The organism is Vreelandella sp. ssv, assembly GCF_059448525.1.
This window is the reverse complement of the sequence record NZ_CM182545.1, coordinates 1439225-1669910: the sequence shown is the minus strand read 5'-3', so window position 1 is coordinate 1669910 and position 230686 is coordinate 1439225. Positions and strand designations below refer to the sequence as shown.

Annotated in this window: 211 protein-coding genes, 1 other RNA gene and 1 riboswitch (2 of these 213 cut by a window edge); of the genes, 69 read left to right on the top strand and 143 right to left on the bottom strand. The window is 54.5% G+C overall.

The annotated features are described in order from the left end of the window. The 3 genes from AC5TBW_RS07635 to AC5TBW_RS07625 all read right to left on the bottom strand — a co-directional run. Nucleotides 1-448, bottom strand: partial view of an ABC transporter substrate-binding protein gene (locus AC5TBW_RS07635; RefSeq protein WP_495511480.1) — the start only. 776 nt of this gene lie to the left of the window's left edge; only the first 448 of its 1224 coding nucleotides appear in the window; the start codon lies at nucleotides 446-448; its stop codon lies off the left edge, out of view. A 146-nt stretch (nucleotides 449-594) separates the two neighbouring features. Beyond that, the gene (locus tag AC5TBW_RS07630) at nucleotides 595-1338 is read right to left on the bottom strand and encodes an ABC transporter ATP-binding protein (protein ID WP_495511479.1); all 744 of its coding nucleotides are present in this window, start codon (nucleotides 1336-1338) and stop codon (nucleotides 595-597) included. Next, nucleotides 1335-2141 (bottom strand): ABC transporter ATP-binding protein, encoded by an 807-nt coding sequence (locus AC5TBW_RS07625; protein WP_495511478.1) that lies wholly within the window; start codon nucleotides 2139-2141, stop codon nucleotides 1335-1337. Before AC5TBW_RS07625 ends, AC5TBW_RS07630 begins: the two co-directional genes overlap by 4 nt. A 326-nt stretch (nucleotides 2142-2467) precedes the next feature. Between AC5TBW_RS07625 and AC5TBW_RS07620 the strand changes: the two genes are divergently transcribed. From AC5TBW_RS07620 to AC5TBW_RS07580, 9 genes are all read left to right on the top strand, one after another. Then, complete coding sequence (locus tag AC5TBW_RS07620; RefSeq protein WP_495511477.1) at nucleotides 2468-2935, top strand: MerR family transcriptional regulator; 468 nt, start codon at nucleotides 2468-2470, stop codon at nucleotides 2933-2935. An 88-nt stretch (nucleotides 2936-3023) separates the two neighbouring features. Then, a complete protein-coding gene (locus AC5TBW_RS07615) occupies nucleotides 3024-4193 on the top strand; it encodes an isovaleryl-CoA dehydrogenase (protein WP_495511476.1) in 1170 nt (389 codons plus the stop codon). A gap of 10 nt (nucleotides 4194-4203) precedes the next feature. Continuing rightward, nucleotides 4204-5811 (top strand): carboxyl transferase domain-containing protein, encoded by a 1608-nt coding sequence (locus AC5TBW_RS07610; RefSeq protein ID WP_495511475.1) that lies wholly within the window; start codon nucleotides 4204-4206, stop codon nucleotides 5809-5811. Nucleotides 5812-5823: 12 nt separating this feature from the next. Continuing rightward, the gene (locus AC5TBW_RS07605) at nucleotides 5824-6648 is read left to right on the top strand and encodes an enoyl-CoA hydratase/isomerase family protein (protein ID WP_495511474.1); all 825 of its coding nucleotides are present in this window, start codon (nucleotides 5824-5826) and stop codon (nucleotides 6646-6648) included. Next, complete coding sequence (locus AC5TBW_RS07600) at nucleotides 6645-8699, top strand: acetyl/propionyl/methylcrotonyl-CoA carboxylase subunit alpha (RefSeq protein WP_495511473.1); 2055 nt, start codon at nucleotides 6645-6647, stop codon at nucleotides 8697-8699. The genes AC5TBW_RS07605 and AC5TBW_RS07600 overlap by 4 nt, the downstream gene beginning before the upstream one ends. Before the next feature lie 9 nt (nucleotides 8700-8708). Continuing rightward, complete coding sequence (locus AC5TBW_RS07595; protein WP_495511472.1) at nucleotides 8709-9614, top strand: hydroxymethylglutaryl-CoA lyase; 906 nt, start codon at nucleotides 8709-8711, stop codon at nucleotides 9612-9614. An 85-nt stretch (nucleotides 9615-9699) separates the two neighbouring features. Then, nucleotides 9700-11403 carry an AMP-binding protein gene (locus tag AC5TBW_RS07590; protein WP_495511471.1) on the top strand — a complete coding sequence of 568 codons (1704 nt, stop codon included), beginning with the start codon at nucleotides 9700-9702 and terminating at the stop codon, nucleotides 11401-11403. Between the two features lie 6 nt (nucleotides 11404-11409). Further along, the gene (locus AC5TBW_RS07585) at nucleotides 11410-12234 is read left to right on the top strand and encodes a class I SAM-dependent methyltransferase (protein ID WP_495511470.1); all 825 of its coding nucleotides are present in this window, start codon (nucleotides 11410-11412) and stop codon (nucleotides 12232-12234) included. Nucleotides 12235-12311: 77 nt separating this feature from the next. Then, nucleotides 12312-12875, top strand: a complete 564-nt coding sequence (locus tag AC5TBW_RS07580) for a putative outer membrane beta-barrel protein (protein ID WP_495511469.1) — start codon at nucleotides 12312-12314, stop codon at nucleotides 12873-12875. Here the strand turns inward: AC5TBW_RS07580 and AC5TBW_RS07575 are convergent. From AC5TBW_RS07575 to cysM, 9 genes are all read right to left on the bottom strand, one after another. Then, nucleotides 12872-14764, bottom strand: a complete 1893-nt coding sequence (locus AC5TBW_RS07575; RefSeq protein ID WP_495511468.1) for a monovalent cation:proton antiporter-2 (CPA2) family protein — start codon at nucleotides 14762-14764, stop codon at nucleotides 12872-12874. The two genes, AC5TBW_RS07580 and AC5TBW_RS07575, sit on opposite strands and share 4 nt — an antisense overlap. A gap of 4 nt (nucleotides 14765-14768) precedes the next feature. Then, on the bottom strand, nucleotides 14769-15044 hold the full coding sequence (locus AC5TBW_RS07570) for a DUF1294 domain-containing protein (protein WP_495511467.1): 276 nt from the start codon (nucleotides 15042-15044) through the stop codon (nucleotides 14769-14771). A 61-nt stretch (nucleotides 15045-15105) separates the two neighbouring features. Beyond that, on the bottom strand, nucleotides 15106-16170 hold the full coding sequence (rluF, locus tag AC5TBW_RS07565; RefSeq protein ID WP_495511466.1) for a 23S rRNA pseudouridine(2604) synthase RluF: 1065 nt from the start codon (nucleotides 16168-16170) through the stop codon (nucleotides 15106-15108). Between the two features lie 35 nt (nucleotides 16171-16205). Then, complete coding sequence (locus tag AC5TBW_RS07560) at nucleotides 16206-16751, bottom strand: DUF924 family protein (protein ID WP_495511465.1); 546 nt, start codon at nucleotides 16749-16751, stop codon at nucleotides 16206-16208. A 54-nt stretch (nucleotides 16752-16805) separates the two neighbouring features. Continuing rightward, nucleotides 16806-19454: a phosphoenolpyruvate carboxylase gene (ppc, locus tag AC5TBW_RS07555; RefSeq protein ID WP_495511464.1), complete on the bottom strand. Its 2649-nt coding sequence runs from the start codon at nucleotides 19452-19454 to the stop codon at nucleotides 16806-16808. Between the two features lie 37 nt (nucleotides 19455-19491). Next, a complete protein-coding gene (gene mazG / locus AC5TBW_RS07550; protein WP_495511463.1) occupies nucleotides 19492-20331 on the bottom strand; it encodes a nucleoside triphosphate pyrophosphohydrolase in 840 nt (279 codons plus the stop codon). After that, nucleotides 20331-22607, bottom strand: coding sequence for a GTP diphosphokinase (gene relA / locus AC5TBW_RS07545; protein WP_495511462.1), 2277 nt, complete (start codon nucleotides 22605-22607; stop codon nucleotides 20331-20333). The genes mazG and relA overlap by 1 nt, the downstream gene beginning before the upstream one ends. Nucleotides 22608-22670: 63 nt before the next feature. Next, on the bottom strand, nucleotides 22671-24071 hold the full coding sequence (locus tag AC5TBW_RS07540; RefSeq protein ID WP_495511461.1) for a TRAM domain-containing protein: 1401 nt from the start codon (nucleotides 24069-24071) through the stop codon (nucleotides 22671-22673). Nucleotides 24072-24073: 2 nt separating this feature from the next. Beyond that, a complete protein-coding gene (gene cysM, locus AC5TBW_RS07535; RefSeq protein ID WP_495511460.1) occupies nucleotides 24074-24982 on the bottom strand; it encodes a cysteine synthase CysM in 909 nt (302 codons plus the stop codon). Between the two features lie 90 nt (nucleotides 24983-25072). Here cysM and AC5TBW_RS07530 point away from each other — a divergent pair, with 90 nt between their 5' ends. Then, nucleotides 25073-27829: an ATP-binding protein gene (locus tag AC5TBW_RS07530; RefSeq protein ID WP_495511459.1), complete on the top strand. Its 2757-nt coding sequence runs from the start codon at nucleotides 25073-25075 to the stop codon at nucleotides 27827-27829. 64 nt (nucleotides 27830-27893) lie between these two features. On the opposite strand, the gene acpS is transcribed toward AC5TBW_RS07530, so the two are convergent. The 12 genes from acpS to rpoE form a co-directional block, all read right to left on the bottom strand. Then, nucleotides 27894-28271: a holo-ACP synthase gene (gene acpS, locus AC5TBW_RS07525; RefSeq protein WP_495511458.1), complete on the bottom strand. Its 378-nt coding sequence runs from the start codon at nucleotides 28269-28271 to the stop codon at nucleotides 27894-27896. Nucleotides 28272-28304: 33 nt separating this feature from the next. After that, complete coding sequence (pdxJ, locus tag AC5TBW_RS07520; protein WP_495511457.1) at nucleotides 28305-29123, bottom strand: pyridoxine 5'-phosphate synthase; 819 nt, start codon at nucleotides 29121-29123, stop codon at nucleotides 28305-28307. Nucleotides 29124-29178: 55 nt separating this feature from the next. Next, entirely contained in the window at nucleotides 29179-29874 is a 696-nt protein-coding gene (gene recO, locus AC5TBW_RS07515; protein ID WP_495511456.1) for a DNA repair protein RecO, read from the bottom strand. An 8-nt stretch (nucleotides 29875-29882) separates the two neighbouring features. Further along, complete coding sequence (gene era / locus AC5TBW_RS07510; RefSeq protein ID WP_240716589.1) at nucleotides 29883-30782, bottom strand: GTPase Era; 900 nt, start codon at nucleotides 30780-30782, stop codon at nucleotides 29883-29885. Then, nucleotides 30779-31471 carry a ribonuclease III gene (gene rnc / locus AC5TBW_RS07505; protein WP_495511455.1) on the bottom strand — a complete coding sequence of 231 codons (693 nt, stop codon included), beginning with the start codon at nucleotides 31469-31471 and terminating at the stop codon, nucleotides 30779-30781. The genes era and rnc overlap by 4 nt, the downstream gene beginning before the upstream one ends. A 67-nt stretch (nucleotides 31472-31538) precedes the next feature. Next, entirely contained in the window at nucleotides 31539-32342 is an 804-nt protein-coding gene (gene lepB, locus AC5TBW_RS07500) for a signal peptidase I (RefSeq protein ID WP_495511454.1), read from the bottom strand. A 15-nt stretch (nucleotides 32343-32357) separates the two neighbouring features. After that, the gene (gene lepA, locus AC5TBW_RS07495) at nucleotides 32358-34175 is read right to left on the bottom strand and encodes a translation elongation factor 4 (RefSeq protein ID WP_495511453.1); all 1818 of its coding nucleotides are present in this window, start codon (nucleotides 34173-34175) and stop codon (nucleotides 32358-32360) included. Between the two features lie 195 nt (nucleotides 34176-34370). Then, nucleotides 34371-35783: a DegQ family serine endoprotease gene (locus AC5TBW_RS07490; RefSeq protein WP_495511452.1), complete on the bottom strand. Its 1413-nt coding sequence runs from the start codon at nucleotides 35781-35783 to the stop codon at nucleotides 34371-34373. Between the two features lie 68 nt (nucleotides 35784-35851). Further along, nucleotides 35852-36304 (bottom strand): SoxR reducing system RseC family protein, encoded by a 453-nt coding sequence (locus AC5TBW_RS07485; RefSeq protein WP_495511451.1) that lies wholly within the window; start codon nucleotides 36302-36304, stop codon nucleotides 35852-35854. Between the two features lie 31 nt (nucleotides 36305-36335). After that, entirely contained in the window at nucleotides 36336-37352 is a 1017-nt protein-coding gene (locus AC5TBW_RS07480) for a MucB/RseB C-terminal domain-containing protein (protein ID WP_495511450.1), read from the bottom strand. A gap of 54 nt (nucleotides 37353-37406) precedes the next feature. Beyond that, nucleotides 37407-38132, bottom strand: a complete 726-nt coding sequence (locus tag AC5TBW_RS07475) for a sigma-E factor negative regulatory protein (protein WP_495511449.1) — start codon at nucleotides 38130-38132, stop codon at nucleotides 37407-37409. Nucleotides 38133-38425: 293 nt separating this feature from the next. Then, nucleotides 38426-39025: an RNA polymerase sigma factor RpoE gene (gene rpoE, locus AC5TBW_RS07470; RefSeq protein WP_495511448.1), complete on the bottom strand. Its 600-nt coding sequence runs from the start codon at nucleotides 39023-39025 to the stop codon at nucleotides 38426-38428. A 505-nt stretch (nucleotides 39026-39530) separates the two neighbouring features. Between rpoE and AC5TBW_RS07465 the strand changes: the two genes are divergently transcribed. Beyond that, entirely contained in the window at nucleotides 39531-40607 is a 1077-nt protein-coding gene (locus AC5TBW_RS07465) for a 3-deoxy-7-phosphoheptulonate synthase (RefSeq protein WP_495511447.1), read from the top strand. Nucleotides 40608-40646: 39 nt separating this feature from the next. Here the strand turns inward: AC5TBW_RS07465 and dinG are convergent, their stop codons facing one another. Continuing rightward, nucleotides 40647-42776 (bottom strand): ATP-dependent DNA helicase DinG, encoded by a 2130-nt coding sequence (dinG, locus tag AC5TBW_RS07460; protein ID WP_495511446.1) that lies wholly within the window; start codon nucleotides 42774-42776, stop codon nucleotides 40647-40649. 5 nt (nucleotides 42777-42781) lie between these two features. Beyond that, on the bottom strand, nucleotides 42782-44056 hold the full coding sequence (gene rhlB / locus AC5TBW_RS07455) for an ATP-dependent RNA helicase RhlB (RefSeq protein WP_495511445.1): 1275 nt from the start codon (nucleotides 44054-44056) through the stop codon (nucleotides 42782-42784). 144 nt (nucleotides 44057-44200) lie between these two features. Here rhlB and AC5TBW_RS07450 point away from each other — a divergent pair, with 144 nt between their 5' ends. Next, nucleotides 44201-44455 (top strand): hypothetical protein, encoded by a 255-nt coding sequence (locus AC5TBW_RS07450; protein WP_008956775.1) that lies wholly within the window; start codon nucleotides 44201-44203, stop codon nucleotides 44453-44455. After that, nucleotides 44455-45282, top strand: a complete 828-nt coding sequence (xthA, locus tag AC5TBW_RS07445; RefSeq protein ID WP_495511444.1) for an exodeoxyribonuclease III — start codon at nucleotides 44455-44457, stop codon at nucleotides 45280-45282. Before AC5TBW_RS07450 ends, xthA begins: the two co-directional genes overlap by 1 nt. 19 nt (nucleotides 45283-45301) lie before the next feature. On the opposite strand, the gene AC5TBW_RS07440 is transcribed toward xthA, so the two are convergent. From AC5TBW_RS07440 to AC5TBW_RS07380, 13 genes are all read right to left on the bottom strand, one after another. Beyond that, nucleotides 45302-46381, bottom strand: a complete 1080-nt coding sequence (locus AC5TBW_RS07440) for a hypothetical protein (protein ID WP_495511443.1) — start codon at nucleotides 46379-46381, stop codon at nucleotides 45302-45304. Nucleotides 46382-46385: 4 nt separating this feature from the next. Next, nucleotides 46386-47159: an energy transducer TonB gene (locus tag AC5TBW_RS07435; protein ID WP_495511442.1), complete on the bottom strand. Its 774-nt coding sequence runs from the start codon at nucleotides 47157-47159 to the stop codon at nucleotides 46386-46388. After that, nucleotides 47156-47563: an ExbD/TolR family protein gene (locus AC5TBW_RS07430; protein WP_495511930.1), complete on the bottom strand. Its 408-nt coding sequence runs from the start codon at nucleotides 47561-47563 to the stop codon at nucleotides 47156-47158. The genes AC5TBW_RS07435 and AC5TBW_RS07430 overlap by 4 nt, the downstream gene beginning before the upstream one ends. Then, nucleotides 47556-48098 (bottom strand): MotA/TolQ/ExbB proton channel family protein, encoded by a 543-nt coding sequence (locus tag AC5TBW_RS07425; protein ID WP_495511441.1) that lies wholly within the window; start codon nucleotides 48096-48098, stop codon nucleotides 47556-47558. Before AC5TBW_RS07425 ends, AC5TBW_RS07430 begins: the two co-directional genes overlap by 8 nt. A 1-nt stretch (nucleotide 48099) precedes the next feature. After that, nucleotides 48100-49467 (bottom strand): MotA/TolQ/ExbB proton channel family protein, encoded by a 1368-nt coding sequence (locus AC5TBW_RS07420; RefSeq protein ID WP_495511440.1) that lies wholly within the window; start codon nucleotides 49465-49467, stop codon nucleotides 48100-48102. Then, nucleotides 49464-50246 (bottom strand): DUF3450 domain-containing protein, encoded by a 783-nt coding sequence (locus tag AC5TBW_RS07415; RefSeq protein ID WP_495511439.1) that lies wholly within the window; start codon nucleotides 50244-50246, stop codon nucleotides 49464-49466. Before AC5TBW_RS07415 ends, AC5TBW_RS07420 begins: the two co-directional genes overlap by 4 nt. A 269-nt stretch (nucleotides 50247-50515) precedes the next feature. After that, a complete protein-coding gene (gene nrdF / locus AC5TBW_RS07410) occupies nucleotides 50516-51487 on the bottom strand; it encodes a class 1b ribonucleoside-diphosphate reductase subunit beta (protein WP_009286429.1) in 972 nt (323 codons plus the stop codon). Between the two features lie 103 nt (nucleotides 51488-51590). Continuing rightward, nucleotides 51591-53798 carry a class 1b ribonucleoside-diphosphate reductase subunit alpha gene (gene nrdE / locus AC5TBW_RS07405; RefSeq protein WP_495511438.1) on the bottom strand — a complete coding sequence of 736 codons (2208 nt, stop codon included), beginning with the start codon at nucleotides 53796-53798 and terminating at the stop codon, nucleotides 51591-51593. Continuing rightward, complete coding sequence (gene nrdI / locus AC5TBW_RS07400; protein ID WP_495511437.1) at nucleotides 53780-54211, bottom strand: class Ib ribonucleoside-diphosphate reductase assembly flavoprotein NrdI; 432 nt, start codon at nucleotides 54209-54211, stop codon at nucleotides 53780-53782. Before nrdI ends, nrdE begins: the two co-directional genes overlap by 19 nt. A gap of 9 nt (nucleotides 54212-54220) precedes the next feature. Continuing rightward, entirely contained in the window at nucleotides 54221-54442 is a 222-nt protein-coding gene (gene nrdH, locus AC5TBW_RS07395) for a glutaredoxin-like protein NrdH (RefSeq protein WP_008956787.1), read from the bottom strand. A gap of 264 nt (nucleotides 54443-54706) precedes the next feature. Beyond that, complete coding sequence (locus AC5TBW_RS07390) at nucleotides 54707-55318, bottom strand: superoxide dismutase (RefSeq protein WP_495511436.1); 612 nt, start codon at nucleotides 55316-55318, stop codon at nucleotides 54707-54709. Between the two features lie 200 nt (nucleotides 55319-55518). Further along, a complete protein-coding gene (locus AC5TBW_RS07385) occupies nucleotides 55519-56445 on the bottom strand; it encodes an electron transfer flavoprotein subunit alpha/FixB family protein (protein WP_495511435.1) in 927 nt (308 codons plus the stop codon). Nucleotides 56446-56487: 42 nt separating this feature from the next. After that, nucleotides 56488-57237 carry an electron transfer flavoprotein subunit beta/FixA family protein gene (locus AC5TBW_RS07380; protein WP_495511434.1) on the bottom strand — a complete coding sequence of 250 codons (750 nt, stop codon included), beginning with the start codon at nucleotides 57235-57237 and terminating at the stop codon, nucleotides 56488-56490. A 473-nt stretch (nucleotides 57238-57710) separates the two neighbouring features. Between AC5TBW_RS07380 and AC5TBW_RS07375 the strand changes: the two genes are divergently transcribed. After that, a complete protein-coding gene (locus tag AC5TBW_RS07375) occupies nucleotides 57711-59375 on the top strand; it encodes an electron transfer flavoprotein-ubiquinone oxidoreductase (RefSeq protein ID WP_495511433.1) in 1665 nt (554 codons plus the stop codon). 67 nt (nucleotides 59376-59442) lie between these two features. Here AC5TBW_RS07375 and AC5TBW_RS07370 read toward each other — a convergent pair whose 3' ends face one another. The 18 genes from AC5TBW_RS07370 to AC5TBW_RS07285 all read right to left on the bottom strand — a co-directional run bounded on the left by AC5TBW_RS07370 (nucleotide 59443) and on the right by AC5TBW_RS07285 (nucleotide 76725). Then, nucleotides 59443-61623, bottom strand: a complete 2181-nt coding sequence (locus AC5TBW_RS07370; RefSeq protein ID WP_495511432.1) for a putative bifunctional diguanylate cyclase/phosphodiesterase — start codon at nucleotides 61621-61623, stop codon at nucleotides 59443-59445. Between the two features lie 109 nt (nucleotides 61624-61732). After that, a complete protein-coding gene (locus AC5TBW_RS07365; protein ID WP_495511431.1) occupies nucleotides 61733-62170 on the bottom strand; it encodes a phosphate ABC transporter substrate-binding protein in 438 nt (145 codons plus the stop codon). 11 nt (nucleotides 62171-62181) lie between these two features. After that, nucleotides 62182-63411, bottom strand: coding sequence for a porin (locus tag AC5TBW_RS07360; RefSeq protein ID WP_495511430.1), 1230 nt, complete (start codon nucleotides 63409-63411; stop codon nucleotides 62182-62184). Between the two features lie 160 nt (nucleotides 63412-63571). Further along, complete coding sequence (locus tag AC5TBW_RS07355; protein WP_495511429.1) at nucleotides 63572-65782, bottom strand: ATP-dependent helicase; 2211 nt, start codon at nucleotides 65780-65782, stop codon at nucleotides 63572-63574. Beyond that, nucleotides 65779-66351: a DUF1285 domain-containing protein gene (locus AC5TBW_RS07350; RefSeq protein ID WP_495511428.1), complete on the bottom strand. Its 573-nt coding sequence runs from the start codon at nucleotides 66349-66351 to the stop codon at nucleotides 65779-65781. The genes AC5TBW_RS07355 and AC5TBW_RS07350 overlap by 4 nt, the downstream gene beginning before the upstream one ends. Nucleotides 66352-66389: 38 nt before the next feature. After that, nucleotides 66390-67220 carry a TatD family hydrolase gene (locus AC5TBW_RS07345; RefSeq protein WP_495511427.1) on the bottom strand — a complete coding sequence of 277 codons (831 nt, stop codon included), beginning with the start codon at nucleotides 67218-67220 and terminating at the stop codon, nucleotides 66390-66392. Nucleotides 67221-67290: 70 nt separating this feature from the next. Beyond that, entirely contained in the window at nucleotides 67291-67626 is a 336-nt protein-coding gene (locus AC5TBW_RS07340; RefSeq protein ID WP_495511426.1) for a PilZ domain-containing protein, read from the bottom strand. A gap of 52 nt (nucleotides 67627-67678) precedes the next feature. Further along, nucleotides 67679-68665 (bottom strand): DNA polymerase III subunit delta', encoded by a 987-nt coding sequence (locus AC5TBW_RS07335; RefSeq protein WP_495511425.1) that lies wholly within the window; start codon nucleotides 68663-68665, stop codon nucleotides 67679-67681. Next, on the bottom strand, nucleotides 68656-69309 hold the full coding sequence (tmk, locus tag AC5TBW_RS07330; RefSeq protein ID WP_495511424.1) for a dTMP kinase: 654 nt from the start codon (nucleotides 69307-69309) through the stop codon (nucleotides 68656-68658). Before tmk ends, AC5TBW_RS07335 begins: the two co-directional genes overlap by 10 nt. 48 nt (nucleotides 69310-69357) lie before the next feature. Further along, on the bottom strand, nucleotides 69358-70365 hold the full coding sequence (gene mltG / locus AC5TBW_RS07325) for an endolytic transglycosylase MltG (RefSeq protein ID WP_495511423.1): 1008 nt from the start codon (nucleotides 70363-70365) through the stop codon (nucleotides 69358-69360). 43 nt (nucleotides 70366-70408) lie between these two features. Continuing rightward, complete coding sequence (gene pabC, locus AC5TBW_RS07320) at nucleotides 70409-71221, bottom strand: aminodeoxychorismate lyase (protein ID WP_495511422.1); 813 nt, start codon at nucleotides 71219-71221, stop codon at nucleotides 70409-70411. A 6-nt stretch (nucleotides 71222-71227) separates the two neighbouring features. After that, complete coding sequence (fabF, locus tag AC5TBW_RS07315; protein WP_495511421.1) at nucleotides 71228-72466, bottom strand: beta-ketoacyl-ACP synthase II; 1239 nt, start codon at nucleotides 72464-72466, stop codon at nucleotides 71228-71230. 192 nt (nucleotides 72467-72658) lie between these two features. Next, a complete protein-coding gene (acpP, locus tag AC5TBW_RS07310) occupies nucleotides 72659-72892 on the bottom strand; it encodes an acyl carrier protein (protein ID WP_008956801.1) in 234 nt (77 codons plus the stop codon). Between the two features lie 124 nt (nucleotides 72893-73016). After that, nucleotides 73017-73760 (bottom strand): 3-oxoacyl-ACP reductase FabG, encoded by a 744-nt coding sequence (fabG, locus tag AC5TBW_RS07305; RefSeq protein ID WP_495511420.1) that lies wholly within the window; start codon nucleotides 73758-73760, stop codon nucleotides 73017-73019. Nucleotides 73761-73817: 57 nt separating this feature from the next. Next, nucleotides 73818-74777 carry an ACP S-malonyltransferase gene (gene fabD, locus AC5TBW_RS07300; protein WP_495511419.1) on the bottom strand — a complete coding sequence of 320 codons (960 nt, stop codon included), beginning with the start codon at nucleotides 74775-74777 and terminating at the stop codon, nucleotides 73818-73820. Nucleotides 74778-74894: 117 nt separating this feature from the next. Beyond that, nucleotides 74895-75944 (bottom strand): phosphate acyltransferase PlsX, encoded by a 1050-nt coding sequence (plsX, locus tag AC5TBW_RS07295; protein WP_495511418.1) that lies wholly within the window; start codon nucleotides 75942-75944, stop codon nucleotides 74895-74897. Nucleotides 75945-75987: 43 nt separating this feature from the next. Then, nucleotides 75988-76158, bottom strand: coding sequence for a 50S ribosomal protein L32 (rpmF, locus tag AC5TBW_RS07290; protein ID WP_008956805.1), 171 nt, complete (start codon nucleotides 76156-76158; stop codon nucleotides 75988-75990). A gap of 36 nt (nucleotides 76159-76194) precedes the next feature. Then, entirely contained in the window at nucleotides 76195-76725 is a 531-nt protein-coding gene (locus AC5TBW_RS07285) for a YceD family protein (protein ID WP_495511929.1), read from the bottom strand. 224 nt (nucleotides 76726-76949) lie between these two features. On the opposite strand from AC5TBW_RS07285, the gene AC5TBW_RS07280 reads away from it, so the two are divergent. Further along, complete coding sequence (locus AC5TBW_RS07280) at nucleotides 76950-77573, top strand: Maf family protein (protein WP_495511928.1); 624 nt, start codon at nucleotides 76950-76952, stop codon at nucleotides 77571-77573. A 29-nt stretch (nucleotides 77574-77602) separates the two neighbouring features. Here AC5TBW_RS07280 and sppA read toward each other — a convergent pair whose 3' ends face one another. Genes sppA through AC5TBW_RS07265 form a run of 3 tightly spaced genes read right to left on the bottom strand, consistent with a single transcriptional unit; the run spans nucleotide 77603 to nucleotide 80272 of the window. Next, nucleotides 77603-78643 carry a signal peptide peptidase SppA gene (gene sppA, locus AC5TBW_RS07275; RefSeq protein WP_495511417.1) on the bottom strand — a complete coding sequence of 347 codons (1041 nt, stop codon included), beginning with the start codon at nucleotides 78641-78643 and terminating at the stop codon, nucleotides 77603-77605. A 26-nt stretch (nucleotides 78644-78669) separates the two neighbouring features. After that, complete coding sequence (locus tag AC5TBW_RS07270) at nucleotides 78670-79320, bottom strand: HAD family hydrolase (RefSeq protein ID WP_495511416.1); 651 nt, start codon at nucleotides 79318-79320, stop codon at nucleotides 78670-78672. A gap of 10 nt (nucleotides 79321-79330) precedes the next feature. Next, nucleotides 79331-80272, bottom strand: coding sequence for an RluA family pseudouridine synthase (locus AC5TBW_RS07265; protein WP_495511415.1), 942 nt, complete (start codon nucleotides 80270-80272; stop codon nucleotides 79331-79333). A gap of 726 nt (nucleotides 80273-80998) precedes the next feature. Here AC5TBW_RS07265 and rne point away from each other — a divergent pair. Beyond that, entirely contained in the window at nucleotides 80999-84334 is a 3336-nt protein-coding gene (gene rne / locus AC5TBW_RS07260) for a ribonuclease E (protein ID WP_495511414.1), read from the top strand. 81 nt (nucleotides 84335-84415) lie between these two features. Here the strand turns inward: rne and murB are convergent, their stop codons facing one another. The 7 genes from murB to AC5TBW_RS07225 all read right to left on the bottom strand — a co-directional run bounded on the left by murB (nucleotide 84416) and on the right by AC5TBW_RS07225 (nucleotide 92104). Further along, nucleotides 84416-85429 (bottom strand): UDP-N-acetylmuramate dehydrogenase, encoded by a 1014-nt coding sequence (murB, locus tag AC5TBW_RS07255; protein ID WP_495511413.1) that lies wholly within the window; start codon nucleotides 85427-85429, stop codon nucleotides 84416-84418. A 4-nt stretch (nucleotides 85430-85433) separates the two neighbouring features. Beyond that, nucleotides 85434-85898: a low molecular weight protein-tyrosine-phosphatase gene (locus AC5TBW_RS07250; protein WP_495511412.1), complete on the bottom strand. Its 465-nt coding sequence runs from the start codon at nucleotides 85896-85898 to the stop codon at nucleotides 85434-85436. 49 nt (nucleotides 85899-85947) lie between these two features. Continuing rightward, the gene (kdsB, locus tag AC5TBW_RS07245) at nucleotides 85948-86724 is read right to left on the bottom strand and encodes a 3-deoxy-manno-octulosonate cytidylyltransferase (RefSeq protein ID WP_495511411.1); all 777 of its coding nucleotides are present in this window, start codon (nucleotides 86722-86724) and stop codon (nucleotides 85948-85950) included. Further along, nucleotides 86724-86945 carry a Trm112 family protein gene (locus AC5TBW_RS07240; protein ID WP_495511410.1) on the bottom strand — a complete coding sequence of 74 codons (222 nt, stop codon included), beginning with the start codon at nucleotides 86943-86945 and terminating at the stop codon, nucleotides 86724-86726. The genes kdsB and AC5TBW_RS07240 overlap by 1 nt, the downstream gene beginning before the upstream one ends. Beyond that, nucleotides 86938-87981: a tetraacyldisaccharide 4'-kinase gene (gene lpxK, locus AC5TBW_RS07235; protein WP_495511409.1), complete on the bottom strand. Its 1044-nt coding sequence runs from the start codon at nucleotides 87979-87981 to the stop codon at nucleotides 86938-86940. The genes AC5TBW_RS07240 and lpxK overlap by 8 nt, the downstream gene beginning before the upstream one ends. 62 nt (nucleotides 87982-88043) lie before the next feature. Then, nucleotides 88044-89780 (bottom strand): lipid A export permease/ATP-binding protein MsbA, encoded by a 1737-nt coding sequence (gene msbA, locus AC5TBW_RS07230; RefSeq protein WP_495511408.1) that lies wholly within the window; start codon nucleotides 89778-89780, stop codon nucleotides 88044-88046. 56 nt (nucleotides 89781-89836) lie between these two features. Further along, entirely contained in the window at nucleotides 89837-92104 is a 2268-nt protein-coding gene (locus tag AC5TBW_RS07225) for a DNA internalization-related competence protein ComEC/Rec2 (protein WP_495511407.1), read from the bottom strand. Between the two features lie 96 nt (nucleotides 92105-92200). Between AC5TBW_RS07225 and AC5TBW_RS07220 the strand changes: the two genes are divergently transcribed. Then, nucleotides 92201-92758, top strand: a complete 558-nt coding sequence (locus AC5TBW_RS07220) for a DUF2062 domain-containing protein (RefSeq protein WP_495511406.1) — start codon at nucleotides 92201-92203, stop codon at nucleotides 92756-92758. A gap of 67 nt (nucleotides 92759-92825) precedes the next feature. On the opposite strand, the gene AC5TBW_RS07215 is transcribed toward AC5TBW_RS07220, so the two are convergent. Together AC5TBW_RS07215 and AC5TBW_RS07210 are read right to left on the bottom strand one after the other, a co-directional pair. Next, nucleotides 92826-93548, bottom strand: coding sequence for an ABC transporter ATP-binding protein (locus AC5TBW_RS07215; RefSeq protein WP_495511927.1), 723 nt, complete (start codon nucleotides 93546-93548; stop codon nucleotides 92826-92828). A 31-nt stretch (nucleotides 93549-93579) separates the two neighbouring features. Beyond that, nucleotides 93580-94821: a lipoprotein-releasing ABC transporter permease subunit gene (locus tag AC5TBW_RS07210; protein ID WP_495511405.1), complete on the bottom strand. Its 1242-nt coding sequence runs from the start codon at nucleotides 94819-94821 to the stop codon at nucleotides 93580-93582. A 180-nt stretch (nucleotides 94822-95001) separates the two neighbouring features. Here AC5TBW_RS07210 and AC5TBW_RS07205 point away from each other — a divergent pair, with 180 nt between their 5' ends. Together AC5TBW_RS07205 and AC5TBW_RS07200 are read left to right on the top strand one after the other, a co-directional pair. Continuing rightward, a complete protein-coding gene (locus AC5TBW_RS07205) occupies nucleotides 95002-96069 on the top strand; it encodes an agmatine deiminase family protein (protein WP_495511404.1) in 1068 nt (355 codons plus the stop codon). A gap of 10 nt (nucleotides 96070-96079) precedes the next feature. Continuing rightward, a complete protein-coding gene (locus AC5TBW_RS07200; RefSeq protein WP_495511403.1) occupies nucleotides 96080-96982 on the top strand; it encodes a carbon-nitrogen hydrolase in 903 nt (300 codons plus the stop codon). Nucleotides 96983-97076: 94 nt separating this feature from the next. Here AC5TBW_RS07200 and AC5TBW_RS07195 read toward each other — a convergent pair whose 3' ends face one another. The 4 genes from AC5TBW_RS07195 to AC5TBW_RS07180 all read right to left on the bottom strand — a co-directional run bounded on the left by AC5TBW_RS07195 (nucleotide 97077) and on the right by AC5TBW_RS07180 (nucleotide 102626). Continuing rightward, nucleotides 97077-98033 carry a Nudix family hydrolase gene (locus tag AC5TBW_RS07195; RefSeq protein ID WP_495511402.1) on the bottom strand — a complete coding sequence of 319 codons (957 nt, stop codon included), beginning with the start codon at nucleotides 98031-98033 and terminating at the stop codon, nucleotides 97077-97079. Nucleotides 98034-98154: 121 nt separating this feature from the next. Then, nucleotides 98155-99384, bottom strand: coding sequence for a bifunctional glutamate N-acetyltransferase/amino-acid acetyltransferase ArgJ (gene argJ / locus AC5TBW_RS07190; protein ID WP_495511401.1), 1230 nt, complete (start codon nucleotides 99382-99384; stop codon nucleotides 98155-98157). Between the two features lie 42 nt (nucleotides 99385-99426). Then, complete coding sequence (gene secA / locus AC5TBW_RS07185; protein WP_495511400.1) at nucleotides 99427-102159, bottom strand: preprotein translocase subunit SecA; 2733 nt, start codon at nucleotides 102157-102159, stop codon at nucleotides 99427-99429. 104 nt (nucleotides 102160-102263) lie between these two features. Continuing rightward, complete coding sequence (locus tag AC5TBW_RS07180) at nucleotides 102264-102626, bottom strand: hypothetical protein (RefSeq protein WP_495511399.1); 363 nt, start codon at nucleotides 102624-102626, stop codon at nucleotides 102264-102266. A 90-nt stretch (nucleotides 102627-102716) separates the two neighbouring features. Here AC5TBW_RS07180 and AC5TBW_RS07175 point away from each other — a divergent pair, with 90 nt between their 5' ends. Beyond that, nucleotides 102717-103181, top strand: coding sequence for a DUF721 domain-containing protein (locus AC5TBW_RS07175; protein ID WP_495511398.1), 465 nt, complete (start codon nucleotides 102717-102719; stop codon nucleotides 103179-103181). 177 nt (nucleotides 103182-103358) lie between these two features. On the opposite strand, the gene lpxC is transcribed toward AC5TBW_RS07175, so the two are convergent. The 17 genes from lpxC to rsmI form a co-directional block, all read right to left on the bottom strand. Beyond that, nucleotides 103359-104270: a UDP-3-O-acyl-N-acetylglucosamine deacetylase gene (lpxC, locus tag AC5TBW_RS07170; protein WP_495511397.1), complete on the bottom strand. Its 912-nt coding sequence runs from the start codon at nucleotides 104268-104270 to the stop codon at nucleotides 103359-103361. Between the two features lie 134 nt (nucleotides 104271-104404). Further along, entirely contained in the window at nucleotides 104405-105580 is a 1176-nt protein-coding gene (gene ftsZ, locus AC5TBW_RS07165; protein WP_495511396.1) for a cell division protein FtsZ, read from the bottom strand. Between the two features lie 34 nt (nucleotides 105581-105614). Then, nucleotides 105615-106904: a cell division protein FtsA gene (gene ftsA, locus AC5TBW_RS07160; RefSeq protein WP_495511395.1), complete on the bottom strand. Its 1290-nt coding sequence runs from the start codon at nucleotides 106902-106904 to the stop codon at nucleotides 105615-105617. A 312-nt stretch (nucleotides 106905-107216) separates the two neighbouring features. Then, nucleotides 107217-107930, bottom strand: coding sequence for a cell division protein FtsQ/DivIB (locus AC5TBW_RS07155; RefSeq protein ID WP_495511394.1), 714 nt, complete (start codon nucleotides 107928-107930; stop codon nucleotides 107217-107219). Between the two features lie 33 nt (nucleotides 107931-107963). Beyond that, nucleotides 107964-108896, bottom strand: a complete 933-nt coding sequence (locus AC5TBW_RS07150; protein WP_495511393.1) for a D-alanine--D-alanine ligase — start codon at nucleotides 108894-108896, stop codon at nucleotides 107964-107966. Further along, nucleotides 108893-110341 carry a UDP-N-acetylmuramate--L-alanine ligase gene (gene murC, locus AC5TBW_RS07145; protein WP_495511926.1) on the bottom strand — a complete coding sequence of 483 codons (1449 nt, stop codon included), beginning with the start codon at nucleotides 110339-110341 and terminating at the stop codon, nucleotides 108893-108895. The genes AC5TBW_RS07150 and murC overlap by 4 nt, the downstream gene beginning before the upstream one ends. Nucleotides 110342-110358: 17 nt before the next feature. After that, on the bottom strand, nucleotides 110359-111456 hold the full coding sequence (murG, locus tag AC5TBW_RS07140) for an undecaprenyldiphospho-muramoylpentapeptide beta-N-acetylglucosaminyltransferase (protein ID WP_495511392.1): 1098 nt from the start codon (nucleotides 111454-111456) through the stop codon (nucleotides 110359-110361). Nucleotides 111457-111489: 33 nt separating this feature from the next. Beyond that, a complete protein-coding gene (gene ftsW / locus AC5TBW_RS07135; protein ID WP_495511391.1) occupies nucleotides 111490-112671 on the bottom strand; it encodes a putative lipid II flippase FtsW in 1182 nt (393 codons plus the stop codon). After that, nucleotides 112668-114056: a UDP-N-acetylmuramoyl-L-alanine--D-glutamate ligase gene (murD, locus tag AC5TBW_RS07130; RefSeq protein WP_495511390.1), complete on the bottom strand. Its 1389-nt coding sequence runs from the start codon at nucleotides 114054-114056 to the stop codon at nucleotides 112668-112670. Before murD ends, ftsW begins: the two co-directional genes overlap by 4 nt. A 72-nt stretch (nucleotides 114057-114128) precedes the next feature. Further along, the gene (mraY, locus tag AC5TBW_RS07125; protein ID WP_495511389.1) at nucleotides 114129-115211 is read right to left on the bottom strand and encodes a phospho-N-acetylmuramoyl-pentapeptide-transferase; all 1083 of its coding nucleotides are present in this window, start codon (nucleotides 115209-115211) and stop codon (nucleotides 114129-114131) included. 9 nt (nucleotides 115212-115220) lie between these two features. After that, nucleotides 115221-116579 (bottom strand): UDP-N-acetylmuramoyl-tripeptide--D-alanyl-D-alanine ligase, encoded by a 1359-nt coding sequence (locus AC5TBW_RS07120; protein ID WP_495511388.1) that lies wholly within the window; start codon nucleotides 116577-116579, stop codon nucleotides 115221-115223. Further along, nucleotides 116579-118072 (bottom strand): UDP-N-acetylmuramoyl-L-alanyl-D-glutamate--2,6-diaminopimelate ligase, encoded by a 1494-nt coding sequence (locus tag AC5TBW_RS07115; RefSeq protein WP_495511387.1) that lies wholly within the window; start codon nucleotides 118070-118072, stop codon nucleotides 116579-116581. Before AC5TBW_RS07115 ends, AC5TBW_RS07120 begins: the two co-directional genes overlap by 1 nt. A gap of 18 nt (nucleotides 118073-118090) precedes the next feature. Further along, complete coding sequence (locus AC5TBW_RS07110; RefSeq protein ID WP_495511386.1) at nucleotides 118091-119797, bottom strand: peptidoglycan D,D-transpeptidase FtsI family protein; 1707 nt, start codon at nucleotides 119795-119797, stop codon at nucleotides 118091-118093. Continuing rightward, nucleotides 119794-120129, bottom strand: coding sequence for a cell division protein FtsL (ftsL, locus tag AC5TBW_RS07105; protein ID WP_495511385.1), 336 nt, complete (start codon nucleotides 120127-120129; stop codon nucleotides 119794-119796). The genes AC5TBW_RS07110 and ftsL overlap by 4 nt, the downstream gene beginning before the upstream one ends. 38 nt (nucleotides 120130-120167) lie before the next feature. Then, on the bottom strand, nucleotides 120168-121124 hold the full coding sequence (gene rsmH, locus AC5TBW_RS07100) for a 16S rRNA (cytosine(1402)-N(4))-methyltransferase RsmH (protein WP_495511384.1): 957 nt from the start codon (nucleotides 121122-121124) through the stop codon (nucleotides 120168-120170). A 67-nt stretch (nucleotides 121125-121191) separates the two neighbouring features. Next, nucleotides 121192-121562, bottom strand: an RNA gene (rnpB, locus tag AC5TBW_RS07095) — RNase P RNA component class A. Between the two features lie 32 nt (nucleotides 121563-121594). Then, nucleotides 121595-122452 (bottom strand): 16S rRNA (cytidine(1402)-2'-O)-methyltransferase, encoded by an 858-nt coding sequence (gene rsmI / locus AC5TBW_RS07090; RefSeq protein WP_495511383.1) that lies wholly within the window; start codon nucleotides 122450-122452, stop codon nucleotides 121595-121597. A gap of 114 nt (nucleotides 122453-122566) precedes the next feature. Here rsmI and AC5TBW_RS07085 point away from each other — a divergent pair, with 114 nt between their 5' ends. The 4 genes from AC5TBW_RS07085 (at nucleotide 122567) to AC5TBW_RS07070 (ending at nucleotide 125704) form a co-directional block, all read left to right on the top strand. Further along, the gene (locus tag AC5TBW_RS07085) at nucleotides 122567-124072 is read left to right on the top strand and encodes a penicillin-binding protein activator (RefSeq protein ID WP_495511382.1); all 1506 of its coding nucleotides are present in this window, start codon (nucleotides 122567-122569) and stop codon (nucleotides 124070-124072) included. Next, entirely contained in the window at nucleotides 124062-124433 is a 372-nt protein-coding gene (locus AC5TBW_RS07080) for a YraN family protein (protein WP_495511381.1), read from the top strand. Before AC5TBW_RS07085 ends, AC5TBW_RS07080 begins: the two co-directional genes overlap by 11 nt. 21 nt (nucleotides 124434-124454) lie before the next feature. After that, entirely contained in the window at nucleotides 124455-125045 is a 591-nt protein-coding gene (locus AC5TBW_RS07075) for a phosphoheptose isomerase (RefSeq protein WP_071692837.1), read from the top strand. A gap of 86 nt (nucleotides 125046-125131) precedes the next feature. Then, complete coding sequence (locus AC5TBW_RS07070) at nucleotides 125132-125704, top strand: BON domain-containing protein (RefSeq protein WP_495511380.1); 573 nt, start codon at nucleotides 125132-125134, stop codon at nucleotides 125702-125704. A 78-nt stretch (nucleotides 125705-125782) separates the two neighbouring features. On the opposite strand, the gene AC5TBW_RS07065 is transcribed toward AC5TBW_RS07070, so the two are convergent. The 8 genes from AC5TBW_RS07065 to zapE all read right to left on the bottom strand — a co-directional run bounded on the left by AC5TBW_RS07065 (nucleotide 125783) and on the right by zapE (nucleotide 132168). Next, the gene (locus AC5TBW_RS07065; protein WP_495511379.1) at nucleotides 125783-126289 is read right to left on the bottom strand and encodes a ClpXP protease specificity-enhancing factor; all 507 of its coding nucleotides are present in this window, start codon (nucleotides 126287-126289) and stop codon (nucleotides 125783-125785) included. 66 nt (nucleotides 126290-126355) lie between these two features. After that, the gene (gene sspA, locus AC5TBW_RS07060; RefSeq protein ID WP_240716517.1) at nucleotides 126356-126982 is read right to left on the bottom strand and encodes a stringent starvation protein SspA; all 627 of its coding nucleotides are present in this window, start codon (nucleotides 126980-126982) and stop codon (nucleotides 126356-126358) included. 149 nt (nucleotides 126983-127131) lie between these two features. After that, a complete protein-coding gene (locus AC5TBW_RS07055) occupies nucleotides 127132-127899 on the bottom strand; it encodes a cytochrome c1 (RefSeq protein WP_495511378.1) in 768 nt (255 codons plus the stop codon). Continuing rightward, a complete protein-coding gene (locus AC5TBW_RS07050; RefSeq protein ID WP_495511377.1) occupies nucleotides 127899-129158 on the bottom strand; it encodes a cytochrome b in 1260 nt (419 codons plus the stop codon). Before AC5TBW_RS07050 ends, AC5TBW_RS07055 begins: the two co-directional genes overlap by 1 nt. Next, the gene (petA, locus tag AC5TBW_RS07045; RefSeq protein ID WP_495511376.1) at nucleotides 129158-129757 is read right to left on the bottom strand and encodes a ubiquinol-cytochrome c reductase iron-sulfur subunit; all 600 of its coding nucleotides are present in this window, start codon (nucleotides 129755-129757) and stop codon (nucleotides 129158-129160) included. The genes AC5TBW_RS07050 and petA overlap by 1 nt, the downstream gene beginning before the upstream one ends. A 209-nt stretch (nucleotides 129758-129966) precedes the next feature. Beyond that, nucleotides 129967-130356, bottom strand: coding sequence for a 30S ribosomal protein S9 (gene rpsI, locus AC5TBW_RS07040; RefSeq protein WP_008958669.1), 390 nt, complete (start codon nucleotides 130354-130356; stop codon nucleotides 129967-129969). 13 nt (nucleotides 130357-130369) lie between these two features. Continuing rightward, complete coding sequence (gene rplM, locus AC5TBW_RS07035; RefSeq protein WP_008958668.1) at nucleotides 130370-130798, bottom strand: 50S ribosomal protein L13; 429 nt, start codon at nucleotides 130796-130798, stop codon at nucleotides 130370-130372. Nucleotides 130799-130983: 185 nt separating this feature from the next. Next, nucleotides 130984-132168 (bottom strand): cell division protein ZapE, encoded by a 1185-nt coding sequence (gene zapE / locus AC5TBW_RS07030; protein ID WP_495511925.1) that lies wholly within the window; start codon nucleotides 132166-132168, stop codon nucleotides 130984-130986. Nucleotides 132169-132376: 208 nt separating this feature from the next. Between zapE and AC5TBW_RS07025 the strand changes: the two genes are divergently transcribed. Next, the gene (locus tag AC5TBW_RS07025) at nucleotides 132377-132832 is read left to right on the top strand and encodes a ZapG family protein (RefSeq protein ID WP_495511375.1); all 456 of its coding nucleotides are present in this window, start codon (nucleotides 132377-132379) and stop codon (nucleotides 132830-132832) included. A gap of 175 nt (nucleotides 132833-133007) precedes the next feature. On the opposite strand, the gene AC5TBW_RS07020 is transcribed toward AC5TBW_RS07025, so the two are convergent. Then, entirely contained in the window at nucleotides 133008-133769 is a 762-nt protein-coding gene (locus AC5TBW_RS07020) for a Nif3-like dinuclear metal center hexameric protein (RefSeq protein WP_495511374.1), read from the bottom strand. A gap of 129 nt (nucleotides 133770-133898) precedes the next feature. Here AC5TBW_RS07020 and AC5TBW_RS07015 point away from each other — a divergent pair, with 129 nt between their 5' ends. After that, nucleotides 133899-135164 carry a Do family serine endopeptidase gene (locus AC5TBW_RS07015; RefSeq protein WP_495511373.1) on the top strand — a complete coding sequence of 422 codons (1266 nt, stop codon included), beginning with the start codon at nucleotides 133899-133901 and terminating at the stop codon, nucleotides 135162-135164. A gap of 40 nt (nucleotides 135165-135204) precedes the next feature. Here AC5TBW_RS07015 and hisD read toward each other — a convergent pair whose 3' ends face one another. The 9 genes from hisD to AC5TBW_RS06970 form a co-directional block, all read right to left on the bottom strand. After that, entirely contained in the window at nucleotides 135205-136521 is a 1317-nt protein-coding gene (gene hisD / locus AC5TBW_RS07010) for a histidinol dehydrogenase (RefSeq protein WP_495511372.1), read from the bottom strand. A gap of 25 nt (nucleotides 136522-136546) precedes the next feature. Beyond that, complete coding sequence (gene hisG, locus AC5TBW_RS07005) at nucleotides 136547-137200, bottom strand: ATP phosphoribosyltransferase (RefSeq protein WP_495511371.1); 654 nt, start codon at nucleotides 137198-137200, stop codon at nucleotides 136547-136549. 60 nt (nucleotides 137201-137260) lie between these two features. Beyond that, complete coding sequence (gene murA / locus AC5TBW_RS07000) at nucleotides 137261-138523, bottom strand: UDP-N-acetylglucosamine 1-carboxyvinyltransferase (protein ID WP_495511370.1); 1263 nt, start codon at nucleotides 138521-138523, stop codon at nucleotides 137261-137263. A 10-nt stretch (nucleotides 138524-138533) separates the two neighbouring features. Further along, complete coding sequence (locus tag AC5TBW_RS06995; RefSeq protein ID WP_495511369.1) at nucleotides 138534-138785, bottom strand: BolA family protein; 252 nt, start codon at nucleotides 138783-138785, stop codon at nucleotides 138534-138536. Nucleotides 138786-138880: 95 nt separating this feature from the next. After that, nucleotides 138881-139219 (bottom strand): STAS domain-containing protein, encoded by a 339-nt coding sequence (locus AC5TBW_RS06990; RefSeq protein ID WP_495511368.1) that lies wholly within the window; start codon nucleotides 139217-139219, stop codon nucleotides 138881-138883. Then, nucleotides 139216-139857, bottom strand: a complete 642-nt coding sequence (locus tag AC5TBW_RS06985; protein WP_495511924.1) for an MlaC/ttg2D family ABC transporter substrate-binding protein — start codon at nucleotides 139855-139857, stop codon at nucleotides 139216-139218. The genes AC5TBW_RS06990 and AC5TBW_RS06985 overlap by 4 nt, the downstream gene beginning before the upstream one ends. Before the next feature lie 103 nt (nucleotides 139858-139960). Then, on the bottom strand, nucleotides 139961-140425 hold the full coding sequence (mlaD, locus tag AC5TBW_RS06980) for an outer membrane lipid asymmetry maintenance protein MlaD (RefSeq protein WP_495511367.1): 465 nt from the start codon (nucleotides 140423-140425) through the stop codon (nucleotides 139961-139963). 16 nt (nucleotides 140426-140441) lie between these two features. After that, nucleotides 140442-141242: a lipid asymmetry maintenance ABC transporter permease subunit MlaE gene (mlaE, locus tag AC5TBW_RS06975; protein WP_495511366.1), complete on the bottom strand. Its 801-nt coding sequence runs from the start codon at nucleotides 141240-141242 to the stop codon at nucleotides 140442-140444. A gap of 50 nt (nucleotides 141243-141292) precedes the next feature. Next, the gene (locus AC5TBW_RS06970) at nucleotides 141293-142099 is read right to left on the bottom strand and encodes an ATP-binding cassette domain-containing protein (protein WP_495511365.1); all 807 of its coding nucleotides are present in this window, start codon (nucleotides 142097-142099) and stop codon (nucleotides 141293-141295) included. A gap of 306 nt (nucleotides 142100-142405) precedes the next feature. Here AC5TBW_RS06970 and AC5TBW_RS06965 point away from each other — a divergent pair, with 306 nt between their 5' ends. From AC5TBW_RS06965 to AC5TBW_RS06920, 10 genes are all read left to right on the top strand, one after another. Continuing rightward, the gene (locus AC5TBW_RS06965) at nucleotides 142406-143392 is read left to right on the top strand and encodes a KpsF/GutQ family sugar-phosphate isomerase (RefSeq protein WP_495511364.1); all 987 of its coding nucleotides are present in this window, start codon (nucleotides 142406-142408) and stop codon (nucleotides 143390-143392) included. A gap of 52 nt (nucleotides 143393-143444) precedes the next feature. Next, complete coding sequence (locus tag AC5TBW_RS06960) at nucleotides 143445-143993, top strand: KdsC family phosphatase (RefSeq protein WP_495511363.1); 549 nt, start codon at nucleotides 143445-143447, stop codon at nucleotides 143991-143993. After that, entirely contained in the window at nucleotides 143986-144555 is a 570-nt protein-coding gene (lptC, locus tag AC5TBW_RS06955; protein WP_495511362.1) for an LPS export ABC transporter periplasmic protein LptC, read from the top strand. The genes AC5TBW_RS06960 and lptC overlap by 8 nt, the downstream gene beginning before the upstream one ends. A gap of 11 nt (nucleotides 144556-144566) precedes the next feature. Further along, complete coding sequence (gene lptA, locus AC5TBW_RS06950; RefSeq protein WP_495511361.1) at nucleotides 144567-145058, top strand: lipopolysaccharide transport periplasmic protein LptA; 492 nt, start codon at nucleotides 144567-144569, stop codon at nucleotides 145056-145058. 11 nt (nucleotides 145059-145069) lie between these two features. Continuing rightward, the gene (lptB, locus tag AC5TBW_RS06945) at nucleotides 145070-145819 is read left to right on the top strand and encodes an LPS export ABC transporter ATP-binding protein (protein ID WP_495511360.1); all 750 of its coding nucleotides are present in this window, start codon (nucleotides 145070-145072) and stop codon (nucleotides 145817-145819) included. 124 nt (nucleotides 145820-145943) lie between these two features. Next, nucleotides 145944-147359, top strand: a complete 1416-nt coding sequence (locus AC5TBW_RS06940; RefSeq protein WP_495511359.1) for an RNA polymerase factor sigma-54 — start codon at nucleotides 145944-145946, stop codon at nucleotides 147357-147359. A gap of 98 nt (nucleotides 147360-147457) precedes the next feature. Beyond that, nucleotides 147458-147766 carry a ribosome hibernation-promoting factor, HPF/YfiA family gene (hpf, locus tag AC5TBW_RS06935; protein WP_071692811.1) on the top strand — a complete coding sequence of 103 codons (309 nt, stop codon included), beginning with the start codon at nucleotides 147458-147460 and terminating at the stop codon, nucleotides 147764-147766. Nucleotides 147767-147770: 4 nt separating this feature from the next. Then, a complete protein-coding gene (locus AC5TBW_RS06930) occupies nucleotides 147771-148241 on the top strand; it encodes a PTS sugar transporter subunit IIA (RefSeq protein ID WP_495511358.1) in 471 nt (156 codons plus the stop codon). An 89-nt stretch (nucleotides 148242-148330) separates the two neighbouring features. Next, nucleotides 148331-149266 carry an RNase adapter RapZ gene (rapZ, locus tag AC5TBW_RS06925; RefSeq protein ID WP_495511357.1) on the top strand — a complete coding sequence of 312 codons (936 nt, stop codon included), beginning with the start codon at nucleotides 148331-148333 and terminating at the stop codon, nucleotides 149264-149266. Nucleotides 149267-149311: 45 nt separating this feature from the next. Continuing rightward, the gene (locus AC5TBW_RS06920) at nucleotides 149312-149581 is read left to right on the top strand and encodes an HPr family phosphocarrier protein (protein WP_495511356.1); all 270 of its coding nucleotides are present in this window, start codon (nucleotides 149312-149314) and stop codon (nucleotides 149579-149581) included. Nucleotides 149582-149584: 3 nt separating this feature from the next. Here the strand turns inward: AC5TBW_RS06920 and pmbA are convergent, their stop codons facing one another. Further along, a complete protein-coding gene (gene pmbA / locus AC5TBW_RS06915) occupies nucleotides 149585-150925 on the bottom strand; it encodes a metalloprotease PmbA (protein WP_495511355.1) in 1341 nt (446 codons plus the stop codon). 124 nt (nucleotides 150926-151049) lie between these two features. Between pmbA and yjgA the strand changes: the two genes are divergently transcribed. After that, nucleotides 151050-151571 carry a ribosome biogenesis factor YjgA gene (gene yjgA, locus AC5TBW_RS06910; RefSeq protein ID WP_495511354.1) on the top strand — a complete coding sequence of 174 codons (522 nt, stop codon included), beginning with the start codon at nucleotides 151050-151052 and terminating at the stop codon, nucleotides 151569-151571. On the opposite strand, the gene tldD is transcribed toward yjgA, so the two are convergent. From tldD to AC5TBW_RS06875, 7 genes are all read right to left on the bottom strand, one after another. Further along, on the bottom strand, nucleotides 151572-153023 hold the full coding sequence (tldD, locus tag AC5TBW_RS06905; RefSeq protein WP_495511353.1) for a metalloprotease TldD: 1452 nt from the start codon (nucleotides 153021-153023) through the stop codon (nucleotides 151572-151574). After that, the gene (locus tag AC5TBW_RS06900; RefSeq protein ID WP_495511352.1) at nucleotides 153020-156874 is read right to left on the bottom strand and encodes a YhdP family phospholipid transporter; all 3855 of its coding nucleotides are present in this window, start codon (nucleotides 156872-156874) and stop codon (nucleotides 153020-153022) included. Before AC5TBW_RS06900 ends, tldD begins: the two co-directional genes overlap by 4 nt. Nucleotides 156875-156876: 2 nt before the next feature. After that, a complete protein-coding gene (gene rng / locus AC5TBW_RS06895; protein WP_495511351.1) occupies nucleotides 156877-158340 on the bottom strand; it encodes a ribonuclease G in 1464 nt (487 codons plus the stop codon). Between the two features lie 70 nt (nucleotides 158341-158410). Then, a complete protein-coding gene (locus AC5TBW_RS06890) occupies nucleotides 158411-158998 on the bottom strand; it encodes a Maf family protein (protein ID WP_495511350.1) in 588 nt (195 codons plus the stop codon). Beyond that, complete coding sequence (gene mreD, locus AC5TBW_RS06885; RefSeq protein WP_495511349.1) at nucleotides 158995-159483, bottom strand: rod shape-determining protein MreD; 489 nt, start codon at nucleotides 159481-159483, stop codon at nucleotides 158995-158997. The genes AC5TBW_RS06890 and mreD overlap by 4 nt, the downstream gene beginning before the upstream one ends. After that, entirely contained in the window at nucleotides 159483-160445 is a 963-nt protein-coding gene (gene mreC / locus AC5TBW_RS06880; protein ID WP_495511348.1) for a rod shape-determining protein MreC, read from the bottom strand. The genes mreD and mreC overlap by 1 nt, the downstream gene beginning before the upstream one ends. A 23-nt stretch (nucleotides 160446-160468) precedes the next feature. Further along, on the bottom strand, nucleotides 160469-161506 hold the full coding sequence (locus AC5TBW_RS06875) for a rod shape-determining protein (RefSeq protein WP_007114671.1): 1038 nt from the start codon (nucleotides 161504-161506) through the stop codon (nucleotides 160469-160471). Nucleotides 161507-161734: 228 nt separating this feature from the next. Here AC5TBW_RS06875 and gatC point away from each other — a divergent pair, with 228 nt between their 5' ends. The 3 genes from gatC (at nucleotide 161735) to gatB (ending at nucleotide 165008) form a co-directional block, all read left to right on the top strand. After that, complete coding sequence (gene gatC / locus AC5TBW_RS06870) at nucleotides 161735-162022, top strand: Asp-tRNA(Asn)/Glu-tRNA(Gln) amidotransferase subunit GatC (RefSeq protein WP_495511347.1); 288 nt, start codon at nucleotides 161735-161737, stop codon at nucleotides 162020-162022. Between the two features lie 71 nt (nucleotides 162023-162093). Further along, nucleotides 162094-163554, top strand: a complete 1461-nt coding sequence (gene gatA / locus AC5TBW_RS06865) for an Asp-tRNA(Asn)/Glu-tRNA(Gln) amidotransferase subunit GatA (protein WP_495511346.1) — start codon at nucleotides 162094-162096, stop codon at nucleotides 163552-163554. After that, nucleotides 163554-165008: an Asp-tRNA(Asn)/Glu-tRNA(Gln) amidotransferase subunit GatB gene (gatB, locus tag AC5TBW_RS06860; RefSeq protein ID WP_495511345.1), complete on the top strand. Its 1455-nt coding sequence runs from the start codon at nucleotides 163554-163556 to the stop codon at nucleotides 165006-165008. Before gatA ends, gatB begins: the two co-directional genes overlap by 1 nt. Before the next feature lie 91 nt (nucleotides 165009-165099). Here gatB and sixA read toward each other — a convergent pair whose 3' ends face one another. The 4 genes from sixA to AC5TBW_RS06840 form a co-directional block, all read right to left on the bottom strand. Further along, entirely contained in the window at nucleotides 165100-165582 is a 483-nt protein-coding gene (gene sixA, locus AC5TBW_RS06855; RefSeq protein ID WP_495511344.1) for a phosphohistidine phosphatase SixA, read from the bottom strand. After that, the gene (locus AC5TBW_RS06850; protein WP_495511343.1) at nucleotides 165575-166672 is read right to left on the bottom strand and encodes an NAD(P)H-dependent glycerol-3-phosphate dehydrogenase; all 1098 of its coding nucleotides are present in this window, start codon (nucleotides 166670-166672) and stop codon (nucleotides 165575-165577) included. Before AC5TBW_RS06850 ends, sixA begins: the two co-directional genes overlap by 8 nt. Before the next feature lie 105 nt (nucleotides 166673-166777). Next, entirely contained in the window at nucleotides 166778-168682 is a 1905-nt protein-coding gene (gene htpG, locus AC5TBW_RS06845) for a molecular chaperone HtpG (protein ID WP_495511342.1), read from the bottom strand. 138 nt (nucleotides 168683-168820) lie between these two features. Further along, entirely contained in the window at nucleotides 168821-169153 is a 333-nt protein-coding gene (locus AC5TBW_RS06840) for a YkvA family protein (RefSeq protein WP_495511341.1), read from the bottom strand. Between the two features lie 135 nt (nucleotides 169154-169288). Between AC5TBW_RS06840 and AC5TBW_RS06835 the strand changes: the two genes are divergently transcribed. Beyond that, on the top strand, nucleotides 169289-171238 hold the full coding sequence (locus tag AC5TBW_RS06835; RefSeq protein ID WP_495511340.1) for a transglycosylase SLT domain-containing protein: 1950 nt from the start codon (nucleotides 169289-169291) through the stop codon (nucleotides 171236-171238). Nucleotides 171239-171276: 38 nt separating this feature from the next. Here AC5TBW_RS06835 and AC5TBW_RS06830 read toward each other — a convergent pair whose 3' ends face one another. After that, the gene (locus AC5TBW_RS06830; RefSeq protein ID WP_495511339.1) at nucleotides 171277-171933 is read right to left on the bottom strand and encodes a LysE family translocator; all 657 of its coding nucleotides are present in this window, start codon (nucleotides 171931-171933) and stop codon (nucleotides 171277-171279) included. A gap of 135 nt (nucleotides 171934-172068) precedes the next feature. Between AC5TBW_RS06830 and AC5TBW_RS06825 the strand changes: the two genes are divergently transcribed. Continuing rightward, nucleotides 172069-172272, top strand: coding sequence for a cold-shock protein (locus tag AC5TBW_RS06825; protein WP_007114660.1), 204 nt, complete (start codon nucleotides 172069-172071; stop codon nucleotides 172270-172272). A 64-nt stretch (nucleotides 172273-172336) separates the two neighbouring features. Here AC5TBW_RS06825 and AC5TBW_RS06820 read toward each other — a convergent pair whose 3' ends face one another. From AC5TBW_RS06820 to AC5TBW_RS06805, 4 genes are all read right to left on the bottom strand, one after another. Then, complete coding sequence (locus tag AC5TBW_RS06820) at nucleotides 172337-173101, bottom strand: hypothetical protein (protein ID WP_495511338.1); 765 nt, start codon at nucleotides 173099-173101, stop codon at nucleotides 172337-172339. A 44-nt stretch (nucleotides 173102-173145) separates the two neighbouring features. Beyond that, complete coding sequence (yegS, locus tag AC5TBW_RS06815) at nucleotides 173146-174105, bottom strand: lipid kinase YegS (RefSeq protein ID WP_495511337.1); 960 nt, start codon at nucleotides 174103-174105, stop codon at nucleotides 173146-173148. Nucleotides 174106-174143: 38 nt separating this feature from the next. Then, nucleotides 174144-176774, bottom strand: a complete 2631-nt coding sequence (gene pepN, locus AC5TBW_RS06810) for an aminopeptidase N (protein WP_495511336.1) — start codon at nucleotides 176772-176774, stop codon at nucleotides 174144-174146. 69 nt (nucleotides 176775-176843) lie between these two features. Next, a complete protein-coding gene (locus AC5TBW_RS06805) occupies nucleotides 176844-177329 on the bottom strand; it encodes a YajQ family cyclic di-GMP-binding protein (RefSeq protein ID WP_007114656.1) in 486 nt (161 codons plus the stop codon). A 253-nt stretch (nucleotides 177330-177582) separates the two neighbouring features. On the opposite strand from AC5TBW_RS06805, the gene cobO reads away from it, so the two are divergent. Continuing rightward, nucleotides 177583-178182, top strand: coding sequence for a cob(I)yrinic acid a,c-diamide adenosyltransferase (gene cobO, locus AC5TBW_RS06800; RefSeq protein ID WP_495511335.1), 600 nt, complete (start codon nucleotides 177583-177585; stop codon nucleotides 178180-178182). A 65-nt stretch (nucleotides 178183-178247) separates the two neighbouring features. Here cobO and AC5TBW_RS06795 read toward each other — a convergent pair whose 3' ends face one another. The 11 genes from AC5TBW_RS06795 to AC5TBW_RS06745 form a co-directional block, all read right to left on the bottom strand. Further along, nucleotides 178248-179543, bottom strand: a complete 1296-nt coding sequence (locus AC5TBW_RS06795) for an adenylosuccinate synthase (protein ID WP_495511334.1) — start codon at nucleotides 179541-179543, stop codon at nucleotides 178248-178250. Then, a complete protein-coding gene (locus AC5TBW_RS06790) occupies nucleotides 179543-180739 on the bottom strand; it encodes an ATP phosphoribosyltransferase regulatory subunit (RefSeq protein WP_495511333.1) in 1197 nt (398 codons plus the stop codon). Before AC5TBW_RS06790 ends, AC5TBW_RS06795 begins: the two co-directional genes overlap by 1 nt. A gap of 199 nt (nucleotides 180740-180938) precedes the next feature. Further along, nucleotides 180939-181835, bottom strand: coding sequence for a protease modulator HflC (gene hflC / locus AC5TBW_RS06785; RefSeq protein WP_495511332.1), 897 nt, complete (start codon nucleotides 181833-181835; stop codon nucleotides 180939-180941). After that, the gene (gene hflK, locus AC5TBW_RS06780) at nucleotides 181836-183104 is read right to left on the bottom strand and encodes an FtsH protease activity modulator HflK (protein WP_495511331.1); all 1269 of its coding nucleotides are present in this window, start codon (nucleotides 183102-183104) and stop codon (nucleotides 181836-181838) included. It lies immediately after the preceding gene. A gap of 147 nt (nucleotides 183105-183251) precedes the next feature. Continuing rightward, nucleotides 183252-184562: a ribosome rescue GTPase HflX gene (hflX, locus tag AC5TBW_RS06775; RefSeq protein ID WP_495511330.1), complete on the bottom strand. Its 1311-nt coding sequence runs from the start codon at nucleotides 184560-184562 to the stop codon at nucleotides 183252-183254. Nucleotides 184563-184599: 37 nt separating this feature from the next. Further along, complete coding sequence (hfq, locus tag AC5TBW_RS06770; protein ID WP_007114649.1) at nucleotides 184600-184848, bottom strand: RNA chaperone Hfq; 249 nt, start codon at nucleotides 184846-184848, stop codon at nucleotides 184600-184602. 166 nt (nucleotides 184849-185014) lie between these two features. Next, a complete protein-coding gene (gene miaA, locus AC5TBW_RS06765) occupies nucleotides 185015-185953 on the bottom strand; it encodes a tRNA (adenosine(37)-N6)-dimethylallyltransferase MiaA (protein ID WP_495511329.1) in 939 nt (312 codons plus the stop codon). 45 nt (nucleotides 185954-185998) lie between these two features. Next, on the bottom strand, nucleotides 185999-187906 hold the full coding sequence (mutL, locus tag AC5TBW_RS06760; protein ID WP_495511923.1) for a DNA mismatch repair endonuclease MutL: 1908 nt from the start codon (nucleotides 187904-187906) through the stop codon (nucleotides 185999-186001). Nucleotides 187907-187924: 18 nt separating this feature from the next. Further along, nucleotides 187925-189388 carry an N-acetylmuramoyl-L-alanine amidase gene (locus AC5TBW_RS06755; RefSeq protein ID WP_495511328.1) on the bottom strand — a complete coding sequence of 488 codons (1464 nt, stop codon included), beginning with the start codon at nucleotides 189386-189388 and terminating at the stop codon, nucleotides 187925-187927. Next, nucleotides 189379-189894, bottom strand: a complete 516-nt coding sequence (gene tsaE, locus AC5TBW_RS06750; protein WP_495511327.1) for a tRNA (adenosine(37)-N6)-threonylcarbamoyltransferase complex ATPase subunit type 1 TsaE — start codon at nucleotides 189892-189894, stop codon at nucleotides 189379-189381. The genes AC5TBW_RS06755 and tsaE overlap by 10 nt, the downstream gene beginning before the upstream one ends. A gap of 11 nt (nucleotides 189895-189905) precedes the next feature. Beyond that, nucleotides 189906-191378 (bottom strand): NAD(P)H-hydrate dehydratase, encoded by a 1473-nt coding sequence (locus AC5TBW_RS06745; protein WP_495511922.1) that lies wholly within the window; start codon nucleotides 191376-191378, stop codon nucleotides 189906-189908. A gap of 163 nt (nucleotides 191379-191541) precedes the next feature. Between AC5TBW_RS06745 and queG the strand changes: the two genes are divergently transcribed. Continuing rightward, nucleotides 191542-192675, top strand: coding sequence for a tRNA epoxyqueuosine(34) reductase QueG (queG, locus tag AC5TBW_RS06740; protein ID WP_495511326.1), 1134 nt, complete (start codon nucleotides 191542-191544; stop codon nucleotides 192673-192675). A 13-nt stretch (nucleotides 192676-192688) separates the two neighbouring features. Here queG and orn read toward each other — a convergent pair whose 3' ends face one another. Continuing rightward, nucleotides 192689-193294: an oligoribonuclease gene (gene orn / locus AC5TBW_RS06735; protein ID WP_495511325.1), complete on the bottom strand. Its 606-nt coding sequence runs from the start codon at nucleotides 193292-193294 to the stop codon at nucleotides 192689-192691. Between the two features lie 156 nt (nucleotides 193295-193450). On the opposite strand from orn, the gene rsgA reads away from it, so the two are divergent. The 3 genes from rsgA to asd are packed head-to-tail and all read left to right on the top strand — an operon-like array spanning nucleotide 193451 to nucleotide 196172. After that, on the top strand, nucleotides 193451-194470 hold the full coding sequence (gene rsgA / locus AC5TBW_RS06730) for a small ribosomal subunit biogenesis GTPase RsgA (protein WP_495511324.1): 1020 nt from the start codon (nucleotides 193451-193453) through the stop codon (nucleotides 194468-194470). An 18-nt stretch (nucleotides 194471-194488) separates the two neighbouring features. Next, the gene (locus AC5TBW_RS06725; protein WP_495511323.1) at nucleotides 194489-195331 is read left to right on the top strand and encodes a sulfurtransferase; all 843 of its coding nucleotides are present in this window, start codon (nucleotides 194489-194491) and stop codon (nucleotides 195329-195331) included. 10 nt (nucleotides 195332-195341) lie between these two features. Beyond that, nucleotides 195342-196172 (top strand): archaetidylserine decarboxylase, encoded by an 831-nt coding sequence (asd, locus tag AC5TBW_RS06720; protein ID WP_495511322.1) that lies wholly within the window; start codon nucleotides 195342-195344, stop codon nucleotides 196170-196172. Between the two features lie 40 nt (nucleotides 196173-196212). Here asd and AC5TBW_RS06715 read toward each other — a convergent pair whose 3' ends face one another. Next, nucleotides 196213-196884 carry a TetR/AcrR family transcriptional regulator gene (locus AC5TBW_RS06715; protein ID WP_495511321.1) on the bottom strand — a complete coding sequence of 224 codons (672 nt, stop codon included), beginning with the start codon at nucleotides 196882-196884 and terminating at the stop codon, nucleotides 196213-196215. 175 nt (nucleotides 196885-197059) lie between these two features. Here AC5TBW_RS06715 and AC5TBW_RS06710 point away from each other — a divergent pair, with 175 nt between their 5' ends. Together AC5TBW_RS06710 and AC5TBW_RS06705 are read left to right on the top strand one after the other, a co-directional pair. Then, complete coding sequence (locus tag AC5TBW_RS06710) at nucleotides 197060-198238, top strand: HlyD family secretion protein (protein ID WP_495511320.1); 1179 nt, start codon at nucleotides 197060-197062, stop codon at nucleotides 198236-198238. After that, a complete protein-coding gene (locus tag AC5TBW_RS06705) occupies nucleotides 198235-199785 on the top strand; it encodes a DHA2 family efflux MFS transporter permease subunit (protein ID WP_495511319.1) in 1551 nt (516 codons plus the stop codon). Before AC5TBW_RS06710 ends, AC5TBW_RS06705 begins: the two co-directional genes overlap by 4 nt. 14 nt (nucleotides 199786-199799) lie before the next feature. Here AC5TBW_RS06705 and epmA read toward each other — a convergent pair whose 3' ends face one another. Continuing rightward, the gene (gene epmA, locus AC5TBW_RS06700; RefSeq protein ID WP_495511318.1) at nucleotides 199800-200780 is read right to left on the bottom strand and encodes an EF-P lysine aminoacylase EpmA; all 981 of its coding nucleotides are present in this window, start codon (nucleotides 200778-200780) and stop codon (nucleotides 199800-199802) included. A gap of 99 nt (nucleotides 200781-200879) precedes the next feature. Then, nucleotides 200880-201446 carry an elongation factor P gene (gene efp, locus AC5TBW_RS06695; RefSeq protein WP_495511317.1) on the bottom strand — a complete coding sequence of 189 codons (567 nt, stop codon included), beginning with the start codon at nucleotides 201444-201446 and terminating at the stop codon, nucleotides 200880-200882. Nucleotides 201447-201554: 108 nt separating this feature from the next. Between efp and epmB the strand changes: the two genes are divergently transcribed. The 17 genes from epmB to AC5TBW_RS06610 all read left to right on the top strand — a co-directional run bounded on the left by epmB (nucleotide 201555) and on the right by AC5TBW_RS06610 (nucleotide 223336). Next, on the top strand, nucleotides 201555-202565 hold the full coding sequence (gene epmB, locus AC5TBW_RS06690) for an EF-P beta-lysylation protein EpmB (protein ID WP_495511316.1): 1011 nt from the start codon (nucleotides 201555-201557) through the stop codon (nucleotides 202563-202565). A 261-nt stretch (nucleotides 202566-202826) separates the two neighbouring features. Further along, nucleotides 202827-202948: riboswitch (guanidine-I (ykkC/yxkD leader) on the top strand. 57 nt (nucleotides 202949-203005) lie between these two features. Continuing rightward, nucleotides 203006-204082, top strand: coding sequence for a putative urea ABC transporter substrate-binding protein (locus AC5TBW_RS06685; RefSeq protein ID WP_495511315.1), 1077 nt, complete (start codon nucleotides 203006-203008; stop codon nucleotides 204080-204082). A gap of 76 nt (nucleotides 204083-204158) precedes the next feature. Then, entirely contained in the window at nucleotides 204159-204986 is an 828-nt protein-coding gene (locus AC5TBW_RS06680; protein WP_495511314.1) for an ABC transporter permease, read from the top strand. Next, nucleotides 204983-205777, top strand: a complete 795-nt coding sequence (locus AC5TBW_RS06675) for an ABC transporter ATP-binding protein (RefSeq protein ID WP_495511313.1) — start codon at nucleotides 204983-204985, stop codon at nucleotides 205775-205777. The genes AC5TBW_RS06680 and AC5TBW_RS06675 overlap by 4 nt, the downstream gene beginning before the upstream one ends. After that, entirely contained in the window at nucleotides 205774-206496 is a 723-nt protein-coding gene (locus AC5TBW_RS06670; RefSeq protein WP_495511312.1) for an urea amidolyase associated protein UAAP1, read from the top strand. Before AC5TBW_RS06675 ends, AC5TBW_RS06670 begins: the two co-directional genes overlap by 4 nt. A gap of 15 nt (nucleotides 206497-206511) precedes the next feature. Next, a complete protein-coding gene (locus tag AC5TBW_RS06665; RefSeq protein WP_495511311.1) occupies nucleotides 206512-207150 on the top strand; it encodes an urea amidolyase associated protein UAAP2 in 639 nt (212 codons plus the stop codon). A gap of 196 nt (nucleotides 207151-207346) precedes the next feature. Then, the gene (gene uca, locus AC5TBW_RS06660; protein WP_495511310.1) at nucleotides 207347-210976 is read left to right on the top strand and encodes an urea carboxylase; all 3630 of its coding nucleotides are present in this window, start codon (nucleotides 207347-207349) and stop codon (nucleotides 210974-210976) included. Continuing rightward, a complete protein-coding gene (locus AC5TBW_RS06655; RefSeq protein ID WP_495511309.1) occupies nucleotides 210973-212034 on the top strand; it encodes an isopenicillin N synthase family dioxygenase in 1062 nt (353 codons plus the stop codon). The genes uca and AC5TBW_RS06655 overlap by 4 nt, the downstream gene beginning before the upstream one ends. Further along, nucleotides 212034-212729 (top strand): hypothetical protein, encoded by a 696-nt coding sequence (locus AC5TBW_RS06650; protein ID WP_495511308.1) that lies wholly within the window; start codon nucleotides 212034-212036, stop codon nucleotides 212727-212729. The genes AC5TBW_RS06655 and AC5TBW_RS06650 overlap by 1 nt, the downstream gene beginning before the upstream one ends. A 195-nt stretch (nucleotides 212730-212924) precedes the next feature. Beyond that, on the top strand, nucleotides 212925-214538 hold the full coding sequence (locus AC5TBW_RS06645; protein ID WP_495511307.1) for an ABC transporter substrate-binding protein: 1614 nt from the start codon (nucleotides 212925-212927) through the stop codon (nucleotides 214536-214538). A 9-nt stretch (nucleotides 214539-214547) separates the two neighbouring features. Continuing rightward, entirely contained in the window at nucleotides 214548-215576 is a 1029-nt protein-coding gene (locus AC5TBW_RS06640) for an ABC transporter permease (protein ID WP_495511306.1), read from the top strand. 4 nt (nucleotides 215577-215580) lie between these two features. After that, nucleotides 215581-216468 carry an ABC transporter permease gene (locus AC5TBW_RS06635; protein ID WP_495511305.1) on the top strand — a complete coding sequence of 296 codons (888 nt, stop codon included), beginning with the start codon at nucleotides 215581-215583 and terminating at the stop codon, nucleotides 216466-216468. 10 nt (nucleotides 216469-216478) lie between these two features. Then, nucleotides 216479-218146, top strand: a complete 1668-nt coding sequence (locus AC5TBW_RS06630; protein ID WP_495511304.1) for a dipeptide ABC transporter ATP-binding protein — start codon at nucleotides 216479-216481, stop codon at nucleotides 218144-218146. Continuing rightward, nucleotides 218143-218826 (top strand): GntR family transcriptional regulator, encoded by a 684-nt coding sequence (locus AC5TBW_RS06625; RefSeq protein WP_495511303.1) that lies wholly within the window; start codon nucleotides 218143-218145, stop codon nucleotides 218824-218826. Before AC5TBW_RS06630 ends, AC5TBW_RS06625 begins: the two co-directional genes overlap by 4 nt. A gap of 43 nt (nucleotides 218827-218869) precedes the next feature. Next, nucleotides 218870-220687 carry an allophanate hydrolase gene (gene atzF / locus AC5TBW_RS06620; RefSeq protein WP_495511302.1) on the top strand — a complete coding sequence of 606 codons (1818 nt, stop codon included), beginning with the start codon at nucleotides 218870-218872 and terminating at the stop codon, nucleotides 220685-220687. A 248-nt stretch (nucleotides 220688-220935) separates the two neighbouring features. After that, nucleotides 220936-221301 carry a hypothetical protein gene (locus AC5TBW_RS06615; protein WP_495511301.1) on the top strand — a complete coding sequence of 122 codons (366 nt, stop codon included), beginning with the start codon at nucleotides 220936-220938 and terminating at the stop codon, nucleotides 221299-221301. A 10-nt stretch (nucleotides 221302-221311) separates the two neighbouring features. Further along, complete coding sequence (locus AC5TBW_RS06610; RefSeq protein WP_495511300.1) at nucleotides 221312-223336, top strand: pyrroloquinoline quinone-dependent dehydrogenase; 2025 nt, start codon at nucleotides 221312-221314, stop codon at nucleotides 223334-223336. A gap of 82 nt (nucleotides 223337-223418) precedes the next feature. On the opposite strand, the gene AC5TBW_RS06605 is transcribed toward AC5TBW_RS06610, so the two are convergent. From AC5TBW_RS06605 to AC5TBW_RS06595, 3 genes are read right to left on the bottom strand one after another with little or no spacing between them, the layout of a single operon-like run. Beyond that, a complete protein-coding gene (locus tag AC5TBW_RS06605) occupies nucleotides 223419-224537 on the bottom strand; it encodes a hypothetical protein (protein ID WP_495511299.1) in 1119 nt (372 codons plus the stop codon). A gap of 34 nt (nucleotides 224538-224571) precedes the next feature. Continuing rightward, nucleotides 224572-226278 (bottom strand): 2-isopropylmalate synthase, encoded by a 1707-nt coding sequence (leuA, locus tag AC5TBW_RS06600; protein ID WP_495511298.1) that lies wholly within the window; start codon nucleotides 226276-226278, stop codon nucleotides 224572-224574. Between the two features lie 15 nt (nucleotides 226279-226293). Next, the gene (locus AC5TBW_RS06595) at nucleotides 226294-227181 is read right to left on the bottom strand and encodes an ion transporter (RefSeq protein WP_495511297.1); all 888 of its coding nucleotides are present in this window, start codon (nucleotides 227179-227181) and stop codon (nucleotides 226294-226296) included. A 172-nt stretch (nucleotides 227182-227353) separates the two neighbouring features. Between AC5TBW_RS06595 and AC5TBW_RS06590 the strand changes: the two genes are divergently transcribed. The 3 genes in view from AC5TBW_RS06590 to AC5TBW_RS06580 are tightly spaced (each overlapping or abutting the next) and all read left to right on the top strand, a layout consistent with a single transcriptional unit that may run on beyond the window. Next, the gene (locus tag AC5TBW_RS06590) at nucleotides 227354-230191 is read left to right on the top strand and encodes a monovalent cation/H+ antiporter subunit A (protein WP_495511296.1); all 2838 of its coding nucleotides are present in this window, start codon (nucleotides 227354-227356) and stop codon (nucleotides 230189-230191) included. Next, entirely contained in the window at nucleotides 230191-230523 is a 333-nt protein-coding gene (locus tag AC5TBW_RS06585; RefSeq protein ID WP_495511295.1) for a Na+/H+ antiporter subunit C, read from the top strand. Before AC5TBW_RS06590 ends, AC5TBW_RS06585 begins: the two co-directional genes overlap by 1 nt. Further along, a protein-coding gene (locus AC5TBW_RS06580) for a monovalent cation/H+ antiporter subunit D (RefSeq protein WP_495511294.1) crosses the window boundary here: on the top strand, nucleotides 230520-230686 show its beginning. Its footprint extends 1348 nt past the window's final position; 167 of the gene's 1515 nt are visible here — the first part of the coding sequence; the start codon lies at nucleotides 230520-230522; its stop codon lies off the right edge, out of view. The genes AC5TBW_RS06585 and AC5TBW_RS06580 overlap by 4 nt, the downstream gene beginning before the upstream one ends.

The following is a 230686-nucleotide window of genomic DNA, read 5'->3' as shown; positions in this document are numbered from 1 at the left end:
CCCAGTGAATATGGTTAGGAGTACAGTGTTCATTGGTAATGCTAGATGCCGCCGAGCCGGACACAATACCCAGGCCGTTGTTCTCTTCCAGCACTTTGGTTACCGCAATAGACACCGAAGACGCGACCAAGCCGCCCACCATATCGACGTTATCCTGATCGATCCAGCCACGCACGGTATTAGCCCCCACGTCAGCACTGTTCCGATCGTCTGCACTGGAAATAACGATGGGTGCGCCATTTACGCTGCCGCCAAAATCGGCGACTGCCATCTCCATGGCGGTCAAGCCGCCTGGGCCAGCGAGGTCGCGATAAGTACCGGACATATCGGCCAGATAACCAATGCGGACTTCACCATCGCTCATATCCGCCTGGGCGGTGGAAATAGCGAGGCTTGAAGCTGCCGCAACGGCGATACTGGCAGTCAGCGTTTTTTTCATAAAGGTCATGTTCGACTCCTGGCCCTGAGGCCCTTGTTGTTATGGTATAGCTGTTATGGTGTGCTTGAGCAGTTGTGAAACGATCTACTAAGTGAATGGTTCATTTATTGTTTTTGTGAGCAGCGAGCATGCCTTCAGGCGCGTCTGCTGGTGTCTTATACCCCTAGCATTGAGTTGAGGTGTTCCCGGCGCGATGGTAGCTGCGCGGCGCTGATTTCTTCGACTATCTGGCCGTGATCCATCACGAAGTGGCGATCCGCAAGCGGCGCCGCAAAGCGAAAGTTCTGCTCCACAAGCACAATGGTCATACCGCGCTCTTTTAGCTGAACCAACACTTCGGCAAGTTTCTGCACAATGACGGGCGCAAGCCCCTCGGTGATTTCATCGAGCAACAGCATTCGCGCTCCCGTGCGCAAGATACGCGCCATGGCTAGCATCTGCTGCTCCCCTCCGGAAAGCCGCGTCCCCTGGCTTCTACGCCGCTCATAAAGATTCGGAAACATGGCGTAGATTTCGTCCAGGCTCATACCGCCGGAACGCACAGTGGGCGGTAGTAATAGGTTTTCGTGCACATCCAAACTGGCAAAAATACCGCGCTCTTCCGGGCAGTAACCCACCCCTAGACGCGGAATATGGTGTGGCTTCATGCGCAGCGTTTCATTGCCGTTAATCACGATAGAGCCCGTGCGGCGCCCCACCATGTTCATGATCGATTTCAACGTGGTGCTTCGCCCAGCGCCATTGCGTCCCAGCAGCGTCACAAGCTCGCCACGCTTCACGTCGAAATTGACGCCATGCAGGATATGCGATTCACCATAAAAAGCGTGCAGATCCTGCACGCGTAACATTTCGAGGCTTTGCGTGTTTTCAATAGGCGCTTGGGCTTCAGCGGTATTCATACGGCAGCTCCCTCTTTTTCAGAACCATCCTCTTCCGCGGCGTCGCTACCCATGTAGGCTTCACGCACCTGTGGGTTACGAGAGACCGTATCGTAATCGCCCTCCGCTAAAACAGCGCCACGCGCCAGCACGGTGATGCGATCGCACAGGCGGCTCACAACGCTCAAGTTATGTTCGACCATCAAAACGGTGCGCCCTTGAGAAACGCGTTTGATCAGCGCCACGATGCGATCGACATCTTCCGCGCCCATGCCTTGGGTGGGTTCATCGAGCAGCATCATGGTCGGGTCCAGTGCCAGCGTGGTAGCAAGTTCAAGTGCCCGCTTGCGACCATAGGGCATCTCTACCGTTAGGGTATCGGCGTATTCCCGCAGCCCCACTTCTTCCAGCAGCTCAAGCGCTCGCTCATTAAGGTGATCGAGGGATTTTTCGGATTTCCAGAAATGGAACGAGGTGCCCAATTTTCGCTGCAGGGCCACTCGCACGTTTTCCAAGGCAGTCATGTGGGCGAACACTGCTGAAATCTGAAACGAGCGCACTAAGCCTAACTGGGCAATTTCATTGGATTTTTTACTAGTAATGGATTTACCGCGATACAAAATGTCGCCACGGGTAGGCGGTAGAAACTTGGTCAACAAATTAAATACAGTCGTTTTACCGGCACCATTGGGACCAATCAGTGCGTGTATATGTCCTTCCTGTACCTGAAGATTAACGTCGTCGACGGCGGTAAACCCACGGAACTCTTTGGTCAGTCCTCGGGTTTCGAGGACAGGTCCCTGAAGGACATCGTTTGCACTCATAGAGTGGCAAGCCTCTTATTGTTGTTGTGCTAAATCTTTACAGGCAAACCAAAAAGGGCTGCTTATGGCTTACCTGAACGTAAGGTGTATGTGCAAACTAGCAACTCTCACTATGGCAATACAATTACAACTTTGGTCTATCGACAAGATGATCCTGAATTCATAACTGCTTTCAAAACATAAATATCAGTGACTTACATCATTTCAACGCTTTTCAACTGCTCACAACAATAGCTTTACGTTAACGTAAACTTGTTTTAGCCTCAGTGGCAGTGTTCCATAGGCGTCATATATCGGGAACAACGACTTTGTGAGAGAACGTCACCATGAGCAAAACTTACTCGATCAGTGAACTGGCCAATGAGTTTGATTTAACCACTCGTAGCATTCGCTTCTATGAAGATCAGGAGCTGCTCCACCCTTCCCGGCGTGGGCAAACCAGGGTTTACAGCAGTAAAGACCGAGTGCGGCTGAAACTCACCATTCGTGGCAAGCGGCTGGGGTTTTCATTGGCAGAGATTCGCGAACTGTTCGAGCTTTGGGACGAAACCCGCAGCGGTAGCAAAAAACAGTTGCATCTAATGCTTAGCAAAATAGGCGAACGCCGTGCGGCGCTGGATCAACAAATGAAAGACATCACCATGGTGCAGCTAGAGCTTGAGAGCGCTGAAATACGCTGCCGCCAGGCGCTCGAAGAACTGCTCGAAAAAGAGCCTCAGGAAAAACAAAACGAACAGGAGCATGCCGGCTCGACCGACAAAGCGTCTGCCCGCTCTTCTGCCACCATGCACTGAACTCGTCGCACGACATATCGCCAGCGCGACTCGCCGACACAAATAGCTAACACAAGCTAATACAAAAATCTGCAACAGGTGATTGACCATGTTTTCACACTACTCAGAACTTAATTTTGGCCTCGATGACGAGCTGAACATGCTGCGTGAGCAGGTCAACGCCTTTGCGGCCAGCGAGATTGCCCCCCGCGCTGCCGAAATCGACCGCACTAATGAGTTTCCTAACGACCTCTGGAAGAAGTTTGGTGATATGGGGCTGCTGGGCATCACCGTCTCTGAAGAGGATGGCGGTAGCGGTATGGGCTATCTCGCCCACTGTATCGCCATGGAAGAGATTTCGCGGGCCAGCGCATCGGTAGCGCTCTCTTACGGCGCCCACTCCAACCTGTGCGTTAACCAGATCAAGATCAACGGCTCCCCCGAACAGAAAGCCAAGTATCTGCCTAAGCTAATCAGCGGCGACCACGTGGGCGCTTTGGCGATGTCTGAACCCGGTGCAGGCTCTGACGTGGTCTCGATGCAGCTGCGTGCCAAGCAGAATGGCGACCACTACATCCTTAACGGCAATAAAATGTGGATCACCAACGGTCCGGATGCGGATGTGCTGGTGGTCTACGCCAAGACCGATCCGGAAGCCGGCTCCAAAGGCATTACCGCCTTTATTATCGAAAAAGGTATGCCCGGTTTCTCCACCGCCCAGAAGCTCGACAAGCTGGGCATGCGCGGTTCCAACACCTGTGAATTGGTATTTCAGGACTGCACGGTTCCCGCTGACAACATTCTCGGTGGGGAAGGCAAAGGCGTACGCGTACTCATGAGCGGGCTGGACTATGAGCGTACCGTACTGGCCGCTGGACCGATCGGCATTATGCAGGCCGCTATGGATGTGGTGATGCCCTATATCCACGAGCGCAAGCAGTTCAATCAGTCGATTGGTGAATTCCAACTGGTGCAGGGCAAGGTGGCGGATATGTACACCACCTTGAACGCCTGCCGCGCTTATCTATACGCAGTGGCCGGTGCCTGTGATCGTGGCCAAACTTCACGTAAAGACGCCGCCGGTGTGATTCTCTACTGTGCCGAAAAGGCCACTCAGGTGGCGCTGGACTCCATTCAGTTGCTTGGTGGTAACGGTTATATCAACGAATACCCTACCGGGCGCCTGCTGCGCGACGCCAAACTGTATGAAATTGGTGCGGGCACCAGCGAAATTCGCCGGATGTTGATTGGCCGCGAACTCTTCACTGAAACTAAGTAAAGGCTGCGCCATGAGTACTGTGAATAGCCAAATCAACCCGCGTAGCGATGTGTTTCAAGCCAACGAAGCCTCAATGCTGGGTGAAGTTAATAAACTGCGTGAACTGACCGCCGCTGTCGCCCAGGGTGGCGGTGCTAAAGCCCGTGATCGACATGAAAGCCGCGGCAAACTGTTTGTGCGTGACCGCATCGATCACTTGATCGATGAAGGCTCACCATTTTTAGAGTTTTCCGCCCTTGCGGCTCACAATATATACGATAGCGAGATCCCCGCCGCTGGCGTGGTTACCGGTATTGGTCGTGTTTCCGGCGTCGAGTGCGTGATTGTCGCCAACGACGCCACGGTGAAAGGCGGCACCTACTTCCCGCTCACGGTGAAAAAACATATTCGCGCCCAGGAGATCGCCCGCAAGCATCGCCTGCCGTGCATTTATTTGGTCGATTCCGGCGGTGCCTTCCTGCCCCGCCAGGATGAAGTATTCCCCGACCGCGATCACTTCGGGCGCATCTTCTACAACCAGGCGACCATGTCTGCCGAAGGCATTCCGCAAATTGCCGTGGTGATGGGTTCCTGCACCGCAGGCGGCGCTTACGTGCCCGCCATGGCGGATGAATCGATCATCGTTAAAGAGCAGGGCACGATTTTCCTGGGCGGCCCGCCCTTGGTAAAAGCCGCCACCGGGGAAAGCATTAGCGCTGAAGACCTGGGCGGTGCCGACGTTCACGCCAAGGTCAGCGGTGTCGCCGACCACTACGCGGAAAACGACGCCCATGCGCTGCAGCTGGCTCGCGCCTGTGTGTCGCGGCTGAACTGGCAAAAGCGTGGCAAGCTCGCCATGCAGGCGCCAAAGCCACCCAAACTCGACCCTGCGGAGCTGTATGGAATTGTCGGCACCGATCTGAAAAAGCCCTACGACGTGCGCGAAGTCATTGGCCGCATCGTCGATGACTCCGACTTTGATGAGTTCAAGCGCTACTACGGCGAAACCCTGGTCACCGGCTTTGCGCATATCCATGGTTACCCGGTGGGGATCGTGGCCAACAACGGCGTGCTGTTTTCCGAAAGCGCGGTGAAAGGCGCGCACTTTATTGAGCTATGCGCCCAGCGCAAGATTCCGCTGATCTTCCTGCAGAACATTACCGGCTTTATGGTCGGCTCCAAGTACGAACACGAAGGCATTGCCAAGCACGGCGCCAAGCTGGTGACCGCCGTGGCCTGTGCCAAGGTGCCCAAATACACCGTCCTGATTGGCGGTAGCTTCGGTGCGGGTAACTACGGTATGTGCGGCCGCGCCTACGACCCCAACCTGCTGTTTATGTGGCCCAATGCGCGTATTTCCGTCATGGGCGGCGAACAGGCAGCGGGTGTTCTGGCTCAGGTTAAGCGCGAGCAGCACGAACGCGAAGGCCGCGAGTGGAGCAAAGAGGAAGAAGAAGCCTTCAAGCAGCCTACCCGCGAGCAGTACGAACATCAAGGCCACCCCTATTACGCCAGCGCTCGCTTATGGGACGACGGCGTGATTGATCCGTTGCAAACCCGCGATGTGCTGGGGCTTTCATTAGCTGCCGCGATGAATGCTGAAGTCGAAGAGACACGCTTCGGCGTGTTCCGGATGTAAGGGGCAATCACCATGGCTTACTCAACGCTGATTATTGAAGAGGGCGTGGCGCGCCTGACCTTAAACCGCCCCGAGGTGCATAACGCTTTTGACGACAGCCTGATCGCTGAACTGAATGCACACCTAGAGCAGCTACACACCCTTGCTGAGGCGGGTGATGTACGCGTCGTGGTGCTGGGTTCCGAAGGCAAGAGCTTCTCTGCGGGTGCCGATTTGAACTGGATGAAGCGCATGGTCGATTACGACCTGGAGGATAACCTCGCCGATTCCCGCAAACTCTCCGCTCTGATGCACGAGCTCGATACGCTGCCCTGCCCCACGGTTTGCCGCGTTCAAGGCGCTGCCTTTGGTGGCGCGGTGGGGCTTGCTGCCTGCTGCGATGTGGTCATCGCCTCTGACAAAGCCAAGTTTTGCCTCTCGGAAGTCAAAATTGGCCTATCGCCTGCGGTCATCAGCCCCTATGTCCAACGTGCCCTGGGCGAGCGACAGATGCGCCGCTATGCATTAACCGCAGAAGTGATGGACGCCCCTACGGCGCTTGAGCTCGGTTTAGCGCATCAAGTGGTAGAGCACGAAACGCTAGACAGCACAGTCGACGCCATGCTGACAACACTGCTGGCAGGCTCGCCCCAGGCCCAGCGCGCCACCAAGGCGCTGATGGCCACGGTTGCTCAAGCCCCTGACAGTGACGATACCCGCGAGCATACCTGCCAGGTGATCGCCAAGCTGCGGGTAAGCCAAGAGGGCCAGGAGGGTTTATCCAGTTTCTTTGAGAAGCGCCGCCCGGATTGGGTCGAATCCAATAACACACCTAACGCTTCGGAGCGCCGCTCATGAACAAACACGAAAAAGCCGCTCGCACGACGCCTTTTGACACTCTGCTGGTCGCCAACCGTGGCGAAATCGCCTGCCGTGTAATGCGCACTGCGCGCCGTATGGGACTGAAAACCGTCGCGGTGTATTCCGATGCTGATGCCAGCGCACGCCACGTGCGTGAAGCCGACGAGGCCGTGCGCTTAGGCCCTGCCGCCGCACGGGAAAGCTATCTGAATATCGATGCGGTGATTGACGCAGCCAAACGTACCGGCACCGGCGCCATTCACCCCGGTTACGGCTTTCTTTCTGAAAACGGTACCTTCGTCAAAGCCCTTGAAGAAGCGGGCATTACTTTTGTCGGTCCGCCTGCCTCGGCGATCGCCGCCATGGGGGATAAATCCGCTGCCAAAGCACGCATGGCCAACGCCGGTGTACCACTGGTGCCGGGTTACCATGGTGATGATCAAGACGACGCCCTGCTCCGCGCTGAAGCCGACAAGATCGGCTACCCGGTCATGCTCAAAGCCAGCGCGGGTGGCGGTGGTAAAGGCATGCGCGTTGTTGAATCAGGCGATGGCTTTCAGGCAGCGTTAGATGGCTGCCGCCGTGAGTCAAAAGCCGCCTTCGGCGATGACCGCATGCTGATCGAGAAATACCTGGTGCAGCCGCGCCATGTGGAAGTCCAGGTGTTCTGTGACCGCCACGGTAACGGCGTTTATCTGTTCGAGCGTGATTGCAGCGTTCAGCGCCGCCATCAAAAAGTGATCGAAGAAGCCCCCGCTCCAGGTATGACGTCGGAGCTGCGCAGCGCCATGGGTGATGCCGCCGTTCGCGCAGCCCAGGAGATTGGCTACGTGGGCGCAGGCACCGTCGAGTTTTTGCTAGACATTGATGGCTCATTCTACTTTATGGAGATGAATACCCGTCTTCAGGTCGAGCACCCGGTCACCGAGATGATTACCGGACAGGATCTGGTCGAGTGGCAGCTACGCGTAGCCATGGGAGAGCCACTGCCCTGCTCTCAAGATGAGCTGACGATTACCGGCCATAGTTTTGAAGCGCGTATTTACGCCGAAGACCCAGACCAGGATTTCCTACCCGCCACCGGTCTGCTAACCCGCTTTGCACTCGACTTAGAAGGCGCAGGTTTAAGCGGCGACCAGGTTCGCCTTGATAGCGGTGTAGAGAGCGGTGACTCGGTGTCGATGCACTACGACCCCATGCTCGCCAAGCTGATCGTTCACGGTGCCGACCGCGATGCGGCGCTGGCCACGCTTAACCGTGCCTTGGCGGCACTGGACGTACAGGGTGTTGTGACCAACCGCGCCTTCTTAATGCGCCTGGCAACGCATCCTGGCTTTAAGAACGTGGAGCTGGACACACGCTTTATTGAGCGCAACGAAGCGACGCTGTTTGCTCCTCGTACTCACAGCATGGAAGCCTACGCCAGCGCGGCGCTGATTGGTCTGCATCAGCTTTCTCAGGAGTGCGAAAGCGATTCGCCCTGGGATCGCCACGACGGCTTCCGGCTCAACGCGCCGCACACCATTCGTATTGCACTGTGTGACCCTGCGCACGCTCAAGCCGCTGATAGCGACGACGCGGTAGTGATCGTTGAAGGTAAACGCAATGCGGGTGAGTCGCTGTGGAACCTCATCATTGGCGATAAAACGCTAACTGCCAGTCTGCAGCCGCTTACTGGCGATGCAGTCGCCGTTACCTTGAATGGCCACCGTCGCCGCCTGCAGGCGCGCCGAGATGGCCATGTAGTGGTCATGGCCGACCCAAGCGGTGAAACCCGCCTGTTTTGGCGCCGCATTGATGCCATTGACCACGGCCACCACGAAGCGGAGTCTACCCTCACTGCCCCCATGAACGGCACAGTAGTTGCCCTGCTAGTGGAGCCTGGGGTTGTCGTCGAAAAAGGCATGCCGCTGATGGTCATGGAAGCCATGAAAATGGAGCACACCATGACCGCTCCAGCCGATGGTAGCGTGGAGACATTTCACTTCCAGGCCGGTGACACTGTTAACCAAGGCGCTGTGTTGCTCGACTTTGCGGCCAACGAATAGGAGTCACCGATGCCATTACCCACCTCTGTAAAGCTGTTTGAAATGTCGCCTCGTGACGGCCTGCAGAACGAGCCGGGGGCCATCGTGCCCACCGCGACTAAAATTGCTCTGATCGAGCGGCTTGCTAAAGCAGGTATCACGCATATCGAAGCCGCCAGCTTTGTGTCACCTAAATGGGTGCCGCAAATGGGCGATGCCGTTGAGGTCATGGCCGGCATTAAACGCCAGCCAGGCGTGGTTTACTCCGCACTAACGCCCAATTTAAAAGGGCTCGAAAACGCCCTAACAGTGGGGGTTGAAGAGGTCGCCGTATTTGGTGCAGCGTCAGAAGCGTTCTCGCAAAAGAACATTAATTGCTCCATTGCCGAGTCGCTGGTGCGCTTTGAACCCGTACTAGAGCGCGCCCGTGAGGCGGGCGTGCGCGTGCGCGGCTATGTCTCCTGCGTATTGGGCTGCCCTTACGAAGGCGAGATCGCCCCCGACAAAGTGGCTGAAGTGGCCAAAGCACTGTATGAGATGGGCTGCTACGAGGTGTCTCTGGGCGATACCATTGGCGTCGGCACGCCGCTGGCGGCTAAACGCATGATTGAGACAACGCGCCAACAGGTGCCCATTGAGTTTCTGGCCGCTCACTTCCACGACACCTACGGCATGGCGCTGGCCAATCTTTATGCCGTCCTGGAAGAGGGCGTTAGCATAATTGATGCCGCTACTGCGGGGCTTGGCGGCTGCCCCTATGCCAAAGGCGCTTCCGGCAACGTCGCCACTGAAGACGTCCTCTATCTGCTAGAAGGATTGGGGATTGAAACGGGCATCGACCTACAAGCCGTGATCGAAACCGGCTACTGGATTACCCACGAGCTAGGCCGCAAGCCCAGCTCCAAGGTGGCCCTGGCAAAAGGCGCTAGCCGTTGAATGAGACGTGAATAATAACAATGAAAAGTAGCTAGCGATCCCCTGCCTTACCGCTCGGACAAGAAAAATATCGGAGAGATACACCATGGCATCACCTACTCTTACCCAACCCAGCTACTCCAGCAGCCTGGCTGACAAGCCCCTTCTGGGCATGACGATCGGCGATAAATTTGACCAAATCGCGACGCAATATGCTGATAATGACGCGCTGATTGTACTGCACCAAAACATTCACTGGAGCTATCGCCAGCTTCAGGAAGAGGTCAATCGCTGTGCCCGTGCGCTGCTCTCCATCGGCGTCAATAAAGGCGACCGAGTGGCCATTTGGGCACCCAACTGCAGCGAATGGACGTTAACGCAGTTTGCCACTGCCAAAATTGGCGCCATCCTGGTCAACATCAATCCCTCTTACCGCACGCATGAACTTGAGTACGCGCTGAATCAATCCGGCGCGCGTTTTCTGGTCACCGCTAACAGCTTCAAAAGCTCTGACTACAGCGGCATGCTGTATGAGTTGGCCCCCGAGTTAAACGCCAGTAACGAAGGTGAGTTGAAGTCGCAAAAGCTGCCCGACCTTGAGTGCATTATTAATTTAAGCAGCGAAAAGCTGAGCGGCATGTGGCGCTGGTCTGACCTGATGCAAGAAGCCAACAAGGTTAGCCAAACCGACGTTGACGACCTGCAGGCAACGCTGCAGTTCGACGATGCCATTAATATTCAGTACACCTCCGGCACCACGGGTTTCCCCAAAGGCGCAACGCTTTCCCACCACAATATTCTTAATAACGGCTTCTTCGTGGCGGAAAGCATGGGCTTCACCAGTGAAGACCGCTTGGTAATTCCGGTCCCGCTCTACCACTGCTTTGGCATGGTGATGGGCAACCTGGGCTGTATGACCCACGGTGCGACCATGATCTACCCGGATGAAGGCTTTGATCCCGGTAAAGTACTCAAGGCGGTGCATGAGCAGAAAGCTACCGCGCTTTATGGCGTGCCAACCATGTTTATTGCCGAACTTGATCACCCTGATTTCCCTGGCACCGATCTCTCTTCACTGCGAACCGGCATTATGGCGGGCTCGATCTGCCCTGCGGAAATCATGAAGCAGGTCATTAGCAAGATGAACATGAAGGGCGTCCAGATCGCCTACGGCATGACGGAAACCAGCCCGGTATCCACCCAGACGGGGGCCAATGACAGCATCGAGAAGCGCGTTTCCACCGTGGGTCGCACTCAACCGCATCTGGAAAATAAAATTGTCGACCCCGGTAACGGCGGCATTCTCCCCCGCGGAGAAATTGGCGAGCTGTGTACCCGAGGCTACAGCGTGATGCTCAAATATTGGAATAATGACAAGGCCACTGCCGAGGCGATTGATGAAGCGGGCTGGATGCACACCGGCGACCTGGCCACCATGGATGAAGAGGGTTATATCCAGATCGTCGGCCGCATCAAAGACATGGTGATTCGCGGTGGCGAGAACGTTTATCCCAAGGAAATCGAAGAGTTCCTTTACGCCCACCCGGCGATTTCAGAAGTTCAGGTCACCGGCGTGCCGGACAAGAAGTATGGCGAAGAGCTGATTGCGTGGGTGAAACTCAACAGCACCGCGGGTGAAGTGACGGGCGAAGAGCTACGCGAGTACTGCAAAGGTAAAATCACCCACTTCAAAATTCCACGCTACTTCAAATTTGTTGATGAATTCCCGATGACCGTCACCGGCAAGATTCAGAAATTCAAGATGCGCGAAATTTCGATTCAGGAGCTAGGCTTGGATCAAGAGTCATAACGAGCAATGACCAACCCCAATCGTGTAGCGGATCACTATCAGCGCGCCCTGCGCGCTGATGAAGTGCTGGTACAAATAGATACCCACTACCCCGATGGCCCCACGCGGCACCAACTGGCACCACTGGATCAGTTGCATATTGGCGGCGTGGCGGCCTCTACTCGGCTGCTTGAACTGCTCAGTCCTAACACCCACGGCAAAGTGCTGGATATTGGCGCTGGGTTAGGCGGATTAATGCGCCAAGGCGCGGCGCTAGGGTTTCAAATGACGGGGCTGGATATCACGCATAGGTTCAATGCATTAAACAAAGCATTGAGCTTACGGATAAAGCAGCCTGAATCACTCCCGCTTGCCTGGGTCACCGGTAACGCGAGCGCCCTGCCGTTTGCCGATAACAGCTTTGATGCCGTGCTATTTCAGCACAGCCTGCTAAACATGCCCGATGCCGCCAAAGTCATCGCTGAAAGCCACCGCGTGCTGCGCCCTGGCGGGCAGGTAGTCATGCATGAAGTGGTCAGCGGCCCAAACGTGGCACAACTTCGCTACCCAGTGCCATGGGCAGCCTCTTCCGAACACTCTCATTTGCTTACCTTGGTAGAGCTGACTCGACTGCTTGAAAAGGGCGGCTTTCGACTGGAACACGTGGATGATTGGAGTGATATGGCTAAGGCGTGGCGCCAGCGCCAACGGCAAAAAGAGCAGCTGAAACGACCAGCAGTGCTCTCTCCAGAGTGGGTATTTGGCGAGCGCTTTATCACGATGGGTAAAAATTTAGTCGATAACTTAGCCCAGAGCGCAATTAAAGTGGTGGAAATCCAAGCCAGTTGCTAACCTGAATAGGATTGCTTTCTCCTCTTTACCCATGGCTATACGACAACAATTGGGTATGAAACGATAGGTGTATAAAAATGCCAATCAAGCGCTTGGCAAGCACCCTTATCTGCTGCTCTATTCCCTGGTTTAGCAGCAACGCCGACGAGCACCCGCCGGTGATGGCGTATACCGCACCCAACAGCGAACTCATGCAGCTCGATAATGGCGTTATTCTGGAAGGTAGCGACCTTCAAAGCCTTGATAACTATACCAGCGGTTTTCGAGTCACCGCTGGCTTCAGCCCCTGGCGATTTCCCCAGCTCGATATTGGCGCTGAAATTGCCTACCGGGAAAGCGACGAAATCTCCACCTCCTCCAATGTTAACCCCCTCATCATGGATACACTCAGTTTGGGAGGCGCCATTGTTGCCGGCGTTCGCATGGGTGCTTTCAGCATCTATGCGAAGTCCGGCATCACTGAATGGCGTGGTGAAAGTGAGCTGGAAGGCGCCGATGAAAGCGGCACCGCGATGCTACAAGGCTTCGGAGCGACCTTAACGATCAACCGGCTTGTTAGCCGACTGGAATACGAGCGCATCGACGCTCCCACCCTTAGCCATCTCAATATGTTAAGCGCCTCTTTGCATATTCCCTTTTAAACGCTTTCGCGATGTTGGTCTGGCGCTGTCCAGATAGGTACATCTTCGCGTTGCGGTTCGTGCCAATCTTGCTGCATGGCGCTATTCAGCGCTTCCTCAAGCTTCATAAACAGCTCACCGTAGCGGGGGCTAAAGCTAATTCCCCCGTCTATCTCTTTCCAAGCCTCAAACAGCTCATCCTCATGGGCTTCTTCATTCTGCACAAAGGCCCAGGTCATCTGCTTGGCACGCATGGGGTGTACACCCATAGCAGTCAATGCGTGACCGCCTAGTTCCAGCGCTGAATGGTAGGTTTCACTGACAACATCATCCGCCCCTGCGTCACGTAGCTGATAGCCATGCCCACGGTCAAAGGCACGGGCCAGCACCCAAACATGGGGGTAGTACTGTTTAACGTGTTTGACCATTTGTACGGCGCGGTCGCGGTCGTCCAAAGCAATCACGATCAAACGAGCATGCTCTATACCCGCCGTTTCAAGCAGATCGGAGCGGCTGGCATCACCAAAGTAGCTTTTGATATTAATTTTGCGCAGATTCTCTATCTGTCCAATCTCGTGATCCAGGGCCACAATGGGAATACTATTGGCCCGCAGCAGGCGGCAGATAATTTGTCCAAACCGCCCCACCCCCGCGACGATAACCGGGGCCTGTTCTTCAATCGTATCGGCCTCACGGTCGTCATTTTTGGCTGTTTGGTAGCGTGGGAGTACTAAGCGGTCGTAGGCAATAAACAGCAGGGGGGTTAAGAACATCGACAGCGCCACAACCAGTGAGAGAACTTGTGAGATATCCGTTGGTATCACGCTATTTTGAACGCTGTAAGTCAGCAGCACAAAACCAAACTCACCGGCTTGGGCAAGGCTTAGCGTGAATAGCCAGCCGTTGCTACCATGCACACGAAACAGTAAAGCTAAACACAGCAGAATAGCGCCCTTAACAGCGATAACGGCAATCCCTAGCGATAGCACTGTTCCCCACTCCGCCACCAGTACCGAAAAGTTAATGCCCGCCCCTACGGTAATAAAGAACAGTCCCAGCAGCAGCCCCTTAAAGGGTTCGATATTGGCTTCCAGTTCGTGCTTGAACTCACTATTGGCGAGCACTACCCCCGCTAGGAATGCACCCAGCGCGGGGGATAGATTGACCAAACTCATTAGCGCAGCAATACCAATCACTAGCATCAAGGCCGTCGCGGTAAATACTTCGCGTAGCCCTGAGCCAATCACATAGCGGAACAGCAGTGGCACTAAATAGTAGCCGCCGACGATGACACTCACGATGGCACCCACGACTACTAAAGCGTGCGCCCAGCCAGGCAAGTGGGCTACCCAGCTTAAGCTGGCATGGCCATCATCGCCGCCCGCGCTCATCAACTCAGGCAGCGCTAGAAGCGGAATCAGCGCCAGCATGGGAATCACTGCGATATCTTGGAACAACAGTACCGAGAAGGCACTTCGCCCACCCTCAGTTTTGGCGAGCCCCTTTTCATTCAGCGTTTGCAGCACAATCGCCGTGGATGAGAGCGCAAAAATCAGCCCCACCGCCAGTGCCGTTTGCCAAACCAGACCCAGCCACCAGGCAATAGCGGTACCAGCGGCAGCCGTCAGCACGACCTGAAGCCCACCCAGACCGACCAGCCGGACGCGCATCGCCCAGAGCCCCTTGGGGTCAAACTCCATGCCTACCAAAAAAAGCATCATCACCACACCAAACTCGGCGAAGTGCTGAATGGTAGTGGTCTCTTGGCCCACCAGCCCAAGGATTGGGCCGATGACCACCCCGGCGACCAGATAGCCTAGCACTGACCCCAAACCAAACCGCTTGGCGAGCGGTACCGCAATCACCGCGGCAAGTAGATAGATAAACGCCTGAACAAAGTAGGCTGTCATTGTTTTATCCCTCGTAAGGGTAGAGAGTTAAGCCGAGTAAGCACGCTAGGTTTATGCCGACCGTCAGCCAATAAACAACTTTAAATGCGGTTTTCTGGGTTTTATGACGCAGGCGTTGTTGTGCAATCCAGGCCCCCGGCCACCCGCCGACTAATGAGAGAAGGTGTAACGATTTTTCGCTGACCCGTCGACGCTGTTGGATGGCCGCCTTTTTATCCATCGCATAAATAACATAAGCAATAACGCTGACCATGGCGTAATAAACGGCGATTAGAATCAATATTGATGCACTCGAAAGAGGTGATAGTGGCACTAGGGGTTAGGTAATTCTGGTTAGCTGGTTACTTGCGACGCGGTGAGGGCTTACCCCCTACCGGCTTACCTCGCCCAACGCCCCCCTTTCCAGCCGGTTTAGCCCCTGCTTTTCCCATGGCACCGGGCTTACCTTTAGCTCCAGGTTTACCTTTAGCTCCGGGCTTGCCAGGCGCACTACCTTTCGGGCCAGCACCTATGTTTCCGCTGGCTTTTCCGCTGTTGGCTTTTTTACCTTTGGGAAGGGGTTTAGCCCCCGCGCCAGCCTTGGCAGGTTTTTGGCGCCCTTTGGCGGGGGGCTGCTTGGCCTTTCCAGCATCCGAACGCCCGTTATAGTTGGGCCTTGCTGGCCTGCTTTTCTTCTCAGGCACGGCTTCTGACTGCTCGGTTAAAGCCACAATGGTATCGATCTCTTTAGCGGTGAGATCACGCCAGTCTCCCAGAGCTAAGCCTTTGAGCGGTACATTCATAATGCGCGTGCGAATCAGCTGAGTGACTTCATAGCCGAAGTATTCGCACATGCGCCGAATTTGCCGATTGAGCCCCTGCACTAAGGTAATGGTGAACACAAAGGTGGACTCTTTTTGCACCTTGCAGCGCTTCGTCACCTTACCGAGAATCGGTACACCGCTCTGCATGCCGTCGATAAACTCCTCGGTGATCGGCTTGTTCACCGTGACCTGATACTCTTTTTCATGGTTATTATTGGCGCGCAGAATTTTATTAACCAGATCGCCGTTGTTGGTTAAAAAGATCAGTCCCTGGGAGTCTTTATCGAGCCGACCAATGGGAAATATGCGCGTACCGTGCTTAACGAACTCAACAATATTGTCCTTCTCGCTGGATTCGGTGGTACTCACAATCCCCACCGGCTTGTTCAGCGCAATAAGGACGAGATCCTCCTCTTCCTGGGGCTCTATCTCCTGCCCGTTGACCTTAACTAAATCCCCCGCAACGACTTGATCGCCGGTGGTGGCACGGCGGCCGTTAATCCACACGTTGCCCTGCTCCACAAAGCGGTCTGCTTCACGGCGAGAGCACATCCCACTTTCACTAATGTATTTATTGATACGGGTAGATTTTCGTAACGACATATAACGCCATGTGGCTAAAAGGAGTGAACAAAAAATTAAAAAGAGGAGCCAGGCTGCTTTAGAAACGCCAGCTCCTCGTCGGTAGAGGCCCGTCCCAGCAGTGAATTGCGGTGCGGATAACGCCCGAAGCGATCGATAATCGCCTTGTGGCGCACTTCAAAATCAAGATTATTCTCTAACCCCTGCTGGTCAAACAACTGCATTGCCACTTCATGAATGGCGGCAGATTCGCTGTGCATGTAAGGCATGTACAAAAATGCCCGCTGCTGAGGGGTTAGCTCAACATCTGCACCCGCGGCCAATGCCTCTTGGGCAAGCGCCAGCGCTAGAGCATCGGTAGCAAAAGCGCGGGCATCGTCGCGATAGATATTGCGCGAGAACTGATCCAGCACAATGATCTCCGCAAGCCGACCCTGCGCCGTTTGCCGCCAGGCATAACATTCGCACTGTGCCGCCTTGGTATGCAGTTCACCAAACCGCTCCGAGATCGTACGATCCATCTCGGGGTCTTTTTTAAACCACTGAGCAGGCGTCAACGCTTCAAACCAAAAGTCGAGTACCGCTTGAGCATCTGAGGACATTGACGCCACCCTGTTGTAGTGGAAGTTGCGCTAGAACACTGCGTAAATAAAGAATTAGCCCGTGTTACGTAAGCCAGCGGCAATACCTGCCATGGTGACCATCAGTGCCCGGGAAAGATCGGCACTAATGGCGCCATCGGCATCGCGGTTACGCTGCAGCAATTCAGCCTGAAGCCCATGCAGCGGATCGATATACGGGTTGCGTACATCGATTGCTTGGCGAATCAGCGGCGTGTTCTCCAGCAGTTTCTCCTGCTGGAGGATATCCAACACCGCCTCTTCAAGCCGCGCAAAACGCTCACGCAGTTTTTTACCCAACGCCTTCAGGGATGGCTCATCGACCAAGCGGTGCTCATAGTAGGCGGCAATCGCCACATCGGCTTTGGCTAGCAGCATCTCAAGCATGTCGAGATAGGTACCGAAGAAGGGCCAGTCATTGCGCATCTCTTGCAGCACTTCTCGCCCACCTGGTTGCTCTAAGCGTGTTGTGAAAGCTTCGCCGCTGCCCAGCCACGCGGGTAGCATTAAGCGAATCTGCGTCCAGGCAAAGATCCATGGAATGGCGCGCAGGGTTTCCACACCGCCATCCTGACGCCGCTTGGTGGGACGTGAGCCTAGCGGCAGCCTTCCTAAAGCGCCCTCCGGCGTTACCGCCCGAAAGTAAGGGACGAAATCGGGGTCTTCCCGCACCACGCCGACATAAGCACCATGAGCAACTTTAGCGAGTTGATCCATCTCTTCACGCCAGTGCGGTTCTGGCGCACGGGGGGGCAGCAAGGTGGCTTCCAGCACCGCGCAGGCATAAATTTCCATGGAGCGTAGCGCAATATCCGGCTGGCCAAACTTGAAGCGGATCATTTCGCCCTGTTCCGTCACCCGTAGGCTACCGTTTACCGAGCCGGGAGGCTGAGACAGAATCGCCGCGTGGGCTGGGCCGCCACCACGGCCAACGGTGCCACCACGGCCGTGGAACAGGGTTAAATCAACGCCATGTCGGTTACATACACTCACTAACGACTCTTGGGCGCGGTACTGGGCCCAGGCAGCGGCCAACTGACCGGCATCTTTGGCTGAGTCGGAATAACCAATCATTACCTCCTGACGGTCATCGATCAGCGAGCGGTAGCCCGGTATTGCTAACAGTTGATCCACCACAGCGCCTGCGTGGTCCAGGTCGTTCAGAGTTTCAAACAGCGGCGCTATAGGTAAGGTCACTTGCCCGCCCACTTCTTTCATCAGCAGTGCTACGGTGAGCACATCAGAGGGCTCTGCGGCCATGGAGATGATGTACGTCCCCAGTGCTTCAGAGTGCTCCTGAGCGATGACTTTGAAGGTATCCAGCACTTCCCTGGACTCGGCGGAACACTCCCAGCGGCGCGGAATCAGCGGACGGCGGGAAGCCAGCTCGGCGAGCAGGAATTCTTGACGCTGGGCTTCGTCCCACTCGCGGTAGTGGCCAAGCCCGAGCGCACTGGTCAGCTCTTCAATCACTTGGGCATGGCGGCTGGCTTCTTGGCGCAGGTCGAGTTTGGTCAACGTAACACCAAATACGGCGACCCGACGCAGGGTATCTAGCAGCGCGCCGTTAGCGATAGTGTCGAGACCCACATCACACAGCGAGCGGTAGCAGGCGAGCAGCGGAGAGTATAGCTGATCACGGGTTTCGATAATCGGCCCACCATCGTAGTTACGCCCGTCAAGCTCTGCTTTGGCCCAATCGCGGGTCGATTCCATTCTTGCCAGTAGGCGCTTCAGCACTTCGCGATACGGTTCGGTGACATCGCCAGCTTCGGCTTTGAGCGCGCTGTTGGCCTTCCACATGGAGAGCTCGGTCTTCAACTGTTCCAGGTCGCGCAGGTAAAGATCGGCGGCCATCCAGCGGCCCAGTAGCAGTACTTCGCGGGTGACTCGTGCGGTCACATTGGGATTACCATCGCGATCACCGCCCATCCAGGAGGCGTAGCGGATGGGCGCCGCATCCAGGGGCAACCGCTCACCGGCGGTATCCAGCAGCAGGTTATCCAAATCCCGATGAAAGTCCGGTACCGCCTGCCACAGCGAATTTTCAATCACAGCAAAGCCCCACTTGGCTTCATCGACCGGGGTGGGGCGCTCGTGGCGAATTTCGTCGGTGTGCCACGCCTGGCTAATCAGCTCTTCCAAGCGTCCCTGGGCACGGGTGCCGCGTTCGGGATAATCTTCCGAGCTCTCAATGGCGGTTAGGCACTCATCAATGGCGTCATATTTCTGAATCAGCGTGCGGCGGATAACTTCCGTGGGGTGGGCGGTTAACACCAGCTCAACGCGCATATTGGCCAGAGTTTCGACCAGTTTACGCGGGGAGTTGCCCGCCTGCTGAGCGCGCTTAAGCAGTTCACCAAGCACCGGTTGAGAGCCCGGCTTGTAATCTTCCACGCGGCGAAAACGTGCACGATAGTGCTGTTCAGCAATGTTGGCGAGATTTAAAAACTGGTTAAACGCGCGCGTTACTGGCAGCAGGTCACGCTCAGGCAACTGACGAAGATATTCAATCAGTTCGCGCTGTTGTAGTGAATCGCCTTGGCGACCGCGCTTGGCATGAGCGCGAATGGTTTCAATTTTATCGACAAATGCTTGGCCCAAATCATCGGCAATGGTGCGCCCTAGGCTATCGCCCAGAATACGCACGTTATCGCGCAGGGATTCGTGTAGGTCGTGACTCATTGGCATGGCCTCCTTGCAGGGGTCGCTAATAATTAGATCAGGAATGGGTAGATTGTTTTTCTTCTGCTTTGGCTGCCTGCCAGTGGGCTTCCATTTCGTCTAACGAGGCCTCCGCCAGCGGTCGCTGGGCAGCGTTAAGCTCGCCTTCGACGTAGCGAAAGCGACGTTCAAATTTGGCATTAGTCGCGCGCAGGCACCGCTCTGGGTCAGCGTTCAATGTGCGGGCGAGATTGGTCACCGCAAACAGCAGATCGCCGACTTCCTCTTGAGCGTGCTGTTGATCACCGGCGGCGAGCGCCTCCTCGACCTCGGCCAGCTCTTCGCGAATTTTTGCTATCACGCCCTTGGCATCTGGCCAGTCAAAGCCTACCCGCGCTGCGCGCTTCGATAGCTTGGCAGCCCGGCTGAGCGCAGGCAGCGTGCGTGGTACATCGTCTAAAACCGACGGCGTGGCGACAGCTCGTTCGGCTCTCTCTTCCGCTTTTAACGACTCCCAACGGCTATTCACCTGCTGGGTTTGCACCTCTTCAGCACTCACTCCAGGCGGTCGGCGCGAGGCCAGGGTGCCATCCGGGAACACGTGCGGATGACGACGCAGCATTTTGGCCGTCAGCGTATCGACAATATCGGCAAAGTCGAAGCGCTGCTCTTCGGCTCCAAACTGAGCGTAGTAGACTACCTGAAAGAGCAAGTCGCCCAGCTCACCAGGCAGCTCATCAAAAGCACGCCGCTCAATGGCATCGGCAACTTCGTAGGCCTCTTCAAGCGTATGGGGCACGATGCTGTCCCAGTCCTGCTGCAAGTCCCAAGGGCAGCCCTGCTCAGCGTCACGCAGTACTTGCATGAGGGTCAGCAGGTCGTCCATACCATGGCGCATTATGCCCCTCCCTTACGTGATTGTTTTTCCGGGTCGGCATTGCGTAAACGGCGTACTTCGGTGACATTTGGCAATTGCTGGATGCGGGAAAATAGCCGCCCCAGCGACTCCAACCCGTCGACTTCCAAGGTAATACGCAGACGGGCGATGCCCTCGTCGGTATCGGTCAAGGTGTTCACAGCCAGTAGGTTGACTTTTTCATTGCCGAGCAGCCCTGTCACATCGCGCAGTAGCCCTGAGCGATCCCAGGCTTGAATTTCGATGGTCACCGGATAGCGCGTCTGGGCGCGTTCGCCCCACTCTACCTCGATAATACGCTGAGGTTCATCCAGGCGCAGTTGCAAAATATTGGCGCAGTCTTGCCGGTGTACGGTAACCCCACGCCCTTGGGTAATGAAGCCGATAATCGGCTCGCCGGGAACCGGACGGCAGCAGTTCGCCATACTGGTTTTTAGATTGCCGACGCCAAGAACCGTGATATCACTTTTCGTGGCTTTACTGGATTGACGCTGAGGCTTGGCTAGCAGGCGATTAAGCTGCTCCTGGTCGTCGGTTTCGCCGAACAGCTGTTGGGCCTGATGCAGCACCTGACCGATGCGCAGGTCTCCTGCACCAATGGCAGCGTACATATCGTCAGCATTGAGGTAATTAACTGCCTTGGCGAGCTTTGGTAGATCAAGCCCCTCGACATCCAGTCGGCGCATCTCACGATCAAATAGCGCCCGCCCCTCATCCAGGTTTTGATCCCGCGCCTGGTGCTTGAACCACGCCTGGATTTTGGCCCGTGCCCGTGAAGTACGCACATAGCCTAAGCTGGGGTTTAACCAGTCACGGCTTGGCCCGCCTTTGGTGGCTGTCAGAATCTCGATCTGCTGACCGGTTTTGAGCTTGTAGGTGAGCGGTACGATGCGACCATTTATTTTGGCACCCCGGCAGCGGTGACCAATTTCGGTATGCACCCGATAAGCGAAATCGATGGGGGTGGCTATCCGCGGCAGATCGATTACATGACCATCGGGGGTGAATACGTAGATGCGATCAGGCGCGACATCGCTGGAGAGCCCTTCGCGCAGATCGCCAAAGCCACCCACCTCGTCCTGCCACTCCAACACCTGGCGCAGCCACGCGATTTTCTCTTCGTAGCTGCGGCTTTTGGCATTGATATCGTGACCTTTATAGCGCCAGTGGGCACAAACGCCCAGCTCTGCCTCATCGTGCATGGCAAAGGTGCGAATCTGAATTTCGAGCACCTTGTTTTCCGGCCCCATCACGGCGGTGTGAAGCGACTGATAGCCATTCTTTTTGGGATTGGCGATGTAGTCATCAAACTCATTCGGCACGTGGTGCCAGCGCGAGTGAATAATCCCCAGCACGGTGTAGCAGTCGGCCACTTCGGGCACCAGAATCCGCACCGCACGCACGTCATGGACTTGCGAAAAATCGATCCGCTTACGCTTCATTTTGCGCCAGATCGAGTAGATATGCTTGGCACGCCCGTCCACGTCGTAACGATGAATATGCTGGGCTTCCATCAAGGCTTTGATGGTTTCTACTACATCGTGAATGTAGCGATCACGGTCCAGACGTTTTTCAGCCAGCAGTTTGGCAATCGCCTTGTACTCATCTTCATGCAAGTAACGAAACGATAGATCTTCAAGCTCCCACTTAAGTTGCCCGATGCCCAAACGGTGCGCCAACGGCGCATAGATATCGGCGACCTCTCTGGCCACCTGTAAACATTTTTCCCGGGGAGCATCTTTTACCTGACGCAGTGCACAGGTACGTTCGGCAATTTTGATCAAGGCGACGCGCACATCGCCCACCATATTAACCAGCATCTTGCGCAGGTTTTCCTGCTGGTTATGTTGGCCCATGCCATGGTCAGGTGCTAATGGGTAGCTGATCGCGGCCATTTGCAGCACGCCGTCGATCAGACTAGCCACTTCTTCGCCGAAGCGTTTTGTCACGGACTCAAGGCTCAGCAAGCCTTCACGCACCGCACGGTAGAGAACGGCGGCCTCAAGTGTCGCCTGGTCTAGCTTTAATTCTCCCAGAATATCCGCCATTTCCAGACCCATGCGGAAGCTAGAGCCTGGCGATAGCCACACGCGATGAGTGCGAGGGGCTTCAAGCTCTAACTTCTCAGCAAGTTCACAAGCTTCGACTAAACGCTCGGGGTCACGTAGGCGCACATCCTCTTGCAGGCGCGTTAACCATTGCTGTATGTCCACCTTCCCGCTAGCGTTTAGCGGCTGGTCTTCACGCACTTTCACCATGACAATCAATCATCCTTTCAGAGAGACGGTCTCCACACGGCCGTCACCGTGGTTTGAAGTCATTTAATCCACATCGGCTTCAAACAGCACCAGCGTTTCCATATGCGCAGTGTGAAGGAACATATCCGCCACTGCTACTTGCTTAATCCGGTAACCCGCATGCACAAGGTGTGCCGCATCTCGGGCAAGCGTTGCGGGGTCACAAGAAATATAGACCACCTTGGGCACTGGGTGACGTGCCAGCGACTGACAAATGACTTCACCGCCACTGCGGGGTGGGTCGAGCACCAGCGCATCACAATTTCGGTGCACGGTTAACAGCTCATTAACACTGGCTACGTTGCTTAAATCGGCCTGCTGACCGCTGATCATCAGTTGATTACGCTTAGCATTAATGGCAATGCGCGCCACCATGGCGGGGTTTCCTTCCACCGCATGCACCTCCGCACCCGCTGCCGCCATGGGTAGGCTGAAGTTTCCAATGCCCGCAAAAAGGTCGAGCAATTTTTGACCGGGCTTGGGCGCCAGCCACTGCATGACCTGGGCAACCATCTGCTGATTAACCTGGCCGTTCACCTGTAAAAAATCGCCTGGAGCAAAACCTAGCGTCAGCGCTGGTTGCCCATCAAGTGTCAGCGACTCTTCCAGTGCCGGGGGTGCGCCATGCCAGTGCAGCGTGGGGGTTTCACGCCCCAACCAGGTGCCTAGCGCCACCTGCTGTTGCTGGGCAAAGGTTTGCCAGCGTTCGGCATCCCGAAGGTGCTCTTTGAGCTGGCGTACCAGCACTACCTGGGTGGTCGCTGTGGCCAATAATTCTATGTGTCCCACCTGGCGAGGAGCGTCTAAGCTTTTCAGTAATTCGCGCAGAGGCGTTAGCAATTGCTGTAAGGCGTCTACCAATACCGGGCAGCGATCAATGTCGATTAAGCGATGGCTATGGGCGGCGCGAAAACCGAGGCGGGTATTACCCTGGCTATCGACTTTAACGCCCAACCGTGCACGGCGACGATAGCCTTGGTCGTCGCCCTGAATCGAGCTGATCTCGCCTAGCGTGATGCCCTGGCGCGAAAACAGATCACGCACTACCTCACGCTTATGATCACGCTGAGCATCGACATTTAAATGCTGCAGATCACACCCACCACAATGACCAAAATGGGGACAAGGTGGCGTCACGCGCTGATCTGAGGTTGTTAGCAGTGACTTGATATGGGCTTCATCAAAACGTTTACGCGTGAGATGAATGGCCACTTCGACTGTTTCACCGGGTAATGCCTGATCAACAAAGACAGTTTTACCGTTGGCTGAATGTGCAACGCCACGGCCATCGTGCGCTAAGCGCTCAATCACCAAGGGCGCGGTGTCATCCGTAGCCGTATGACGTGCTTTGCCGCATGGCGTGCCTGCCAGACCAGAATGACCTGACGCGGGCCTGGGCGGCCGCCGTTTTCCCAACATGGCCATGGTTATACTCCTGGGGCAAATAGGCCAGTGGAAAGATAGCGGTCACCACGGTCACAGACGATAAACACGATCACGGCATTTTCCGTTTGCTCAGCAATGCGCAGCGCGCCTGCCAAACTACCTCCGGATGATACCCCGGCTAAAATACCCTCTTCACGGGCCAGACGGCGCATGTGCTCTTCGGCCTCTTGCTGGCCAATATCCAGGGTGACATCCACCCGGGGTGCTTCAAAAATGGCGGGTAAGTACTCTTTAGGCCAACGCCGTATGCCAGGGATACTGGCGCCGTCAGCGGGCTGTAAACCGACAATTTGAATGGCTGGATTTTGCTCTTTCAAATAGCGCGACACGCCCATGATGGTGCCCGTGGTTCCCATGGAACTGACGAAATGAGTCACCTCGCCGCCGGTTTGTTGCCACACTTCAGGCCCTGTAGTGCGGTAGTGCGCTAAAGGATTATCTGGGTTGGCGAACTGATTGAGCGGTTTACCCTCCCCTCTGGCGATCATGTTATCGGCAATATCCCGCGCCTCCTCCATACCGCCTGCTTTGCTCGCAGAAATTAGTTTAGCGCCATAGGCAGCCATCGCCTGCTTACGCTCATCAGAGGCATTCTCGGGCATGACCAGTACCATCTGGTAGCCTTTCAGCGCGGCGACCATGGCCAGCGCAATGCCGGTATTACCTGACGTTGCCTCAATCAGCGTATCACCGGGGGTAATATCGCCGCGGGCTTCAGCCTCGTTAAGCATTGAAAGGGCGGGACGATCTTTCACCGACCCAGCGGGATTATTGCCTTCAAGTTTGGCCAACAGCGTGTTATTGCGACCGGCACTAATACGCTTCAGGCGTACCAAGGGCGTGTTGCCGACCACATCTTCTAACGTGGGATAGCCCTTAAGATCTTTCATGAATGTTCCTTATCATAACCGTTATGCTGCATTATATCGGTGCTGCCTCAGACTGGACAGGCAACCTCATTGAATCTGCGAGCTTCTTTCATGTCTTTGAACACCCGTCTTCTGTTTGCCTTACTCGGTTTCCCGCTGCTGGTATATGCCTTGATGTCCGTATTACTGGTCATACAGAGTGATACGGAAGCGCGCGCCGCTCAGCAAGAGCGCCTGGAAAACGCAGGCGAACTGCTTGCCCCAAGCTTTGCAGACGCCATCGCAGCGGGTGATGCTCAGCGCCTGGAAACCCTGGCGCTCCAGCTCCTGAACATGAAAGGTCTTCGAACGGTTGCGTTATTTGATGCGCAAGGCAACCGCCTCTTGTTGTTAGGCCAATCCGCGCCCGCCACCCTTGATGCCCCCGCCAACGATCAACTGATCATGGAAGTAGACGCATGGCGACTGCGCGTACCGTTTAATGTTTTCGAACTATCTACAACCCCATCTACAAACCCAGCTACACCCCCAACCACCGCCAGTGACGGCAGCACTGGCTGGCTAGATATAGAGATGGACACTCGAGCGCTCACTCTGGGGCACTATAAGCTCATTGCCAGTCTCAGCTTAGGCGGCATGTTACTCGGAATGCTGATGTTTTTAGTCGCTTTTGCGATCAGTCGCTATGCTACCCGCCCTATTGAAGAAGCCAACCAAGCCCTTTATCGCCTATCTCGCGGTGACTATCGATTACGTTTGGTACCCTCTAAGGCCGCAGAGCTTCATCACCTAACGAGCCATATTAATGCGCTCGCTGAGCACTTCCAGCAGGCTCAGCGAGATATGCAAATGCAGATAGAGCAGGCCACCAGCGAACTGCAAGAGTCAATGGAAACCATTGAGGAGCAGAATATCAAGCTCGATTTAGCACACCGCAGTGCGCTGCGGGCGAATGCGGTGAAGTCTGAATTCTTAGCTAACATGAGCCATGAAATTCGTACTCCCCTCAATGGCATTATTGGTTTTTGCCGGCTACTAGGCCGATCCTCGCTGGATACGCGTCAGCAGGAGTGGTTGCAGCACGTGCATCGCGCTTGCGACAACCTGCTTATGCTGGTTAATGATGTACTCGACTTTTCCAAACTGGAAGCCAACCGCCTGACGCTTGAAGAGGCGGATATCGATATCGTCGCCCTGGTTGATGAGGTGGTAGGGCTGCACGCCCCCGAGGCCCAGCGCAAGCAACTGCACCTGGTGGCGATGGTGTATGACGATGTACCCACACCGCTTTGTGGTGACCCGCTGCGCATTCATCAGGTGTTAAGTAATTTGATTGGCAATGCGCTCAAATTCACTCATGAGGGTGAAGTGATTGTGCGTGTCATGCTGGATAACCAGGAAGGCCAGCATGTGGTACTGAACCTGAGCGTTAGCGACACGGGTATTGGACTCAGCGACGCCCATCAAGAGGAACTGTTTAGCGCTTTCTCTCAAGCCGAACCCAGCCACTTTCGTCACTTTGGTGGTAGCGGCCTAGGCCTAACTATCTGTCGCCAATTGATAGAACGAATGGGGGGGGAGATTGAAGTTGAAAGCGAACTAGGCAAAGGCACTACCTTCTCTTTCACCTTGCCCTTGCTTGCCCACAGAGCCATTGAACGGCCGCCCGAAATTAGCTTGGCAAACCCCTCCATTCGCTTATATGAAACCCATGCACCTACCCGACATGTACTGGAACACTTACTACAGCGCTGGGAAGCACAACCGGTTGCATATGATGACGCTGAACCGGCACAGCTGCTGATATTAGGCTTGGAGCACAGCGATTATACGCCAGAACGCCACCGCCATTGGCAGCAGGTGATTGATAAAACGCCCTGCCCTGTATTGATTTTAGCTAATGGCAACAGTTTTGACTTGCCGCCTCTGCGGTTAACTCACGGCGGAGAAACGCTTTACAAACCATTCTCTCGGGCGCAATTGGTGGCAACGCTCAAGCAGCTGCTGCTGCCTGCTTTTGTGCCGTATAAAAAGTCAGAACCCTTAGCGATTCTGCCCAACCCATCCCAACCACTCAAGTTAATGATTGTGGATGACAATGCACCAAACCTTGAACTGCTTAAAAATATGCTTGAAGAGCCTTCACTGCATATCACGGCGCTAGAAAGCGGCCACCAAGCGCTAGAGTTTGCGCGAACCAGCAACGTTGATATGGTGTTGATGGATATTCGTATGCCTGGCATGGACGGCGTTCAAACCACTCAGGCGTTGCGCCGGCTTAGTAGCACCTGGGCCCGCTGCCCAATAATTGCAGTGACCGCCCATGTACTCAGCAGTGAACGCCAACAATGGCTTGCAGAAGGCCTTGATGACGTGCTGATAAAACCTATTGATGAGGCAAGACTGCATCAACTGCTTCATCGTTTTTTAGGGGTTACCCATCGGTTCGCCGACAGTAGTGCAACACCCATATCACAAAATAGCAGCATGACCGCTATCAAAGCCTTCAGCCCTACAGCGCCTGCCACGTTACCAGTGATTGATCTTGAGATAGGCGCACGCCTTGCAGGAGGCAAAGAGTATCTGGCGCGCGAGCAGTTGAAACGCCTAATCGACAGCTTAGAGGAGAGCGAGCAGCATATGCGCGCCGCTTTTACTCAGCAAAACTTACCAACACTGCTCGACTGGGTGCATGGATTAAATGGCGCCAGCCGTTACTGTGGCGCGCCAGAACTGGCACTGCTGGTAGAGACACTTGAAACTCGGCTACGCACCAGCGGCTTAGACCATGTAGAAGGGCTGTTGGAAGACCTGTACCGGGCAATGGCAAGACTAAGAGCCCACCGTTCGCTTTTACTAAGGCCCTAATTCATTGTTCAGCATTTCAATAGTTCATGGCCGTGCCATTAGTCATGTGAGAAATGCTGAGCTATTAGCGTTCCAACACCACAAAGGCAACGGCATATTCGGCCTCATCGCTCAAGGTGACATGACTGGCCGTGACACCTGCCGCTTGAAGCAGCCGTTCTGCTTCACCATCAAGCAGAAAATATGGCTTGCCCAAGGCATCGTTTAGCACCTGAATATTGCCCCACTGCATTCCTTCGCGAAGGCCTAGCCCTAACGCTTTAACGAACGCCTCTTTAGCAGCAAAGCGCTTGGCTAGAAATGCCACGGGCTGCGACTTTTGCAACCACAGCGCATGCTCGTGAGGACCTAAAATACGCTGAGCAAAGCGAGGACCATGCCGCTGCACGGCCCGTGCAAAGCGCTCAACGCGGGCAATATCCGAGCCAATTCCCACAATCATCGCCTAAAAAAACCTCTGAATAGAAACCTCTAATTAGTGCCCGCAACAGCCATCATGCACATGGTCTTCTGCATGCTCATGATCGTGGGCATCGAGAGCCGCCATCAATCCCGCCTCCTGACCAGCGATAATCAGACGTTTCATCTCCTGCACGGCCTCTTTCAGGCCCACAAACAGCGCACGGGCAATAATGGCATGACCAATATTGAGTTCGTTAACGCCCGGCAGCGCCGCAATCGCCTCCACGTTGTGGTAGTGCAGGCCGTGGCCGGCGTTGACGACCAGCCCCAGTGAAATCGCGTGGGTAGCAGCGGCGGTTAAGCGGTGATACTCCGCGTTCGCGGCATCGCTACCGGGACGAGCTTCTGCGTAAGCGCCCGTGTGTAGTTCTATGGTCGGGGCCCCGGCGCGCTGGGCAGCATCGATCTGCGCTAGGTCAGGATCGATAAACAGAGATACGTCACAGCCCGCTGCGCTCAGCCGCTGGCAGGCGCTGGCAATAGCGTCAAAGCCGCCGACCACATCGAGACCACCTTCGGTGGTGAGTTCTTCACGCTTTTCGGGCACCAGGCAAACGTGCGCTGGGCGCACTTCCTCAGCCAGCGCCAGCATCTCTTCGGTAACCGCCATTTCCAGATTCATGCGCGTATTGAGGACTTCGGCCAGGATATGTATATCTCGAGGCTGAATATGACGACGGTCTTCACGCAAATGCACCGTAATGCCATCAGCGCCCGCCTCTTCAGCCACCAGCGCGGCTTGAACAGGGTCAGGGTAGCGGGTGCCGCGGGCTTGGCGAAGTGTCGCAATGTGGTCAATATTGACGCCTAACAGAATCCGAGGGGGATGCATGTTGCCTCCAACGCAGCGAGAAAATAAGAGTGAGTGAACAGAACATTCAAAAAAATTAAGGGCGATGGCGGCGGCGAGCCAAATCAAGCATCAGTTCCCGCGAGCGCAAGACGGTGGACCCCAGGTGCGGCGCCAGCGCCGCACGCATCACCGCCTTCAATGCATTGGCAAGACCTTCGTGCTGCCAATCACCCTGTTCAATGTAGCGCAGCGTTCTGCCATCAAGCCCACGATCAGCAGGGATAAACGCCCGGCTTGCGGCGTCAAAACGATAGCGGAGCTGGGGATCCAACACGCCACCCTCTGGCGTCGTAAACTGCGGAGTTGCCTCAAGCGCTTCTAGCAGCGCCCACTCATAGCGGCGCAGCGCCAATGCCCGTTCCGCGGGCGCTGGCAGTGCTTCGAGTAGCGCAGTATAAAACGCGAAGACGTCAGGCGCTGGCAGTTCTAACGGCAGTAGCCGGGTGGCAATCTCATTGGCGTAGAGCCCACAAAGTAAGCCTTCCCCCGCTAATAGCGCTGTTTGCCCGCGTGATTCCATTAGCGTAAGCCGTTTTAAATCACGACTGCCTTGCCAACTTACGAACAGCGGTGTGAAAGGCTGCAAACGCTGTCGCGATTTTGAGCCAGGCCGCTGACCTCCATGGGCAACGGCACGCACCCTACCGTAATCAAGCGTTAATAGATCCACCAATGCACTGGTTTCACGGTAAGGCCGCCGATGAAGTAAAAAAGCCGGCTCAGGCGCCATCGCTACACTCAATCGAGGTCGTAACCCAGGCTTTTCAGGGCACGCTCGTCATCCGACCAGCCGCGTTTGACTTTCACCCATAGATTGAGCATGACCTTAGTGCCTAGCGCGCGCTCCATATCCAGGCGCGCTTCGCGACCAATGCTTTTAAGTCGATCACCGTTTTCACCAATCAAAATCACTTTTTGACCCTGACGCTCGACCAGGATGAGCGCACTGATATGCGTCACACGCTCAGTCTCGCGGAACTCTTCAATTTCAACGGTCATCTGATAAGGAAGTTCATCACCCAACTGGCGCATGACCTTTTCACGTACCAGTTCAGCTGCCATAAAACGCAGACTTTTATCGGTAATCTGGTCTTCAGGGAAGAAGTGAACGCTTTCAGGAAGGTGTTTGGCCACCTCCTCTTCCAAGGTATCTACCTGAGTGCCGTGCTTAGCTGAAATCGGCACGATGGCGGCGAAGTCGCGGCGAGCGCCGACATCCGCTAGCCAAGGCAGCAAATCGCCCTTTTCGCCTAAACGGTCGACTTTATTGACCGCTAGAATGATCGGCGCTTTAACGTGCTCCAGGCGCTTCAACACGGCCTGGTCTTCTTCTGTCCAGCGGGTACGGTCAATAATAAACACCACACAATCGACATCGCGCAGAGCCTGGGTAGCGGCCTGGTTCATAAAGCGGTTAATCGCCTTATTGCGATCCTTGGACATGATGTGCATGCCTGGGGTATCGACATAGATAAACTGTGTTTCGTCAACGGTTTTAATACCCATTACCTGATGGCGTGTCGTTTGCGGACGACGCGAGGTAATCGATATTTTCTGCCCCAGTATACGGTTCATGAGGGTTGATTTGCCCACGTTGGGTCGGCCAACGATGGCAACGAATCCGCAGGTTTGGCTCATGACTTGTCTCCAGGGCTTTTTTCGAGGTACGACAGCGCTTCTTCTGCCGCTTGCTGTTCAGCATGACGGCGGCTAGGGCCTTTACCAGTGGTATGCTCAACCAACAGGTCTATGTAGCACTCCACGGTAAAGGTCTGGGCATGCGCCTCACCCTTTACGCAGACAACTTCATACCGCGGCAAAGCGGCTTGACGCGATTGCAGAAATTCCTGCAACCGCGTTTTGGGATCTTTTTGGGTATCTTGTAACGAGATATTTTCCAGCCTTTCAGCATACCAATCCAGCACACGGTCACGCACCACGTCCATGCCAGCATCCAGGTAGATGCCGCCAATAATGGCTTCAACCGCATCCGCCAAAATCGATTCACGACGATGGCCGCCGCTTTTCATCTCGCCAGAGCCGAGCCGCAGGCATTCGCCAAACTCCATTTCCCGGGCCAGCTCAGCCAATGTTTGGCCTTTGACTAATCTCGCACGAAGACGCGAAAGCTGCCCTTCACGAGCCTGGGGAAAGCGCTGAAACAGCGCCTCGGCGATGACGAAGTTGACAATGGAGTCACCCAGAAATTCCAGGCGCTCATTGTTACGACCACCGAAGCTGCGATGGGTCAAGGCCAATTCCAATAGCGTATCGTCGCCAAAGGTATGGCCGATTCGTCGGCAAAAAGCGTTCAAGGAATTACTCACAGCTCTCCTACGTCATTGACGTTAACTAAAGTGGCATAACTGCCTAAGCACAATTTAAACAGGGACTTCATTCAATATGACGCACACTGGTAAAACTCGGCAATCCGCCATCCCAATGCATCCACACTGCAAATGCACGACCGACAATATTCTCTTCGGGCACAAATCCCCAATAGCGGCTGTCATTGGAGTGGTCGCGGTTGTCACCCATCATGAAATAGTGCCCTTCAGGCACTTCCACTTCACGCATTTGCGGGCCAGGGTCTCGCGGGTTGTTATAAATAAAGTGCTCGGCGTCGCCAAGGCGTTCTTCTAACAGTAGCTGCTGGGGCGAGCCATCGGGGCCCTCTTCGATCAACTCTTTAGCGACCGGCTCACCGTTAACGTAGAGCTGCTTACCTTCATAACGGATACGATCACCAGGCATACCTACCACACGCTTGATGAAATTCACCGAAGGCTCATCTGGGAAACGAAACACCATCACATCACCGCGTTCAGGATCATCTATTTCGATGAAACGGGTATTCACTACCGGCAAACGTAAACCGTAGGCAAATTTATTTACCAAAATAAAGTCGCCTACTTCAAGTGTCGGCCGCATTGAGCCCGACGGAATCTGGAAGGGCTCGATGATGAAGCTACGCACTATCAGCACTACCAATAGCACTGGAAAAAACGAACGTGCGTAGTCAACCGGCCAAGGCTCTTTGAGCAGCTTTTCGCTGGTAGCCGGGTCAAGCCCCTCATGAGCATTGGCCTCCGCTGCAGCGAATCGCTGGCGGCGTTTGGGCTTGAGCAACAGCACATCCAATAAATAAATAACGCCCGAGAGCGCAACGGCAAGTACCAGCAGTAATGAAAAATCCATGAGTGGCGTTCGTTCCTAGTCGTTAACCTTGAGCACAGCAAGGAAGGCATCTTGGGGAATTTCCACACGCCCCACTTGTTTCATGCGTTTCTTACCCGCTTTCTGTTTCTCGAGCAGTTTTTTCTTACGGCTGACATCGCCGCCATAACACTTGGCCGTGACATTTTTACGTAATGCCTTCACCGTTGAGCGTGCCACCACTTGGCCACCGATAGCCGCCTGGATGGCCACGTCAAACATTTGCCGGGGAATCAGCTCTTTCATTTTTTCCACCAGCAAACGGCCTCGACTATGGGCATGGTCGCGGTGGATAATGACAGCTAACGCATCGACTTTATCGCCGTTAATGAGTACGTCTAAACGCACCAATTTGGCCTCTTCAAAGCGCTCGAAGTTGTATTCAAGCGATGCATACCCTTTCGAGATAGATTTCAGGCGATCGAAGAAGTCCATGACGACTTCGGACATCGGCAGTTCGTAGGCAAGTTGAATCTGGTTGCCCAAGAACTGCATATCCCGCTGTGTACCACGACGCTGTTCACACTCGGTAATAACGTTGCCGACGTACTCCTGGGGGACCAAGATGCTGGCGCGGACAACCGGCTCGCGCATTTCATCTACGTCGGCCATATCGGGCAGCTTGGAGGGGTTGGAAACGTACTCAACGTCGCCATTTTTCATGGCTAATTCATAAACCACCGTTGGCGCGGTGGTAAGCAGGTCAATATCATACTCACGCTCTAGGCGCTCCTGGACAATCTCCATGTGTAGCGTGCCAAGAAAACCCACACGGAAACCAAAGCCAAGAGCGTCGGAGTTCTCTGGCACATATTCAAGCGAAGCATCGTTAAGCGCCAGTTTTTCTAGTGCATCGCGGAAGTCTTCGTAGTCATCAGCACTCACCGGGAACATACCGGCATAAACCTGTGGCTTCACTTTTTGGAAACCAGGCAAACGCGCGACATCAGGGGTTTTAGTGTGGGTAATCGTATCGCCCACCGGCGCCCCGTGAATTTCCTTAATGCCCGCGACAATAAAACCAACTTCACCGGCACGCAGGATATTGGTCTGTTTACGCTGGGGGGTAAAAATGCCCACTTCCGTGGTACCCCAATCGCGGCCCGTCGATTTAATACGGATCTTATCGCCTTTGCGCAGCGTTCCATCAAACAGACGAACCAGCGAGACTACGCCGAGATAGTTATCAAACCAGGAGTCGATAATCAGCGCTTGTAAGGGTGCATCCGGATCGCCTTTGGGCGGCGGAATATCACGCACCAAGCGCTCAAGCAGGGCGTCAATTCCAATACCGCTTTTAGCCGATACCCGGCAGGCATCGGTAGCATCAAGGCCGATAATTTCCTCGATTTCCTGTGAAACCTTGTCGCAATCAGCTTGAGGCAAATCGATTTTGTTAAGCACCGGCAGAACTTCCAGGCCTTGTTCGATCGCGGTATAGCAGTTGGCCACCGATTGGGCTTCCACCCCTTGCGCTGCATCGACTACCAGCAGAGCACCTTCACAGGCATAGAGCGAACGCGACACTTCGTAAGAGAAATCAACATGGCCCGGCGTATCGATAAAGTTGAGCTGATAAACCTGACCATCGGCAGCCGTATAATCCAGCGTCACCGACTGGGCCTTGATGGTAATACCACGCTCGCGCTCGATGTCCATGGAGTCGAGCACTTGCTCTTTAAGCTCACGCTCGGTTAACCCTTCACAGGTCTGGATCAAACGATCAGAGAGCGTCGATTTACCGTGATCAATATGGGCAATAATAGAAAAATTACGTATGTGCTTAAGCTTTCCGTTGGGAACGTCTTGGGACATCGAGTCTGTTCTGCCTTTGTGGTACGCAAACGGCCGCAATAGCAGGCCGCTTCGAGAGTTCAAAGCTCGAAAACAGCTGCCGTTAGAACATAAGGGCCATTTTCGACAAAAAGATATTCGCCATTGTAGCGATATGCGCAGGCTAGGAACAGCGGTCCGGCGAGAACCGCCGGACCAGGAGTAAAAATAGGAGGGTTATTCCAAACGCAGTGCGACGAATAGTGAACGTCCATCGCGGAACAGACGTACTGGGATAGCACGGTCAGTAGGCAGCTCTTCAACAATGCTCACGAGCTCTTCTGAAGAGGAAACGCTTCGATGATCAATGCTCACCAGCACATCCCCAGGTAGAATTCCCGCATTAGCGGCTACGCTGTCTGGCTCTACTTGGCTAACCTCAACGCCACCCGGAATGTTCAGTTGCTGGCGCATTTCATCATCAATCTCAGCCACCATTACGCCCAAACGGTTATGGTTGTTGCTGGAGGCTTGTTCTTGCTGCAGTTCAGCATCGGGCCAACTACCTAATTCGACCGACTCGGTCATCTCTTCACCATCGCGCATTAAGGTGAGCTCTATCTCAGTGCCAGGTGCGCCGCGACCAATTAAACGCGGAAGGGTGCTAGAGCGCTCAACCTCTTCGCCATTCACTTCAAGAATGACATCGCCAGCCTGAAGGCCGCCCTGGGCCGCTGGGCCTTCAGGGTCAAGGTCAGCGATCAAAGCTCCAATGGCATTTTCCATACCAAACGATTCAGCCAAATCTTGTGACACAGGCTGAATCATGACACCTAGCCAGCCACGGTTAACACGACCGTCTTCCCGCAACTGATCCGCAACATCCATGGCAACGTTAATCGGAATGGCAAACGAAACTCCCATAAAACCACCACTGCGAGTAAAGATTTGGGAGTTAATACCGACCACTTCCCCTTCAAGATTAAACAGCGGGCCACCCGAATTACCGGGGTTGATCGCAACATCGGTCTGAATAAACGGTACGTACGCATCGCGGGGTAAAGTACGGTTAATCGCACTGACAATGCCCGCAGTCACTGAATGATCAAAACCGAAGGGCGAGCCAATAGCCGCCACCCATTCGCCTACTTTCAGTTCATCAGAGTCACCTAGATTGAGCGTAGGCAGGTCATTTGCATCAATTTTGAGCAATGCCACATCGGTTTGTGGATCGCTACCCACCACTTCTGCGCTCAATTCACGACGATCGTTAAGCCGCACAAGGATCTCATCGGCATCTTGCACAACGTGAGCGTTGGTCATGACATAACCATCTTCACTAATGACGAACCCTGAGCCTAGAGACTGCCGTTCTTCCGTACGCCCCTGCCCATTACCGGGAGGTGCCGGAAAGCTATCGCCAAAGAAATGACGGAAAATTTCGGGAATTTCCTGACCACCAAAACCGCCGAAATCAGGTGCGCTGCTGCGCTGAACTGTTCGACTGGTCGATATATTCACCACCCCAGGGGCAGCGTCTTCAACTAATGCGGTGAAATCAGGCAAATCCTGAGCGCTGGCAGCTTGGCCAAACGTTAGTAATGCCACCACACAGACCCAAAGCGTGGAAGGGAGAATCATGCGTTTCATGCAAGAGCTCCTACATAAAGTGATATTAATCGAAGGTAGACAACCACTCACAGCGAGATGCTGGAGAACTAACTGACCAAGCGCGGGCGAAAGCGTTCCCTTCGCCCATGCAATAGGTATTTAACATTTAAAGCACCGCCAACCAAGGCGATAAAAAAAAGCATTGGCGCCAACCAAACCGAGACACTGAAGAGCGAGGCCAGGCCGGATAGCAACATCGCCAGCAGTAAAGGTAAGGCATAAACAAAAAAAGCCAGCAACGTAACAGAGGTACGCGGCAGGCTTATCGTGACTTGGCTTCCTAGTGGATAGCCTCTCTCGATGCTCTGGTCATTGGCGGGCAGTGTTATAGCAATGCGCTGGCTGCGCCGACGGGCTAATAACCCGACCCCACACCCTCGCCCCTGGGCACACTGCTTGCAGCTTTCTTGAGCTGAAATTTCGACAATTAGTTGCTCTGGTGCATAGCCAATAACGGTTCCTGAGCGCAGCAAAGGGTTACCGGGGGTGGGCGACGTCATTTATTTTCTCGCCATGTACAAATAATTAACACTAATTCTCAATCTCATCACGACTTTCCCGAGATTGATTTTGAACCAGATCGAACGTAATAGAACGAACAATACGCTGCAGTGTTACTACCGGCAGCTCACCAATCGCTACCAGTTGCCAACGCCCATCAGCGGTCGTGTGGTGTTCAATAGCGACGGCAGAAACACCTAACTGCCGAACACCTTCCTTCAGCACGGTGGTTTCATCAGCGCCAAGGCGTTCCACAAAGATACTGACAGTAGCTAAGCCGTCGCTATAAACACGCTGATGCACATCATTACCTGGATAGGTAGCTGGCTGAGCCACAAAGCCATCAGGTAGCCAGGTGCCATGCCAAGGAGTGCTAAGACTCACCTTGGGTGGTGTGTTCACACGTACAATGCCGGTGTATTTTTGAGGTGATTGAAGCTGGGTGATTTGGAAGGTTTCAATGACCCGCCCCTGCTGATCATTAAGTACATGTTTGAGCAACAGGCCGGTATCGCGATCTAGCCACCACACATGCGAAAAACGCCATTGATCGAGGGGCTCAAATATCAGTTTAACGGCGTCGCGCCCAGCCACTCGTGCGTCATTTTCAAACTCAATGGTATAATATTGTCCTAAATGAGCAGCCCATTTCGCTGGTGAAGGTAACCCACCGCTCTGGCTTTCTTCGGTCCAGGCCAAACTACCCACTGGCGAGCGCCGCTCAATACTGACAGAGGGGCCATCTAGGTATTGTACGACTTGCTGACGTATGCCGTCTCGAATACGGTGAGATAGCGCTAGTGTACGCACCCCGACAGAATCAATAGCAACCGCTCTTGCTTGAAAGGCGTAACAGTGGCTAGCCCACAAACTTAACTCAAGCCACTCAGACGCACTATCAGGAGCCTCCTGGGGAGCCACTGTACATTCATAGCCAGCATCACTGTCTGAAAGCTTGTCAGTATCCTGCGCATGCGCTTGAAGTGAGAATATGCCAGCGACTATCGCCAGCCCCCATCCGCACTTCGCTCGCCAGGGAACTATCATTTTGCGCACTCCCTACTCCCTGACATGCGTCATCATAAAGAACAACTCTCGGTTTTAGCGCTGACCTAATGGCTCAGTGATCGCCGAAGAGCGCATTAACGGCATCCAGCTATCGCCACTGCCATAAGCCGCGCTCTGAGTATGTTGCTCTAAATAAGATTGCAACATGCCAATCTGGTCTACATCAATGTTAGTGCCTTGTGAAGCAGTGACACCTCTAGGGGTCTGCGTTGTGAAGCCCGCTTCACTAATATTCATTAAGCCACTTTGTCCTGACTGCCCGCTAAGGCGAAACGGCGTAGGCTCGAACATCGGCATGTCAGCGCGCGAAGTCATTGCTGGCTGAGAGGCCAAACTAACGGGCTGAACCTGAGTACCCTCGTTGGCACTGGGCGCGGCCGTGGCAATATCACCACCCTGGCGAACCGAAGCGTCATTACCAAAGAACTGAACACCGGTGATAACCATCAAGGAAACAGCCGCAGCAACACTGGCACCACGGGCAAACGAAATTCCACCAGCACGATTAGCTACTTGCTCTGAACCTTGGCTCATGGGAGCAGGTTCGTCGCGCAATCGGGCCATAATGCCAGCAGACAGATCAACGTTAACGTCAACCCCTCTCTCACGCTGCATCATGCTGCGAGCAAGGTGATAACGGCGCCATGTGTCGGCGGCATCGTTATCATTAGGTAGTGCCTTCAACACTCGGCGAAGCTCTAGCTCGTCACTTTCGCCATCCATTAACACCGAAAGTGATTCCCGTGTGTTATGACTCATACTTCACACCCTCACACTGTTTAAAAGAAGTACTAGCGCGATGGCAATACAAGAGCCACCGCACCGACGACTTCCATAGCCAAGACTCAGTTGTAAAATAATTAAGCGAAAAAATTAATCAGATTACAACGCTAAGCTCATGACGCTTTGCACACCGAAACATCAAATGTGCTCATCAAGGTTGTCAGCTTTTATGACGCTAAACATGCCAGACAGTTCACAAAAAAAGTAAAAGCTTTGATTTTTTATGATGGCATTTCAAGGCGATCACTCAGCCCTACTACTAGTGACCGCTATTCGTCACGACTGTTCCTTGCCGTCGACACTAACGGACGGATATGTTCATCGACAGCCTCACGGGCACGGAAAATACGTGAACGAACGGTACCTACTGGGCACTGCATTACCTGAGCAATATCTTCATAAGCCAGGCCGTCAAGCTCACGCAGAGTAATCGCTGTGCGCAGGTCATCCGGCAGGTTGTCAATCGCCTGATAAACGGCTGCCTCTAACTGATCTCTTGCAATCGCCGCCTCTGGCGACTCAGAGTCTGCCAGCCGCCCGCTTTGATCGAGAATTTCAGCATCCACTATATCCAGGTCACTGCCTGGGGGGCGCCTACCTCGCGAGACCAGATAATTTTTCGCGGTATTAATGGCGATGCGATACATCCAGGTATAAAACGCACTCTCTGCACGAAACTTACCCAAGGCGCGATACGCCTTGATAAATGCTTCCTGGGCAACATCCTGAACTTCAGAGTGATCATGAACGTAGCGGCCAATCAGGCCGATAATTTTGTGCTGATACTTTTTGACCAGCAAATCAAAAGCGCGTGTATCGCCTTTTTGAGCACGTTCAACAAGCTGTTGGTCTGTTTCCCGAGTGCTCATTCACACGCTCCTCCAGCTCGTACGGCGTGCGCCGAGCTCCATTCCTATTAGCCCTGACAAATGGGCGTTCACAGCGAGCAGCATAGCGTCCCTTGGGCATTGATTAAAAATAGAGTGAAACAAAGAGCGAATTGATCGCCCGAGTATGTTGCTACAGTTTATGGTGAAGCCACGTTTTAAAACGAAGCGACATTTTATATCGGTACCGTTTTTTTAACGACCAAGTTTTTTACGAGCCAGTTTTTAACGGTCCAGAATTTACGGTCATAGGCTTTTCGAAAAACATTTTTGAACAAGACCCTAAAACAACATTGAGCCCAATGTTACGCGTCCTATGCAGCCCAGCAAGCGCTTAGCTCCTCTTTTATAAAACCCTGCGGCTGACACTTTTAATGCCTCTATAGTTCCACAGCAATTGATTTTTACCCGCTTGACAAGCGATAGTAGGTGCCACTTTTATCGCCCCTCTTTCTTTTCCGGCCATCACGCAAGCACAGGTAGCAAGATGTCAGAACAGCAGGTTAATAACCTTAACGTCCTCGCTCAAGACGTTCTCACCACGCCAGAAGCACTCAAAAACGCCGTACCGCTAACCGACGCGGCGGAGCGCACGGTCATCGAGGGCCGTCAAACCATTCAGAATATCTTGGATGGCAACGATCCGCGACTGTTAGTGGTTGTCGGCCCTTGCTCTATTCACGATGTGGAGGCAGCGCTTGATTATGCACGTCGCCTCCGCAAACTCGCCGACCAAGTGAGCGACAGCCTGTATATTGTGATGCGCGTCTATTTTGAAAAACCGCGCACAACAGTCGGCTGGAAAGGCTTGATCAACGACCCACACCTTAACGACTCTTTTGAGATCGATGAGGGGCTACATATCGCCCGTAAACTGTTGGTCGATCTGGCTGAGATGGGCTTACCGCTCGCTACCGAAGCACTCGACCCTATCTCGCCCCAGTACCTGCAAGACTGCATTAGCTGGTCAGCGATTGGCGCACGCACTACCGAGTCGCAAACTCACCGTGAAATGGCTTCCGGCCTCTCATGCCCGGTTGGGTTTAAAAACGGTACCGACGGCAGCCTGGATGTAGCGATCAACGCACTTCAGTCCGTGGCGAGCCCGCACAATTTCCTGGGCATTAACCAAGCAGGTCAGGTGGCGATTATCCGTACCCGCGGCAATGCCTATGGCCACGTTGTGTTGCGCGGCGGCAATGGCAAACCCAACTACGATAGCGTCAGCGTTGCCCTGTCCGAGAGAGAGCTAGAAAAAGCCAAACTATCACCTAACATCATGATCGACTGCTCTCACGCCAATTCCAACAAAGATGCTGCTCTACAGCCGCTAGTGCTGGAGAACGTGACTAACCAAATCTTGGAAGGCAACACCTCCATTATCGGCCTGATGGTTGAATCCAATATTGGTTGGGGCAACCAAAAGTTGCCGCAGGATCTAAGCCAGCTAAAGTATGGCGTCTCCATTACCGATGCCTGCATCGATTGGGACACCACGGTGGAAACCTTCAACCGCATGAACGATAAACTAGCAGCCACGCTGGCCAAGCGCATCGCCAAGTAATTCAATAACCCCGCTACGGCGGGGTTATTTTATTACCTTTTAGCGACTAATTTCGCGTCGAAATGGCGGCAGTGCGTCCAGCAGTGCTTGTCCGTAGCGGCGGGTAATCACCCGCTTATCCAGCAAGGTGATCGTCCCGCGATCACTCTCCTTGCGAATCAAGCGTCCGCAGGCCTGCACCAGCTTGATAGACGCATCAGGTACACTAATGCGCATAAACGCATTGCCCCCCTGGCTCTCTATCCACTCCGCTAACGTAGCGCCCACTGGGTCATCGGGTACCGCAAAGGGTAGCCGCGTAATCACCACATGCGTCAAATAGTCGCCGGGAAGATCGATCCCCTCGGCAAAGCTCGCCAAGCCAAAGATAATACTCCCCTCCCCCCTATCCACCGCCGACCGATGGCGCTCGATAAGCTCACGCTTCGGCAGCGCATCCTGGGCAAGCACACGCTCTTTCACACTCGCGGGCAATGCTTTATCAACCGCACGCAGCTGGGCACGGGAGGAGAACAGCACCAGCGCCGCTTCCTTGTCGGCTAACTGCGATACAAAAGTGACAATCGCTAGCTCGTGGGCGTCCCTGTCACCAGGGTCAGTGGCCTCTTTGGGTACGCGCAGCACCGCATTGGCGTAATCAAACGGACTAGGCAGCGCCTGATAGCGGTAGCGATTCGCCAAGCCGGCCCGCTCTTGCAGGCGCTCAAAGCGCCCGAGCGCGGTCAACGTCGCCGAAGTGACTACCGCCCCATGGCAACGCCCCCATAAATGCTTGGCCAGGGTATGCGCGGCTGAAACGGGGCTAGCTGAAAACTCAACTTCAGGCTCGCCGGCTACGCGGCTTAGGGTAATCCAGCGAGCGCTGGGCGCCTCATTAGCAACATCCTGCTCGCTGAACGCTTGCCACAAGGCATGCGCCTCCAATGCCCGCCCATGAAGCAACGCAACAAGCGGTAACCAGGTTTCTGCCTGCTCACGATCGAGGCCGGTTTGTTTATCAGGATCAAGGCTCTCGCGCAGAATATCGCTGATGCTCTCAAGGCAACGCGACAGTGAGGCAAACATCACCAATAGCTGCTGCGCCTGCTCCCGTAGAGCATCCGGCACTTGGCCTTTCTCAAAACGCGATTGATGGGTAGCCTCTTCGTCAGCCAAACCATTTGGCCGCTCCGCTAACTGATGCCCCATGCTAAACACGTCGCCCAGCGCGGGCTCCAGGTTATGAATTAGCTCAGGCAAGCTGACTAAAAGCCGCGACACCGTTGGCTGAATAGCCAGCGCCTGGTGAAGGTCAGTCAAACTGCTTCTCAGCGTTTTTAGCCAACGCAAGCAGCCGTGCACCGCAAAGCGGTGGGCAAAGTGGGAAAGCGCCTTCTCTGGCAGGTGGTGGCCTTCATCAAACACAAAGATGCAGTCAGCCGGATCAGGCAGAATAGCGCCGCCGCCCAAGGCCAAGTCAGCAAGCACAAGGTCGTGGTTGGCGACGATCACATCGGCGTTTTCAAGCTCTCGGCGGGAACGAAAAAACGCGCAGGCACCGAAGTGCCCACAGCGCCTCCCCGTGCACTGGCGATGATCCACTGTCAGCCGCCGCCAGTGGGCATCTTCAATCGCCTCAGGCCAATTATCACGATCCCCTTCCCATTCTCCCTGACCGTAAGCTTGCGCCATATCGCTGGCGATCACGGTGAAGTCGCTACTTTGTGTTTGCAGCGACTGCTCAAACAGCGAGAGCGTCGGGTTGGGTTCAGTGCCTTCGAGCGCCTGATCCAGACGCGCCACGCACACATAGCGACCACGCCCTTTGGCTAATGCGTAGCGAAAGGGGATGCCGCTGTGGCTGGCCAGCGAGGGTAGATCCTGATTCAGCACCTGTTCCTGGAGAGCTACCGTGGCCGTGGAAATAATCAGTCGCTTGCCACGCGCTTTCGCGATCGGCAAGGCGGCGATCAGATAAGCCAGCGTTTTCCCCGTCCCTGTGCCCGCTTCAAGCACACAGACATGGGTATCGCTGGTACGCTTACCTTCGCTGTCGCTCACAATATTGCCGAGGGTTCGAGCGATTTCGGCGATCATCATGCGCTGACCGTAGCGTGGGGTCAGTTCAAGGGTGTCCACCACGCGACGGTAAGCGTCTTGAATCTCGCTTTTGAGGGCATTATCCAGCATGCGGCTTAGAGCATACCTTCCGGCGGATGCACGCAGGGAAGCTTGTCGTTGATATAGCGTTCGATTTCCGGCAATGAGAAGGCATCCTCTTCGCCAACGAAGCTAATCGAGACACCCTTTGCACCGGCGCGACCAGTACGACCAATACGGTGAACGTAGTCTTCCGGGTCTTCCGGCAGGGTGTAGTTGATGACGTGACTGACGTCTTCAATGTGAATCCCACGACCAGCGACGTCGGTTGCGACCAACACCTGAATCTCGCCTTCACGGAAGCTTTCCAGGGTTTTGATGCGCTGATTCTGAGGCACGTCGCCCGATAGCATCGCCGCACTGACACCGGCTTTTTTGAGCAGGTCGTCAAGTTTGCGAACTAAATCACGGCGGTTACCAAAGACCATCACACGCTCGAAGCTCTCTTGCTGAAGCAAATTAACCAGCAAGCGCTGCTTGTCGTCATCAGAGACCAGGTAAACGCGCTGATCAATATCCGCCTGATTTTCAACCGTGACTTCGATCTCAACGTGGGCAGGGTCAAGCGTCCACTGACTGGCGAGATTCAAGATATCGTCGGTAAAGGTGGCCGAGAAGAGGAAAGTCTGGCGCTCCTCTTTCTTCGGTGTGTAGCGAATGATTCGCTTCACATCGGGGATAAAGCCCATCGACAACATGCGGTCGGCTTCATCTAACACCAAAACCTCGACTTCACTGAGATCAATATCGCGCTTCTGATGGAAATCCAACAAGCGTCCCGGCGTTGCCACCAGAATATCGATCTTGCTACCCAGGCTTTCACGCTGCTTCTGATAGTCCATACCGCCGACCACACTCGCCACGTTGAGCTGTGTAAATCGTGCTAACGCTTTAGCATCTTTTTCGATCTGCAGCGCCAGCTCGCGGGTTGGCGCAATGATCAACGCTCGCGGTGCTCCCGGCTTTTGACCATTGGGTGTTGGCTCTTCCAGGAAGTAGGCCATCACAGAGATCAAAAAGGCCGCGGTTTTACCGGTTCCCGTTTGCGCCTTACCGACAATATCACCACCTAATAGCGTTTGGCGCAGGGCCTCGGCTTGAATAGGTGTGCAGTATTCAAACCCTTGGGCGTGAATAGCGCGCATTAATGTCAGCGGCAGATCAAAGTCATGAAAGCGCCACTTACCGGCTACGGCGGGCACCTGAAACTGACGAAGATCCCAGTTCGACTGGCGACGACGCGGTTTACGGCGGCGACGTTTTGGCTTGCGATTCTGGGCCGGGGCTGTGGTCTGTTCCGACTCGCTCATAGGCTGTCTATCTGTCCATTGCTGTGGAAGTTGGCATCACGAAGTGCGCATTGTACCAGGGCTTGGCGATAAGAGCGCGTCCTGCTGTCGAAGGAGTCCCAAGGCCTGTTAGAATAACCGTCAAATCGACGTAAGGAGCGCGACATGACGCGTAAGAAAAAAACTCGTTCACTGGCTGATAAGGTGACAATCCGTACCGGCCGGCGTAAAGATTACAAAAAATGGCGCCACGACAATCCCGACCAAGTGGCCCCTTCGCGCCGTTTTGTAGCGAAAAAGCAGCAGCAGCGCAAGCTCCAGGCGGTAAGAAAACTCGCTCGTCAGCAGAGTGGGCAGGATATTGCTATTCACCCTGACAAAGGCAATGAATCCAACAACCCCAAGGGGAGCGATTCATAATGCGTTTGGTTTCGTTCAACATTAATGGCATCCGAGCACGGCTTCACCAGCTACAGGCGTTGATCGACACTCAGCAGCCAGACGTGATTGGGCTGCAGGAAACCAAAGTGCAGGACAGCGAGTTCCCGCTCGCCGACGTGGAAGCGATGGGCTACCACGTCTTTTACCATGGCCAGAAGGGCCATTATGGCGTCGCATTAATGTGCCGCCAGGCGCCCGAAGAGATTTTTTACGGTTTCCCCGACGATGAGGAAGACGCTCAGCGCCGCATGATCGGCGTTCGTCTGATCGCTGAGGATGGAGAAGCCGTGACGGTATGGAACGGCTACTTTCCTCAGGGTGAAAACGTTACTCACCCGACCAAATTTCCCCATAAAGAACGCTTTTATGGCCAGCTAGCGCGATTGCTCAACGAGCAGCACCGTCCCGACGAGCGGCTAGCGATCATGGGCGACTTTAATATCTCGCCGGAAGATCAGGACATTGGTATCGGCGACGCTAACCGCAAACGCTGGCTGCGTGAAGGCAAGACCAGCTTTCAACCTATCGAACGCGAATGGCTTGAAGGCATTAAAGCGTGGGGGCTTACCGACAGCTATCGCCTCTGCTATCCGCAAAGCGATGACCGCTTTAGCTGGTTCGACTACCGCTCAAAAGGGTTTAACCAGGAGCCCAAGCGCGGTCTGCGTATCGACTACATTCTCGTCACGAAGGCGCTAGCCGATCAGGTGACTGCCGCAGGTATCGACTATGATCTACGTGGCATGGAACGCCCCTCTGATCACGCGCCTATATGGAGTGATTTCGCTCTTACGCTTAAGCCGTAGTTTTTCTACCGAGTCTTTTCTAGTTAAAGCTGGCCAGCCACTGCTCCGCCTCCTCGTCACCTAGCGAAGAGGCGCGAGCAAAGGCTCGTTTCGCTTGCTCATTCTCTCCCCAGGCATACGCCAGCTGGCCATAAGTTCGCCAGTCGACGGCTGATTGAGTATGCAGCGCCAAAGCCTGCCAAGCATTCAAGGCCTTCTCTACGTCTTTAGCCTGCCGCCAGGCATTGGCAAGCAAACGCAAATGGGACTCATCAAAGACTATATCGCCCTCATTTAGCGCCCGCTCTAGATGCTCTGCCGCCCTAGCGGGGGTTCCGCCAGCGAGATGCAGCTGAATCAACAGCCAAAAATCTTCCTGCTCGGTTAATTTTCCTAATTGCCACGCCGTTTCCCACAGTCCAGCAGCCACCCCTGCCTGACCGGCCTGCTGAGCAAGCCCGGCAGCCTGACGCCAATCGGCAGCATCGCTTTGCGCATTCAAGTCATCTAATAGCCAGCCCAACGCCTGCTCGCCCTGCCCTGCATTACGATAGACAGCAAGCGCCAGCGTCTGCTGTGCTTCGTTGAGTTCTGGGGTCTCATCAAGCGCCTGCTCAAGCCAGTCAGCGGCTTCTTGCCAACGCCCCTGCTGCGCCAGCAGGCGGGTTAGCTGCCATGTAGTGTCACTATCTTGCTGACTGGCTAACCATTCAATGAGTAACTCAATGGCCTGATCACGCTGACCGGCAGCACGGCGCAGTGAGGCTTCCTCACGTAGCCAACGGGCTGCTTGAGCGCTATCGACACCGCTTAAACCACGGGCAATCGCCAGCCGATCCGCTGCCGCAGCGTGCTGATCCTGACGCGCCATGGCACCTGCTGCCAACTGCTGATAGAGCGCACTGGCCCACTGATCCGATTGGTTACCAGATGCCAACCGCTCAGCCTGAGCAGTGGCACGCTCAACGACTTGGGCCAACGCGGCCTCTTGCGACTGACTCTCTGTTAACTGGCTTTGCAGGGCATTGAGGTCAGCAATGACATCGCCTTGCAGCGCAGGAGCGGCGTATGACGAGAGAGACCAAACGCTTAATAATAAAAGGCATAAAAGACGCTTCATTCCGCTACCTCAACTGAAACTCGATCCGCTGGGTGGCATTGCGTAACCGATCACTGGGCTCAAATTGCCACTTGGCAATCGCGTCCCGCGCGGCATCATCAAACACCCGACGTGGCTGCGCGCTGGTTACCCGTATCGATGAAGCATCCACACTGCCATCACGACGAATCATAAAGGCTACTTCTACAAAGCCTTCCATACCTCGACGCTGAGCCCGCGCTGGATAGCTTGGATTGACTCGACTGGTGGGTGTCGCCTGACCTACGCTAACCGGCTCGTCAGAGGGCGCTGGCTCAACTTGTGGCGCAGCTTCACGCACAGCAGGCTCACTCTGCGCAGCAGTGGTAGCCGCACGGGCTGGTTCAGCAGGCGCTTCTCGCGGCGCAGGCTCTGGGGCTGGCTCTGGAGCAGGTTCAGGCTGTGGCTCAGGTTCCGGCTCAACTTCGGTAAGCTCGGGGAGTTCACTGTCCATTTCAATAGGCTCAATGGGCTCATCTGGCAGCTCTACTTCCGGCAAACTAATCGTGCTTTCCGCTACCGGAGGCGGCTCGGGTGCGGGCATGGGGGGCGGCGTTTGTTGCGGCGCGGCTTCTACAGGTTGAGGCGTGGGCGCCTCTTGCTCAGGGGCCACTTCCGGCGCTTCAACCATGGTCATTGCCATGCTCATGGTCAACTCTTCGGGCTCTCGCTCAGGCGGGGCAACCAACTGCGCCAGCAGCCAGAACAGGCCTACCGCCAACACGACGCCCCCTAATAACGACAGCAGATGCCGCATCATGACCCACTCCGACTCGCCGCCACCGCCACTTGGTCAACGCCCGCTTCACGTAGGCGATCCATTACCTCGATCAGCAAGCCAGTGGTGGATTCGCGATCAGCCTGAATAACCACCGAGCCATCGTCACTCAGCATATCGGCGACCTGCTGACCAACCCGGTGAGCATCTACTGGGCTACCATCCACCCATATGGCACCTTCAGGGGAAATCGCCACAAGCACCTGGGCGTCGGGGCGCGGCGTCGCAGCGCTGGACTCAGGCCGTTCAATCTCAACGCCGCTCTCTTTGACAAAGCTGGTAGTCACAATAAAGAAAATCAGCATGATAAACACCACGTCGAGCATGGGGGTAAGATTCACCTCATTGCTCTCTGCAGTTACATCTATGGAACGACGTCTACGCATCATTATCCTCCAGTGCCCGCGCCAAGCGATCATGCAGCCGCTGGTCTTCACGACGAATCACGTGTTCCAAGCGACTAATAAATAACAGCCCTACGACGGCAATGGCCATGCCGGTTAACGTAGGCAGAGTGGCCCGGGCGACACCGTCCGCCATGGCGCGGGCTTGGTGGGTCTCGCTAAGCGAAAGGCTATCGAATACGCTAATCATGCCGGTCACCGTGCCTAACAGCCCCAGTAAAGGACACAGCGCAACCAGTAGCTTCAACCATGGCAAGGGTTTGCGCAGCCTGACCACTAGCGCCTCGGCCCATACGTGACGCAGCGTGCGAGCGCTCCAACTAACATGATCACTACGCGCTGCCCAACGATGTAGCAACTGGCGCCGGGCTATACGCCAGGTTATTCGGTAGTACCACCAACGCTCCATGGCCATAGCAAATACCAGCACGGCCACTGCTGCCAGTACGACAAGTACCGGGCCACCCGCCTCTACCAAACGCTCGACGGGTTCGAGCCAGAGAGGAAGCGTGGACATGTTAGTTCACCACGGGTGTGTGAGATTCAAGGTGATCCGCTAGTGTCGCGCTCGCCTGCCCTTCAATCACATGGGTTAAATAACGGCTGCGGCCCGCCAGAGCGGTCTGCACAAACAACAGCGGCACGGCGGTAATCAGACCTAGTACGGTGGTCACCAGTGCCTGACTGATGCCGCCTGCCATAAGCTGCGGGTCGCCGGTGCCAAACACGGTAATCGCTTGGAACGTTACGATCATGCCGGTCACCGTCCCTAGCAAACCGAGCAGCGGGGCAATCGCAGCAAGTAGCTTGACCATTGGCTGGCTACGCTCAAGCTTGGGCAGTTCGGCCAGCACCGCTTCATCTAACCGCGCTTCTAGCGCCTCCGGGGTTTGATGTTTATCCATGCCTTCAAAGCGCAGCAGTACGCGCCCCAACGGATTGTTGGATTGCAACTGAGTGAGCGACTGGCGCTGGCGATTAACGCGCATGCTGACGACCACTAAGTAGAGATACTGCGCCAACCCGAAAATAAGACCCAAGATACCAAGCGCGACAACCACATAGCCAACGTACCCCCCTTGCTGGAAGCGCTCCCATAAACTGGGTTGCTGTGCTAACGCTTCCAGCACACTGCCCTGAGTCGGGTCAACGGCAAATACGCTGCTTTCACCCTGGTAATAGGCCGCTAAAGAGGTGCCTATTTCTGCAGGTGTACGCGGTAACACGGCTAAGCTGTTCTCTCCTTCACCGCGCTGCAACAGCTCGCTTTCGGTGAATGCCGCAAAATCGCCCAGGCGCACGATCTCACGGGGTGATACTTCGCCATTGGCATCAGCGACAGGAAGCGTGAGCCTCTCAGCACGGCCAGTGCGGGCGGTTAGCGCCGCTAAACGATCTACCACTACTTCCAACTGTGAGCGCTCAAGCACTTCCACTTCATCTAAGCGCGGCGGCAGCGATGCTTCCTCCAGCGTTAACAAACTCTCCTCACCTAGCGCATTGCGTACTTCCGAGCTGTGTCGAGCGAGATTCGCGAGCAGACCTGCTAGCGCTTCCCCTTGCTCAGCCTGACGCTCGCTCAGGTCGCTGGCTTGGTCTGTTTGCTCTGCCTGCTGGGCCTGTAGTGCATCAAACTGCTGCTGGACCGCTTCGTGCTCGGTACGCGCCTGCTCGAGGGCAGCTTCCAATGCTTCCTGGTCATCTAGAAAGCCCATTAAACGCTGCTGATCACGCGCTTCAGCGGCCTCTCGTGCTTCGCGTAATGAAGTAACACTCTCGGCTTGCGCAAAGGCAAGACTACTGATGGCGATTAGCCCTAACAAAACCCAAGCATAAACTGGCCGACGAATAGAGAGGCTATCGTTAGCTAAACTAAAACGGCTCATGGTTGCTCTCCCTGCTGGTCATTCGCACTGATTGAGAGCGGCAAGGTTAATAGTGCTGGGGCACGCTGATCTTCCGCCATCCGCAGTCCATTGCGCACTTCGCGCAAGTAAGCATCATCCAATGGCTGCCATGCGCCATTCTCGGCATTCCACACACCACCATCGCGGCCATCGGGGGTGAGGTAGTAAAAACCGATACGGCCGATACGCAAAAAGTCTACTTCACGCTCGCTGTTCTCTTGGCGCAAGCGTCCTCGCCAGCTATCCATCTCACGCCCATAGTCGAGCTCAACGCGCCACGCTTCGAGCAACCCATTGATACGCTCAATACTGTTTTCGCCCTGCTCTTGTTCATGACGCTCAACTCGCGCCAGTCGCTCATCACGCAGAAATGGCAAATCACGCTCAATCCAGCCGCTTAGCTGCTCGGCCATACTCTGCTCGATCACGGGGAGCGCGGCACGCGTCTCTTCAAGCGTATTCAGCGCTGCGGCTAGACGCTGCTGACGTTCAGCCTCTTCTGCTAGTCGCCCAGCCAAGGAAGCATTGTCTGCACTCATTTGGCGAGTTTCGCGCTCTAAGCGGCGTAGCTCCTCCAACTGTGATCGGGTCTGCTCGTCGGCAGCATCAATCTGCTCTTGGAGCGCCGCTTGAACTTGCTGAGCGTCTACACTTTCGGCTGCTTGAGCCGCCACTTGTTCACTTGCCATCAGCGTGCCGCTGGCTAGCACTGCCGCTAACCACCATCCACGCAAGGCAAAGAAAGGCCTGTTCAGCACGTCGACTCTCCGTCACTGAGTAGCGGGCGGTGAGCACCGCACCACTAGAAACTAATTAGGTATTAGAACGATTTGCGTTTAACTTTTACGTTGTCTAGCCTACCACTAATATAATAAATGACAATATTTATCATTAACATCCATGCAACCGTATGCAGTTAGACATAAAAAAACGGCAGTTCTTTCGAACTCCCGCTTTTAATAACTGTTTTAACTTCAGCTTCAAGCATCAATGCGCTGCTTAACTATTAAACCGCCTTAGCTGCTATTCAAAACGCCCAGTCGTCGTCTTCGGTGGCGACGGCTTTGCCGATCACGTAGGAGGAACCGGAGCCTGAGAAGAAGTCGTGGTTTTCGTCGGCGTTGGGTGACAGCGCCGCCATAATGGTTGGATCCACATCGGTAACACTGCTGGGGAACAGGGGCTCGAAACCAAGGTTCATCAGCGCTTTGTTGGCGTTGTAGTGAAGGAATTTTTTGACGTCTTCGCTCAGGCCTACCTCGTCATAGAGTGACTCGGTGTAGCGCACTTCGTTGTCGTAGAGCTCCAGCAGTAGCTCGTAGGCGTAATCTTTAACTTCCTGTTGACGCGCTGGCGTCGCTTCCGCCATTGCCTGCTGGAATTTATAGCCGATGTAGTAGCCGTGTACCGCCTCGTCGCGAATGATTAGGCGAATAAGGTCAGCGGTGTTGGTCAACTTGGCATGGCTTGACCAGTACATCGGCAGGTAGAAGCCGGAGTAGAACAGAAATGACTCAAGGAACACGCTGGCGACTTTGCGCATCAGCGGATCATCCGAGCGATAGCGCTCTAAAATCAGCTCAGATTTCGCCTGCAGCGTCGGGTTCTCTTCGCTCCAGCGAAAGGCATCGTCCACATCACGAGTGGTGCAGAGCGTCGAGAAAATCGAGCTGTAGGAGCGTGCATGCACTGATTCCATAAAAGCGATGTTGGTATAAACCGCCTCTTCATGGGGAGTGCGAGCATCTTCCATTAATACCGGCGCACCCACGCTGCTTTGAATCGTATCGAGCAGTGTCAGGCCAGTAAACACGCGGATCGTCAGCTGTTTTTCTTTTTCGGTCAGGGTGTTCCAGGACTGAATATCGTTAGACAGCGGGACTTTTTCAGGCAGCCAGAAATTACTGGTCAAGCGGTTCCAAACTTCCAGGTCTTTATCATCCTGAAGCCGGTTCCAGTTAATCGCGTCAACCCGCGATAAACGTTGCATGGTATTCATATCACTCTCTCGAAGCCCGGCTGTGACAGCCGGGCTAGCAAAGCTTGGTTATAAAAAGAACGCTCAATACAGACACAAGGCGTAGCGGCAGCAATCAGCGCCATTACAGCGTGCAGGAAACGCAGCCCTCTACCTCGGTACCTTCTAAAGCACTTTGACGCAGGCGAATGTAGTAAAGCGTTTTGATACCTTTGCGCCAGGCATAAATCTGCGCCTTATTGATATCGCGCGTGCTGGCGGTGTCCGGGAAAAACAGCGTTAGCGATAAGCCCTGGTCAACGTGCTGCGAGGCTTCCGCGTAGGTATCGATGATTTTTTCCGGGCCGATTTCGTAGGCGTCCTGGAAGTAGTCAAAATTGGCTTCATCCAGGAAAGGCGCCGGGTAATAAACACGCCCTAGCTTGCCCTCTTTACGAATCTCGATTCTCGCCGCCACCGGGTGAATACTGGAGGTGGAGTTATTGATGTAGGAGATCGACCCTGTCGGCGGTACTGCTTGCAGGTTACGGTTATACAAACCGTGAGCCATGACCGAGGCTTTCAGCTCCTGCCAATCGTCCTGGGTCGGTAGCTCGATTCCGCTGCGCTCAAACAGCCCACGTACTTTATCGGTGCGCGGCAGCCACGCCTGATCGGTGTACTTATCGAAGAATGACCCCGAGGCGTAGGTAGAATCGGCAAAGCCAGCAAACGACTCTTTGTGCTCAATCGCCAAACGGTTCGACGCACGGATGGCATGGAAGGCAACGCAGTAGAAGTAGAGATTGGTAAAATCCAAACCTTCGTCAGAGCCATAGAAGATGTGCTCCCGCGCCAGATAGCCGTGTAGATTCATCTGACCCAAGCCAATCGCCCGCGACTTGGCATTACCTTCGGCAATAGAGGGCACGCTGCGCAGGTTACTCATTTCAGAAACGGCAGTGAGGCCGCGAATGGCGATTTCCACGCTGGTACCGATATCGCCTGCGTCCATCACCTTGGCAATGTTCATAGAGCCCAGGTTACAGGAGATGTCCTGACCGATTTGGCGATAACCCAGGTCATCGTCATACTCGGTAGGCGTGTTGACCTGAAGAATTTCAGAGCAAAGGTTGCTCATGTTGATACGGCCAGCAATCGGATTGGCGCGATTAACCGTGTCTTCGAACATGATATACGGGTAGCCCGACTCAAACTGCAGCTCGGCTAAGGTTTGGAAGAAGGCCCGCGCATTGATCTTATGCTTGCGAATGCGCGCATCCGCAACCATCTCTTGGTACTTCTCGGTGACGCTGATATCGCCAAAAGGCACGCCGTATACACGCTCTACATCGTAAGGCGAGAACAGGTACATATCGTCGTTGCGCTTGGCAAGCTCAAAGGTAATATCCGGAATCGTCACGCCCAAGGAGAGCGTTTTGATACGAATTTTCTCGTCGGCATTTTCTCGTTTGGTATCCAAAAAGCGCAGGATATCCGGGTGGTGAGCGTTCAGGTACACCGCCCCTGCGCCCTGGCGAGCACCCAGCTGGTTAGCATAAGAGAATGCATCTTCCAGTAGTTTCATTATCGGAATAATGCCCGAAGACTGGTTCTCGATACGCTTGATGGGGGCACCCGACTCACGAATATTGCTGAGCAGAAACGCCACGCCGCCGCCGCGCTTGGAGAGCTGAAGGGCCGAGTTAATCGAACGGCCAATCGATTCCATATTGTCTTCGATACGCAGTAGGAAGCATGACACTAGCTCGCCGCGCTGCTGCTTGCCGCAGTTCAAAAAGGTGGGGGTCGCAGGCTGGAAGCGGCCGCTAATGATTTCATCCACCAGTGACTTCGCCAGCGTTTCGTCGCCTCGCGCCAGGGTTAGCGCGACCATGCAGACCCGGTCTTCGTAACGTTCTAGATAGCGCTTGCCGTCGAAGGTTTTCAGCGTGTAACTGGTGTAGTACTTAAAGGCACCCAAAAAGCTTGGGAAGCGAAACTTATACGCATAGGCCTGCTCGAACAGCGCCTTAATAAAGGCGAAGCTGTACTGTGCCAGCATCTCGGCTTCGTAGTACTGCTCTTCGACCAGATAATCGAGTTTTTCCTCTAACGAGTGGAAAAACACCGTGTTCTGGTTAACGTGCTGTAAAAAGTATTGGCGCGCTGCTTCGCGATCCTTATCCAGCTGTAGTTCGCCATTGGCACCGTACAGATTGAGCATGGCATTGAGAGCGTGATAGTCCAACGTGCGCGCTTCCGTCTTCGCTGCTGGCCTTTTTGCCTCAACGTTTTTAGTGGCCAAGTCTTTCGAGGCTAAATCTTTCGGCGCTAGGTTTGTCGTTTCCAAAACTCTTCTACTCCTTGACGGACATTGGCCACGTCATCGTCGGTGCCAAATAATTCGAATCGGTACAGCAGCGGCACATGGCATTTTTTCGCAATAATGCGACCAGCAAGGCCATACGCTTCGCCAAAATTGGTATTTCCCGCGGCAATCACACCCCGCAGGAGGCCCCGGTTATGCGTGTCGTTGAGAAAATGGATGACCTGCTTGGGTACCGCCCCTTGGGCACTTCCCCCACCATAAGTAGGGGTAACTAAAATATACGGCTGTGTAACACGTAACGCAGGCTCATCTCGATTCAGCGGCAGCCGCGTTGCGGCAAATCCAAGCTTTTCTACAAAACGATGGGTGTTACCTGATTTAGTAGAGAAGTACACCAACGTGCCGATTTCTGTAGGTGCGCAACTTGCCAGCATTTGGATGACTTACGCCAGCGCTTGAATGCGGTCTGGGCGGAAACCCGACCAGTGATCCTCGCCAACGACTACGACGGGAAGCTGCCGATAGCCCAGCGCTTCGACTTCTTCTTGGGCGCCGGATTCAGCGGTAATATCAATAACGGTGTAATCGAGTCCCTGCTTGTCTAACGCACGGTAAGTGGCGGTGCACTGAACACAAGCTGGCTTGCTATAAATCTGAATTTCCATGGGTAACCCCCTTTTCATAGCGGCATTTTTCGGGTAGAGCACATCTAGTGCCCGCCCTCTTTAAAAGACACAACGCATACTATATATAGACCATTGGAAAATCAATTCAAGCATATGTGGTATTTTTTATTCACAGGATATTGACAGCTAATACCCAACCCTGCCCCTAAAACATTGCCCCAGACAACAAAAAACCGCCCACTAAAAAAGTGGGCGGTTTTTGACAGCGCCATGTCATGGCGCTGCTAGCGGGTCATAGCAATTTTAGCTAATCGCAGCTTGGTAACGACGCTCAACGTCTTCCCAGTTTACAACGTTGAAGAACGCAGCAATGTAGTCAGGACGCTTGTTTTGGTACTTCAGGTAGTACGCATGCTCCCAAACATCCAAACCGAGCAGCGGCGTATTGCCGTGCATCAGCGGGCTGTCTTGGTTCAGGGTATTTTCGACTACCAGTTTTTTCTCTGGTGTAACGGAGAGCCATGCCCAACCGCTACCAAAACGACCAACGGCCGCTTTTTTGAACTCTTCTTTAAAAGCTTCAAGGCCGCCGAGCTCAGCATCAATCGCTTTTGCGACATCACCCTGGGGGTTACCACCGCCGTTAGGCGACATCATTTGCCAAAACATAGAGTGGTTGGCATGACCGCCACCGTTATTGATAACGGCTTGACGCTTGGCTTCCGGAACACGATCTAAATTAGCGACCAGTTCTTCGACAGGCACATCTTCAAGACCTGTACCTTCCAAAGTGGCGTTCAGGTTGTTGATGTAAGTTTGATGGTGACGAGAATGGTGAATTTCCATCGTCATCGCATCGATATTTGGTTCGAGAGCGTCATATGCGTACGGCAATTCGGGTAGTGTATGTGCCATATCATCATCTCCTTGAGTGGCTTTCGTTGCTTTCACTTACCTATGTGCGGTCAGCCCGCAGCTTTTTCAACCACCGGGGTGGATTTTCTTACCTTTTGCCCCAGTACTTTAGTCAACTATTGCCAGTTTACCTAATAGACCGGGCACAAAAAAGCCGACTTCTGGCGAAGTCGGCTTTTAGGACTTGGTTGCTCAACCGCTTACAGCTTGCTCTCAAGCTCCGGCAGGATCTCGAACAGATCGCCCACCAGGCCGTAGTCCGCCACCTGGAAGATCGGTGCTTCGTCGTCCTTGTTGATCGCGACGATCACCTTGGAGTCCTTCATGCCCGCCAGGTGCTGGATGGCGCCCGAGATACCTACGGCGATATACAGATCCGGGGCAACGATCTTACCGGTCTGGCCGACCTGCATGTCGTTGGGCACAAAACCTGCGTCCACCGCAGCGCGGGAGGCGCCAATCGCCGCCCCCAGCTTGTCGGCAATGCCGTCGAGCAGCTTGAAGTTTTCGCCGTTGCCCATGCCGCGGCCACCGGAGATCACCACCTTGGCACCACCCAACTCGGGACGGTCCGACTTCGCCAGCTCTTCTTTGACGAAGTTGGACTGGCTGTTTTCTACCACGGTATCGACGGCTTCCACCGTCGCGCTGCCGCTGGTGCCGACCGCATCAAAGCCAGTGGTGCGCACGGTGATGACCTTGAGGGCATCGTCGCTCTTGACCGTCGCGATGGCGTTACCGGCGTAGATCGGACGCTTGAAGGTATCAGCGCTGTCCACGGCGATCACGTCCGACAACTGGCTGACGTCTTTTAGCGCGGCCAAACGCGGCAGCACGTTTTTGCCGGTGGTGGAGGCACTGGCCAGCACGTGGGTGTAGCCATCGGCCAGTTCGACCAGCAGCGCGCCCATGGGCTCGGCCAACTGGTGGGCGTAAACGGCGTTATCGGCAACGCGGACTTTGCTTACGCCGTCGAGTTTGGCGGCGGCTTCGGCGGCGGCTTGAACGCCTTCCCCGGCCACCAGCACGTCGATATCGCCACCGATGGCTTGGGCGGCCGCCACGACGTGGGCGGTGGCACCGGCCAGTTGACCTTCGTGTAGATCCGCAAGTACCAGAATGCTCATGGCATCAACTCCTTTCAAAGCGCTTGTAGCAAAGTACTTGTCTCAAAGAACTTTGGCTTCGTTTTTCAGTTTGTCGATCAGCTCGTCTACCGAGGCGACTTTGACGCCGCCTTTGCGCTCGGCGGGCGACTCTACTTTGAGCAGACTGACCTTGGAGGCAACCTCGACGCCGTAGTCGGCGGGGGTTTTCACCTCCAGCGGCTTTTTCTTGGCCTTCATGATGTCGGGAAGCTTGGCGTAGCGCGGCTCATTCAAGCGCAGGTCGGTGGTGACAATCGCCGGTAGCGTCAGCGCGATGGTTTGCAGACCGCCGTCGATTTCACGCGTCACGTTCACCTTGTCGCCGTCCACAGACACTTCAGAGGCGAAGGTGCCTTGAGGCAGGCCGGTCAGCGCGGCGAGCATTTGGCCGGTCTGGTTGTTGTCGGTGTCGATGGCCTGTTTACCCAACACCACCAACCCCGGCTGCTCCTCTTCGACGACTTTGGCCAGCAACTTGGCCACGGCCAGGGATTCGGCGCGCTCATCGGTTTCGATATGGATGGCGCGGTCGGCGCCCAGCGCCAGCGCCGTACGCAGCTGCTCTTGGGCGGCTTTGGGCCCTACCGTGACGACCACGACCTCCGTGGCCACGCCCTTCTCTTTCAGGCGCACCGCCTCTTCCACGGCAATCTCACAGAAGGGGTTCATGGCCATTTTGACGTTGGTCAGATCGACGTCCGAGTGGTCCGCCTTGACGCGGATTTTGACGTTGTAGTCGATGACGCGTTTCACCGCGACGAGTACTTTCATAGGTTCCTCGCTTGGCTTGTTGTAAAGCCGTTACCCTGAGACGGTACCCGCCCAGCGGATACCTCTTATATTGGAGAGCTTCGATTGAAAAGCTACTGAGTACGTTGTTAGCGAAAACGTCTTACAAAACACTACCCAGTTGGCGACATATTCAGATTCATTCAAGCGTTTGATAGGTACGTGATTGAAAAACCCTACTAATCTGCCATAGCCTACCTGTTGGCGACAACACTTGATCACTACTGCGATGGTAGTAGCAGAGAACGACAACTAGCGACGCATACCATTAAGAAATGCTGCTTTCACCATCGTAGGCGTGACCTGACACAGGTATTATGCCTATCATGGGACATAACCAGAAGCAAACGACCGTTTTAAATTAAGACCATCTGTTTATAAACTAGTGCGCATAGCGCAGATATGGAACTAGTGTTTACTAACAATGGTACTTAAAGAGAATAAGGAGAAGCCGGGTGGAAACTGTTGAACGCGATGTAATGGACTTTGATGTCGTCATTGTTGGTGCGGGCCCATCCGGGCTTTCTGCTGCTTGCCGACTTATGCAACAAGCCAATGAAGCAGAGCAAGAATTAACGGTTTGCGTGGTAGAAAAAGGCTCCGAGGTCGGCGCACATATTTTATCAGGCGCGGTATTTGAACCCCGAGCATTGAGTGAACTCTTTCCTGACTGGGAAGAGCGCGGCGCTCCGTTAAATACGCCGGCTATTCGCGACGATGTTTTTTTGCTTAAAGACGCTGAAAAAGCGCAAAAAGTACCCAATGCGCTTGTCCCCAAAAGCATGCACAACACCGGTGGTGACCAGCAGCGTTACGTCATCAGCGCAGGCAATTTGTGCCGCTGGCTTGGTGAACAAGCCGAATCGTTGGGCGTGGAGATTTTCCCTGGCTTTGCTGCCCAAGAAGTGATTATTGAAGATGGCGCGGTGCGCGGCATCTTAATCGGTGATATGGGCGTTGCCGCCGATGGGACGCCTAAAGACGGCTATATGCCGGGCATGGAGTTGCGTGCTAAATACACGCTGTTTGCCGAAGGTGCTCGCGGTCACCTAGGTAAACGCTTAATTAAAGACTTTTCGCTGGATGCGGGTCGCGATCCCCAGCATTACGGTATCGGTCTTAAAGAACTTTGGGATGTGCCCGCTGACAAGCATGAACCTGGCCTTGTGGTGCACGGCTCGGGTTGGCCTTTAGATAAAAATACCCACGGCGGCTGGTTTTTATATCATGCGGAAAACCAGCAGGTCGTGGTCGGTTTGATTATGGATCTTGGTTACCAAAATCCATGGCTTTCGCCGTTTGATGAGTTTCAGCGCATGAAACATCATCCGGTTATCAGCCAGTACCTTGAAGGCGGCAAACGCGTTGCTTATGGCGCCCGAGCAATTACCAAAGGTGGCTTTAACTGCTTGCCTAAAATGACTTTCCCTGGCGGCCTACTGATTGGCTGTGATGCGGGCACCCTAAACTTTGCCAAAATCAAGGGCCTCCACACTGCCATGAAGTCTGGCATGGTCGCAGCAGAAAGTGTGTTTGAAGCAATTAAAGCCGGAGACGAAGGCGCACAAGAGCTAACCAGCTTTACTCAGAAGTGGGAAGCGAGCTGGGCTTATCAAGAACTTAAAGAAAGCGCTAGCTTCGGCCCTGCCATTCACAAATATGGCACCATTGGTGGCGGCGCATACAATTTTGCGCATCAGCTATTGGGCAACAAGCTACCCAACGTGCATGACACCACTACCGACCACGGTGCCCTTAAGCCGGCGGCTGAATTTGAGAAAATCAACTATCCAAAGCCGGACGGAAAGCTCTCTTTCGATAAGCTATCATCGGTGTTTCTGTCTAACACCAATCATGAAGAGAACCAGCCGTGCCACCTGCGCCTGGAAGACCCTGAACTGCCCATTCGAGAAAACCTGCCGAAGTACGCAGAACCCGCGCAGCGCTACTGCCCTGCCGGTGTATATGAAGTGGTTGAAGATAGCGCGGGAGAGCCACGCTTCCAGATAAACTTCCAGAACTGCGTGCATTGCAAGACCTGTGATATTAAAGACCCTGCTCAGAATATTACCTGGGTAGCACCAGAAGGCGGCGGCGGGCCGACCTACCCCAATATGTAAGACTCAAGCCGATACTCACTGCTTACCCTCAATTCGCTGTACAAGGGTAAGCAGTGTTGAGTTTGAGCTACTCCTCTTGGCAATGCTCCTCTGCTGATAATGGTCTGTTGCTATAAAATCCATGAAAGTGGAGATCGGCGTGATGGCGAATAAAATATGCCTGCTCATGAGAAGTCACTCCCTTTGCAAACATCTGAAGACCGAGGCGCTGACCAAGCTCAATCATTGATGAGGATAGCTGCTGGTCACGACGACTGCCTGACAACCCCTCAAGCAAAGAAGAACTTACATTTAAAGCATCTACAGGGAAAATATTTAAGTCAGATAATGATGAATACCCAGTACCAAAATCGTCCACCACAATCTTAACGCCCAGCTTATTTAGCTCTTCAAAGATACTCGCCGTATGATGAACATCTTGCAGTAGCAAGCTTTCCGTAATTTCCAACTCAAGCAGCTCAGGGTTCATACCGGTAGTCGTTAATATGTCGCTGATGCTCTCAACAAAACCATGATCATAAAATTGGCGCTCAGAGATATGGACGGCCATTGTTAATATGGGTAACCCTTGTTGTTGCCACTGCAAGTTTTGCCTACAGGCATTCTCCAGTACCCATTTACCAATAGGTATAGCTAAACCGCTCTCTTCAGCCAGAGTCATGAATTGCGCTGGCTCCAATAGCCCTAGCGTTGGATGCTGCCAACGTAGCAGCGCTTCCATGCCAAGCAAATTACCAGCCTCAACACCATGCTTTGATTGGAAGAACAACCTAAACTCATGACCCGCAAGCGCACGATGCAGGCCGGACTCCAAGGTTAAACGCGCATCCATTTCCGAACTTAATTCAGCGGTATAGAACTGGACATTGTTTTTGCCCAGTTGCTTCGCCTGATACATCGCCATATCAGCACTTTTCATTAATGTTTGCTCGTCAAGCCCGTCAAACGGATACAGCGCAACACCGATACTCACCGAGATATGGCACTCCTGGCCCGCCAGCGCAAAGGGCACTCTAACGGCGGAAAGAATTTTTTTCGCGATGGGCTCAATCTGGTCTTGTCGACTGACCTTACTCAAAAGAATGACAAATTCATCACCCCCTAACCGAGCGACGACATCACTTTCACGCACCGAAGAAGTCAGCCGTCTTGCTGCTTCTTGCAGAAGATGGTCTCCGGCATCATGGCCCAAGGTATCATTGACTAACTTAAAGCGGTCAAGATCCAAGAAAAGCAGCGCGAAGGAGTCACCATGTCGACCGCCAAGCTTCACGGCCTGAGTAATCAGGTGGCTCAAAAAGGCTCGATTAGGCAAATCAGTTAGCGTGTCATGAAAAGCTAAGTGTTCAACCTGCTGAGCATGTAACACACGCTCTTCCATTACCCGCTGCCGCGCCCGCTGAAGTTGACAGCTCAAACGGCCAAGTATCGCCAGAATGATGAGCAGCAGTCCGCTTGTCCAACCGGCCCGCTGCCAATAGTTTCGCGCAAGCTGTTGAGCCGCATCCAACTGCTCCTGGGCAGAGAGTCCTACGACAATCGAGAGGGGAAAATCATACAGTTTGCGTACCAGCGTGTAGCGTTCAACACCTTGCCAGTGGGTCAGAAAGGGAGCGCTAACGGCATCCAGTGTGCTACTTTCCCAAGCCGCTATATCCATCAGTTCGCCTGTATGGATAGTATCTCCTGAACGTCTAACGCGTACGATGCCCTCAGAGCCCACTAGTGCCAGCATCCCCTGCTGGCCCAACGACCGAACTTCATAACTGCTCACAAAGTAGTTGGCATCAATAGCGATAACGACCCAGCCTGAGGCACCCTCTTGCTCAGGCATCAATGGCCGGGTAAAGGTCAGCTGCTTTTCCTGATAAGCATCTACCTCCCCCACTGCTAGGTAATCGTCGCCCAGTGTTATTTGTGAAGGCGGCATTAGGCGCTGCCCAAGCAGCCCCGAATTAGTGGTCTCGATAACCATGCCCTGCTCATCAACAATGCTGATAGTAAATAGCAGTGCTGGCGGCAATAACCGCTGCTCATTTAACACACTGAGCACGCTTGCATGATCGTTACTGTTGGCAGTAAAACGTACTAATTTCAGTGCGGTGTCAATTTCTCTTAAGGCTCTTACCACCAGCGCTTCATAAGTATCGGTAATTTCTCCTACCGACAGCTCTGCCTGACGCTCAATGGCCATACGTTCTTTATTGACTAAAAAATAAGCACTGCCCCATATAACCAACAACATCATTAAAGCCACTAGGCTAAATAGTACAACTGGCTCTACAAGATGATGTGACCATCGATTAATGAAGCTTTTGGATGGGATGAACCGGCTAGGGCCCGTTTGATCATTGAGGCTACTCAATTGTCACCACCCTCAAACGCTCATCAAGAAAAGTAGGGTCTATATAGCCCAGTGCTTTTGCATCACTGACTAATCGCTCTACCACTGCGCGACTATTAGCCAACGCTTGAGGCGGCTGCCCTCGCCCGGTAAATATCTGTCTAGCCCAGTGCGCCTTGATTTGCGCAGAGGTCTGCCCTGTGTAGTGAGTGTAGAATTCAGTTCTCGCTGCCGTACCTTCAGTCTGATCCAAGGGTACCACTTGTACTCCGTTGACTATTATCGTGCGACGCCCTAAATAAATATCCTTTAAGTCACTGTTAGTTAGCCGAGTAAAAGGTGCCTCGGCAGATACAACCACCAACACCTCGGCCGCAGCAGTGTGATTAACCATCGTCAGCGCTGCCCCTAAGAACAGGCTGGCCAAGTGCGCAGTAAGTAGTTTAAACATTGCCACTCTCCTTAAAACACAAAGTCGAGCGCAAGGCTGAACAAGTTGATGCGTCCACCTGGGGTAAACTCGGGCTGTTGATTGATCAGCCCCCCCGATGACTCCGAACGCATATCGATATGATCGTATTGGGCCGTAAAAGCCATACCTGGCCTGAAATCCCAGCGAGCCCCAACCGTAATACTCTCTTGCTGCATTCCGCTGGATATAAACTCATTCAATACGCCATTAAGTAACTGTGCGCCTTCGGCAAAGGGCGAAGGATAAAGAGCAGCATTCAATCCCGGCTCTGACGTATTACTGGTGACTTTTGCTCGCGCCACACCCACATACGGCGTCCACTCGGCTATACGGTAGCCGAACGTCATGTAAGCCCCTTCACTGTCCCCTAAAAGAGAAGGCGACGAAGAGCGCGCCCACTCTCCCATAACAAACCATGAGCCAGGGTCATAACCCACCCCTAAACTCAGTAGGCTCGTGCGCTTGCCATCAACTTCGTAGCGACTAGCGAGCTCTTCACCGGGTAGGCCAAAGAGACGGTATGCATCGAAGAATTGTGAGAGTTCATCCGCGGTCACTTTCAGCTCGCCGTAGCTGGCAAACAGGGTGGTATCTCCCCAATGAGTGCGGTGAGAAACGCCCCAGGAATCGCTGGCGTCGATACTACCCGTCGAGTAATCCACGCTGCCGCCGCCATAATTCATCTGTAATTCATTGGAGGCCTCCCCTATTGGGTATCGATAGCGAATATCAACGCCGTCGAAATTGGCCACCGGAATTAAACGATAAACTTCTTGTGGAGGACGTACCCATGGAGTGGCGTAATTAACTTTACGATGTTCAGAGGCCATAAATGAACTCTGCACCATACGCCCAACGCGGAAACTAAGGTTAGGCGTAATATCGTATTGAACATTTGCCCATTCAATGTCAGGTGCGTAGGAGCCGTCATACCGCTTCTCGCTGACTACCTGAACAACGGAGGACACTCGAGGCGTGATATGTAGCGTAGCTTGAAGCCCTAAGCGGCTATCAACTTCTGCGCTCCAATCATGGCTGTACCCAGCACCTTGTGAAGCAAGAGGGTCATTAACGAAGTCAGCATTCTGCTCGTCAGAGTGAACGACCCCTAGAGTGCCAAAACCATTAAATTCAAGATTAGGCAAAGAGCTATCAGCAAGTAAGGCGCCGCTTTGGGTGACGATCAAAATGGCGCAGAGCCAAGTGACATGCCTTACCATACTCGTTCCCTATTTCATCAGTTATATGCCATGAGCTGCTGAGTATTAGCTCGGTAGGAGTGTAGGTATTAAATCGGCAGGACGCTGCTAAGTCAAACAGCCCTAAAGCTTAATTTGAACTCAGATGTGAAAGAGTGTGTACTATTGGAGAATCAACGACTTAACCAGCAAGCGTTGAGCCATTTTCGAGTAGTTTAATGGGTGCGCGGCGGGCAATGAGCCGTCTTCTTCCTGCCTGATCAAAGCGCACATCAATGACCGGGTCGCTGGCACTTCCCTCTACCGCTGCCACTTCCCCCTCACCAAACACCGCATGATGAAGCCGTTGACCAGGGTAAAAATGGATATCTCCCGAATAGACGCCCCTGGCCTCTTCGACCTGGGCCGCTGCTAGGACAATATCGTCACGGCCCAGCCGCGCCAGATAGCGCTCAACCAGACTGACCGAAGCCACCTGAAGAAAAGCGACGGGTTCGCATGTACTCGCCAAGCAGGAAGCTACACGCATGCTGTCTTGCCAAGCGCTTTCAGCAATAAAGCGACTAGGTCGATGAGCGCCTCCATCGTGGAGGACTAATAGCTGCTCCTGGGCACGTGTAATAGCCACATAGAACAGCCGCCGCTCCTCTTCAAGGCGTTCATCATTTAGCGGGTTATCGCGGCTGTAGTGAGGGAAATCTTCTTCATTAACCCCGGCCACCGCCACTAGTGGCCACTCAAGCCCTTTTGCACCATGCACAGTACTAATCAGCACGCCGCCCGCCTGATTCTCTACCGGACGTTCAAGTAGCTCGATAAAAGCGTCTGGGTCTTGCACGCTTTGCGCTTGCTCAATCAATACGTCGAGTAAACGCACATCCTCTTCGCCTTTATCCCGCCGCGCTGCCGCGCGCTTAAGCGTTTTTTCAGCATCAATACTATCTACCACGTGGCGAAGCAACTTAGCGGGTGGCCATGCACTCAGCTGTGGCAATTCACAGAGCAGCAACCAACGCTTTTTCAGCGTGCGCCGCTGGATCGGCTTTAACGCTGTAAGCATGGGGTCATGCCGCTCGGGCCACTGCTGGGTAGTGGCCAACTGCTGGGCTAAACGCTGTAATCGCTCGCGGGCAACGAAGGGGGTCGGCTGCGAAAGCAGCAGCAGAAGCTGCTGCGGGTCACGCAGAAGGTCAGGACGACGCGACAGCTTTAGATACCCCGCCAGGGCCTGAACCAGCGGCAGACGAAAAACAAAACGATCCTCGCGCTGAAGCCGAAACGGTATCCCGGCCTGTAGCAGCGCCAATTGGAACGGTACCGAAAGCGCCCAGCTACGCACCAGCAAGCTGGCTTCGTTAAACGCCCGCCCCTGGGCCTGCCAGTCCATCAACGCATCAAGTAGCAAACGACTCCCCTGCCCAACTGAAACCCGGGTCTCCGGGTTATTAGCCGCGGCAAGGCACAGCTGATTAGGACGGCGCTGATTAGCGGCAATGGCATGATTCGCAGCCAGCGCCAACGCATGACCGTGCCGGAAGGTGGTGGATAGGGGGTAATCGGTCGCTTCGCCAAAAGTAGCGGTAAAATTTTCCAGCATGGTGTCGGGCTTCGCGCCGCGCCACTCATAAATACACTGGTTGGCATCGCCAACCGCCATTACCTCGGCATTAGAGCCCACCAACGCGGATAATAGCCGCTGCTGGGCGGCGTTAATATCCTGGTACTCATCAATAATGACATGGTCTAGAAACCCTTCAACACGACCGCGTAAAGCATTATCTGCTTCTAACGCCAACAGCGGACGATAAAGTAGATCCGCATAGGTCATTACTCCTTCTGTTTCCAATAGCCTTTCTGCTTCGGCAAACGCCGCTGGAAAATAGTCGGTATCAGGGTCAAAATTCAGCCGCTCATAAAGTGTTTCTGGGGTGATCATTTCGGCTTTCACCAAGCCACAGAAGTGAGCCAAGGTTTCAAGCCGATCCCCTTCCAGCGCTGCATCACGGCGTTCAACTGCATCACGCAGTACATTAATACTTGCCTGGCGAAGCAGCCTTTCTAATTGCCAATCGGCGGATAATAACTGGCGGGGCGCTAGCGCGCCCCAGCGGCATAAACTTTGAGTTAAGCGGTGCCCCAGGGAGTGAAAGGTGCGGACATCGGGCAATGCCTGCCCGGCAGGTGCCATTGCGGTTAAGCGACGCTGAAAATCGTCCTTTGCGGAACGGTTAAACATCAGCACTAAGATACGTTTTGGCGGCACACCTCCAGCCAATAGATGCAGCACACGAGCGGCCATCGTGGTGGTTTTGCCTGCCCCAGCCACCGCTGCCACGCGCGCATGCCCGGCTTGATGATTAACAACCGCTTGCTGTTCGGCAGTTAGCTTCACGGCATCTCGCCTGATGATTCGTCCTCAAGCTGTCCTAGCGCAAACCACTGCCCGGCACTCATCAACCCAATTTCCTTGATCCCATCATTGACCTCTCGCGTTTCTGCTACCTCAACCAGTCGGTAATAGACATTACGGTGCAACCTAGCGGCCAACCCAAAACGCACGGGCAGTTGCGGTACCGCTTCGCCTTGGGGGGTTGAGGTAATGGAGAGCGGATGCTCGGCATCAAGGCAAACAACATCATCAAACTGAGTGGTAAACCACCAAGCTCCGTCACGAAAGTCAGCTTCTACCGCGACCAGCGGCAGGTCTTCGACCTTTATCCGCCAGCGTTCCACCGGTGTGACCAGGCAGTAACCCTCTTCATCAAGGCGCAGCAGTGTTGCCAATAGGCGCGCTACCTTGGGGCGGGCAAACGGCTGGCCTTCGTGCGACCAGCTACCGTCGGCGTGAATAACGATATTCATATCGCCAGAGAGCGCTGGGTGCCAGTCATCGAGCGGTGGAATAGCACCAGCGCGCTCCTCGTCTCCGCTACCTTGCTGCAGCAATCGATCAATATTCATCTCGCCCACCTCGCTTGAGCGTATTCAGGGCGCATCGGTTACAGAAACCCAGAGTGCGCCAGCGCCTCTTTGACGTGTTCCGGTGCATCGGGAGCCGCGGCACGAAAGAGCTGATAAAAATTGGCGGTCGTCTGCATGGCCACTTCATCGACACTGATGCCCCGCTCCTGGGCGATGCATTCAGCCACTTGCACCACCCAAGCAGGCTCATTGGGCTTACCGCGATGAGGAACGGGCGCTAGATAAGGGCTATCGGTCTCAATCAGCAGGCGATCAAGCGGCAGCTGACGGGCAAGCTCACGCAGCGGAGCAGCATTGCGAAAAGTGATAATCCCCGATAGCGAGATATAAAAACCCAGTCGCACCGCCTCACGGGCCATCGCTATATCTTCAGTAAAACAGTGTAATACACCACCCACGCGCGGGTCGCTATATTCACGCAGCAAGGCCAAGGTTTCCTCTTTGGCTTCGCGGGTATGAATAATCACCGGCAGCTCTAACTCTCGCGCAGCGATTAAGTGACGGTTGAAGCGCTCGTGCTGAATCTCGATAGGTACGCTGTCGCGGTAGTGGTAATCCAAGCCGGTTTCACCGATCGCCACCGCCCCATACTGCTCAGCGGCCTCTTTAATATCGACAATGCTGGGTTCGCTCTCACTGTGGTGCAAGGGGTGTAATCCAGCGGAAATCACCACATCTTGATGGGTGCGGGCAATGGCCGCCAGTTGCGGCATATCTTCTAACGTAACTGCTACAGCAAGAAACTGATTGACGTGAGCAGCGCGAGCGGCTGCCAGGGTGGCGGCAATATCGCCCCCATGGGTCTGGTCGGATAAACGATCTAAATGACAATGTGAATCAACAAACATATAGGTCTCGACAACGGCTAGGCCCTAAACACGATGATAACTGCATTCAGAGCGTAAGCGACGATTTGATTCAGAGCGTGAACGAGGGCGCTGCTTTATCTAACTGGCCGGCAAGCAGCGTCTCAATGCGGTCACGCACGAGATAGTCTTGCTGGCTGAAATGAAGGCCAATGCCTGGCATACGACGACCACTTACCCCGTCCGGCGATACCCACACGACCTGTCCGGTGATCGATAGGCGTTCGCTTTCACCCGGAAGCGTAAGCAGTAAAAGCACTTGCTGGCCAAGCGCGTAGGGGGTCTGAGTAGGTACAAAAATCCCCCCACGGTCCAGAAAAGGCATATACGCGGAAAGCAGTGTCGACACATCCGGGACGGTAAGAGAGAGCGCTTTCTGAGCTACCATGACGACCTCGGTGCACTGTTTTGAACAGCCGTGGGGGAATGAACAAATACCGCTATGAGCGAAGCAATGCCGCCCAGCGTACTAACCATGCTTCAAGCACTAGCTGAGGGTTGGGGTTTGCCCCCACCGCCAACAGTCGTCGCTGTTCGCGGGCATAATCGAGCAGGCGAAACCAGTCCTGAGCGCGACCATTTTTAACTGCTTGACGATAGAGCGGCTCGAGATCAGGGTTATGCAACACCGCCCCTTCACCGGATAAACCCAGACGGATCAGGTCTTCCAGCCACGCGATACCGTACCACAAGATGGCATCAATCGCCTGGCGATCCAGGCGTGCGGCCTCCGAAACAGGCTCAGCGCCGCGCACCAGTTGTTCAAAACTGTCGTGAATTTGATGGCGTAAGGCACGCTCTTCAGGCGCCGCCAACTCCACGGCGAGCAGCGGCAGTCCGCCTGCCACCTGCCACCAGAAGTAGGCTTCATCGGCGCTGCCCAATTGCTCAATTAACCAACCGCGACAAGCCTCAAAGGTAACGCTTGGCAATGACCACTGCTGACAGCGAGAGCGAATCGTGGCTAGCATGCGTGAGGGCACGTCTGAGAGCAGAATGAACAGCGTCTTATCGCCCGGCTCCTCCAGGCTTTTTAGCAGCGCGTTAGCGGCGGCGACGTTCATTGCCTCGGCAGGCGAAATCACAATCACACGATAGCCACCCTGTTGGGCGGTTTGTGAGACAAAGCGATTAACCTCGCGAATCGGGTCGATGCGGATTTGGCGCTTGCCCTCTTCCGGCGAGACCCTCAACAGATCCGGGTGATAACCTGAGGCTAGCATCGCGCAGCTATGGCAATGGCCACAGGCTTGATCAGCAGGCGATGCGCATAGCGTTCGGGCAATCAATGCCTCTGCCAACTGCTGCTTACCCACGCCATGGGCGCCGTGAATTAATAGCGCATGAGGCATGCGCCCACTGTCTGCCAAGCGGGTTAAATGCTGCCATGTGGCTTGGTGCCAAGGCATTACGCCGGTTAACGCCATGCGGCGACCCGTTCCATCAGAGTGTGACGAATCTGCGCTTGTACCGTGCCTAGTGAGTGCTGGGCATCAATCACCGCAAAGCGTCCGGGGGCTTCCTCTGCGCGTGCCAAATAGGCGTCACGCACGGCCTGAAAGAAGTCACCCTGCTCTTGTTCGAAACGGTCACGCTGTTCATGACGGTCACGCAAGCGTGATTCTAACCGCTGCTTTGCAGCCTCTTTGGGCATATCGAGCAAGAGTGTTAAATCAGGAGAGAGTCCCTGTTGAACAAAATCCTCCAATACAGCGATACGCTCTTTGGCAATACCTCGTCCACCACCTTGATAGGCAAACGTCGCATCGGTAAAGCGATCGCAGACCACCCATGCCCCTCTTGCCAAGGCGGGGAGTATTTTTTCTGCCAAGTGCTGCGCTCGCGCGGCGAACATCAGCAGCAGCTCTGCATCGATGTGCAGCGGCTCTTGGGGCGCGGGGTCCAGCAGCAGCGCGCGGATAGCTTCGCCGCGAACCGTGCCGCCCGGCTCGCGAGTGCGCACCACTTCCAACCCCTCGGCCTCCAGGTACTCGGCGACAAAGCCCACATTGGTGGATTTCCCCACGCCTTCGCCGCCTTCTAGCGTAATGAAGCGTCCACGCTTACTCATCATGCTCCCTTACAGTGGTCATCAATCATTGGCATTCTGTCATGGCGATTATCGATTGCGGATATAGCGATTAACGGCATTGTTATGCTCACGCAACGTTCGCGAGAAATGGTGTGTGCCATCGCCACGGGAGACAAAATAGAGCGTTTCGCCAGGCAACGGGTTCACTGCCGCTTCTAACGAGGCACGTCCCGGCATGGCAATCGGTGTGGGCGGCATCCCGTCAATGACATAGGTATTGTAAGGAGTAGCCTCACGCAGATCAGCGCGGGTAATCCGCCCCTCATAACGCTCCCCCATTCCGTAAATAACCGTCGGGTCGGTTTGCAGACGCATGCCCTGCTCCATACGACGCTTGAACACCCCGGCAATTTCGCGCCGCTCCTCTGGAGCACCCGTTTCCCTCTCAATCAAGGAGGCCATGATCAGCGCCTCATAGGGAGAGTCAATGGTTAGGTCGTCTGCACGCTCCTCCCACACCTCTTCCAGAATATGCTCCATTCGCTCCAATGATTGACGCAGGATATCGACATCGCTCATACCCAGGTGAAAGCGATAGGTATCGGGAAAGAACCAGCCTTCTGGAAAAGTGCCTTCGCGGTCGAGTAGGGCCATCACCTCCGCGTCGCTCAACTCCGCAGTGCGGTGGTCGAGCTTCGGCGCTGCATTGAGCAAATCGCGCATCTGTCGAAAAGACCATCCCTCAGGAATGGTCAGCGAGTAGGTAACCACTTTATTGCTACCCAACAGTGCCATCATTTCCAGACCGCTCATATCCGGCAACAGCTGATATTCACCGGTACGCAGCCGCGGCACACGCTCTGGCTCGACCCGTGCTAGCAAGCGAAACGCCCAGGCATCTTCCAGCACGCCCTGGTCTTCCAATTGCGCAACTACCTGATTAAAGCCCGCGCCAGAAGGCACTTGGTAAAGCATTGGCTCATCAAGCACTAGCGGTGCCTCTAATCGGCTCTGCCAATAGAAATAACCGCCTGCCACACTTGCAGCCCCGATGACGACTAATACCAATAAAGCGGTTAATAACCGTTTCACCATGACACCTCTAGGAAATTACAGAGCAATATCTATCACACTACGCTTAGGCAACATCTAATAGTTGATGTGCCAAACGTTGAAATGGGTCGAGCTTACTGACAGGCCAACGCTGTATCAGCGAGCCATCAGCTGCAAGCAGTGACGTAACGGGCCACACGCCTTGAACAGAATTTGCCACCCACAGTCGTTCTACCGCCGCAAGCTGATGGAGCGGCAGTGATGCCTGCTCCACAGCACCTCGATCAATCAATGCAGCACGCAGCGTACCTGCCACACCGCACTGGTCAAGCAGAGGTGTCAACACCTTCCCGGCCTGCTGCCAAAAAATGTTCATACTGGTGGCTTCAATCACGTGGCCATAACTATCGGCAAGCACGCCTTCGGCAATAGTGGTATCACTCCACTCTTGACGCGCCAATACATTTTCCAAGCGATTTAAGTGTTTAATCCCCGCCAGCCGTGGCTGATGCCCTAAACGAAGGTCACAAAGTCGCACCGTCACACCTTGGTGCCAATGCTCTGCCGACGGCTGAAAAGGCGTTCGACGACTCAACAGACGCGACTCCACCTGATCTGGCAGGGCATAGCCACGGCCTCCGCTGCCACGGGTCAGTATGAGCTTTAGAACTTCGAACTCAGCGGTCGGGTCGCCTTGCCAAGTCGCGTCAAGCGCTGCTTGGCTAGGTAGTGGTATCCCTAAACGATGACAGCCCCGCGCTAAGCGTGCTGTGTGATAGCGCCACAGTACCGGTACGCCAGCGCGCAACAGTACCGTTTCAAACAAGCCATCACCATACGCTAGCCCACGATCATCGAAAGGCACGTAATTATCAACAGACGCTGAGGGCTGAGCCATCTGCAACTATATCTTTTTAAACAGGAGCGAGCCGTTAGTGCCACCAAAGCCAAACGAGTTGGAAAGCGCTATATCGATGCGCATATTACGTGCAGCGTGCGGCACGTAATCGAGGTTGCAACCTTCCTGCGGGTTATCCAAATTAATCGTCGGTGGCGCAATCTGATCTCGAATAGCCAAGATACAAAATACGGCTTCAACAGCGCCTGCTGCACCTAATAGGTGGCCAATCATCGATTTAGTGGAACTCACTGCCACGCTATTCGCAGCGTCGCCCAACACATTCCCGATAGCGCGGCTTTCGGCTAAGTCACCCGCAGCCGTCGACGTTCCATGAGCATTGATGTAATGCACTTTAGAAACGTCTATCTGGGCATCTTTGATTGCATTGCGCATTGAGAGCGCTGCACCACGCCCATCTTCCGGTGGCGAGGTCATGTGGTAAGCGTCATCACTCATACCGAATCCCACCAGCTCAGCGTAGATGTTAGCGCCACGCGCCTTGGCGTGCTCATACTCTTCGAGCACCAACACACCCGCCCCGTCTGATAACACGAAACCGTCTCGGTCTGCGTCCCAGGGGCGGCTAGCCGCTTGGGGATCGTCATTACGCGTCGAGAGCGCGCGAGCGGCGGAAAAACCACCCAAACCTAACGGCGTGGTCGCCATTTCAGCGCCACCGCAAATCATGACGTCCGCATCACCATAGGCGATGGTGCGAGCGCTGTAACCGATATTGTGGGTGCCTGTGGTACAGGCGGTGGTAATCGCTATGTTCGGCCCTCTAAAGCCATGCTGAATGGCCATATTGCCCGAGATCATATTAATGATGGAGCCCGGTACAAAGAATGGCGATACCTTGCGAGCGCCGCCTTTATTAAGTGCGTTGTGGTTATGCTCAATCATGGGTAGACCACCAATGCCTGAGCCAATAGCCACACCGATGCGATCTGCATTCTCTTCGGTACACTCGATACCAGAGTCTTCTACCGCTTGGGCGCCTGCTGCCATGCCGTACTGAATAAACAGATCCATCTTGCGGGCATCTTTTGGATTCAGGTACGGACTAATATCAAAGTTTTTAATCGACCCACCAAACCGCGTATTGAAGCCGCTGGTGTCAAAATGTTCGATAGGGGTAATACCGCTTTTACCGGCCACAATGTTGGCCCATGACTCATCAACGCTATTACCCACTGGGGTCACCAGGCCTAACCCAGTTACCACTACCCTTTTCCGTGCCATCAGCTTTCCTCCAGGCATCCATGGTGACGCGACCCACTTGGGTCATTTGCTGCTTAAATTTGGTCAATAGTATAACGGAGATTGAACGTTATAAGCATAACGGCAGCAAAGCAAAAAAGCCGCCCTGCGAAAGGACGGCTCTTAAGGCGGGTGACTAACACCCCACCCAGGTTCGATGCATCGACGCAGCCCTTACTGGTGGGCGTTCACGTAATCGATGGCTTCTTGAACCGTGGTGATTTTCTCAGCTTCTTCATCAGGAATCTCAGTATCGAATTCCTCTTCCAAAGCCATGACCAGCTCAACGGTGTCGAGCGAATCAGCACCCAAGTCTTCTGTAAAAGAAGAGCTGTTTTGGATGTCTTCTTCTTTAACGTTCAGGCGCTCTGCTACAACTTTCTTAACGCGCTCTTCAATAGTACTCATCAACGTACTCCAGTCGTTCACATTAGCCGTTTTTGATAACCAGCTATTTGGAAACCGCAAGCCAAAAGCTGCGGGGTAGTTTATAGACGCCCTTGGGTCGACGCAACCGCCAAGCCCAAGGCCATCAACGCATATTCATGCCGCCATTCACGTGAAGTGTCTCGCCAGTGATATATCCGGCTGCATCACTGGTCAAAAAACCTACCGCTGCGGCGATCTCTTCCGGCGCCCCTAAACGAGCTAACGGAATTTGTTTAAGCAGCATCTCGTGCTGCGCCTCGGGGAGCGACTCGGTCATGTCAGTGGCAATAAAGCCCGGCGCCACCGCATTCACCGTAATTGCTCGAGAGGATACCTCTCGCGCCAAGGCTCTGCTAAAACCTTCCATACCGGCTTTAGCTGCAGCATAGTTAGTTTGGCCCAGGTTACCCATGGTTGCCACCACAGAACTAATCGACACAATACGCCCAAAACGCGCCTTGGTCATACCCCGTAAACACGCCTTACTAACACGATAGACAGATTTCAGATTGGTATCCATTACGGAATCCCACTCATCTTCTTTCATGCGCATCAGCAAATTATCACGCGTGATACCGGCGTTATTGACCAAAATAGTCGGCGCACCAAAGCGCTCAGTAATGGTTTTCAACACACTATCGATGCTGGCTTGGTCTGTCACGTTAAGACATAGACCCGCCCCTTCAATGCCGTTCGCTTTCAAATCAGCGTCAATTTTCTCAGCACCAGACTCACTAGTCGCCGTCCCAACAACGATACGACCTTGACGACCAAGCTCACGAGCAATGGCCTGTCCAATACCGCGACTCGCCCCTGTGACCAGAGCAACTCTACTTTCTTGCGTCATAAGGTCTGCCTCTAACCGTGTAATTAATCAAGGATAGCGTAATAAAACAATCCTTGGTCACGCTTTGTCAGCCAGTGTTTCTCGCGCTAGCTCAAGCGCAGCATTCAGGCTATCAGGATCATTGACTGCTAACCCCTTGCTACCCTTCACAATACGCTTATTGAGGCCGGTCAACACCTTTCCAGGTCCGCACTCAATAAATACTTCAACGCCTTGATTGGCCATTGCCTCCACACAAGCACTCCAGCGTACCGGCTGATATAGCTGTTCGATTAAGCGTGTGCGCAGTGTCGCTGTATCGGTATGCGGCTTGGCGTCAACATTTTGAATAACGGTATAGCGTGGCGTTCGCAGCTCAATGGCCTGCATGGCTTCTGCCAGGCGTTCGGCTGCCGGGCGCATCAACGCGCAGTGCGAAGGAACAGAAACAGGCAAGGCCATGGCGCGCTTGGCCCCGGCCTCTTGGCAGGCAATGATGGCTCGTTCCACGGCCGCTTTGGAGCCTGCCACCACCAACTGACCCGGAGAGTTGTAGTTGACCGCTGAAACAACGTCGCCCTGAGCGGCTTTTTCACAAGCAGCTTCAACAGCTTCGTCCGCTAGGCCGAGGATCGCTGCCATGCCGCCTTCACCGGCGGGCACAGCTTCCTGCATGGCTTCACCGCGCAGACGCACTAAGTTAACACCTTCAGCAAAACTCATGACGCCAGCACAAACCATCGCGCTGTACTCGCCCAGACTGTGACCCGCCATAACCGTCGGTCGCGGCCCTTCCAATTCTTGCCACACGCGCCAAATAGCGACACTGGCAGAGAGCAGCGCAGGCTGGGTGCAGGCGGTTGCATTAAGCGATGCTTCCGGACCTTCTTGGACGACTTTCCACAAATCGTAGCCCAAAGCATCCGACGCTTCCTCAAATGTCGTTCCCACCACACTATAGCGCTCGGCAAGCTCTCGCAGCATTCCCAGCTGCTGAGAGCCTTGCCCGGGAAAAATGAGGGCAAGGGGTTGAGACATGTCGTTCACCTTTGCTTTTGTCGGCATTTGCTCATATGAGCGATCGGCGAGGTTATTGGCACATCCTGATGCCACCTATAAACCCGCAAAAAATAACTCTTTATTATCTAATTATAGCTAGCTCGCGCCATTTTGCTCACTTGATGACGCTTGCCAGCGGCCTGCGATCCGCGCAGGTAAATTATGCTCTACTTCCCGAAGGGCGCGCTGGATAGCGTAGTAAAAACCATCGGCATGGGTACTACCGTGACTTTTCACCACTATGCCGCGTAAACCCAACAAACTTGCCCCGTTGTAACGCACGGGATCAAGCTCTTGCTTTAAGCGCCTTAACACAGGCTTGGCCAGTAGGCTTGCCAAACGGCCACTTAGGCGCGATTCAAATGCCATCTGCACGCGTTCAACCAACATACTCGTCAAGCCTTCACTTGCTTTAAGCACGGCATTACCCACAAAACCGTCACACACCACCACATCAAACTGGCCTTTAAACAGGTCGCCACCCTCGGCATAGCCCTGGTAAACGAAGGCACCACTGCTCGTGCTAGCATATTCACGCAGCAAACGATCAGCTTCGCGAACGCTGGCACTGCCCTTGGTTGCTTCTGCGCCAACATTAAGCAGCGCAACACGCGGCAACGCTGTGCCATCGACACATTGCGCCATCGCAGCGCCCATTAACGCAAAATCTACCAACCGATGGGCAGGGGAATCGACATTGGCCCCAAGATCCAGCAGATAACAGCGACGCCCTTGGCGTGCAGGAATCGCCGTACTGATAGCCGGTCGGGAAATCCCCTCGATCATTCCCAGCTCGCGCCTAGCCAAAGCTACAAGCGCTGCTGTGTTACCGGCACTCACGCCAGCAACGGCCTCGCCCTGAGCGACACTTCGCAACATGTGCACCATGCTGGTTGAATGCCCCCTGCGCAATGCCCAGGCTGCCGTTGTCGATGGCGTAATGCTCTCCGGGGCATCACACACCACCAAACGTGACGTTGCCGCAGCCAGAGGCTGCGGCAAGCGTGAAAGCTCAGCAAGAATTTGCTGACGCGGACCATACAGAGTCAGCTCAAGACCGGGGTGTTCGACCGCCGCCTTTGCGGAGCCTGCGATAATCGCATGAGGGCCTTGGTCACCCCCCATAACATCAATCGCTAGGCGCATACCGCACTGAATCCGTTTAGCCGCTTAATAACGCAATTGAGGCTTATACCTCAATCACTTTACGTCCACGATAGAAACCGTCCGGAGAAATGTGGTGACGCAGGTGAGTCGTACCCGTTTCTTTATCCTGAGACAGCGTAGGAGCGGTTAGCGCATCGTGGCTACGACGCATGCCGCGCTTGGAACGAGTTTTACGGTTCTGCTGAACTGCCATGGGTGTTTACTCCAAGGTATTTAAGGTAAAGGGTGCTTATTTTTTGCCTTTCAAGACATTTAGCACCGCGAAAGGGTTCGTCGCTGGCGTTGTTTCTGGCGCCGCGCCTTCTGCTTTGCTGACCAGCTGCTCCGCCGAGACATGACATTCGGCTTCATCGTGATAGACCACTTGAGGCAGGCTAAGAATCAACTCATCCTCAACCACCGTCAAAAGATCCAGCTGTTCCTTTTCCACCAGCACCGGTTCATGACTAGCAGGCAGCTCGGCCGCTAAGGCTTCGTCAGTGACCATTCCAAGCAAAAAGTCACTGCTTACCTCTTGAGGCAGCGGCACCAGGCAGCGTCGGCAGGCAAGCGCCAACGTCGCTTGCAAGTGGCCACGAATTTCACGACGGCCTTGAGCATCGACGCCAAACTCAAGCACGACATGACAGTCGCCAGTTTGGATACCCGCTTCTTCGGCAAGACGTGGCAGCTTATCAAGCGCTACCAAGCCTTCGATTCGTTCGTGGCGGGCTGCAAGCTTATAAGGCTCAACCCGGCTGGGGAGTTGTGAGGTCAACATAGGCGCGCAATGATAGGCACTCCCCCTGCTGGTGTCAAAGCCGTCAGTGTAATTCTTCATACCATCCTCACCAAATAACCCACATAGCACTGATTAAACATCCAAGATGAAACTCAACAAACAACCGACATAGGCACGTTTACCTGCTTTCGCTACACTCTACTGCTTTGTCATTGCATTCGTGCCATCACACAGCCAGCAGGAGTTTATTTGTGACCTCATCAATGACCGAGTCCTTGAGCAAACAGGCAACAACCGCAACGGCAGAGTTGATACTGGCCTCAAGCTCACGCTGGCGGCGCGAGCTACTGGATCGACTACAACTGCCTTACCAGTGTCATTCTCCTGATATTGACGAAACGCCCCACCCCGGTGAAACACCTCAAGCCTTGGTTCATCGGCTCGCACTGAGCAAAGCCAACGCCGTTGCGGCGCATCATCCTCACCACTGCATTATAGGCTCAGATCAAGTCGCGGTATTTGAAGGCGACATCCTTGGCAAGCCACATACGGTAGAGAAGGCTTGCGCCAACCTCGCCCGCTTCTCTGGCCAACGCGTGACTTTCCTGACCGGCTTAGCGCTGGTGGATACACGTAGCCAGAGCCACCAAGTGCACGTCGAGCCGTTCGAGGTAGTGTTTCGTACGTTAAGCACTCATGAGATCGAGAACTACGTGACTAAAGAACAGCCGCTCGACAGTGCCGGCAGCTTTCGAATGGAAGGCTTAGGTATTGCGCTGTTTGAAAAATTGGAAGGCCGCGACCCGAACGCACTCATTGGGCTACCGCTGATAGCGCTCTGCGACATGCTGCGCCAAGCGGGACTTGATCCGCTTGGCGCGCACTAATCAACAGAGCCAACGACGAGGATTAACGATCAAAAACGGAGCGGGGTGTGGGGCGCACTAACCCCCAACACCTCGGCGGCAACCTGAGCAAATCGTCTGGTGAGGCGCTCAAATGGATCAAGGCTCGGCGTGTAATCTACCCAGTCTGTGTTTCCCACTCGGTCGCGAGACAACTGCTCGAGGCTGCCTAACTGATCAACTAGGCCTAGCTCGACACTCTGCTCACCACTCCAAACTAGGCCTGAAAATATTTCCGGACTATCACTGAGCCTTTCGCCCCGCCCTGCGCGGACATCATCAATGAACTGACGATGCGTCTGGTTTAAAACACTCTGCCAAAACGTCTCAGCCTCTTCGTCTAAGGGCTGGAATGGGTCTAAAAAGGCCTTATTGTCACCCGCCGTCACCAAGCGTCGCTCAACGCCAATCCGCGCTATCGCCTCCTCAAACCCAAAGCCCGCGTAAATAACGCCGATCGAACCTACCAAGCTAACAGGCGACGCCACAATTTCGTCCGCGGCCGCCGCAATATAATAAGCACCGCTGGCACCGATATCTTCAATCACAGCAATAATTGGCTTATCACCCTGTTCGCGCAGGCGCATGATTTCAGCATAAATCCGCTGAGACTGAACCGGACTACCGCCTGGACTATTAATGTGTAACACCACTGCTGCAGCGCTCTCCGACTCCCAAGCACGGCTCAAGCCCCGGATGACGCGCTCAGCGTTGGCTGGGGAGTCACTGGCGATCACGCCATTAACGTCCACGATCCCTAAGTGGCGCTGGGTAGGCGCCGTCACACCAGGAGAATCCCAAAACAGGCTATAAAGCGTGGCAAAGAGGGCTGCCAACACAATAGCCAGCATCATCAAACGGAAAAACAGTTTCCAGCGACGGGTGCGCCGCTGCTCGGTCAACACGCCCCCTATCCAGTGATCCATCATCTCAACCTGCGCGAGCCGTTGACGTTCGCGTAGGGTTTCGGCATCGTCAGCCGGCGCGCCAGCCGTTGGGGCAACGCGGTCGGATGTAATTTCAGGACCTTCTGTCCAGCGATCATCACTCATAAAATATCCTTATAATCCCAGGCAGCTTAACCGTGTAAACGATCAAAAAGCTCGTCAACGCTATGCACAATCCACTTTGGATGACTCTCTGCCAATCGCTCTGGCGCGTGCACGCCGTAGGTCACGCCTATACGGTCCATACCAATCGACCGGGCCATTTCCAGGTCGTACTCCGTATCGCCGACCATGACGGCCCGTTCGACGGGCACTTCTAGCTCTGCCAGCAGCTCTGAAAGCATTTGTGGATGCGGTTTTGATCGTGTTTCGTCTGCGGTTCGACTGGCATGAAACCAGTCACCACTGCCGGTCTCAGCAAAAACACGGTCTAGCCCGCGGCGACTTTTACCCGTCGCGACCGCCAACCGCTGCTGTTCACAGCTGCGCAACCGAGCGATCCGCTCTTCCACTCCCGTGAAAAACAGCATCGGTGTCGTATCTACCGTCACAAAGTGGTGTGAATAGCGCTCTCGAAGCCTCTCGGCTTGCGCAGGCATAATACCCGGGCAAAGCTGAGCGATAGCCTCGGGCAGCCCTAACCCAATTATATCCTCCACCTCAGGCGCCGACAGCTCCCCCCACTCGGCTTCCAGAGCCGCCGCCTGCATGCACGATACAATGCGCGGCACCGAGTCCATCAAAGTGCCGTCCCAATCAAATATAATCAGCTCGTACTGCATAGCAGCTCCTTTATCGACGAGCGCGAACGAGGGTTTCTTCCAAGGCTTCTGGTAGTGGCGCTTTGACGGTTACCGGCCGACCGTTTGTCGGCTCAGGGAAAGTGAGTGCGCGGGCATGCAGGAAAAGCCGCCCCAACCCTAGCTGTTTGGTGAGCAAACCACTTTCCCGGGTGGAGTATTTATCATCGCCCAACAGCGCGTGACCCGCATGGGCTGCGTGAACGCGAATTTGGTGGGTACGACCCGTGACCGGCTCGGCTTCTATAAGAGTGACTTTTTCGAAGGCTTCCACTACCGAAAAGTGCGTGCGTGACACCTTACCATTGGGGTCTACCCGCACACGCCGCTCGCCGTTACCGGCATCAAAGCGATCCAAACGAGCGCTTTCATAGGTTTTACGTGCGGGCCAACGGCCGCTAACCAACGCTAAATAGCGCTTATCCATTCCGTGCTTCTTTAACGACTCATTGAGAGTGACCAGCGCATCACGGGATTTAGCCAGCAGCAAACAGCCCGACGTATCGCGATCCAAGCGGTGAACCAATTCCAGAAAACTCAGGTCATCGCGCACCTGACGCAGCGCCTCGATCAAACCGATTTTAACCCCACTGCCGCCATGCACCGCCAATCCGGAAGGTTTGTTGAGCACCATCCAGTCCGGGCCCTCCATAATGACGCTGCCGACTAATAGATCGCGTAAATTATCGCTCACTTCCTTAACCGCCTCGCGAGGCGCTAGGCGCAGCGGAGGTACGCGGACTAGATCGCCCGCCTGTAAGCGATAATCGACCTTGACGCGCTTTTTATTAACGCGCACCTCTCCTTTACGCACAATCCGGTAAATAAGTGCGCGAGGCGCACCTTTAAGACGCGTCATGAGAAAATTATCAATTCGCTGACCTGCTTGCTCCGGGGCGATATCCACCCACTGCACTTCACGCCCTTCGGACATTACCGCTTACTCCTGCTTTGAGTCTGTGACATCAGCTAAAAACGGCATTCTAGCGTAGACCCAAGGGCATTGCGTCAATTGCTGGTCGTAGTCTTTACTGTTATATTCGAAATTGTTCACCAGCTAAGCGCAGAAAGCTGTCCTGTCTAGCGCTAGCGACTAGCTGATCGATAGCTAATTGGTTAAATTTGTTAGCAGAGAGCATCACCGCTGAGCTTGGTTAATGCGCCTGCCCGACTAACACGCAGGCCTGAACAAAAAACGGCACCAGTGTACGCATTGCCCGTTTTCCAGTATTAAAAGCTGATCTTAAAAATGCAGTAACTCTGCCGGCCGTTTTTTATGCCGGCAGATGAAAGTAAGCCTAGCCCTCAACGGCAGGCAGTAACTAAACAACGCCACGCCCTGAGTAGCTCCGTCTTATTCGTCACAAGGCGCTGACTGACTCCGGGCGACAAGTTCAACGCTGTGCCGGTGGCCGGCGTTGGTGAATCGATGAATGCCAGGTGTTGGCGGTGTCAGCAGGGCCGGATGGACGTGACAGCCACCGGAACACGTCCTGCCTCCGCCACGTACTCAACGCCCTATTGGCCGGGTTGGCGATGACGCCTTCCCGGCTTGACGCGTCAGCATTGCAATGCGCCGAGCACAAGCACGCAGCACCCAGCGGTTCGCCTACGTCACCCCATAGGCAGTTCGCCGGCACGCAACGCTATGCGAGATACTATGAAACGGATGCTTATTAATGCGACCCAGCCCGAAGAGCTGCGCGTCGCCTTGGTTGATGGACAACGCCTTTACGATCTGGATATCGAATCCGGCGCTCGAGAACAGAAAAAAGCCAATATCTATCGCGGTAAAATTACTCGCGTAGAGCCATCACTTGAAGCTGCCTTTGTCGATTACGGCGCTGACCGCCACGGCTTTTTGCCGCTCAAAGAGATCTCTAAAGAGTACTTTGTGAAAGACGTCTCTGGACGTCCAAGCATTAAAGAAGTGCTCAAAGAGGGCCAAGAGGTCATCGTTCAGGTCGATAAAGAAGAGCGTGGCAATAAAGGCGCCGCGTTAACTACCTTTGTTAGTCTGGCGGGTCGCTTTTTGGTGCTGATGCCCAACAACCCGCGGGCAGGCGGTATTTCTCGCCGCATCGAAGGCGACGAACGCAGTCAGCTCAAAGATGCCATGGGGCAGCTCACCGTACCCGACAAAATGGGCCTGATCGTGCGCACTGCGGGGATTGGCCGCAATCCAGAAGAGCTGCAGTGGGATCTGGACTACCTGGTTCAGGTTTGGGAATCCATTACCACCGAAGCCGCTAAGCGCCCTGCCCCGTTCCTGATCTACCGTGAATCCAACGTCATCATTCGCGCCATGCGCGACTACCTGCGCCAGGACATCGGCGAAGTCTTGATCGACAGCCCCGAGATTCACGCCGAAGCACTGGGCTTTATTCGCCAGGTAATGCCATCGTACCAGCAGAAGATCAAGCTCTACGCGGATGAAGTGCCGCTGTTCTCGCGCTTCCAGATCGAATCGCAAATTGAAACGGCCTACCAGCGCGAAGTGAAGCTCCCTTCCGGTGGCTCGATTGTAATCGATCATACTGAAGCACTGGTCTCCATCGATATCAACTCCGCCCGCGCCACTCGCGGCAGTGATATCGAAGAAACCGCCCTACAGACTAACTCTGAAGCCGCCGATGAAATCGCTCGTCAGCTACGCCTGCGCGATATCGGCGGTTTGGTGGTTATCGACTTTATCGACATGGGCCCTGCGCGCAACCAGCGTGAAGTTGAAAACCGCATGCGCGATGCGCTGAAGCTAGACCGCGCGCGGGTACAGATCGGCCGTATTTCACGCTTTGGCTTGATGGAAATGTCCCGTCAGCGCCTGCGTCCTTCGCTGGGCGAAACCAGCGGCGTGGTTTGCCCGCGTTGTAACGGTCAAGGCACTATCCGCGACGTACGCTCGCTGTCGCTATCCATTATGCGCCTGATTGAAGAAGAGGCCATGAAAGAGAATAGCGCGCAGATCCGCGCCATTCTGCCGGTACCGGTCGCCACCTATCTGCTGAACGAAAAACGCAGCGTATTGGCTGACCTTGAGTCCCGCCAAGGCGTTCGCGTCGTGCTGCTGCCCAACCCTGATATGGATACGCCGCACTACGACGTTCAGCGCTTGCGCGACGACCATCTGGATGAAGATGATACCCAAAGCTTATCAAGCTTCGAGCTCTCCACCGATACCGAAGTAGGCAAAGAACCAACCCCCAGCTTCGTGCCGCCCGCTCAACGGGCAGAAGCTGCGGTGAAAAGCGTTACCCACAATGCGCCTGCCCCGGCATCACTGCAAACCGAAGAGAAAGCGCCTGCCGCTTCCCCTGCGCCTTCGGCTAAAACCGCACCGGTAGCCAGCGAGCAATCGAGTGTCTTAGGCCGCTTTATGCGAGGCTTCGCCAAGCTGCTAGGCAGCGACGAAAGCAGTGCCGAACCCGCGCCAGCACCCAAGGTAGAAACCCCGGTGTCGCGTAAGCCGAGCGAGCGCAAAACCACTCAGCGCAACAGCGAGTCACGGCAGAAGTCATCCCGTGGAGAGCGCGGTGACAACACAAGCCGTAACGAGTCGCGCAACGATAGTAGCGCCAGAACTGAACAAAGAGCAGAGCAAAAAGCGGAACAAAAGGTTGAGCAGAAAGTTGACCAACAATCCGAGCAGCGCAGCAGCTCACCCCGTGCAACCAGCGATGATAATAGCGATAAGCGCAGCGGCCCCAGCCGCACCCGCAATCGTCGTCGCCACCCTCAGCAAGACGATGCCAACGGTCAAGAGACAGCGACTAAAGCGCCTCGAAAAGAGGCTCAGGCTGACAGCTCTGCCAAAGAGGCAAATAACAGCAAAAGCGCTGCGCCGAAAGAGTCCCGCCGTGACAACCAGCGCGAAGAGACGGCCAAACAGCCGGAAGCTGCGCCGGACGACGGTAAACCGAAGCGTACGCGCAACAACCCGCGCAACCGTACGCGCACCCAGGCGATCAATCCTCAGGCAGAAGCCGAGCAGTTGAAGTTGCAGGCAGAAGCGCCAGTGGAAGCCCCTGTTGAACAAGCAGCTGAAACGCCAGAGCTTCAAGCACCGGTAGCAGAAGCTCAAGCGCCGGCAGCCAAAGCACCGGATGTTGCTGACGTTGCAACAGCTGACGTTCCTCACGCTGATGTTGCTCAGCCAGAGGCAGAGTCCACCCATACTGCCGAAACGGGTGAGCAAGCTGACAACGCCACCACCGCTGACCAACCGGTGGCAGAGAACGCCAAAGCGCGCAAATCGACGCATCAGCGCCGTCAGCCCAAAGCGGCACCCGCCGTAGCACAAGAGCCAGCGGTGGAAGCCGTTGAGCCGAAAGCTACTGCTGACCAGTCAAGCGAACCAGCGCCCACGGCAGGCGATGAATCGATAACTGTCACCGCCGCTGACGCGAACGACGAGCCACAAGCAAAACCTGCTGAAGTCAGTTCGACGGCTGCTGAAACCGAGCACACTAACGATAGCCAGCCGATTGTTAGCGAAGCGGTAGCGCCTGAAGCGATTAAACAGCCTGCAGAACACGCTGTCGATTCTGCCGCCAGTGATGAGGCTGCCACCACGCCTCCCACCGGTACTGCTACGGATCGCAGCGATGAGATTCAGCCCGCTGCGGAAACTGACACTCAGGAAACACCTCAGCAAGCAGTAGCGCCAAGCGCGGCTGACAGTGTCGCCCCAGTGTCTTCACCTGAAAAGCCTTCCGTTAGTGAGCTCAATCACGCTAGCGAAGAGTCTAGTGAAGAAGAGCAAAACGTTGAGCAACAAAAGCCAACGAGCGTCGAATTAGCGACACCTGAAGCCCCTACGACTGAAGTAGAGCCTCAGCCAGTCGCTAGCGAAGCGCTTGTTGAAACGCCTGCTGAAGCACCTGCAGAAGCGCTTGACGAAGACAGCACGCCCAAACCACGGCGGCGTCGCACCCGGGCCCACAATGACCCGCGTGAAAAACGTAAACAAGCGCAGCAAGACACTCACTCCGAGTAAATCGGTTGGGTGTTGCAGTCACAAAAATCCCCGCTTCGGCGGGGATTTTGCGTTATGGCATGTATCAACCTAGTCAGTTGGCTAGTCGTTAATTAAACGTGGCTCTGGTTCTAAGTGCACGCCAAAGCGTGATGCGACCTGGGCGGCGATATAGCGCGCTGTTTTCATTAGCCCCTGACGATTACCACCGCCAAAATGTACTAGCACTAGGGCTTGATGCTGGTGTACACCGAAAGCACCATCGCGCATCCCCTTCAATCCGCACTGATCTATTAACCAACCGGCTGCCAGTTTAGTTCGCCCATCTTTCTGGGGAAAATGAGGCATGGCGGGATATGCGTGCAAAAGCTTCGCTGCCTGCGCATCCTCGATCAACGGATTTTTAAAGTAGCTTCCCGCATTAGCAAGCACCTCGGGGTCAGGCAACTTCTCCCGACGAATAACACAGACGGCCTTAGCCACCTCAAGCGGCGTGGGCATATGTGATAATCGTGCGGCGAGATCGCCATAATTTAGCTTTGGTGTTGGAAGTCGGGAGAGGCGCAGGACCAATTGGGTAATCGCTACGCTACCGCTGAGAGAGCCTTTAAAAATACTCTCACGATAACCAAAGGCGCACTCCTGCGCGCTTAACCAGTATGAACGGCCCGTGGAAAGCTCCATTACCTGAACCGCTTCCAGCGTATCGGCAAGTTCAACACCATAGGCGCCAATATTCTGCACCGGCGCCGCCCCACAGCTGCCTGGAATCAGCGCCAAATTTTCAATACCCCACAGACCGCGTTCGGCAGTCGCCATTACTAGCTCATGCCAATTAACCCCAGCCCCGACGTGGGCATAAACACTCCCCTCTCGCCGAACAAACCAGCATTGGTTTAAAGCGGGCCGCACGGCCAAGCCCGACAAATGATCAGGCAGGAGCACATTACTGCCACCGCCTAGCAGCGTAACGGGCCAGTTTTGCTGGTGCGCATGAGCGAGCACAGCGCGTAACTCCGACAACGCCGTTGGCGCTGCAAAATGCACGGCTTGGCAAGGGAGGCGCAGCGTGTTGGCGTGCGTTAAATCGACGTTAGCTTGTAGTTTCAAAGCCACCACTTCAGCGCCCACGCTTGAGGTGTTGAATCAGCCCTTGTGAGGCTGCTTCTATCATATCCAGCACGTTTTCAAAGCCCTCTTCGCCACCGTAATAGGGGTCTGGCACTTCAGCACCAGGCGTACCAGCGAAATCTAGAAACAGGCCGATATGGGCTTGGCTATTAGCAGGTTTCAGGTCGCGCATGGCGCGTAAATTATCCTGATCCATGCCCAGTACATAGTCGAACTCTGTAAAATCCTGCTCGTTTAGCTGACGAGCACGTAGGCCGCTTAAATCGATGCCTCGGCACAAGGCGGCCTGCTGAGCTCGCACATCTGGCGCCTTGCCCACATGCCAACTACCGACACCGCAGGAGTCGATTTGAACCTCGTCGGCGAGCCCTGCTTGCTCGATAGCTCGGCGGAAAACACCTTCTGCGGTAGGAGAACGGCAGATATTGCCTAGACACACAAATAACACTTTCACGAAAGCTCTCCTTAAAGGCTGGGCTTACTTAACATTACCCACCCAAACACTAGCCAAGCAGCTCACGAACACGCGCTAAATCTTCGGCCGTATCAACACCGGTGGGATTTACCTCACAGGCTAATGCTACCTGAATTGCATGGCCGTTCTGCAGGGCACGCAATTGTTCAAGCTGCTCTAGCTGCTCCAGGCTCGAGGCGGGCCAGTCTCGGTAGGCCGCCAGGAAACTCGCGCGGTAAGCATACAAACCGATATGACGCAGCCAAGCATCGGTTGCGAGTAACGCGGGCGGCTCCTTGAACTGCTCACGATCCCAAGGAATTGGCGCGCGGGAAAAATACAGTGCCCTGCCCTGGAGCGTGCGCACGACCTTTACCACATTAGGATTAAACAGCGTGGCGACATCGTTAATCGGCTCAGCCAAGGTGGCTATCGATGCAGCCGGGTCTTCGGCTAAACGCAGTGCCACTTGGTTAATCAGCGCGGGGGGAATTAACGGTTCGTCGCCTTGCACATTGACCAGCAGTGCATCATCCGCTAGCGCTAAGAGGTCAGCCACTTCGGCTAAGCGGTCAGTGCCGGAAGGGTGATCGGCACGCGTCATAATCACTTCGGCACCGTATGGCAACATGGCATCACGTATGCGGCTATCGTCCGTCGCTATGACCACTCGACTAGCGTGACTATGGCGGGCGCGGCGCCAAACATGGGCTACCATTGGCTCACCGGCAATCTCAAGCAGCGGCTTGCCGGGTAACCGGGTGGAGCCATAGCGTGCGGGTACGACTACTGTAAATTCAGGCACAGTGAAATCAGGAAACGCCATTAAACGCCTCCTGAGTGTCCTGGCGAACGGCCAGATGAAGTGTGCAGCTTTTCATCGGCATCCATAACACGGGCTTCCTCCGGTAGCATCACCGGAATCCCCTCCTGAATGGGATAGGCCAGGCCATCGTAATGACAGCGCAATTCTCGAGCGTCTCGATCATATTTCAGCTTACCGTTACACAACGGGCAGACCAGCATTGCCAGCAGTTCCTTATCCATTAGCATGTCTCCTTTTGGAAAGTGCCGACAGCCGTGCTGCCAGCCAGTGCTCAAATTCGGATGGAAGCGTGGCTTCCACGTCCAGTACCCAACTATTCGGCGGTGCCAGGGCATAACATTTAACCGCATCTTTGGCCGTCATGATCACCGGGCGGATGTCAGTAAAGTTTAGCGCCTCTGCGCTATACTGCTGGTGATCGGCCAAGGGATGCCAGTCACCGCTGACCCCCAAATCGGAAAGCGTGCGAAAAAAGCGCTCGGGATTGCCAATACCCGCCACCGCGTGAACCGGTAACGTAAACGGCAGTGGATTGAGCGAAAACCGCGCGCCATCTTCTAAGCGGCGCCAGCACTGCGGGACTAGCTGCATCGTAGTGACAGAGCCAACCGGCAACGGCTGCTGTGAGTCACCATTGACGATCACCGCATCAACGCGCCGCAAACGCCCCGGCGACTCACGCAGCGGCCCGGCGGGTAAGCAGCGACCATTGCCTAAGCCACGGGCACCATCAACCACGACTAGCTCAATATCCCGTGCCAGCGACAAGTGCTGCAAACCATCGTCGCTAAGTATTATATCGCACCCAGCCGCCACTAACGCCTGAGCCCCCCTGGCACGCTGGGGGTCCACCACCACCGGCAGCCCCGTCTGCTGCGCGAGCATCAAGGGTTCATCGCCGCTCTCTGCAACGTTAGTGGCGGTAGTGACAAACAAGGGATAGTGTGGCGATGTTCCGCCATAGCCGCGGGTAACAATGCCTGGCGACCAGCCCCGAGACACCAGCCAGCGGGCCAGCCATGCCACAACAGGTGATTTACCAGTACCGCCTAGCGTGATATTACCGACTACAATAACGGGCACGGGCGCATGCCAAGCACGTTTTTTAGCGCGCTGATAAGCCATTTCACGGCGGGCCATACCCCATTGATAAAGCGCACCTAGCGGTCTCAACGGCCACAGCCAGCGGCTGCCCTGGTAGGCGCCTTGAAGCCAGCGCTCTGACAGTGACCGTTTTGTCAGCGCTCTTTTAGGCATATCTTTTTTAGACGTAGCCCTTTTAGAGATAGTCCTTTTAGAAATAGTTCTTTTAGACAACGTCATAGAGCTTCTTGGAACTGCAGCTGATGTAATGCGGCATAGGCACCGTCAGCATCCAGCAACGCTTGGTGGGGACCCTCTTCAATTATTCGCCCCTGATCCATCACGATGATGCGGTCGGCCCGCTCTATGGTCGACAAGCGGTGGGCAATTACGAGCGTTGTGCGGCCTTCGCAGACCCGCTCTAAGGCTTTCTGAATATACCGCTCTGACTCGGTATCCAGCGCTGACGTGGCCTCATCCAAGACCAGTAGCGGCGCATCTTTGAAGATGGCCCGAGCAATCGCTAATCGCTGACGCTGTCCGCCCGAGAGCATTACACCGTTTTCACCTACCGTTGTCGCATAACCGTCAGGGAGCTTGTCGATAAACTCATGTGCGTAGGCCGCTTCGGCAGCCGCCTGAATGGCCTGCGGATCAGGATTGGTAACCCCGTAGGCAATATTATCGGCAATTGAAGCATTAAATAGCGTCACCTGTTGGGAGACCAAGGCAATCTGCTGGCGCAGCGGTCCAAGCGCATACTCATCAATATTAATCCCGTCAATGGTAATGCAGCCTTGGCTGGGCCGGTAAAAGCGGGGTAACAAGCTCACCAGGGTGGACTTGCCGCTTCCCGAACGCCCGACAATGGCCACCAGCTCTCCCGGTGCAAGACGAAGATTAATATCGTGCAGCACTGCGGGCTGATCTTCAGCGTAGCGAAAGCTAACATTATCGATAACGACATCACCGCTTAACCGGCTGGCGATGCGCTTGCCACTATCCTGCTCGGGCGTCATATCCAGCAGCCCAAAAAGCTCTGACGCGGCCGCCAGGCCTTTCTGAATTTCCCCGTTAATCTCGGTTAATTGCCGCACGGGTTTAATCATTAGCGCCGCTGCGGTGATAAAGGCCACGAACTCACCGGGGGTCATATTCGCCATCAGCGAAGGTGCCATCGCGAGCCATACCAGCAGAGCCATCGATATCGCCACCAGCATCAGAATCACCGGTGAGCTAACCGCCCGGGTCATGGCCTCTTTCATACTTTGACGACGATTCTCTTCACTCACTCGCTCAAAGCGCTGCTTTTCATAATCTTCTGCGCCGTGGGTACGCACCACTCGGTAGCCTGAGAGGGCTTCCGATGCAATATGAGTCACATCGCCCATTGAGTGCTGAATGCGTTTTGAAATACGCCTAAATCGCTTGCTGACGTAGCTCACCACTACGGCGATAATCGGCGTCACGCCTAAAAACAGCAGCGTTAGCATCCAGTTGGTCCAGAGCAGATAAAGCACCAGGCCAACGACGAACAGACCTTCACGAAGAATAACTGTCACCGCCTTAGTAGCCGCCCCTGCGACTTGCTCGACGTGATAGGTCACCCGCGACACCAGCTGCCCACTGGAGTGGTGGTCAAAAAATCGACCGGGCAAATGGAGTAGATGGGCAAATACATCGCAACGCAGGGTATGGATCACATAGCGACCCACATAGGCCATGAAATAGGTACTTAAAAAAGTCCCTAGCCCCCTGGCTGAAAACATAATAATCACAAAAAGCGGCAGGAATAGTCGGAAGGCCGCATCTGGATTTTGAATGCCATCAATCAGGCGCTTCATCATTTCTGCCAATGCGGTGCTTGACGCGGCATACACCACAAACCCCACCACTGCTAGCGCAAAAGCACGCCAGTGCGGCTTAACATAGCCCAATAACCGCTTATAAATACCCCAACCTGAATCAGTCACACGCGCTCCTGGCAATAGTGTGCAGTGCGGAGAATTCTACCTTATGGCGGCTTGCTTCAACACCGATTGCGACGACCTGGCAGCGGTCGCGTCGTTTTAACCTCAATCGGCTGTCCTACTTGCAACCCAAAACGCAGCGCTCCATCGTGTGCTGTACTCCACATACAGCTCCCCTGTTGGCGAAAACGACGTACGACGTTATCCACCGGATGTTGAAAAGGATTATCCCGTCCTGCGCTAAACACCACATGCTCTGAAGCAGTACGGCGCACGAATTGAATACCCGAACTAGTGCCACTGCCATGATGACCGGCCACAAGAACCGAGACAGGCGCGTCAACATCAAGCACAAAGCGTCGCTCTACCTCTGTACTCACATCACCGGTGATAAGAAGCCGGTGCTCGCCGACGCGGACTTCTAACACACAGGATCGATCATTGGGTGACAAAGCATTGGTACCCGCTGGCGGCCATAAAAAGCGATAGTTTACGCCATCGCGCTGCCATGCTTGACCGCGCTGGCACGCCCGGCTCTCTATTGGCAGGGTTTCACCAGCAGGAGCGGTCCACTTATCAACCTGATGCTGCGTTAATAACGCATTAACGCCTCCCGAATGGTCATTATCGGCGTGACTAACGATCACCTGATCAAAGCGTTGTCCCGGCGACCACAGCGACTCTAGCGGCATAAAACCGCTACGAAAGCGCGGGCCCGTATCATACAGCAGTCGATAATGTTCACTGCGCACCTCTATCAACTGCCCCTGCCCCACGTCATGCACGCTGACACGCAGCCCATGCAGGGGAGTCGATGAAGCAAGCGACCACCAAGGTAGCGCCACGACTAACGCTGTAGATGCTAGCCGGATACTCGGCAGTACCGCAGGCAAACCCCAGCACAGTGACAGCAGCAGCAGCGCGAAGGCCAGTGGATAGGTTAGCGGTCGATCAGGCTCCCATAGCGGCCAATGCTGAACAGAGAGCGTCAGCAGCACATGGAAAGCGTCGAGCGCTGCTTCAAACAACCACCACAAGCCATGACCCAGAAAGGGCACGGGTGATAATAACCAACCCAGGAGAGCCAACGGCACCATGACCGAGCTCACCCACGGTACGGCTATTAGGTTAATCAAAGGAGCGGCGGGCGCCACTCGCCCAAACGCCACCAACACGGCGGCCGCCATCAGGGGGGCAAGCAGCAATTGCGATCTGAACAGCGCCCAACACCAGCCTTTAACACCCTGAGGGCGGCGTCGGCCCTGCCAAATAATGATCAGCCAAGCCACCGCCGCAAAGGACAACCACATACCCGGGCGCCACAAGGCTAATGGATCGGCAATCAGCACTAGTGCAAGTGCCAACCACCAGCCTTGCCAGGGACTTGGTGCATGTCGCCCACTCAGCACCCACAGGCCAATCAGGGTCATTACCATCGCCCGCATGGCGGGCGGCGCCATGCCAGCAAGAGTGGCATAACCGACACAGGCTACTGCCGCTAACCACCATGGCCAGGTACGCATTCGCCAGTTGGTGGGGGTGGCCAAGCGAGCGCCTAGTTTGGCGAGCATCAACACAAACGATGTTACCAACCCGACGTGTAACCCGGAAATAACAACCAGATGGGTAGTTCCGGTGGCATTCAACAACGACCAGTCATCCTGAGTCAGCTGCTCGCCATCACCCAATGTCAGCGCCGCCAGCCAGCGTTTAGTGCGCTCATCAAGCGCCTGACGAGCTAGATACGCCACCCCAAACTGACGAATTGATGACCTGGAGGATGCTAGCAGCACAGGCGGCGGGTCTTGGCGCAGATAACCCGTGGCGTGAATTCCCTCACGCCACAGCCACTGTTCATAATCAAAGGTATCGGGATTAGCAAAGCCACTTGGCGGTCGCAAACGTAGCGTCATTCGCCACCGCTCACCGGCGGTGAATACATCACCGCTATAGGCCGTTACTCGCACCTTGTTAAGCGCCGAGCAACTCGGTCGTTGCGCAGGGCTTAGGCAATGATCTACGCGCAACATAAGACGCGTGGCATCGCCCTGGGGCTGAACAGTTAACACCTTTGCCTCAACAACGATATTCTCCCCACTCAACCCCGCCGGCAAACGACTCCCCCACTCCGCCTGTATGCCTATAAAAACCCATCCGCCGATTAGTAGCCATAAACCAGCGCGCGGCTGCCATCCCATTACCAGCAAAGCGGTTACCAAACCCCATCCCAGCATATTAGAGGTTATCCCGTCGGCATGGCTGTACCATGCAAGGATCCCTCCTGCGAGAGCTGCAAATGCAGCAGGTATGGCAACACCTAAGCGCATAGACGCTCCCTGGCGAATGTTCATTGATGGCCTAGCATAGCCGAAGGGCGATGCTATATGGATAATGGGCAACATCGATAGGTAAGAGTAACCGTCATGCCGCGCAGGTTCCTGCAGCGCTACATGCCCAAACCCGACACCATCAGGAAGCAGCGTTCGCTTCGCTTTTTGGCGCCGCTGATTGCAGATCCAGGTTTGTGGCTTTTAACTCGCCGAAGCGTTGCCAATGCGTTTAGCGTGGGCGTGTTTTGCGCCATGCTGCCCATCCCCTTTCAGATGGTGGTCGCTGCGCTGGGTGCTCGCTTAACGCGCTGTAACTTAGCCCTGTCGATCGGCTTGGTATGGATCACGAACCCTTTAACGATGCCGCTGATTTTTTACGGCAATTATCGGATTGGCACGTTCATACTCGGCGCGCCAGTAAGAGAAGCGCCTTCGCGTATTTCAACGCGTTGGATTGCCGAGCAGATGCACGACATTATGCCGCCCCTAATCGTCGGATCATTAGTAACGGCAATTTTTCTGGCTATCGTCGTTAATATTGGTATCCGCTTAATCTGGCGCTGGCACGTCTCCCATAATTGGAAACGCCGCCGCCAGATACGTCGGCAGCGGCGTGCGCAAATTGAAGCAGAATTTGATGACTTAGCCTGATGATGGGGCTCAAGACCCAGGCTTGGCCAATAAGCTAAAGCGTCGGCTTATCGACCAAGCTCAAGCCTTACAGCGCTGGCGTCTGCTCGACCAATTTGCCCGCATCAAGCTTAAGCACGCGGTCCTGGTGGGCGGCGAGGCCCACATCATGGGTCACAATCACAAATGCACAGGCGCTCTCTTTAGCCAGCTCATCCATCAGCGCCAAAATAGTCGCTGCGGTGGTCTGATCAAGATTCCCCGTAGGCTCATCCATTAACACCAAGCTAGGATCGGTGACCAGCGCCCGGGCAATCGCCACACGCTGACGCTCACCGCCGGAAAGCTCGCCCGGCTTATGATCCGCTCTCGGCTGCATACCCACCCGCTCGAGTATCTGCATTGCCCGCTGCTCGGCCGCCTTTTTCGACTGGCCACGAATAATCAGCGGCAAGGCAGCATTCTCGACGGCGGTAAATTCCGCCAACAGGTGATGGAATTGGTACACAAACCCAATATAGCGGTTACGAAAACTCCCCAGCGCGGCTTCATTTAACCCCGACAGCGGCTCACCGGCGATCACTACGCGACCGTCACTAGGGCGATCAAGACCGCCCAATAGATTCAGTAACGTTGTTTTACCCGATCCCGAGCTACCTACGATGGCAACCCGCTCACCAGCCCGCACCTGCAAATTGAGTTTATCCAGCACCGTTAGATCTTGGGGACCTTCACTGTAGATTCTTGTCAGCGCCTGGCAGTCAAGCATGATGGCGGCGTCTTGCTCTGTGTTCCTAGACAGCGAATTCATCGACATCGTGTCATCCTTATTCCTGAAGCCATTATTCATAGCGCAACACATCCGCTGGCTGAACCTTCGCCGCCCGCCACGCAGGATAAAGCGTCGACAGGAACGTCAAACCAAAGGCGGCCAATACAATACGGCTAACATCGTCCCACTGAAGGCGGGAAGGTAGATCGCTAATGAAGTAGACCCCAGCATCCAAGAACTGAATACCCAACGTCCCTTCGACCCAGCCAATCAGGTCAGCAATCGTGAGCGCCAGCAGCACACCCACCGCCACACCAATAGCGATACCGATCAGGCCAATAGTCATGCCCTGAACAATAAAAATGCCCATGATGGAGCGCGGCGTGGCACCGATGGTCCGCAGGATGGCGATATCAGCGCGTTTATCGGTAACCACCATGACCAGCGTGGAGACGATATTAAACGCTGCCACGGCGATAATGACGGTTAATAGCAGCGCAATCATGCGCTTTTCCATCTGTATCGCTTGGAATAAATTGCCGTGGGAAAACGTCCAGTCGCTGCCGCGGTACTCAGGGCCAAGTTCATTGATAATGGCCTGGGTTTCGCTACTCGCGGCAAACAGGTCATCAAGCTGAAGGCGAAGCCCGCCAATGGCATCGCCCAAACGGGCAAGCGTCTGCATATCTTCAATATTGGCATAGGCCAAGTTGGCGTCTAGATCAGCGCCGACGCTAAAAATACCGCTAACGGTGAAGCGCTTTAAGCGCGGGAAGACGCCCGCCGGGGTAATCGACGCTTCGGGGACTAAAAGCGTCACTCGATCCCCAACGCCAACGCCAAGACTGCGCGCTAGCATTGACCCTAGCACCACGTTCCACTCACCGGGTACCAAATCGGCCAACGCGCCTTCACTCATATGCTCGCCAATAATAGAGACGCGGTCTTCCCAATCAGGATTGATACCATTGACCATAGCACCCTGATTACGGCCACCGACCGAGAACATGCCCTGCTGCTCGACAAAAGGCGCCGCCCCGATGACTCGCTCTCGCTGCATTAACTCTTCAGCGAGTGACTCCCATTCGACCATACCCTCACGGGACTCGATTTTGGCGTGTGGCACCATGCCTAGAATGCGCGTACGCAGTTCATGGTCAAAGCCGTTCATCACCGACAACACCAGAATAAGTACGGCGACCCCCAGCATTAACCCCAGCATTGAGGTGAGCGAAATAAACGAAATAAAGTGGTTCCGGCGTTTAGCGCGCACGTAGCGCAGCCCCACCAGAAAAGGCAAACGATCAAGCATGGCGTCATTCCTTATCAATAAGCGCTCATGGTACGGTTTTTTTAGTGTCTCTGCATGTTCCAAACGGCCATTAGAGCGACCTGCACTGCCTGCGTTCAGATAAAATACGTTGCGCTTGCAACTTGCCCCACCACACCCTACATTGCGCCGATTTACTGCTGACCGTGGGGCTGCGCTTTTATGACATATCGTTTGCTACCCGAATGGTATCCCCAAGATGGGATACAACTGACCTGGCCACGCCCTGACGGGGATTGGGCGCCACTACTTGCGCGCATCGAAGCGACTCTCGAACGCATCGTCATTGCGACCGCGCGCTATCAGCGCGTGCTTATTTGCGTACCCGACGAGCTCACTCAACAGCGCTTGGCCGTTACATTTGACGCCTACGGCGTGCCAGCTGAGCGCCTGCAGCTAATTGTCGCACCCACCGACGATACCTGGGCACGGGATCATGGCCCGATCAGTGTCATCGATGAACAGGGCCAAATGATGATGCTCGATTACACCTTTACCGGCTGGGGTGGTAAATTCCCCGCAGAACGTGATAACTGCCTCACCCAGTGGCTTGCTGATGCGGGGGCTTGGGCTTGCCCCGTAACCACTCGCCATTTGGTACTGGAAGGTGGTGGTATCGAAACCGATGGTGAAGGCACACTGCTCACCACCGAAGCATGCCTGCTTAACCCTAATCGCAACCCCACGCTATCTCGTGAAGACGTAGAAGCGACGCTCGCCCAGGATTTCGGCGTTGATCGCATCTTGTGGCTGGCCAACGGTCATCTGGAAGGCGACGATACCGACAGTCATATCGATACGCTGGCCCGTTTCTGCGATCCAGCCACCATCGCCTATGTGCGTTGCGATGACCCTAACGATCCACACTACAACGCTTTGGCGGCGATGGAGCAGGAACTGCAAGCGTTTCGTCAGCGCAATGGCGAGCCCTATCGCCTTGTCGCATTGCCCTGGCCGCAGGCTTGTTTCGACCCCGATGATGGGCATCGTCTTCCCGCCACCTATGCGAACTTCCTAATCATTAATCAAGCCGTATTGGTACCTACTTACGGTGACCCAGCCGATGTCACTGCACTGAAGGCGCTGGCAAGTACGTTTCCCGAGCACACGCTCATACCGATTGAGTGTGTCAGCGTTATTCGCCAACATGGCAGCCTGCACTGCTTAACCATGCAGCTTCCCCAAGGCACCCTTGCCCAGGGGTCACTTTCCGCGACCGCTATTTGCTAAAGGAGTCACCATGTCGACAACGCTAACCGTCGCGGTTGTACAGCAACCCGCTTGGCCTGATAAAGCTCAAAGTCTCTCCGCCAGTGAATCCGGCATACGCAGTGCCGTTGAGCAAGGCGCCCAGTTGGTACTGCTGCAAGAACTGCATGCCACCCACTACTTTTGCCAGTTCGAAGACCCTTCGCTGTTTGACCTAGCAGAGCCGCTCGACGGCCCAACTGGCCAACGTCTTGCAGCGCTTGCAAAGGAGCTGGACATTGTCCTGGTCGGTTCGTTGTTTGAACGCCGTGCACCAGGGCTATACCACAATACCGCCGTGGTCTACGACCGCGCCAAAGGGCGTATTGGCCAGTATCGCAAAATGCACATTCCCGATGATCCCGGGTTTTATGAGAAGTTTTACTTCACGCCGGGAGATCATGACAGCGCCCGTGGAGAAGGTTTCACCCCGATTGAAACGTCTGTAGGCCGTCTCGGCGTATTGGTCTGCTGGGATCAATGGTATCCCGAAGCTGCCCGACTGATGGCGCTAGCCGGTGCCGACTTACTGCTCTACCCCACGGCGATTGGTTGGGATCCCAACGACGACAGCGAAGAAAAGAGCCGCCAAAAAGATGCTTGGACGCTGATTCAGCGCGCCCACGGCGTTGCCAACGGTTTGCCGGTGCTAGTGGCCAACCGGGTTGGCTTTGAGCCGGATCACTCTGGCGTGGGTGATGGCATTCAGTTCTGGGGAGGGAGTTTTGTCTGTGGACCGCAAGGTGAGCTATTGGCCCATGCGGAAGAAGAGACCGAGCAGTTAGTCGTTGAGCTTGATATGGCGCGCAGTGAAAACACTCGCCGCATTTGGCCTTATCTAAGGGATCGCCGAGTCGACGCCTACGGAGATCTAACTCGCCGTTACCGCGACTAACTCCGCGTCAAAACCCCAAGCCAACAAAACGCCTGCCTGGGATAAAGACTCAGGCAGGCGTTTTTGACGGCACAGGACGGTCCAATACGACCGATTACTTCCAGAAGTCGCGTATTGAGGCGATCCCTTGAGCGCCTACGGCACGGGCATGATTGGCATCAAAGCGGGTCATGCCGCCCAGGGCAAACACCGGCATACCCGCACGCTCGACCAATTGCTGGAAATCATGCCAGCCGAGCGGGAACACTTCCGGGTGCGAAGGCGTGGTGCGCAGCGGCGACAGACTAACAAAGTCACAGCCTAACACTGCGGCCTGAGTCAACTGCGCTTGGTTGTGCGTCGATGCTGACAGCCATTTGTTTTCAGCAATCGGTCGACGCTCAAGCTGCATTAAGCGCTCACTGGTTAGGTGAACACCATCGGCATCAATCTGATCAAGCAGCGTTGGTTCGCCATTGAGCAGCAGCCGTGCGCCGTATTCACGGCATAGCGCCAGAGCTCGCTGGGCACGAGCGAGATAAGCAGCTTCGTCTAACTGCTTAGCTCGCAGCTGTACCAAACGGATATTATCTTCACGCAGTGCACGCTCCAAAAATGCATCAAAACGCGCTTCGTCAGCCTCCTCGCCGGTGATCAAATACTCTGTAGGCAACCTTACCGCTCGCAGAATCGGTAAATTTGCCGCAGGGAAAGGGTAGTTGGAGAGCTCACTCATAGGCACCCAGCGCACCGCCTGCCCTTCTCGTCCAAAGGGCTCGCCAGCAAACTCGTGCACCTGCCATACATCAAGCAGGATATGCTTGTCTGGATACTCATGGTGGACGCGAATCAACGGCTGGGCACAAACAATCTCAACGCCCAGCTCTTCGTGCAGTTCACGCTTTAATCCTTCAAGACCGGTTTCATAAGGAGCCAGCTTGCCACCCGGAAACTCCCACAGCCCGCCATGATCAACGTTCGATGGTCGACGAGCGATCAGTACTTGCTGTTGATCGGCACTGATAATCGCAGCTGCCGCGACATGAACCCGTCGTTTTACCTTTATGTTCATATACTCATATACTCGTTACGTCTTGATCCACTGCGCGCACCAACGCTGATGACATCGGCGCTATCTCGCTGCGTGTGTACATTACCCCTGCCAATCAACGCCCTTAACGAAGAGCGACTGGCTAGCTACGGTAATCCGCGTTGATAGACACATAGTCATGGGAGAGGTCAGAGGTCCACACCGTGGCACTCTCTTCGCCGCGCCCCAAGTTAATGCGAATGGTAATTTCTGGCTGCGCCATGACAGCGCTTCCCGCTGCTTCGGTGTAACCTGCCGCGCGCCCACCCTGTTCGACTAAACGCACATCGCCTAAGTCAATAACCACCCGGTTGACATCAAAATCGCTTACAGGCGCTCGTCCAACCGCGGCCAAAATACGCCCCCAATTAGCATCAGAGGCGTAAAGCGCTGTTTTGACTAGCGGTGAGTGGGCGACGGTAAAGGCCACATCGAGCGCTTCCTGACGGCTTTTTGCCTCGTCGACCTGAAGGGTAACGAATTTGGTCGCCCCCTCACCGTCGCGAATAATGGCCTGCGCCAGCTCAGTCATGACACGCTGCAAGGCATTACTGAAAATGGCAATCTGCGCATCATCGGCGATGCGAGGGCCTGTGCCGGTGGCTGCCAACATACAGGCGTCATTGGTAGAGGTATCGCTATCTACCGTGATGCAGTTAAACGAGCGATCGACGGTTTCACGCAGCAGCCGATCCAGTAGCGGTGCTTCAATAGCCGCATCGGTCACCACAAAGCCCAGCATGGTCGCCATATTGGGCTTGATCATGCCCGACCCTTTCGTGATGCCGTTAATCGTTACCTGCTGATTGCCTATTTCAACCGTGACACTGGCCCCTTTGGCCCGGGTGTCGGTGGTTAGAATGCCTTGGCCTGCGTGTTCCCAGGCAACACTGTCGCTGGACAAGCTTTCAAGCGCCGGCGCCAATCCCGCTAACAGCCGCTCCATCGGCAACGGTTCACCAATGACCCCAGTGGAAAATGGCAGTACATCTTCAGCCGAAACCCCAGCCTGCTTGGCGAACTCGGCGCAACTTGCCCGTGCGTCGCGTAAGCCTGCTTCGCCAGTGCCCGCATTGGCATTGCCTGTATTGATCAGCCAAAAGCGTGGCGAACGACTGGCAGCCCGACACTGCTCAAGGTGCTGCTTAGCGACTACCACAGGGGCTGCACAAAATGCATTACGTGTAAAAACACCTGACACCGTCGCTGTTTCAGGCAATTCAATCACCACCACATCACGGCGATCAGGCTTTTTAATACCCGCCATTACAGCGCCCAGACGCACCCCTTCAAGGGGCGGCATTGCTGGAAAAGGATTGCTTCCCACCGCCATGCTTATCTCCTTCAGGCAAACGCGATTTAGAGAGTGCCGCCGTTAGCTTAATTTTCCACAGCACTGCTTATACTTTTTACCTGAGCCACAAAAACAGGGGTCATTACGACCCACCTTTGGGCCCTCGCGACGTACTGGGCGCCCATCGGCACCCGGCGCGTCTTGTTCGTTCTCAGAGGGCTCTTGAGGCGGAGCATCATGGCGGCTGGCGGCTGTCGCGGTTTCGCGCTCTAGCGCTTCGCGGCGTTGACGTTCAAGCGCATCCACTTCCTCGGGCTGGCGAACCTGAACGTGGCTCAGAATGCGTGTTACATCTTCTTTAATATGGTCAAGCAGGTGCTGAAAGAGCTCAAACGACTCACGCTTGTACTCCTGCTTGGGGTTTTTCTGGGCATAGCCACGCAGGTGAATACCACGGCGCAGATGGTCCATCGACTGGAGATGCTCTTTCCAGCGCGTGTCGAGCACTTGCAGCATGACTTGTTTCTCAAAGCGACGAATTAGCTTCTCGCCCGCTGCAGCAATTTTTGCTGCATAGGCTTCACGGTGCATGGTCTGCAGCCGCTCACGTAACTGCTCTTCGCTAAAGCGATCATCCTCAGCGGCCCACTTAACCACGGGTGCATCTAGGTTAAACTCCGTTTTCAGATGCGCTTCCAAGCCGGGCAAATCCCACTGCTCGGGGAGACTCTGAGGAGGCACATAGTCACTAATCGCCGACTCCATCACCTCTTCGCGAATGCCAATAACGGCATCAGCGACATCGTCTGCAGCGAGGATTTCATTGCGCTGGTCGTAGATGACTCGACGCTGATCATTGGCAACGTCATCGTACTCAAGCAACTGCTTACGTATATCGAAGTTACGTCCCTCGACCTTCTTCTGGGCACGCTCTACGGCATTGGAAACCATCTTATGCTCAATGGCTTCACCATGTTCAAGGCCCAACGCCTGCATTAAGCGCTTGACACGGTCAGAGCCAAACAGACGCATCAGACTATCTTCAAGCGACAGGAAGAAGCGCGTGGAACCTGGGTCGCCCTGGCGGCCAGCACGGCCACGCAACTGATTGTCGATGCGCCGTGACTCATGGCGTTCAGAACCGACTACATGTAGACCGCCAGCAGCCAGTACGCCATCGTGGCGTGCTTGCCACTCGGCTTTAAGCGCATCAACTTGCTCTTGGCTTGGGTTGTGTAGTTTGGCGGCCTCAGCCTCCCAGTTCCCCCCCAGCATAATATCAGTACCCCGTCCGGCCATGTTGGTGGCGATAGTAATCGCCCCTGGACGGCCAGCCTGAGCAATAATCTCTGCTTCACTCTGGTGCTGCTTGGCATTAAGCACGTTAAATGCAAGACCCGCTTCACGCATCAGCTTGGCAAGGTACTCAGACGTCTCAATGGAGGCCGTACCGACCAGGACCGGACGCCCGGCTTCAGTCTCAGTTTTGACATCTTTAATGATCGCTTCGTACTTCTCTTGAGCGCTCAAATAGACCAGATCATTAAGGTCTTTACGGGCCAGAGGGCGGTTGGTGGGAATAACCACCACGTCGAGGCCGTAAATCTGACGGAATTCAAAGGCCTCAGTATCCGCTGTACCGGTCATACCGGCTAATTTTTCATACAGACGGAAATAGTTCTGGAAGGTGGTGGAGGCAAGCGTTTGGCTTTCACGCTGAACCGTGACTCCCTCTTTGGCTTCTACGGCTTGGTGCAAGCCTTCTGACCAACGGCGCCCTGGCATTGAACGGCCAGTATGCTCGTCAACGATGACGACTTGGCCTTCGGAGACGATGTAATCCACATCACGGTTATAAAGATGACGGGCACGCAAAGCAGAATGCATATGCTGGAGCAAGTTGAGGTTTTGCGCGGCATAGAGCGACTCATCATCGCCCAACAAACCTTCAGTACGCATTAACTCTTCAACTTTATTATGCCCCTGCTCGGTTAGCTCGACCTGCTTCTGTTTCTCGTCAACCAAAAAGTCGCCAACGACCGTTGCCTCTTCATCTTCAACCTCTTCGCCCTTTTCAAGCTGCTGGGCTAATTGGTTAACCACCTTATAAAGGTCGGTATTTTCATCTACCGCACCCGAAATAATCAGTGGCGTGCGTGCTTCATCGATAAGAATCGAGTCAACTTCATCGACAATCGCATAATGTAAACCGCGCTGGACTTTGTCATCTAACGAAAACGCCATGTTGTCGCGCAGATAATCGAAGCCAAACTCGTTATTGGTGCCGTAAGTAATATCGCACTGATAGGCATGGCGCTTCTCTTCTCCCGTCTGACCAGAGAAAATAACGCCAATGGATAGACCCAGAAATTCATATAGCGGACGCATCCACTCGGCATCACGGCGGGCCAGATAGTCGTTCACCGTGACCACGTGCACGCCTTTAGCTGGCAAAGCATTAAGGTACACCGCCAGCGTCGCCACCAGGGTTTTACCCTCACCGGTCTTCATTTCTGCAATACGACCACGGTGCAGGGTCATGCCACCCACCATTTGCACATCAAAATGGCGCATGTTCATGACGCGCTTACTGGCCTCACGGACGATCGCAAAAGCGGGCGCTAAAAGTGCATCAAGCGACTCACCCGCTTCCAAACGCTGGCGCAACTCTGCCGTTTTAACTTGCAGCTCCGCGTCACTCAGCGCCTCAAATTCGGCCTCTAGCGCGTTAATCTGAGGCACATTTTTATGCATGCGTTTAACGTCGCGATCATTTTTAGAACCGACGACTTTACGTAATAAATTATTAAGCATGAAATATCCACATATTCACAAACGACCCATCGGACTTTGCCTTTTACTTCAGGCCATTCTTTGGCAAGCCTTGTTCCTACAAGCGTAGGGGCAAAATAAGTATATTAACGGCATACTCGATAGGAAGGGGGGCCGCGCTGAGTCAACACATCGCGGGCCGCCACCAGCAGCGGGGGTGGCGGTAGCCAGCTGTTTAGGCGCGGCAAAGGGGCAAAGAGCCTGGGGCGCTGAGCCCAGCGGCGCAGTGCACGCCTTCTCCTGGCAATCCAGTGTGACTGAGCGCGTAAAATCGCGGGCACCCATAAGCAGATAGTAACGCTGCGCTCACCACTGCGAAACGCATCCGCATGGCCTAAACTTGCCGGCAAAAGGCAGCTCACGAGCAGGCCGGCCAGCCACCAACGCGCTAGACCGTAGCGACGATGGCGCCGCGGCATAGCAGATTGAACATCAAGCGTAGGTGACATGCTGTAGACCGGCTCCTGAGCGTGGTAGGCTCTGCTAATGGGTGATCGGCTAAGATCGCCGACGTCATCGTTACCCTAGGAATTAAGCGTATGAGTATAAAGGTTAAGCGTTCTCACGCACAGCCCATTGCCCGACTGCTCAACAAGTCCGGCGACATTAATCAATTAATGCGCCTATCTCGTTTAATTGACCAAGCTCAAAAACATCTTCGCGCGCATCTGCCTGAAGAAATGCGCGAGCATATTTTCGTTGGCGGCTTTCGCGAAGGTCGCCTAACACTGATCAGTGGTCAAGCGAACTGGCTGACATGGTTACGCTTTGAGCAGCGCCGCCTGCTAGAGCTACTGCATCAGTTACCTGGCTTTGAAAGCGTGAACGGATTTACTTTTAAAGTACGTCCAGTACGCCCCATTTTGGCACCGCCGCGAAATACTCGCAGCCTGTCAGCAGATGCAGGTAAAACCCTGGCGGACTGCGCTGAGGACACGACCAATCCTGCATTAAAACGTGCGCTCGAACGGCTAGCTTCTCATGCCACCCCTTCTAAGCAATAGATGCCTATTGCTGCTCACGATCACGAAAAAACCTTACCTTTTAATAAGGCTCAAAAACGCATAAAGCATCGCCTAAGCGATGCTTTATAACAAGGTCAAGCTATGTGTCTGCGACTAATTTAGGTCACTAATAAAGCTCATTAATAATCAAGCAAGCTGAACAAAAAAGATAGCGCTTTACGCCATAGCGGGCGCGGCGTAGGAGATCGGCGCCACGGCTTTATCTTCTTCAAACGTTACGATTTCATAGGCATCAGGTTGCGCCATTAACTCACGACACAGCTGATTATTCAGCGCATGACCAGACTTAACACCACGGAACTCGCCTATCAGGCTATAGCCCAATTGATACAAATCCCCAATGGCATCCAGTACCTTATGTTTAACAAATTCATCTTCGTAGCGCAGACCGCCTTCATTAACAATGCGATAGTCATCTACCACGATGGCATTATCTAAACTGCCGCCTAACGCTAAATTGTTGGAGCGTAAAAACTCCAGGTCGCGCATAAAACCAAAGGTACGGGCGCGAGACACTTCCTTGACAAACGACGTCGTCGAAAAATCGATTAGCGCTGTCTGCTTCTGCTGCTCGAAAACAGGGTGGTCAAAATCAATTTCAAAAGAGACTTTAAACCCCTGATGAGGTAAGAAAACAGCCTCTTTGTCACCATCAGTCACTGCAACGCGGCGCTTGATACGAATAAACTTCTTAGCGGCATCCTGTTCCAGAATACCGGCTGACTGAATCAAGAAGACAAACGGGCTAGCGCTGCCATCCATAATGGGGACTTCAGGTTCGCTAACATCTACATAAGCGTTATCAATCCCTAATCCAGCAAAGGCTGACATCAAGTGTTCAACGGTGGCTACTTTAACCCCATTAAAGGAGAGCGCCGTGCACAGTTTGGTATCTTCAACCAACTCAGCGCGGGCAGGCACATGTACAACGGGGTCCAGATCGGTTCTAACAAACACAATCCCAGTATTGGCCGGCGCCGGACGCAGAGCTAGATGGACTTTTTTGCCTGAATGCAGGCCTACTCCGGTGGCGCGAATGACGTTTTGTAGGGTGCGTTGTCTGATCATGGATAGTAGCCGAGCTCTGATGACGGTAATAACCGCGGGGGAAAAGTTATCAAACAGTGTTCACTTTAACAGCAAGCGAGCGTTTTGCCAATAAAACGCTCGCCCGCTGGTTACAGTAAGCCTGTTGTCGAGAATCAATCCGCCTGGCGGCGTAGAAACGCGGGGATGTCCAAATAGTCATCGGCTTCTGTAGAGCGACGCTTCTCGGGACGAGGTTTAGCGGTGGCTTCGGGTGCTTCAGCGCGTGCCGTAGCCTGCTGACGCATAACCGTTGGTTGCTGCAACTTACGGTAATCAGATGACTCCGAGGCTGAGCGGCGCGCCGGTTCGCGCGAAGCCACTTTAGGTTTTTGCCCATCTAAGCCTGCAGCAACAACCGTAACACGCAGCTCGTCAGACATTTCCATGTCAATGGAGGTACCCACTACAATAGTCGCATCCGGAGAAGCAAATTCTTGAACGGTGGCACCCACATCATTGAACTCGCCGATCGATAAATCGGGTCCGGCAGTGATGTTAACCAAAATACCGCGAGCGCCATGAAGATCGATATCTTCCAACAGCGGGCTGCGAATGGCTTTTTCGGCAGCTTCACGAGCACGATTCTCGCCCGTCGCCCCACCGGTGCCCATCATTGCCATGCCCATTTCAGACATCACGGTGCGCACATCGGCAAAGTCGACGTTGATGATACCCGGGCTGGTAATCAGCTCTGCAATACCTTGAACAGCGCCCAGCAGTACATCGTTTGCCGCACTGAAAGCCGTCAGCAATGTGGCGTTCTTGCCCAGCACGGAAAGTAGTTTTTCGTTGGGAATAGTGATCAACGAATCAACGTGCTCGGAAAGCTCTTTCATCCCCTCTTCAGCGGCGCGCATACGCTTTGGCCCTTCAAAGGGGAAGGGGCGAGTCACCACCGCAACGGTGAGAATCCCTAGCTCTTTGGCGACCTGAGCCACGACGGGCGCACCACCGGTACCGGTACCCCCGCCCATGCCAGCAGTGATAAACACCATATCGGCGCCTACCAGCAATTCCGCAATACGCTCACGGTCTTCCATTGCCGCCTGGCGACCCACTTCTGGGTTGGCACCTGCGCCCAACCCTTTAGTAATTTCAGCGCCCAGCTGCAATACGGTTTTCGCTGAAACGCGTTTAAGCGCCTGAGCATCCGTGTTAGCGCAGATAAACTCAACGCCTTCAATATTGCTTTCGACCATGTGGTTAACAGCATTGCCGCCACCGCCGCCAACACCCACCACTTTGATGACCGCACTGCTCGAGGGTGCGTTATCTACCAATTCGAACATAAGCCCCGTCTCCTGAACCGCGATTGCGGCCCTGTCAGAAATTTCCTTTGAACCAGCCTTTAACTCTTGCCAGCGCCGAATGGTCTTCCTTGATATCACGCCGGGCAAGCTCATTGCGACCCTTATGGGCAGCAACAACTCCCCCGTGGCTTTTTAGGCCTTGCCCATGACGCGTTTCCTGCAAGGCATAATGCAGCAGACCAACGCCCGTCGCATAAATCGGGTTACGAACGACGTCCGCCAAACCTCTTACATTCTGCGGACACGCGATACGAACCGGCATATGGAAAATCTCTTCAGCCAATTCGCTAACTCCTTCCATGCGCGAGGTTCCACCGGTAAGCACTATCCCGGCAGCCACCATGTCTTCATAGCCACTTCGGCGTAACTCATCTCTTACTAGTGTAAACAGTTCCTCGTAGCGCGGCTCTACCACTTCAGCGAGTGCTTGACGGGATAGGTCACGCGCAGGACGATCACCTACACTAGGTACTTTAATCATTTCATCGCTTGCAGCTAAATGGGTTAACGCACAAGCGTATTTTACTTTAATTTCTTCTGCATGCTGAGTAGGCGTTCTCAGGGCCATGGCAATATCGTTAGTGACCTGATCACCCGCAATAGGAATAACGGCCGTGTGGCGTATGGCACCTTCACTGAAAATGGCCATATCGGTAGTACCGCCACCAATATCCACCATACAGACGCCCAGCTCGCGCTCATCTTCAGTCAGCACGGCCATGCTTGAGGCTAGCTGCTCTAAAATAATAGCATCAACTTCTAACCCGCAGCGACGAACACACTTTTCAATATTTTGAACGGCGTTCAAAGCGGCCGTTACCAAATGCACCTGAGCTTCCAAACGCACGCCAGACATACCCAGCGGCTCACGGATCCCTCCCTGAGCATCGATTGAAAACTCTTGCGGGAGTACATGTAATACCCGCTGGCCTTCAGAGATAGCGCGAGCACGAGCGGAATCAATAACGCGCTCAATATCGGAAGGAGTCACTTCACGCTCTTTAATAGCCACAACGCCATCAGAGTTCATTGAACTGATATGACTACCGGCCACGCCAACATATACCGAATGAATATCACAGCCAGCCATCAGCTCGGCTTCTTCAACGGCCCGCTGAATAGACTGCACCGTTGATTCAATATTGATCACAACACCACGCTTCATACCGCGCGAAGGATGCGAGCCAATACCGGCGATTTCAATTCCGCCGTCATCGGTGGGTTGACCGACTATCGCGACGACCTTGGACGTTCCAATGTCCAGCCCGACCACCATATTGGATGCGTTGGGTGTGCCTGCCATGAGTCGGGAAATCTCCTTGCGTCATTGTTAAAAATAAATATTAATAGGGCGGCAATTAATCCAATGCTTAACATTGAAGGCACACTACCCGAAATAAACAGTGATTTTTTCAGATACTGACTAAGTACAAATAGCTGAAATTTAAAACCACTTAATCATCTTCTGGCCCATAGTATAGAAACAATAGTCGCAATACGACTAGTCCGAACCCACAATAATAGGCATTGAAAGCAATTTAAAGCCGATTGTTGGCTTTTTCATCGATGGCAACCACTCACTTTTACACCTTATTTTCATCAAGTAATACAATTGTTACTCATCTTGCACAGCAAATTCACTTTCTCCATGCCATGCAACAGCGACACCATTAGGGTAACGGAGATCAATATAGCGAATCTGATCACTAAGAGAGTGCAACTCTCTTTGCCATGAAGCAGATAACCGCGCCAATCGAACTTCATGCTGACGACGCCCTAACATCACCCAAGCAGCGTCGTTTAATTGCAGCCGCCAAGCACCGCGTGGCTCTAAACGAAGTTGAGTAAGATCAAGTGATAACTGACTAAAGTGCGGCAACAGTCGATAATAGTATTGCAACACTTCCTCGCTGCTACCGGCTGGGCCTGCCATATCGGGCAAACCCGGCGGAGGGTTTAATGGCTCGAATGCAAAAGGCTCGCCCTCAGGATTAAGCAAGAAATCATCATTCCAGCGTGCGACAGGCTGTTGTTCAATTAGCTCAAACACTAACGCATTAGGCCACTCGCGCGTAATACGCACTTCGTTTAGCCAACCTACCTGAAGTGCGCGGTCTCGCAGCTCGCCCAGGTCTGCTGACAGCCAAGTGGCATCAACCACCAGGGGCGCTAATTGGGTACGGAGGTAGTCGGCGCTCACATATTCCCACTCACCGCGAATAGATACCCGCTCAATGGGGCGATCTAGCCACAGCCACATTGCCCGCCCACCGGCGCCCATTAGCAAAGCCAGCAAGATGATTCCCAACCAAGCATTACGCCTTTTCATATGGCACCGTTCATAACAAATACGCCATAACGATCATTGCCCACCAGCGGTATTCAATATTTCCATCACTAGTTCGTCAAAGGTGATGCCCGCATGCGCCGCCGCTTGGGGAACCAAGCTATGATCGGTCATCCCAGGAACAGTATTCACTTCCAGTAACCAGAAACGCCCTTCGCTATCGTGCATAACATCAACACGTCCCCAACCTACCCCGCCGATGGCTGCAAATGCCTCCTGGCATAGACTCGCTAGTGCACCTTCCTGCTCTGATGTCAGGCCACATGGCAAATGGTACTGCGTGGTATTGGATATATATTTGGCTTCGTAATCATAGAAACCACCAGGCACTTCAACGCGAATCGCTGGCAACACTTGGTCACCTAGCAGCGCGACCGTGTATTCATCGCCCACTATAAAGCGCTCCGCCATGACGCGGGCGTCGAACTTTGCCGCCTCATGATACGCGGCTTCAAGCGCGGCCTGACTTTTAACGATACTAATACCCAGCGTTGAGCCTTCATGCACCGGCTTCACAATGAGCGGCAAGCCGAGCTGGGCGACCACAGCAGACCAGTCCGAACGGGCATCCAGCATAATGCTTTCAGGCGTAGGCAGGCCTACCGCACTCCACACCTGTTTGGTACGCTGTTTATCCATGCCTAGCGCTGAAGCGAGCACTCCGCTACCGGTGTAGGGGATATTAAGTAACTCCAATGCCCCTTGCAGAGTGCCGTCTTCACCGCCGCGCCCGTGCAAGGCAACGAAGACAACAGAGGGAGCCAACTGCTCTAATCCCACCAGGCCGTGGTTGCGGGGATCATAACCACAGGCATCGACGCCCTTGCGTTGAAGGGCTTCAAGTATTGCCGCGCCGCTTTTAAGCGACACCTCACGCTCGGCAGACGTACCGCCGTAAATGACAACGACTTTTCCTTGCGACTCAGGGGTTGTTACGTCAACGCTCACAGATCTACCTCGTTCATCGCTAGCTGTGCCTGTGCCAGGCGCAGGGAAATCCCCCCCACGTCACCGGCACCCTGGGTAATTAGAATATCGCCTGGACGTAACACTTTGGTTAATAGCGCAGGCAATTCATGTTTATGCTCAACAAACAGCGGGTCGACCTCACCCCGCTGGCGAATAGAGCCAGCCAACGTCCTTCCTTCGGCACCAGGAATGACAGCTTCACCGGCGCTATAAACATCTAGCAGCACAAGTGTATCGACTTGAGAAAGCACGCGTACAAAGTCTTCGTATAAATCGCGGGTGCGGCTATAGCGATGAGGCTGATAAAGCATGACTAAACGACGTTCGGGCCATCCAGCGCGTACGGCCTGAATAACCATATCGACCTCACGCGGGTGGTGACCATAGTCATCCACCAGCATAATGTCTCCGCCGCCTTTAGGCGCAGGGAAGTTGCCATGCACCTGAAAGCGGCGCCCTACGCCTGCAAAACCCGCCAATCCGCTCAAAATAGCGCTATCGCTGACACCTGCATCCGTGGCCACGACAATCGCAGCCATCGCATTCAGGGCATTGTGGCGACCCGGCATGGCCAGACGAACCGCTAGCGGCTCAGCGCCGCCTGGGCGTAATGCAGTGAACGAAACCTCTCCGCCGCGCTGAGCGAAATCGACAATGCGGTAATCGGCATCACTATCAAACCCATAGGTTACAAACTGGCGTTTTATCTGCTCACACAGCACACGCACATGCGGATCATCGATACAGAGCACAGCCAATCCATAAAACGGAAGGTTATGCAGAAATTCGATAAAGGTACTTTTCAGCCGCTCGAAGTCACCACCATAGGTCGCCATGTGGTCAGCATCGATATTAGTAACGATCGATACCATCGGCTGCAGATGCAAAAACGAGGCGTCCGACTCATCGGCTTCGGCAACGAGGTAATCACCCTCCCCGAGACGAGCATTGGCACCGGCGCTGGTCAACTTACCGCCAATAACGAAGGTGGGATCCAAGCCCCCTTCTGCCAACAGGGTTGCGGTCAAACTGGTCGTCGTCGTTTTGCCATGGGTGCCTGCCACGGCGATACCATGGCGAAAACGCATTAACTCAGCGAGCATTTCTGCTCGACGCACCACGGGTACCCGATGCTCATGGGCCCAGCGAATTTCAGGATTGGTCTCATCGATAGCGCTTGACACAACGACCACGTCAGCGCTTTCTACGTTTTCCTCAGCGTGGCCGATATCGACGCATACACCACACTGACGCAATCGCTCTATCACCGAGGAGTTTTTCATATCGCTACCGCTGACGGTGTAGCCTTGATTAGCCAGCACCTCTGCGATACCGCACATCCCGGCCCCACCGATGCCGACAAAATGAATACGCCGAATTCGACGCATACCAGGTCCAGCAGTGGTACTACGGGCGGGTGTCATAGTTTTGTCTGTATCAGTCACGCAGAGTCTCCTAACGGCATCATCGCCAAACAGCCCTCAGCTAGGCGCTTTGTCGCGTCTAAATACGCGGCCTGGCGGGCATTTGCCGCCATCGCAGCTAGGGTGTTGGGGACGAGCAACTCATTTAAAAATTCGCTTAAACGCTCAACGGTCAGCTCAGACTGAACAACGCACTTTGCAGCACCTGCTTTGACCAACACTTGGGCGTTGATCCGTTGATGGTCATCGACGGCAAAAGGAAAGGGCACCAATAACGCAGGCTTAGCGGCTGCGGCTAACTCCGCAACGGTGAGCGCGCCAGAACGGCACACCACTAAATCGGCCCACTCGTAGGCCGCAGCCATATCATCAATAAAGGAGCTAACGTCAGCTTTTACGCCATGCTGCTGATAGTTTTCGGCAGTGGCAATATCACGATCTTTGCCCGCCTGATGGCGGATCTCAGGACGCTGTTCAATAGGCAGTGCAGCCAGCGCTGGTGCTAAGCGCTCGTTAAGAGCCACGGCCCCTAATGAGCCTCCCACCACCAGTAAGCGAAGGGGACGAACGGCAAGTGTTTTAGCATCCCGTGGCGAACTGCCCAAGGTGGCAATATCGTCACGCACAGGGTTGCCAATCACTTCTGCCCGAGAGCCAAATGCGTCTGGAAAAGCGGCATAGGTACGCTTAGCCAGGCGAGATAAAACGCGATTTGTCAGCCCCGCGACAGCGTTCTGCTCGTGGATAACCAGAGGCACACGCATCAACCAGGCTGCCAAGCCGCCTGGGCCACTGGCGAAGCCCCCCAAACCAACTACCACATGGGGTTTAAATTCACGCATAACGGCGCGGGCCTGCAAAATCGCACGACTTAGGTTTAGTGGCGCTTTAAGCCAGCCCGTCAAACCATTGCCGCGCAGTCCGCTAACCGCAATGGTATGAAGGGTAATATTTGCATCGGGCACCAAGCGATTTTCAATTCCCCTAGGGCTTCCTAGCCACTCTACGTCTACCTGCTGCGCCTGCAATGCTTTAGCAAGTGAAAGAGCAGGAAACACGTGGCCGCCGGTGCCGCCGGCCATTATCAACACTCGTCGCCTAACGTCAGTCTTCACATCAAACTCCTGATAGCATCAAGCGGCATAGCGTTACGATAAACGCGGTTCATGGCGCGATTTATAGGGGGTGGACGCGCGTCGGGGACGATGACGTGTTTCAGCATCCGTGCGCAGCAGTAGCCCCACCATTATGCCTGTCACTAGCAGGCTAGAGCCGCCATAGCTCATCAGCGGCAGCGTTAGCCCTTTGGTCGGCAGCAGCCCGGAACTTACCGCCATGTTGATAAACGCCTGGGCGGCTACGACAAAGCCGATTCCGTAGCTGACATAAGCGCCAAATAGATGCCCTGCTAACTCAGCTTTGCGCCCTATCCACATAGCGCGGGCAATAAACAACGTGAACAACATCACGACGATAATCGCGCCGATCATACCCAACTCTTCAGCGATCACAGCAAAGATAAAGTCGGTATGCGCTTCGGGCAGGTAATGCAGTTTTTGCACACTGTTACCCAAGCCAGTGCCCGTTACATGACCCCGCCCGAAGGCAATTAACGCCTGGGTTAACTGATAGCCGGTCGCAAACTGATCGGCCCAGGGGTCTAAAAAACTGGTCCACCGAGCAAGCCTGTAGGGTTCTATCAGCACCATCACTACCGCCCCAGAGCCAAGCAGCAACCCGCTACCAACCAGCAGCACCAGCGAGGCCCCACACATCATCAGCATGCCAATCACGCAGACGGTAAACACCACCATCCCGCCGAAATCAGGTGCTAAAAATAGCAGCCCAATCGGCACGGCCAGCACGGCCAGTGGGCGCCACATGCTGAACGCTCGGCGACGCAAATCGTAGGTAAAACGCGACATAAACGCCGCCATATAGAAAATCAGCCCGACTTTGGCAAATTCGGAGACCTGTAAACTCGGCAATGGCCCCGGCAATGCTATCCAGCGCTTACTACCATTGATCTCCTGACCAACAATCAGCACCAACACCAATAGAAAAATAGCAGCGAGTAGAATTAGCGCTGCGTTTTGGCGCCACACTTCAAGCGGCACGCAGAGCATAAATATACAGGCGATGATGGCAAGCACCAGGAAAACGCCATGCTGACGCGAGTAGTGATAGGTATCTTCCAACAACCCAATCGATGCCGAACTTACCATAACCCAGCCTAAGCCCGCCAAGGCTACCGCTGCCATTATTAGCCAAACATCGCAAGGCATGTCACGGGTGGTCAGAGTCGTGCGAAGACGCTGAAGTCGGCTCATAGCACTTCCCCGGCTGAAGTCGATGCTTTATCCAGCACCCAGCGGCGGAACGCCTCGCCGCGCGCTGGGTAATTGGCAAATTGATCCAGGCTTGCACAGGCGGGTGACAGCAGCACACAGTCACCCTGCTGGGCGAGTTCAAACGCGGCCTGCATGGCCTGGGTTAAATCGTCAACTTGCTGGGTCGTTACATGCCCATGCAGCGCTTCGGCCAGCCGCTGAGCGTCTCTGCCAAACAACAGCACGTGGCGCGCGCTGGCTGCTAAGGGTTTGGCCAACGGGCTAAAGTCTGCGCCTTTGCCAATCCCTCCCGCGAGTAAAATCAAACGTCCTTTCAGAGTAGAACCAATGCCATTAATGGCCGCTAAGGTGGCGCCTACGTTGGTACCTTTCGAATCATTGACCCAGGTGACACCATTAATCTGGGCAATGACTTCACTGCGGTGCTCCAAGCCGTTAAATTCGCGCAGCACGCTGCACATGGGCTCAGCTGCAAAGCCCAACACCTGCCCCATAGCCAGTGCTGCCAAAGCATTGAGATAGTTGTGCTGGCCAACCATTTTTAACTCATCAATAGCCAACCAAGGGGTCGAGCCTTGCATTAACGTCAGCTTCGCATGGTGAAGCGCCAGCCCCCACTCGCTCCCCTTTGGGGCTGCTTGCGTAAAGTAAGTCACTTGGTCGACGGGATATTCAGGCCACGTATTAGGATCATCGGCATTCACCACGGCATGCTCGGCACCCATAAAAATACGCTGTTTGGCGGCACGATAGCCGTGCATATCGCCATGACGATCCAGGTGGTCTTCGGATAAGTTAAGAAAGGCAGCACAACGGGCATTCAAGTGGGGTGTCATTTCAAGCTGAAAGCTTGAAAGCTCTAAGATATAGAGCGCGGCATCGGGATGGCTGGCCAACAGATCCAGCGCGGGGGTGCCAAGATTCCCTCCCACCGCCGCATTAACACTGGCAGCAGCAGCCATTTCTCCCAGCAACGAAGTGACTGTTGACTTGGCATTGGATCCGGTAATAGCGGCGATGGGGGCGTTAACGGCACGTACAAACAGAGCCATCTCGCCCACCACCATCGGTTCGCCTGTGCGCGGGTTTAGTTGTTCCGCCAGCTGTATCAAGCCAGGCATTCTCGGATCAAGACCAGGGCTAACCACGACCTCTTCAACGTCACACAGCTCCAGTGACGTTAACGGGCCACAGTGAATTTCAACACCGGGATGAGCGGCTTTAAAGTCATCCAACCCCGGAGGTTCGGCACGTGTATCCGCTACCATGTAGGGCACTTTTAAGCGGCTCAAATGGCGGCATATCGCTCGACCCGACAGCCCCAGCCCTACCACTAGCGTTAATCCTTTAGCAACTCGAACCATCACCGGTTTCCTCTCGCCTCATGCTCTCGACCCGTCGACCCACTTTTGGCCATTGGCATCAACGCACATTCATTAACGAACCTTGAGCGTTGCGAGGCCGAGCAGCACCAGCACCACGGTAATGATCCAAAAACGCACGATTACCCGCGGCTCAGGCCAACCCTTCAATTCATAGTGGTGATGCAATGGCGCCATTCGGAAGATGCGCCGACCGGTGAGTTTGTAGGAGCCCACCTGAAGAATAACCGATACGGTTTCCATGACAAAAATACCCCCCATGATAAACAGCACGACCTCCTGACGCACGATCACTGCGACTACACCCAAAGCAGCCCCTAGCGCCAAGGCCCCCACATCACCCATAAAGACCTGAGCGGGATAAGTGTTAAACCACAAGAAGCCAAGCCCCGCGCCCGCAATAGTGGCGCAAAACACTGCCAGTTCACCGGTTCCTGCAATGAATGGAATATGCAGGTACTCGGCAAACACGGTATTGCCACTCGCATACGCAAACACCGACAGGCCCATGGCGACCAATACCGTAGGCATAATGGCCAAGCCATCAAGACCATCGGTTAAATTAACCGCATTGGAGCTACCTACAATGACAAAGTAGGTAAGCACGATATAAAAAACGCCCAGCGGCAGAGCCACTTCCTTAAATAGCGGCACCAACAAACTGGTTTCAACCGGCGTGGAGGCAGTTAGATAGAGGAGTACAGCGGCTCCCAAGCCTACGACTGATTGCCAGAAATACTTCCACCGGGCTGGCAAACCGCGCGGGTTTTTCTCGACCACCTTGCGGTAATCATCCACCCAGCCAATGGCACCAAAACCTAGCGTGACCCCCAGCACCACCCAGATATAGAGGTTGGTTAAGTCACCCCATAGCAAAGTACTCATGGCAATGGCCAACAGTATCATCGCCCCGCCCATGGTCGGGGTACCTGCCTTGGAAAGGTGGGACTGCGGGCCGTCGTCGCGCACGGATTGACCGATTTGGCCTTCGACTAAACGCCGAATCATCCATGGCCCTAGCCATAAGCAGAGCATCAATGATGTGAGGGCGCCTAAAATCACACGCAGAGTTAAATAATTAACGACCTGAAAATCAGATTGGTACTGCGACAGAAAATTCGCCAAGTGAAGTAACATGAACGGCGTTTACCTTATTTCATCCGAGCGCAGTGCATTGACGACATGTTCCATGCCCGCACTGCGCGACCCTTTCACCAACAATGTGGTGTCCGGCGGCAAAGTATTAATGACATGACGCGTTAGCGCCTCGTGATCGTTAAAATGCAGCCCACGACCAAAGGCTTCGCTGGCGGCACGCGCGTCATCGCCCAGCGTTAAAAATTCATCAATGCCAAGCTCGGCGGCATAGCGGCCAACTTCTGCGTGCAGCGCTGCGGAGTCGTCTCCTAGCTCGCCCATCGCCCCAAGCGCACACCAGCGGGGGGGTGGGCAGCTCGCCAGAGTATCCAGTGCCGCTTTGACCGCCCCCGGGTTGGCATTATAGGTATCATCAAGCAAGCTGGCGCCTCGCAAGCCAGGCACTACTGTCAACCGACCCGTTAGCGCTTTTAGGGCCTCAAGACGAACCACGACCTGCTCTTCCGCCACACCTAGCGTTAATGCCGCGGCTGCAGCGGCCAACGCATTGCTGACATTGTGCTTGCCAAGAAGCGGCAAACGCACGCGGCCCAGCGCTCGGCCCTGATGCATTAGCGTGAAAGCATACCGCCCTTGCGGATCACAGGAAAGCGCTGAGGCGCTCACGTCCGCCTGGGGGTGAAAGCCAAAGCTAACGACTCGCCCTGGAGCAGCACGTGCAGCCCAAAACGAATAGTAGTGATCATCGCGGTTCACAATGGCCGTGCCCTGCTCGCTCAGCCCGGCAAGCAGCTCGCTTTTCGCCTGAGCGATCTGCCCCATGCCGCCGAATTCACCCACATGGGCTCCGGTGACATTGGTAATAATCGCCACATCAGGCTTTGCCAATGGGGCTGTCCAGGCAATTTCACCTAAATGATTAGCGCCGAGCTCTATCACTGCGGCTTGATGATCCGGCTGCAATCTCAATAATGTCAGCGGCGCACCAAAATCATTATTCAAATTACCCTGGGTGGCTAACACGCTGCCTAGTGGCGCCAACAGGGCAGCACACATCTCCTTAACGGTCGTTTTACCACTGTTGCCGGTTATCGCCACCAAAGGACCCTGCCACGTTTGCCGATGCGCGCCAGCAAGTAGCCCTAGCGCTAGGCGTGTATCAGGGCATACCAATTGGGGTAAATCGCACGCTATGGGGGCAGCGACCACCGCCGCCGCAGCGCCAAACTCAAGCGCGTGTTCAACAAAATCATGACCGTCAAAATTAGGCCCCTTTAGCGCAACAAACAGGCACCCTGGGGTAATTTTGCGACTATCGGTCACTACTGAATTTATGCAGAGCTGTTCATTTTCACTGGGCGCCTCAATGCACAGAACCGAGGCAATTTCACCAAGAGCCCAGCGCATTATTGACGTCTCCGGGCGGCAAAGGCGCGCTGGATCTCTTCGCTATCGGCATAAGCATGGCGCACCCCTTTGATATCCTGATATGCCTCATGACCTTTGCCGGCAATTAGCACGACATCCTGGGCGGTGGCTTGTTGAATTGCGGTCGCTACGGCCTTGCGCCGCTCGCCAATTTCAATAGGCTTCGCGTCGTCAGAAAAACCGGACAAAATCTGTTGACGGATTTGCTCAGCGGGTTCATGTCGGGGATTATCGTCGGTAATGATAATATGATCTGCCAACGGCTCTGCGGCGTTAGCCATTTCGGCTCGCTTACCGGTATCGCGCTCGCCACCACAGCCAAAGACGCACCACAATTCGCCTGCATCGCCCAAGTGGGCTCGCAGCGCTTTCAGTGCGTTATGCAGAGCATCAGGTGTATGGGCATAATCAACGATGACGCTGGGTGCATTAGCATCACGATAGAGTTCCATACGCCCATGTACCGGCGTAAGCGAAGAGGCGGCCAAGAAGAGTTGATCGAGTGATTCACCTAACCCATACAGTACGGCCATCGCCAGTAGCACGTTATCTAAGTTAAAACGCCCCATTAAACCTAAACTGAGCATTTTCTCGCCATCGGGAGTCGCGATCATGGCCTGCTGACCCTGCTCAGATGGCTGCCAGTCCAGCACGCGCAATGTAACGGCCTCATCTTTGCCCGTCGCCAGTACACGCACGTTGCTGTTGCAACCTGCCAGCATTAAACGCGCTAAGGGGTCATCCCCATTAACTACCGCCAGGCTGAGCTCAGAGCGCCGGAAAAGCTTCGCTTTGGATGCCGCATAGGCAGCCATACTACCGTGGTAGTCCAAATGGTCGCGAGTCAGATTGGTAAACACGCCCACGCTGACATTTACCGTTTCTAAACGATGCTGATCAAGGGCATGGGAAGAAGCTTCAAGAGCCACACGACGCACCCCTTGACTGGCAAGCTCACCCAGCGTTGATTGAAGCGCTAAGGAACCCGGCGTGGTTAGACCACTATCACGCAACTCACCGGGGCGGCCAACGCCCAGCGTACCTACCAAGCCTGTTGGGGTGCCCAACGCCTCGCTGAGGGCCGCAATATAGTGGGTGACCGAGCTCTTACCATTGGTACCGGTCACGCCGATCACTTCAATATCGTTAGGTACTTTAAACAAAGCTCGACCTAACTCACCTAAACGCATCGAAAGGTGTGGCAGCTTCAGCACACGACCTTCCAGCAGCACATCACCGTGGGCACCCTGCGCTAATACAAGGGCAGCGCCAGCCTCAAGCGCTTGCTCGATAAAGTCTCGACCATCACGCTGACTGCCCGGCACTGCCACAAAAATATCGCCCGCTTGAAGCTTGCGGGAATCCATTTCAATGCGCACACGATCCGGAAGTTCAGGAAGGTCTGCGGGCAGCGGTGACTTAGGCCATACTTGTGCAAGTGCCGTCGTCACATCGACTGGACTCAGCGTCATGAAATCTCCTTTAAAAAACTACTCTGCATCGTGATCTGGCGGAACGTCCAGCAAGCGCAATGCATTACCCGTCACACTGGAAAAAACCGGGGCAGCGACAGCACCACCATAAAACTCGCCAGCTTTGGGATGATCAATCATCACTACCGTGACAATACGTGGATCAGAAATAGGCGCTATGCCTGCAAAAACACTGCGATACGCATCGGTGGTATAGCCCTGTTGGCCTATTTTACGCACTGTGCCCGTTTTACCCCCGACGCGATAGCCCTCGACACGGGCTCGCCGCCCGCCGGTATAGGCCGCCACTGAGGTTTCCAGTATCTGCAACAGATCATTGGCAACCGAGGGCTCTATCGCAGGGATGCCTTGAGGCGGTTCGGAAAGACGCAGTAGCGAGGGTGGTAAACGCACACCATCATTGGCTAACGCAGTGTAGGCACTGGCCAGTTGGACCGCGGACACAGACAGACCGTAACCATAGGAGAGCGTCGCTCGCTCGCTGCGGGACCAACGAACCGGTGCCGGCAGGCTGCCGGTGGACTCACCAGGAAAACCAGTGCCAGGCGCTTGCCCTAACCCTAACTGATTATACTTTTCCCAAATAGCCGTGTCGCTCAACCTCAACGCCAGTCGTGACATCCCGACATTCGAAGAGTGCTCCAGAATGCCAGCCAAATCCAGGTCACCATAATTACGGAAATCACGGATGGTGAACTGATCAAGCCGCATCCAGCCCGGCGAGGTGTCCACGATAGCGTCGCGATCCACCACGCCACTCTCTAATACGGCGGCCATGGCCAGCGGTTTCATCACCGAGCCCGGCTCGAATACATCGACCAACGCCTGGTTACGTAACCCACGTGGATCAAGCCCTGCTCGGTTATTAGGGTTGTAAGAGGGCAAGTTAGCCATGGCCAACACCTCTCCCGTGCGGGCATCCATCATCACCAACACGCCTCCGTCAGCCTCATTCTCGGCCACCGCAGCGCGTAGCTCCCGATAGGCCATATACTGAATACGCTGATCAATGGAGAGGGTCAGCTCCCCCCCCGGCTGGGCTTCATTAATGACACCCAGCTCGCGCACCAAGCGACCACGGCGATCCTTGATAACCCGCCGCTGACCTGGACGTCCCGCTAGGTAAGGCTGGTAAGAGAGCTCTAACCCCTCCTGACCGACATCATCAACATTGGTCACCCCCAGCAGTTGGGCGGCGACCTCACCGGCAGGATAGTAGCGTTTATATTCACGCTGCGGGTAAACACCGGGCGTGCGCAGGTTAAGAATCTGCTGGGCCGCCGCGGGGGTCATCTGGCGCCGCAAATACATGAATTCATGCTCGCTAAAACGCGCTACCCGCGCCTCAAAATCACCTAATGACATACCCAGTGCTTGGGCTAACATAACGCGCTGAATAGCATCCTCGGGCAATTCTTGTGGATTGGCCCAGATGGTCACGACAGGTGTGGAAATCGCCAACGGCTCGCCATTACGATCAGTAATCATACCGCGGTGTGCGGGGATTGTTTCGTGGCGGAGAGTACGGGCGTCGCCCTGGCTTTGTAGAAAGGGTCTATCAATAACCTGAAGAAGGGTAATACGGCCGATTAAGATAGCCGACGCCAAGCCAATCGCAAGCAAGATAAACACAAACCGTCCGCCGCCCAAAGCGGGCGCAATCGGCGCCTGGCGGGAGGTGCCTCCTCGACGCTCACCTCTCATGGCCGAATCACCTCAACATCATGGACATCGGGGATTCGCATGCCCAGGCGCTCAGTGGCAATTTTTTCAATACGGGCAGGCGTTGACCATGCGCCCTCCTCAAGCAGCAGCTGCCCCCACTCTGTTTGCAGCTGGTTCTCCTCTTGCTCTAGCTGCTGCAGTTGAGCAAATTGAACCCGTGTCATATGAGTAGTGATGACCACGCCTAACCCAGAGGCCATGCAGAGTAAAAATAGCAAACTAATCACCACTGGCCAGGGGTGTAAACGCAGTTTGAAAGGCCACTCGGTGCGTAGCGTGGTTGTCCACTGCTCAATCCGATCCATGCTCATGATTACATCCGTGATTACATCTGTGATGACATCCGTGATTACATCCGCTTGCGTGCGGCGCGCATGACGGCACTTCGCGAGCGAGGGTTGGCATCCACCTCTGCCTCATTTGGCCGCACGCCTTTACCTAGCGCCTCAAGGCGCCTATTCAATTGATCATCGCGAATAGGTACCCCGCGCGGAAGATCCGTGTCACCGCGAACGTGATGGCGGATAAAACGCTTCACGCGACGATCTTCCAGCGAGTGAAAACTAATAACCACTAAGTGCCCCCCGGGGGCAAGCGCCTCGAGCGCCGCATCAAGCGCACTGTCTAACTGCTCAAGCTCCCCGTTGACAAATATACGCAGCCCTTGAAATGCTTTCGTGGCAGGGTGGCGACCTTTTTCCCAGGCGGGATGGGCAACTTTAAGCACTTCAGCTAAATCGACCGTATGGGTAAATGGCTTCTCGACTCGGCGAGTCACCACAGCACGGGCTAGACGCTTGGCATAGCGCTCTTCACCATAGGTTTTAAATACATAGGCAATATCAGCTTCACTGGCACGCGCAAGGAATTCAGCAACGCTCTGGCCTTGAGTCGGATCCATACGCATATCCAGCGGGCCATCACGCATAAAACTAAAGCCGCGTTCGGGATCATCAAGCTGTGGGGAAGAAACGCCGACATCAAGCAATACGCCGGAGAGCTTCCCGAAAACGCCTTGTTCACGGGCAAACTCGGCAAGCTGAGCAAACTCACGCTGAGTAATTTGAAAGCGCGGATCATTAATGTCAGTCGCTGCGGCAATGGCTTGGGGATCGCGGTCCATGGCGAGCAACTGACCTTGCTCGCCCAAACGATCAAGAATTACCCGTGAGTGGCCGCCTCTCCCGAAAGTACCGTCTAAATAGATACCTTGGTCATCATGCACCAGGGCATCAACAGCACCCTCCAGTAGTACGCTGGTATGGCGAAAGCGGGAAGCAACCTGTTCAGCGTCAGGAGAAGACATTTTTTTCTCACACAAGATGTTAGGAACAACGTAATAAAGAGCGTGCATGCACGCCCTGATGTGGAAATGGGGGAGTCGGCCGATAAGCCGGGTTCTGTCGTGGACAGCCATTCCTCTAGGCGCTGCGTTACCACAGCGCTCAAGCAACCTACCCGGACCCAGCGCGGGCCACGCCATTGGGTCCCTATTTGGTCTTGCTCCGAGTGGGGTTTACCATGCCACGCACTGTTACCAGGCGCGCGGTGCGCTCTTACCGCACCCTTTCACCCTTACCGGCCCCTGAGGTTTATTTCAGGGACTTAGGCGGTCTACTCTCTGCTGCACTTTCCGTCGGCTCGCACCGCCCAGGCGTTACCTGGCACTCTGCCCTATGGAGCCCGGACTTTCCTCCCCCGATACCTTTTAAGGGGTATCAGCGGCGACTGTCTGGCCAACTCCGGCGGCAAGCATACCAGTGCCCTCGATTTGCCTCAATGCTCGCCTTTAATTGCTTGCAAACGAGCATACCAAACTTGCTTGCGACCACCGAGCATTCGCGCGGCGATGGCAGCACCCTGCTTAACTCCCACGCCCTCCAACAGCAGCGCCTCTAATAAGGCACTAGCTGATATATCCTGATGCTCGCCCTGCTCAACCGGGGGTGCCCCGGCTACAATCACGACAAATTCGCCGCGAGCTTGATTAGGATCAGCAGCTAACTGCGCAAGCAAGCTCTCGGGCGTCCCGTGCAAAAAAGTTTCGAAGGTTTTGGTCAGCTCGCGGGCTAACACAACATCCCGCCCGGCCATTTGCTCCTGCAACGCTTCAAGGGTATGCACAATACGATGCGGCGATTCATAAAATACCAGTGTCTCTTCACGGGCTTTCCAACCCTCTAGCGCTTGGCGTCGAGCGCCTGGCTTGGCGGGCAAAAACCCGGCAAACACAAACTTATCGGTGGGTAGACCCGCTCCCGAAAGCGCGGTAATCAGCGCGCAGGGGCCCGGGATGGGCACGATATGCCGATTGCGCGCCCGCAGTTCGCGCACCAATACAAAGCCAGGATCACTAATCAACGGTGTCCCTGCGTCACTGATTAAGGCAATATCCTCGCCTGCGGCAAGATACCCGTCCAAGGTTTCCACCCGACGCGCTTCGTTGTGTTCATGCAATGAGAGCATGGGCTTGTTTAGCCCCAAGTGCGCCAGCAGGCGTCCACTGTGGCGCGTATCTTCAGCCGCAATCCGCGTTACTTGGCTTAACACCTTTACGGCACGAGTCGTTAAGTCGTCCAAATTCCCAATTGGCGTGGCAACCACGTACAATGTGCCCGGATTATGGTCTGTCATTGTTGATTCTCAATTCGTTGATGGCTTGCTCTGCCGGTGCGCTATGCTTGTGCAGTGGCCTCGGCAATCGCTGGCAAGCAGCGACAGCGCAAATGGAAACTTAAGGAAGGATACATGAAACAGTCATTACGTGGCTTACTCGCCGCGACCCTTGTGGCATTTCTCGTTGCTGGCTGTGCGATGCAGCCGCCAAGCGTGGTGGACCGCGTGCCTGCTGAAGACCCAGGTCAGCTACTCAGCCAAGCGGAACAACAGGCGCCGGAGCAAGCAGCCAGAACGCGCTTGGAAGCGGCCAATATCTTGGCTAAACAAGGTGAGCGTGAAAAAGCCTTTGAGACCGCAGGTGGCATTGATGAAAGCCTGTTATCAGAGCCTGATCGCGTGCGTTGGGCGCTGTTATTTTCCGAACTGGCCCGAGCTTTAGATGAGCCACGCTCAGTGCTGCGCGCCACTCAAGTATTGGACGACGAACTACCGATGCAAGCGAACCAGCAACAAACGCTTGAGGAGCGCCAGAGCTGGGCACGCGAAGCGCTTGACCAGCCGGGGGCTGTCAAGGTCGCACTGCCTGAGCTTGAAGGTCAGGATATACGTCGTATCGTGGTAGCCCTGCCCGAATCAGGCCCGCTAAGCAGCGTTGCCAACACCATCGCCACCGCCATGCGCCAGCATCACCAAGTTAAAGGTGGCAATGTCGAGTTAAGCTTCCTTGACGCGTCGCGTTACTCACTGGATGAGCTATATGATCGCGCTCAACAGATGAATGCTCAGCTAATGATTGGCCCACTAGATAAAGATCAAGTCACTCAGCTTGAACAGCGCGACAGCGTACCCCTGCCCACTCTTGCGCTCAACTATGGCAATGGCGACAACAATCAAGCTCAACGGCTTTTCCAATACGGCCTTTCAGCTGAGGATGAAGCCCGTCAAGCCGCTCGTCGCGCCTGGCAAGACGGCCACCGCCAGATGTCCATGATGGTGCCCGACAACGGCTGGGGACGCCGAGTCGGTGAAGCTTTTTGGAATGAGTGGCACAGCCAGGGGGGAGAAATCACCAATGCCGTACGTTATAACCCTAGTAGCTCGGTATCTAACGCCGTTAAAACCGCTCTTAACGTCAGCGGTGAACGCGCTCGTTTAAATAATATTGACGCCCTCTTCCTGCTCGCTTTACCGGAATATGCGCGTCAAGTACCGCCTACCATGGACTACTACTACGCGCCCAACCTACCCATTTACGCCACGTCTCATTTGCATGAGGGACGCCTGCAAACTCGTCTCGACCAAGATCTTAATGACGTGATGTTTGTAGATATTCCTTGGCAAATCCCGGACGCCGCGGTTGGCGGTGAAGAGGCTCTTCCCTTTGCATCAACCTATCAGAGCTTAAGCGATGAATCTGATGCGTCCATGTTCCGCTTAATGGCAATGGGTGTTGATGCTTACGAGCTGGCCATTCGCTTCTCAAATCTGGCCCAACTTAACGGCTTGAACGGCAGTACCGGCAAGCTGTACTTAAACGACGACGGACGTATTTACCGTGAACTGCCCTGGGCAAAATTCCAGAACGGCGTTCCATCGCCCATTTTAATCCCCGGCATGGAAGACAGTGGCGAATAACGCCCAAACTGCTCGTGCCCGCGGTGCCGCCATTGAGCAAATTGCTGCTCAATGGCTGTGTCAGCAAGGCCTCGTTCTCGTCACTCAGAATCATCACGTGAAAGGGGGCGAACTTGACTTGATAATGCGAGATGGCGATATTCTTGTCTTTGTCGAGGTCAAACACCGCACAACGACGCGCTACGGACATCCGCTGGAAACTATTACCCACCAGAAGCAGCAGCGACTAGTGCGTGCAGCAAGGCTATATATCGCCCGCGGCGGGCTTTCATCGCCATGCCGCTTTGATATCCTGGCGATTACGGGCAAGTCACCCGATCTCGATTTTCACTGGGTGAAAGCTGCTTTTGATGCCTTTTGACTCTACAACCAGGAAGCCCTGATGGACTTTCAATCTCGTATACTTGGCCACTTTAACGCCAGCATCGACACCAAAACGTATGCCAGCGAAGTGCTTCCACCTTTTATTGAAGTGGCAAGCCAAATGATGGTGCAATGCCTTGTTAGCGAAGGGAAAATTCTTGCATGCGGCAATGGCGGCAGTGCCGGTGACAGCCAGCATTTCTCCTCTGAGCTGCTAAACCGCTTTGAGCGTGAGCGGCCAAGCCTTCCGGCATTAGCACTGACGACCGACACCTCCACACTCACCTCTATTGCCAATGACTACAGCTATAACGAGGTGTTTTCAAAACAGATCCGCGCCTTAGGGCAACCGGGTGATGTGCTGCTGGCTATTTCAACCAGCGGCAATTCGGGCAATATTGTACAAGCCATTCAAGCAGCCCATGATCGCGAAATGACCGTTGTCGCTCTGACTGGCCGCGATGGCGGTGACATGGCGTCACTATTAGGACAAGACGATTGTGAAATTCGCGTACCCGCCACCTCGACGGCCCGCATTCAAGAGGTTCACCTTCTGGTGATTCACTGTCTATGCGACCTTATCGACGAACAGTTGTTTGGTAGCGCTTAAACGCCTAATGAAAGCACCACGAACTAAGTCCTTACAAACAATGTCTTTCACTGAATGCTTAACTGCAACATCAAGGAGCCTTACCGATGACCCAACGCCTCTCCTCTCGTGGCTTCATGGCCGCGGCGCTTTGCGCGGTAATTTTTGTCACTGGCTGTGCCAACAATTCAGCCTCAAATCAATCCAACTACGCCCAACGTAGCGAAGATGTAGAAGCCGTTGATGCGACGATTGAGCGTGAAGTTGATGATGCATTGAAGCGCGCCGACGCACGACTAGGCGACGCCCGCATTCGTGCCCATAGCTATAACGGCGTTGTACTACTGGTGGGACAAGTGCCTAGCGAAGAACTTCGCAATATGGCAGGCGAAGTGACGGGCAACCTGCGCGGCGTTAGTAAAGTGCACAATGAGCTCACCATTGCCGCTCGCCTTCCGGCCAGTCAGCGCCTGGCTGATACTTGGTTAACCACCAATGTCATTAGTCACCTGGCGACGAATGACCGCATCGACTCATCAAAGCTAAAAGTAACCACTGAAAACGCCAGTGTATACCTAATGGGCCGCGTCACTCGCGAAGAAGCGGATCGCATTGTCAATGCAGCCTCGTCCGTTGGCGGCGTACAGCGGATTGTTAAAGTATTTGATTACATCGACTAAACATCACGCTAGCGTGATGTACAGGCGTTAAAAAGCCTCGCCCAAATGAGCGAGGCTTTTTTATGGAAATACCAGGACCTATTTAACGACACGCAGGGTTGGTTTCTTCTTCGCCTTGCTCATCGCTTGTGCCCCTTTATCAGCATCTTCGCTTGATGCATTTGAATCACCGCCGCCCTTTTCAGTAACAGGCTCAGTGATCGACAGCTCAGGCTTCGAAAATGCCTTATCTTCATCCTCAATACTACCTAAGGACTCATCGGCATCATTCAACTCAGGCTCATGACCAAACACCATGCCAGTGCCGTTCTCACGAGCATAAATAGCAATTAACGCGGGGATAGGGATCATCACTTGCATAGGCTGCCCACCGAAGCGCGCGTTAAAGCCTATCGCCTGATTCTCCATAAATAGATCACGCACAGCGGTCGGTGCCACGTTCAAAACAATCTGGCCATTCTGAACAAACTGACGAGGCACTTCTACTCCAGGCAACGTCGCATCAACGACCAGATAAGGCGTTAATTCATTATCCAGCAGCCATTCATAAAGCGCTCGGGCGAGATAGGGCCGACTCGATTTCATCTAGACTCCCTCCTCCTTACAAGTAAGGCTCCCTGCCTTAAACCAGCAACCAGGAGCCGTATGAATTCAAGCGCGCATCTCTTTTTCACGCTCACTTAAAGAGGCCTTAAACGCTTCACGCTCGAATACTCGCGACATGTATGCCAGCAACGGTTTGACCTGCTTTTCTGGCAACTCAATGTTGAGATCCGGCAAACGCCACAGCACAGGCGCTAAACAGCAATCCACGAGCGTAAATTCTTCGCTCATGAAATATGGCATATCTTCAAAAATCGGCGATATGCCAATTAAGCTTTCGCGCAGCTCTTTACGCGCTTTATCCGCTTCTTTTTTACCACCGCTGCGAATCTGATCGACCATTGGGCACCACTCACGCTCAATGCGATGCATCCATAGACGACTTTGCGCACGCGCCACTGGGTAAACAGGCAGCAGCGGAGGATGCGGAAAACGCTCATCCAGATACTCCATCATGACTTTGGACTCATAAAGCACCAAGTCACGATCTAACAGCGTTGGCACACTGTTGTACGGATTGAGGTCTGCTAGCTCTTCGGGTGGTTTTTCGTCGAGAACATCGACGATATCAACGGCAACCCCCTTTTCGGCCAGCACAATGCGCACACGATGACTGAAATGATCATCACTACCTGAGTAAAAAATCATCGACGACCGCTTGGCCACAACACCCATGAAAGCACCCTCACTTCAAAACAATCTTGGATAATAACACGCCAGCACGCCCTTAGGGGAAGCTAGCTTGCTTTGCTTCTTTGCCATACTGACAAGCAAAAGGCGCACGGCTTACACCGTGCGCCCTACTGACGATCAGCTACTGCTAATTAGTGGATATCTCGCCAGTACTCACGCTTGAGCAGGTAAGCAATCACACCAAAAATGAAAATAAAGATCAGCACTTTAGGCGCCAGCGCCTGGGCCTGTAGCTTGGAAGGCTCGCCGACATATGCCAGGAAGTTAGTAAGATCATACATCGCTTCCTCAAACTCAGCAGGCTCAAGCTCACCCGGCTCAGTGACTTGCAGCACGTCACAAGACTGATATTTACCCGACAACGCATCCGGCTCTTGTCCTTCAACCGGATGGTCAGTTTCAGCACACACCAGCTCTTGCACGCCCTGCAAAGGCTCCAACACGTTAGGCATTGCTACCAGATCAAAGACCGTGTTGTTAACACCCGTTGGACGGCTGGGATCTTTATAGAAACTGAGCAGATAGGAGTAAATCCAGTCGGTTCCACGCACACGCGCTTTAAGCGATAGATCGGGCGGCGGTGCGCCAAACCAGCTCTCTGCATCGCCACTATCCATGGCGATATGCATCTGATCGTTATAGGCCAATTCAGGCGAGAAAATCAGATTCTCTTCAACCAGGCCCTGAGGCATTCCCAAATCGTCTGCCGCACGAGCAAAACGCTGATACTGAAGCGAGTGGCAACCCATGCAGTAGTTAACATAGAGTTTCATGCCATTTTGCAGCGAGGCTTGATCGTGAAGATCAGGATCCATCGAGTGAGGCACACTAGCGCCTCCTGCAGCCATCGCAGTTACTGGCACTAAAGCGAAAAGGAGTCCAAATAGATGCTTTTTCATTAGCCAGTCACCCTTTCCGGAACGGGTTTAGTCTTCTCAAGCTTGGTGTAAATAGGCATCAAGACAAAGAAGGCAAAGTAAATCACGGTGCATGTTTGCGCCAGAATGGTTCGCCCTGTGGTTGATGGTAATACACCTAAAACACCGAGAATAACGAAGCTGATGGCAAACAGCAGCAACATCACTTTCGATATCCAGCCTTTGTAACGCATAGAGCGCACCGGACTACGATCCAACCAGGGCAGCACAAACAATATTGCAATTGCCGCGCCCATAAAGATAACGCCGAGGAACTTAGCTTCTAACCCAAGCACCGAGAAGGTAATCGCACGAAGAATGGCGTAGAACGGCGTCATATACCAAACGGGCGCAATATGGTCAGGGGTTTGCAGCGGGTTCGCCTGATCAAAGTTGGGTCGCTCAATAAAGTACCCACCGCCTTCTGGGAAGTAGAACACCACCACACAGAAAACGAACAGAAATACTGCTACGCCAACAAGGTCCTTAACCGTGTAGTAGGGATGGAAAGGAATCCCATCTAGCGGCACACCGGCTTCATCCTTCTTCTGCTTGATATCAATGCCATCTGGGTTATTGGAACCCACTTCATGCAGGGCAATAATATGTAGCACAACGAGCGCTAAAATAACGATGGGGAGAGCCACCACGTGCAGCGCGAAGAAGCGGTTAAGAGTAATACCCGAGATCAGGAAGTCGCCACGCACCCACTGCGCCAAATCAGGGCCGATAGCGGGAATGGCAGAGAATAGCGAAATGATGACCTGCGCACCCCAATAGGACATTTGGCCCCAAGGAAGCAGGTACCCCATGAAGGCTTCTGCCATCAGTACCAGGTAAATCGTCATGCCAAAGACCCACACTAATTCGCGGGGGGCTTTGTAAGAACCGTATAACAGACCACGGAACATATGCAGATAAACGACAAGAAAGAAGGCAGAGGCGCCGGTGGTGTGCATATAGCGAATCAACCAACCCCACTCCACATCCCGCATGATGTACTCGACAGAATCGAATGCACCTTCCGCAGAGGGATTAAAGCTCATCGTCAGCCAAACCCCTGTAAGGATTTGGTTAACCAGCGCCAGCAGCGCCAGGGAGCCGAAGAAGTACCAGAAGTTGAAGTTTTTCGGCGCGTAATATTTAGATAGATGCTCTTGCCACATTTGCGTCGCAGGAAAGCGATCATCTACCCACCGCATGAGGCCCTTTTCCGCTTTAGCTTTATTCGGATTACCCATTAGGCACTCTCCTCATCTTCGCCGATGACAATGATATCGTCATTCTCAAAGCGGTAGGGTGGAACCTCAAGGTTAATCGGCGCAGGAACATTACTGAACACACGACCAGCTAAGTCAAAGCGAGAGCCGTGACAAGGACAGAAGAAACCACCCGGCCAATTATCGACGCCGACTCCCTCGGCATCAGGCTCAGGGCGAAAAAGTGGCGAGCAACCTAAGTGCGTACAGATACCAATCAGAACACCAATTTCAGGTCGAATCGACCGCAACCCACCATCAATGTAGGGGGGTTGTTGTGGCACTTCCGAATCAGGATCAGCTAACTGGTCACCGGTCAGCGATTCAGTACGCTCAATCATCTCCGGCGTGCGGTTGATAATCCATATAGGACGACCACGCCACTCAACGGTCATACGTTGCCCTGGCTCAAGCCTGGATATATCCGCTTGAACGGGAGCACCCGCTGCTTTTGCCCTGGCACTAGGCTGCCAAGAAGCCACAAAGGGGACCGCAACCCCGACAGCACCTACCGCTCCCACAACGGAGGTGGCGCCTACGAGGAAACGGCGTCGGCCTTTGTTTACGCCGTTATCTGCCATTTCAGGTTTCTCCCATCAGCTTACCCGCTTCGCCGCAAAAGCGTCTTGCGGCGACGAATATCAAATACGCTCTATGGTAAAAAAACAAAGCGCTATGCACAAGAACAACCGCCCGTGACCATAGTGGTACGAGCAATATAATTTTTTGATATTTCAATAAAAAACGCCCAGGTCGATGACCTGGGCGTTTTGCCGCATAGCGTAAAGAATTAACGCTTAGAGAACTGCGGACGACGACGTGCTTTGCGCAGGCCGACTTTCTTACGTTCAACTTGACGAGCATCACGCGTTACGTACCCAGCGGCACGCAGCGAAGGACGCAGGTCTTCATTATAGTTCATCAGGGCACGGGTAATACCGTGACGAATAGCACCTGCCTGAGATGAACCGCCGCCGCCAGCGACAGTCACAAAAATGTCAAACTGGCTTAGCGTTTCGGTCAACTCAAGCGGCTGGCGAACAACCATACGACCGGTAACACGACCAAAGTAAAGGTCTAGATCTTGGTTATTGACAGTAATTTTGCCAGAGCCTGGCTTCATAAACACGCGAGCGGTGGAAGTCTTGCGGCGCCCGGTACCGTAATACTGCTGTGTCATGGCGAAGATTTCCTCAGATGTCTAGTTCAAGCGGCTGTTGGGCAGCATGCGGATGCTCGGCACCGGCGTACACTTTTAATTTAGTGTACATGGCGCGACCCAAAGGACCTTTCGGCAACATGCCTTTAACGGCTGACTCAATGATGCGCTCGGGCGCATGATCAAGCATCTTGTCGAATGTCATAGAGCGCAGACCGCCCGGGTAACCAGTGTGGCGGTAGTAGGTTTTTGCCTTCGCCTTGTTGCCGGTCACATGGACTTTCTCTGCGTTGATAACAACAATATAGTCGCCGGTATCAACGTGAGGGGTAAATTCGGGCTTATGCTTGCCGCGTAGGCGACGAGCAATCTCGGTTGCCAGGCGACCGAGCGTTTTGTCCTTAGCGTCGACAACATACCAGTCGCGCTGGACGGACTGCGGCTTAGCACTGAACGTCTTCATGGATAAAATCACCAGATTAAATGTATTGGGTGACTCACACCGTTATACGGCGAAGCACCATCCCTATTCTTTTTGGTTGCCAGTTTAAGCCAGCAACATGTAGCGAGGCGGCATTCTACAGTAAGGATAGCGACAAGTTAAGCCGTATCGTGACTTTTTTACTTGGGCAAGGGACTCTTCGCCCGCTAGGGTTTATGCGCCAATGCCAAGTACTCCTTTGACTGCATTTCTTGCAGGCGGGAAAGAGTACGCTGGAACTCAAACGTCAGCTTGCCATCGCTATAAAGCTGCTCAATTGGCACTTCTGCCGACATTAGTAGCTTCACACCTCGATCATAAAACTCATCTACCATATTAATGAAACGGCGCGCCTGATCATCCTTCTTGGCATCCATATATGTCACATTAGAGACCAGCACTGTGTGAAACTCACGGGCCAGTTCAATATAGTCATTTTGGCTGCGTGGCCCGTCGCATAGCTCAAGAAACTCAAACCAGGCGATGTCATCATGCAAACGGCGCGCACTCAGTACTCGGTGATTGACCTCCAGTGATGCATCTACTTCACCCTCATGGCCCGCTATCTCGCGAAAGCTACGCGCAAGCTCATGCTCGGCCGCCTCATCCAGCGGAGAGTGAAAAATGGCGGCACGCTCGAGCGCTCGCAGTCGATAATCCACCCCTGAATCGACGTTAACCACCTCACAGTGGCGATTTACCAGCTCGATGGCGGGCAGAAAACGTGCGCGCTGCAGACCATCTTTATACAAATCATCAGGCACGATATTTGAGGTTGCCACAAGCACGACCCCACGCTCAAAAAGAGCTTCAAGTAGATTGGCAAGAATCATTGCATCGGTAATATCTTTGACAAAGAATTCATCAAAGCAAATTACTCGCGCCTCGGTGGCAAACTTACCAGCAATCAGCGTGAGTGGATTTTTTTCACCTTTGTAGTGTGACAGCTCGTTATGAACACGCTGCATAAAACGATGAAAATGGGTGCGCATTTTATCTGGAAAGGGGAGTGATTCGTAAAAGGTATCAACTAAATACGTTTTCCCCCGCCCTACTCCACCCCAAAAATAGAGCCCTCTAACCTGAGGCAATGCCGGTTTATCCGCGGAAGAGCGCTTTTTTCCTAAAAAGCCGGCCACTTTGGACTTCAAACCTTTATTAGCGACCACTGTTTTTGGCACGGTGGTTGGTGCAGCCACAAGTTCATCATAAAGCCGCTGCAAATGCTTTACTGCCGACTCTTGCGCAGCATCATATTGAAAATCTTCACGCTCCAAGTCCTCTCGATAGCGCTCAATAGGCGATGCCGGGCGTGTTTTGGACATTGCCCTATTCGCAGATGTTGATGACATGCAATCGCCTCCCACAACATGTAAGGCAGCAACCAGCACAACCACTGGCAACCTTAAGAAAGCTGTGATTATACCCGCAGAGTCGTCTAAGCGCATGAGTGGATTGACCCAACCGGCTGACTGACGCCTATAATGGCAGCCTGTTTGATTTCTTAAGCTGCCAACTAATGCAGCGTAACTCTTTATGCAAGGCGCCAGGGAGAACACTGTGGACGCAAGCTCACCATTAACTTTTGCCGTTATCGGCTTTATCGTCGGTGTGATTGTTGGATTAGGCTGCTACCGCCTATTCAGCAAAAGCCAGCGCGAGGCTGCTGCCATGCATCAAAAGCTACTCGAACGCGAACATCAAATTGCCGAGATGAAAAGCAGCGTGGGCAGCCACTTGACCGGAATCTATCAACGGCTAGGTAATATTCGCGATGAAGCAAACCAGCTAGAACTTCAGCTGAAAGAGGACGCTGCGGAGTGGGAGATTCGTGATGTCGCCATTCAGCCCAGCCTAGATTTTTCGGGCATTAACGCTACGTCAGAGCAGACGCAGCCAGATACAGCGACGCCTTCGACACCCCGCGACTACGCTGACGGTAAGGGCGGCACATTATCCGAGGATTTTGGTTTAAAAAGTAATGAGGCCGCGACACCTCAACCACCACGCTATTGAAATAGGCCAATGACTGGCTTTCGCGAGAGTGCTACTTTCGCCATCTGACAAACCCAGACGGCGAAAATTTAGAATTAGTTAGGGACATATTTCAATCCTGTCGCGAAAGCCCCTCGCTGAAGCCTGCCCCGGCACTTGTTATCTGTTACCGGCGATGATGGTGCTGCTCAATGCATTAAGCAGGATTATCAATATCGACGAAGCGGTGTTCCACGTCGTACTCATCGCTTAACCACTCGCCTAGCGCCTGAATTCCATAACGCTCAGTGGCATGATGACCGGCTGCAATATAGTGAATTCCCATTTCTCGCGCCAAGTGAGTGGTTCGCTCTGATATCTCACCCGAAACAAATGCCTGCGCTCCTGCTTCGAAGGCGGCGGTTATCATGTCTTGCGCCCCGCCGGTGCACCAAGCAATGCGCTCGATGTCGCCGACTTGCGGAGCTTCTATCACCAGCGGCTCCCGCTCAAGAGTATGCTCAATTTGTACTGCCAGATCCTGCAAAGAAAGCGGCTGTGTTAAACGCCCCGACCACAAAAGCCCCTCTCCTAGCTCGCCATCAATGCACCCTTCCACCTTCCATCCTAAGCGCCTGGCCAATTCGGCGTTATTGCCTAACTCTGTGTGAGCGTCCAAAGGCAGGTGATACGCCAATAAGCTGATGTCGTTATCAAGCAGTGTCTTAATCCGCCTCCGCTTCATACCGGTAATCGCAACGGGTTCGTTTTTCCAGAAATAGCCATGGTGTACCAATACCATATCGGCCTTCCAAGCAACGGCCTCATCCAGCAGCGCTTGACAGGCAGTAACCCCTGTCATGATGCGTTTAACGTTCTCGCCACCCGCAATCTGCAAACCATTAATCGTATAATCTTTAAATTGAGCGGCATGTAACTGATGATCACAGGCCGCCACTAGTTGGTCTCGATGAATCATATTGCATCCTTTTATTGATTTACCTGCACCCGTGAGGAACTCGCTAATAAAGTGTTACCATTAAACCATTGTAAAACTCACTGCTTTTTATCGCGAACAGTGAGATCGACCCGTTAAGGAATTTATTGCATGCGACGCTATGTGCAGCCTTACCTTTGGCCCGTTATTACTGGCGTGCTGTTCGCTGTAGTGATCCTCTTTGCGCTCCCTGAGCAGCTGCCCAACCCGTTTCGCGACTCATCGCCACAACCACCTCAAGCCGCTGCCCCGGTTATTTCTACGACGCCTGCCGTCGAGGAGCCGAGCCCTAACCGGCCTGCCCCCGAAATACATCAAGCAGCACCGCTATCCCGCAACGAGGGGCCTGTGAGCTACGCACAGGCGGTGGAGCAAGCGGCCCCTGCGGTGGTTAACATTTACTCATCACGTATTGTGGAACGCGACCAGCACCCCTTGATGTCGGATCCTTTCTTCCAGCAGTTTTTTGACAACCAGGGTGACGATGCCACGACGCACCAGCGAATGCTTTCCAGTCTAGGCTCTGGGGTCATCGTAAGCGAAGATGGCTATGTGCTGACTAATCACCACGTTATCAATGGCGCCGATGAGATTCAGGTCGCCCTTAGGGACGGGCGAGAAACACTTGCGGAAGTGATTGGCACTGACCCTGAAAGCGATTTAGCTGTACTGCGAATTGACCTGGACGACCTGCCGGTTATCGAGCTGACTGACTCTGCCGATGTCGCCGTAGGTGATGTAGCCCTCGCTATTGGCAACCCTTTTGGGGTTGGTCAAACTGTCACCATGGGCATTATTAGCGCTACCGGGCGTAATCACTTAGGACTCAACGCGTATGAAGACTTTATTCAAACAGATGCGGCCATTAATCCGGGCAATTCCGGCGGGGCACTGGTCAATCCCGAAGGCGCTATGGTAGGGATTAACACCGCCATTTTCTCCCGCTCAGGTGGCTCCCAAGGCATCGGCTTTGCCATTCCTGCCAACCTTGCTCATAGCATCCTGGATGAACTGGTGACCCAGGGGCGGGTTATTCGTGGCTGGCTGGGTATTGAGGCACAGGCATTATCGCGAGAACTCGCCGCCTCCTTTGGGTTGCAAACACCACAGGGCGTCATTGTTGCAGGTGTCGTTGGGGGCGGCCCGGCAGCCCAAGCAGGGCTAGAGCCGGGAGATGTACTTCTTGCTGTCGACGGACAGCCGATTTTGGATGCCCGCTCAGCTATGAGTGACATTGCCTCGATACCACCTGGCACCTCGCTACCGCTAACCATCGTGCGTAGCGGCGAGCGCATGGAAATGACCCTGGAAGTGGGCGAGCGCCCACTCCCCGCCATCCCGATTAATGAAGAGGCGCCGGGGCAACGCGACTCATAGCAGCGTTAACAGCATGAGCACATTGGCACGGCGCCAGGCATCAATCGCGAATACGATACTCAGCGGAGCGGGCATGAGCGGTTAATGACTCGCCACGCGCTAATACGGAGGCAATTTTACCCAGCTCGGACGCACCGCCTGCCGAGCAATGGATAATCGAAGAGCGCTTCTGGAAGTCATAAACGCCCAGGGGCGAAGAGAAGCGTGCCGTGCCAGAGGTGGGCAGCACATGATTCGGCCCGGCACAGTAGTCACCCAGCGCTTCGGCGGTATAACGCCCCATAAAGATTGCTCCCGCGTGACGAATATCATCTAGCCAGGTCTCTGGGGCAGCCACAGAAAGCTCCAGATGCTCAGGGGCGATACGGTTAATCAGCGTAATGGCTTCTTGCGCATCCTGGCAGTGAATCAGCGCGCCTCGCTTGCGCAACGACTCACGCACAATCTCTTCGCGCTCCAAAGTCGGCAGCAGACGCTCAATTGCGGTCTCGACGGCCGTTAAATGCTCTGCATCCCAGCTAACCAGGATCGCCTGGGCATCTTCATCATGCTCGGCCTGGGAGAACAGATCCATCGCCAGCCACTCAGGATCAGTTTGGCCATCGGACACCACCATAATTTCCGAAGGCCCGGCAATCATATCGATACCCACCTGACCAAACACCGCGCGCTTTGCCGTGGCCACATAAATGTTGCCAGGGCCAACTATCTTATCGACGCGAGGCACCGTTTCTGTGCCATAAGCAAGCGCAGCCACCGCCTGAGCCCCACCAATAGTGAATACATAATCAACCCCGGCCAGGTGGGCTGCAGCCAGCACCAACTCATTAAGCACGCCATCCGGCGTAGGTACGACCATTACGATCTCACGCACACCGGCCACATGGGCAGGAATCGCATTCATCAGCACCGAGGAGGGATAAGCCGCCTTTCCGCCCGGCACATAGATACCGGCGCGATCTAACGGGGTGACTTTCTGACCTAACACTGTGCCGTCCGCTTCTTCGTATTGCCAGGAGTTAGGCTTTTGGCGCTCGTGATAACGCTTAATGCGCTCGGCAGCGCTGGTTAGCGCTTCACGCTGCTCGGCGGGCAAATGGTCATAAGCCTGCTTCAACTGTTCAGGTGTAAGCTGCAGCTCTTGCATAGAGGAAACAGAAAGCCGGTCAAACCGGTTGGTGGCTTCGATCACTGCCACATCGCCGCGCTGCTTAACGCTCGCAAGAATCTCTTCAACGCGGGATTGAACTGCCTTATCCGACACCCCTTCCCAATCCAACAGTGCATCGAGCTGATTAAGAAAGGTATCATCGCTTGTCGATAGGCGTGAAATCATTGCAGTTGTCTGTTTGCTCATGGGTTCACTCATGGGTCACCTCACATCATTCGGCAAGCTGGGCCTGACGCTTTTTGACCGCGCTGTCTAACCGGGCCAGCAATGGCTTAATGCGGTCATGCTTCATGGTCATGGCCGCCTTATTCACTACCAGCCGGGTGCTGATATGGGCGATTAGCTCACGCGGCTCCATACCATTTGCCCGCAGCGTATTGCCGGTATCAACGATATCGACAATTTCGTCCGCGAGATTCATCAGGGGCGCAAGCTCCATGGCACCATAAAGCTTGATCACCTCAGCCTGAATCCCCTGCTCGGCGTAGTAACGACGGGCCACATTAACAAACTTAGTAGCTACACGACGCCGGGCGCGCGCTGGCAACTGCCCGGTGACGCCGGCTGTCATCAGCTTGCAGCGGGCAATCTCTAAATCCAACGGCTCATAAAGCCCTTCAGCACCGTGCTCAAGCAGCACATCCTTACCCGCAACCCCTACATCGGCGGCACCCAACTGAACATAGGTCGGCACATCTGTAGCACGAATAATCACCAACTTCACATCTGGCAAATTGGTATCGAACAGCAGCTTGCGACTTTTGCTTAAATCCTCTGCGGGCGTGATGCCCGCATCGGCTAGCAAGGGCAGTGTCTCTTCCAGAATACGGCCCTTCGAGAGGGCTAAAATCAGTTGCTTACTCATCGTGTTGGCCAGTAGTTATTAGCATGCAAAGGCTTAGCAGAAGGGGCTTAGCAGCATGGCTTAACCAGGAATACGGCGAATACGCGCACCCAGCAGCTGCAATTTCTCTTCGATACACTCATAGCCGCGGTCAATGTGATAGATGCGGTCTACCAGGGTTTCGCCCTCAGCCATCATAGCCGCAATCACCAGCGATGCGGAGGCCCGCAGATCGGTTGCCATTACCGGTGCACCAGAAAGCTTTTCGACCCCTTCTATCAAGGCGGTATTGCCTTCCAGCACAATATTGGCGCCCATGCGATTGAGCTCTTGGACGTGCATAAAGCGATTCTCGAAAATGGTCTCAACCACCCGAGAGTGCCCCACGGCCACTGCGTTCATGGCCACGAACTGAGCCTGCATATCAGTAGGAAACGCAGGGTAAGGCGCCGTGCGAATATTCACGGCCTTGGGACGTTTGCCGTGCATATCCAGAGCAATCCAGTCGTCGCCACTGGTGACTTCGGCACCCGCCTCTTCGAGCTTGGCGATGACCGCATCCAGAATATCTGCCCGTGTGCGCTTGACCTTGACCCGCCCGCCGGTCATGGCAGCGGCCACTAAAAAGGTGCCTGTCTCGATACGATCAGGCATGACATCGTGTTCGCAGCCGTGCAGCTTTTCAACACCTTCGATGGTAATGGTATCAGTGCCTTGGCCGCTGATGTTAGCGCCCATTTTGATCAAGCACTCTGCCAAGTCAACGATTTCAGGCTCGCGGGCAGCGTTTTCCAAGATAGTCTTGCCATCCGCTAAGGTGGCTGCCATTAGCAGGTTTTCAGTACCGGTGACCGTCACGGTATCAAAGTAGATAGTCGCCCCTTTTAGACGACCGTCGACCCGCGCACGAATATAGCCCGCCTCAACGCGAATCTCCGCCCCCATGGCCTCTAAACCACGGATATGTAGATCGACTGGTCGTGAACCAATCGCGCAGCCACCGGGTAGCGACACATCGGCTTTGCCAAAGTGGGCAAGCAACGGACCCAGCACGAGAATGGAGGCACGCATCTTCTTGACCAGCTCATAGGGCGCGTGGCATTGGGTCACCTGAGAACCATCCAACTGGATACTCAACTTCTCCCCCATCACCGGCTCTACGCCCATGCGGCCAAGCAGTTCGAGAGTGGTGGTAATATCTTGCAGGTGCGGCAAATTACCAATCACTACTGGGCCATCGGCCAGCAGGCTGGCACACAGGATAGGCAGCGCCGCATTTTTGGCGCCGCTCACCCACACTTCACCGTCTACCGATCCATTGCCGGTAATGATTAATTTATCCATGGAGTGACCGTTATTGAACGTTCTCCGGTGCAGTTTGCCACTGCGCCGGAGTAAACGTTTTGATACTAATAGCGTGGAGTGCGCCAGAGGCTATCTCATCGCTGAGAGCAGCGTAGACGACCTGCTGACGCTTGACTGGAGAAAGACCTTCAAAGGCATCGCCAACCGCAATCACCTGAAAGTTACAGCCTTCACCCTGGATATGGAACTGACATCCGTCAATACGGGATTCAAGCAGTGCTTTGACCTCATTGGGTTGCATGGCGCAAAAAACTCCTTTGGGGGGGTATCTTTATAAATGAGCGTAATTGGGTCGACATAATAAAGAAAAGCAGTGCACTTGGCGATGCCGTACTTTTAAACGGCCAAGGTCTCTGCCGGGTGCTCGATTAGTGCATCAAGCTCAGCCAAGGAGGCGAGACGGCGCAGAGGGGCTGAAAAGAGGATGGTTTGAACGTGTATATCACGTTGACGGCAAATACGTAGCCATTCAAACAGTACGCTAATGGCAACGCTGCTGGCCTTCTCAACACGACTAAAATCCAGTGTTATTAAAGTGAACTCGGTTTGCTTGAGCCACTTAACGCCACTGGCGGCCAAATCGGCCGCCGACGTTACATCTATTTCACCGTCTACCTGTAGGCTAGCGTCTACGCTATCAACCGTAAGACCAGGTTGTGAAAATAGCGTTGTCACGCATCGCCCCCCTGCTCCAGCTCTTCAACGCCGACTTCAGGCGACCAACCGTTAATAACGGCATCATAATCACGATTATTATCGCGCATGGCCTGATCAAACTGATTACGGAACGTAAGCCCAAGGTTAATGCCGTTAACGATCACATTGACCACACGCCACTCGCCATTTGAAAGTCTCAAGCTATAGCTGACCGGGTACACTTGGCCATTATTTGCGACCACTTCCATAGCGACACTGGCTTGGTCTTCGTAACGCTGAGCCTGTTGCGCGTCCAGCACCCTCAATTCGTCATAATCAAATGTCACCAACCCACGGGTATAGGTATCAATCAGTGTTTGACGAAACACATCAGCAAAGCGGCTACGCTGCTCTGGCGTGGCGTTACGGAAATAGTTTCCCATTACGCTGGCACCGATATAGCGAAAATCAGCCACTTGGTCGAGATTCCTATCGACTAATTCCTCAAGTTCACCGAGGTTATTCGCGTAATAGTCTTTACGACCCTCAAGGTCTCCCATCAATGACTCAACATTTTCGCGAATCATCTCTTCAGGCGACTGAGACTGCGCCATTGACTGCAGCGGAATAAACGCTGCCACCACGATAGTTACCACCAAGAGCCAGCGACCCAACATCGAGCTTACTCCATTCATAATCGTTATCTCCCTAGCTGTTAATGCACTGAGCCCATTCTTTCATTAAGTTAGCGCACTAAATTAGTGCCTGTCATATGAAACGCTAGTTACTTGCCATATTCGACACAAACTGCTGAATAAGTTCTTCCAGCACCAGCGCCGACTGGGTATCACGAATAGTGTCGCCATCTTCGAGCATATCGGAGTCAGCACCCACGCTAAGGCCGATATACTGCTCGCCTAACAAACCCGCCGTCAGTATAGAGGCTATCGAGTCTCTGGAAAGCTGACCCTCCAGCTCGCTATCGAGGCTTAGCACTACCCGCGCATCGTACCACTGTGTATCCAGTTCGATAGACTCAACGCGACCAATGGTGACGCCTGCCATCGTGACCCGAGCACGGGGTTTTAGGCTGCCGATATTGGCGAAGTTAGCCTCCAACTGAAACGACTGGGCGGGTGCTGAGAGTGTCAGCCCACTGACACGCAAGCCGAGGAATACAAGCCCCAAGATGCCAGCGATCATAAACAGGCCAACACCAAACTCCATGGTTTTACTGCGCTTCATGAAACTGCTCCACCCATTAAAGGCCGCCAAACATGACGGCAGTCAACACAAAATCAAGCCCCAGAACTGCAAGCGACGAATACACCACTGTGCGCGTAGTAGCGCGGGAAATACCTTCTGAAGTGGGCACTAGATCGTAGCCTTGAAAAACGGCTATCCAGGTCACTACCAGAGCAAATACGGCACTTTTGATCATGCCGTTACCAATATCGCTGATGAAGGCCACATTGGCTTGCATGTTGCTCCAGTAGGAGCCCTCAAAGACCCCTAGCCACTCGACGCCCACCAGATAGCCGCCCCAGATACCCACCACGCTAAATCCCACCGTTAAAATAGGCAGTGAAACAAAACCTGCCCATAAGCGTGGAGCCACCACCCGTCGCAGCGGGTCAACACCAATCATCTCCATACTGGTGAGCTGCTCTGTGGCTTTCATCAAACCGATCTCGGCGGTTAGCGCAGAGCCTGCTCGGCCTGCAAACAGCAACGCGGCCACCACAGGCGCAAGTTCACGCAGCAGTGAAAGTGCCACCATTTGACCAAGTGCTTGTTCAGCTCCGAAATCCACCAAAATGGTATAGCCCTGCAGCGCTAGCACCATGCCGATAAACAGTCCTGACACCAGCACAATAGCTAACGACAGCACGCCAACAAAATGCATCTGGTGTAACCATAATCGCCAGCCCTCACGGGATGGCACACCAACAGCAGATTGGAACAGAAACACCCCCGCACGGCCTAATGCTTCCATTAAATCGCACCCTCGACGCCCTACCCGGGTAATTCGCGCGGTGCCGTTAGAAAATTTTGACTGCATTTGTCCCTGCCCTGTATTTACCCTGCATTAAAGCATTGAGCCTACCTTTGTCATCGGGGCTCGCCCAAAATATCGCGATAAAACGCCTCTGCGGGATAGTGAAACGGCACTGGGCCATCGGGCTCGCCATGAATGAACTGGCTAACCCTTGGGTCTTGATTCGAATCTAAGGTTTGCGGAGTACCATGGGCAACCACTTGGCCATCAGCAATTAAGTAGAGGTAGTCTGCAATACTCAAGGTCTCTTTAATATCGTGAGACACCACCACAGAGGTGAGTTGCAGCGCTTGATTAAGGCGCTTAATAAGCTGCACCAAAACACCCATAGAGATGGGATCCTGCCCCACAAATGGCTCGTCATATAAAATCAACTCTGGGTCCAGCGCCACTGCGCGGGCCAAAGCAACCCGACGCGCCATGCCTCCCGACAGTTCTGCGGGGGTCAAATGCCGCGCCCCGCGCAGCCCGACGGCCTGCAGTTTCAGCAGCACTAAGTCTCGTACCATAGTGTCAGGCAAATCAGTGTGTACGCGTAATGGAAACGCAACGTTTTCGTATACATCTAAATCTGAAAACAGCGCACCACTTTGAAACAGCATGCCCATCCGCTTGCGTAACGTAAATAAGGCCTTACGGGATAACCGATGAACATCCTGACCATCAATCAATATCTGACCGCGTTCTGGCGTCAACTGCCCTCCTATGAGCTTGAGCAGGGTCGTTTTACCCGTGCCGCTAGGCCCCATGATCGCAGTGACTTTTCCGCGTGGAATCGTCATATTCACGCCACGAAATATCTCATGATCGCCACGCGAAAAATGGAGGTCTTGAATTTCTATAAAAGGAGCATCTGTCATGGATCAGTTGACTCTTAACGAGGCGCAGCAAGGGCTAGCTATCATACATTAATTGCTGCCACTGCGGTTATAAAACAGTGTTTCTAAAACATTATCAAACATTGTACTATAACGCTACAAGCCATTACCGTTCACTCAAGCGCCTCTGCGGCTCACTAAATTTACTGTTCTCTAAACAGAAGCCAGACCGCCTCAACGAAAAGACGCATCAGCACCAACGATCTCAACCACTGCCTTTGTGGGGCGTCGAGATGTTATTATGGGTGATTACTACTTTTATCTTTTTTATTGTTAAGAGAAAACGCTATGCGCCAGCCTCTCGCTCCACCCAGCCTACTACGCGAAAGTGCACTGCGTACGCTGCAAATTGAGCAGGCAGCCATTGGAGGCCTCCAGGCAAAGCTCGATGACAGTTTTGATCGCGCCTGTGAATTGATACTGGCCTGCCAAGGCCGCGTGGTGGTCACCGGCATGGGCAAATCAGGGCACATCGCCGGTAAGCTTGCGGCGACACTTGCCAGCACGGGCACGCCGGCTTTTTTTGTTCACCCCGGCGAAGCCAGCCACGGCGACTTGGGCATGATCACACGTGCTGATGTCGTGCTAGCGCTGTCTAATTCAGGTGAAACCGCTGAAGTCACTGCACTTTTACCGTTGCTTAAACGCTTAGGCACACCGCTGGTTAGCATGACCGGGCGCCCTAATTCCACGCTTGCCAAACACGCCGATGCACACTTAAACAGTGGCGTTGAGCGTGAGGCATGCCCGCTCGACTTGGCGCCCACTAGCTCAACGACCGCAGCTCTAGCGTTAGGTGACGCACTGGCCGTGGCGCTTTTGGAAGCCCGCGGTTTTACCGCTGAAGACTTTGCGCTATCTCACCCTGGTGGCAGCTTAGGCAAGCGCTTGTTGCTGCGTGTGAGAGACCTGATGCACGACGGTGCGCGCCTACCCCAGGTCGCCCTGGGGAGCCCGTTGCGCGACGCACTATTAGAGATTACACGGCAAGGCCTAGGGTTCACCTGCGTGGTAGATAGCAATGGACGACTAGCTGGGGTATACACCGATGGTGACCTTCGACGCACGTTGGATCAATTTCACAACCTGCGCGACGTCATCGTTGACGATGTTATGACGCGACCAGGCAAACGCATCGGCCCCGACATTCTGGCAGCCGAGGCAGTACGCATCATGGAAGAGAGCCGTATTACGGCGCTAGCGGTGGTCGATGAACAGCAACACCCTATTGGGGCGCTACATATGCACGACTTGCTCGCTAGCGGCGTTATTTAACCCATCGGCGCTTTATTTGTTTAGCTTTAGAATTAATTGATATGGAGGCTTTATGGCCCTATCTGCAGCGCTACTTGATCGTCTTCGCCGCGTCCGTCTTTTAGCACTGGATGTCGACGGCGTACTCACCGACGGTCGCCTCTACTTTCAGGCTGACGGCATCGAAATTAAAGCGTTTCACACCCAGGATGGCCACGGGTTGAAACTGCTCAAACGCGTGGGCGTTCATGTTGCCCTGATAACAGGCCGCGACTCGCCTATGGTGAGCCAACGCGCCGCTGCGCTAGGCATCGACCATGTGCACCAGGGTTGTGAAGACAAGCTCGTCACTCTGCGTGGGCTTTGCCAACGGCTCGATATAGAGCTCGAGCAAGTGGCCTATTGCGGTGACGATCTACCTGACTTGTCGGCCATTAAGCGCTGCGGCGTCGGCATTACTGTCCCTAACGCGCCGGATTATATGCATACCCACGCTGACTGGACTACCGAACGGCTGGGCGGCCATGGGGCTGTGCGAGAAATTTGTGACACTCTGCTTGAAGCTCAAGGACACTGGGGCGCGGTGCTCGACACCTATTTACACGGCGCTCGTAATGCTTAAACGTTTTAAAGTGCGGTTCTGGCTAGCGAGCCTGGTCATCGCGCTGGGGGCTCTGCTGGTATGGCTTGATCCACGTGGACCTCAAGACGCCACCATCGACCCTGAAGCTCAAGCCCAGGAACCCGGACACGTACTTGAAAACGCTGAAATTACGCTGTTTGGGGATAATGGCAGCGTCATGCAGTCGCTTAAAACCCCGCGCCTTATTCATACTCCTCAGCGAAGTGAAACCTGGACTGAAGAGCCTGAAGCAATCCTGTATGACAGCGAAGACCGGCAGTGGATGGCAAGCGCCGATGTAGGCACCCTTAACACCTCGACTCAGACCCTGCTGATGTCAGGCTCCGCTCGCCTGATCGCACCGGATGAAGGTTGGCAGCTAGACACTGAGCTCCTGCATTATGATGGGCTCAGCCAGCATGCGTGGAGTGAAACACCGGTACTGCTGCAACAACCGCCCCAGACAATGAGCGCTACACGCATGGACGTGTGGCTTAACGATAGCCAGGTGCGCTTAACTGACAACGTGCGTGGTACACATCCCCCGGCCACACAACCTTAAGAGGAGTTGCCATGAAAGCATTTATCTATACCGCCCTTTTCGCACTCGCGGTGCCGCTATCGGCCATGGCTCAAGACAGCCAAGCCCCTATAGAAGTTGAAGCCGACCGTTTAGACCTTGACCAGCGAGCCGGTACTGCTGTCTACAGCGGCGATGTCAATATTCGCCAAGGCGAAATGCAATTACGCGGCGAGCGGGTAGAAATTGAACGTAATGAGGCAGGCGAACTCTCGCGCGCAACCTCCACCGGTGAGCGCGCCTATCTGCGCCATCAAGCCGAAGGGCAAGAAGGTCCTACGGAAGGCTGGGCGAGACGCATTATTTACCACGTCGCTGAACGCCGCGTTGAGCTGATCGACCATGCTGAATTAATTCAACAAAACGACACCTTTACCGGCGGTCGCCTTGAGTATTTTATCGATCGAGAAGTGATTCAGGCGCGCTCTGACGTTGACGGTAGCGAGCCCCAGCGCATCCGCATGACTCTTCAGCCGGAACAATAGGGAGCCAAGCCGTGGCAACAGCAGACACCGCCTCGATTCGAACCCTTTATGCCCACCATTTGGCGAAAAGCTACAAGCGCCGCCGAGTGGTTAAAGACATCAACTTAGAGATCTCCCAAGGCAGCATTGTGGGATTGCTCGGCCCTAATGGCGCGGGCAAAACCACTTCCTTTTATATGATTGTTGGGCTCGTGAAATCCGATGCTGGCAAGGTGAGTATCGACGACCTGGATTTAACTCGCGCCCCAATGCATGAACGGGCTGCGGCGGGTATCGGCTACCTTCCACAAGAGGCGTCTATTTTTCGTAAATTATCGGTCGCCGATAATATTATGGCGATACTCGAAACTCGCAAAAAGCTCAGCCGCAGCGAACGCGAGCAGCGCCTGGAGGCGCTACTTGAAGACTTTCACATTACCCATATACGCGACAACCTCGGCATGAGCCTTTCGGGTGGCGAGCGTAGACGTGTGGAAATTGCGCGTTCGTTAGCCACCGAGCCCGCCTTTATTTTACTGGATGAGCCCTTTGCTGGTGTTGATCCAATTTCGGTAGGTGAGATCAAAACCATTATCCGGGCGCTAAAACAGCGCCATATTGGCGTGCTCATCACCGACCACAACGTACGTGACACTCTCGATATCTGTGATATCGCCTATATAGTGGGAGATGGACAGATCATCGCCAGCGGATCTCCTGACTCGATCCTGACCAATCAAAAAGTAAGAGACGTTTATTTGGGTGCTGACTTCCGTCTCTAAGCTTATTTTTCTCGTCTAATTAGTGCTCTACAACAACTTTACTACCAATGGCATGCTTATTGCACTTGCACCTGGGACCTACTCGCACTAGGGTGGAGCATTCTGATTAACGAGTGGTTCTCAGATGGTCATGAAAGCTTCTCTTCAACTGCGTATCGGCACCCAGCTGACCATGACACCTCAGTTGCAGCAGGCTATAGCCCTGTTACAGCTATCAACGCTGGACCTTCGTCAAGAAATTCAACAGGCCTTAGATGCCAACCCCATGCTCGAGCAAGAGGATGAATTTGGCGAACAGGCAGTCAGCGAGCCCAAAGAGGAAGAGTGGTCAGAGAGCATTCCTACCGAGCTATCGGTAGATAGTGACTGGTCTGATACCTACCAAGACATGGGTAGCTATAGCGGCACCAGTGGTGAAGGCCCTGATTTTGAGCGCCAAGCGGCCGGACAGAGCCTTCATGGGCACCTGCTTTGGCAGCTCGCCATGACCGATTTTGGCGCTCGAGAGCAGCTTATCGCGGAAAGTTTAATCGACGCGCTAGATGCTAACGGCTATTTAACCCAGCCGCTCAATGACATTCGTGAAGGGCTTCGCGCGCAGGGGATTGATGGACTTAGCCAGCGTGAAGTGGAAACGATCCTGCTTAAGCTGCAGCAGTTCGAGCCAACGGGGATATTCGCCCGTGACCTGCGCGAATGTCTGATGCTGCAGCTGGCCGCCCTTCCCGATGACACATCTCTTCTGGTTCCTGCTCGCCGCTTAGTCCGCCAGTTTCTTGAATCGCTAGGCAAAGATGATATGCGCCTGCTGAAACGTCGCCTGGGGCTTGATGATGACCAGCTAGCGGATGTCATCCTACTCATTCGAAGCCTTGATCCACGTCCCGGTAGCGCCTATGGCGATACCGACGATAACTATGTAACGCCTGACCTTATCGTGCGCCATGATCACGAAGGGTGGCATTTGGAACTCAACCCAGAAGCATTGCCGAAGCTGCGCATCCAGCCTGACTATGCGAGCTTGATAAAGCGCGCTGACAAAAGCCAGGACAACCAGTTTTTAAAAGAGCATTTACAGGAAGCCCGCTGGCTTATTAAGAGCCTTTCCAGCCGCAACGACACGCTGCTGCGCGTTGGTCGTGAAATTATTACCCGTCAAATTGGCTTTTTAGAGTATGGCGAAGAAGCCATGAAACCGCTCATTTTAGCCGATATTGCGGAGGCCGTGGAAATGCACGAGTCGACTATTTCGCGGGTCACCACGCAAAAATATATCCATACACCGCGCGGCGTGTTTGAACTCAAATACTTTTTCTCAAGCCAAGTCAGCAGCCAGGATGGCGACAGCCACTCCAGCACTGCGATCCGCGCTAGGCTCAAGAAGTTGATTCAAGAGGAGCCGCCCGGCAAGCCCCTTTCGGACAGCCGGTTGGTCACACTCTTAGAAGAGGGCGGTATCCAGGTAGCGCGCCGTACAGTGGCAAAATATCGTGAAGCCATGGGCATTCCCTCATCTAGTGAACGACGTCGTTTGCGTTAAGATCGGTACACATTGCAGCGAAACTCTCGACAAGGGCTTTGCAACGCGGCAAAAAGGGTTACAATCGAAGTACAGTCCGATGGATAAGGAGAACGTCAATGCAAGTAAATATCACTGGTCATCACGTAGATCTGACTGACGCCTTGCGTGACTATGTCAACGAAAAGCTTGAACGTGTAGAGCGCCATTACGACAATATAACCACGGTGCAAGTCACCTTATCTGTGGAGAAAGAGCGCCAGCAGGCTGCCTGTACACTGCATGCAGCAGGTGCAGATTTACATGCAGAAGCCTTAGACAGTGATATGTACGCCGCGATTGACGCATTAGCGGACAAAATTGATCGCCAACTAGTTAAACATAAGGAAAAAGCACAAGCTCGCGCCCAAGGCGCAGGCGTGCGTTAATTCAATGACGTTGGAAACCATACTCCCCCCGGAACGCGTCCTTTTCGACGTCCCCGGGGGCAGCAAAAAAAGGGTGCTGGAGTTTTTCAGCACCTTTATTGCCCAAAACACCCCCAGCCTGGACAGCCAAGAAGTGTTTAGCCGCTTAATCGGCCGCGAGCGCTTAGGCAGTACAGGTATTGGAAATGGCGTGGCTATTCCTCATGCGCGTAGCCCTCACTGTTCGGCCCCCATTGCTGGTTTTTTAAAGCTTTCAGAAGCAATTGATTTTGACGCTATCGACGGCGACCCCGTTGATCTGGTGTTTGTGTTGCTGGTACCAGAAGAGGCTGATGACACACACCTCTCTCTATTAGGCCAAGTAGCCACCATCATGAACGATGCGGATACGCGCCAGAAGCTGCGTAAAGCAGCCAGCCAGCGCGAACTACTTGAGTTGCTTACTGCTAAAATTCGTGAGCAAACAACGCCTTAAAAACCTAAACTTGCTATGCGGTAGAATATGGCAGGCTAGTTTTCGCTCACCACCCTCAACGCAGCTTGATCAAAGCAAAGAGAGACTCTATGCAACTTGTGATCATTAGCGGCCGCTCTGGGTCAGGTAAATCTATCGCCTTACAAGCGCTTGAAGATCTTGGCTACTATGCGATTGATAACCTCCCCGCCATGCTGCTGGGAGCATTGGTGGACGAAATACGCGATCAGGGTGAACGCGCTCATTTGGCAGTCAGTATTGATGCCCGCAACTTGCCGGGTGCCTTAGAGCGACTACCGTCGTTATTAGCGGAGTTGCGCCAGCGTAAAATTGATTTTCAAGTCATCTACCTGACTACCGATGCACGCATACTGCTTGAGCGTTATTCGGCTACAAGGCGGCGCCATCCGTTAACTCGCGATAGCGAAATGACGCTAGAAGAAGCAATTAATAAAGAAGAAGAAACGCTGCACGATATCCGCGACCTGGCCGATTTATTGATCGACACTTCACGGCTTTCGGTACACGATTTGCGCCGCCGCATTACCGACCAAGTAGCCCATCAGCATCGCGATAAGTTAACACTAACCCTTGAATCCTTCGGTTATAAACGTGGCGTGCCGCTGGATGCTGACTTGGTTTTCGACGTGCGTTGCTTACCCAATCCTTATTGGGATCCAACGCTACGCCAATTTACAGGCCGTGACGCCAACATAGTGGCCTTCTTGAGCGGTTACCCCATCGTAGATGCCATGAGTAACGATATTCAGGCTTGGCTTGAACGTTGGTTGCCCGCTTACCAAGATAGTCAGCGCAGCTACATGACTATCGCGATTGGCTGTACTGGCGGACAACACCGTTCGGTTTATATGGTTGAACAATTAGCAGAGAGGCTTGCGCCTAGTATGGGTGAAGTTCAACTGCGCCATCGCGAGCTAGGGTTGCATTACACATTAAGTGAACAGCCCGCCACTCCCTTGGTCTGCGCACCCCAAACCGATGATGAGCAGCAAGAGACCTCTTGAGCGCTACTACCCATTAATGACACCACTCGGCGAAAAGGAACCAGGGTGCCAGAAAGAATACTTACACTCACCAATCAACGTGGGCTTCACGCTCGCGCGGCTACAAAATTGGTTAAGTGCGGCCAACAGTTCACGGCTACGATACGTGTTCAGAAACAGCAACAGATTGCTGACGCCGCCAACATCATGTCACTATTGATGCTCGCCGCACCTTGCGGTACCGAGCTAACCATCAACGCCGAAGGCGATGACGCCGAACAGGCGCTTGACGCTATTCAAGCACTGTTCGACGCCCGTTTTGAGGAAGATCAGTAGCTTTTAGTCGCCCGCCACGGTCATGGCATCAACCAACCAGCTACCCGTGTGAACACTGCCACGGGTATCGGTGTCATCGCCAATTCCCACTAGCCCAGCAAACATCCGCTCAAGATTACCCGCAATGGTGAACTCTTCAATGGGGTACTGTACCTTGCCGTTTTCAACCCAAAAACCTGCTGCACCGCGGGAGTAGTCACCGGTCACGCCGTTGACACCCTGCCCCATCAGTTCCGTCACCCAAATACCGCGCCCCATTGCCTGCAGCAGGCTCGCGCGCGATTGCAGCGGTGCCGCTATGCGCACGTTGCGCGCCCCACCGGCATTGCCAGTCGTTTGCATCTTCAGCCGACGCGCGCTGTAGGAGGAGAGCATATAGCTAGCGATGCTCCCCTGATCGATAAACCGATTATTGCGGGTTTGCACGCCCTCGCCATCAAACGGCGAACTCGCTGTAGCACCGACCTCCATTGGCCGCTCTTCAAGACTAAACCAATCGGGAAACAGCGGCGTTCCAAGCCGATCACATAGGAACGAGGCTTGGCGGTATAAAGCACCACCGGCTAAACCGCTCAGTAAATGACCAATCAGACCACTGGATAGTGAGGGGTCAAAGAGCACCGGAAAGGTGCCCGTGGGAGGACGTTTAGCGCCTAGTCTGCGCAGCGTACGCGCGGCGGCCTCACGGCCCACCTCAGCGGGGTCGCGCAGTGCCTTGGGATCACGTGCCGAGGTATAGTCGTAGTCGCGCTGCATACCGGTCGCATCTTGGGCAATCAGCATGCAGGACAGTGAATGGCTACTGCCCTTTTGAGTCCCTAAAAAGCCGTGGCTATTGGCATAAACACGCACCCCTTCACCACTCGAGAGTGAAGCACCGTCCGACTGGGAGATGCCTTCAACATCACGACCTGCCTGCTCACAGGCAAGCGCTAGCTCAATTGCTTCATCGGTTGTAAGTGCCCAGGGGTAATGCACTTTTAGATCAGGCAGCTCGGTGGCCATGAGGGACGCATCGGCCAGCCCTGCGGCAGGATCTTCGCCAGTGTAACGAGCAATCGCCAGGGCTTTTTCCACAGCAGCCTGAATCGAAGCACTGCTGGCATCCGTCGATGACGCACTTCCTTTACGTTGTCCTACGTAAAGCGTCACGGCGATGCCCTGATCACGGGATAACTCAACCGTTTCAACTTCACCCTGGCGAACGCTAACACCGACTCCCTGATCGACGCTTGCGCCTACTTCGGCAGCATCCGCGCCCAAGCGTTTAGCCAACGCTAGCGCCTCTTCGGCACGCGCGGTCAATAACGCCTGCTGGGCGGATGCATCAAATGCTTGTGCCATATAGCCTCCTTTCTCAACCGAATGTCTCTCAACCGAAGTCTTTCAAGAGAGTGTCCATCGGCGAATCAATGTTGTACTCGCAGCTGGTATAATGCCGCAACGAATCTTGTCTGTGAGTCACACTATGCGTAAGCAACGTCCCGATCCAGTAGAAGTAGAAGAGCAGGAAGAACGCCCAAGCAAGTCGCAACTCAAACGCGAAATGCATGCCTTACAGGCACTTGGGGAAACGTTGATCGCCATGCGACCAGCGGAACGCGCCCGCTTTCCCCTTTCTGACGATATGCTGCGCGCTATCGAGGAAACCTCGCGCATTCGTTCTCATGAAGGCCGCCGCCGCCACATGCAATACGTGGGCAAACTTATCCGTAAAGAGGATCTCACCGCCATTCAAGGTGTGTTCGACTCCATCGATCAGGAGCAGGAACAGCGCGACCATGCGTTTCACCGACTCGAAAAATGGCGGGAACGCTTAATTGACGAAGGCGACGCGGCGGTTGACCTGTTTATGGCAGAGCACCCTGATGCAGATCGCCAAACGCTGCGTCAATTGATCCGTAACGCCCAGCGGGAACGTGAGCAAGGCAAACCGCCGACCAGCTCGCGAAAGCTCTTTAAACACCTGCGCGAAACCCTCGCTCTTTAATCAAGACTGTGTTCCACCGACGGTCAGCTCATCCAATTTCAGGGTGGGCTGGCCCACACCGACCGGTACGCCCTGCCCCTCTTTACCGCATACGCCGATACCGGTATCCAGTGCCATATCGTGACCAATCATGGAAACGCGCTGCATGGCCTCTGGCCCGTTACCAATCAAAGTGGCCCCTTTCACTGGCGCCGTCACCTTACCATCTTCAATCAGGTAGGCTTCGCTAGCGGAGAATACAAACTTGCCTGATGTAATATCTACCTGACCGCCGCCAAAGCTGACCGCATAGATGCCACGCTTAACGCTTTTGATAATATCACTAGGCTCATCTTGGCCCGCGAGCATCACGGTATTGGTCATGCGGGGCATTGGCAAATGAGCAAAGGACTCACGCCGCGCATTTCCCGTAGGCGCCATTCCCATTAAGCGAGCATTGAGTTTGTCCTGCATATAGCCGGTCAAAATACCGTCTTCAATGAGCGGCGTGTATTGGCCCGGCGTACCCTCGTCATCCACGCTCATGGAGCCACGGGAATCCGATATCGTTGCGTCATCAACGATCGTCACGCCTTTCGACGCAACGCGCTCGCCCATTTTGCCAGCAAAGGCAGAACTGCCCTTGCGATTGAAATCACCTTCAAGGCCATGGCCCACTGCTTCGTGGAGCAAAATACCCGGCCACCCCGATGCCAGCACGACGGGCATTTGCCCAGCCGGCGCATCAATGGCCTCCAGGTTGACCAGCGCCTGCCGCACCGCCTCTTTAGCGTACTGCTCGGCTACCTGATCATCGCGCAGTTTAGCCATTGAAAAACGACCGCCTCCCCCTGCGCTACCACGTTCGCGGCGGCCATTTTTAACCGCAATAACACTGACGTTAAAACGCACCAACGGGCGAATATCTGCCGCCAGAGTACCGTCACTAGCACGAACCAGCACCACTTCATAAGTACCTGATAAGGAGGCACTCACTTGACTGATACTAGGGTCAGCAGCACGCGCTACACGGTCAGCCTGTTTCAGCATGGCGACTTTTTCTTCTGCGCTCAGGCCTGCTAAAGGATCAATGCCTTCATAACGCGACATGGCAGACACAGGACGAACTAATTGTCCTGGCAAACGCTTACCACTACGTACAATGCCAGCCGCGGTGCGTCCCGTGTCCATTAGCGCATCAGCGGTAATCTGGTTGGAGTAAGCAAAGCCGGTTTTTTCACCGGCGAGGGAGCGCACACCAACGCCACCATCAATATTATAACTAGCCTCTTTTACCTCGCTATCCTCCAGTATCCAGCCCTCTTGCCAAGTACGCTGAAAGTAAAGGTCGGCGTAATCTATGCCCGCACCCATGGCGTAGCCCAAGCCTGTCTCCAAGGCGTCTAAATCCAACCCTCCGGGAGTCAATAGGATGGCTGCAGCCGTATCTACATCACTTTTATATGCGGTCATTGGGGGCCTTCTAAAGTAACCTGCGGCGATGTCCAGGGACCTCGCACGCGATAATGAAGTGTCGTGGCGCGATCTAAGGTGTCGCCAAACAGTTGATCAGCGAGGAATAGCGCGCCGCCCACGATGGGCGCACCAACGGCAATGGCCGCGATGGGTAAACTTTGCGTCACTGGCAGTGTAACGCCGAGTCGCTGGTCAAGTTCACGCGAGACAAGATCGACATTGCCTGTAAGCGTTAGAGTGGTGGCGGGAGCGTCAATTTGCAATGGGCCGCGAAGTGTCAGTAGCCCACCGGTCACATCGGCAGTACCTTGAACACGATCAAACGCAGTGCCTTGGCCAGTAACGTCAGAAAAATCCAGGCGCAGCCGTCGTAATATGTTATCGAAATTGAGTAAGCCGATTAAACGCACAGGCGCCGACTCCAGGGTGAGAAAGCTACCGTCACGAATGTCGGTACTGATATAGCCATCTGAGCGACTAAGCGCCAACTGCCAAGGCGCTCCCGGCCAATCAAGCGAAGCGACCACATCAGTACTCCGACTACGCATGGCCACAGGCTGATCAAGACGCTCAAGGGCAGTGCCGATATCTCCGCCCTGAATAGAAATATTCGCGCGAGTATGGCTGGAAACCGAATCACCTTCCCAATACAGCTCACCCCGTGCCGAAAGCTGGCCCAGGGTCAAGCCTACAGGGGTAAGCGAAAAGCGCTCACCATCGGTTTTCCAGTAGGCGGTTAAGGGGCCAAAGCGACGCGTCCCCATGGCAATTTCAGCTAAGCGCAACCGCCCATTAGGTACCTCAGCCAACCAATCCGGAATAGCGATGGGCGCCTCGCGCTGAGTTTTGACCGCCTGCATCCAGGACTCGGGTGTAGGTGCATCACTGTCGTGTTGCACGTTGGCTAGCGCTAATAAACGATCAAGCGCCAGCGCCTCAATGGTCACGTCTAAAGGTTGCGATGATTGTGCATTGTACTGCAGACGCCCGGTAACAAGATTGCCACTCAAGTCCATATCGATCAGGCCCCCGTTCGCGCCACCGTTTGCGCTTAGGCTGCCTAAACACTCATCTTGATAAATTACGCAGGGCGTCGTTAACGCTACTTTCAAAGGGATCTGACTGTTACCACTGCTGGGAGTAGACGCCCCTTTTGCCATCAATGGTGCCATCGCCTGCTGCCATGCCAGTGGGTCAATACGCGGTACATCGGCATCAATGCTCAATCCAGGTTGAGTCGGCCAAGCGTGAGCGCGCGCTGCCTCATTGCCTAAATATAGCGACCCGGCAAGGGAGCCGTTACGCTGCTGAATTCGTGCAGATGCAATATCAGCCAAGCGACTTTCGAGACGACCAGCATTGATATCCGCGGTGACACTCCAGGGCCATGGCTGCTGGGCCGACTTCGCAAAGGGCGCCGGTAAATGGCTGGTAACACCGAGTAGACGGCTTTCCAGGCGTAGGGTTGGCGTGGGCGTTAAGCTGACGTTACCTTGCCACTGTAACTGCCCTTCTAGCGGCATGCGCCCTTGGTTTTCATCTAACCCAGCAAGCTCAAAAAGTGCTGAGGTTGCTACACTACCCTGCAGCTGTATCCCGTCGTTTTGGGTGTGAATATCTGCTGTTATTTGTCCGCCCAGCAGTTGACCACTGGCTTCGCCGACGAGACCGCTGCTCTCCCCATCCTGTAGCCACGCAAGGTTACCCTCAACCGTTTGGATGCGTAAATCCAGCGGTTGATACAGCACTTCCGAGAAGCGCGGCACAGCATTGATTTCCAGCTGCAGCGCGTCAGGCGTTTCCAATGGCAACGTCAGCGCAATATCACCGCTTACATCCCCCGTTACACGTAAATCACTCAGTTGAGAAAGGTCAATGTCGGGCATTGCCTGCAGAAATGACGTTAGCGCTGAACCTTCACCCTGCAGCTGGCCAGCCAACTTGAGCGTATCGTCCGCCATCACCACTTCCCCTTCAGAGACGGTAATGCCATGACTTTGAGCATTCTCAACTTCTGCTTTTAATATCTTGTTTTGCCACTTTAAGCGTCCCTCAACGTCGTCTAGACGCGGCCAGCCTGGCGCAATCGGCAGATGCCCTTGTGTAACCGCCAGCGCCAGTGTGGCAGTAAAGTCATCAGCGGTTACCGTTTTCCCTAATGGCTGACTCAGTTGCAAAGACCCCTCTGTCACATAGCCGCCAATATCATTGAGCAGCCATTCACGCAGACCATCGTCCATCACGCTAAGCGGTAACCACTGAGACAGGGGTCGCTCCAAGGCATCCACGTCATTAAAATCAAGGTCTAAACCAAAGTGCCCGCGCTGATTGCCCGTCACCAAACCGAAGCCGCCCGTTATCTGGGCACCATCCCAATCAACGCTAAGATTCTTACCACTCACCATGGTATTGGGGCCGTCATATACCCACTCTACTTCACCTTGCGCTCGTCGAAGCTGCATAGGAGCGGCAAAAAGCTCGGGGAAATAGAGGGTGCTATCGCCATTATTGCTAAACAGTACGCGACCGCGGAAATCACGCGCCTGGACCCAGGCGTCCAGCGGACCGCCACCAGGCGCCTGCTGCCAAGGCGACACTTCCACGCCGGTGAGCGCTGCATCCACTCCCCAGCGACCATCCTGCTGCCCGACATGCAACCCCTCGACTTGCCCTCGGGGGGCGAGGGTTTGCAATACTCGTGTGACAGACTCAGGGAGCAATACATAGTCGCGCCAAGCAGTCAGCGATGCTAGCTCAAAGGCACTGGTGCGTACTTCCCATTGCCCCGGCTGGTGGGTAGCCTGCCAATGACGTGGCAATGCGGGCCCTACGCTGCCACCGGGTGGCTGGGCCCATTCCACGCTTTCAGCGTCGCCGCTTAGCCACGCCTCTCCACCCTCGCCATCTCGCTGCCATAGGCCATTGGCCTTAATGTCTCTTAATACGGCGTACTGAACTTGATGGCGTAGCGTCAACTGTGGAACGTCGACGGCGACACGGGCTTCCTCAAGGCGTCCGGAGCTCCAGCGCCCCCATAGCCGAGCACTGCCCCCGGCCTGCTCTAGATAGGCGGCATGATCAGGTCGGAACATATCCGCCAGCGAGACTAATTGATCAAGTTGAATATCCAACTGCAGCGCTGCCGAAAAATCGCTAAAACCGCGTCGCCCGGGCTGCATCTCGACCTTCATTTCCGCTGCAGGAAGGTCTATATCACGAGCCTGCTCTAGCGATTCCGCTATATTGATAGCGCCTTCTAGCCGCGTCCGCCTCTCATCACCGGTCAGTAGCAGCGTCTCGGCATGCAGCATCACTGTGTCGTACCTGCCATGCAGAACTACGCGAGTGTCATCCACCCAAAGACGTTGGCGTAAGATTAAGCCCGCCCAGCTATCAATGGTGGCCAGGTCTACATCGGGTTCTGCCGCTATCAATAACGGTAATTCAGCGGGCTCGGGCCACTCCAAAGATGCCCCCGAGCCTTGATAGAGATGGAACTGGATACCGCTAATGCGCGCATCGCTAAAAATCGGTGCCAGATTGGCGAGCGACGCCCAGGTATCCAAGCGCAGTCCTGCATGCTCAAGGGAAAATAGCGCTTGCCCACCGGGGGTTTCCGCGTTCACCCCATCAAGGCGCAGTAGTAGGTCGCTACGGGCTAGCGAAAGTGATAAGCGCTCGATGGTCACCGGCACGCCAATACGCGCCTCAAGTAGCGCTTCAATACGGGGGGTAAGAGCATCGGATTGGCTGATTGCCAGACGCAACAGCAACAGCAGCACGGCCAAGCTACCCAGAAGCCAGGCCGCTATCAGCAAACTCCAACGCACAAGCGAGCGAGTCAGCATGATTACATCAGCACGATATCGTACTGCTCTTGGGAGTAGTGCTGCTCAACCTGAAAGCGAATTGTTTTATTGATAAACGTCTCCAGGTCAGCCACTGCCGCTGACTCTTCATCTAATAGACGATCAACGACGGGCTGCGAGGCAAGCACCATGTAGGTTTCAGCGCTATAAGCACGCTCTTCGCGCAAAATTTCCCGAAAAATTTCATAACAGACGGTTTCTGGGGTTTTAAGCGTTCCGCGGCCGCTACAGGTAGGACAGGCTTCACACAGTGTCTGTTCCAAACTTTCCCGTGTACGTTTACGGGTAAGCTGAACAAGGCCTAGCTCGGTAACACCGGTACACTTGGTTTTGGCGTGGTCGCGCTCTAACGCTTTTTCCAGCACCCGCAGTACCTGCCGCTGATGCTCAACATCCGTCATATCGATAAAGTCGATAATGATGATGCCGCCTAGATTACGTAGTCGGAGCTGGCGGGCAATCGCCGTCGCTGCTTCAAGATTGGTTTTGAAAATAGTCTCTTCAAGGTTGCGATGACCAACATAACCACCGGTATTCACATCAATGGTGGTCATTGCTTCGGTCGGGTCAATCACTAAGTAACCCCCGGACTTCAACTGCACCTTGCGCCCCAGGGCTTTCTGAATTTCATCTTCAACGCTATAAAGATCAAAGATGGGCCGCTCGCCGGGGTAATACTCAATCCGCTCAACGGCATCGGGCATAAACTCTTCGGCAAACTCCACCAGTTTGACGAAGTTTTCCCGCGAATCGATGCGGACTTTTTCAATATCGTCGCGCATCACATCGCGCAGCGTGCGCATAAAGAGTGGTAAATCATCATAAATCACGCTTTGTGGCGTCGCCGTCACTTTACGCTCACTCACTTTTCGCCATAAACGCAGCAAAAAGTGCATATCCCCTTTAAGCTCTTCGTCACCGACGCCTTCAGCAGCAGTACGGACAATAAACCCCCCCGTCACTTCCAGGGCCTGCTCAGCCACACTGCTATCCAACAGTGCTTTTAAGCGCTCGCGCTCGCGCTCATCTTCAATGCGCTGCGAAACACCGTGGTGCGGCGAATCCGGCATATACACCAAATAGCGAGAAGGGATAGAGAGATGCGTGGTTAAGCGCGCGCCTTTGCTTCCGATAGGGTCTTTGGTGGCCTGAACCACTAGCGCCTGACCTTCGTGAAGCAACTGCCCGATAGTTTGCTGTTCATCCTGCGGTGTGCCTGGCGGCATTACTTCATGGGCGTGAATAAACGCCGCCCGGTCTAGGCCAATATCAACAAAGGCAGCCTGCATTCCAGGCAATACACGCACTACTTTGCCTTTGTAGATATTACCCACGATGCCACGCCGACGGGAACGCTCGATCAGTGCCTCTTGCAGAACACCATTTTCAACCAGCGCGACGCGGGTTTCCATTGGCGTTAAATTGATGAGAACTTCACCGCTCATGCAAAATTCCTTGTTGGTTGACGTATTCCTTGCCAGCGATATAGGCGGCAACGCCCTCAATCCAAAGGAGTTAAACGCGCTGCCAGACAGGGACGCCCTGCCGGCGTAGCAAGTGCGCCGTCTCAAACAGCGGTAGTCCAACCACTGCCGAATGACTGCCTTGAATCTCTTTTACAAATATGGCCGCTAACCCCTGAATCGCGTAGCCGCCTGCTTTATCAGCAGGCTCCCCGGTTCGCCAGTAGGCCATGACCTCATCGTCTTCAATTTCACGCATCGTTACTTGAGTGGTCACACAGCAAGAAAGAACGCCAAGAGGCCCACTCACCGCCACAGCAGTCAGCACCTCATGACACCTTCCCGAAAGCAGCCGCAACATCTCAGCGCCCTCCGCAGCATCCACCGGCTTACCTAGAATACGCCCATCAACCACCACAGCGGTATCTGAACCTAACGTAGGTAAGTGGGTAAGAGGTCCCGCAGCCTCGGCTTTGGCAACCGCCAAACGATGCACATACGACACCGCCAACTCATTGGTTAGCGGCGTTTCATCGATATCACAAGGATGAACCGTGACCGGCACTCCAATTGATGCCAGCAAAGCGCGACGGCGAGGTGAGGCAGACGCTAGGCACAAAACAGGAGCCGAGATAGTCATGAAGCGGCCAGCCGACGCTCTAATGCCTGAAACATCGTGGACAACCACGGCCATAGCAACGCGCTGATCAGTGCAGGTATTAAAAAGGCTAGATGAATCGAAAAATCGCCCACGATAGTGCGCAGCCACTGAGCGACTAGCTGCATTAAGCCCAGCAGCACTAGCACCAGCGCCGACTGCTGCACCAGCGAATAGGCCCGAAAACGGGGGTAGACCAAGGCACATAAAAACGCCAATAGCGCATAGATCAGCGCATGCTGACCCAGTGCGGTGCCCTCAATTAAATCCATTAAAATGCCCAGTACGAAGCCATGAAACACGCCGACTCTGTCAGGAGCACGCATGCACCAGTAGATCAGCATTAGTCCCAACCACTCGGGGCGATACACCTGCCAACCATCGGCGAGTGGCATGACTTGCAAACAAAGGGCTAAGACCAAGCTAAGCCAAATAATCACTAGCGGAACAATCGGTGCACGTGGCATCAGGGCACCTCTTGAGATGATGCGTTTGAGTCGTGCAACGCATTGTTAGGGTTTGCTGAGAGCTGGTGCGAAGAGCGCAAGGCCTCAGCAGAGATATCCAGCGTGTCATCCCAGACATGCTCTTCTATCTTTTCTCGCGGAGGCGGAAAAAGTAGCAAGAAATGACGCGAGCGCTGCAGTTGAGCCATCGGTTCGGCCGTCACGCGGGCAAAAGGCTGCCCTGGGTCGTGAAACACCTCGGTGACACGTGCCACGGGGTAACCTGGGGGAAAACGACCAGCCAAGCCCGATGTGGTCAGTAAGTCACCTTCACGGATATCCGCTGTATCAGGTACGTGCATCACATTAACGCTGCTGTAACGTCCCGCCCCTTGGACGATAAACCGCAACCCATTGCGGTTTAACTGTACCGGCAACGCATGACTGGCATCAGCCAACAGCAGCACGCGACTGGAGTAAGCAGAAACAGCGGTGATTTGCCCCACCAAACCAGAGGCATCTATGACCGGTTGCCCAACATAGGCACCGTTTCGATGCCCACGATTGACCACCATTTGATGGCTAAAAGGGTCGTTATCCAGCGACAACAGCTCGGCCGTGATATAGGGAATATCACGGCGCGCAGCGGCTTTGAGCAAATCACGCAATTCGCTGTTTTCCGCCGTCAAATTGGCCATTCGCTGGCCACGATGGGAAAGGGTAAGAATCTGCTCACGCAAGCGGCGGTTCTCATCCACCAGCGCCTGTTGATCAGAAAGCGCAAGCGACCCCCAGTTCAACAGGTCGCTAGGTACACTCACAACCCACTGAATTGGAGCTACGACCATCGACATTTGGGCGCGCACTTGCTCCATACGCGTGAAACGATGGTCGACAAACATCAAAGCACTGGCAGCCAAGGCGCAAAAAAACAGCCGATAGCCCGGCAGTGGCCCGTGCGAAAACAGCGGTTTAATAGGCAATCCCCCCGCAATTAACCGCTGCGTTAGTCGCTCGACAGCAACTCAAAAGTGTGCTGATCAATCATCTCCAGCGCTTTACCACCGCCGCGAGCGACGCAGGTCAACGGATCTTCGGCAACAATCACCGGCAGACCTGTTTCTTCAGCAATCAGCTTATCGAGATCACGCAGTAGCGCACCGCCGCCTGTTAACACCAAGCCTCGCTCGGCGATATCAGACGCCAACTCAGGTGGTGACTGCTCAAGGGCGCTCTTGATCGCGGCCACAATAGAACCCAGGGTTTCTTGCAAAGCTTCCAAGGTTTCGTGGGAATTCAGCGTAAAGCTGCGCGGAATACCTTCGGCCAGATTACGGCCGCGTACATCTATTTCACGCAGCTCACCACCGGGGTATGCGCAACCGATCTCTTCTTTGATGCGCTCAGCCGTCGCTTCGCCAATCAGGCTGCCGTAGTGACGTCGCACGTAGGCGGTAATCGCCTCATCAAAGCGGTCGCCACCCACCCGAATAGACTCGGAGTAGACCACGCCATTGAGTGAAATAATCGCGATTTCAGTGGTACCACCACCGATATCAACCACCATTGACCCTTGAGCTTCATCAACCGGGAGTCCAGCGCCAATCGCAGCAGCCATAGGCTCTTCGATCAAGAACACCTCGCGAGCACCAGCACCTTCTGCAGACTCGCGGATCGCCCGGCGCTCAACTTGCGTTGACATGCAAGGAACGCACACCAGCACACGCGGGCTGGGGGTTAAAAAAGTGCTTTGATGAACTTTGCGGATAAAGTGCTGCAACATCTGTTCGGTAACGGTGAAGTCGGCAATAACGCCATCTTTCATCGGTCGAATCGCGGTAATGTTGCCAGGCGTACGCCCTAGCATTCGCTTGGCATCAGTACCGACTGCCGCGACGCTGCGCATATTGCCTGATTGGCGGATAGCAACCACGGATGGCTCATCGAGCACGATGCCGCGACCGCGTACATAAATCAGTGTATTGGCCGTACCCAAGTCGATCGATAGATCGCTGGAAAACAGCCCCCTCAAACGTTTAAACATGGATGTTGTTACCTAGTGCAGACCGGAAACCTGTGCGGATGCAAACGGTATCACCGCATCCCCCTGGCAGCAAGCACGAGTCGTGCCTAATACTGCCCGGCAAGGCCAATATGTGGTACCTTTTGCGGCTATTTTCCACGTCTGCTACACAAGACGTTTTTTTGATATCGGTATGTATACCGCTCAAAGCGGATATTGTTCCATTACGTTTACGAGGAAATCTCGATCATGGCGCTTGAAGAATCTCATGTGCGTCGGGCCGCTCACTTGGCCCGACTAGCCGTCAGCGATGACCAAGCCAGCGGCTTTGTAGACGACCTAAGCCGGATTTTGGACATGGTCGACCAGCTACAAAGCCTTGATACTGAAGGTGTAATGCCGCTTGCCCATCCATTAGATGCGACCCAGCGACTGCGCGCCGATGAAGTGACAGAATCTAACCAGCGCGATCTCTTTCAGCGCTGTGCTCCGGCAGTGGAAAACGGCCTGTATCTCGTACCCCGCGTTGTTGAATAAACGCGTGTTCGAGCACACTCAGACCACCCACATCGCCTCTTTTTTTCGCCCCTGAACGGAGCTTCCGGGTCATGTATGAGAAAACATTAACGCAACTCGCTGCCGCCTTAAAAAGCGGCGAGTTTTCAAGCCGCGAGCTGACCGCTCACTATTTGCAGCGTATTGAAAAGGCTGACGGCAAGCTGAATAGTTTTATCAGCGTGACCGCCGAGCAAGCGCTGAAACAGGCTGAAGTAGCCGACAACGCCCGAGCGGCTGGCACTGCAGGGCCTCTTGCGGGTATTCCCCTGGCGCTCAAAGATATTTTTTGCACCCAGGGCGTGAAAACCAGCTGCGGCTCAAAAATGCTGGATAACTTTATCGCCCCTTACAATGCCACCGTGGTTGAAAAACTGAATGCGGCGGGCGCTATCAGTTTGGGTAAAACCAATATGGATGAGTTCGCCATGGGCTCCTCCAACGAAAATAGCTACTACGGCCCGGTTAAAAACCCCTGGGACCTGACAGCAGTGCCCGGCGGTAGCTCCGGTGGTAGCGCGGCAGCCATCGCCGCAGGCTTAGTTCCCGCGGCAATGGGTACCGACACTGGCGGCTCGATTCGCCAGCCTGCGGCGTTTTGTGGCATTACCGGCCTAAAACCGACCTATGGCCGCGTATCACGCTTTGGCATCATTGCCTACGCCTCAAGTCTTGACCAAGCAGGCCCAATGGCGCGTAGCGCCGAAGATTGCGCGCACCTGTTGGGTGTTATTGCCGGTCACGACGGACGCGACTCTACCAGCGTTACCCGCGGCGTGCCGGATTATGTGGAAAGCCTTAACGCCCCACTCTCCGGCCTTAAAATCGGCCTCCCCAAAGAGTATTTTGGCGATGGCTTAGATCCGGACGTGGAAAAAGCCGTTCGTGAAGCGGTAAAAGTATACGAATCCCTGGGCGCCACGGTGCGCGAAGTCAGCCTGCCGCATACTCACTATGCGATACCGGCCTATTACGTTATCGCTCCCGCTGAAGCCTCTTCGAACCTGTCTCGCTACGACGGTGTGCGTTTTGGCCACCGCTGCGAGAGCCCTAGCGATTTGACAGATTTATATTTACGCTCACGGGCCGAGGGCTTTGGCGAAGAGGTCAAACGACGTATTCTGATCGGCACACATACGCTATCAGAAGGCTTCTTTGACGCTTACTACACCAAGGCACAAAAGGTTCGCCGCTTGATCCGTCAGGACTTTTTGGATGCCTTTGAAGATGTCGATGTGCTGATGGGCCCGGCATCACCCACGCCAGCCTTTGACTTAGGCGCAAAAAAAGATCCGGTGTCGATGTACCTGCAGGATATCTACACCATCGCGGTTAATCTGGCGGGCATCCCCGGCATCAGCGTACCGGCGGGCTTCTCCAATGGCCGCCCGGTGGGGCTGCAAATTCTCGGCACCCACTTTGCCGAAGCGCAGCTGCTTAACGTTGCCCATCAGTTTCAACAAGCGACCGACTGGCACTTACAACGTCCTGCCTTTGCCGAGGAGTACGCCTAATGCAATGGGAAACCGTGATTGGGCTTGAAGTCCACGTTCAGCTCGCAACGCGTTCAAAAATCTTCTCCGGCGCCTCAACGGCGTTTGGTGCTGAGCCAAATACTCAGGCGTGCGCGGTCGATTTAGGCCTGCCGGGTGTGTTGCCCGTGCTGAATGAGCAAGCCGTGGCCATGGCCGTTCAGTTCGGCTTGGCGGTGCATGCGGATATCGCTGAAGTATCGGTGTTTGACCGTAAAAATTACTTCTATCCCGACCTGCCCAAGGGCTATCAAACCAGCCAGATGTACCACCCTATCGTGGGCCCTGGCGACGTTGAAATCACCCTAGAGGATGGCAGCACCAAGCGAATCCGGATTCACCATGCTCACCTTGAGGAAGATGCCGGTAAGTCGCTGCATGAAGACTTTCATGGCATGACCGGCATTGACTTGAACCGAGCAGGCACGCCGCTACTGGAAATCGTTTCAGAGCCCGATATGCGCAACGCCAAAGAGGCCGCAGCGTATCTCAAGGCGATTCACTCGATCGTTACCTACCTGGGCATTTCCGACGGCAATATGGCGGAAGGCTCCATGCGTTGCGACGTTAACGTCTCGGTACGCCCTCAAGGCCAGGAAGTCTTTGGTACCCGCGCTGAGATTAAAAACGTTAACTCCTTCCGTTTTGTCGAGCGTGCCATTGCCTTTGAGGTTGAGCGGCAGATTGAGCTGATCGAAGATGGTGGCACGGTGGTTCAAGAAACCCGCTTATTTGACCCTGATCGTGATGAAACCCGCAGCATGCGCACCAAGGAGGAGGCCAACGACTACCGTTACTTCCCCTGCCCCGACCTGCTGCCGGTGGTACTCGACCAGGCCTATCTCGATCACCTGCGTGGCCAACTCCCCGAACTCCCGGCGGATAAGCGCGAGCGTTTCCAGAGCGAGCTGGGGCTGTCTGCTTATGACGCCAACGTCATCTCCGCCAGCCGCGATATGGCTGAATTTTTTGAAGCGGTGCATAACGAGTGCGGCGATGCCAAGCAGGCGGCCAACTGGGTACAGGGTGAGCTTTCCGGGGCGCTTAACCGCGAAAACCTAAGCATTGCCAATAGCCCGATCTCAGCGCGCCAGCTAGGTGAGCTGATCAGCCGCGTACTGGATGACACCATTAACGGTAAAGCCGCTAAAGAGGTTTTTCAGGCCTTGTGGAACGGCCAAGGTGAGTCTGCCGACGAGGTAATTGATTCGAAAGGCCTTAAGCAGGTCACCGACACTGGCGCCATTGAGGCGATGATCGATCAAGTAATTGCCGATAGCCCCGCCCAAGTCGCCCAGTACCGCGACTCGGAGCCGGAAAAACGCGGCAAGATGATCGGCTACTTTGTTGGCCAGGTGATGAAGGCCTCGCGTGGTACCGCCAATCCTCAGCAGGTAAACGGCCTGCTAAAAGAGAAGCTCGACGCGCTGCTGTAAAGCACCTTGATCTAGGAGCGTGGTAAAACCTAAAAACGGCTGCTCATGCAGCCGTTTTTTATGCTACATATTTTAAGAGAACAAACCTGAACTAGGCCAACTGACTAGGTTGAGTGAAGCGCTTCAACTGCGCACAGCCGGCTGCCCATACATCAGCCTCAAGCTCGGCGATGGCAGCGGTCGGGAAGCCAACGCCTTGGGCAGGGCTACCCTCTACCAACAACCCAGCCAGATCACCCACCAGCGGCATATGGCTAATTAACATAATCGGCGCATCGTCTGGTTGCTCAAGCAGCCAGTCGCTCACGGCACTGGGTGAGTCCTCCGGGGTAATAAAATCAAGCGTCTCAAGCGATGTTCCCAGCGCGTTGCACAGCGACTGGGCTGTTTGCTGCGCGCGGGCATAGGGGCTGGCATACAGCCTCGGCATAACCATCTCACCTGCCACGACACGCTCGGCCAGCCAGCGCGCCATTTTTTCCGCCTCCTGCTCGCCGCGGGGGGTTAACCGACGCGCATGGTCGGGATACCCCGGCCCTGCTTCACCATGGCGCATCACCAGCACGTCAGGCATTCTTATCTCCATTGTTATTAGCAGCCTGGTTGTGAGGCGCCTGGTCTCGATGCGCTTGCTTTACGGCTTCACGCGGCAGAATAAACTCTACGTCACTACTCTGCTCCCCCATCATCAGGGTGCGCGCCATATCTTGGGCGGGCACGCCCTCAAACAGCACATGATAAAGCCCTTCAGCTAGCGGCATATACACGCCCATTTCACTTGCTTTAGCGCAAACCAGCTTCACGGTATTGACCCCTTCAGCCACCTGACCTAGCGCATCTACCGCCTCTTCGAGCGTGCGCCCTTCGCCCATGGCATAGCCGACACGGTAATTGCGTGACAAGTTAGATGAGCAGGTAACGATTAAATCGCCCACCCCAGCCAAACCCAAAAACGTCATGGGATTCGCACCTTCTGCGACGGCAAACCGGCTCATTTCTGCTAGAGCACGCGTCATCAGCATGCTGCGAGTATTCTCGCCCATGCCTAACGCTGCGGCCATGCCAGCAGCAATCGCATAGATATTTTTTAACGCACCGCCCAATTCGACTCCGTGGCGGTCATCGCTGGCGTAAACGCGGAAATAACGACAGCCCAGTGCTTGCTGAACCCGGGTGCGCGTTAGCGGGTCGGCACTGGCAATCACGGTCGCAGTTAGCTGCTTATCAGCGATTTCAGAGGCCAAATTGGGCCCTGCAATGACGCCGATATGGGTATAGCCTGTCTCCTGCTCAAGCACTTGGCTCATGAGCAGAAAGCTATCTTGCTCTATCCCTTTGGTGGTGCTCACCAGTATCTGCTCAGGCCTCAACCACGCTTTCGCTGCTTGCACCACACTGCGAAAGGCTTTGGATGGGATCGCAATCAGCACCAGCTCCGCGTCTGCCAGTACGGCTTGGAGGTCAGTAGAAGCCTGCACGGCGGGATTTATCACATAGTGAGGCAGATAGCGTCCGTTACGATGCTCGTGATTGATTTGCGCGACCAGCGCTTCATCGCGCATCCACTGATGCACGCGGGCGCCATTATCGGCGGCAATACTCGCCAGGGCGGTACCGAAACTACCGCCCCCCAGTACCGCGACGTTGATTTGCTGCTCAGCCATGGTGATGTCCTAGTAAGTCTTGCAGAACGTATATCCCTACTGTACCAAAACAGACGGCCCGCTGAGGTAACCAAGCGGGCCGTCATTAACGTAGCAAGTGCTAGCTTAAGCAGTCAGCACGCTATTTAAACGCTTCACGTAGGCGGCTGGGTCATCCAAATGACCGCCTTCGGCGATGATGGCTTGATCCAGCAAGATGTAGGAGAGCTGGGTAAAGAGATCGCCTTCAGCCCCTTCTAAACGCGCCACCAGCGCGTGACTAGGATTCAGCTCAAGAATTGGCTTCACCTCCGGCAGCGGCTGGCCAGCGGCCTCCATGATCCGGCGCATTTGATAGCCCATCTCATGTTCCGGCAATACCACGCAGGCCGGAGAGTCCGTGAGGCGGTGGGTGACTTTCACATCTTGCACCCCATCGCCTAACGCTTCTTTAACGCGCTTGACCAGATCCTCTTTGGCTTTAGCGGTCTCTTCCTGAGCTTTCTTCTCGTCGGCATCTTCAACATCGCCCAAATCCAATTCGCCTTTGGCCACATCGGCAAAGGTTTTGCCATCAAACTCGGTGAGATGACTCATCAGCCAATCATCAATGCGGTCTGAAAGCAGCAGGACTTCGATGCCTTTCTTGCGGAAGATTTCCAGGTGCGGGCTATTTTTTGCCGCGTTGAAACTATCAGCCACAACGTAGTAAATCTTCTGCTGACCCTCTTTCATACGCTCGACGTAGTCGGCCAGCGCATGTTCCTGGGTGGCGGTATCAGAGTGGGTAGAAGCAAAGCGCAACAAGCCAGCGATTTTTTCGCGGTTAGATGGATCTTCACCCGGTCCCTCTTTCAACACGCTGCCGAAGGTGTTCCAGAAAGTCTGATACTGCTCTTTATCCTTGGTGAGCTTTTTCAGCATATCCAAGCCGCGCTTGGTGAGCGCTGCTTTGATCTTGTCGACATTAGGATCTTGCTGGAGCAGTTCACGTGACACATTGAGCGACAATTCGCGGGTATCCAGCACACCCTTGATGAAGCGCAGATAGAGCGGCAGGAACTGTTCTGCGTCATCCATAATGAACACGCGCTGAACATAAAGTTTAACGCCCCGGGCGCCGTCGCGGTCAAACATATCAAACGGTGCACGGCCTGGCACATAGAGCAGGCTGGTGTACTCAAGCTTGCCTTCGACCTTATTGTGGCTCCAGGTCAGCGGGTCAGAAAAATCGTGAGCAACGTGCTTATAGAACGCCTTGTACTCATCGTCGGAAACCTCGCCTTTGGGGCGCGACCATAGTGCTGTAGCCTCATTAACGGTTTCCCAGGTAGTTACCTCACTACCCTCGATACTGTTGCCTTCATCGTCTTTTGCCGTTTCAGTCTTCGGCATGCGTACGGGCACTTCGATATGATCCGAATACTTGCGAACCAACCCCTGCAGGCGATAGTCATCGGCAAACTCTTTGGCGTCCTCTTTAAGGTGCAGAGTAATTTCCGTACCGTGCTGTGCACGCTCAATATCGGCAACGGTAAACTCCCCTTCCCCTTTCGAGCGCCACTCAACGCCTTCAGCAGCGTCAGTGCCTGCCTTGCGGGTACGCACTGTAATTTCATCAGCAACGATAAAACCAGAGTAGAAGCCAACACCGAACTGACCAATCAACTTGGCGTCTTTTTGCTGCTCGCCGGAAAGCTGCTTGAGAAATTCAGCCGTTCCTGAGCGCGCAATCGTACCCAAGTTAGCGATGACGTCTTCGCGGTTCATGCCTACGCCGTTATCACGCAGGGTAATCGTGTTGGCTTCGCGGTCATGCTCGATTTCAATACGCAGCTCACTGTCGCCTTCATAGAGCGCATCGTTATCGAGGGCCGCGTAACGTAGCTTGTCGCAGGCGTCAGCGCCGTTTGAGATAAGCTCGCGTAAGAAAATCTCCCGGTTGGAGTACAGGGAGTGAATCATCAAATTCAAGAGTTGCTTAACTTCCGTTTGAAAGCCAAGTGTTTCTTCGTGGGTAGCAGTAGTCATGCGCTTAGCCCTTATAGATCACGTTGAGTCATTTGCCCCTGCTAATAAATGCAGCAGAGGCATAGAAAGGTTTCGTGAAGCAGATATGGGGATAAGCGGCGCTTTTTCAAGCAGCGGGGAGGTAAGAAACCAAATCGGTTAAGAAGGCGTCATATCAGGGTCGCTATATTTCCATGCCCGGTAACCCTCTAAGCGTTGGTCAATCCGATTTAGCAACCAGCCAACGATCAACACATCATCCACAACGCCAATCAGCATTAAAAAATCGGGGATCAGATCAAATGGCATCACTAAATAGGCCAAAGCTAACGCCATCATGCCAAATGCTGACCAAGGGATGGGGCGAAAGTCACCACGGATAACGTCGCGAGTCATGGGAACGAACAGTTTTAATGCGCGCACAATACGTTTTGTCGCCCAAACACGGGATTTGAGTCGACGCAGGAACCACCAAGTGGATAATGGGGCCATCGTAATTAAATCCTCCGAGTATCTGGGCTGTCAGATCATGGCTGTTACCATTCGTTCAGTATAACGGTGACTCAGTAATTTCTTGGTATTAATTCCCCAGGTTTAAATAGAGCTAATTGATAGAGAGTGTGCACTATGTTGGTTTCGCCATTTCGCCATACCGCTCGTGTGCTATGTACAGCACTACTGGCAGGCATACCCGCCTTTTCATGGGCCGCTTCGGACAGTGAGCTACGCGATGCTCTCGCGGCAGCAAGAGATCAGCAGTGGCAGCGGGTTGACGTTCGCTCAATAGAAAGCCACCCACTGAGTGGCTACGTGGAGTATCACCGGCTGAGAGGGCAACTACCGAACGTGTCTCCTGACAGCGTTCAGCGCTTTATTAATCAATACGCTGATTCGCCCTTGTCGGGCTGGATGCGTGGCCAGGCGATAGCTAACTATGGTCATGCAGGTAGATATAGTGACTTACTGGCCGTCGCTAATGGCGAGCCTGCCGGTACGGCGCGCCAGTGCTACTACTATACGGCGTTGCTCGACTCTCAACCACAGCAAGCCAACGCGGCGGGGCTCAATCTTTGGCGGACGGGTAGCTCCCAGCCAAATGCCTGCGATCCGCTGTTTGACCGCCTGCGTGCCAACGGCACCATTGATGCCACGGCAATTTGGGAACGCAAGATGCTGGCTTGGCAGTCGGGCGAATCAGGCCTTTCAAACTACCTTGACGGGTTGTTAAGCGGACAGTGGCAAACTGCCCTGGATACCGTGGACAGTGTAACCGAACGCAGCAGTGCCATTACTCAGGCGCCCACCTGCCTGGGCCCGGAGTGTGCCGCAACCGCCAGCTTTTACCGGGCGGCCATGCAGCGTTTTACGCGTGAAGATACCCCCGCTGCGTTTGTCGCTTGGCAGACACTATCACCACGCTTGACCCTGCTGCCCAGTGACCGTGCAGCCATTGAGGAAGAGCTGGCATTTTATGCCCTGGTCCGCGATGTACCAGGCACGCTCAACTGGGTCGATAGCGTGCTGCCTACACTTGAAAGCGAGCGCGTCTCAGAGCTTCGCGTTCGCTATGCCCTGGCAAACCGAGACTGGAACGGCGTACTCCACTGGATTGCCGAAATGCCAGCGACCCAGCAAGAAAATAGTCGTTGGCAGTATTGGCTGGGACGCGCTAATGCTCAGCTTGGCAATCAAGCAGCCGCCGAAGCGCGTTACCGCCAAGCGGCTACGGATCGCAGTTTTTATGGATTTGCTGCGGCAGAAAAAATTGGACAGCCCTACCAGTTAAATCTTGAGCGTAATCACTTTGACGAAGCGTCGCGCCAGCGCATAGCGCAACTACCCGCCGTTCAGCGTACCGAGGCATTACTTCGCATTGGTGAAGACGGGCTTGCTAATAGCGAGTGGCTGCATGCGGTGCAGAGTGGCTCTCCGCAACAGGCACGTGCATTGGCCGATTATGCCGCTCAGCAGCAGTGGCACGCACGCCTGGTGCAAACGACCATTGCCGCCGAGATGTGGGATGCATTGGATTGGCGTTTCCCGCAAGCCTACCACGATAGCTTTCAGCACTGGGGGCGGCTGACCGGCGTAGACCCATACCTATTGATGGCCATTACCCGGCGTGAAAGCGCTTACAACCCCAATGCCCTGTCCCCCGCAGGTGCGCGTGGACTAATGCAGTTAATGCCCGGCACCGCTACCCAGGTTAGCCGCGAACTCGGCATTAGCGACCCAGGCCCCTACGGTGTGCTTGATCCAGAGCTCAATATTCGTCTGGGTAGCACCTACTTACGCGATAAGTTGCAACGCTATCAAGGCAATCGACTGGCCGCCGCAGCGGCTTATAATGCCGGACCAGGCCGCGTCGATCAGTGGCTAGGTGATGGTGTAGAGGCTTTTGACCTATTTGTCGAAAGCATTCCTTTCCGCGAAACGCGCGACTATGTGCAGGCAGTGCTTAGCTATCGAGTCATTTTTGAAAGTCTCGCCAACGGCGGCAATAGCGAAGGTGTTTCACTGCTTAGCGATAACGAACAGCAAGTGCGCTACGACCGAGCACTTCTTGCTCGCCGTTAAGCTCTACTCTCCATAACGCACCACCGGCGCCCGGTTCATTATACCGGGCGCTGTGTTAGTGCCAGTCGAATACCAAACACCACTAGCACGGCTCCCGTAGTGGCATTCAAGGTTTGCGCAAAACGTGCGTTGGCCAACCACTTACCTGCACTACCGACCATCAAGACCACGCTGATTTGCCACACGTTGGCAATCATAAAGTGCACCGACGCCAACCAAAGGGACTTCAACAAGGCGGGGTCACCTGGGGCAATGAACTGCGGTAAAAAAGCCATATAGAAGACGACCGTTTTAGGATTCAGTACGTTGGACAAAAATCCCTCCTTCACGGGTTGCCATCGAGAGACAGGAGGCGCGCCTTTTAGCATGCCATTAACGGGCAGCGGCTGCCCACGCCGTGCTGCCAACAAGCTGGTGACACCTAGCCAAATCAGATAGCCCGCTCCCACCAGCTTCAACATGTGAAATGCCCAGGCGGATTGCAGCAGGATAAGCGAGATACCCAACGCAGAAATTGTGGCATGTACAAATAGACCGCTACAGATCGCCATACTGGTAGTAATCCCATCACGAATGCCACCACGCGCCGTATTACGAATCACCAGCAGCGTGTCGACGCCAGGGCTAATCGTAAGCAACGTGATCGCCACCAGAAAGGAAATAAACTGCGCATCAACAAAACCCAACTGCATCATTTGTGCTTGCTCGCAAAGAAATAAAAAATCTTAGGTATGTGGCTGGACGACAGCCGCGTTTGCATCTAGAGTAATTGTAGCGGGTGGACAATTGAGTTGCCCGTTTGAATATTAAGCACGTTAAGGAAATAGAAAATGGCAACTGGCACAGTTAAGTGGTTCAACGATACTAAAGGCTTCGGCTTCATCTCTCCTGATGATGGCGGAGACGATCTGTTCGCCCACTTCTCCGAAATTCAAGCTGAAGGCTTCAAGACCCTGCAAGATGGTCAAAAAGTCAGCTTTGAAGTGACTCAGGGTAAAAAAGGCCTTCAGGCTTCCAACATCCGCCCTGCTTAATTGCAAACGGATGGACAAAGGCCCGCTAACGCGGGCCTTTTTTATGGGCAATCGGTAACCCCACTTACCTCTCGCTATTATTTTCTACACCTTCGCTGTCGTCACTGTTATCGAGTTCAACGCGGTCATTCTCGTTTGCATCAATGGTTGGTCCAGTATCCATTTCACGGCTCTCCAACTCTTTAAACTGCTCCTCAAGCCGCTGTTGCGCTTCTTCAAAGCGACGCTCTGTATCTTCGATTAAGGCATCGACGTCAGTAGCTTCACGATCATCTTGCAAAGGCGTCCTTTCTGGCAAGCTACTCTCATCGTCCCAACTAGACGAAAAATCTTCATTTTCCATTGGCTCTAATGTGGGAGTCTGCTGCTCGACCTCTTGAAACTGTTCTTCAAGTCGCTGTTCTGCCTCTTCAAAACGACGCTCGGTTTCAGCAATCATTTCGTCTACGTCGGAACGGGTTGCCTCACCAGGCATTGCGCTCTCTTCATCGAGTGCATCGTCAGGGTCGGCCGCCAGGGTATCTTCTCCTGCCTCCACCGACGCAGCGTCAGCAGCAGGAGCGCTCTCATTTTGACTGCTGCCCTCCTCTCTTAGCGCTTCAGCACGCTCACGCTCATCAGCAGCCTGTCGTGCTTCGATTTCATCCTCTACTTGTTCAGGGCTGGACATTTCAGCCGCGGCTGGGGCCTCCTCTTCGCGTACTGCCTGATCATCCGTAACCTCAGAATTATCATCGGGCGTTACGGTAGGATCTTCCTGAGAGTCCCCGCAGGCACTCAGCAGTAGCGCCAAAACGCCAACTGCAGGTATCCAAACGCGATTTGCCATTAGATTCTGCTCCTTTATAGCGATAAACATTCAAGTCAATACGATTAAGACGGATTGCTTGAGGAGAGCAAGGGGCACTCCTCTGGCAGCAGTACACGCAGCGCAAGAGGCACTACCTCGGCGCAGAAATGGTCATAACAGCGCGCCTCGCCATCCAGTGTTAATGGCCAGGGCGGATCCCCCGCCTGAGTCGTCACCGTTAGTTGTGTCGTGGTGAAATAGCGAACAAACCGGCCATCATAGGGAAAGCTTTGTAACTCGCTAATCAGCTTGGTTAGCTCTGTCACTGAGCGAAAGTCTTTCACTAGCAGCACATCCAGACGACCATCATCCAGCTTTGCCCGTGGCGCCAGAACCTGCCCTCCCCCTGATTGGCGGCCATTGCCTAGTGCTAGCAATAGTAGCGACGCACTCTCCTCTTTTTCATCCCAATGCAGAGTGCCGCGGTAGCTACGGTGACGCCATGCCTTGAGCGCGCCCATTAACGAATATGCACCGCCCCCCAACAGTCGCTTGAGGGTTTTGGGGGTTGATGAAGTAATTTCCGCGCCAAAGCCACCGGTAGTCATATTCAGATAGTAGCTTGTCGCTGATTCACCGCCTGCACCGGCGGTCACACGGACAACGTCAATAGGATAGGCACTTAGCGCTCTTGCTGCGGCCAAGGCCGAGCCTGGCTCCAGTGGCAGCCCTACCGAGGTAGCGAAATCATTGGCGCTGCCTAATGGCACAATGCCCAACGCGGGGCGTCGGTCATGGGGCAAACGCATCAGCCCGTTCATGACTTCGCTAACCGTGCCATCACCACCACAGGCAATCACATGTGTAATCCCCATGCCGTCAGATTGCTCAGCAATATCAGCAGCATCGCCACCTTCCCAGGTGGAGCGGACAGTAATTTGCATCCCTGCTTGGCGCTGTTCATTGACGGCTTCACGCAATGCCGGATTACCGGCTGATTTACCATTAATAATAAGTAAATAGTGTTGCTGAGAGTCTGTCACCGTTGTTGTTCCTTTCCTTGGTTAACTGCTGCTGGCCACTATGCCAATGCTTTCTCGACCACCTCATATACATTTGAAGACAGCGGTTCCTGCTTAATACGCTCCAGCTGAGACCGCATTAAAGTCTGGCGGGTTTCATCAAAGCGCTGCCAGCGGGTGAGCGGCGTAATAAGCCGAGCGGCAATTTCGGGATTAAGCCGGTTAAGCTCAATGACCACATCGGCAAGTAATTGGTAGCCCTGGCCGTCCAAACGATGGAAATTAACCCGATTCTGCGCAAAAGCCCCGATAAGCGCGCGAACTTTGTTGGGGTTTTTAAGTGAAAATGCGGGGTGCTTCATTAAATACTGTACCCGGTCCAACACGTCCGACTGAGGGCGCGACACCTGAATAGTGAACCACTGATCCATTACTAACGGATCATGCGCCCACTTCTCACCAAAGGATTTCAACGCTGGCGAGGCCAAATCATCGCGATCACTATGCACCAGTAACGTAAGTGCTTGACGCACATCTGTCATATTGTGGTTGGCAGCAAATTGGGTTTCACATAGCGCCAGGCCCTGCTCATCCTCAATCGACATAAGATAAGATAGCGCCACGTTTTTCAGACTACGCTGAGCTATTTGCTCGGGTGTCGGCGCGTAAGGCTTTTCGGTCTCATTGGACTCATAGATAGCCAGAAACTCATCGCGCAGAGCAACGGCTAACGACTGACGGACAAATTCCCGCGCCGCGTGAATGGCATCAACATCCACAATGGGTTGCTGCTCGGCGATATACGCTTCAGAGGGTAGTGTCAGCATTTCGGCCAATACCGCCTTATCGCTCATTGAGCCACTCAAGAGCGCTTTAAAAGCATCCACAACACGGCTATCCATGACCTTTTCAACACCGTTGCGATGGGCGGCGATCAAGTCATCCAACGCTAACAGCACCAAACGCTGCCCCGCATCCCAGCGGTTGAAGCCATCGCTATCATGGGTCAGCAAGAAGGCAAGATCTTCCCGCGAATAGGGGTAGTGCAACTTCACTGGCGCTGAGAACTCGCGTAACAACGAGGGCACAGGGGCTTCAGCAACATCGGTAAAGACAAACGTCTGCTCGTCATCGCGCAGGTGAATGACAGCGTCTTTACCTATTTTTTCGCCATTCAGAGTTAACGTTAGATCTTGGCCCGACTTGGTTCCCACCAACCCCAAACGCACCGGAATATGCAGCGGGAGCTTATCAGGTTGGCCAGGGGTTGCAGGCGTGCGCTGACGCAGTGTTAGCTGATATTCGCCATGCACATAGTCATAATCCCCATGAGCATCGATATCCGGCGTGCCCGCTTGGGAGTACCAGCGCATAAACTGTCCCAAGTCTTCGCCAGAGACCTCCGTCATACAGCCTACGAAGTCCTCAATGGTCACTGCCTGCCCATCGAAACGCTCAAAGTAGAGGTCTGAGCCGCGACGGAAATTTTCCTCCCCGACTAAATTACGCAGCATGCGTACGATTTCGGCTCCCTTCTCATAAATGGTCAAGGTGTAGAAGTTGGTAATTTCGATAAAGTGGTCAGGGCGAACCGGGTGCGCCGTGGGGCCAGCATCTTCGGCGAACTGAGCAGTACGGAAAAAAGAGACATCCTGGATGCGCTTAACCGGCGCTGAGTTAGTATCTGCCGAAAAGCACTGGTCACGGAAGACCGTAAAGCCCTCTTTCAATGAGAGCTGGAACCAGTCGCGACAGGTGACGCGATTGCCCGACCAGTTATGGAAGTACTCATGGGCGACGATGCCTTCAACATTCTGAAACGAAGCATCGGTGGCGGTCTGGGGATGCGTCAGCACCGCAGCGGAGTTAAAGATATTAAGACCTTTGTTCTCCATTGCTCCCATATTGAAGTCATTGACGGCCACGATCATAAATAGATCCAGGTCGTACTCACGCCCATACGCCTGCTCATCCCACGCCATGGCCCGTTTCAATGAGGCCATGGCATGTTCGGTCTTATCCAGGTTCTCTTTCTCCACCCAGATCTGCAGGGTGACCTCACGCCCGCTCATCGTAGTGAAGTGATCTTCTACGCGATGCAGGTCGCCTGCCACCAGAGCGAACAGATAACAGGGTTTGGGGTGCGGGTCTTCCCAGGTGACAAAATGACGACCGCCTTCCAGCTCGCCGCGCTCTAACGGGTTACCGTTAGCCAGTAGTACCGGCTCACGCTGCTGATCGCCGATCACCGTGACCTTGAAGGTCGCCATGACATCCGGGCGGTCAGTGTAAAACGTTATTCGCCGAAAGCCTTCAGCTTCACACTGGGTGCAATACATACCGCTGGACTGGTAGAGCCCCTCTAACGCGGTGTTATCCTGCGGAGCGATCTCTACTTCGCTCTCCAACACAAACCGCTCGGGAACATCGGCGATACTTAGGGTCTCTGCCGTCACTTGATAAGCGGATTCACTCAGCGGCGCTGCATCAATTGACAGGGAGATGAGCTTTAAATGTTCGCCGTTTAACACCAGCGGCGCATTAGCGTCAGCCTCGGCATGTCGCTCTATCAACAGTCGCGCTTTCACACGGGTCGCGGCGGGGTCAAGATCAAACGTCAGCTCGGTATGCGTTATCCGGTAAACGGGTGGCTGGTAGTCGCTTAAATAAACCGGCTGCGGATCAGACATAATGCGTGACTCCTGTATAAAACGAATATTTATATAGTTAACACCGGGTGACGGCGGCGAGACTCCTGCTTAGTCGCGGAAGTTATCAAACTGGAGTGGCAAGTCCGGCCCCTCTTCGCCCCGTAGCAGTGCCATAACAGCTTGCAAATCGTCGCGTTTTTTACCCGTGACACGCACCTTCTCACCCTGGATTTGTGCCTGTACTTTGAGTTTGCTGGCTTTGATGCGTTTGACCACATCTTTGGCTTCCGCGGCGTCAAGCCCTTCCTTTAAAGCGACTTCCTGGCGCGCTTTGACACCAGAGAGTACCGGGTCTTGAACGTCCATACAGCGGGCGTCGATACCACGGGCGATAAGACGGGCTCGCAGCACATCGAGCATTTGCTTAAGCTGAAAATCAACTTCTGCCTCTAACTGCACTTTATCGCCTTCCAAAGTGAAGCTGGCGTCGACGCCTTTAAAATCAAAACGCGACTGCACTTCTCGGTTAGCTTGATCAACGGCGTTAGCACCTTCGTGCTTATCGAACTCTGAAACGATATCAAATGAGGGCATGATTTAATTCCTGACTAGACATGGCCATCTATTCTAGAGCAGCCAGCCCCCTAGGGGCCAATTCTGTTGTTTATCTCTTGTTCTTTTCGGCATGGAGGCGCGCTTTATTTAACCAAACCTTAGCCATCATCAGCATAAATCTATACAAAAGTTACCCATCTGGGTGTTCAAAAAGATGTTCAACCCTTGTTGGATGACTTAGGCTAGCGCGCAACCCCTACCATCTTTAATAACGTCACCTCCAGGAGACATCATGAGTGACCGCGATACCCGCCATAAAGCGTCTATGCAGAAGCTGAAAGCACGTGTAGATGAAAAAGTCGCTAGTGCCAGCGAGCAACGCGGCCTAATCATCGTCAACACCGGTAACGGCAAAGGCAAAACGACGGCTGCCTGGGGCACTGTCACCCGCGCCTTGGGTTACGGCTATAAAGTGGGTGTAGTGCAGTTTATCAAGGGGCTTTGGGAGTGCGGCGAGCGCAACCGATTGGAGGAGGATGCCAATCTAGACGTGGCGATAATGGCGACAGGGTTTACCTGGGACACGCAAAATCGCCAAGCGGATACCGATGCCTGCCATGAAGTATGGCGACAAGCTGAACGCATGCTGGCAGATCCAGAGACCTATTTAGTCGTGCTGGACGAAATCACCTATATGCTTAAGTTCGGCTACCTGGAGATCGCAACGGTCAAGCAGGCCCTGGAGAATCGCCCATCAGAGCAAACAGTGATTATTACCGGCCGTAACGCCCACCGCGAATTAATCGCCATGGCCGATACTGTGACCGAAATGCAGGAAGTTCGCCATGCCTTCAATAACGGCTTACAAGCACGCCGCGGCATCGACTTTTAATACAGCTTACACATGCAAAAGGGGCAACTCAGTTGCCCCTTTTGTGTGCTTAGCTTGACCCCTTATTAACTATCGAACGGGTTACGCAGCACGATGGTTTCCATACGGTCTGGACCGGTGGAGATGATATCAATAGAGGTGCCCACCTTCTCTTCGAGGTAGCTGATATACGCGCGAGCATTGGCGGGTAAATCTTCTACTCGCTTAGCGCCCAAGGTCGACTCTTTCCAACCGGGTAAATCTTCATAAAGCGGCTCAATAGCTTCAAAACCTTCTGAATCCACAGGGTTTTCCATCACATCACCATCTTTACTACGATAACCAATGCAGACACGGATATTTTCCAGACCGTCTAACACATCAAGCTTGGTCAAGCAGATACCGGATACCGAGTTGATTTGCACGGCATGACGTAGCGCGACCGCATCAAACCAACCACAGCGGCGCGCACGGCCTGTGGTCGCACCAAACTCATGACCACGTTCGGCAAGGTGGCGGCCATCAACGTCAAATAGCTCCGTGGGGAACGGACCAGAACCAACGCGGGTTGTATACGCCTTGGTAATACCGAGCACATAATCCAAATAGAGTGGACCAACACCAGAACCGGTGGCGACACCGCCTGCGGTAGTGTTCGAGCTGGTGACATACGGGTAAGTGCCGTGGTCGATATCCAGCAGCGAGCCTTGAGCACCTTCAAACAGGATGTTCTCACCCGCTTTTCGCAGATCGTGAACCATGCTGACTGTGTCGCAGACCATCGGACGAAGCTCTTCCGCCATCTGCATCGCGGTATCCAGCACTTCTTGGAAGTCGACTGCCGGTTCGCCGTGGTAATTCACCAACACAAAGTTATGGTAGTCGAGGACTTCGCCCAGCTTGGAAGCGAAGCGCTCGCGATGAAGCATATCACCCAAACGCAAACTACGGCGGGCCACTTTGTCTTCGTAGGCAGGTCCGATACCTCGGCCAGTGGTGCCAATTTTGGCAATACCGCGGGCCTTTTCACGGGCCTGATCCAGGCGCACATGGTAAGGCAGGATCAGCGGGCAAGCGGGAGAAAGACGCAGACGCTCACGAACCGGTACGCCTTTGGCTTCTAACTCACGGATCTCTTTGATCAGTGCTTCAGGTGAAAGCACCACGCCATTACCAATCACACAGGTGGTGCCTCGACGCAAAACGCCGGAAGGTATCAGGTGGAGAACTGTTTTTTCACCGTCGATGACCAGCGTGTGGCCTGCATTGTGGCCACCTTGAAAACGCACCACGGCGGATGCTGATTCAGTCAACAGATCAACGATCTTACCTTTGCCCTCGTCACCCCATTGGGTGCCCAGCACTACGACATTCTTACCCATTATGATGCACTCGTCTCTTGTGTCAGGGCCGTTGTCTGCCAACGACCATTGATAAGCTCAAGACGGCGGTCACACTCATGCTCCGCCGGCCCAGTACGCTGCCCAGGCAGCGCTTGAATCACGCGTTCTCCCTGCTCACGCAGTGCAACAATGGCAGCGTTGAGCGACTCATCTTGTTGGGCGGGGGCCCAAATACTACCCTGACTCGGGGATGCCAGCGCTAACGACGCCAGCTGCTTTAAATCCATCGAGAAACCGGTAGCGGGGCGAGCGCGGCCAAAGGCCCGTCCCGTATCGTCATAGCGCCCACCTTTAGCAAGCGCATGCCCATAGCCCGGCACATAGGCGGCAAACATCATACCCGTATGGTATTGGTAGCCGCGCAACTCGGCCAAGTCAAAATAGAGCGACACATCAAAGCGTGCCAGCACACCCTGATAGAGCGCATCCAACTGATCCAACGCTGCCGTGACCGAGGCAGGTGCGCCAGCAAAACGCTCGCGTGCCTGACTTAAAACATCCGCTCCACCATGCAGTTCGCCAAGCGCCAACAGCATGTCTGCTAGCGCCGGGTCACTGACACTACCGCCGACAAGCTGAGCTAGCTGCGTGGGCGATTTGAGCGCCAGAGCCTCAAACAGTGCGTTCTCTTGCTCAACGCTGAGCGCAGCGGCATCAACAAGGCTACGGTAAATACCGATGTGCCCAAGCGCTAAGTGGATCTCCTTCGCGCCCGCAGCTTCCATACTGGCCAGCGCCAAGTGAATAATTTCACTGTCAGCCTCAAGTCCGGCATGCCCAAACAGCTCAGCACCTACCTGCACCGGGCTACGCCCGCCTTGGTGCTGATCCGCCTTTGCACGCAATACGTTGGTGCAATAACAAAGGCGCACGGGCCCCTGCCGCTTTAGCGAGTGAGCATCCATACGCGCTACTTGAGGCGTTACATCAGCAGAGGCTCCCATCATGCGGCCGGTGAGCTGGTCGGTCAGTTTAAAGGTCTGCAGATCAAGATCTGTCCCCGTCCCTGTTAACAAAGAGTCCAGAAACTCCACCGGCGGTGGCATTACCTGATCATAGCCCCAGCAATGGTAAAGATCGAGCAGCGCACGGCGCAGCTCTTCCATGCGGCTTGCCTGAGGCGGAAGCACCTCATCCATGCCGTCGGGCAGTAGCCAGCGGTCAGCGATGGTCATGTGAACAATCCTGCAAGACGATGAAGGCCCAATAAACTCAAGCAGTAACGAAGCAAAATGATTGCCGACGCCAGCGTTAAATGAGGGCCACAAAAAAACCGGGCGACGCCCGGTTAATAAATTCTATCACGTTTATTGGCCGGATAAACCCCGCCAAGCCCTAGGAATGACGAGACGAGGAACACCGGCCAAAAGCTACTTACTCACCTTCGCTTTCACCACCTTCCGGCTCTGGGTTGCGTAAATAGCGGAAGAAATCGCTATTCGGCTCCAGAACCATCATATTGCCATCGCCAGCAAAGCTTTCACGATAGGCTTCTAGGCTGCGCCAGAAAGAGAAGAACTCCTGATCCTGACCATACGCCTCAGAGAAGATCGCAGCAGCCTGTGCATCACCTTCACCGCGCAGTGTTTCTGAACGCTCATTGGCTTGCGCAAGCAGCACCTGACGGCGACGATCTGCGTTAGCACGAATCCGCTCAGCCTCTTCCTGACCTTGAGCACGCCACTCGCGAGCTTCACGCTCACGCTCGGAACGCATACGCTCAAAAACAGCTGCCGATACGTCTTCGGGCAGGTCGATCCGCTTAATACGGATATCGCGGATAGCCACCCCCAGCTCCTCACGCATTAACTCGTCGAGTTCAGCGGTGGGGCCCGTCATCAGATCATCGCGCCGCTCGGCAATAATTTCTTGCAGGTTCAAACGACCAAATTCATTACGTAGGCTCTCATCCACACGTGGCTGAATAAGACGAATAGCCATCAACTCATCGCCGGCTGTCGCTTCGTAGTAGCGCGTTGGGTTAACAACTTGCCACTTGACATAGGAGTCGACGATTACCGCTTTCTGCTCAAGCGTCAGATAACGGCTGGTATCGGTATCCAGGGTCAGCAAACGCGTATCAAACTTACGAATCGTTTGCGCGATCGGCACTTTTGCGTGTAAGCCAGGCTGAATATTCTCTTCAATGACTTCACCAAAACGCAGCTTAACGGCACGTTCAGTTTCGTCTACCACGTACAGAGTGTTGCTCGCCAGCCACGCAACGGCAGCTAGACCACCAACAATCAGCAGGGATCGATTATTAATCATTTACCGGCCCTCCCTGCGGATGGAATTACTATTGGTATTCGATGATGAACTGCTCTGAGTGCTGCGCAAACGCTCAAGCACATCAGGGTCTAACTGATCATCACTGTTGTCCGCACTATTGCTCGACGACGAATTAGCCCGATTGCCACCAGTACTGCCGCGCATTTGATCCAACGGGAGATACATTAACGGGGCATTTTCGCTCACATCCAGCAACACCTTCGGCGAATTACTGAACACCTCTTCCATCGTGTCTAAGTACATTCGCTCGCGCATAATATCCGGTGCATTACCGTACTCGGAGAGCAGCGAGTTAAAGCGGTTGGCTTGACCCTGTGCTTCAGCAACGACTGACTCACGGTAACCCTGCCCCTGCTCAACAATGCGCTGCGCCTGACCTTGTGCTTCAGGAATAATCGCATTGGCGTAAGCAATACCTTGGTTAATGGTACGCTGACGATCTTCACGAGCACGGATAACATCATCAAAGGCATCAATTACCGGCGCGGGAGCAGACGTCGACTCAATGTTGATGGTTTGCAAACGAATACCAGCACCATAGTTATCGAGATAGGACTGCAGACGACTAGAGACAGAGCTGCCCAGAATTTCACGACCCGAGGTTAGAATGTCGATCATATCCGTACCACCAACCACATGACGTAGCGCCGAGTCCAACGCATTCTCGATTGAGATAGCGGGATCTCGCACGTTTAGAACGAAATCACGGGGATTGGCCACTTGGTACTGGGCTGAAATTTCGACTTCAACAATATTCTCATCGCGGGTCAGCATGGACTGCGTTTGGGTCAATGACCGCACGCGCGTCACATTCACCATCCGCACATCATCAATCAATGGCGGATTCCACTGCAGGCCGGGCTCTACAATGCCTTGGAATTCGCCAAAACGAAGCACAACACCACGCTCGGATTGGTCGACTAGGTAAAAACCCATCGCGGCCCAAATCGCCAGCGCAACAATAACCAGCAAGCCAGGCAATGCGAAAGGGTTACGGCTTTTACCGCCGCCACCATCGCTTTTTTTACTGCCGCCTTTTTTACCGCCACCCAGCATGCTGTTGAGCTTATCCTGAAACTTTTTCAGCGCTTCATCCAGGTCAGGAGGGCCTTGGTTATTGCCTCCTTTATTGCCATTATTGTTGCCGCCATTATTACCACGGTTTCCATCACTGTCGTTTCCACCGCGTCGGCCGCCACTACTCCAAGGGTCGTGCTGGTTGCCACCACCAGGCTCATTCCAGGCCATACTTCGTCTCCACTAAGGTATTCGCTAACGCGAATGCCGCCGTTTGCAACGATGACATCGCGTTTTGATATTATTGCTCTATAAACCTTGTACCATTTTTATACAAATCAGAATACAAGCAGCGCTTACAGATGGATGATGAATTGCCTACCACTCTTCGGTCTCACGCAGTGCTTCAGGCAAATAGGTGTTGGCTCGTTCGCCCAACTGGGCCATTAACTGATTGAAATCTCGTCGCGGCAAACGCACATCTAAAACTGAATGCCCTTGCTCATCAAAGGCTTCCTCACGAACGGCATTCAATTCATGCAGGCCAGCGCGCAGCTTACCTTGCTCAGGAGTGAGTGTCAGCGAAAAGCCAATCACATCATTAGCTAAGCGCTCGGTAAGGGCCTCATGCAACAACTCTAGCCCCTGCCCCTGCTGTGCCGAAAGCCAAACAACCTCTGGTACACCATGACCATCACGCTCTATACGCGGCGCACTATCGAGCTTATCAATTTTATTCATCACTTTGAGCACCGGCACATCATCTGCACCAATCTCTTTTAAAACTAGCTCAACCTGCTCTACGTTCAGCTCGCGATCAGGGTCTGCTGCATCTATGACGTGCACCAGTAGCGACGCTTCCGAAGCTTCTTGGAGGGTGGCTTGAAACGCCTCTACCAATTTATGAGGTAAGTGACGGATAAAGCCCACGGTGTCAGCCATCACGACTGGGCCAACATCTTCAATTTCAAGCCGACGAAGCGTAGGGTCGAGTGTGGCAAACAACTGATCGGCAGCGTAGACATCTGAATTAGTCAGAGCGTTAAACAGCGTTGATTTACCCGCATTGGTATAACCCACCAGCGATACACTATGGATTTCAGCACGAGCACGTGCACGTCGATTCTGATCGCGCTGGCTACGCACTTTATCCAGCCGCTTGTGAATCGATTTAATCCGCCCACGCAAAAGGCGCCGGTCGGTTTCAAGCTGTGTCTCACCTGGGCCACGCAGACCAATCCCGCCTTTTTGGCGCTCAAGGTGTGTCCATCCTCGCACTAGGCGAGTCGACATATATTCAAGCTGAGCAAGCTCTACTTGCAGCTTACCTTCATGTGTTCTTGCCCGTTGCGCAAAAATATCCAGAATGAGACCGGTACGGTCAAGCACTCGGCACTTGAGCTCTTGCTCAACATTGCGCTCTTGAGAGGGACTTAAGCTGTGATTAAAGATCACCAATTCTGCCGCGTGAACCGCGAGCAGTGCCCGCAGCTCTTCCAACTTCCCCGACCCAATAAAAGTGCGTGAGTCAGGACGGTGGCGGCTAGCAGTGAGTAGAGTCGCAGGCTCTGCACCAGCAGAGCGTACGAGCTCTAAAAACTCACCCGGGTCTTCACGTTTTTGTTCATCATAGAAATCGACGTGAACAAGAACTGCCGTTTCACCGGCGTCTGGGCGTTCGAAAAACAATCAATACCTCGTGGACTCTCTTGCTTTCCCAGCGGTGTTAAATCTCCGCATCCTGCTCTGCCGGATCTTGCGCAGGCAAGCGTACGTTGCGAGAAGGAACAACCGTAGAAATAGCGTGTTTGTAAACCATCTGACTGACGGTGTTACGCAACAGGATAACAAACTGGTCAAACGATTCGATCTGGCCTTGAAGCTTAATGCCATTGACCAAAAAGATGGAGACCGGAATGCGCTCCTTGCGCAGAATATTCAAGTAAGGGTCTTGAAGGGACTGCCCTTTGGACATGTTGCTCTCCCTAAAACTGTCGTTGGGGTTAATTATCAAATGGCGTGCCCTACTAGTGCTACGCCGCAATCTTTTTTGCCCGAAAGGCCTAATGCTGTCGAAATAGCCAAACGGCCACTCGAAAACACATGCGTACCAAATCTCTATCTTGAAGGACTATCTTACGCTAAGCACCGCTTTCACGCACGAATTTCAGCACCTTATCCAATGCGTCGGGTTGCTGCGAATCCACCCATTCAAGCGATGGCCAGCTTCTTAACCACGTTAGCTGACGCTTAGCGAGTTGGCGAGTAGCGATCACCCCGCGCTCTACAAGCGTGGCATAATCATACTCCCCATCTAGGTACTCCCACACTTGGCGATAACCGACACTTTTCATCGACGGCAGGCCTAAATGCAAGTCATTACGCTTTTTGAGGGCAGCGACTTCATTTATCAAGCCCTCATCCATCATTACTTCAAAGCGCTTAGCAATACGTTGGTGCAAAAGGCCACGATCACTAGGTGCCAATGCTATCGACAACACGCGCCATGGAAAGGTTTCAGGCTGTTGCTCAGCCCATAAATCACTCATTGGCCGGCCACTGGCGTAATACACTTCCAGGGCGCGCATCAGGCGTTGAGGGTCGTTAGGATGAATGCGCTGTGCGGAAACCGCATCCACTTCTGCCAAGCGTTTATGCAACGACAAAAGCCCTTCGGCTTGCCATTGCGATTCGAGTTGTTGGCGAATGACGGGATCAGCGGAAGGCATGTTGGCCACGCCCTCAATCAGTCGCTTGTAATACAGCATGGTACCGCCCACCAATAAAGGAACCCGGCCCGCCGCGCTGATTTGTCGCATAAGTGATAGCGCATCTTCGCGAAAGTCCGCCGCAGAATAAGGCTCGGCAGGATCGCGAATATCGATTAAGTGGTGAGGGGCACGGGCAAGCTCAGTTGAGCTAGGCTTGGCGCTGCCAATATCCATACCGCGATAGACCATAGCCGAATCAACGCTAATCAGCTCATGCCCTAAGCGCTCATGAAGCGCCATCGCGGTATCAGTTTTTCCAGCGGCCGTCGGACCCATCAAAAAAATCGCCCAAGGGCGCGTATCAGCCATGCGCGGTTCCGTCAGATAAGAAAATGGTGGATGCTTTGAGTCGCGCTATTGGCCTCGCAAGAAGAGCCGATCAAGCGCTTTTAGCCCCATCTGCGTCCAGGTAGGACGACCATGGTTACACTGATCGCTACGCTCGGTGCGCTCCATATCGCGCAGCAGCGCGTTCATTTCATCAATAGTGAGCCGCCGGTTGGCGCGCACGCTGCCATGACAGGCCATGGTAGAGAGCAATTCATGAAGCCGCGCCTCGACTTGATGAGTCCGGCCGTAACGCGCTAGCTCCTCTAACATCTGTCGCACCAGGGCTTCCGGATCCGCTTGGGACAGCAGCGCTGGCAACTGGCGCACCAGCAGCGTTTCTGGCCCAGCAACATCCAGCTCTATCCCCAGCTTAGCGATAGCCGCTTGCTCACTCTCTGCTGTGGCCACTTCTGCCCGGCTTGCGGCAATAGAGACGGGGACTAATAACGGCTGGGCATCCAGCCCTTGAGCCGCCGCCAGCTGGGTTTTCATGCGTTCGTAAACAATTCGCTCGTGGGCGGCATGCATATCCACCAATACAAGCCCCTGGGCATTTTGGGCCAGAATATAAATACCGTGTAACTGCCCTAAAGCAAAGCCAAGAGGCGGCGGCGCAGTAGGGTCGTTATCGGGCATTGACAACGGCGCTTCACGAACCTGGTTGTGGTCTACATGCGACGCGCTAGCCTGAGGCGTTAACAGCGTTTCTTCGTGATTGGGGTGCAGTGCCTGATAACCCTGCATAAAGCGACGCACGCGCTCAGCACCGGGATGGCGATCCGGCGAATGGGTCAGGGCAATTCCCTGCTGCTGCCAGCGGGGCTGTTCGGCGCCCTCTTCTGAAGCTACGCCCTGTGGCGATGCGCCTGACGTGTCAGCCACCTCGGCATCACGTGCCTCTGCACTCTCAGCGGGTTTAGCTGTCGCCAGGGAGTGATGAAGGCTCGAATAGAGAAAATCATGCACCATGCGGCCATCGCGGAATCGGACTTCGTGTTTGGTGGGGTGAACATTGACGTCCACAACGTCTGGATCAAGCTCCAGATAGAGCACAAACACTGGATGCCGACCGTTAAATAGCACATCCCGATAGGCTTGGCGCACCGCGTGGGCGACCAAACGATCACGCACCACGCGCCCATTAACAAAAAAGTACTGCTGGTCAGCCTGGGAGCGTGAGTGGGTGGGTAGGCCCACCCAGCCGCTTAGCCGTATACCGCCCGCTTCGCGCTCAATATAGCGAGCGTGTTCAATAAAGTTTTTGCCTAGCAAAGAGGCAATTCGACGCTCGCGAGCCGCCGCCGAGTGACCTTCGGGCAGCTGGTGAATGACTTTTTGATTGTGCCGCAATACCCAGGCGATGTCGTAACGCGATAGCGCCTGGCGGCGAAACGCCTCTTCCACATGCGCGAATTCGGTCTTTTCAGTACGCAGAAACTTACGCCGTGCGGGGGTATTAAAAAACAGATCGCGTACGCTAACACTCGTGCCCCGAGGGTGCGGCGCAGGCGTCACTCGTGCGTCCATGCCTCGCCCTTCTGCAACCACCCGCCAGCCATGACGGGGATCCTCTTCGGCATTGGAGATCAGCTCCAGCCGTGAAACTGAGCTAATAGATGCCAGTGCTTCACCACGAAAACCCAACGAGCTAACGCCTTCTAGGTCCTCCAGGCTACCGATCTTACTGGTGGCATGACGCGCCAGTGCCAACGGCAAATCCTCTTCGCCAATGCCGATACCATCATCGCGCACCTTGATCAGCCGGGTGCCGCCTTGCTCAATCTCCACCTCTATGCGCTGACTACCGGCATCGATCGCGTTTTCAATCAGCTCTTTAGTAACCGACGAAGGGCGCTCCACCACCTCACCGGCGGCAATCTGGTTAGCCAAACGAGGATCGAGGACATGTATACGCGAAACGGCAGCGGTCATTTCAGTCAACACGGCACCTCATGAACGGGGAATTTGTAATACTTGGCCAACGCGAATAACGTCACCATTCAAGTCATTGGCTTGTCTCAACTGATTGACCGGCACGCCATGGCGTACAGCAATGGCCGACAGGGTATCGCCTGACTGAATGCGGTACTCATTCCCTGAAGGGCGGCGCTGATTATCACGTTGCCATGCAAGCAAACTGGCAGGCGGTGGGTAGCGCTGAAAGTGATCGCGCAAACCGCTGAAAATTGCCTGGGATAGCCCCGACTGATGAACCGGGTCGCGCAGGCGACGCTCTTCGTCAGGATTGGAGATAAAGCCCACCTCAACCAAAAGCGAAGGAATGTCGGGAGACTTCAGCACCATAAAGCCAGCCTGCTCCACACGCGGCTTATGCAATCGGTTCACCCGGCCCAACTGTTCCAGCACCTGACCGCCGATCGACAGTGAATCGTTCAATGTGGCGGTCATGGTCAAATCTAACAACACACCGCGCAACACTTGATCCTTATCGCGTAAGGATAGACTGCCATCAACACCACCAATCAGATCAGAACGGTTTTCACTGTCCGCCAGCCACTGGGCGGTTTCCGACGTAGCGCCTCGTTGAGAAAGCGCATAAACCGAGCTGCCTTGAGGGCGTGGGCTGGTAAATGCATCCGCATGGACCGAAACAAAAAAGTCCGCCTTCTGCTCACGGGCCAGTGCGGTACGCTGTCGAAGCCCAATATAGTAGTCACCATCGCGCGTTAGTACTGCCTTAAAGCCCGGCGTTCCATTAACCTCAGCCGCTAAACGACGGGCAATTTCCAGCACCACATCTTTCTCGCGCGTGCCCGAAGGCCCAATAGCGCCAGGATCTTCCCCACCATGGCCAGCATCAACGGCAATAATAATATCTCGACGTGGATGGGCTCGAGCTTCTTGCACCGGCGGCGGCGCTTCGTTTCGAAGTGGCTCTACGCTGCTCGGCAGTTGGCCTTGCGCCGATGCCCGTTGGGCCTGAATTTCCTGATCTCGAATCATCGCCTCAATAGGGTCAATTGGGTTCTCAACGGCGCTTTCCCCCGGATATTCTAGATCGACGACAAGACGGTGACCGTATTGATCATTAGGGGTCAGCGTAAAATGGCGCGGCTCAACTGCTCGATTAAGCTCAAGCACCACCCGCAACCCGCCGCTTTCCCGCGTGCCAGTGCGTACCGACGTTATGGCACTATCATGCAACGGCAGCGTGCTCGGATCGGTGGCCATTTGAGCATCGTCTAAATCAATCACTAACCGTGCGGGGTTATCCAACGAAAACACATTAGCGTTGGTAGCAGCGGACAGATCAAACACCAGACGTGCATGATCAGGTGCCGCCCAAAGACGCATACTCTCAACGCTCGACGCTTGAACATTAACTGCCGCCAGGGCAAAAAAACTGACGGCCAATAATCGATATACGCGTACCACTGCGGCCTTCATTTCCATTGAATCACACCACTCTCCAACTGATCGTCACTTGACTTACTTGCTTCACTGACCCGACTCTGCAATAACGCCAACATACGCGCACCCAAGTCACTACAAGCCGTTAAAGAGGCTAAACGCCCTTGAGTCACCACTTTTAAAGAAAGACGAAGATCAGGCATTGGCAACCACCCTTCGCCGCGACTGGGCCACTCAATGATACTAAGTGCATCGTCAGCTAACACGTCGCGCCCACCAATAAATTCAAGCTCCTCAGGGTCTGACAAGCGGTACAAATCCAGATGATAAATTCGCTGAGAGCCCAGCTCGTAAGGCTCTACCAATGTATAAGTGGGGCTTTTAACTGCCCCTTGATGGCCATAAGCCCTCAAAATACCACGTGTTAACGTGGTTTTGCCTGCACCTAATTCACCCTCCAGATATACCAACCCTCGGCCATGCAACACGTGCCCTAACGCTTCGCCAAACGCGACCTGCGCCTCTTCATTGTCTAATTGCACCTGCATCTGAGCTGCCTTCACGGGTTAATCAATATTCGCGCATAGGATGCCAGATCACTGGCCAGCAGGCCACGCTCGCCTTCTTGTTCGGCCGCTCGATCAGCCGCTAACGCATGTACCATCGTGGCTAACCAAGCGCTAAATTCTACGTCACCACGCTGAGCAATCAGCGCACCCAGCATGCCGCTGAGCACATCGCCCATACCACCGCTCGCCATACCTGGATTTCCATAGGGGCATACGACCAAGCCACTGGGACCAGCGATTATACTGCCTGCGCCTTTTAGAATAACCACGCCGCCACGTGCCCGCTGCAACGCCTGAGCGGCGGCGGGACGATCAGCTTGAATATCCGCCACGGAACAGCCCAACAATCTTGCGGCCTCACCCGGATGCGGCGTCAAAACCCAGTTATCACGGCGAATATCTGACCACTGATGCGCTAATAGGTTAAGCCCATCAGCATCTACCACCAGCGGCCCGTCTGTCTGCAGCGCACTTTGTAACATGGCCTGACCCCAGGCAGCCTGACCAAGCCCTGGCCCTACCACGACAACGTCTGCATTACTGGGTAATTCAGCAGCCTCAGCACCACCGCTTACGCTATGGGCCATTACTTCCGGGCAGCGTACCAAACTAGCGGTAATATGTTCAGGCGCCGTCGCTAAACTTACTTTACCCGCTCCCAATCGCGCAGCTGCTTGGCAGGCAAGCAGCGCCGCGCCGCCAAACCCGGGAGCGCCCCCCATCACCAGCACGTGGCCCATATCACCTTTATGGCTGGTGCGCAGGCGTGGCGCAAAGGCATCCGCTAATAGCGAATCGTCTAATCGCCACGCAGTGGGGGGAATATCGAAATAGGCATGGGCTTTAACGCCCAAGGGTCGAAAATCTATTTCACCGGTGTAAGCAGGTGCATCCCCTGTGTGCAGACCAACCTTATCGCCAATAAAGGTCACCGTGCAGGTAGCCTTGACGGCAAGACTGGTCACGGCACCAGTATCCGCTACCAGCCCTGAAGGGATATCAATCGCCAGCACCGGCCGGTGCGCTGCATTGATCATTTCAATGGCGCGGCGGAAGCGGCCCTCTACATCGCCTGTCAAACCAGTGCCTAGCAAGGCATCGATAATGACCTCGCCCGTTAGCTCGATTCCCGCATGCCACTCCTCGCAACCTACTCCCGCAGAGGTTGCCAACTGCGCAGCGCGAGCCGCATCGCCACTTAATTCTTCAAGGGGTTTCAGCGTTATCCGCTGTACCTTGAGACCAGACTGCATGGCGAGAGCGGCGAGAACATGCCCATCGCCACCATTGTTACCACTTCCGCACATCACCGTTAGACTGCGCGCTTGGGGCCAGCGGGAACGGAAGCTATGCCAAGCACTTGAGGCGGCGCGCTGCATCAATGCAAAACCATCGATACCACCGGCAATGGTACGTCGGTCAAGTTCACGCACCTGGGCGGCTTTGTATAGAGGGCGTAGCATGGAAGTATTCGGGATCGTCACGATCTCTCCTTTCGCATGTCTTGATGGCTGCCGATGCGTTAGCATAGCGCGCTTAAAGCCTTACTATTGACTGATACTATTAAACTAACTTATTTGATGGACCTATTAGTTAAACCTATTTGAAGAGCCTATTTGAAACACCATGCCGGACTCCACTGCCTTCGCACACTCAAGCGATGCCTTCACTGATCAAAAGCTTGCTTACCTTGCGAACCAGATTAAAACCTGGGGTCGCGAGCTAGGCTTTCAGCAGGTGGGCATCACCGATACTGAATTGTCGGCTCATGAGGCCCATCTTGGCGCGTGGCTGGAAAAAGACTACCACGGTGAAATGGGCTTTATGGCGAAACATGGCACCAAGCGAACTCGCCCTGGGGAGCTTGAACCCGGCACTCAGCGCATTATCAGCGTGCGCATGGATTATCTGCCCGCTGAGGTGGAGAGTACCAAGGTGCTTGGGCAACCCAATCGCGGCTATGTATCACGCTACGCCCTTGGACGCGATTATCATAAGCTAATACGCAAACGGTTAGCCCAATTAGCAAAAAAAATTGAGCAGGAAGTCGGTGACTTTGGTTACCGCGCTTTTGTCGACTCAGCGCCAGTGATGGAGCGCGCCCTGGCTCAAAAAGCGGGGCTTGGCTGGTTCGGCAAAAACGCCATGCTGCTCAACCCCAAAGCGGGTTCACTGTTTTTTCTGGGCGAACTCTACACCGACCTACCGCTGCCCATTGATGCGCCGTTCGAACACGAACACTGCGGTAGCTGTAGCGCTTGCCGCACCGCCTGCCCCACCGGTGCCATCGTGGACGACAAAGTCGTCGACTCCCGTAAGTGCATCTCGTATCTCACCATCGAACTGCATGGCGCGATTCCCGTAGAGTACCGCCGCCCCATGGGTAACCGTATATACGGCTGCGATGACTGCCAACTGGTATGTCCCTTTACTCGCTTTACCCGTATCACCCAGGAAGATGACTTTGGACCGCGCCATGACCTGGATCGCGCGTCGCTTATCAGCCTATTCTCCTGGGGCGAAGCGGAGTTTCTGGATAAAACCGCTGGTAGCCCTATCCGGCGAATTGGTTATGAACGCTGGCTGCGCAATATCGCCATTGGCCTGGGCAACGCACCCTGGAGCAAGAGCGTTGAAGCCGCGCTCTGGGCGCGCCGCGCCTACCCAAGCCCCCTGGTCCGTGAACACGTCGCCTGGGCACTTAAGGAACAGCGCAGTAAGCGCGGCGAGCGTATTGCTACAGACACCAGCTCTTCTTAACGACACTTTTTAACTATTCTTCTTCGTCGCTGCTCTGTTCAACGCGCAAAAACGTACTGCGGTAATGAGCAAGCTCAGCAATCGACTCTTTAATATCGTCCATGGCCAAATGCACATTCTGCTTACTGAAGCCCACTAACGCACCTGGGTTCCAACGCTTGGCCACCTCTTTTATGGTAGACACATCAAGATTGCGGTAGTGGAAAAAATTGAGCAGCGCAGGCATCTCACGCTCCAGAAAACGGCGATCCTGATGGATGCTATTGCCACACATCGGCGATGAACCCGCCACCGCATACTGCTGAAGAAATGCCAGCGTTTGCTGCTCGGCATCGGCGGTTTCCACTTGACTGGCTTTCACTCGTGCGACTAAGCCTGATTCGCCGTGGGTTTTCTGGTTCCAGTCATCCATTTGCGCCAGCAGGCTGTCGGGCTGCTTCACCGCAATCACCGGCCCCTCTGCGACAACATTTAAGTCCGCATCCGTAATGAGCGTGGCGACTTCAATAATACGCTCTTTATTTGGATCTAAACCGGTCATCTCTAGATCAATCCACACCAGCAAATCATCCCGCGGTGCCATTTTGCCGTTCGCTGCACCCTTCGTTTCGTTGCTCATTTCCATTATTCCTTTGCCTAAATGCTTATAACATCGCGCAAGTGTGCCTTAAATTGGCCCGTCTAACAGCTATACAGACCTACTTGGCGACTAGATAAATACAATGACACCTTTGCTAGGTACAATGGAGCCTATTGTACCTAGCATCGGGTAGACATGAGCAAACGTAAATTAAGTCGTCAGCAGCAGTGGCGAGTCGATAAAGTCCAGGCGGAACGTGCCCAGCGCGCTGAAAAGCGCGACGTGCAAGACGCTGAGAAACTCGCCGCCGGCGAATACGGCGCCGAACAACCGGGCCGTGTCGTTGCTCACTTTGGACGTACCCTAGAGGTACGCAATAGCGATAATGAACCGGTGCGCTGCCATTTACGCGCCAACCTGGACGGTCTAGTCACCGGCGATCGAGTGATATGGCGTGCAGGTCAGGAAGGCTCCGGCGTGGTAGTGGCGCGTGAAGAGCGCGATAGCGTATTAAAGCGCCCCGACGCTCGCGGCCTGCTCAAACCGGTGGCCGCTAATATCGATCAGCTATTGATCGTATTTGCGGTCGAACCCGCGCCTCACGCTAACCTTATCGACCGCTATCTGGTTGCCGCCGAAGCCACCGGCATAGCGCCAGTACTGGTGCTCAATAAAACCGATCTACTGCCAGAAGACGGTGGCGAGTTGGGCAAATTATTAGAGCGCTATCGCGACTTGGGCTACCCGGTGGTTCGCACCACCACCGCCACCGAAACCGGGCTGGATGATCTACGCAGCCAGCTCGAAGGCCGCACTTCAGTATTCGTGGGCCAAAGCGGCGTGGGCAAATCTTCGCTAATCGATCTGCTGCTACCTGATGAGACTTTGCGCATTGGCGCGCTCTCAGAAGACTCCCGCAAAGGCACCCACACCACGACCACGGCCCGCCTCTACACCATGAGCCGGGCCGAAGTGGCCGATGGAGACCTGATCGATTCCCCGGGCATTCGCGAGTTTGGCTTGGTGCACCTCAACGAGCAGGAAGTCACCGACGGGTTTATTGAATTCCACGACTATATTGGTCATTGCCGCTTCCGTGACTGTCGTCACCGTAATGAACCTGGCTGCGCTTTACTCGCAGCGGTCGATGCAGGCAAGATTCATCCAGCACGCTTTGCCAGCTATCGACGCATTCTCGATAGCTTGGATAGCTAGGATCTAAAGGAGTTACCCATGAGTACCGAAAGCCAATCGTCGGAATCCAACCTGCTGCCGCTAATCGTTGAACCCGAACAGCTGCAGGAACATTTGGATGACCCACAGCTACTGATTATCGATGTACCGGTCAACGGCGATAGCTACCGCCAGGGCCATGTGCCTGGAGCTATCTTTCTCGATTTTCGCTACTTGATGCGCGGGGAAGGGCCTGTACCCAGCGACGTTCCCAGCGTCGAGGCGTTATCACGGCTATTCAGTGCCCTCGGTTTAACCCGCGATACGCACGTGGTCGCTTACGACGACGAAGGCGGCGGCTGGGCGGCACGGTTACTGTGGACACTCGACCTGATCGGCCACACTCGCTACTCCTATTTGAACGGCGGCATTCACGCCTGGCGCGATTCGGGCCTGGAAGAGAGTACAGAACCGACTGCCCCAACCCCCAGCGAATACCATGCCGAGTTTCTCAACCCCCAGGCTCTGATTACCTGCGACGAAATCAAAGAAAAGCTTGATGACAGGCAGTTTGCGGTATGGGATGCGCGCTCCAAAGATGAGTACGATGGCGTGCGCGGTAACAACAAGCACCTGGGGCATATTCCTGGGGCGGTCAATATGGATTGGCTCCATGCCATGGATCGCCACCGTGCGCTACGTATATGCGATTACGCCGAACTGATCACCGAATTAGGTGCATTAGGCCTTACACCGGATATGGAAATTGCCACCCATTGCCAAAGCCACCACCGCAGCAGTTTTACCTGGCTGGTGGGCAAGGCGTTGGGCTTTAATATACGCGGCTACGCGGGCTCCTGGGGTGAATGGGGCAACCGCGACGACACACCGATTGAGAAGTGAAAATATTACTGTGACTCTTTCCCAAAAAGCTTTTTCGCTTCTCCAATACCCGCTGCCCCACCATGCGCTATCGCGTCTGACCGGCAAGTTTGCCCAGTGTGACAACCCCTGGGTAAAAAGCACGCTGATTAAGGCGTTTATCAAACGCTTTAACGTGGATATGAGCCAAGCACTGGAGCCAGATGCCAACGCTTACGCGACATTCAATGACTTCTTCACCCGTGCGCTTAAAGCGGATGCCCGCCCCTTGGGCGAAGGTATTCTAAGCCCCGCTGATGGCACGCTTTCCCAATATGGTCGTTTACAGGCAGGACAGTTGGTGCAGGCCAAAGGCCACACCTACACCGCACAAACCCTGCTCGGCGGCGATACGGCACTGGCAGAAGAGTTCTTGGGCGGCAGCTTTGCTACCGTTTACCTCTCTCCAAGGGACTACCACCGGGTACACATGCCGGTAACCGGCACTCTGCGCGAAATGATTTACGTGCCAGGACGTCTTTTCTCGGTCAACCAAGCCACCGCCAACTACGTGCCGGGCCTCTTCGCTCGCAATGAGCGTTTAGTGTGCATCTTTGATACCGAGCACGGCCCCATGGCGATGGTATTGGTCGGCGCGATGATTGTCGCTGCCATCGAGACTGTCTGGTCGGGACAAGTAACGCCGCTCTCGGGCCACCCTCAGCGCATGCAGTTTGGCGAACCCATCACACTTGAAAAAGGCACGGAGATGGGACGCTTCAAGCTCGGCTCCACGGTGGTGATGTGCTTCGCTAGTCCGGTGGACTTTGAAGATATCCCGCCCGCAACCATGGTGCAGATGGGTCAGACATTAGGTGAATGACTGAAGCCCTTAACCTGCTGCATTGGCCAATTGAACAAGCCTAGGACGGCTTGACGAGCACACCCGAGAGAAAAATTTCTACGCAGCGCCGTGAACGAGCGCTGCATTTCGCCTCATCAAGCATCAGGTCTCGTCCCAGCAAGGCATCAATATGCCATTCGCCAAGCAGCATACCCATGAAAATACCGGCGGCCTCGCGCGGGTTATCAATATCCAGTCGACCGCTGGCGACCTGATCACTGAGATAGCTGGCAAGTGCGTGACGGGTTTGATCAGGGCCACGGGTCAGGAACAGCTCGCCAAGCTCGGGGGATCGCTCAGCCTCGAAGGCCAAGCCGCGCACTAACCGGATCACGCCTGGATTAAAAACCAGCATCAGCATACGACGGCCCAGTTCGTACAGCACCTGCTTGGGGGCCTGGCGATCCCGTCGCCCCTCTTCTAATACCGCCCAGGCCGTACCGATATGGCGCTCCATCGCCGCCGTGAATAGCCCTTCCTTATTGCCAAACTGTTTGTATAACGTAGCCAGCGACCCGCCAGCGCGCACCACCACCTCGTTGACACTAGCGCCAGCATAGCCCTGCTCAAGAAAAACATCCCGGGCGGCGTCCAGCAGACGTTCGCGCCGCGCTTCGCCGCGTTGGGTAAGCGGGGTTTGGTTATTGTTGTTGCTAAGGCCGCAAGTATCCGTCGGCGTTGAGCGGGGCATTCAATCCTCCTGTCGAGATCATAGCGCTGGCAAGTTTGAGAGCAAAAGTCAGGTCAATTAATCAATCGCGCTTAAAGCGCAGTGCATGGTAGATATGTAGTGTAGCATTCATTACACTATAGAGCTTCGTTCCCGGTGACAAATTCAACGGGATGACATGCGTTGAGGAGTGGCCATGAGCTCAAATGGCGAGCAGAGCGAAACCCCGAATACAGACCATAGCGACGCGTCTGTCATGCCCCCCAATCGCCACTCCAGCGGTAAGCCTAAGCGCAAAATACTGGCTGTGCTGGCAGGCCTCCTCGCCCTGGCGGCTATTGTCTGGTGGGGCATGAACTGGTGGCAGGTCGGGCGCTTTATGGAAGAGACCGACAACGCCTATGTGCGTACTGACAGCGTAGCCGTGCGCGCCGAGCTATCCGCGCGAGTCGCGGAAGTAGCCGTTAACGACAATCAGGCGGTGAAGAAAGGTGACCTGCTGGTACGCCTGGATGATGAAAGCTACCGCGATCAGGTCACTCAAGCCGAGGCTCAGCAAGCGGTAGCGGCGGCCTCAATTATCCAGTCACGTCGCCAGGTGGATCTTCAGCAGGCAGCCATCGATCAGGCGACAACACAAGTCGATGCAGCCCAAGCCGATGTTGATCAGGCACGCCAGCACCTTGAGCGTTCGTCATCGCTTGCTGCAAACAACTACGGTTCGCGCCAACAGCGTGAGGACGACCAAACCGCGCTGCGCATTGCTGAGGCCAATTTGGCCAGCCGTCAGGCAGCCGTCGTTTCGGCCAGGCAACAGCTGGCAGTAGCCGACAGCGACGTAACACGAGCCGAAGCCAACCTGGACGCCGCCAGCGCCGATCTCGACTACACCCGTCACCAGCTCGACAAAACCCGCATCATCGCGCCTAGGGATGGGGTGATCGGCAATCTTCGGGTCGAGATCGGTACTCTCGCGCAGCCGTCGCTAACGCTTTTGCAACTGGTGCCTATCGAGTCGGCCTACGTGGCGGCCAACTTTAAGGAGACCCAGCTCGAACGGATCCGTATCGGCCAATCCGTCACTGTTCATCTGGATGCGTATCCGAACATTACCTTTGAAGGCATCGTCGACAGTCTATCACCGGCTACAGGCACCGAGTTCAGCCTGTTACCCCAGGACAACGCTACCGGCAACTTCAATAAGATCGTCCAGCGGATACCGGTCAAAATTCGCATGACCGGACCTGAAGATGCGCTGGCTCTGCTGCGTGCCGGGCTTTCTGCGATCCCCGCGATCGATACCCGCGAGCTTGAACCTGAACATAGCGAACGGCTTGTCCATTCAAACGCCGCCAGCGCCTCTCCCCCGCTATGAACGAGGCAACCGCAAACCCAGCGATGGGCGTCAGCGACATGCCTCCTTGGCGACAACGAATTGGCTTCATCGCTGCTGTGTTTGGCATGTTTATGGCCATTCTGGATATCCAGATTGTCGCCAGCTCGCTCAATGAAATCCAATCGGGGCTTTCGGCTAGCGAAGACCAGATATCCTGGGTGCAGACCTCTTACCTGATCGCGGAAATCGTTATGATCCCGCTGTCGGGCATGCTGATGCGCATTCTCTCAACCCGGGTAGCCTTCACCCTCTCCTGCGCTGGCTTCACTCTTGCTAGCCTCGGCTGTGCGATGGCCACCTCGATTGAGCAACTGATCGTGCTGCGCGCCATCCAGGGTTTCATGGGTGGTGCAATGATCCCGATCACTCAGGCGGTGAGTTTCTCAATCTTTCCCCGCCGGGTGATGGGCAGTGTCCAAGCGGTGATCGGCATGGTAGTCACCATGGCACCATCCATTGGCCCGACCGTGGGCGGCTACATTACCGAAACCCAGAGCTGGCATTGGCTATTTTTGGCCAATGTGGTACCAGGCATACTGGTGTGCTGGGCGGCGTGGACGTTCCTGGATATCGACAAACCTAATCACGCGATAGCGCGTAATCTTGATATCATCGGCCTGGCACTCATCGCGGTGTTCTTAGGGTCACTTGAGTTCGTGCTTGAAGAGGGGCCCGGCGATGACTGGTTCGCCAGTAATCGCATTATTATTTTCAGCTTACTCTGCCTAGTGGCGGGCATATGGTTTTTCACCCGAACCCTACGCAGCAGTCATCCCATCGTCGATCTACGTGCTTTTGCCAACCGCAACTTTGCCATCGGCGCTGGAATGGGCTTTATTATCGGCATTGCGCTCTACGGACTGGTCTACATCATGCCGCTCTTCTTTGGCTATGTGCGTGGCTACTCCAGCCTGCAGATCGGCCAAGTGATGTTTGTCACCGGGTTAACGATGTTTCTATGTGCGCCTGTTGTCGGTCAACTGACCAACCACCTTGACCTGCGTATCATGCTCTTCTGTGGCCTGCTTCTGGTCGGGGTGGGCACGATGATGAACAGCAACCTCACCGTGGAGTCGGGCTTCTGGCAGTTCTGTGTGCCGCAGATCGTACGCGGCATGGGGTTAATTATGTGCATTATTCCAGCTTCGCGTATCGCTCTGGGAACTTTGCCGCCCAACGAGGTGGGCAACGCCAGCGGACTCTTCAACGTGATGCGTAACCTGGGGGGAGCTATGGGGTTGGCGCTGCTCGACACGGCAAGGGATAGCCGCGAGGACTTTCATTGGAACCAGCTAATTCCGGCTATCGATACCGGTCGGGATGTGGTGGTGGCGGAAATCGCCAAGTATGAGGCAATGCTCAGTGGAACGGTGCCTGATGCCTACCACGCGGCCGTTGGATTACTCACCCAACGGGTCTCACAGCAAGCCCAAGTACTGGCTTTCAACGACATCTTTACTTGGATGGGGCTGATTTATATCGCCACAGTGCCACTGGTATTTCTACTCAAACGCATCAAGGCATAAGACTTATGCCGCCTCTAGCAGTTGGGGGTCGAGAACGCCAGCACGTCTTCCAGGCGTGCTTTGCCCAACGCCAGTTGTATAAGGCGATCAATCCCTAGCGCCACACCGGCGCCTTCGGGCATTCCATGCTCAAGTGCGGCCAACAGGCGCTCATCCACATCCACCTCAGGTAAGCCCAAACGAAGGCGCTCAGCGTTGTCTTCAACAAAACGGGTACGTTGCTCAGCGGCATCAATTAGCTCATCGTAGCCGTTTGCCAACTCAATACCGTTTAGATAGACCTCAAAGCGGGAAGCTACCCACTCACCGTCTATATCTTGATGACGTCGTGCAAGAGCCGCTTGGCTAGCGGGGTAATCAACCACCACGCTTAGCTCATGCTGGCCTAGCTGGGGCTCGATCACTACGCTCATTAACAGATCAAGGCAGGTCTCGCGGCCCTCCTCGGCTAAAGATTGGACAGGCATTTGCGCCCGTTTAGCGGATAACGAACGCAGCTTTTCCAATGACGTGGTGAAAGGATCGATCTCTAAATGGGTATGAAATAGCTCCCGATAGCGGTACCGCACCACTGGGCCAGGAAAACTAGGCAGCAGCGACATTATCAGAATAGCCGTCTCATCAATCAGCTTTTCAAGCGTGAACTGTGGCCGATACCACTCAAGCATAGTGAACTCAATGTTGTGACGACCACCCACTTCACCATCGCGAAAGCTTTTGGCGAGCTGAAAGATCGGCCCACTCCCAGCTGCCAATAGACGCTTCATATGAAATTCAGGAGAGGTTTGTAACCAAAGACGGCGCTGGCCTTTATCGGTGCGCGCCAGCGTATGCAGCGACACCAAGTGGACATCCGTACTTCCCCCCTGTCCCAATACGGGCGTCTCGACTTCAAGCACGTCACGCTGGGCAAAAAAAGCCCTCACTTTGCCAATTAACCGCGCTCGCTCGCGCAGCGTTTCAATAGACGCAGAGGGTTGCCAGTCAATGGCCATCACTAATCCTCATAGAAACTATTTTATACAAATTAGCGCTGAGCAAAAAATGGCCACGCAAAATGCGTGGCCATCATCACTACTATAGCGAAAAGGTGATTAAGCGCGAGAGACGTAATCTCCACTGCGCGTGTCCACTTTTAGCACTTCGCCCTGGTTGATAAACAACGGCACGCGAACAACAGCACCTGATGATAATGTAGCTGGCTTTGAGCCACCCTGGGCGGTATCGCCTTTCAAACCGGGATCCGTTTCAACGACTTCCAGCTCAATGAAGTTCGGCGGCGTGACGGAGATCGCTTTGTCGTTCCAAAGCGTAATGATATAAGGCACCTGCTCCTTAAGCCATTTCTCAGTATCACCCAAGGCTTTCTTCTCCACAGCGTACTGCTCGAAGGAGCCATCGGTCTTCATGAAATGCCACATGTCGCCATCGGTGTAGAGATATTCCATCTCTAAATCCATGACATCAGCGCCTTCCAGCGAATCACCAGATTTGAAAGTCTTCTCACCCACACGGCCAGTCATCAGGTTACGCAGCTTAACGCGGTTAAACGCTTGCCCCTTACCAGGCTTGACCAGCTCGTTCTCAACGATCGAACAGGGATCGCCGTCGAGCATTACTTTTAAACCGCCTTTGAATTCATTGGTAGAATAGTTCGCCATAATGCCTCTCAATATTTCATTTCAGTCGCGTAAAGCTCGAAGCTACGCTTAGCCTATAGATATCGTTCTTCAATGAGTGCGCGCATGATAACCCGAAGGAGGGCTTTTTTGCAGGAGAACATCATTATTGCCGCGTTTGAAACACGCCTTACATGGCAACAGCAGCTCTCTCAAGCAATTCGCGATCCGCAGGTGCTCTGTGACCGGCTAAATCTAGGCATAGAGTGGTTTGCTGGTGCTCAATCAGGCCATGCTCTATTTGAAGTGCGGGTACCTGAGGCATACCTCAGCAGAATAGCCCATGGCGATATAAACGATCCACTGCTACGGCAAGTTCTGCCGGTAAGTGACGAAACACTATCGCCCGCAGGCTACGTTTTGGATCCGCTTAACGAAGACGAGCATCGTCCAGCCAAAGGGTTGATCCATAAGTACCCAGGCCGGGTGCTGCTGATCGCCAGCCCCACTTGTGCAATCAACTGCCGCTATTGTTTTCGCCGCCACTTTCCCTATAGCGACAACTCACCTTCCAGAGCACAGTGGCAGGAAGCGCTGGATTATCTACGCGCCGACCCCACTATTCATGAGGCCATTCTGTCCGGTGGTGACCCGCTGGCCGCCAGCGATCGCCAGTTGGCATGGTTGGTGGAACAGTTAGAAAACATCCCACACATTAAGCGGCTACGCATTCATACCCGCCTGCCGGTGGTCATCCCTGACCGGATTAATGAGGATTTACTTGGCTGGCTGGAAAAGACCCGCTTACAGAAAGTAGTGGTCCTGCATATCAACCACGCTAACGAGATTGATCAAACGGTGGTGGACGCCTGCACACGCTTGAAACACGCAGGCGCAACGCTTCTCAACCAGAGCGTACTGCTGCACGATGTGAACGATAGCGTCACTGCACTGGCTGAACTTTCCGAGCGACTATTTGAAGCTGGCATACTGCCCTACTATTTGCATGTTCTCGACCCGGTGCAGGGTGCAGCGCATTTTGATGTAACGGATAATGAAGCGCGGGAACTGGTGGCTCAGCTTCGCGCCCATCTGCCTGGGTTCTTAATGCCACGCTTGGTGAGGGAAATTCCCGGTAAAGAGAGTAAAACGCCGCTATAGAACAGCAGCTATTTGAAAGCCATGCTAAGCCATCTAAATGCTGGCGCTGATAGTCATAAAAAGTCCCACAACAGTGCATAGTGATCGTCATCCGCACTATCACAATGCAATCAATGGTTAACCGTCATGCCGCCCGTCAGGGTTCAAACTCAGCAAGCAGCTAAAAACAAACGCATTTTTTAAATCGGGCCAATATTTTGCTCTATGGATAAGGGTTACACACGGGGTATCGGCCGCTTACGCTGCCAGACAATTTAGTTTCCAATAGATCGCTAGGGTTCCGACACCATCAACGTATAACCCCTGATGGGTGTGGCTGGTCCGAGAGCAATCGACCTAACGCAAGGCGGTAGGTTACACGGCGGGATAAAAGCCCGGGAGGATAAGGTGCAGAAATGCGCCGATGCCCCCGAGTTTTCTCTTAGCCGCTGGAGGCTGCCATGACCCGTGCCAACCGTATCGCCCTGAAAAGCATTTCACTCGCTCCGCTATCTGCCGCGCTACTGGCATCCACTCTTGCCATCACGCCTGCTCAGGCACAAGAACGCGATGAGTTCAGCGTTTGCTGGTCGATTTATGCTGGCTGGATGCCCTGGGCCTACGCCGATGTTGAAGGCGTAGTCGATAAATGGGCCGACGAGTACGGTATCAGCATCGATGTAGTGCAGGTAAATGACTATATCGAGTCGATTAATCAGTTCACCTCGGGCAACGTTGACGGCTGCGCCATGACCAATATGGACGCATTGACGATCCCTTCCGCTAGTGGCGTGGATTCTACCGCGCTGATTATTAACGACTACTCCAACGGTAACGACGGCATCGTGCTCAAAGGCAGCGACGATCTTGCCGATATTGCCGGCCGTCAGGTCAATCTTGTTCAATTTAGCGTTTCCCACTACTTCTTGGCTCGCGCCCTGGAGAGCGTCGGCTTAACCGAACGCGACATCGAAACCGTCAACACTTCCGATGCGGATATTGTTGGCCTGTTCTCGAGCGATACGACCGAAGCCGTGGCTGCCTGGAATCCGCAATTAAGCGCCATCGCGGAAATGCCTGATAGCAACGTGGTCTACACCTCAGCAGAAATCCCTGGTGAAATTCTCGACATGATGGTCGTTAACACCCAAACCCTGGCGGAAAACCCAGAGCTTGGCCATGCCCTGGTAGGCGCTTGGTACGAAATCATGGGGCTGGTCGAAGCAGACGATGAGAATGCGCTGACCATTATGGCCGATGCAGCAGGTACCGACCTGGAAGGCTATCGCGCTCAGTTAGAGGCCACCTACCTCTACACCGACCCGGCAGAAGCCATTGAGTTAATGGAAAGCCCCGAGCTGCTCGAAACAATGGAACGAGTCGCCGAGTTCAGCTTTACCCATGGCCTGCTTGGCGATATGGCGCCCAATGCTGGTGTGGTAGGTATTGAAACGCCCAATGGCGTGTTTGGCGATGAGAGCAATGTACAGCTGCGCTTCGATCCAAGCTTTACTCAAGCTTACCTCGACGCTCAGTAACGAGTTCCTCCGACATTAGCGCGATGGGAGTGGCGCCTGCCACTCCCTCTGCTCTCACCTTCTGTGGACAACCGCCATGAAGCGATTAATTAACTTAGCGCCCTCTCAGGGCGGCCGCTGGCTCTTGGGTCTGCTGCCTTTTTTGCTACTGGCGATGCTCTATATGAGCCTCTCTAACGCACGATTGGCGGAAAACCCTAACGATCGCCTCCTGCCTACACCCTCGACCATGGCTAGCTCGTTTTACCACTTGGCTACCGCCGAGAACGTTCGCACGGGCGAGGTTGTGCTATGGACAGACACCTTTGCAAGTCTGGAGCGCATCGTAATTGGGGTAGGTATTAGTGCTCTGATAGGTCTAGTGGTAGGGATTGTAAGTGGCGGCATCCCGATTATTCGCGCCAAGCTCTCGCCACTGGTAACGGTGGCCTCGCTTATTCCACCGATGGCGATACTGCCGATTCTGTTTATCGCTTTTGGCACGGGTGAAGCCGCCAAAATTGCACTGATTGTAATTGGCGTAACCCCGTTTCTTATTCGTGACCTCCAAGGCCATGCTCTGCGACTCCCCGATGAGCAACTGATCAAAGCACAAACCTTAGGCGCCAGCTCCTGGCAGGTTTTGTTAAGAGTGCTACTGCCACAGTTAACGCCACGACTATTAAATGCCACCCGCTTGGCGCTGGGCACCGCGTGGTTGTTTTTGATTGCCGCCGAAGCCATTGCCGCTCAGGAAGGGCTTGGCTACCGCATTTTTCTGGTGCGCCGTTATCTATCCATGGACGTCATTCTGCCCTATGTGGCCTGGATTACCCTGCTGGCGTTCCTGCTTGACCAGCTGTTGGCCTGGGTGTCGCGGCTGGCATTCCCTTGGTACCACTCAGGCGAAGGAGATAACCCATGAGCCTGCTGGCGGCCAAACGGTTAGAGAAGCACTACGGCCATCATGTGGTGCTCGAAAATCTTAACTTTAGCGTTGAACCTGGGGAGTTTGTCACCTTAGTGGGCGCCTCAGGCTGCGGTAAAACCACTTTTCTGAAAATGCTGTTAGGCACCGAAGTCATCTCACGGGGTAGCTTAACCCTGGATGATCAGCCCATTCCCAATGAACCGGGGCCTGACCGCGGCGTGGTGTTCCAGAAGTATTCCGTATTCCCCCACTTAACCGTGCTTGGCAACGTGATGATTGCCGATGAGCTACACAGCTCCAAGCTACTGGGCAAGAGCTTCGGTGCCGCCAAACGCCGTGCGATAGAAAAGGCCCGCGCCCGCATTGGCGAAGTGGGCCTGAGCCATGCGCTTAACAAGTACCCTCACGAGCTCTCCGGTGGCATGCAACAACGCTTAGCCATCGCCCAGGCGCTGATGATGCGGCCGCGTATTTTACTCCTCGATGAGCCTTTCGGCGCGCTAGACCCAGGCATTCGCCAGGACATGCATGTGCTGATTAATCGTCTTTGGCAAGAGCAGCAGCTGACGATCTTTATGATCACCCACGATCTTAAAGAAGCCTTTGAGCTGGGCACGCGACTATGGGTATTCGATAAAACCCGCCACGATCCACAGGCCCCAGAAGCGTTTGGGGCCACGATCACCTACGACCTACCTATCTCCCGAGACCGCCCCTCCACAGCCCTCAAAGAAGCGCTTAGCCAAGGCGGCTTGAAAACTCATACCCAGGAGACGCTGCTATGAATAGCGAACCCGCTTACATCACCCATTTACCCGGCGGCCACCACTGGTCGCTGCGCCTGCGCCGAGGCACCACGCTCACCCTGACCGCCAAAGAAGCCGACAGCAATGTGGGGCTTCTTTGCTACAACCCGGAAAACCTGTTGGAACGCTTAAACCTGCCGGATACCTTAAAGTGCCAGCACACCTTTAAGCTTACCCAAGGCCACTGCCTTTACTCGGATATGGGGCGTATTTTTGCCTCTATCACTCATGACGACCTTGGCTGGCATGACAGCGTTGGCGGCAACTTGATGCCCCACCACCTAGTTAAAAAAGGCTGGCAACCGGTCGGCTACCAGCAGGCTCACAACGACTGGACACGCACCGGCTTCGACGCCTTTTTGGTGGAGCTGGCCAAGTATGGCCTCGGTCGTCGCGATATGGCCGCCAACCTAAATCTTTTCACCCGGGTAGAGAGCGACGATGAGGGTAAGCTGAGTTATGTGAACGACCACTGCCAGCCCGGCCAGCGTGTCACGCTGCGCTTTGAGATGGACACACTCGTCTTACTTCACACCTGCCCTCACCCGCTGGACCCCAGCGTAGAGTACCCCCGTCGCGGCGTGGACATTGCCCTCGGCACCGCCGAACCAATGACAGAAGACGACCCCTGCTACCTTTCGCGGCCAGAAAACGCTCGTGGCTTCGCCAACAATCGCCTTTACCACCTCGGCCTATAAGGGGGAACGAACACCATGATTATTGAAAGTAGCCTACGCCCCGAAAATGCCTTGAGCCGCACCACGGTCAATGCGGGCGATCATTACATTGGCACCGTCAAACGCGGCCAAACCCTGCGCATTCTCGATTTAGAAGGAAATCAGGCCGCCGATACGCTGTTCTTCAGCGCCGACGATACCGCCGAGCGCTACAGCGCCATGGATACGGTACGCGAGCAAGGCGCGGTTTATCTCACCGCTGGCACCACGCTGATGTCTAGCGAGGGCCGCGCCATGCTGACCATTACCGCCGACACCTGCGGCCGCCACGACACGCTGGGCGGCGCCTGCGCCAGCGAAAGCAACACCGTGCGCTACGACTTGGAAAAACGCCATATGCACTCCTGCAGAGATAACTGGATGCAGGCCATCGCCAACTTTCCAGAATTTGGCCTTACCAAGCGCGATATCACCCACAACATCAATTTTTTTATGAACGTGCCAGTCACCGCCGACGGCGGGCTGACGTTTGAGGACGGTATTTCCGCGCCGGGCAAATATGTGGAGATGGTCGCCGAGATGGATGTGATCGTGCTGGTCTCCAACTGCCCCCAGCTCAACAACCCCTGCAACGGCTACAACCCCACGCCCATCGAGCTGCTGGTTTGGAGCTGATATGAGAATAGGCGCTGTTCAAGTCAGGAGAGTAAGCGAAACGTCTTTTTCAGGGATGAAAAAGCCGAGCGCCCATGGATGGGTTCACAGCGTTTTCGCATCTCTTCTGACTTGGCCACAGCACTAAACCCCTGGGGACGACCCCAAGAGGTTGATTCTTCTGCGGGACGACCCGCCTTAGTTTGCAGGCAGTGCCATGTCCATCAATAAAACGTTTCGCAAAGTTCTGATTGCCAATCGCGGTGCCATTGCCGCACGTATTTTACGCACGCTTAAAGCCCTCGGCGTGGGCAGCGTGGTGGTTTACGCCGATGCGGATCGCGATGCGCCTTATGTTCACCAAGCCGATGAGGCCTATCCGCTAGGTGAAGGCGGTGCCAGCGATACCTATCTCAATATCGACAAGCTCATCACCATTGCCAAACAGAGCGGCGCCCAGGGGATCCACCCCGGCTACGGCTTCTTGTCTGAAAATACCCGTTTTATCGCTGCCTGCGACGCTGCGGGGCTGACCTTTTTAGGCCCCACCGTCGAACAGATTCAACAGTTTGGCCTGAAGCACAAAGCGCGTGCCCTCGCCAAGCAAGCCGGTGTACCCCTAGTGCCTGGTTCCGAGCTTCTTGCCAGCGTTGATGAAGCCAGCATCAGCGCCGAGCAGATTGGCTACCCGGTCATGCTTAAGTCCACCGCAGGCGGTGGCGGTATCGGCATGCAGGTATGCCAAACGCCTGCTGAGCTTGAGCGTGCCTTTGACTCGGTAAAAGGGCTGGGTGAGCGCAACTTCGGCGATGGCGGCGTGTTTCTGGAAGCTTATATCGCCCGCGCCCGCCACTTGGAAGTGCAGCTTTTTGGCGACGGTCAGGGCAATGTGGTGGCGCTCGGCGAGCGCGACTGCTCAACACAGCGCCGCCACCAAAAAGTGCTCGAAGAGTGCCCGGCACCTAATCTGCCGGATCACGTTCGCCAGGCCCTGCACGAAACCGCCGTTCAGTTGGGCAAAGCAGTTAACTACCGCAGCGCCGGGACCGTTGAGTTTATTTACGATACCCAGCGTCAAGCGTTCTATTTTCTTGAAGTGAATACTCGGTTGCAAGTTGAGCACGGCGTCACCGAGATGGTGTATGGCATTGATATCGTCGAGTGGATGGTGCGCCTTGGCGCAGGCGAACTGCCCGCCCTTGAATCACTAACAAAAGATCTTATCCCCAGCGGCCACGCGGTGCAGGCGCGCCTTTATGCCGAAGACCCCGCTCACGACTTTCGACCCAGTGCGGGCTTGCTCACAGAAGTCAATTTTCCGAAGGCTGACGGCCTGCGCATCGATCATGCCATTGAAGCCGGGTTGGAAATATCAGCACTGTTCGACCCCATGCTGGCCAAAGTGATTGTTCACGCTGCAAGCCGCGACGCTGCGATTGGACAGTTAGCGGACACGCTGGATAACGCCAGCGTTTACGGCATTACCACCAATCGCGCTTGGCTTGCCCATGTGCTGCGTGCGGAACGTTTTCGCGACGCAGACCTAGACACTCACTGGCTTACTACGTTGGCATGGGCACCGCCTGCCATTGAGGTGATCGCCCCCGGCACGATGACGACGATACAAGACTTCCCCGGCCGTCAGGGCCACTGGGATGTGGGCGTGCCGCCTTCCGGGCCATTTGATGACTGGTCGTTTCGCCTGGGTAACCGCCTGCTCGATAACCCCGACGATGCCGCTGGGCTTGAAATCACCCTGACAGGTCCGACGCTACACTTTCACCGCGCCACGCAAATTGTACTGGCGGGAGCCGAGCTCCCTGCAACGCTGGATGGAAAAGCGGTAGCCTTCTGGCGCGTGCTGGATATAGCGGCGGGCGCAACCGTGACCCTAGGCAAGGTTACTGCGGGTGCTCGCGCCTATCTATTGGTGCGTGGGGGTATCGAGTGCCCGCGTTATTTAGGCTCGCGCAGCACCTTCACCCTGGGCCAGTTTGGCGGTCACAGCGGCCGTGCGCTGCGCAGCGGCGATATGCTCGATTTGCCGGCGCTTGCCGCGACTTCACCCGCTCAATTGGGCGATGCATTAAGACCCACTTTCGGCCATCAAGACGGCGGCAAAACCTGGCAGGTGGCCGTGCTTTACGGCCCCCACGGCGCACCAGACTTTTTTACCGATGACGATATCGAGCGCTTTTTTGACCACGAGTGGGAAGTCCACTACAACTCCAGCCGCACCGGCGTCAGGCTGATTGGCCCACGACCGGAGTGGGCACGGGCCGACGGCGGTGAGGCGGGACTGCACCCCTCCAATATCCACGATAACGCCTACGCCTTCGGCACTATCGACTTTACCGGCGACATGCCGGTCATCCTTGGCCCCGATGGGCCTTCACTAGGCGGCTTTGTCTGTCCCGCCACCGTAGTGCGCGCCGAGCGCTGGAAACTGGGGCAGCTCGCCGCGGGCGACAAACTACGTTTTGTACCGGTCAGCCTTGCCACCGCTCGCACGCTGGAAGAGCAGCAGCTCACCCAGTTGGCGTCTCTCACAGCGGTGCACACCGAAGAAATTAAGCCAGCGCGCGACACGCCTATTGTCCGCGACGTATCCGCCAAGCAAGCCGGTGAGCGCATTGTTTACCGACGCGCCGGAGATGATTTCTTGCTGATTGAGTTCGGCGCGATGGAACTGGATATCGCGTTACGCTTTCGCGTACACGCCTGGATGCTATGGCTACAAGAACATTCTCTATCAGGATTGCGGGAATTAACCCCAGGTATTCGCTCTATTCAAGTTCACTACGAGCCGCGCGAACTGAGCCTCGATGCACTTTTAAAGCATCTGCAAACAGCTGAACATGCGCTGATTGACGTGGAATCGCTGGAAGTCGAGTCTCGCGTGGTACATCTACCGCTCTCCTGGGACGACCCCGCCTGCCAAGAAGCGATTGACAAATACCAGCGCAGCGTACGCCCCGATGCGCCCTGGTGCCCTAGCAACCTCGACTTTATTCGCCGCATTAACGCTCTGGAAACCGAGCGGCAAGTGCGCGATATCGTCTTCGATGCCCGCTATCTGGTCATGGGGCTAGGCGACGTTTATCTAGGCGCCCCAGTCGCCACGCCGTTGGACCCGCGCCAGCGTTTAGTCACCACAAAATACAACCCCGCGCGCACCTGGACAGCGGAAAACTCCGTGGGCATTGGTGGCGCTTACCTGTGCGTTTACGGCATGGAAGGCCCCGGCGGCTACCAGTTTGTCGGCCGCACCCTACAAATGTGGAACCGCTACCGCACCACGGCGCACTTTGAGAACCCCTGGCTGCTGCGCTTTTTTGATCAGCTGCGCTTTCATAACGTCAGTCATGAAGAACTTGAGCAAATACGCCGCGACTTCCCCCACGGTCGATATGACTTATCCATCGAAACCACTCGCTTTCGCTTGGCGGACTATCAAGCCGACATTGATAAGAACGCCAACGCCATTAACGCTTTCCGCACCAAGCGCGAAGCCGCTTTTCAAGCGGAAATGGCCGCTTGGCGGGCCAACGGTCAGTTCACCTTTGAGGATCAAGCGCCGGAAAGCATTGAAGTCACGGCACTCAATGAAGGCGAGCTAGGCATCGAAAGCCCCGTCACTGGTAGCCTGTGGAAGTTACTGGTGGAAGAAGGTGATCAGGTAACGGCTGGCCAGCCAGTAGCCCTGGTGGAGTCGATGAAAATGGAAGTTGAGATCACCGCGCACTGTGCGGGCCGCATTGTTCGTCTACCCCTTTCTGAGGGCGCTTCCATCGCGCCAGGGCAACCGCTTGTGGTGCTCACCAGTGAAAAGGAGGTAAACGCATGAGCCAGAGCAACGCCGATCAGCGCTTAGCTGACTTTCAGGAAATACCCGTTATCGACATTAGCGGTTTACTCCATGGTGATGCAGCTGCGCGACAAGCGGTTGCTGATACCCTGGGTCGTGCCGCGCGGGAAGTGGGTTTCTTTCAAATGGTCGGCCACGGAATTGATCACCCGCTTCGCGAGGGGTTAATTACCCAAGCCAAGCGCTTCTTTGCTCAGCCGGAAGCCACCAAAATGGAACGCTACATCGGCCTATACCATCATCACCGCGGCTATGTTCCTCCTGGTGAAGAGTCGCCAGACCCCACAAAGCCGGATATGAAAGAGGCGTTTGATCTTGCCTTTGAACTGCCGAGTGACGACCCAGAAGTATTAGCGGGTACGCCACTCCTCGGGCCCAACCCCTGGCCCGATCTTGACGGTTTTCGCGAGCCGGTTGCCGCTTACTATGATGCCGCTTACCAAGTGGGCCGCGCACTCATGGGCGGCTTTGCACTAGCGTTAGGTCTTGAAGAGCAGCAGCTACTACGCCACGTCAACAAGCCCCCCAGCCAGCTGCGATTGATTCACTACCCGTATAACCCTGAGGCGAAAGATGCCCAAGGCATCGGCGCGCATACCGACTACGAGTGCTTTACCCTGCTACTCCCCACAGCACCAGGACTTGAAGTGATGAACGGTGCGGGCGAATGGATTGATGTGCCGTATCAAGAGGATGCATTAGTCGTCAATATTGGCGATATATTGGAAATTTGGAGCAACGGCGAGTTTGTGGCGACCTCCCACCGGGTGCGCAAAGTGAAGGAAGAGCGCTACTCTTTTCCACTATTTTTCGCCTGCGATTATCATACCGAAGTCGCGCCACTGCCGGAACTGGTGACCCGCCACGGCCAAGCGTATTACCCACCTCTTAAAGCGGGGGATCACCTTTACGCGCAAACGATTCAAACTTTTAACTACTTGCGAGAACGGCTAGCAAGGGGCGAGATTTCGCTGCCCGATGGTGCCCGCGAAGTGGGCAGCCTGGGGCAGCACGGCAAGCATAAGGAAAACCCATAATGAGCATTTCCCTGCCCAGCACTCCCCGCGAATATCGTGGGGTATGGCGGCGAACGCTTTACGCCGAACCTGCTAATGAGCCTTATCAGAAGTCCAACACCACTATTCAGGTTTATTGGCTACAGGGCAAGCATTGGCATGCCGACCTGCGCCTGCCTGCAGACTCGCCTGACTTTATCGGCATAACCGATTTAAACAACTGCAGCCGAACTCAGCTTGAGTGGCTGGCGGGACTCACGGCTTTTGCAGGGATTACCCACATCGAAAGTGAGCTATGCACTTGGCATCGCTATCAGGATCTTTGCCCCAGCTTGGAACGAGATGTGGGCCTACTGCGCTGGATCGACGGCAAGGTTTTAGAAGAGCGCCACCCTAACGGGCGCTATGTCGAACACTGGGTCGAACATAGGACTGAGCACTGCCAGCGGCATGCCAATGATGCCGCTGAAGAAGTGCTTCAAATAGATGAGCAGGGCCAACTGCGCTGGCTGCAAATCGGCGACCACGCTATGGCAATCACCCCACGCCCTTGGTCAGATAATACAGACGCCCTGTTTGCCCCAATCAGCAGCTTAACTGACAGCGATCTTCGCTGGCGCGCCAGCTTATGTTTTGACTACTTAGAGCGAAGCCGAGACGGTTGGCGAGTAGTGCTATCTACCCAGCCCTGGCGAAAGGGAGAATACGTAAAATAAGGACGGCCCAAAACAGCGCAAAGTGCATACACTTTGCGCTGTTTTATCGCATCAGCACCTTAATAATTTCTTTTGAACATCTTTTCAAAATTAAAAAGCTATTGTTTTATAAATAAAAAAACTAAAAATCGTCACATCATGGCCCCTAAAGTGCATACACATTGGAAACTATCGATGCCCTTGTGAGGATCAACCATGAACCGTCGCGACTTCCTAAAAAGTACTTCCGCCTTAACCCTAGGCGCTGCTGTTCTCCCCTTTCTCAAAGTGCTTCCCGCCATGGCCAGCGCCAATGAAACGCTGGTGGTGGTGATGGGTAGTACGATTAACAGCCTCGACATCCACCGCAGCGGCACCAATCGTCCCAGCTATCAAGTTGCGGTGAACTGCTATGACCGCCTGATGACGTTTGGAACCAAAACGCTGGAAGATGGCTCGCTAAGCTACGACTATGACAACCTAAAAGGCGAGTTGGCTGAGAGCTGGGAAGTCTCTGAAGATGGACGAACGTTAACGTTCTACTTGCGTGAAGCGAGTTTCTGGGATGGCCGTGCGGTGACCGCGCAAGACGTTAAATGGTCGTTTGACCGCTCTGTCACCCTGGGCGGTTTTCCGACCACACAGATGGCCGCAGGCTCAATGACAAGCCCTGAGCAGTTTGAAGCAGTCGATGAGCGCACCTTCCGTATCCATTTACCCCACGCCTCAAAACTAACGCTTCCTAACCTCACCACGCCAATCGCTATCGTTATTAACTCACAGCTGGCGTTAGAAAATGCCACTGACGACGATCCTTGGGCGACCGAGTATCTGCACCGCACCCCGGCTGGCTCCGGCGCTTTCCAAATCGAGCGCTGGGAACCTGGTCAGCAGTTGGTTTACCGTCGCAATGCAGATTGGGCCAGCGGTGAACTGCCTGGGGCAGAGCGCGTCATTTTGCGAGAAGTGCCTTCTACGTCAACCCGCCGTGCGTTGCTTGAACGGGGTGATGCACACTTGTCACAAGACGTGCCCCCTCGCGATGCCATGGAACTGGACGCTCAATCCAACGTGAAAGTGGTTAGCACGCCGATTGAGAACTGCCTGCATGTGCTTTGCCCTAACTTAACGTTTGAGCCTTTCCAGGATGTCCGCGTGCGCCAAGCCATTGCCTGGGCCATTCCCTATGAAGCCATTATGCAAAATGCGGCTTATGGCCGTGGGGTGCCTATGTGGGGAGGGGAAAGCGAGACACCCACCGATATTGCGTGGCCTCAACCCTTTCCTTACAGCAACAATCTTGAACGTGCTCGGGCGCTCATGGCCCAATCCGATTATGCAGACGGGTTTGAAGTACCTCTTTCGTTTGATTTAGGCCAGGCTGACTGGGCAGAACCTACCGCCCTGCTGATTCAAGAAGCACTTAAAGAGATCGGTATTACCGTGACGCTGGATCGCATTCCGGGTGCCAATTGGCGTACCCGTGCCCTGGTCGACAAGCAGTTGCCGTTGCACCTGGAGAACTTTGGCGGCTGGCTCAACACGCCCTGTTACTACTTTTTCTGGGCGTATATAGAAGGCAATCTGTTTAACTCATCAAATTACCACAGCGATGAGATCGCCCAACTGGTCGATGAAACACTCTTTATGGCCATGGATGATCCTGAGTACGCACCCAAAATTCGCCGGATGATCGAAATAGCCTTTGAAGATGTACCGCGTATTCCGCTCTATCAGCCCACGCTCAACGTCGCCATGCAGCCCAACATCTCAGGCTATGAGTTCTGGTATCACCGCCAGCTCGATAATCGCCCGCTGCGTATCAGTTAAGGAGTCAACATGGCCACTATGTCACGAACGCGCCTGATTGGCTGGCGAGTCGTTCAAGCGGTACCGGTGTTGATTGGTATTGTGGTTGTTTCGTTCCTACTTACCCGGGCGCTGCCCGGGGATCCCGCCGCGTACTTTGCCGGACCAGCCGCTAATGCCGAATCGATCCAGCAAATTCGCGTCAGCATGGGGCTAGATCGCCCACTACCGCTGCAGTTTATTAGCTATGTCCAAGACCTATTTCGGGGTGACTTGGGTACCGCCATCTCTACTGGACAGCCGGTGATACATGAGCTTACTACGCGCTTGCCTGCCTCATTAGAGCTCACCGGCTTTGCGCTGCTCTTATCGATGATCATTGCCTTACCGCTAGGCATTCTAGCCGCCACGCGTCCTAACACCTGGGTAGATCACTTATGTCGTGCCGTGGTGACCGCAGGGGTATCGCTGCCCACATTTTTCACAGGCTTAGCGCTGATTTACGTCTTTTATTATTTGCTCGGTTGGGCACCTTCGCCAATGGGTCGGTTAGATTTTTTGTACCTTTCACCTCCAAAGGTGACCGGTTTTTACGTGATTGACGCACTGATTGACCGCGACGTAGAGACCGCTTGGGCGACCCTATCGCAGCTTCTACTTCCCGCGATCACACTAGGGCTATTCACCCTTGCGCCTATCGCACGCATGACCCGCGCTGCCATGCTACAAACCCTGGAAAGTGAATTTATTCGTACTGCTCGTGCCGCCGGTTTACCGCGTCGAAAAGTACTTTTCACCTACGCCCTGCGCAACGCTATTTTGCCTGTGATTACAACGCTAGGCATGGTGTTCTCCTTCGCGCTGGGGGCCAACGTACTGGTAGAACAGGTTTTCTCATGGCCGGGCATCGGTTCCTATGCCGTTGAAGCGTTGGTGGTTTCGGACTACGCCTCGGTACAGGGATTTGTCCTCACCATGGCACTGCTGTTTGTCGCCCTTAATTTGTTGATAGATGTGGTCTACACCCTTGTAGACCCACGTCTAAATACGGAGGAGTAGCATTATGACCACATTAACCTCCGAGAACACCGCTCAAGAGAGCACACTGCGCCGTTTTATACGCCACCTGCTCTACGTAATGACCGACAACCCAGTCACCGCGATCGCTTTTACATTGTTTGTGCTGATAGTGATCGCTGCGCTATTCGGCCCCTGGCTGGTGCCCTATAACCCATTAGCCACCGATTCAAGCAGTACGCTACAAGCGCCCTCGTGGCAGCACTGGTTTGGCACTGACCACCTGGGGCGTGATGTGTTCTCACGGGTGGTGGTCGCTACTCGCCTCGATCTAATGATAGCGGTAACCGCCGTCGCAATCGCCTTTGTGGTTGGCTCAACCTTAGGCGCTATTGCCGGCTTTTATGGCGGCTGGACGGATCGTATTACCGGTCGCTTAATGGACACCATTATGGCCTTCCCGCTGTTTGTGCTGGCCATGGGGATTGTTGCGGCAGCGGGCAACACCATTGAAAACATCATCTATGCCACGGCGATTATTAACCTGCCTTTTTATGCCCGCATGGCGCGTACCGAAGTCGCTGTTCGCCGTCAGGCCGGGTACGTACAGGCCGCCCGCTTATCAGGCAATCGGGACTGGCGCATCTTAGCGTTCCAAATTTTTCCCAACTCACTTCCCCCCATGATGGTGCAAATTTCGCTCAACATGGGATGGGCGATTCTTAACGCTGCTGGGCTCTCGTTTATTGGTCTAGGCGTCAGCCCGCCCACTCCAGAGTGGGGCATCATGGTCGCTGAAGGTGCCAACTACATTGTTTCGGGCCAGTGGTGGCTTGCCGTATTCCCTGGGCTAGCCTTAATGCTGGCTGTTTTCACATTCAACTTGCTAGGCGACGGATTGCGCGATCTGGTTGATCCGCTGCGGCGTACCTGAGGAGCTCACTATGGCTATTCCGCTGCTCGATATTCGTGATTTAACGGTTGAGTTCGCTACCCGCAATGGCACCGTCACGGCAGTTAAAAAAGTCGATATCAGTATTAATAAAGGCGAGACGTTAGGCATCGTAGGTGAATCTGGCTCCGGAAAATCGGTGACCTCTTATGCTCTACTGCGCATTCTTGATCGTGCAGGACGTATCGCCGACGGCAGCATTGTATTTGGTGGCGTTGACGTGGGTGGCGCAGACGAACGCACCATGAGTGAGTTACGTGGGCGCGAAATGTCGATGATCTTTCAAAACCCTCGTGCCGCCCTTAACCCTATTCGCGCCGTTGGCCGACAGATTGAAGATGTAATGATTGAGCACGGCCTAGCCACGCGAGGGAATGCCCGCGGCAAAGCTATCAAAATGCTGCAAGCCGTGCGCATTCGTGAACCTGAACAGCGCTACCACGCCTACCCCTTTGAGCTATCAGGGGGTATGTGCCAGCGCATTGTGATTGCCATTGCGTTGGCCTGTCGCCCTCAGCTACTTATCGCTGACGAGCCCACTACGGGGCTTGATGTGACGACGCAAAAAGCGGTGATGGATTTGATCGTCGAGCTGGCCACCGAACGTCAAATGGCAACCCTGCTCATTACCCATGATCTGGGCTTAGCCGCCTGCTACTGCGATAGGATTGTGGTGATGGAAAAAGGCGAAATCGTAGAGGCCGCTTCGGTCGAAACGCTGTTTGCCGCCCCCCAGCACCCCTACACCCAACGTTTGATGCGCGCCACGCCCAGGCTCGACTCCCAGGTAGCTGATCTGCTACCCGTCGATGATAAACGGCGAGCAAGTTCCGAGCGCCAGCCCATTGGCTCGCCGCTGCTCGAAGTAGAGGATCTGGTTAAAGCCTTTGGCACGGCCACCAATGAAGTGCGAGCGGTGGATAAACTCAGTTTTACCCTACATGAGGGTGAAAGCCTTGGGCTTGTCGGTGAAAGCGGCTGCGGAAAATCAACCACCTCCGCGATGATCATGCGCCTGCTGGACCCGACTAGCGGTACGCTAAGGTTCGCCGGTAGCGACATTGCCGCCATTAGCGCGAAGCAGTTTGCTCATCATCCTCTTCGCAGCAAACTGCAAATGGTCTTTCAAGACCCGACGGACAGCCTTAACCCCCGCTGGAGCGCCCGGCGTTCAATAGAGGATCCTTTGCGTAGGCTTGACCAGGTCAACCGCCAGGAACTTAACGCACGAGTATCCGTGCTTGCTGAGCGTGTTGGGTTGCCTGCGCATCTATTAGATCGCTTTCCCCATCAGCTTTCCGGGGGGCAAAAGGCGCGGGTTGGCATTGCCCGAGCAATCGCCCTGGAACCCAAACTGCTGATACTTGATGAGCCCACCGCGGCACTGGATGTTTCCGTTCAGGCGGTGGTGCTGAATTTATTGGCGAGCCTGCGCGAGCAGCTCAATATGAGCTACCTCTTTATCAGTCACGATCTCAATGTCGTCCGATTGCTATGTGACCGTGTGATGGTGATGCAAGCAGGTAAAATCGTAGAGGAAGGCCCTACTGAGAAACTACTGGGCGAACCTAACCACGACTATACGCGAGCGCTACTCGCTGCGATTCCACATCCTCCCGCTCAATCCGCCTCTCGCCATCAACCAGAGGCTGCAGTATGAAAAACCAGACGGCCATGAGCCCAGCCAAGTTACGCGAAGGCACCACGGTCGATGACATGCTCAGCATCATCGCCGATGAGATTATCAGCGGTGACATTGCGCCAGATACCAAGTTGGATGCCCGGGTGATTGCTGAGCGCTTTGCCGTATCACGCACACCGGTACGCGAGATGTTTGGTCACCTTGCGGCCATGGGGCTGGTTGAAAAGCGCCCCAATCGTGGTGTAACGGTCACCAACATCACCGATGAATTGTTAATGGCGATGTACGAAGCGATGTCAGAACTGGAGGCCGCCTGCGCCCGCCTCTGTGCACTGCGAATGACACTTGAAGAGCGCCAAACCCTTCAGCGCCTTCATAAAGATGCCTTACGCATAGTGCGCGACGGCACCACCAGTGACTACGAAGCCTTTAACCATGCATTTCATACTCACCTATATGAAGGCAGTCATAGTCCTTACCTACGCGATTTAGCGCTAGCAACGCGAAGCCGGTTAAAACCCTTCCGCAAAGCACAGTTTCGTATGCCACAACGCCCCAGTCTCTCCTGGCAAGAGCACGATGCGATTGTCGCCGCCATCATGGAAGGCGATGGCGAGGCTGCCGCCCGTGCTACCCGTTCCCATGTTATGCAGGTCAGTATTAATACCCAGCACTACATTGATGAACACAGAATTTAAAAAACAGAATTGATGAAAACAGACACTAAGCAAGGAAGACACGATGCGCTACACACTTACCATCGAATCACTACACGCCTCCTATCAACAGGGTGAACTCACCCCTGCGGCGTTAATCGACGAGTTACTCTCGCAAGCCGAAAGCCACGGTAAAGAGCCCGCCTGGATTACCCGCTTGAGTCGCGAGCAGTTGGCGCCCTATTTGAAGCGCCTTGAAGGTGAGTCGCCGGAAACGCTGCCGCTTTACGGCATTCCCTTTGCGATGAAAGATAATATCGACCTCGCAGGAATCCCCACCACCGCGGGCAGCCCGGCATATGCTTATACGCCCACAGAAAACGCCTTTGTAGTACAGCAGTTGATCGATGCGGGCGCGATTCCCATGGGGAAAACCAACCTGGATCAGTTTGCTACCGGGTTGGTAGGAGAACGCGCACTGGAAGTGTACGGCACGCCCGCTAATGCCTTCGACCCGACGCTTGTGCCTGGTGGCTCCAGCAGCGGTTCTGCGGTGGTTACAGCCGCCGGCATGGTGAGCTTTGCGTTGGGCACCGATACCGCCGGTTCCGGCCGCGTGCCCGCCTGTTTCCATAACTTATATGGCGTAAAACCCAGCCTGGGGCTGCTTAGCACCCGGGGCGTAGTCCCTGCCTGCGCCACGTTGGATACCATTAGCTTGTTTGCATTGACCGCTGATGATGCTGCCAAGGTGCTGGATATTACCGCTGTCTATGATGCCGAGTGCGCCTGGTCGCGCCGGCATGATTTTGCCGTTCACGGCAAACGTTACGGCAAAGCGCCCACCACTTTCCGCTTTGGCGTTCCGCTTGAATCACAATGGCAAACCGATGCGGCCTATACTCAAGGCATGTACCAGGCGATTGCCGAGCTGGAAGCCCTGGGTGGTGAAAAAGTTGAGCTAGACTGTTCGCCGTTACTGGCAGCCGCGCGCCTGCTTTACGAAGGTCCCTGGGTCGCCGAACGCTACCATGTGATTCGTGAATTGATGAAGAACCACCCAGATGCGGTGCATCCAGTCACGTTTGAAATTACGCAGGGTGGCGCCACGCCGCTGGCCGTGGACGCCTTCGATGCGCGTTATAAGCTCGCCGAGTATAAACGCCTGGCCGATGCGCTGATCAGCCAAGTAGATGTAATGCTTACGCCCACTACGGTTACCCACCCCAGCAAGGCCGAGGTGGCGGCAGATCCTATTGGCGTTAACTCGCGACTGGGCACCTGGACCAACTTTATGAACCTGCTCGACTACAGCGCTCTTGCGGTGCCAGTAGGCTTTAGCGAACGGGACTTACCGGTAGGCATCACGCTATTTGGGCCAGTATTCGCTGACCTAACGTTGCTGTCACTTGCTCGCGCCCTTGAAGCACGCCTGATGCTGCCATTAGGCGCAACCGGCATTTCACATTCGTCCTTAGCGGAACTCCCCGTTCCTGCCCAAGATGGCAGCATGGAGCTAGTCGTGTGCGGTGCACATCTAAAAGGACTGCCGCTTAATCATCAGCTTACCCTGCGGGGAGGCGTATTAGTTAGCACCACCCACAGCGCCCCGCGCTATAAGCTCTTTGCCCTGGCAGGTGGCCCACCCAAACGCCCGGCGATGCTGCGCGACGACAACGGCAAAGCCATTGAAGTGGAAGTGTGGCGCCTGCCCATCGAAAGCGTGGGCAGCTTTTTAGCAGGCATTCCCGCCCCGCTCGGTTTAGGCCAGGTGGAGCTTGCCGACGGTAGCTGGAAGTGTGGGTTTATCTGCACTGCAGGCGCGCTCAATGAAGGAGGCGAAGCAGAGGACATTACTGAATTTGGCGGCTGGCGGGGGTGGCTGAAAACCCAGACAGCTTAATTACCTAATTAATAGCAATCTGCTTACCCACTTTCAAAAGCATCTAAATCATAGCATTTGCAATAATTTAAGACCCACTACCGGCGCCTTATCCCAGTTGATAACGCCAAAAGTGGGTCTCTTAATAGTGTCAACATGGCCCCTGGATCGTAAAAATATCATTTTCTGCTAAAGTTAAAGTGCTAACGATTTGCGATGTTGGCTTAGCCTCAACATCGGGCATCTCACTTACCAGAAGGCCATATGCTATGTCGCCATCCCGCTCTTCCAAAATGGGCGCACTCGTGCTTCTAGGCGCCTCCGTCGCTGGGCTAGTCGTCGCCTTATACGCCTACTTCACGCCCCTGACCGGCGTCACAGGAACGCTCGGCGCGCTAGTTGCCATTGTCGCTTGTCTCGCCCTTGCGGTGATGGCGTTACTACTGTTTAAAGTAACAAGCTGCGGTGCAGCCATCGCACTTCGGATACTTATACTCATGGGGCTTGCCGGTACATTTTTCGCTGGCATGCTGTTGCACCAATGGTGGATCGGCGCCGCCATGGTGGTCGGCCTAATCGGTTTGATTGTTGATATGGTTCGGCCAGCCCACCACACCCGCCTCACCCACTCCTAAGGAGCCATCCATGACAGCGTTATCAACCGCTACACGTACTAAGTTCAAATCCGTCATGTCTGGTTTTGGTGCAGTTACCGCCCTGGCGATTTGTCTTACCCCACTGCCGCTATGGGCTCAGGATCAACCAACTGAGGAAAGTGCTGCGCCCGAAGAGCCGTCTGCCCGCGCGCCTATACCACTAGTACCTGGTGAACCAACCTGGGACAGTTTCCACGGCCAGCTTAATGCCCAAAAATATAGTCCACTCGATCAAATCACTGCTGATAACGTTGGCGAGCTGGAGAAAGTATGGGAAGTGCATACCGGCGATGTCGCGGATGGCTCGGGGGAGTTGCCGGCGACTGTGTGGTCAGCGACTCCGGTGTTTGCTAACGATACCCTCTATATTGGCACTCCCTTCTATCGCATCCTCGCGTTAGACCCGGGGGGTGGCGAAGAGAAATGGAGTTTCGATACCCAATCCTCTCTGGAAGCATTGACCCAACCCGCCTTGAAAAACCGTGGTGTCGCCTATTGGGAAGCCGATGACCCGGTGGCTGGAGAGCCCTGCCAGAAAATTATCTATATGGGCACTATGGATGCACAACTATTTGCAGTCGATGCCGATAGCGGCGAACAGTGCGCTGACTTTGCCGATAATGGTGTGCTCGACGTCAACCAGTGGAATGACACTAACGACCGTTGGCCGCTTTCGCTACTGCAACCGCCCACCGTGGTGGGCGAGCATCTGATTCTCGGTTGGGCGGGGATGGATTGGGCCTACGAGCAGGCTCCTCCCGGCACCGTTTACTCAATTAACGCCCGCACCGGAGAGCGTGAATGGACGTTCCAGGCATTGAGCGATCAGATGCGTGAGCAGAGCGGCACCGCCAATGTCTGGACGCATATGTCCGCCGACGAGGAGCGTGGTTTAGTCTACCTACCGGTTTCCTCACCTTCGCCGAACTACTGGGGCGGCAATCGCACCGAAGAAGTGCCCCTGGGCACATCCACCACTGCGCTGGATATCGAGACCGGCGAAGTCGTCTGGTCGCGCCAGTGGGTGCATCACGATATCTGGGATTACGATATCAATGCCGCCCCAACGCTGATGGATATTACCGTCGATGGCGAGGAGATACCGGCACTCATCCAATCAACCAAGATGGGCTTTCTGTTCGTGGTGAATCGCGAAACCGGAGAGGATGTCTGGCCCATTGAGGAGCGCCCTGTTCCCGGTGGGGATGGCAGCGTTGAGGGCGAAGTTTATGCATCGACTCAACCCTTCCCAACGAAACCGGCACCGCTGCTAGATCAGTCTGAGAAGCCTAAGGTCTGGGCGTTGGCCGATGCGGTGAGCTTCGGCGAGTGTTCGGCCCTGTGGGACGACCTTCACTATGAAGGTATGTACACGCCTCCCACTACCCAAGGCGAAGGCACACTCGGCTACCCGATCAGCGCAGGTGGCGTACAGTGGGGAGGCGTAGCCTTCGATCCAGTGAGCCAGACGGCGATCGTCAACACCTCGCACATTGTGCAGTACATTAAGCTCTATAATCGCGATGATTATGAGCTGGCGGATAGCGGGTCCGGCAACGAAAGCGGCTTCGCCCCTCAAGAAGGCGCGCCCTATGGAATGCGCCTTGAGGTCGCACTTAACCGGTTAGGTATGCCCTGCTGGGAACCGCCCTTCGGTGAGCTTGTCGCCCTAGACATGACTACGGGTGATGTCAAATGGCGTCGCCCGGTGGGTGCATCGCAGCAGTATGGCTTCTTTATGCCCGAGAGCTGGGGCTCGCCCACCATCGGTGGCCCGGCGGTCACAGCAGGCGATATTATTTTTATCGGCGCTTCGATGGATGCCAAGGTGCGTGCCTACTCCCTTGAAACCGGCGAGGAGCTGTGGTCGGATCAGACCGAAGCGCCCTCCGTCTCAAATCCGGCCGTCTACGAGTATAACGGTCGCCAATATGTCGCCTTTGTTTCCGGTGGCAATACCATCCTGAAAGATCAGGTAGGTGATCAGATCGCAGTTTATGCGCTGCCCGAATAACGCTAGCACAATGGGCAAGTAACAATCGGGGCGGCCTCCAAGGCCGCCCCGATTGTGTCAGTAGCTTCTTATTCACACTGCTTCAGCCAAGATCACTGGTCTGCGCCTTGGTACGCTTGGCTAACTGTTTATTTGCCGCCCCAAAACACACCCGTATGACTGGCACCAGCAGCCACAAAAGTGGCGTGAGTAACCAGCGGTAGATAAAGCGAGCAATGAATAGAATCGGCAGTAGTACGATCAGCCAGATAAGAAACTGACCAAGCCAAATCGGCCAGCCAAGCCAGGAAGAGAGATTGGCACCGAGTGCGCTCACTAAGCTTGGGTGGCGCACCACCACATAGGCGGTACCCGCTACTGCAGCGACTTTGGCCATGCGCGGTAACGTCGCAAAGCGTCCGCCGGACGCTAGCATCCCTTGGCGCAGCCCCGTCCGAGCACCCTGGGCTTCCACACTGCCCACTCGGGCAGCGCGAGCGGCCCGGCCTGCCCGCAGCACCTTAACGGTGCTAGCCATTACCAGCAGATCTACCCCAGCCCAGCCTAGATCGGCGGCACCAATATCGTCGCCCCGTCGCCACTGGCTTTCCAAATCGCGTAGCCCGCCGGTAAAGAAATCGCCTAGGCCCGCAACCAGACGCTCACCCTGTAGCCACTCCACTTCGCCTTCTTCGCTGACCACAAACTGGTTAAGCAGCGCATGGCCGTTGGCATCCAGCAGCGCAATGCCCATCTGCCCGCGAAGATAAGGAGTGAACGCTGAATCTGACTCACCCTCTTCATCACTCCACCAACGGCTAACCTGCTGGTAGCGTTCGCCGACCCAGTGTTGTGCCCTGAGCGTAGCCACATCGTGGCTGCGAAAGAAGCTGATGGGCAGTACGGCGTCGGCCCCATAGCGCACCAATACTCGCTGAAAATCGGGCAGTAAGCCGTACTCCACTAATACATCGCGGGCCATATCACCGTGGCGCAACATCGCCAAAGAGGCGCTCATCCACAGCGCCTGATCGTCAACATAGCTGAGAAACAGCGCATTGAGCTGCGGCGTCTCCTGCTGAAGCGATGCTTTTAAAGAGGGCAGCGCCTGCTGCACTTCCAATCGCACCAGCTTGGACTCAAACGGTTCATGAGAGGCCAAAGTCGATGCTAGCCCGGCGACCACTATCGCGGTTAATACTATTATCTGCCAGGGTCGCATCGCCACTCACCTCACTCAGTTAGTAACCGCATGATTACCCTAACGTCTCCGCCGTCACGTTCGCTGCTGCGGGTTGGGTCGAATGGTGGCGGTTGATGGCGCTAAGCACGCCTTTCATGGAAGCGCTGGTAATGCTTTCATCGTTGCCTACACCGAACACCGCTTTGCCGTCGATACGCACTTCCACATAGGCGATCGCTTCAGCGTCAGCGCCCTGGCCACGGGAGTGCTCGTGGTAGTCGATAATCTCGACATCGTGCCCTGCGGCTGCCAGCGCTTTAACAAAGGCAGCTAACGGGCCGTTGCCCTCGCCCTTTAACGTTTGCCGTGTGCCGTTCTCCTCAATCACGGCGTCCAGAGTGACTTTGGGGCTGTCGGGCTCAGACGACAAACGGTGGTTAATTAATGCAAAGGGCGCTCGCTGCTCTAAATACTCATCCGAGAACGCCTGATAGATCATCTGCGAGGTGATCTCACGTCCGGTACGTTCTGCCACTTCCTGAACGACTTGGCTGAATTCGATAGAGAGCCGACGCGGCAACTCAATGCCATGCTCCTGCTCAAGCAGATAAGAAACACCGCCTTTACCCGATTGGCTGTTAACCCGGATAACGGCTTCGTAGCTGCGGCCCACATCCAGCGGGTCGATAGGTAGATAGGGTACATCCCACACAGCATCTGGATTGGCGCGGCGATCCGCCATGCCTTTTTTGATCGCATCCTGATGAGAGCCAGAGAACGCGGTGAATACCAAGTCACCCACGTAGGGATGGCGCGGATGCACCGGTAACTGGTTGCAGTACTCCACTTCGCGCATGATCGGGGTGATATTGGAGAAATCGAGCTGCGGGTGAACGCCCTGGGTATACATGTTCATCGCCAATGTGACGATATCGACATTGCCGGTGCGCTCGCCGTTACCAAACAGCGTGCCCTCAACGCGGTCAGCTCCTGCCATTAGCGTCAATTCTGCTGCTGCCACGCCGGTCCCGCGGTCATTATGCGGGTGAACGCTAACAATCAGGTGATCACGGTTTTTGACGTTGCGACAGAACCACTCAATTTGGTCGGCATAGTTATTGGGCGTAGCGACTTCTACCGTGGCAGGCAGGTTCACGATCATCGGCTTATCACCACTGGTGCCATAGGCTTCCATGACCGCTTCGACGATCTCAACGGCGAAATCCATTTCGGTGGTGGTGAAGAGCTCTGGGGAGTACTGAAACGTCCAATTGGTTTGCGGTGCAGCTTCCATCTGCGCGCGAATCTGTTGGGTAGCCTCTACGGCGATTTGCACACACTCGGCTTTATCGACGTTAAACACCACCCGTCGAAACATCGGATCAGTGGCGTTATAGACGTGGACGATAGCGTTTTTAGCACCTTGAAGTGCCTCAAAGGTGCGTTCAATCAAGTGTGGGCGCGCTTGGGTCAGCACCTGAATGGTCACATCCTCAGGGATCTTATCCTGCTCGATCAGCGAGCGCACGAAATCAAAATCGGTTTGTGAGGCCGAAGGAAAGCCGACTTCAATTTGCTTAAAGCCAACATTCAACAGCATGTCGAATAAACGCTGCTTGCGCTCCTGATCCATTGGGTCAATCAGGGATTGATTACCGTCACGCAGGTCCACACTGCACCAGATAGGCGCTGTTTCAATGCGCTGGCTCGGCCAATGGCGGTCAGGCAGATCAACAGCCACAAAGGGGCGGTACTTTTTGGCGGGGTCAGACAACATCATAGCGGTTCTCCTAGATCAGTCGGTGGTGGGCTTATCTGTGTGCTTACCGCCCGCGTCATTCTGGTGTGTGGGGGCTGTCGAGTAGGCTTGAGCGAGGGCTGACTCCATGCGGTCAAGCTGTGTTTTCAGCCCGCGAACATCCTTACGCAGGGACTGCAGTTCGGCTTCTTCGCCTTCGCCGTTGTCCAGCGCCATTTGTGCGCTCTCTTTCTGCATGACATCCAGCACGATACCAATCATCATATTTAGAAAAATAAACGCGGTCAGAAATATAAACGTTAAATAGTAGATCCAGCTCCAGGCATAAACCTCTTGGGTGGCGTACATAACGTCAGTCCAATCCTCGAAGGTGGCGATACGAAACAGGGTCAGCATCGCAACGGAAATATTCCCCCATAGAAAGTCATCGACGTTGTGAAACAGAAAGCTACCCAGGGCGGCATAGATATAGAAGATGATAAACATCAGTAGCACCACATAGCCCATGCGGGGTACTGACTTCACCAATGCTCCCAGCAACATCTGCAGTTCGGGAATCATCGACACCAAACGCAATACTCGGAAAATACGCAGTAGCCGGGCTAGCAGCACCATTTCCGAGTCGTCCATGGGAATAAGACTGGCGGTCACAATGAGGAAGTCAAAGACGTTCCACCCTTTCTTGAAGAAACTCAGTAGCGTGCGTTCAGCAGCCATTCTGATTAAAATTTCAATCAGAAAAAATATCGTTACCGCGATGTCGAGATAGAGCAGCCACTGCTCAACTTGCGTGGTTTCTTCATAGGTTTTTGCCCCTATCACCAGGGCAGAAATGACGATAATGGCAATCACGGCCGCTTCAAAAAACTTATTCGAACGCAGCTTTTCAAAACGGGCTTGCCAAGTATTAAAGGGTTCACTCATGGAACGTAAAATCTCTCAACGGTTGACCGACACACTTTATACTAAAACTACACACCTTCTACACAAGTGATATCCTGTTGTTTCACTTGATGTATCCTATGCCATCAGAACGCCCCTAAGCGCCCTGTTGGTACTCTTTTGAATTTTTAACTTTAGCCGCTGGATGATCCCCATGACACTGCTTTGGATAGCCTTATTGCCTCTGCTAGGCGTACTGGTGCCGGCACTTACCGCACAGCTTAGTCGCAACTTATGTTCACTTGCGACGGCAGTGCTGCCAGCTACCGCCTTAGCAATGACGCTACTCAACGTGCCAGCTCTGTTAGACGGTGAGCAACTACGTTTTTCGGTCACCTGGATGCCTGAGTTGGCGCTGGATTTAGCGTTCCGCCTCGATGGGCTATCGCTGCTGTTCAATTTATTAATACTCGGCATCGGCTTGCTGATTATTCTTTATGCTCACTACTATTTAGCCAAAGACGAACCCTATGGCCGATTCTACGCCTTCTTGATGCTTTTTATGGCGTCAATGGTAGGTATTTCAATGTCGGACAACCTGATTCTGCTCTGGATGTTCTGGGAGTTAACCAGCCTCTCTTCGTTTTTACTGATCGGTTACTGGTCACACCAATCGGATGCCCGTAAAGGCGCTCGCATGGCGCTCACGGTCACCGGCGCGGGCGGCCTTGCGCTATTGGCGGGCTTACTACTGCTGGGCGATATGGTGGGCAGCTTCAACATGGACGATGTGCTGGCTAGCGGCGACGTGATTCTGGCCGACTCCCGCTATCCAATCATGTTGGGGTTGGTACTGCTGGGGGCCTTTACCAAATCGGCGCAGTTCCCATTCCATTTTTGGTTGCCCCACGCGATGGCAGCGCCCACGCCGGTGTCTGCGTACCTGCACTCGGCGACCATGGTTAAAGCGGGCATTTTCCTCATGGCGCGGCTGCACCCCGCTATTGCGGGTAGCGAGCTGTGGAGCGTGGCGGTGTCGGTGGTCGGCATCGTGACGATGCTATACGGCGCTTGGTTTGCGCTAATGAAGACCGACCTAAAAGGCATTTTGGCGTTTTCCACCGTTAGTCATTTAGGCTTGATCACCGTGCTATTGGGTATCGGCAGCCCCATGGCGATTCTAGCGGCCCTGTTTCACATTCTGAATCACGCTACCTTTAAAGCCGCGCTGTTTATGAGTTCCGGCATTATTGATCACGAGGCTGGCACCCGAGAATTGAAAAGGCTAGGTGGCCTGAAAAAAGCCATGCCAGTGACGGCACTCTTGACCATGCTAGCGGCAGCTGCCATGGCAGGCGTCCCCCTGCTTAACGGTTTCTTATCCAAAGAAATGTTCTTCACTGAGACACTAGCGACGCCCGTGTTAGGCGGCCTAAGCTGGCTACTGCCCACGCTAGCGGCTCTCGGCGGCATTCTCTCAGTCGCTTACTCGCTGCGTTTGGTGCACGCCGTGTTCTTCAAACCGGCCCGCGAAGCACCACCAAAATCGCCCCACGAGCCGCCGCATTTGATGCGCCTACCAGTGGAAATATTGGTTGCGCTGTGTGTGGTAGTGGGGTTGTTTCCGGCCTTTATGGCAACGGGATTGTTAAAGCTCGCCAGCCAAGCGGTGATCGGTAGCCCGCTTGATTTTCATCTGGCTATCTGGCACGGCGTTAATCTGCCGCTCATCATGAGCTTGCTTGCCTTCGTGGTGGGTATTGCACTCTATTGGCGCCATGGCGAGGTGCGTCGATTTACCCAGCAGTTTGCCGGGGTGGATGCCCGGCGGGTGTTTGAGCGCATTCTCATCTCGATCGGCTACCGCGCGGAGCAACTGATTGCGGCACTGGAAGGCAATTCGCTTCAACGCTATGTGGGTTGGCTATGGCTGGCAGCGCTGATAATGGGCGGTATTGGCCTCGTGCAAATCCCTGACTTAACCGGCGCAGCAGGCAATCAGCCGCTTGACGGCATCCTTATTCTAGGTGCAGTGATGCTGATGTTTGGTGGCGTGGCGACCGCTGCCACCCACCGCTACCGGTTGATTTCGCTATTGATGCTGTCAGTAGTGGGGCTGTTCGTTGCACTGACCTTTGCCCGTTTCTCAGCGCCCGATCTGGCGCTGACACAGCTCTCTGTGGAAGTGGTGACCATGATTCTGCTGATGCTGGCGCTATTTTTCTTGCCACAGAAGACACCGCGCGAATCCAGTCCACTACGCAACGTTCGCGATATGTTGCTAGCCGGTACCCTTGGTTTGGTGATTGCCAGCCTTAACTATGCGGTCATGACCCGCGAGACGCTGTCGATTTCCAGTTTCTTTCTGGAAAACAGCAAGCCCGGTGGTGGTGGCTACAACGTCGTCAACGTCATTCTGGTCGACTTCCGTGGTTTCGATACCTTAGGGGAAATCACGGTACTGGCCATCGCGGGTCTGGCGATATTTAAGCTACTCAACCGCTTACGCCTGTTTATGCCGCACAGTGACGGTGAGGGACGGGTATGGTCACCCGACCGCTACCCGGCGGTGCTAACGTCAATTTCAATGACACTGCTACCGCTGGCGCTCCTGGTCTCTGCGTTTATCTTCCTGCGTGGCCATAATCAGCCGGGCGGTGGTTTTATTGCCGGACTGATTACCGCCGTCGCCCTCATTTTGTTGTATATGGCACGTGGCGTGGCGTGGGCGCAAGAGCGTCTGGATTTCCCCTTCCAACCGGTAGCCGTTATCGGGGTCGCCGTTGCCACGCTAACCGGTCTGGGTAGTTGGCTGTTTGGCCATCCGTTCCTAACCTCTGCCTTTGGCTACTTCAGCCTGCCGCTGATCGGTACCTTTGAATTGGCAACCGCGCTGCTCTTTGATCTGGGCGTTTACTTAGCCGTAGTCGGCGCCACGCTAATGATTTTGGCCAACCTTGGCAAAGTCACCACGGCGCACCGACCGGTGACCGAAACTCCGGAAAAAGACACCGAAGCTGCTGCAACCTCTTCTGCTAAGGAGCCTCACTAATGGAACTGCTTTATGCGATGACCACCGGTGTATTAACTGCTTCTGGCCTCTATCTAACGTTACGCGGTCGTACTTTCCCGGTCGTGGTGGGCCTTACGCTGCTCTCTTACGCAGTGAATTTGTTCCTGTTTTCGATGGGGGGGTTAACCACCGATGGAGCTGCCATTGTCTCAGAGGGTGCAGGTTTCGCCGACCCGCTGCCCCAGGCGTTAGTGCTCACGGCCATCGTGATCGGCTTTGCGATGACAGCGTTTGTGGTGATTCTGGCCATGCGGGCGCGCAGTGAAATGGGTAACGACCATGTCGACGGTAAAAAGGAAGATCGAGAATGATGCAGCACCTGATTGTTTTTCCTGTCGTTTTACCGCTAGTGGCGGGTATATTACTGCTCTATCAACGGCAAGGCTTAGTACGCTATAAGCGTGCAGTCAGCGTCGCCGCAACCGTGCTATTACTGCTGGTGGCAATTGGCCTTTTACGCCAAGCCGCCAGTGA

What these genes read in the sequence shown, in the direction of transcription:
- lepB (WP_495511454.1), bottom strand. Translation starts at nt 32,342, where the DNA reads ATGGATTTTTCATTACTGCTGGTACTTGCCGTTGCGCTCTCGGGCGTT.
- AC5TBW_RS06795 (WP_495511334.1), bottom strand. Translation starts at nt 179,543, where the DNA reads ATGGGTAAGAATGTCGTAGTGCTGGGCACCCAATGGGGTGACGAGGGC.
- tsaE (WP_495511327.1), bottom strand. Translation starts at nt 189,894, where the DNA reads ATGCAGGTGCAATTAGACAATGAAGAGGCGCAGGTCGCGTTTGGCGAA.
- argJ (WP_495511401.1), bottom strand. Translation starts at nt 99,384, where the DNA reads ATGGCGGTGGGAAGCAATCCTTTTCCAGCAATGCCGCCCCTTGAAGGG.
- AC5TBW_RS07575 (WP_495511468.1), bottom strand. Translation starts at nt 14,764, where the DNA reads ATGACAGCCTACTTTGTTCAGGCGTTTATCTATCTACTTGCCGCGGTG.
- AC5TBW_RS07085 (WP_495511382.1), top strand. Translation starts at nt 122,567, where the DNA reads ATGAAACAGTCATTACGTGGCTTACTCGCCGCGACCCTTGTGGCATTT.
- rsmH (WP_495511384.1), bottom strand. Translation starts at nt 121,124, where the DNA reads ATGTCTTCTCCTGACGCTGAACAGGTTGCTTCCCGCTTTCGCCATACC.
- AC5TBW_RS07620 (WP_495511477.1), top strand. Translation starts at nt 2,468, where the DNA reads ATGAGCAAAACTTACTCGATCAGTGAACTGGCCAATGAGTTTGATTTA.
- era (WP_240716589.1), bottom strand. Translation starts at nt 30,782, where the DNA reads ATGAGCCAAACCTGCGGATTCGTTGCCATCGTTGGCCGACCCAACGTG.
- AC5TBW_RS06850 (WP_495511343.1), bottom strand. Translation starts at nt 166,672, where the DNA reads ATGGCTGAGCAGCAAATCAACGTCGCGGTACTGGGGGGCGGTAGTTTC.
- rne (WP_495511414.1), top strand. Translation starts at nt 80,999, where the DNA reads ATGAAACGGATGCTTATTAATGCGACCCAGCCCGAAGAGCTGCGCGTC.
- sppA (WP_495511417.1), bottom strand. Translation starts at nt 78,643, where the DNA reads ATGAGTGATGATCGCTGGACAGAAGGTCCTGAAATTACATCCGACCGC.
- AC5TBW_RS07595 (WP_495511472.1), top strand. Translation starts at nt 8,709, where the DNA reads ATGCCATTACCCACCTCTGTAAAGCTGTTTGAAATGTCGCCTCGTGAC.
- uca (WP_495511310.1), top strand. Translation starts at nt 207,347, where the DNA reads ATGTCCATCAATAAAACGTTTCGCAAAGTTCTGATTGCCAATCGCGGT.
- pmbA (WP_495511355.1), bottom strand. Translation starts at nt 150,925, where the DNA reads ATGGCACAAGCATTTGATGCATCCGCCCAGCAGGCGTTATTGACCGCG.
- AC5TBW_RS07610 (WP_495511475.1), top strand. Translation starts at nt 4,204, where the DNA reads ATGAGTACTGTGAATAGCCAAATCAACCCGCGTAGCGATGTGTTTCAA.
- AC5TBW_RS07335 (WP_495511425.1), bottom strand. Translation starts at nt 68,665, where the DNA reads ATGGCGTTAACCGGCGTAATGCCTTGGCACCAAGCCACATGGCAGCAT.
- AC5TBW_RS07600 (WP_495511473.1), top strand. Translation starts at nt 6,645, where the DNA reads ATGAACAAACACGAAAAAGCCGCTCGCACGACGCCTTTTGACACTCTG.
- AC5TBW_RS07020 (WP_495511374.1), bottom strand. Translation starts at nt 133,769, where the DNA reads ATGATTCATCGAGACCAACTAGTGGCGGCCTGTGATCATCAGTTACAT.
- AC5TBW_RS07070 (WP_495511380.1), top strand. Translation starts at nt 125,132, where the DNA reads ATGACCCAACGCCTCTCCTCTCGTGGCTTCATGGCCGCGGCGCTTTGC.
- AC5TBW_RS07420 (WP_495511440.1), bottom strand. Translation starts at nt 49,467, where the DNA reads ATGAGCCGTTTTAGTTTAGCTAACGATAGCCTCTCTATTCGTCGGCCA.
- AC5TBW_RS07380 (WP_495511434.1), bottom strand. Translation starts at nt 57,237, where the DNA reads ATGAAAGTACTCGTCGCGGTGAAACGCGTCATCGACTACAACGTCAAA.
- AC5TBW_RS06960 (WP_495511363.1), top strand. Translation starts at nt 143,445, where the DNA reads ATGGCCCTATCTGCAGCGCTACTTGATCGTCTTCGCCGCGTCCGTCTT.
- gatB (WP_495511345.1), top strand. Translation starts at nt 163,554, where the DNA reads ATGCAATGGGAAACCGTGATTGGGCTTGAAGTCCACGTTCAGCTCGCA.
- AC5TBW_RS06830 (WP_495511339.1), bottom strand. Translation starts at nt 171,933, where the DNA reads ATGATGCAGTTGGGTTTTGTTGATGCGCAGTTTATTTCCTTTCTGGTG.
- AC5TBW_RS06710 (WP_495511320.1), top strand. Translation starts at nt 197,060, where the DNA reads ATGAGCTCAAATGGCGAGCAGAGCGAAACCCCGAATACAGACCATAGC.
- AC5TBW_RS07360 (WP_495511430.1), bottom strand. Translation starts at nt 63,411, where the DNA reads ATGGTAAGGCATGTCACTTGGCTCTGCGCCATTTTGATCGTCACCCAA.
- AC5TBW_RS06685 (WP_495511315.1), top strand. Translation starts at nt 203,006, where the DNA reads ATGACCCGTGCCAACCGTATCGCCCTGAAAAGCATTTCACTCGCTCCG.
- rplM (WP_008958668.1), bottom strand. Translation starts at nt 130,798, where the DNA reads ATGAAGACGTTCAGTGCTAAGCCGCAGTCCGTCCAGCGCGACTGGTAT.
- mltG (WP_495511423.1), bottom strand. Translation starts at nt 70,365, where the DNA reads ATGGTGAAACGGTTATTAACCGCTTTATTGGTATTAGTCGTCATCGGG.
- AC5TBW_RS06965 (WP_495511364.1), top strand. Translation starts at nt 142,406, where the DNA reads ATGCGCCAGCCTCTCGCTCCACCCAGCCTACTACGCGAAAGTGCACTG.
- AC5TBW_RS07480 (WP_495511450.1), bottom strand. Translation starts at nt 37,352, where the DNA reads ATGATAGTTCCCTGGCGAGCGAAGTGCGGATGGGGGCTGGCGATAGTC.
- AC5TBW_RS07490 (WP_495511452.1), bottom strand. Translation starts at nt 35,783, where the DNA reads ATGAAACGCATGATTCTCCCTTCCACGCTTTGGGTCTGTGTGGTGGCA.
- AC5TBW_RS06970 (WP_495511365.1), bottom strand. Translation starts at nt 142,099, where the DNA reads ATGACAGATGCTCCTTTTATAGAAATTCAAGACCTCCATTTTTCGCGT.
- AC5TBW_RS06595 (WP_495511297.1), bottom strand. Translation starts at nt 227,181, where the DNA reads ATGAGTGAACCCTTTAATACTTGGCAAGCCCGTTTTGAAAAGCTGCGT.
- AC5TBW_RS07345 (WP_495511427.1), bottom strand. Translation starts at nt 67,220, where the DNA reads ATGTTTGTTGATTCACATTGTCATTTAGATCGTTTATCCGACCAGACC.
- AC5TBW_RS07155 (WP_495511394.1), bottom strand. Translation starts at nt 107,930, where the DNA reads ATGAAAAGGCGTAATGCTTGGTTGGGAATCATCTTGCTGGCTTTGCTA.
- mazG (WP_495511463.1), bottom strand. Translation starts at nt 20,331, where the DNA reads ATGCGCCATGGTATGGACGACCTGCTGACCCTCATGCAAGTACTGCGT.
- AC5TBW_RS06680 (WP_495511314.1), top strand. Translation starts at nt 204,159, where the DNA reads ATGAAGCGATTAATTAACTTAGCGCCCTCTCAGGGCGGCCGCTGGCTC.
- sspA (WP_240716517.1), bottom strand. Translation starts at nt 126,982, where the DNA reads ATGGGTGTTGTGGCCAAGCGGTCGTCGATGATTTTTTACTCAGGTAGT.
- epmA (WP_495511318.1), bottom strand. Translation starts at nt 200,780, where the DNA reads ATGGCCATTGACTGGCAACCCTCTGCGTCTATTGAAACGCTGCGCGAG.
- AC5TBW_RS07450 (WP_008956775.1), top strand. Translation starts at nt 44,201, where the DNA reads ATGACGCGTAAGAAAAAAACTCGTTCACTGGCTGATAAGGTGACAATC.
- AC5TBW_RS06635 (WP_495511305.1), top strand. Translation starts at nt 215,581, where the DNA reads ATGACCACATTAACCTCCGAGAACACCGCTCAAGAGAGCACACTGCGC.
- mreD (WP_495511349.1), bottom strand. Translation starts at nt 159,483, where the DNA reads ATGCCACGTGCACCGATTGTTCCGCTAGTGATTATTTGGCTTAGCTTG.
- AC5TBW_RS06940 (WP_495511359.1), top strand. Translation starts at nt 145,944, where the DNA reads ATGGTCATGAAAGCTTCTCTTCAACTGCGTATCGGCACCCAGCTGACC.
- AC5TBW_RS07195 (WP_495511402.1), bottom strand. Translation starts at nt 98,033, where the DNA reads ATGAACATAAAGGTAAAACGACGGGTTCATGTCGCGGCAGCTGCGATT.
- miaA (WP_495511329.1), bottom strand. Translation starts at nt 185,953, where the DNA reads ATGGCTGATACGCGCCCTTGGGCGATTTTTTTGATGGGTCCGACGGCC.
- zapE (WP_495511925.1), bottom strand. Translation starts at nt 132,168, where the DNA reads ATGTCATCAACATCTGCGAATAGGGCAATGTCCAAAACACGCCCGGCA.
- lpxC (WP_495511397.1), bottom strand. Translation starts at nt 104,270, where the DNA reads ATGATCAGACAACGCACCCTACAAAACGTCATTCGCGCCACCGGAGTA.
- efp (WP_495511317.1), bottom strand. Translation starts at nt 201,446, where the DNA reads ATGGCGAACTATTCTACCAATGAATTCAAAGGCGGTTTAAAAGTAATG.
- AC5TBW_RS06840 (WP_495511341.1), bottom strand. Translation starts at nt 169,153, where the DNA reads ATGGCCCCATTATCCACTTGGTGGTTCCTGCGTCGACTCAAATCCCGT.
- plsX (WP_495511418.1), bottom strand. Translation starts at nt 75,944, where the DNA reads ATGCGCCTAGCGATTGATGTTATGGGGGGTGACCAAGGCCCTCATGCG.
- AC5TBW_RS07115 (WP_495511387.1), bottom strand. Translation starts at nt 118,072, where the DNA reads ATGACGCTGAGTCCAGTCGATGTGACGACGGCACTTGCACAAGTATGG.
- fabF (WP_495511421.1), bottom strand. Translation starts at nt 72,466, where the DNA reads ATGGCACGGAAAAGGGTAGTGGTAACTGGGTTAGGCCTGGTGACCCCA.
- hisD (WP_495511372.1), bottom strand. Translation starts at nt 136,521, where the DNA reads ATGAGCAAACAGACAACTGCAATGATTTCACGCCTATCGACAAGCGAT.
- rluF (WP_495511466.1), bottom strand. Translation starts at nt 16,170, where the DNA reads ATGTCGTTACGAAAATCTACCCGTATCAATAAATACATTAGTGAAAGT.
- AC5TBW_RS07590 (WP_495511471.1), top strand. Translation starts at nt 9,700, where the DNA reads ATGGCATCACCTACTCTTACCCAACCCAGCTACTCCAGCAGCCTGGCT.
- nrdH (WP_008956787.1), bottom strand. Translation starts at nt 54,442, where the DNA reads ATGGAAATTCAGATTTATAGCAAGCCAGCTTGTGTTCAGTGCACCGCC.
- AC5TBW_RS06835 (WP_495511340.1), top strand. Translation starts at nt 169,289, where the DNA reads ATGTTGGTTTCGCCATTTCGCCATACCGCTCGTGTGCTATGTACAGCA.
- tmk (WP_495511424.1), bottom strand. Translation starts at nt 69,309, where the DNA reads ATGAGTAAGCGTGGACGCTTCATTACGCTAGAAGGCGGCGAAGGCGTG.
- AC5TBW_RS06625 (WP_495511303.1), top strand. Translation starts at nt 218,143, where the DNA reads ATGAAAAACCAGACGGCCATGAGCCCAGCCAAGTTACGCGAAGGCACC.
- queG (WP_495511326.1), top strand. Translation starts at nt 191,542, where the DNA reads ATGCCGGACTCCACTGCCTTCGCACACTCAAGCGATGCCTTCACTGAT.
- nrdI (WP_495511437.1), bottom strand. Translation starts at nt 54,211, where the DNA reads ATGCTGGCAAGTTGCGCACCTACAGAAATCGGCACGTTGGTGTACTTC.
- AC5TBW_RS07430 (WP_495511930.1), bottom strand. Translation starts at nt 47,563, where the DNA reads ATGCGTAGACGTCGTTCCATAGATGTAACTGCAGAGAGCAATGAGGTG.
- murA (WP_495511370.1), bottom strand. Translation starts at nt 138,523, where the DNA reads ATGGATAAATTAATCATTACCGGCAATGGATCGGTAGACGGTGAAGTG.
- AC5TBW_RS07425 (WP_495511441.1), bottom strand. Translation starts at nt 48,098, where the DNA reads ATGTCCACGCTTCCTCTCTGGCTCGAACCCGTCGAGCGTTTGGTAGAG.
- acpS (WP_495511458.1), bottom strand. Translation starts at nt 28,271, where the DNA reads ATGATTGTGGGAATTGGCTCGGATATTGCCCGCGTTGAGCGCTTTGCA.
- pepN (WP_495511336.1), bottom strand. Translation starts at nt 176,774, where the DNA reads ATGTCTGATCCGCAGCCGGTTTATTTAAGCGACTACCAGCCACCCGTT.
- pabC (WP_495511422.1), bottom strand. Translation starts at nt 71,221, where the DNA reads ATGGCTCAGCCCTCAGCGTCTGTTGATAATTACGTGCCTTTCGATGAT.
- AC5TBW_RS07215 (WP_495511927.1), bottom strand. Translation starts at nt 93,548, where the DNA reads ATGAATTCGCTGTCTAGGAACACAGAGCAAGACGCCGCCATCATGCTT.
- kdsB (WP_495511411.1), bottom strand. Translation starts at nt 86,724, where the DNA reads ATGGCGTTTCCTGATTTCACTGTGCCTGAATTTACAGTAGTCGTACCC.
- AC5TBW_RS07210 (WP_495511405.1), bottom strand. Translation starts at nt 94,821, where the DNA reads ATGCTTGATCGTTTGCCTTTTCTGGTGGGGCTGCGCTACGTGCGCGCT.
- rpmF (WP_008956805.1), bottom strand. Translation starts at nt 76,158, where the DNA reads ATGGCAGTTCAGCAGAACCGTAAAACTCGTTCCAAGCGCGGCATGCGT.
- secA (WP_495511400.1), bottom strand. Translation starts at nt 102,159, where the DNA reads ATGCTTAATAATTTATTACGTAAAGTCGTCGGTTCTAAAAATGATCGC.
- AC5TBW_RS06675 (WP_495511313.1), top strand. Translation starts at nt 204,983, where the DNA reads ATGAGCCTGCTGGCGGCCAAACGGTTAGAGAAGCACTACGGCCATCAT.
- AC5TBW_RS06820 (WP_495511338.1), bottom strand. Translation starts at nt 173,101, where the DNA reads ATGGCAAATCGCGTTTGGATACCTGCAGTTGGCGTTTTGGCGCTACTG.
- AC5TBW_RS06745 (WP_495511922.1), bottom strand. Translation starts at nt 191,378, where the DNA reads ATGCTACGCCCTCTATACAAAGCCGCCCAGGTGCGTGAACTTGACCGA.
- lepA (WP_495511453.1), bottom strand. Translation starts at nt 34,175, where the DNA reads ATGTCCCAAGACGTTCCCAACGGAAAGCTTAAGCACATACGTAATTTT.
- AC5TBW_RS06590 (WP_495511296.1), top strand. Translation starts at nt 227,354, where the DNA reads ATGACACTGCTTTGGATAGCCTTATTGCCTCTGCTAGGCGTACTGGTG.
- rpoE (WP_495511448.1), bottom strand. Translation starts at nt 39,025, where the DNA reads ATGAGCACTCGGGAAACAGACCAACAGCTTGTTGAACGTGCTCAAAAA.
- AC5TBW_RS07435 (WP_495511442.1), bottom strand. Translation starts at nt 47,159, where the DNA reads ATGATGCGGCATCTGCTGTCGTTATTAGGGGGCGTCGTGTTGGCGGTA.
- AC5TBW_RS06670 (WP_495511312.1), top strand. Translation starts at nt 205,774, where the DNA reads ATGAATAGCGAACCCGCTTACATCACCCATTTACCCGGCGGCCACCAC.
- mlaE (WP_495511366.1), bottom strand. Translation starts at nt 141,242, where the DNA reads ATGCAGTCAAAATTTTCTAACGGCACCGCGCGAATTACCCGGGTAGGG.
- rpsI (WP_008958669.1), bottom strand. Translation starts at nt 130,356, where the DNA reads ATGACACAGCAGTATTACGGTACCGGGCGCCGCAAGACTTCCACCGCT.
- AC5TBW_RS07625 (WP_495511478.1), bottom strand. Translation starts at nt 2,141, where the DNA reads ATGAGTGCAAACGATGTCCTTCAGGGACCTGTCCTCGAAACCCGAGGA.
- murD (WP_495511390.1), bottom strand. Translation starts at nt 114,056, where the DNA reads ATGGTTCGAGTTGCTAAAGGATTAACGCTAGTGGTAGGGCTGGGGCTG.
- AC5TBW_RS07285 (WP_495511929.1), bottom strand. Translation starts at nt 76,725, where the DNA reads ATGTTGACCTCACAACTCCCCAGCCGGGTTGAGCCTTATAAGCTTGCA.
- AC5TBW_RS07175 (WP_495511398.1), top strand. Translation starts at nt 102,717, where the DNA reads ATGAGTATAAAGGTTAAGCGTTCTCACGCACAGCCCATTGCCCGACTG.
- AC5TBW_RS07465 (WP_495511447.1), top strand. Translation starts at nt 39,531, where the DNA reads ATGTCAGAACAGCAGGTTAATAACCTTAACGTCCTCGCTCAAGACGTT.
- recO (WP_495511456.1), bottom strand. Translation starts at nt 29,874, where the DNA reads ATGGCGCCTGAGCCGGCTTTTTTACTTCATCGGCGGCCTTACCGTGAA.
- tldD (WP_495511353.1), bottom strand. Translation starts at nt 153,023, where the DNA reads ATGACCGCATATAAAAGTGATGTAGATACGGCTGCAGCCATCCTATTG.
- AC5TBW_RS06610 (WP_495511300.1), top strand. Translation starts at nt 221,312, where the DNA reads ATGACAGCGTTATCAACCGCTACACGTACTAAGTTCAAATCCGTCATG.
- AC5TBW_RS07225 (WP_495511407.1), bottom strand. Translation starts at nt 92,104, where the DNA reads ATGCGCTTAGGTGTTGCCATACCTGCTGCATTTGCAGCTCTCGCAGGA.
- AC5TBW_RS07270 (WP_495511416.1), bottom strand. Translation starts at nt 79,320, where the DNA reads ATGCAGTACGAGCTGATTATATTTGATTGGGACGGCACTTTGATGGAC.
- fabG (WP_495511420.1), bottom strand. Translation starts at nt 73,760, where the DNA reads ATGACGCAAGAAAGTAGAGTTGCTCTGGTCACAGGGGCGAGTCGCGGT.
- lptC (WP_495511362.1), top strand. Translation starts at nt 143,986, where the DNA reads ATGCTTAAACGTTTTAAAGTGCGGTTCTGGCTAGCGAGCCTGGTCATC.
- AC5TBW_RS07475 (WP_495511449.1), bottom strand. Translation starts at nt 38,132, where the DNA reads ATGAGTCATAACACACGGGAATCACTTTCGGTGTTAATGGATGGCGAA.
- rsgA (WP_495511324.1), top strand. Translation starts at nt 193,451, where the DNA reads ATGAGCAAACGTAAATTAAGTCGTCAGCAGCAGTGGCGAGTCGATAAA.
- AC5TBW_RS07050 (WP_495511377.1), bottom strand. Translation starts at nt 129,158, where the DNA reads ATGGGTAATCCGAATAAAGCTAAAGCGGAAAAGGGCCTCATGCGGTGG.
- AC5TBW_RS07630 (WP_495511479.1), bottom strand. Translation starts at nt 1,338, where the DNA reads ATGAATACCGCTGAAGCCCAAGCGCCTATTGAAAACACGCAAAGCCTC.
- nrdF (WP_009286429.1), bottom strand. Translation starts at nt 51,487, where the DNA reads ATGAATACCATGCAACGTTTATCGCGGGTTGACGCGATTAACTGGAAC.
- hflK (WP_495511331.1), bottom strand. Translation starts at nt 183,104, where the DNA reads ATGGCCTGGAATGAGCCTGGTGGTGGCAACCAGCACGACCCTTGGAGT.
- AC5TBW_RS06985 (WP_495511924.1), bottom strand. Translation starts at nt 139,857, where the DNA reads ATGTTGGGTCGCTGGCTCTTGGTGGTAACTATCGTGGTGGCAGCGTTT.
- gatC (WP_495511347.1), top strand. Translation starts at nt 161,735, where the DNA reads ATGGCGCTTGAAGAATCTCATGTGCGTCGGGCCGCTCACTTGGCCCGA.
- AC5TBW_RS07615 (WP_495511476.1), top strand. Translation starts at nt 3,024, where the DNA reads ATGTTTTCACACTACTCAGAACTTAATTTTGGCCTCGATGACGAGCTG.
- ftsZ (WP_495511396.1), bottom strand. Translation starts at nt 105,580, where the DNA reads ATGTTCGAATTGGTAGATAACGCACCCTCGAGCAGTGCGGTCATCAAA.
- gatA (WP_495511346.1), top strand. Translation starts at nt 162,094, where the DNA reads ATGTATGAGAAAACATTAACGCAACTCGCTGCCGCCTTAAAAAGCGGC.
- AC5TBW_RS07390 (WP_495511436.1), bottom strand. Translation starts at nt 55,318, where the DNA reads ATGGCACATACACTACCCGAATTGCCGTACGCATATGACGCTCTCGAA.
- atzF (WP_495511302.1), top strand. Translation starts at nt 218,870, where the DNA reads ATGCGCTACACACTTACCATCGAATCACTACACGCCTCCTATCAACAG.
- lpxK (WP_495511409.1), bottom strand. Translation starts at nt 87,981, where the DNA reads ATGCCTAAAAGAGCGCTGACAAAACGGTCACTGTCAGAGCGCTGGCTT.
- AC5TBW_RS06900 (WP_495511352.1), bottom strand. Translation starts at nt 156,874, where the DNA reads ATGCTGACTCGCTCGCTTGTGCGTTGGAGTTTGCTGATAGCGGCCTGG.
- AC5TBW_RS07265 (WP_495511415.1), bottom strand. Translation starts at nt 80,272, where the DNA reads ATGTCCGAAGGGCGTGAAGTGCAGTGGGTGGATATCGCCCCGGAGCAA.
- AC5TBW_RS07340 (WP_495511426.1), bottom strand. Translation starts at nt 67,626, where the DNA reads ATGGTAGCTCAGAAAGCGCTCTCTCTTACCGTCCCGGATGTGTCGACA.
- AC5TBW_RS07370 (WP_495511432.1), bottom strand. Translation starts at nt 61,623, where the DNA reads ATGATGTTGTTGGTTATATGGGGCAGTGCTTATTTTTTAGTCAATAAA.
- rsmI (WP_495511383.1), bottom strand. Translation starts at nt 122,452, where the DNA reads ATGACAGACCATAATCCGGGCACATTGTACGTGGTTGCCACGCCAATT.
- AC5TBW_RS06655 (WP_495511309.1), top strand. Translation starts at nt 210,973, where the DNA reads ATGAGCCAGAGCAACGCCGATCAGCGCTTAGCTGACTTTCAGGAAATA.
- AC5TBW_RS07205 (WP_495511404.1), top strand. Translation starts at nt 95,002, where the DNA reads ATGACATATCGTTTGCTACCCGAATGGTATCCCCAAGATGGGATACAA.
- pdxJ (WP_495511457.1), bottom strand. Translation starts at nt 29,123, where the DNA reads ATGCATCCCCCTCGGATTCTGTTAGGCGTCAATATTGACCACATTGCG.
- cobO (WP_495511335.1), top strand. Translation starts at nt 177,583, where the DNA reads ATGAGTGACCGCGATACCCGCCATAAAGCGTCTATGCAGAAGCTGAAA.
- AC5TBW_RS07560 (WP_495511465.1), bottom strand. Translation starts at nt 16,751, where the DNA reads ATGTCCTCAGATGCTCAAGCGGTACTCGACTTTTGGTTTGAAGCGTTG.
- dinG (WP_495511446.1), bottom strand. Translation starts at nt 42,776, where the DNA reads ATGCTGGATAATGCCCTCAAAAGCGAGATTCAAGACGCTTACCGTCGC.
- hpf (WP_071692811.1), top strand. Translation starts at nt 147,458, where the DNA reads ATGCAAGTAAATATCACTGGTCATCACGTAGATCTGACTGACGCCTTG.
- AC5TBW_RS06875 (WP_007114671.1), bottom strand. Translation starts at nt 161,506, where the DNA reads ATGTTTAAACGTTTGAGGGGGCTGTTTTCCAGCGATCTATCGATCGAC.
- xthA (WP_495511444.1), top strand. Translation starts at nt 44,455, where the DNA reads ATGCGTTTGGTTTCGTTCAACATTAATGGCATCCGAGCACGGCTTCAC.
- AC5TBW_RS07280 (WP_495511928.1), top strand. Translation starts at nt 76,950, where the DNA reads ATGACCGAGTCCTTGAGCAAACAGGCAACAACCGCAACGGCAGAGTTG.
- AC5TBW_RS07200 (WP_495511403.1), top strand. Translation starts at nt 96,080, where the DNA reads ATGTCGACAACGCTAACCGTCGCGGTTGTACAGCAACCCGCTTGGCCT.
- AC5TBW_RS07580 (WP_495511469.1), top strand. Translation starts at nt 12,312, where the DNA reads ATGCCAATCAAGCGCTTGGCAAGCACCCTTATCTGCTGCTCTATTCCC.
- AC5TBW_RS06725 (WP_495511323.1), top strand. Translation starts at nt 194,489, where the DNA reads ATGAGTACCGAAAGCCAATCGTCGGAATCCAACCTGCTGCCGCTAATC.
- AC5TBW_RS06805 (WP_007114656.1), bottom strand. Translation starts at nt 177,329, where the DNA reads ATGCCCTCATTTGATATCGTTTCAGAGTTCGATAAGCACGAAGGTGCT.
- AC5TBW_RS07540 (WP_495511461.1), bottom strand. Translation starts at nt 24,071, where the DNA reads ATGGCCATGTTGGGAAAACGGCGGCCGCCCAGGCCCGCGTCAGGTCAT.
- htpG (WP_495511342.1), bottom strand. Translation starts at nt 168,682, where the DNA reads ATGACTACTGCTACCCACGAAGAAACACTTGGCTTTCAAACGGAAGTT.
- AC5TBW_RS07585 (WP_495511470.1), top strand. Translation starts at nt 11,410, where the DNA reads ATGACCAACCCCAATCGTGTAGCGGATCACTATCAGCGCGCCCTGCGC.
- AC5TBW_RS07075 (WP_071692837.1), top strand. Translation starts at nt 124,455, where the DNA reads ATGGACTTTCAATCTCGTATACTTGGCCACTTTAACGCCAGCATCGAC.
- ftsW (WP_495511391.1), bottom strand. Translation starts at nt 112,671, where the DNA reads ATGAGCCGACTTCAGCGTCTTCGCACGACTCTGACCACCCGTGACATG.
- mraY (WP_495511389.1), bottom strand. Translation starts at nt 115,211, where the DNA reads ATGTTACTTCACTTGGCGAATTTTCTGTCGCAGTACCAATCTGATTTT.
- AC5TBW_RS07440 (WP_495511443.1), bottom strand. Translation starts at nt 46,381, where the DNA reads ATGAAGCGTCTTTTATGCCTTTTATTATTAAGCGTTTGGTCTCTCTCG.
- hfq (WP_007114649.1), bottom strand. Translation starts at nt 184,848, where the DNA reads ATGTCCAAAGGGCAGTCCCTTCAAGACCCTTACTTGAATATTCTGCGC.
- AC5TBW_RS07365 (WP_495511431.1), bottom strand. Translation starts at nt 62,170, where the DNA reads ATGTTTAAACTACTTACTGCGCACTTGGCCAGCCTGTTCTTAGGGGCA.
- AC5TBW_RS06890 (WP_495511350.1), bottom strand. Translation starts at nt 158,998, where the DNA reads ATGACTATCTCGGCTCCTGTTTTGTGCCTAGCGTCTGCCTCACCTCGC.
- AC5TBW_RS06665 (WP_495511311.1), top strand. Translation starts at nt 206,512, where the DNA reads ATGATTATTGAAAGTAGCCTACGCCCCGAAAATGCCTTGAGCCGCACC.
- AC5TBW_RS06585 (WP_495511295.1), top strand. Translation starts at nt 230,191, where the DNA reads ATGGAACTGCTTTATGCGATGACCACCGGTGTATTAACTGCTTCTGGC.
- AC5TBW_RS06650 (WP_495511308.1), top strand. Translation starts at nt 212,034, where the DNA reads ATGAGCATTTCCCTGCCCAGCACTCCCCGCGAATATCGTGGGGTATGG.
- AC5TBW_RS07055 (WP_495511378.1), bottom strand. Translation starts at nt 127,899, where the DNA reads ATGAAAAAGCATCTATTTGGACTCCTTTTCGCTTTAGTGCCAGTAACT.
- AC5TBW_RS06645 (WP_495511307.1), top strand. Translation starts at nt 212,925, where the DNA reads ATGAACCGTCGCGACTTCCTAAAAAGTACTTCCGCCTTAACCCTAGGC.
- ppc (WP_495511464.1), bottom strand. Translation starts at nt 19,454, where the DNA reads ATGAGTCACGACCTACACGAATCCCTGCGCGATAACGTGCGTATTCTG.
- AC5TBW_RS06755 (WP_495511328.1), bottom strand. Translation starts at nt 189,388, where the DNA reads ATGGAAATGAAGGCCGCAGTGGTACGCGTATATCGATTATTGGCCGTC.
- mutL (WP_495511923.1), bottom strand. Translation starts at nt 187,906, where the DNA reads ATGACCGCTGCCGTTTCGCGTATACATGTCCTCGATCCTCGTTTGGCT.
- AC5TBW_RS06605 (WP_495511299.1), bottom strand. Translation starts at nt 224,537, where the DNA reads ATGCGACCCTGGCAGATAATAGTATTAACCGCGATAGTGGTCGCCGGG.
- AC5TBW_RS06790 (WP_495511333.1), bottom strand. Translation starts at nt 180,739, where the DNA reads ATGACCATCGCTGACCGCTGGCTACTGCCCGACGGCATGGATGAGGTG.
- rng (WP_495511351.1), bottom strand. Translation starts at nt 158,340, where the DNA reads ATGAGCGGTGAAGTTCTCATCAATTTAACGCCAATGGAAACCCGCGTC.
- yjgA (WP_495511354.1), top strand. Translation starts at nt 151,050, where the DNA reads ATGCGTAAGCAACGTCCCGATCCAGTAGAAGTAGAAGAGCAGGAAGAA.
- leuA (WP_495511298.1), bottom strand. Translation starts at nt 226,278, where the DNA reads ATGATGTTGTCTGACCCCGCCAAAAAGTACCGCCCCTTTGTGGCTGTT.
- AC5TBW_RS07385 (WP_495511435.1), bottom strand. Translation starts at nt 56,445, where the DNA reads ATGAGCATTCTGGTACTTGCGGATCTACACGAAGGTCAACTGGCCGGT.
- AC5TBW_RS07605 (WP_495511474.1), top strand. Translation starts at nt 5,824, where the DNA reads ATGGCTTACTCAACGCTGATTATTGAAGAGGGCGTGGCGCGCCTGACC.
- AC5TBW_RS07015 (WP_495511373.1), top strand. Translation starts at nt 133,899, where the DNA reads ATGCGACGCTATGTGCAGCCTTACCTTTGGCCCGTTATTACTGGCGTG.
- AC5TBW_RS06995 (WP_495511369.1), bottom strand. Translation starts at nt 138,785, where the DNA reads ATGCAACCCAATGAGGTCAAAGCACTGCTTGAATCCCGTATTGACGGA.
- AC5TBW_RS06715 (WP_495511321.1), bottom strand. Translation starts at nt 196,884, where the DNA reads ATGCCCCGCTCAACGCCGACGGATACTTGCGGCCTTAGCAACAACAAT.
- orn (WP_495511325.1), bottom strand. Translation starts at nt 193,294, where the DNA reads ATGAGCAACGAAACGAAGGGTGCAGCGAACGGCAAAATGGCACCGCGG.
- cysM (WP_495511460.1), bottom strand. Translation starts at nt 24,982, where the DNA reads ATGAAAGATCTTAAGGGCTATCCCACGTTAGAAGATGTGGTCGGCAAC.
- sixA (WP_495511344.1), bottom strand. Translation starts at nt 165,582, where the DNA reads ATGCCTGACGTGCTGGTGATGCGCCATGGTGAAGCAGGGCCGGGGTAT.
- murC (WP_495511926.1), bottom strand. Translation starts at nt 110,341, where the DNA reads ATGACACCCGCCCGTAGTACCACTGCTGGACCTGGTATGCGTCGAATT.
- AC5TBW_RS06705 (WP_495511319.1), top strand. Translation starts at nt 198,235, where the DNA reads ATGAACGAGGCAACCGCAAACCCAGCGATGGGCGTCAGCGACATGCCT.
- acpP (WP_008956801.1), bottom strand. Translation starts at nt 72,892, where the DNA reads ATGAGTACTATTGAAGAGCGCGTTAAGAAAGTTGTAGCAGAGCGCCTG.
- relA (WP_495511462.1), bottom strand. Translation starts at nt 22,607, where the DNA reads ATGGTGAAAGTGCGTGAAGACCAGCCGCTAAACGCTAGCGGGAAGGTG.
- ftsA (WP_495511395.1), bottom strand. Translation starts at nt 106,904, where the DNA reads ATGGCAGGCACACCCAACGCATCCAATATGGTGGTCGGGCTGGACATT.
- AC5TBW_RS07120 (WP_495511388.1), bottom strand. Translation starts at nt 116,579, where the DNA reads ATGCGCTGGGCTCTTGGTGAAATTGCCTCGGTTCTGTGCATTGAGGCG.
- rapZ (WP_495511357.1), top strand. Translation starts at nt 148,331, where the DNA reads ATGCAACTTGTGATCATTAGCGGCCGCTCTGGGTCAGGTAAATCTATC.
- AC5TBW_RS07110 (WP_495511386.1), bottom strand. Translation starts at nt 119,797, where the DNA reads ATGAGAGGTGAGCGTCGAGGAGGCACCTCCCGCCAGGCGCCGATTGCG.
- AC5TBW_RS06630 (WP_495511304.1), top strand. Translation starts at nt 216,479, where the DNA reads ATGGCTATTCCGCTGCTCGATATTCGTGATTTAACGGTTGAGTTCGCT.
- hisG (WP_495511371.1), bottom strand. Translation starts at nt 137,200, where the DNA reads ATGAGTAAGCAACTGATTTTAGCCCTCTCGAAGGGCCGTATTCTGGAA.
- mlaD (WP_495511367.1), bottom strand. Translation starts at nt 140,425, where the DNA reads ATGAAGCGCAGTAAAACCATGGAGTTTGGTGTTGGCCTGTTTATGATC.
- AC5TBW_RS07220 (WP_495511406.1), top strand. Translation starts at nt 92,201, where the DNA reads ATGCCGCGCAGGTTCCTGCAGCGCTACATGCCCAAACCCGACACCATC.
- lptA (WP_495511361.1), top strand. Translation starts at nt 144,567, where the DNA reads ATGAAAGCATTTATCTATACCGCCCTTTTCGCACTCGCGGTGCCGCTA.
- AC5TBW_RS06825 (WP_007114660.1), top strand. Translation starts at nt 172,069, where the DNA reads ATGGCAACTGGCACAGTTAAGTGGTTCAACGATACTAAAGGCTTCGGC.
- ftsL (WP_495511385.1), bottom strand. Translation starts at nt 120,129, where the DNA reads ATGAGCATGGATCGGATTGAGCAGTGGACAACCACGCTACGCACCGAG.
- AC5TBW_RS06930 (WP_495511358.1), top strand. Translation starts at nt 147,771, where the DNA reads ATGACGTTGGAAACCATACTCCCCCCGGAACGCGTCCTTTTCGACGTC.
- AC5TBW_RS07240 (WP_495511410.1), bottom strand. Translation starts at nt 86,945, where the DNA reads ATGGATAAGGAACTGCTGGCAATGCTGGTCTGCCCGTTGTGTAACGGT.
- AC5TBW_RS06640 (WP_495511306.1), top strand. Translation starts at nt 214,548, where the DNA reads ATGGCCACTATGTCACGAACGCGCCTGATTGGCTGGCGAGTCGTTCAA.
- rhlB (WP_495511445.1), bottom strand. Translation starts at nt 44,056, where the DNA reads ATGAGCGAGTCGGAACAGACCACAGCCCCGGCCCAGAATCGCAAGCCA.
- AC5TBW_RS07530 (WP_495511459.1), top strand. Translation starts at nt 25,073, where the DNA reads ATGTCTTTGAACACCCGTCTTCTGTTTGCCTTACTCGGTTTCCCGCTG.
- AC5TBW_RS07065 (WP_495511379.1), bottom strand. Translation starts at nt 126,289, where the DNA reads ATGAAATCGAGTCGGCCCTATCTCGCCCGAGCGCTTTATGAATGGCTG.
- AC5TBW_RS07350 (WP_495511428.1), bottom strand. Translation starts at nt 66,351, where the DNA reads ATGAATATTGATCGATTGCTGCAGCAAGGTAGCGGAGACGAGGAGCGC.
- AC5TBW_RS07485 (WP_495511451.1), bottom strand. Translation starts at nt 36,304, where the DNA reads ATGACGTCGCCCACCCCCGGTAACCCTTTGCTGCGCTCAGGAACCGTT.
- AC5TBW_RS06615 (WP_495511301.1), top strand. Translation starts at nt 220,936, where the DNA reads ATGTCGCCATCCCGCTCTTCCAAAATGGGCGCACTCGTGCTTCTAGGC.
- hflC (WP_495511332.1), bottom strand. Translation starts at nt 181,835, where the DNA reads ATGATTAATAATCGATCCCTGCTGATTGTTGGTGGTCTAGCTGCCGTT.
- AC5TBW_RS07180 (WP_495511399.1), bottom strand. Translation starts at nt 102,626, where the DNA reads ATGTCACCTACGCTTGATGTTCAATCTGCTATGCCGCGGCGCCATCGT.
- petA (WP_495511376.1), bottom strand. Translation starts at nt 129,757, where the DNA reads ATGGCAGATAACGGCGTAAACAAAGGCCGACGCCGTTTCCTCGTAGGC.
- fabD (WP_495511419.1), bottom strand. Translation starts at nt 74,777, where the DNA reads ATGTCTCAACCCCTTGCCCTCATTTTTCCCGGGCAAGGCTCTCAGCAG.